Annotated in this window: 197 protein-coding genes, 2 tRNA genes and 1 riboswitch; of the genes, 135 read left to right on the top strand and 64 right to left on the bottom strand. The window is 71.1% G+C overall.

Features of this window, described 5'->3' with window-relative positions; genetic code table 11:
* Positions 1–44: 44 nt before the first annotated feature.
* Positions 45–899: a Cof-type HAD-IIB family hydrolase gene (locus ACIQI8_RS04670; RefSeq protein ID WP_402344905.1), complete on the top strand. Its 855-nt coding sequence runs from the start codon at positions 45–47 to the stop codon at positions 897–899.
* 112 nt (positions 900–1,011) lie between these two features.
* On the opposite strand, the gene ACIQI8_RS04665 is transcribed toward ACIQI8_RS04670, so the two are convergent.
* Together ACIQI8_RS04665 and ACIQI8_RS04660 are read right to left on the bottom strand one after the other, a co-directional pair.
* The gene (locus ACIQI8_RS04665) at positions 1,012–1,494 is read right to left on the bottom strand and encodes a Dps family protein (protein ID WP_402344903.1); all 483 of its coding nucleotides are present in this window, start codon (positions 1,492–1,494) and stop codon (positions 1,012–1,014) included.
* A 71-nt stretch (positions 1,495–1,565) separates the two neighbouring features.
* Complete coding sequence (locus ACIQI8_RS04660) at positions 1,566–2,243, bottom strand: alpha/beta fold hydrolase (protein ID WP_402344902.1); 678 nt, start codon at positions 2,241–2,243, stop codon at positions 1,566–1,568.
* A gap of 163 nt (positions 2,244–2,406) precedes the next feature.
* On the opposite strand from ACIQI8_RS04660, the gene ACIQI8_RS04655 reads away from it, so the two are divergent.
* The 4 genes from ACIQI8_RS04655 to ykgO all read left to right on the top strand — a co-directional run bounded on the left by ACIQI8_RS04655 (position 2,407) and on the right by ykgO (position 3,999).
* Positions 2,407–3,180, top strand: coding sequence for a sulfite exporter TauE/SafE family protein (locus ACIQI8_RS04655; protein WP_402344900.1), 774 nt, complete (start codon positions 2,407–2,409; stop codon positions 3,178–3,180).
* Positions 3,181–3,315: 135 nt separating this feature from the next.
* Positions 3,316–3,480 (top strand): 50S ribosomal protein L33, encoded by a 165-nt coding sequence (gene rpmG / locus ACIQI8_RS04650; RefSeq protein ID WP_402344899.1) that lies wholly within the window; start codon positions 3,316–3,318, stop codon positions 3,478–3,480.
* Between the two features lie 83 nt (positions 3,481–3,563).
* Complete coding sequence (locus tag ACIQI8_RS04645; protein WP_402344897.1) at positions 3,564–3,824, top strand: type B 50S ribosomal protein L31; 261 nt, start codon at positions 3,564–3,566, stop codon at positions 3,822–3,824.
* A gap of 52 nt (positions 3,825–3,876) precedes the next feature.
* Positions 3,877–3,999 (top strand): type B 50S ribosomal protein L36, encoded by a 123-nt coding sequence (gene ykgO / locus ACIQI8_RS04640; protein ID WP_402344895.1) that lies wholly within the window; start codon positions 3,877–3,879, stop codon positions 3,997–3,999.
* A gap of 61 nt (positions 4,000–4,060) precedes the next feature.
* On the opposite strand, the gene ACIQI8_RS04635 is transcribed toward ykgO, so the two are convergent.
* Positions 4,061–5,428, bottom strand: a complete 1,368-nt coding sequence (locus ACIQI8_RS04635) for a DUF6351 family protein (protein ID WP_402346680.1) — start codon at positions 5,426–5,428, stop codon at positions 4,061–4,063.
* Positions 5,429–5,674: 246 nt separating this feature from the next.
* Here ACIQI8_RS04635 and ACIQI8_RS04630 point away from each other — a divergent pair, with 246 nt between their 5' ends.
* Positions 5,675–6,421 (top strand): cobalt-precorrin-6A reductase, encoded by a 747-nt coding sequence (locus ACIQI8_RS04630; RefSeq protein WP_402344894.1) that lies wholly within the window; start codon positions 5,675–5,677, stop codon positions 6,419–6,421.
* Between the two features lie 39 nt (positions 6,422–6,460).
* Here the strand turns inward: ACIQI8_RS04630 and ACIQI8_RS04625 are convergent, their stop codons facing one another.
* From ACIQI8_RS04625 to ACIQI8_RS04615, 3 genes are all read right to left on the bottom strand, one after another.
* Complete coding sequence (locus tag ACIQI8_RS04625; protein WP_402344892.1) at positions 6,461–8,539, bottom strand: MDR family MFS transporter; 2,079 nt, start codon at positions 8,537–8,539, stop codon at positions 6,461–6,463.
* A 117-nt stretch (positions 8,540–8,656) separates the two neighbouring features.
* Positions 8,657–9,430: a precorrin-6A synthase (deacetylating) gene (cobF, locus tag ACIQI8_RS04620; RefSeq protein ID WP_402344890.1), complete on the bottom strand. Its 774-nt coding sequence runs from the start codon at positions 9,428–9,430 to the stop codon at positions 8,657–8,659.
* Between the two features lie 136 nt (positions 9,431–9,566).
* Positions 9,567–10,100 (bottom strand): DUF309 domain-containing protein, encoded by a 534-nt coding sequence (locus ACIQI8_RS04615; RefSeq protein ID WP_402344888.1) that lies wholly within the window; start codon positions 10,098–10,100, stop codon positions 9,567–9,569.
* A gap of 100 nt (positions 10,101–10,200) precedes the next feature.
* Here ACIQI8_RS04615 and ACIQI8_RS04610 point away from each other — a divergent pair.
* The 22 genes from ACIQI8_RS04610 to ACIQI8_RS04505 all read left to right on the top strand — a co-directional run bounded on the left by ACIQI8_RS04610 (position 10,201) and on the right by ACIQI8_RS04505 (position 38,733).
* Positions 10,201–10,277: transfer RNA gene (locus ACIQI8_RS04610), tRNA-Pro, on the top strand.
* A gap of 878 nt (positions 10,278–11,155) precedes the next feature.
* Positions 11,156–12,655 carry a sugar transferase gene (locus ACIQI8_RS04605; RefSeq protein ID WP_402344886.1) on the top strand — a complete coding sequence of 500 codons (1,500 nt, stop codon included), beginning with the start codon at positions 11,156–11,158 and terminating at the stop codon, positions 12,653–12,655.
* A 70-nt stretch (positions 12,656–12,725) separates the two neighbouring features.
* Positions 12,726–14,042: a nucleotide sugar dehydrogenase gene (locus tag ACIQI8_RS04600; protein ID WP_402344884.1), complete on the top strand. Its 1,317-nt coding sequence runs from the start codon at positions 12,726–12,728 to the stop codon at positions 14,040–14,042.
* Complete coding sequence (locus tag ACIQI8_RS04595) at positions 14,032–15,309, top strand: glycosyltransferase family 4 protein (RefSeq protein WP_402344881.1); 1,278 nt, start codon at positions 14,032–14,034, stop codon at positions 15,307–15,309. Before ACIQI8_RS04600 ends, ACIQI8_RS04595 begins: the two co-directional genes overlap by 11 nt.
* Entirely contained in the window at positions 15,306–16,679 is a 1,374-nt protein-coding gene (locus tag ACIQI8_RS04590; protein WP_402344879.1) for a Wzz/FepE/Etk N-terminal domain-containing protein, read from the top strand. The genes ACIQI8_RS04595 and ACIQI8_RS04590 overlap by 4 nt, the downstream gene beginning before the upstream one ends.
* Positions 16,676–18,205, top strand: a complete 1,530-nt coding sequence (locus ACIQI8_RS04585; protein ID WP_402344878.1) for a Wzz/FepE/Etk N-terminal domain-containing protein — start codon at positions 16,676–16,678, stop codon at positions 18,203–18,205. The genes ACIQI8_RS04590 and ACIQI8_RS04585 overlap by 4 nt, the downstream gene beginning before the upstream one ends.
* Positions 18,206–18,208: 3 nt before the next feature.
* Positions 18,209–20,143, top strand: a complete 1,935-nt coding sequence (asnB, locus tag ACIQI8_RS04580) for an asparagine synthase (glutamine-hydrolyzing) (protein WP_402344876.1) — start codon at positions 18,209–18,211, stop codon at positions 20,141–20,143.
* A gap of 15 nt (positions 20,144–20,158) precedes the next feature.
* Positions 20,159–22,348, top strand: a complete 2,190-nt coding sequence (locus ACIQI8_RS04575) for a bi-domain-containing oxidoreductase (protein WP_402344874.1) — start codon at positions 20,159–20,161, stop codon at positions 22,346–22,348.
* A complete protein-coding gene (locus tag ACIQI8_RS04570) occupies positions 22,345–24,291 on the top strand; it encodes an alginate lyase family protein (protein WP_402344872.1) in 1,947 nt (648 codons plus the stop codon). Before ACIQI8_RS04575 ends, ACIQI8_RS04570 begins: the two co-directional genes overlap by 4 nt.
* Positions 24,292–24,299: 8 nt before the next feature.
* Positions 24,300–25,850 carry a right-handed parallel beta-helix repeat-containing protein gene (locus ACIQI8_RS04565; RefSeq protein ID WP_402344870.1) on the top strand — a complete coding sequence of 517 codons (1,551 nt, stop codon included), beginning with the start codon at positions 24,300–24,302 and terminating at the stop codon, positions 25,848–25,850.
* The gene (locus ACIQI8_RS04560) at positions 25,843–27,147 is read left to right on the top strand and encodes an O-antigen ligase domain-containing protein (RefSeq protein WP_402344869.1); all 1,305 of its coding nucleotides are present in this window, start codon (positions 25,843–25,845) and stop codon (positions 27,145–27,147) included. Before ACIQI8_RS04565 ends, ACIQI8_RS04560 begins: the two co-directional genes overlap by 8 nt.
* Before the next feature lie 2 nt (positions 27,148–27,149).
* Positions 27,150–28,391 carry a glycosyltransferase family 4 protein gene (locus ACIQI8_RS04555; protein ID WP_402344867.1) on the top strand — a complete coding sequence of 414 codons (1,242 nt, stop codon included), beginning with the start codon at positions 27,150–27,152 and terminating at the stop codon, positions 28,389–28,391.
* Positions 28,388–29,641, top strand: coding sequence for a class I SAM-dependent methyltransferase (locus tag ACIQI8_RS04550; protein ID WP_402344865.1), 1,254 nt, complete (start codon positions 28,388–28,390; stop codon positions 29,639–29,641). The genes ACIQI8_RS04555 and ACIQI8_RS04550 overlap by 4 nt, the downstream gene beginning before the upstream one ends.
* On the top strand, positions 29,638–30,432 hold the full coding sequence (locus tag ACIQI8_RS04545) for a sugar phosphate nucleotidyltransferase (protein WP_402344863.1): 795 nt from the start codon (positions 29,638–29,640) through the stop codon (positions 30,430–30,432). The genes ACIQI8_RS04550 and ACIQI8_RS04545 overlap by 4 nt, the downstream gene beginning before the upstream one ends.
* On the top strand, positions 30,429–31,076 hold the full coding sequence (locus ACIQI8_RS04540; RefSeq protein WP_402344862.1) for a PIG-L deacetylase family protein: 648 nt from the start codon (positions 30,429–30,431) through the stop codon (positions 31,074–31,076). The genes ACIQI8_RS04545 and ACIQI8_RS04540 overlap by 4 nt, the downstream gene beginning before the upstream one ends.
* A 5-nt stretch (positions 31,077–31,081) precedes the next feature.
* Positions 31,082–32,107 (top strand): NAD-dependent epimerase/dehydratase family protein, encoded by a 1,026-nt coding sequence (locus tag ACIQI8_RS04535; protein WP_402346678.1) that lies wholly within the window; start codon positions 31,082–31,084, stop codon positions 32,105–32,107.
* The gene (locus ACIQI8_RS04530) at positions 32,095–33,378 is read left to right on the top strand and encodes a DUF4910 domain-containing protein (RefSeq protein ID WP_402344860.1); all 1,284 of its coding nucleotides are present in this window, start codon (positions 32,095–32,097) and stop codon (positions 33,376–33,378) included. The genes ACIQI8_RS04535 and ACIQI8_RS04530 overlap by 13 nt, the downstream gene beginning before the upstream one ends.
* Complete coding sequence (locus ACIQI8_RS04525) at positions 33,375–34,673, top strand: hypothetical protein (protein ID WP_402344858.1); 1,299 nt, start codon at positions 33,375–33,377, stop codon at positions 34,671–34,673. The genes ACIQI8_RS04530 and ACIQI8_RS04525 overlap by 4 nt, the downstream gene beginning before the upstream one ends.
* Positions 34,670–35,617, top strand: coding sequence for a glycosyltransferase family 2 protein (locus ACIQI8_RS04520; RefSeq protein WP_402344856.1), 948 nt, complete (start codon positions 34,670–34,672; stop codon positions 35,615–35,617). Before ACIQI8_RS04525 ends, ACIQI8_RS04520 begins: the two co-directional genes overlap by 4 nt.
* Positions 35,614–36,852 (top strand): polysaccharide pyruvyl transferase family protein, encoded by a 1,239-nt coding sequence (locus ACIQI8_RS04515; RefSeq protein ID WP_402344855.1) that lies wholly within the window; start codon positions 35,614–35,616, stop codon positions 36,850–36,852. The genes ACIQI8_RS04520 and ACIQI8_RS04515 overlap by 4 nt, the downstream gene beginning before the upstream one ends.
* Positions 36,849–37,400 (top strand): dTDP-4-dehydrorhamnose 3,5-epimerase, encoded by a 552-nt coding sequence (gene rfbC / locus ACIQI8_RS04510; protein ID WP_402344854.1) that lies wholly within the window; start codon positions 36,849–36,851, stop codon positions 37,398–37,400. The genes ACIQI8_RS04515 and rfbC overlap by 4 nt, the downstream gene beginning before the upstream one ends.
* Before the next feature lie 7 nt (positions 37,401–37,407).
* A complete protein-coding gene (locus ACIQI8_RS04505) occupies positions 37,408–38,733 on the top strand; it encodes a glutamate-1-semialdehyde 2,1-aminomutase (protein ID WP_402344852.1) in 1,326 nt (441 codons plus the stop codon).
* 12 nt (positions 38,734–38,745) lie between these two features.
* Here ACIQI8_RS04505 and ACIQI8_RS04500 read toward each other — a convergent pair whose 3' ends face one another.
* On the bottom strand, positions 38,746–39,444 hold the full coding sequence (locus tag ACIQI8_RS04500) for a phosphatase PAP2 family protein (RefSeq protein WP_402346676.1): 699 nt from the start codon (positions 39,442–39,444) through the stop codon (positions 38,746–38,748).
* Positions 39,445–39,683: 239 nt separating this feature from the next.
* Positions 39,684–40,340: a nuclear transport factor 2 family protein gene (locus ACIQI8_RS04495; RefSeq protein WP_402344850.1), complete on the bottom strand. Its 657-nt coding sequence runs from the start codon at positions 40,338–40,340 to the stop codon at positions 39,684–39,686.
* Between the two features lie 219 nt (positions 40,341–40,559).
* Here ACIQI8_RS04495 and ACIQI8_RS04490 point away from each other — a divergent pair, with 219 nt between their 5' ends.
* From ACIQI8_RS04490 to ACIQI8_RS04480, 3 genes are all read left to right on the top strand, one after another.
* Complete coding sequence (locus tag ACIQI8_RS04490; RefSeq protein ID WP_402344848.1) at positions 40,560–41,195, top strand: TetR/AcrR family transcriptional regulator; 636 nt, start codon at positions 40,560–40,562, stop codon at positions 41,193–41,195.
* A gap of 127 nt (positions 41,196–41,322) precedes the next feature.
* The gene (locus tag ACIQI8_RS04485) at positions 41,323–42,366 is read left to right on the top strand and encodes an alpha/beta hydrolase fold domain-containing protein (RefSeq protein ID WP_402344846.1); all 1,044 of its coding nucleotides are present in this window, start codon (positions 41,323–41,325) and stop codon (positions 42,364–42,366) included.
* A gap of 126 nt (positions 42,367–42,492) precedes the next feature.
* Positions 42,493–43,410 (top strand): NADP-dependent oxidoreductase, encoded by a 918-nt coding sequence (locus tag ACIQI8_RS04480; RefSeq protein ID WP_402344844.1) that lies wholly within the window; start codon positions 42,493–42,495, stop codon positions 43,408–43,410.
* Positions 43,411–43,435: 25 nt separating this feature from the next.
* On the opposite strand, the gene ACIQI8_RS04475 is transcribed toward ACIQI8_RS04480, so the two are convergent.
* From ACIQI8_RS04475 to iolC, 6 genes are read right to left on the bottom strand one after another with little or no spacing between them, the layout of a single operon-like run.
* Positions 43,436–44,221, bottom strand: a complete 786-nt coding sequence (locus ACIQI8_RS04475; protein WP_402344842.1) for a GntR family transcriptional regulator — start codon at positions 44,219–44,221, stop codon at positions 43,436–43,438.
* Between the two features lie 35 nt (positions 44,222–44,256).
* Positions 44,257–45,750, bottom strand: coding sequence for a CoA-acylating methylmalonate-semialdehyde dehydrogenase (locus ACIQI8_RS04470; RefSeq protein WP_402344841.1), 1,494 nt, complete (start codon positions 45,748–45,750; stop codon positions 44,257–44,259).
* A gap of 29 nt (positions 45,751–45,779) precedes the next feature.
* Positions 45,780–47,657, bottom strand: a complete 1,878-nt coding sequence (gene iolD / locus ACIQI8_RS04465) for a 3D-(3,5/4)-trihydroxycyclohexane-1,2-dione acylhydrolase (decyclizing) (RefSeq protein WP_402344839.1) — start codon at positions 47,655–47,657, stop codon at positions 45,780–45,782.
* Positions 47,657–48,547, bottom strand: a complete 891-nt coding sequence (iolB, locus tag ACIQI8_RS04460) for a 5-deoxy-glucuronate isomerase (protein WP_402344837.1) — start codon at positions 48,545–48,547, stop codon at positions 47,657–47,659. The genes iolD and iolB overlap by 1 nt, the downstream gene beginning before the upstream one ends.
* A 28-nt stretch (positions 48,548–48,575) precedes the next feature.
* The gene (locus ACIQI8_RS04455; RefSeq protein ID WP_402344835.1) at positions 48,576–49,454 is read right to left on the bottom strand and encodes a deoxyribose-phosphate aldolase; all 879 of its coding nucleotides are present in this window, start codon (positions 49,452–49,454) and stop codon (positions 48,576–48,578) included.
* Positions 49,455–49,468: 14 nt separating this feature from the next.
* Complete coding sequence (gene iolC, locus ACIQI8_RS04450) at positions 49,469–50,431, bottom strand: 5-dehydro-2-deoxygluconokinase (RefSeq protein WP_402344833.1); 963 nt, start codon at positions 50,429–50,431, stop codon at positions 49,469–49,471.
* 289 nt (positions 50,432–50,720) lie between these two features.
* Here iolC and ACIQI8_RS04445 point away from each other — a divergent pair, with 289 nt between their 5' ends.
* The 6 genes from ACIQI8_RS04445 to ACIQI8_RS04420 all read left to right on the top strand — a co-directional run bounded on the left by ACIQI8_RS04445 (position 50,721) and on the right by ACIQI8_RS04420 (position 57,500).
* Positions 50,721–51,740, top strand: coding sequence for a sugar ABC transporter substrate-binding protein (locus tag ACIQI8_RS04445; protein WP_402344832.1), 1,020 nt, complete (start codon positions 50,721–50,723; stop codon positions 51,738–51,740).
* Positions 51,740–52,816, top strand: coding sequence for an ABC transporter permease (locus ACIQI8_RS04440; RefSeq protein WP_402344830.1), 1,077 nt, complete (start codon positions 51,740–51,742; stop codon positions 52,814–52,816). The genes ACIQI8_RS04445 and ACIQI8_RS04440 overlap by 1 nt, the downstream gene beginning before the upstream one ends.
* A gap of 4 nt (positions 52,817–52,820) precedes the next feature.
* A complete protein-coding gene (locus tag ACIQI8_RS04435; protein ID WP_402344828.1) occupies positions 52,821–53,744 on the top strand; it encodes an ATP-binding cassette domain-containing protein in 924 nt (307 codons plus the stop codon).
* A 1-nt stretch (position 53,745) separates the two neighbouring features.
* Positions 53,746–54,648, top strand: a complete 903-nt coding sequence (locus ACIQI8_RS04430) for a sugar phosphate isomerase/epimerase family protein (RefSeq protein WP_402344826.1) — start codon at positions 53,746–53,748, stop codon at positions 54,646–54,648.
* A gap of 19 nt (positions 54,649–54,667) precedes the next feature.
* Positions 54,668–55,687, top strand: coding sequence for a Gfo/Idh/MocA family protein (locus tag ACIQI8_RS04425; protein WP_402344824.1), 1,020 nt, complete (start codon positions 54,668–54,670; stop codon positions 55,685–55,687).
* Between the two features lie 82 nt (positions 55,688–55,769).
* Positions 55,770–57,500 (top strand): hypothetical protein, encoded by a 1,731-nt coding sequence (locus ACIQI8_RS04420; RefSeq protein ID WP_402344823.1) that lies wholly within the window; start codon positions 55,770–55,772, stop codon positions 57,498–57,500.
* Here ACIQI8_RS04420 and ACIQI8_RS04415 read toward each other — a convergent pair.
* From ACIQI8_RS04415 to ACIQI8_RS04400, 4 genes are all read right to left on the bottom strand, one after another.
* Positions 57,449–58,471, bottom strand: a complete 1,023-nt coding sequence (locus ACIQI8_RS04415; protein WP_402344821.1) for a Gfo/Idh/MocA family protein — start codon at positions 58,469–58,471, stop codon at positions 57,449–57,451. The two genes, ACIQI8_RS04420 and ACIQI8_RS04415, sit on opposite strands and share 52 nt — an antisense overlap.
* 88 nt (positions 58,472–58,559) lie before the next feature.
* On the bottom strand, positions 58,560–59,564 hold the full coding sequence (locus ACIQI8_RS04410; protein WP_402344819.1) for a Gfo/Idh/MocA family oxidoreductase: 1,005 nt from the start codon (positions 59,562–59,564) through the stop codon (positions 58,560–58,562).
* A 96-nt stretch (positions 59,565–59,660) separates the two neighbouring features.
* A complete protein-coding gene (locus tag ACIQI8_RS04405; RefSeq protein ID WP_402344817.1) occupies positions 59,661–60,437 on the bottom strand; it encodes an SDR family oxidoreductase in 777 nt (258 codons plus the stop codon).
* A gap of 8 nt (positions 60,438–60,445) precedes the next feature.
* Positions 60,446–61,612, bottom strand: a complete 1,167-nt coding sequence (locus tag ACIQI8_RS04400; protein WP_402344815.1) for a phytanoyl-CoA dioxygenase family protein — start codon at positions 61,610–61,612, stop codon at positions 60,446–60,448.
* Between the two features lie 106 nt (positions 61,613–61,718).
* On the opposite strand from ACIQI8_RS04400, the gene ACIQI8_RS04395 reads away from it, so the two are divergent.
* Together ACIQI8_RS04395 and ACIQI8_RS04390 are read left to right on the top strand one after the other, a co-directional pair.
* Positions 61,719–62,750 (top strand): LacI family DNA-binding transcriptional regulator, encoded by a 1,032-nt coding sequence (locus ACIQI8_RS04395; RefSeq protein WP_402344814.1) that lies wholly within the window; start codon positions 61,719–61,721, stop codon positions 62,748–62,750.
* Positions 62,751–62,760: 10 nt separating this feature from the next.
* Entirely contained in the window at positions 62,761–63,414 is a 654-nt protein-coding gene (locus ACIQI8_RS04390) for a poly-gamma-glutamate hydrolase family protein (protein WP_402344813.1), read from the top strand.
* Here ACIQI8_RS04390 and ACIQI8_RS04385 read toward each other — a convergent pair.
* Positions 63,398–64,573: a Gfo/Idh/MocA family protein gene (locus ACIQI8_RS04385; protein ID WP_402344811.1), complete on the bottom strand. Its 1,176-nt coding sequence runs from the start codon at positions 64,571–64,573 to the stop codon at positions 63,398–63,400. The two genes, ACIQI8_RS04390 and ACIQI8_RS04385, sit on opposite strands and share 17 nt — an antisense overlap.
* 134 nt (positions 64,574–64,707) lie before the next feature.
* Here ACIQI8_RS04385 and ACIQI8_RS04380 point away from each other — a divergent pair, with 134 nt between their 5' ends.
* Positions 64,708–65,718, top strand: a complete 1,011-nt coding sequence (locus ACIQI8_RS04380; protein ID WP_402344809.1) for a LacI family DNA-binding transcriptional regulator — start codon at positions 64,708–64,710, stop codon at positions 65,716–65,718.
* Here ACIQI8_RS04380 and ACIQI8_RS04375 read toward each other — a convergent pair.
* On the bottom strand, positions 65,708–66,052 hold the full coding sequence (locus tag ACIQI8_RS04375) for a cupin domain-containing protein (protein WP_402344807.1): 345 nt from the start codon (positions 66,050–66,052) through the stop codon (positions 65,708–65,710). The genes ACIQI8_RS04380 and ACIQI8_RS04375 overlap by 11 nt on opposite strands.
* Positions 66,053–66,182: 130 nt before the next feature.
* Between ACIQI8_RS04375 and ACIQI8_RS04370 the strand changes: the two genes are divergently transcribed.
* On the top strand, positions 66,183–66,695 hold the full coding sequence (locus ACIQI8_RS04370) for a hypothetical protein (protein ID WP_402344805.1): 513 nt from the start codon (positions 66,183–66,185) through the stop codon (positions 66,693–66,695).
* Between the two features lie 90 nt (positions 66,696–66,785).
* Here ACIQI8_RS04370 and ACIQI8_RS04365 read toward each other — a convergent pair whose 3' ends face one another.
* A complete protein-coding gene (locus ACIQI8_RS04365; protein ID WP_402344803.1) occupies positions 66,786–68,255 on the bottom strand; it encodes an MFS transporter in 1,470 nt (489 codons plus the stop codon).
* 175 nt (positions 68,256–68,430) lie between these two features.
* Between ACIQI8_RS04365 and ACIQI8_RS04360 the strand changes: the two genes are divergently transcribed.
* From ACIQI8_RS04360 to ACIQI8_RS04335, 6 genes are all read left to right on the top strand, one after another.
* Positions 68,431–69,081, top strand: a complete 651-nt coding sequence (locus ACIQI8_RS04360; RefSeq protein ID WP_402344801.1) for a GntR family transcriptional regulator — start codon at positions 68,431–68,433, stop codon at positions 69,079–69,081.
* 60 nt (positions 69,082–69,141) lie between these two features.
* Complete coding sequence (locus ACIQI8_RS04355; protein ID WP_402344799.1) at positions 69,142–69,891, top strand: PIG-L deacetylase family protein; 750 nt, start codon at positions 69,142–69,144, stop codon at positions 69,889–69,891.
* A 2-nt stretch (positions 69,892–69,893) separates the two neighbouring features.
* Complete coding sequence (locus ACIQI8_RS04350) at positions 69,894–70,598, top strand: 4-carboxy-4-hydroxy-2-oxoadipate aldolase/oxaloacetate decarboxylase (protein ID WP_402344797.1); 705 nt, start codon at positions 69,894–69,896, stop codon at positions 70,596–70,598.
* A gap of 26 nt (positions 70,599–70,624) precedes the next feature.
* Positions 70,625–71,761 (top strand): 4-oxalomesaconate tautomerase, encoded by a 1,137-nt coding sequence (locus ACIQI8_RS04345; protein ID WP_402346674.1) that lies wholly within the window; start codon positions 70,625–70,627, stop codon positions 71,759–71,761.
* Positions 71,742–72,701 carry a VOC family protein gene (locus ACIQI8_RS04340; protein WP_402344796.1) on the top strand — a complete coding sequence of 320 codons (960 nt, stop codon included), beginning with the start codon at positions 71,742–71,744 and terminating at the stop codon, positions 72,699–72,701. The genes ACIQI8_RS04345 and ACIQI8_RS04340 overlap by 20 nt, the downstream gene beginning before the upstream one ends.
* An 88-nt stretch (positions 72,702–72,789) precedes the next feature.
* A complete protein-coding gene (locus tag ACIQI8_RS04335) occupies positions 72,790–74,130 on the top strand; it encodes an MFS transporter (protein WP_402344794.1) in 1,341 nt (446 codons plus the stop codon).
* A gap of 82 nt (positions 74,131–74,212) precedes the next feature.
* On the opposite strand, the gene ACIQI8_RS04330 is transcribed toward ACIQI8_RS04335, so the two are convergent.
* Positions 74,213–74,623, bottom strand: a complete 411-nt coding sequence (locus tag ACIQI8_RS04330; protein WP_402344792.1) for a cupin domain-containing protein — start codon at positions 74,621–74,623, stop codon at positions 74,213–74,215.
* 237 nt (positions 74,624–74,860) lie between these two features.
* Here ACIQI8_RS04330 and ACIQI8_RS04325 point away from each other — a divergent pair, with 237 nt between their 5' ends.
* The 12 genes from ACIQI8_RS04325 (at position 74,861) to ACIQI8_RS04270 (ending at position 85,955) form a co-directional block, all read left to right on the top strand.
* Positions 74,861–75,424, top strand: coding sequence for a carboxymuconolactone decarboxylase family protein (locus tag ACIQI8_RS04325; protein ID WP_402344790.1), 564 nt, complete (start codon positions 74,861–74,863; stop codon positions 75,422–75,424).
* 38 nt (positions 75,425–75,462) lie between these two features.
* Positions 75,463–76,992: a sugar ABC transporter ATP-binding protein gene (locus tag ACIQI8_RS04320; protein WP_402344788.1), complete on the top strand. Its 1,530-nt coding sequence runs from the start codon at positions 75,463–75,465 to the stop codon at positions 76,990–76,992.
* Positions 76,989–78,011 (top strand): ABC transporter permease, encoded by a 1,023-nt coding sequence (locus ACIQI8_RS04315; protein WP_402344786.1) that lies wholly within the window; start codon positions 76,989–76,991, stop codon positions 78,009–78,011. The genes ACIQI8_RS04320 and ACIQI8_RS04315 overlap by 4 nt, the downstream gene beginning before the upstream one ends.
* 71 nt (positions 78,012–78,082) lie before the next feature.
* Positions 78,083–79,033: a sugar ABC transporter substrate-binding protein gene (locus ACIQI8_RS04310; RefSeq protein ID WP_402344784.1), complete on the top strand. Its 951-nt coding sequence runs from the start codon at positions 78,083–78,085 to the stop codon at positions 79,031–79,033.
* A gap of 17 nt (positions 79,034–79,050) precedes the next feature.
* Positions 79,051–79,962, top strand: a complete 912-nt coding sequence (locus ACIQI8_RS04305; RefSeq protein WP_402344782.1) for a LysR family transcriptional regulator — start codon at positions 79,051–79,053, stop codon at positions 79,960–79,962.
* Positions 79,963–80,088: 126 nt separating this feature from the next.
* The gene (locus ACIQI8_RS04300) at positions 80,089–81,009 is read left to right on the top strand and encodes a VOC family protein (protein ID WP_402344780.1); all 921 of its coding nucleotides are present in this window, start codon (positions 80,089–80,091) and stop codon (positions 81,007–81,009) included.
* 20 nt (positions 81,010–81,029) lie between these two features.
* A complete protein-coding gene (locus tag ACIQI8_RS04295) occupies positions 81,030–82,478 on the top strand; it encodes an NAD-dependent succinate-semialdehyde dehydrogenase (RefSeq protein ID WP_402344778.1) in 1,449 nt (482 codons plus the stop codon).
* Positions 82,475–83,293, top strand: coding sequence for a fumarylacetoacetate hydrolase family protein (locus ACIQI8_RS04290; RefSeq protein WP_402344776.1), 819 nt, complete (start codon positions 82,475–82,477; stop codon positions 83,291–83,293). The genes ACIQI8_RS04295 and ACIQI8_RS04290 overlap by 4 nt, the downstream gene beginning before the upstream one ends.
* Entirely contained in the window at positions 83,290–83,661 is a 372-nt protein-coding gene (locus ACIQI8_RS04285) for a VOC family protein (protein WP_402344774.1), read from the top strand. The genes ACIQI8_RS04290 and ACIQI8_RS04285 overlap by 4 nt, the downstream gene beginning before the upstream one ends.
* A gap of 26 nt (positions 83,662–83,687) precedes the next feature.
* A complete protein-coding gene (locus tag ACIQI8_RS04280) occupies positions 83,688–84,491 on the top strand; it encodes an alpha/beta fold hydrolase (protein WP_402344772.1) in 804 nt (267 codons plus the stop codon).
* A complete protein-coding gene (locus ACIQI8_RS04275; protein WP_402344770.1) occupies positions 84,488–84,964 on the top strand; it encodes a heme-binding protein in 477 nt (158 codons plus the stop codon). Before ACIQI8_RS04280 ends, ACIQI8_RS04275 begins: the two co-directional genes overlap by 4 nt.
* Positions 84,965–84,968: 4 nt before the next feature.
* Positions 84,969–85,955: a methionine synthase II (cobalamin-independent)-like protein gene (locus ACIQI8_RS04270; protein ID WP_402344768.1), complete on the top strand. Its 987-nt coding sequence runs from the start codon at positions 84,969–84,971 to the stop codon at positions 85,953–85,955.
* 82 nt (positions 85,956–86,037) lie between these two features.
* On the opposite strand, the gene ACIQI8_RS04265 is transcribed toward ACIQI8_RS04270, so the two are convergent.
* A complete protein-coding gene (locus ACIQI8_RS04265) occupies positions 86,038–86,316 on the bottom strand; it encodes a putative quinol monooxygenase (protein WP_402344766.1) in 279 nt (92 codons plus the stop codon).
* A 144-nt stretch (positions 86,317–86,460) separates the two neighbouring features.
* On the opposite strand from ACIQI8_RS04265, the gene ACIQI8_RS04260 reads away from it, so the two are divergent.
* From ACIQI8_RS04260 to ACIQI8_RS04240, 5 genes are all read left to right on the top strand, one after another.
* Positions 86,461–87,927 carry an aldehyde dehydrogenase family protein gene (locus ACIQI8_RS04260; RefSeq protein WP_402344764.1) on the top strand — a complete coding sequence of 489 codons (1,467 nt, stop codon included), beginning with the start codon at positions 86,461–86,463 and terminating at the stop codon, positions 87,925–87,927.
* On the top strand, positions 87,920–89,128 hold the full coding sequence (lhgO, locus tag ACIQI8_RS04255; protein ID WP_402344762.1) for an L-2-hydroxyglutarate oxidase: 1,209 nt from the start codon (positions 87,920–87,922) through the stop codon (positions 89,126–89,128). Before ACIQI8_RS04260 ends, lhgO begins: the two co-directional genes overlap by 8 nt.
* A 130-nt stretch (positions 89,129–89,258) precedes the next feature.
* Positions 89,259–90,119, top strand: coding sequence for an amidohydrolase family protein (locus ACIQI8_RS04250; RefSeq protein ID WP_402344760.1), 861 nt, complete (start codon positions 89,259–89,261; stop codon positions 90,117–90,119).
* 13 nt (positions 90,120–90,132) lie between these two features.
* Entirely contained in the window at positions 90,133–91,842 is a 1,710-nt protein-coding gene (locus ACIQI8_RS04245; RefSeq protein ID WP_402344759.1) for a thiamine pyrophosphate-dependent enzyme, read from the top strand.
* 20 nt (positions 91,843–91,862) lie between these two features.
* On the top strand, positions 91,863–92,924 hold the full coding sequence (locus ACIQI8_RS04240; RefSeq protein ID WP_402344757.1) for an Ldh family oxidoreductase: 1,062 nt from the start codon (positions 91,863–91,865) through the stop codon (positions 92,922–92,924).
* A 17-nt stretch (positions 92,925–92,941) separates the two neighbouring features.
* Here the strand turns inward: ACIQI8_RS04240 and ACIQI8_RS04235 are convergent, their stop codons facing one another.
* Positions 92,942–93,544, bottom strand: coding sequence for a TetR/AcrR family transcriptional regulator (locus ACIQI8_RS04235; RefSeq protein ID WP_402344755.1), 603 nt, complete (start codon positions 93,542–93,544; stop codon positions 92,942–92,944).
* A gap of 196 nt (positions 93,545–93,740) precedes the next feature.
* Between ACIQI8_RS04235 and ACIQI8_RS04230 the strand changes: the two genes are divergently transcribed.
* Positions 93,741–95,222, top strand: a complete 1,482-nt coding sequence (locus tag ACIQI8_RS04230; protein WP_402344753.1) for an MFS transporter — start codon at positions 93,741–93,743, stop codon at positions 95,220–95,222.
* Between the two features lie 26 nt (positions 95,223–95,248).
* On the opposite strand, the gene ACIQI8_RS04225 is transcribed toward ACIQI8_RS04230, so the two are convergent.
* A complete protein-coding gene (locus tag ACIQI8_RS04225; protein WP_402344751.1) occupies positions 95,249–95,743 on the bottom strand; it encodes an excalibur calcium-binding domain-containing protein in 495 nt (164 codons plus the stop codon).
* A 164-nt stretch (positions 95,744–95,907) separates the two neighbouring features.
* On the opposite strand from ACIQI8_RS04225, the gene ACIQI8_RS04220 reads away from it, so the two are divergent.
* Positions 95,908–95,981, top strand: a tRNA-Pro gene (locus ACIQI8_RS04220).
* 102 nt (positions 95,982–96,083) lie between these two features.
* Here ACIQI8_RS04220 and ACIQI8_RS04215 read toward each other — a convergent pair.
* Complete coding sequence (locus tag ACIQI8_RS04215; RefSeq protein ID WP_402344749.1) at positions 96,084–97,505, bottom strand: hypothetical protein; 1,422 nt, start codon at positions 97,503–97,505, stop codon at positions 96,084–96,086.
* Positions 97,506–97,765: 260 nt separating this feature from the next.
* On the opposite strand from ACIQI8_RS04215, the gene ACIQI8_RS04210 reads away from it, so the two are divergent.
* The 3 genes from ACIQI8_RS04210 (at position 97,766) to ACIQI8_RS04200 (ending at position 101,492) form a co-directional block, all read left to right on the top strand.
* A complete protein-coding gene (locus ACIQI8_RS04210; RefSeq protein ID WP_402344748.1) occupies positions 97,766–99,097 on the top strand; it encodes an alpha/beta hydrolase-fold protein in 1,332 nt (443 codons plus the stop codon).
* A 215-nt stretch (positions 99,098–99,312) separates the two neighbouring features.
* A complete protein-coding gene (locus tag ACIQI8_RS04205) occupies positions 99,313–100,605 on the top strand; it encodes an MFS transporter (RefSeq protein ID WP_402344746.1) in 1,293 nt (430 codons plus the stop codon).
* Positions 100,605–101,492 carry an NAD(P)-dependent oxidoreductase gene (locus ACIQI8_RS04200; RefSeq protein ID WP_402344744.1) on the top strand — a complete coding sequence of 296 codons (888 nt, stop codon included), beginning with the start codon at positions 100,605–100,607 and terminating at the stop codon, positions 101,490–101,492. The genes ACIQI8_RS04205 and ACIQI8_RS04200 overlap by 1 nt, the downstream gene beginning before the upstream one ends.
* Before the next feature lie 49 nt (positions 101,493–101,541).
* Here the strand turns inward: ACIQI8_RS04200 and ACIQI8_RS04195 are convergent, their stop codons facing one another.
* Both ACIQI8_RS04195 and ACIQI8_RS04190 read right to left on the bottom strand, forming a co-directional pair.
* Entirely contained in the window at positions 101,542–102,459 is a 918-nt protein-coding gene (locus ACIQI8_RS04195) for an SDR family NAD(P)-dependent oxidoreductase (RefSeq protein ID WP_402344742.1), read from the bottom strand.
* A gap of 39 nt (positions 102,460–102,498) precedes the next feature.
* Positions 102,499–103,038 (bottom strand): TetR/AcrR family transcriptional regulator, encoded by a 540-nt coding sequence (locus tag ACIQI8_RS04190; RefSeq protein ID WP_402344740.1) that lies wholly within the window; start codon positions 103,036–103,038, stop codon positions 102,499–102,501.
* Positions 103,039–103,173: 135 nt separating this feature from the next.
* On the opposite strand from ACIQI8_RS04190, the gene ACIQI8_RS04185 reads away from it, so the two are divergent.
* Positions 103,174–104,622 carry an aldehyde dehydrogenase gene (locus ACIQI8_RS04185; protein ID WP_402344738.1) on the top strand — a complete coding sequence of 483 codons (1,449 nt, stop codon included), beginning with the start codon at positions 103,174–103,176 and terminating at the stop codon, positions 104,620–104,622.
* A gap of 16 nt (positions 104,623–104,638) precedes the next feature.
* On the top strand, positions 104,639–105,496 hold the full coding sequence (locus ACIQI8_RS04180) for an oxidoreductase (protein WP_402344737.1): 858 nt from the start codon (positions 104,639–104,641) through the stop codon (positions 105,494–105,496).
* Here the strand turns inward: ACIQI8_RS04180 and ACIQI8_RS04175 are convergent.
* Together ACIQI8_RS04175 and ACIQI8_RS04170 are read right to left on the bottom strand one after the other, a co-directional pair.
* Entirely contained in the window at positions 105,480–106,394 is a 915-nt protein-coding gene (locus tag ACIQI8_RS04175) for an amidohydrolase family protein (RefSeq protein WP_402346673.1), read from the bottom strand. The genes ACIQI8_RS04180 and ACIQI8_RS04175 overlap by 17 nt on opposite strands.
* 23 nt (positions 106,395–106,417) lie before the next feature.
* Positions 106,418–107,422, bottom strand: a complete 1,005-nt coding sequence (locus ACIQI8_RS04170) for a glycoside hydrolase family 43 protein (protein ID WP_402346672.1) — start codon at positions 107,420–107,422, stop codon at positions 106,418–106,420.
* A 200-nt stretch (positions 107,423–107,622) separates the two neighbouring features.
* Between ACIQI8_RS04170 and ACIQI8_RS04165 the strand changes: the two genes are divergently transcribed.
* The 11 genes from ACIQI8_RS04165 to ACIQI8_RS04115 all read left to right on the top strand — a co-directional run bounded on the left by ACIQI8_RS04165 (position 107,623) and on the right by ACIQI8_RS04115 (position 119,960).
* Positions 107,623–109,452 carry an ABC transporter ATP-binding protein gene (locus ACIQI8_RS04165; protein ID WP_402344735.1) on the top strand — a complete coding sequence of 610 codons (1,830 nt, stop codon included), beginning with the start codon at positions 107,623–107,625 and terminating at the stop codon, positions 109,450–109,452.
* Between the two features lie 132 nt (positions 109,453–109,584).
* Positions 109,585–109,695 (top strand): putative leader peptide, encoded by a 111-nt coding sequence (locus ACIQI8_RS04160; protein ID WP_402344733.1) that lies wholly within the window; start codon positions 109,585–109,587, stop codon positions 109,693–109,695.
* Positions 109,696–109,849: 154 nt separating this feature from the next.
* Positions 109,850–110,713, top strand: coding sequence for a glutathione S-transferase C-terminal domain-containing protein (locus ACIQI8_RS04155; protein WP_402344731.1), 864 nt, complete (start codon positions 109,850–109,852; stop codon positions 110,711–110,713).
* A gap of 87 nt (positions 110,714–110,800) precedes the next feature.
* Positions 110,801–110,910, top strand: a riboswitch (SAM riboswitch).
* A gap of 343 nt (positions 110,911–111,253) precedes the next feature.
* Positions 111,254–112,234 carry an amino acid ABC transporter permease gene (locus ACIQI8_RS04150; protein ID WP_402344729.1) on the top strand — a complete coding sequence of 327 codons (981 nt, stop codon included), beginning with the start codon at positions 111,254–111,256 and terminating at the stop codon, positions 112,232–112,234.
* Positions 112,231–113,028: an amino acid ABC transporter ATP-binding protein gene (locus ACIQI8_RS04145; protein WP_402344727.1), complete on the top strand. Its 798-nt coding sequence runs from the start codon at positions 112,231–112,233 to the stop codon at positions 113,026–113,028. Before ACIQI8_RS04150 ends, ACIQI8_RS04145 begins: the two co-directional genes overlap by 4 nt.
* A gap of 59 nt (positions 113,029–113,087) precedes the next feature.
* Positions 113,088–114,116, top strand: a complete 1,029-nt coding sequence (locus tag ACIQI8_RS04140; protein WP_402344725.1) for an ABC transporter substrate-binding protein — start codon at positions 113,088–113,090, stop codon at positions 114,114–114,116.
* 79 nt (positions 114,117–114,195) lie between these two features.
* Complete coding sequence (locus ACIQI8_RS04135; protein WP_402344723.1) at positions 114,196–114,933, top strand: GNAT family N-acetyltransferase; 738 nt, start codon at positions 114,196–114,198, stop codon at positions 114,931–114,933.
* Positions 114,934–115,147: 214 nt separating this feature from the next.
* Complete coding sequence (locus ACIQI8_RS04130; RefSeq protein ID WP_402344721.1) at positions 115,148–116,356, top strand: LLM class flavin-dependent oxidoreductase; 1,209 nt, start codon at positions 115,148–115,150, stop codon at positions 116,354–116,356.
* Positions 116,357–116,378: 22 nt separating this feature from the next.
* A complete protein-coding gene (locus ACIQI8_RS04125) occupies positions 116,379–117,752 on the top strand; it encodes an NtaA/DmoA family FMN-dependent monooxygenase (RefSeq protein WP_402344719.1) in 1,374 nt (457 codons plus the stop codon).
* Entirely contained in the window at positions 117,749–118,843 is a 1,095-nt protein-coding gene (locus ACIQI8_RS04120; protein WP_402344717.1) for an LLM class flavin-dependent oxidoreductase, read from the top strand. Before ACIQI8_RS04125 ends, ACIQI8_RS04120 begins: the two co-directional genes overlap by 4 nt.
* Complete coding sequence (locus ACIQI8_RS04115; RefSeq protein ID WP_402344715.1) at positions 118,836–119,960, top strand: LLM class flavin-dependent oxidoreductase; 1,125 nt, start codon at positions 118,836–118,838, stop codon at positions 119,958–119,960. The genes ACIQI8_RS04120 and ACIQI8_RS04115 overlap by 8 nt, the downstream gene beginning before the upstream one ends.
* A gap of 170 nt (positions 119,961–120,130) precedes the next feature.
* Here ACIQI8_RS04115 and ACIQI8_RS04110 read toward each other — a convergent pair whose 3' ends face one another.
* Positions 120,131–121,216, bottom strand: a complete 1,086-nt coding sequence (locus tag ACIQI8_RS04110) for a M12 family metallopeptidase (protein WP_402344713.1) — start codon at positions 121,214–121,216, stop codon at positions 120,131–120,133.
* Positions 121,217–121,311: 95 nt separating this feature from the next.
* Between ACIQI8_RS04110 and ACIQI8_RS04105 the strand changes: the two genes are divergently transcribed.
* The gene (locus tag ACIQI8_RS04105) at positions 121,312–123,162 is read left to right on the top strand and encodes a LuxR C-terminal-related transcriptional regulator (protein ID WP_402344711.1); all 1,851 of its coding nucleotides are present in this window, start codon (positions 121,312–121,314) and stop codon (positions 123,160–123,162) included.
* 109 nt (positions 123,163–123,271) lie between these two features.
* Here ACIQI8_RS04105 and ACIQI8_RS04100 read toward each other — a convergent pair whose 3' ends face one another.
* Positions 123,272–124,126 (bottom strand): helix-turn-helix transcriptional regulator, encoded by an 855-nt coding sequence (locus ACIQI8_RS04100; protein ID WP_402344708.1) that lies wholly within the window; start codon positions 124,124–124,126, stop codon positions 123,272–123,274.
* Positions 124,127–124,316: 190 nt separating this feature from the next.
* Here ACIQI8_RS04100 and ACIQI8_RS04095 point away from each other — a divergent pair, with 190 nt between their 5' ends.
* Positions 124,317–125,234 carry an SDR family NAD(P)-dependent oxidoreductase gene (locus tag ACIQI8_RS04095; protein WP_402344706.1) on the top strand — a complete coding sequence of 306 codons (918 nt, stop codon included), beginning with the start codon at positions 124,317–124,319 and terminating at the stop codon, positions 125,232–125,234.
* A gap of 87 nt (positions 125,235–125,321) precedes the next feature.
* Here the strand turns inward: ACIQI8_RS04095 and ACIQI8_RS04090 are convergent, their stop codons facing one another.
* Positions 125,322–127,886, bottom strand: coding sequence for a CHAT domain-containing protein (locus ACIQI8_RS04090; protein WP_402346670.1), 2,565 nt, complete (start codon positions 127,884–127,886; stop codon positions 125,322–125,324).
* A 150-nt stretch (positions 127,887–128,036) separates the two neighbouring features.
* Here ACIQI8_RS04090 and ACIQI8_RS04085 point away from each other — a divergent pair, with 150 nt between their 5' ends.
* From ACIQI8_RS04085 to ACIQI8_RS04075, 3 genes are all read left to right on the top strand, one after another.
* Positions 128,037–129,449, top strand: a complete 1,413-nt coding sequence (locus tag ACIQI8_RS04085) for a S8/S53 family peptidase (RefSeq protein WP_402344704.1) — start codon at positions 128,037–128,039, stop codon at positions 129,447–129,449.
* 80 nt (positions 129,450–129,529) lie between these two features.
* Positions 129,530–130,105, top strand: a complete 576-nt coding sequence (locus tag ACIQI8_RS04080) for an RNA polymerase sigma factor (RefSeq protein ID WP_402344702.1) — start codon at positions 129,530–129,532, stop codon at positions 130,103–130,105.
* Positions 130,106–130,173: 68 nt separating this feature from the next.
* On the top strand, positions 130,174–130,647 hold the full coding sequence (locus ACIQI8_RS04075; protein WP_402346668.1) for a hypothetical protein: 474 nt from the start codon (positions 130,174–130,176) through the stop codon (positions 130,645–130,647).
* A gap of 63 nt (positions 130,648–130,710) precedes the next feature.
* Here ACIQI8_RS04075 and ACIQI8_RS04070 read toward each other — a convergent pair whose 3' ends face one another.
* Both ACIQI8_RS04070 and ACIQI8_RS04065 read right to left on the bottom strand, forming a co-directional pair.
* Entirely contained in the window at positions 130,711–131,934 is a 1,224-nt protein-coding gene (locus ACIQI8_RS04070; RefSeq protein ID WP_402344701.1) for a cytochrome P450, read from the bottom strand.
* Between the two features lie 75 nt (positions 131,935–132,009).
* A complete protein-coding gene (locus ACIQI8_RS04065; RefSeq protein WP_402344698.1) occupies positions 132,010–132,801 on the bottom strand; it encodes an N-formylglutamate amidohydrolase in 792 nt (263 codons plus the stop codon).
* A gap of 103 nt (positions 132,802–132,904) precedes the next feature.
* On the opposite strand from ACIQI8_RS04065, the gene ACIQI8_RS04060 reads away from it, so the two are divergent.
* Entirely contained in the window at positions 132,905–134,008 is a 1,104-nt protein-coding gene (locus tag ACIQI8_RS04060) for a DNA glycosylase AlkZ-like family protein (protein ID WP_402344695.1), read from the top strand.
* A 101-nt stretch (positions 134,009–134,109) separates the two neighbouring features.
* Here the strand turns inward: ACIQI8_RS04060 and ACIQI8_RS04055 are convergent, their stop codons facing one another.
* Entirely contained in the window at positions 134,110–135,267 is a 1,158-nt protein-coding gene (locus ACIQI8_RS04055; protein WP_402344692.1) for a homoserine O-acetyltransferase, read from the bottom strand.
* Entirely contained in the window at positions 135,268–136,626 is a 1,359-nt protein-coding gene (locus ACIQI8_RS04050; RefSeq protein ID WP_402344689.1) for a bifunctional o-acetylhomoserine/o-acetylserine sulfhydrylase, read from the bottom strand.
* A 218-nt stretch (positions 136,627–136,844) separates the two neighbouring features.
* On the opposite strand from ACIQI8_RS04050, the gene ACIQI8_RS04045 reads away from it, so the two are divergent.
* A complete protein-coding gene (locus ACIQI8_RS04045; RefSeq protein WP_402344686.1) occupies positions 136,845–137,030 on the top strand; it encodes a hypothetical protein in 186 nt (61 codons plus the stop codon).
* A gap of 159 nt (positions 137,031–137,189) precedes the next feature.
* Here the strand turns inward: ACIQI8_RS04045 and ACIQI8_RS04040 are convergent, their stop codons facing one another.
* Together ACIQI8_RS04040 and ACIQI8_RS04035 are read right to left on the bottom strand one after the other, a co-directional pair.
* The gene (locus ACIQI8_RS04040) at positions 137,190–137,363 is read right to left on the bottom strand and encodes a Scr1 family TA system antitoxin-like transcriptional regulator (RefSeq protein WP_402344683.1); all 174 of its coding nucleotides are present in this window, start codon (positions 137,361–137,363) and stop codon (positions 137,190–137,192) included.
* An 86-nt stretch (positions 137,364–137,449) separates the two neighbouring features.
* Complete coding sequence (locus tag ACIQI8_RS04035) at positions 137,450–139,666, bottom strand: NADP-dependent isocitrate dehydrogenase (protein WP_402344680.1); 2,217 nt, start codon at positions 139,664–139,666, stop codon at positions 137,450–137,452.
* A gap of 273 nt (positions 139,667–139,939) precedes the next feature.
* Between ACIQI8_RS04035 and ACIQI8_RS04030 the strand changes: the two genes are divergently transcribed.
* On the top strand, positions 139,940–141,490 hold the full coding sequence (locus ACIQI8_RS04030) for a M1 family metallopeptidase (RefSeq protein ID WP_402346666.1): 1,551 nt from the start codon (positions 139,940–139,942) through the stop codon (positions 141,488–141,490).
* Between the two features lies 1 nt (position 141,491).
* On the opposite strand, the gene ACIQI8_RS04025 is transcribed toward ACIQI8_RS04030, so the two are convergent.
* Positions 141,492–142,592 (bottom strand): mechanosensitive ion channel family protein, encoded by a 1,101-nt coding sequence (locus tag ACIQI8_RS04025; protein WP_402344677.1) that lies wholly within the window; start codon positions 142,590–142,592, stop codon positions 141,492–141,494.
* 335 nt (positions 142,593–142,927) lie between these two features.
* Here ACIQI8_RS04025 and ACIQI8_RS04020 point away from each other — a divergent pair, with 335 nt between their 5' ends.
* Positions 142,928–143,641, top strand: coding sequence for an SDR family oxidoreductase (locus tag ACIQI8_RS04020; protein ID WP_402344674.1), 714 nt, complete (start codon positions 142,928–142,930; stop codon positions 143,639–143,641).
* Positions 143,642–143,666: 25 nt separating this feature from the next.
* On the opposite strand, the gene ACIQI8_RS04015 is transcribed toward ACIQI8_RS04020, so the two are convergent.
* Positions 143,667–144,647 (bottom strand): YbhN family protein, encoded by a 981-nt coding sequence (locus tag ACIQI8_RS04015; protein ID WP_402344671.1) that lies wholly within the window; start codon positions 144,645–144,647, stop codon positions 143,667–143,669.
* Positions 144,648–144,827: 180 nt separating this feature from the next.
* Here ACIQI8_RS04015 and ACIQI8_RS04010 point away from each other — a divergent pair, with 180 nt between their 5' ends.
* The 3 genes from ACIQI8_RS04010 to ACIQI8_RS04000 all read left to right on the top strand — a co-directional run bounded on the left by ACIQI8_RS04010 (position 144,828) and on the right by ACIQI8_RS04000 (position 148,008).
* Positions 144,828–146,726, top strand: a complete 1,899-nt coding sequence (locus ACIQI8_RS04010; RefSeq protein WP_402346664.1) for an ABC transporter ATP-binding protein — start codon at positions 144,828–144,830, stop codon at positions 146,724–146,726.
* A 196-nt stretch (positions 146,727–146,922) separates the two neighbouring features.
* On the top strand, positions 146,923–147,495 hold the full coding sequence (locus ACIQI8_RS04005; protein WP_402344668.1) for a hypothetical protein: 573 nt from the start codon (positions 146,923–146,925) through the stop codon (positions 147,493–147,495).
* A 156-nt stretch (positions 147,496–147,651) separates the two neighbouring features.
* Positions 147,652–148,008, top strand: coding sequence for a GNAT family N-acetyltransferase (locus ACIQI8_RS04000; RefSeq protein WP_402344665.1), 357 nt, complete (start codon positions 147,652–147,654; stop codon positions 148,006–148,008).
* 635 nt (positions 148,009–148,643) lie between these two features.
* On the opposite strand, the gene gndA is transcribed toward ACIQI8_RS04000, so the two are convergent.
* Positions 148,644–150,083 carry an NADP-dependent phosphogluconate dehydrogenase gene (gene gndA / locus ACIQI8_RS03995; protein ID WP_124002241.1) on the bottom strand — a complete coding sequence of 480 codons (1,440 nt, stop codon included), beginning with the start codon at positions 150,081–150,083 and terminating at the stop codon, positions 148,644–148,646.
* Between the two features lie 286 nt (positions 150,084–150,369).
* Between gndA and ACIQI8_RS03990 the strand changes: the two genes are divergently transcribed.
* On the top strand, positions 150,370–151,539 hold the full coding sequence (locus ACIQI8_RS03990; protein ID WP_402344662.1) for a transglycosylase family protein: 1,170 nt from the start codon (positions 150,370–150,372) through the stop codon (positions 151,537–151,539).
* On the opposite strand, the gene ACIQI8_RS03985 is transcribed toward ACIQI8_RS03990, so the two are convergent.
* Positions 151,529–152,698 (bottom strand): DMT family transporter, encoded by a 1,170-nt coding sequence (locus tag ACIQI8_RS03985; protein ID WP_402344659.1) that lies wholly within the window; start codon positions 152,696–152,698, stop codon positions 151,529–151,531. The genes ACIQI8_RS03990 and ACIQI8_RS03985 overlap by 11 nt on opposite strands.
* A gap of 488 nt (positions 152,699–153,186) precedes the next feature.
* On the opposite strand from ACIQI8_RS03985, the gene glgA reads away from it, so the two are divergent.
* The 7 genes from glgA to ACIQI8_RS03950 all read left to right on the top strand — a co-directional run bounded on the left by glgA (position 153,187) and on the right by ACIQI8_RS03950 (position 167,467).
* Positions 153,187–154,338 carry a glycogen synthase gene (gene glgA / locus ACIQI8_RS03980; RefSeq protein WP_402344656.1) on the top strand — a complete coding sequence of 384 codons (1,152 nt, stop codon included), beginning with the start codon at positions 153,187–153,189 and terminating at the stop codon, positions 154,336–154,338.
* An 81-nt stretch (positions 154,339–154,419) separates the two neighbouring features.
* Entirely contained in the window at positions 154,420–155,640 is a 1,221-nt protein-coding gene (glgC, locus tag ACIQI8_RS03975) for a glucose-1-phosphate adenylyltransferase (RefSeq protein ID WP_402344653.1), read from the top strand.
* Between the two features lie 26 nt (positions 155,641–155,666).
* A complete protein-coding gene (locus ACIQI8_RS03970; protein WP_402344650.1) occupies positions 155,667–159,335 on the top strand; it encodes a tetratricopeptide repeat protein in 3,669 nt (1,222 codons plus the stop codon).
* A 100-nt stretch (positions 159,336–159,435) separates the two neighbouring features.
* Complete coding sequence (locus ACIQI8_RS03965) at positions 159,436–162,045, top strand: PA14 domain-containing protein (RefSeq protein ID WP_402344647.1); 2,610 nt, start codon at positions 159,436–159,438, stop codon at positions 162,043–162,045.
* Positions 162,046–162,072: 27 nt separating this feature from the next.
* Complete coding sequence (locus tag ACIQI8_RS03960; protein WP_402344644.1) at positions 162,073–164,388, top strand: GH92 family glycosyl hydrolase; 2,316 nt, start codon at positions 162,073–162,075, stop codon at positions 164,386–164,388.
* Positions 164,389–164,544: 156 nt separating this feature from the next.
* Positions 164,545–165,870, top strand: a complete 1,326-nt coding sequence (locus ACIQI8_RS03955; protein WP_402344641.1) for a wax ester/triacylglycerol synthase family O-acyltransferase — start codon at positions 164,545–164,547, stop codon at positions 165,868–165,870.
* A gap of 103 nt (positions 165,871–165,973) precedes the next feature.
* Positions 165,974–167,467, top strand: a complete 1,494-nt coding sequence (locus ACIQI8_RS03950; RefSeq protein ID WP_402344638.1) for an SDR family NAD(P)-dependent oxidoreductase — start codon at positions 165,974–165,976, stop codon at positions 167,465–167,467.
* Positions 167,468–167,662: 195 nt separating this feature from the next.
* Here ACIQI8_RS03950 and ACIQI8_RS03945 read toward each other — a convergent pair whose 3' ends face one another.
* Positions 167,663–168,463 (bottom strand): SDR family oxidoreductase, encoded by an 801-nt coding sequence (locus ACIQI8_RS03945; protein ID WP_402344635.1) that lies wholly within the window; start codon positions 168,461–168,463, stop codon positions 167,663–167,665.
* 25 nt (positions 168,464–168,488) lie between these two features.
* Entirely contained in the window at positions 168,489–168,938 is a 450-nt protein-coding gene (locus tag ACIQI8_RS03940) for a hypothetical protein (RefSeq protein ID WP_402344632.1), read from the bottom strand.
* 462 nt (positions 168,939–169,400) lie between these two features.
* Between ACIQI8_RS03940 and ACIQI8_RS03935 the strand changes: the two genes are divergently transcribed.
* The gene (locus tag ACIQI8_RS03935) at positions 169,401–169,574 is read left to right on the top strand and encodes a hypothetical protein (RefSeq protein ID WP_124002252.1); all 174 of its coding nucleotides are present in this window, start codon (positions 169,401–169,403) and stop codon (positions 169,572–169,574) included.
* A gap of 87 nt (positions 169,575–169,661) precedes the next feature.
* Positions 169,662–170,144, top strand: a complete 483-nt coding sequence (locus ACIQI8_RS03930) for a GNAT family N-acetyltransferase (RefSeq protein WP_402344630.1) — start codon at positions 169,662–169,664, stop codon at positions 170,142–170,144.
* Positions 170,145–170,172: 28 nt separating this feature from the next.
* On the opposite strand, the gene ACIQI8_RS03925 is transcribed toward ACIQI8_RS03930, so the two are convergent.
* Both ACIQI8_RS03925 and ACIQI8_RS03920 read right to left on the bottom strand, forming a co-directional pair.
* Positions 170,173–170,811 (bottom strand): LysE family translocator, encoded by a 639-nt coding sequence (locus tag ACIQI8_RS03925; protein ID WP_402344627.1) that lies wholly within the window; start codon positions 170,809–170,811, stop codon positions 170,173–170,175.
* Positions 170,812–170,881: 70 nt separating this feature from the next.
* Positions 170,882–172,225 carry an amidase gene (locus ACIQI8_RS03920; protein WP_402344624.1) on the bottom strand — a complete coding sequence of 448 codons (1,344 nt, stop codon included), beginning with the start codon at positions 172,223–172,225 and terminating at the stop codon, positions 170,882–170,884.
* Positions 172,226–172,546: 321 nt separating this feature from the next.
* On the opposite strand from ACIQI8_RS03920, the gene ACIQI8_RS03915 reads away from it, so the two are divergent.
* Positions 172,547–174,904 carry an alpha-L-fucosidase gene (locus ACIQI8_RS03915; protein ID WP_402344621.1) on the top strand — a complete coding sequence of 786 codons (2,358 nt, stop codon included), beginning with the start codon at positions 172,547–172,549 and terminating at the stop codon, positions 174,902–174,904.
* On the top strand, positions 174,897–175,118 hold the full coding sequence (locus tag ACIQI8_RS03910; RefSeq protein WP_402344618.1) for a hypothetical protein: 222 nt from the start codon (positions 174,897–174,899) through the stop codon (positions 175,116–175,118). Before ACIQI8_RS03915 ends, ACIQI8_RS03910 begins: the two co-directional genes overlap by 8 nt.
* On the opposite strand, the gene ACIQI8_RS03905 is transcribed toward ACIQI8_RS03910, so the two are convergent.
* Together ACIQI8_RS03905 and ACIQI8_RS03900 are read right to left on the bottom strand one after the other, a co-directional pair.
* Complete coding sequence (locus ACIQI8_RS03905; RefSeq protein ID WP_402344615.1) at positions 175,105–176,010, bottom strand: helix-turn-helix domain-containing protein; 906 nt, start codon at positions 176,008–176,010, stop codon at positions 175,105–175,107. The two genes, ACIQI8_RS03910 and ACIQI8_RS03905, sit on opposite strands and share 14 nt — an antisense overlap.
* 209 nt (positions 176,011–176,219) lie before the next feature.
* On the bottom strand, positions 176,220–176,462 hold the full coding sequence (locus tag ACIQI8_RS03900; RefSeq protein ID WP_402344612.1) for a DUF397 domain-containing protein: 243 nt from the start codon (positions 176,460–176,462) through the stop codon (positions 176,220–176,222).
* 221 nt (positions 176,463–176,683) lie between these two features.
* On the opposite strand from ACIQI8_RS03900, the gene ACIQI8_RS03895 reads away from it, so the two are divergent.
* Complete coding sequence (locus ACIQI8_RS03895; protein WP_402344609.1) at positions 176,684–177,232, top strand: ATP-binding protein; 549 nt, start codon at positions 176,684–176,686, stop codon at positions 177,230–177,232.
* A gap of 98 nt (positions 177,233–177,330) precedes the next feature.
* Here the strand turns inward: ACIQI8_RS03895 and ACIQI8_RS03890 are convergent, their stop codons facing one another.
* Positions 177,331–178,134, bottom strand: a complete 804-nt coding sequence (locus ACIQI8_RS03890; RefSeq protein ID WP_402344606.1) for an SAM-dependent methyltransferase — start codon at positions 178,132–178,134, stop codon at positions 177,331–177,333.
* A 237-nt stretch (positions 178,135–178,371) separates the two neighbouring features.
* On the opposite strand from ACIQI8_RS03890, the gene ACIQI8_RS03885 reads away from it, so the two are divergent.
* Positions 178,372–179,448 (top strand): aldo/keto reductase, encoded by a 1,077-nt coding sequence (locus tag ACIQI8_RS03885; RefSeq protein ID WP_402344603.1) that lies wholly within the window; start codon positions 178,372–178,374, stop codon positions 179,446–179,448.
* Between the two features lie 16 nt (positions 179,449–179,464).
* On the opposite strand, the gene ACIQI8_RS03880 is transcribed toward ACIQI8_RS03885, so the two are convergent.
* Positions 179,465–180,601, bottom strand: a complete 1,137-nt coding sequence (locus ACIQI8_RS03880) for a methyltransferase (protein WP_402344600.1) — start codon at positions 180,599–180,601, stop codon at positions 179,465–179,467.
* Positions 180,602–180,863: 262 nt separating this feature from the next.
* Complete coding sequence (locus tag ACIQI8_RS03875; RefSeq protein ID WP_402344597.1) at positions 180,864–181,913, bottom strand: LacI family DNA-binding transcriptional regulator; 1,050 nt, start codon at positions 181,911–181,913, stop codon at positions 180,864–180,866.
* 238 nt (positions 181,914–182,151) lie between these two features.
* On the opposite strand from ACIQI8_RS03875, the gene ACIQI8_RS03870 reads away from it, so the two are divergent.
* From ACIQI8_RS03870 to ACIQI8_RS03845, 6 genes are read left to right on the top strand one after another with little or no spacing between them, the layout of a single operon-like run.
* Complete coding sequence (locus ACIQI8_RS03870; protein ID WP_402344594.1) at positions 182,152–183,444, top strand: ABC transporter substrate-binding protein; 1,293 nt, start codon at positions 182,152–182,154, stop codon at positions 183,442–183,444.
* A 6-nt stretch (positions 183,445–183,450) separates the two neighbouring features.
* A complete protein-coding gene (locus ACIQI8_RS03865) occupies positions 183,451–184,398 on the top strand; it encodes a carbohydrate ABC transporter permease (protein WP_402344591.1) in 948 nt (315 codons plus the stop codon).
* Entirely contained in the window at positions 184,395–185,300 is a 906-nt protein-coding gene (locus ACIQI8_RS03860; RefSeq protein WP_402344588.1) for a carbohydrate ABC transporter permease, read from the top strand. The genes ACIQI8_RS03865 and ACIQI8_RS03860 overlap by 4 nt, the downstream gene beginning before the upstream one ends.
* A 27-nt stretch (positions 185,301–185,327) precedes the next feature.
* Positions 185,328–186,632, top strand: coding sequence for a glycosyl hydrolase (locus tag ACIQI8_RS03855; RefSeq protein WP_402344585.1), 1,305 nt, complete (start codon positions 185,328–185,330; stop codon positions 186,630–186,632).
* Positions 186,629–188,656 (top strand): endo-beta-N-acetylglucosaminidase, encoded by a 2,028-nt coding sequence (locus ACIQI8_RS03850; RefSeq protein ID WP_402344582.1) that lies wholly within the window; start codon positions 186,629–186,631, stop codon positions 188,654–188,656. The genes ACIQI8_RS03855 and ACIQI8_RS03850 overlap by 4 nt, the downstream gene beginning before the upstream one ends.
* Positions 188,657–188,704: 48 nt before the next feature.
* A complete protein-coding gene (locus ACIQI8_RS03845) occupies positions 188,705–191,725 on the top strand; it encodes an alpha-mannosidase (RefSeq protein ID WP_402344579.1) in 3,021 nt (1,006 codons plus the stop codon).
* 89 nt (positions 191,726–191,814) lie between these two features.
* Here the strand turns inward: ACIQI8_RS03845 and ACIQI8_RS03840 are convergent, their stop codons facing one another.
* Positions 191,815–192,534 (bottom strand): FadR/GntR family transcriptional regulator, encoded by a 720-nt coding sequence (locus tag ACIQI8_RS03840; RefSeq protein ID WP_402344576.1) that lies wholly within the window; start codon positions 192,532–192,534, stop codon positions 191,815–191,817.
* 165 nt (positions 192,535–192,699) lie between these two features.
* Here ACIQI8_RS03840 and ACIQI8_RS03835 point away from each other — a divergent pair, with 165 nt between their 5' ends.
* The 8 genes from ACIQI8_RS03835 to ACIQI8_RS03800 all read left to right on the top strand — a co-directional run bounded on the left by ACIQI8_RS03835 (position 192,700) and on the right by ACIQI8_RS03800 (position 200,682).
* Positions 192,700–193,773: a sugar ABC transporter substrate-binding protein gene (locus tag ACIQI8_RS03835; RefSeq protein ID WP_402344573.1), complete on the top strand. Its 1,074-nt coding sequence runs from the start codon at positions 192,700–192,702 to the stop codon at positions 193,771–193,773.
* Positions 193,770–195,281, top strand: coding sequence for a sugar ABC transporter ATP-binding protein (locus ACIQI8_RS03830; RefSeq protein ID WP_402344570.1), 1,512 nt, complete (start codon positions 193,770–193,772; stop codon positions 195,279–195,281). The genes ACIQI8_RS03835 and ACIQI8_RS03830 overlap by 4 nt, the downstream gene beginning before the upstream one ends.
* Positions 195,274–196,299 carry an ABC transporter permease gene (locus ACIQI8_RS03825; RefSeq protein WP_402344567.1) on the top strand — a complete coding sequence of 342 codons (1,026 nt, stop codon included), beginning with the start codon at positions 195,274–195,276 and terminating at the stop codon, positions 196,297–196,299. Before ACIQI8_RS03830 ends, ACIQI8_RS03825 begins: the two co-directional genes overlap by 8 nt.
* 106 nt (positions 196,300–196,405) lie before the next feature.
* A complete protein-coding gene (locus ACIQI8_RS03820) occupies positions 196,406–197,764 on the top strand; it encodes an L-fuconate dehydratase (protein WP_402344564.1) in 1,359 nt (452 codons plus the stop codon).
* The gene (locus ACIQI8_RS03815; RefSeq protein WP_402344561.1) at positions 197,761–198,516 is read left to right on the top strand and encodes an SDR family NAD(P)-dependent oxidoreductase; all 756 of its coding nucleotides are present in this window, start codon (positions 197,761–197,763) and stop codon (positions 198,514–198,516) included. Before ACIQI8_RS03820 ends, ACIQI8_RS03815 begins: the two co-directional genes overlap by 4 nt.
* Positions 198,513–199,550 (top strand): aldo/keto reductase, encoded by a 1,038-nt coding sequence (locus ACIQI8_RS03810; RefSeq protein WP_402344559.1) that lies wholly within the window; start codon positions 198,513–198,515, stop codon positions 199,548–199,550. The genes ACIQI8_RS03815 and ACIQI8_RS03810 overlap by 4 nt, the downstream gene beginning before the upstream one ends.
* A complete protein-coding gene (locus tag ACIQI8_RS03805) occupies positions 199,547–199,861 on the top strand; it encodes an L-rhamnose mutarotase (RefSeq protein ID WP_402344556.1) in 315 nt (104 codons plus the stop codon). Before ACIQI8_RS03810 ends, ACIQI8_RS03805 begins: the two co-directional genes overlap by 4 nt.
* Positions 199,858–200,682, top strand: coding sequence for an amidohydrolase family protein (locus ACIQI8_RS03800; RefSeq protein ID WP_402344553.1), 825 nt, complete (start codon positions 199,858–199,860; stop codon positions 200,680–200,682). The genes ACIQI8_RS03805 and ACIQI8_RS03800 overlap by 4 nt, the downstream gene beginning before the upstream one ends.
* A 41-nt stretch (positions 200,683–200,723) precedes the next feature.
* Here ACIQI8_RS03800 and ACIQI8_RS03795 read toward each other — a convergent pair whose 3' ends face one another.
* On the bottom strand, positions 200,724–202,148 hold the full coding sequence (locus ACIQI8_RS03795; RefSeq protein ID WP_402344550.1) for a lipase maturation factor family protein: 1,425 nt from the start codon (positions 202,146–202,148) through the stop codon (positions 200,724–200,726).
* Positions 202,149–202,296: 148 nt separating this feature from the next.
* Here ACIQI8_RS03795 and ACIQI8_RS03790 point away from each other — a divergent pair, with 148 nt between their 5' ends.
* From ACIQI8_RS03790 to ACIQI8_RS03780, 3 genes are all read left to right on the top strand, one after another.
* A complete protein-coding gene (locus ACIQI8_RS03790; RefSeq protein WP_402344547.1) occupies positions 202,297–203,553 on the top strand; it encodes a DUF6777 domain-containing protein in 1,257 nt (418 codons plus the stop codon).
* 100 nt (positions 203,554–203,653) lie between these two features.
* Positions 203,654–205,741 (top strand): SpoIIE family protein phosphatase, encoded by a 2,088-nt coding sequence (locus tag ACIQI8_RS03785; RefSeq protein WP_402344544.1) that lies wholly within the window; start codon positions 203,654–203,656, stop codon positions 205,739–205,741.
* Between the two features lie 41 nt (positions 205,742–205,782).
* Positions 205,783–206,646, top strand: a complete 864-nt coding sequence (locus tag ACIQI8_RS03780; protein ID WP_402344541.1) for an Fpg/Nei family DNA glycosylase — start codon at positions 205,783–205,785, stop codon at positions 206,644–206,646.
* A 35-nt stretch (positions 206,647–206,681) separates the two neighbouring features.
* On the opposite strand, the gene ACIQI8_RS03775 is transcribed toward ACIQI8_RS03780, so the two are convergent.
* Positions 206,682–207,953 carry an alpha/beta fold hydrolase gene (locus ACIQI8_RS03775; protein ID WP_402344538.1) on the bottom strand — a complete coding sequence of 424 codons (1,272 nt, stop codon included), beginning with the start codon at positions 207,951–207,953 and terminating at the stop codon, positions 206,682–206,684.
* Positions 207,954–208,086: 133 nt separating this feature from the next.
* Here ACIQI8_RS03775 and ACIQI8_RS03770 point away from each other — a divergent pair, with 133 nt between their 5' ends.
* Both ACIQI8_RS03770 and ACIQI8_RS03765 read left to right on the top strand, forming a co-directional pair.
* Positions 208,087–209,274, top strand: a complete 1,188-nt coding sequence (locus tag ACIQI8_RS03770; RefSeq protein ID WP_402344536.1) for a sensor histidine kinase — start codon at positions 208,087–208,089, stop codon at positions 209,272–209,274.
* A complete protein-coding gene (locus tag ACIQI8_RS03765) occupies positions 209,271–209,942 on the top strand; it encodes a response regulator (protein ID WP_402344533.1) in 672 nt (223 codons plus the stop codon). The genes ACIQI8_RS03770 and ACIQI8_RS03765 overlap by 4 nt, the downstream gene beginning before the upstream one ends.
* Positions 209,943–209,952: 10 nt before the next feature.
* Here the strand turns inward: ACIQI8_RS03765 and ACIQI8_RS03760 are convergent, their stop codons facing one another.
* The 3 genes from ACIQI8_RS03760 to ACIQI8_RS03750 form a co-directional block, all read right to left on the bottom strand.
* Positions 209,953–210,603, bottom strand: a complete 651-nt coding sequence (locus ACIQI8_RS03760) for a zf-HC2 domain-containing protein (protein WP_402344530.1) — start codon at positions 210,601–210,603, stop codon at positions 209,953–209,955.
* 152 nt (positions 210,604–210,755) lie between these two features.
* The gene (locus ACIQI8_RS03755; RefSeq protein WP_402344527.1) at positions 210,756–211,274 is read right to left on the bottom strand and encodes a hypothetical protein; all 519 of its coding nucleotides are present in this window, start codon (positions 211,272–211,274) and stop codon (positions 210,756–210,758) included.
* 135 nt (positions 211,275–211,409) lie between these two features.
* On the bottom strand, positions 211,410–211,955 hold the full coding sequence (locus ACIQI8_RS03750) for a sigma-70 family RNA polymerase sigma factor (RefSeq protein WP_402344524.1): 546 nt from the start codon (positions 211,953–211,955) through the stop codon (positions 211,410–211,412).
* A gap of 233 nt (positions 211,956–212,188) precedes the next feature.
* Here ACIQI8_RS03750 and ACIQI8_RS03745 point away from each other — a divergent pair, with 233 nt between their 5' ends.
* Positions 212,189–213,340, top strand: a complete 1,152-nt coding sequence (locus tag ACIQI8_RS03745) for a CapA family protein (RefSeq protein ID WP_402344521.1) — start codon at positions 212,189–212,191, stop codon at positions 213,338–213,340.
* 25 nt (positions 213,341–213,365) lie between these two features.
* Here ACIQI8_RS03745 and ACIQI8_RS03740 read toward each other — a convergent pair whose 3' ends face one another.
* Entirely contained in the window at positions 213,366–213,839 is a 474-nt protein-coding gene (locus tag ACIQI8_RS03740) for a MarR family winged helix-turn-helix transcriptional regulator (RefSeq protein WP_402344518.1), read from the bottom strand.
* A gap of 57 nt (positions 213,840–213,896) precedes the next feature.
* On the opposite strand from ACIQI8_RS03740, the gene ACIQI8_RS03735 reads away from it, so the two are divergent.
* Positions 213,897–214,775, top strand: a complete 879-nt coding sequence (locus tag ACIQI8_RS03735) for an alpha/beta fold hydrolase (protein ID WP_402344515.1) — start codon at positions 213,897–213,899, stop codon at positions 214,773–214,775.
* Positions 214,776–214,778: 3 nt separating this feature from the next.
* On the opposite strand, the gene ACIQI8_RS03730 is transcribed toward ACIQI8_RS03735, so the two are convergent.
* Complete coding sequence (locus tag ACIQI8_RS03730) at positions 214,779–215,240, bottom strand: universal stress protein (protein ID WP_401711504.1); 462 nt, start codon at positions 215,238–215,240, stop codon at positions 214,779–214,781.
* Positions 215,241–215,353: 113 nt separating this feature from the next.
* Between ACIQI8_RS03730 and lysX the strand changes: the two genes are divergently transcribed.
* Positions 215,354–218,629, top strand: a complete 3,276-nt coding sequence (gene lysX / locus ACIQI8_RS03725) for a bifunctional lysylphosphatidylglycerol synthetase/lysine--tRNA ligase LysX (RefSeq protein WP_402344511.1) — start codon at positions 215,354–215,356, stop codon at positions 218,627–218,629.
* 89 nt (positions 218,630–218,718) lie between these two features.
* Positions 218,719–219,555, top strand: coding sequence for a polysaccharide deacetylase family protein (locus ACIQI8_RS03720; protein WP_402344508.1), 837 nt, complete (start codon positions 218,719–218,721; stop codon positions 219,553–219,555).
* A gap of 31 nt (positions 219,556–219,586) precedes the next feature.
* On the opposite strand, the gene ACIQI8_RS03715 is transcribed toward ACIQI8_RS03720, so the two are convergent.
* Positions 219,587–220,246 (bottom strand): class F sortase, encoded by a 660-nt coding sequence (locus tag ACIQI8_RS03715; protein WP_123996531.1) that lies wholly within the window; start codon positions 220,244–220,246, stop codon positions 219,587–219,589.
* A gap of 353 nt (positions 220,247–220,599) precedes the next feature.
* Between ACIQI8_RS03715 and ACIQI8_RS03710 the strand changes: the two genes are divergently transcribed.
* Complete coding sequence (locus ACIQI8_RS03710; RefSeq protein WP_402344505.1) at positions 220,600–221,088, top strand: hypothetical protein; 489 nt, start codon at positions 220,600–220,602, stop codon at positions 221,086–221,088.
* A 101-nt stretch (positions 221,089–221,189) separates the two neighbouring features.
* Here the strand turns inward: ACIQI8_RS03710 and ACIQI8_RS03705 are convergent, their stop codons facing one another.
* The 3 genes from ACIQI8_RS03705 to ACIQI8_RS03695 form a co-directional block, all read right to left on the bottom strand.
* Positions 221,190–221,720 carry a hypothetical protein gene (locus ACIQI8_RS03705; RefSeq protein WP_402344502.1) on the bottom strand — a complete coding sequence of 177 codons (531 nt, stop codon included), beginning with the start codon at positions 221,718–221,720 and terminating at the stop codon, positions 221,190–221,192.
* A 166-nt stretch (positions 221,721–221,886) separates the two neighbouring features.
* Positions 221,887–222,621, bottom strand: a complete 735-nt coding sequence (locus ACIQI8_RS03700) for a DUF4239 domain-containing protein (RefSeq protein WP_402344499.1) — start codon at positions 222,619–222,621, stop codon at positions 221,887–221,889.
* 46 nt (positions 222,622–222,667) lie between these two features.
* Positions 222,668–223,279 carry a hypothetical protein gene (locus ACIQI8_RS03695; protein ID WP_402344496.1) on the bottom strand — a complete coding sequence of 204 codons (612 nt, stop codon included), beginning with the start codon at positions 223,277–223,279 and terminating at the stop codon, positions 222,668–222,670.
* Between the two features lie 293 nt (positions 223,280–223,572).
* On the opposite strand from ACIQI8_RS03695, the gene ACIQI8_RS03690 reads away from it, so the two are divergent.
* From ACIQI8_RS03690 to ACIQI8_RS03680, 3 genes are all read left to right on the top strand, one after another.
* Positions 223,573–224,523: an SCO0930 family lipoprotein gene (locus ACIQI8_RS03690; protein ID WP_402344493.1), complete on the top strand. Its 951-nt coding sequence runs from the start codon at positions 223,573–223,575 to the stop codon at positions 224,521–224,523.
* Between the two features lie 289 nt (positions 224,524–224,812).
* The gene (locus ACIQI8_RS03685) at positions 224,813–225,625 is read left to right on the top strand and encodes an SAM-dependent methyltransferase (RefSeq protein ID WP_402344490.1); all 813 of its coding nucleotides are present in this window, start codon (positions 224,813–224,815) and stop codon (positions 225,623–225,625) included.
* The gene (locus tag ACIQI8_RS03680; protein ID WP_402344487.1) at positions 225,622–227,757 is read left to right on the top strand and encodes a putative bifunctional diguanylate cyclase/phosphodiesterase; all 2,136 of its coding nucleotides are present in this window, start codon (positions 225,622–225,624) and stop codon (positions 227,755–227,757) included. Before ACIQI8_RS03685 ends, ACIQI8_RS03680 begins: the two co-directional genes overlap by 4 nt.
* The last annotated feature ends 110 nt before the right edge of the window (positions 227,758–227,867 follow it).

The raw sequence follows: 227,867 nt of genomic DNA, 5'->3' as shown, positions 1-227,867 counted from the left end.
TCCGGGCAGGGCGGCGGTCCGTCCACCCCCACCGGAAGCAGGTCATGTCCTCCGCCCCCGCACCCCTCGTCACCGACCTCCCCACCGGCTCCGCGGACATCCGGCTGATCGTCACCGACATGGACGGCACGCTCCTGGACGACGCCAAGCGGATCCCGGCCGGCCTCTGGGGGACGCTGGCCGAACTGCGGCGGCGCGGTGTGCAGTTCAGCCCGGCGAGCGGCCGGCAATACGCCACGCTGGCGCGGGAGTTCGCCGAGGTGGCCGAGGGCATGGCGTTCATCGCCGAGAACGGCACCTATGTCGTGCGCGACGGCGTGGAACTCGCCTCCGACCCGCTGGCGCCGACCGTGGTCGCCGAACTGGTGCGGACGGTACGGCGGTTGGTGGCCGACGGCGTGGACGTGGGGGCCGTCGTCTGCGGCAAGCGGTCCGCGTACGTCGAGCGGACGGACGAGGCGTTCGTGGCCGAGGTGCGCAGGTACTACGTCGAGAACCAGGTCGTCGAGGACGCCACCGCGATCGACGACGAGGTCCTCAAGGTCGCCCTCTACGACTTCGGCTCCGCCGAGCGGACCACCGCCCCGGGCCTGGCTCAGTTCGCCACGACCCACCAGGTCGTCGTCTCCGGCGAGCACTGGGCCGACGTCATGAACCCCACCGCCAACAAGGGCGCGGCCCTGCGCCGGCTCCAGCGCGAGCTGGGCATCACTCCCGCACAGACCATGGTCTTCGGCGACTACCTCAACGACCTGGAGATGCTGGACGCGGCCGAGTGGTCCTTCGCGATGGCCAACGCCCACCCGGAGGTCATCGCCAGGGCCCGCTACACAGCGCCGTCCAACAACGACAACGGCGTGCTGCGCACGGTGGCGCGGATGCTGGGTCTGCCGGACTGAGTCGGGTGCTCGGGCGCGCGTGTGCCCCGGCGCGACGACGGTGGTGACCGTCGGCGTCGGGGCACGGGTGAGCGCGGGATCTCTGCGGGGGCGTGTTCGACCGCCGGGACCGTCAGTTGTCGCGCGGCCAGTTCTCCGCCTCGAACATCCACCGCTGCTTCTCCAGCTCGGCGGTGATCGAGATCAGCAGGTCCTGGGTGACCGGATCGGCCTCGTCGGTCGCGGCGATGCGCTCGCGCAGCCGGCCGATCGCCGCCCCCAGCGAGGCCACCATCACTTCCACGACCTCGGTGTCCTGCTGCCAGCCGTCCTTGGGGCTCGGCAGCGTGAAGGCGGCCGCGATCGTCTCGGGCCGGCCGTCCGGCGGCAGGCCGAGGGCCGCGGCGCGCTCCGCCACCGTGTCGGAGAACGCGCGGGCCGTGTCGACCACCTCGTCCAGCTGCAGATGGATCGAGCGGAACCGCGGGCCCACGACGTTCCAGTGTGCCTGCTTCCCGATCAGCGAGAGTCCGAGCAGATCCACGAGGGTGCCCTGCAACGCGTCTCCGGCGATCCCACGGGCCGGCTCGGGAAGTGCGCTCTTCACCACAGTCATACGGGCATCTCCTTCGTCGTCGTTCGTCACGCTCCGGGTGCCCGGCGCGAAACGGCACAAACGCGGAAGGGTCACCGTGTGATCAGGACCTCGTCCAGGAAACGGCTGAGGTCGGCGAAGACCTCCGCCCGGTTCGTGCACGGGCCGATGAAGCGGCCGACGGTGGAGGCGTTCGCGCACACCCTGGACACCGTGTCGAAGAGCGGCGCCGTGGGCCGGCTCCAGACCAGCGGATCCGCCGCGTACGCCGCCCCGACCGCGGGATCGCGGGAGAGCGCCGCCGGGTTGATCGGCGTGTCGGGGATCTCGTCATGGGCCGGCAGCCGGTCCGGCACCGTCCAGTCGCCGATCACCGGCCCGGACAGCACGAGTGCGGCGAGCTCGTCGCCGTACCGCTGGGTGTAGCGGGCCGCGATCAGACCGCCCATGGAGTGCCCGACCAGGACGACGGGCAGGCCGGGGTACGCGGAGCGGGCCAGGTCCGCCACGGCGTGCGCGTCGGTGACCACGTCCTCGAAGTCCTCGATCAGCACCCGCGCGCCCGCCGATCTGCCGTGTCCGGCGTGATCGGGTCCGAGGACGACACCGCCGTGCCGCACCAGCACGCCCGCCACGTCCCCGTACCGCCCGATGTGCTCGCCGTACCCGTGCAGCACGAGGGCGATGTACCGGGGGTGCTCGCGAGGCCACTCGCGGACGACGAGCCTGCCCTTCACGCCGTCCAGGACGTGCTCGCGGACGTCGGCCATGTCTCTCCTCCAACTGCGTCGGTGAAGGTCCCGGGGGGATCTTCTCAGCGGGGGAACGGAGGTCCACAGTCCAATACCGGCAGCCGCCGGGGCGCCGGTACGGACCGACCGGCGAGACGCTCCTTACGCCGGCCGGATACGTGCGCATAGCATCGGTGTTCACATGGACACGATGACGCTCTGGCACATAACCGGCTGGGAGTTCGCCGCCCTCGCCGCGGCGGCTCTTCTCGTCGGCTTCTCCAAGACCGCGGTGAGCGGGGCCAACACGGTGAGCCTCGCGATCTTCGCGGCGGTCCTGCCCGCCCGCGCCTCCACCGGCGTGCTCCTGCCGATCCTGATCGCCGGCGATGTGCTCGCGGTGCTGACCTACCGGCGGCACGCGCACTGGCCGACGCTGTGGCGGCTGTTCCCGGCGGTCGCGGCGGGCGTGGTGGCCGGGACGCTGTTCCTGGTCTGGGCCGACGACCGGATCGTGCGGACGTCGATCGGCGCGATCCTGCTGCTGATGGCGGGCGTGACGGTCTGGCGGCGGCGCACGGCGGAGGACGACGCGGAACCGGACTCGGTGGCCACCAGGTCAGGCCGGGTCAAGGCCCGCTCGTACGGTGTGCTCGGCGGCTTCACCACGATGGTCGCCAACGCGGGCGGTCCGGTGATGTCGATGTACCTGCTCTCCGCGGGCTTCCGGAAGCTGGGCTTCCTGGGGACCTCGGCCTTCTTCTTCCTGATCGTCAACGTCGCCAAGGTGCCCTTCAGCGCCGGTCTCGGTCTGATCGACGGCAACTCGCTGCTCCTTGACGCGGCGCTCGTGGCGTTCGTCGTGCCCGGTGCGTTGATCGGCAAATGGGCTGTGAACCGAATCAACCAGCGACTCTTCGAGCAACTCGTGATCGCGGCGACGATCGTCGGCGGTCTTCAGCTGCTGCTGCGCTGACTCGACACCACCTCGACACCCGCCCTTCGACCGGCGCCGACGGCTCGGGAATGCGAAGGGGGGAGGCGTTGTTGGACTGGCTGTGATTGACATGCTCGGATCAGAGATCCGTGGCGTGGGCGAAGGGAGGACTTCATGGCACGCAGCAAGGCGCGTCCCGTGGTCACGCTGAGGTCGACGGCCGGAACCGGCATCACCTACGTGACCCGCAAGAACCGCGCGAACGACCCCGACCGACTGGTCCTGCGCAAGTACGACCCGGTCGCCGCGGCGCACGTCGAGTTCCGCGAGACCCGCTGAACCACGACTCGGCCGCGTGACAGCCGCGGCGCGTCGGAGCACCTCGCCCGACGCGCCGCCCGGCGCCCCAGGAAGGACATCCCATGAAGGCCCGCATCCACCCCGACACCCGGCTCGTCGTCTTCCGTGACCGTGCCGCGGACGTCACGTTCCTGACCCGTTCCACCGCCGACTCGACGAAGACGATCGAGTGGCAGGACGGCCGGACGTACCCCCTGATCGACGTCGAGATCTCCTCGGCGTCCCACCCCTTCTACACCGGCAACACCCGGGTCGTGGACACCGCCGGCCGCGTGGAGCGCTTCGAGCGCCGCTACGGCCGTGCGACGGCAGCCCGGAGCTGACCGCGACCCGGCGCCGACCTCGCATCGGCGCGTGTGACGAGGAGAGCAGAACATGAAGGTGCGCAAGTCCCTGCGTTCGCTGAAGTCCAAGCCCGGCGCCCAGGTGGTCCGCCGCAAGGGCGTGGTCTTCGTGATCAACAAGAAGGACCCCCGCTTCAAGGCCCGCCAGGGCTGACGACGCCACGAAGACGAAGTGGCCCCCGTGCACCTGCACGGGGGCCACTCGCATGTCACGCCTAGGGCGCGATCCCGACTCCCGGGATCCTGCTCCACGCCTTCTCCTGCGCCGCCGTCATCGCGGGCCAGCGCAGCCCGCCCGGCCGCGGCCGCACGCGCGTGGCGTACGCGGCGGGGTGGTACCCGGGGTCGTAGAAGCAGCCGGTGGCGTACGTCCGGTCGAAGGCGGCGCACGAGCCCGCGATCGACTTGGCCGTCGGACGCTTGCCCGTCCGCACCCAACGGTCCAGCGCCGAGATGTCGTTGGCGTACTCGGAGTCGCTCAGCGCGCTGTGCTCCGACTCGTGCGTGAACGTCTGCACCAGGTACCGCTCCCGGCCGGCGCCCTCGACCGTCGCCCGGTAGGCCGCCTCGTGCTCCACGAACGCCGTCGGGTCGTCGATGGCGTGCATCGTGAGCACCGGGACGGAGATCCTGCCGGTGAGGTCACTGTCGTAGGACAGATCGCGTACGGCGGTGGGGTTCGCGCTGAAGCGCTCGACGCCCGCGTTCAGCGCCTTGTCGTCGTGCGAACCGGTGTACCGCACGCCCTGGTTGGAGAACGGGTTCCGGTCGCCGAGACGGTTGTGGACGATGTCCCGGAAGGTGAACGTCGCGAACCGCAGATGCGACTCCAGCGTGCGCTCGGGCAGGCGGGTGACGGCGAGGATGTCGTCGAGGTTGCGCTGCTGGAGCGCGGTCCGCTCGGCGGGGGCCGACTCGAATCCCGTGCACTCCTGGAGGCGGGCGCGCAGCCCGGCGGACGTCATCGTCGAGTCGGCGCGCAGACCCTGCCAGAGCGGGTACTGCGGCTCGGTCGGGCGGGGGTGGTTGTGGCAGTAGTACTGATAGACCACGCGCAGGTCGACACGGTAGTCGTAGCCCCGGGACCCGCCCCCGAGGACCCCGCTGGTGAGCAGCGCCCCGTCGTACCGCCCGCGCTCCCTGCCGTACGTCTCCACGACCTTGGCGGCGACGTCCCCGCCCCACGACTGGCCGTGCACGTACGTGCGCCGGGGCTTGCCGAACTCGTCGATGAACAACCGGCGTACGTTCTCGGTGTCCTCGGCCGCCATCCGGGTGCCGTAGCCGCCGCGCCGGTAGGACGAGCCCGCCCAGGCGTACCCCTCCTCGACCATCACCGACCAGCGGGTCAGGTCGTCGACGCTGCGCTGCGGATCGGAGGCGTTGCCGAGGTCGGGGCCGCCGTGGGCGTGGACGACGAGGGAGCCGTTCCAGTCCTTGGGGACGGCGATGGCGTAGTAGGCGCCGTTCTTGTCCTGGCCGGTGTAGCAGGTGGCCTTGCCGACCAGGTCGGCCGGACAGGTCGCGGCCGTCGGCGGCGGGGCGTCCGCCCGGGCGGGCGGGGCTCCGCCGATGGTCCCCAGGAGCGCGACCGTCGCGGAGGCGACGACTCCCACTCGACGCCATTGCCGTGCGCGTGTTCTCCAACTGTCCAAGGCGGCTCTCCTCGTCCAACGCCGACGCAGCGTCGCGCCGTGCGCGGCGATGCTAAGGAGAGAGCGGGCGCAGGAGCCATGGCGGACATGGTTCTGTTCATAGTGTTCGACGGGTCGACTCTCATCGGCCTCCCGCCGGGAACTCCCCGCGGATGACCTCGTACGCTCGCACCCATGTCCCCGCACGTCCTGATCCTCGGCGGCACCACCGAGGCCCGCGAACTCGCCGCCGCCCTCGCGGCGCGCCCCGGCGTGCGCGTCACGACGTCCTTGGCGGGGCGAGTGGCGCGGCCCGGGGTGCTGGACGGACAGGTGCGGATCGGGGGGTTCGGCGGGGCGGAGGGGTTGGCCGGCTGGCTGCGAGACGAGGGCGTGGATGCTCTCGTCGATGCCACGCATCCCTTCGCCGCCGCGATCACCGCGAACGCCGCGCGGGCCGGGGCGATGACCGGGGTGCCGGTGGTGATGCTGCGCCGTCCGGGGTGGGTGCCCGGGGACGGGGACCGGTGGCACCTGGTCGATTCCCTGGCGGACGCGGCGGAGGCGTTGCCGCGGTTCGGGCGGCGGGTGTTCCTGACGACCGGGCGACTGGGTCTCTCGGCCTTCACCGGCTTGACGGATCGTCACTTCCTCGTGCGTTCCGTTGAGTTGCCCGAGCCGCCTGTGCCGCCCGACACCCAAGTGCTCATCGCCCGCGGGCCGTTCACCGTCGCCCACGAGACCGCTCTGCTGCGCGAGCACCGCATCGACGTACTCGTGACGAAGGACAGCGGGGGAGAGGCCACGGCCGCCAAGCTGACGGCCGCGCGTGAACTCGGCCTGCCCGTGGTCCTGGTGCGGCGGCCACCCTTGCCTGAGGGAGTGCGTGCGGTGACCGATGTGGCGGGTGTGCTGGAACGGTTGAGCCTCGACTCGACCTGAGCGGCGGCCCGGGTCGGTCCGACCTCCTCGCGTGATGGGCTACTTCGGCCCACTCGACGCCAACTCCGGCTGTTTCTGCGGCAGTCCGGTGGACATGTCCTCCACCAGCAGGCGCTTGGCGATCGAGTCCACCGCCGCGCGCAGGTCGGTGCCGGACGGGCGGCCGACGTCCTTCTGCACCCGGTCCTCCAGCCACTTCCCCCAGGCCTCGCCGATGACCGAGGCCTCGCGTTGGCCCGCCGCGGTGTGGGAGAGCAGATTGCCGTCGCGGGTCAGATAGCCCTCCGAGACCATGCGGTCGAAGACGGGCAGCAGTACCTCCGGCGGCAGATGCCGGCGTGCGGCGATCAGCCCGAGGCTGGAGTGGCCCACCATCCGCGTGTACAGCTCGACCTGCATCACGGCCCAGGCCCCGGCGACGTCCAGCCGGGTGTCGGAGTCGGTGATGATCCGCCGGGCGGTGTCCAGGTCCGTGCTGCCGATGATCTTCCCCACGGCCGCTTCGAGCAGTCGCTGCGAGTCCCCGCCGCGCGGTGACGCGAACCCCTCGCCCATGTCGGTGGAGCCCGCCCGGGCGCTGTCGCGCAGCTGGACCTGCTTGAGGAACAGGGCGACCACGAACCCGACGACCGCGACGGGCACCGTCCACAGGAAGACCGTCTGGAGCGTGTCCGCGTACGCGTTGACGATCGGCGCAGCTGTGGAGGAGGGCAGTCTGTGCAGGCCTTCCGGGCTGCTCGCCGCCTTGGCGAGGGTGGCCGGGTCCGTGCCACCGGCCCGCGCGGCGGAGGCGATGCCTTCGGAGAGGTTCGGCTTGAGGGAGTTGGCGTAGATCGTGCCGAACACCGCGGTGCCGAAGGAACTGCCCAGCGTACGGAAGAAGGTGACGCCGGAGGTCGCGGTGCCGAGGTCGGCGTAGTCGACGGTGTTCTGCACGGCGATCGTCAGGACCTGCATGGACAGACCGATGCCGGTGCCGAGGACGAACATGTACAGCGACTCCAGCCACGCACCGGTGGAGGGCCCCATGAGGGACATCAGATACAGGCCGACACCCATCACCACGGAGCCGACGATCGGGAAGTAGCGGTACTGCCCGGTCTTGCTGACCACGTTGCCGCTGACGACGGACGCGATCAGCAGCCCGATCACCATCGGCAGCGTCCGGACGCCGGAGACCGTGGCCGAGTCGCCGTCGACGTACTGCAGATAGGTCGGCAGATACGTCAACGCGCCGAGCATCGCGAAGCCGACGATGAAACTGAGGATCGAGCAGACCGTGAACACCGGGTTGGCGAACAGCCGCATGGGCAGCATCGCCTCTTTGGCCCGGGTCTCCACCCAGCAGAACAGTCCGAGGGCGAGCGCGCCGCCGACGAACAGCGTGATGATGGTCGCCGAACCCCACGCGTACTCGTTGCCGCCCCAACTGGTCGCCAGGATCAGTGCGCTCGCGCCGACCGCGACCAGCGCGATGCCCAGGTAGTCGATGACCGGCCGGGACGCCGACTTCACCACCGGGATGGTGCGGGCGGCCGCCGCGACGACGATGATCGCGATCGGCACGTTGACGTAGAACGCCCAGCGCCAGGTCAGATGGTCGGTGAACAGGCCACCCAGCAGCGGTCCGATGACCGTGGCCACGCCGAACACCGCGCCGATCGCGCCCTGGTACTTGCCGCGTTCGCGCAGCGGGATGACGTCGGCGATCAGCGCCATGGCGGTCACCATGAGGCCACCGGCGCCGATGCCCTGCACCGCGCGCCAGGCGATCAGCAGCGTCATGTTGGTGGAGAGACCGCACAGGAACGAGCCCGAGATGAAGACGACGGCCGAGACCTGGAAGACCACCTTGCGGCCGAAGAGGTCACCGAACTTGCCGACCAGCACGGTCGACACGGTCTCCGCGAGGAGATACGCGGTGACCACCCAGGACATGTGCTCCGCGCCGCCGAGGTCCGACACGATCGTCGGCAGGGCGGTGCCCACGATCGTCTGGTCCAGGGCGGCCAGCAGCATGCCCAGCATGATCGTCACGAAGACGATGTTGCGGCGGCGCGCGTCCAGCACCGGCGGCTGCGAGGCGGCGGGCGGTGCGGTGTCCTCGGTCACTGTCACGAGGTCACGATCCCACCGGGCCGCCGGAGACGCACGCGTTGCGGGACCGCTCGGGTGGCGGAATTTACCCTGGGGGCTGTCGTTCGGATCGGCCCGGTGTCGCGGGCACGACAGCCTCTACTTCCGGTCGGGATTCCGGCGCAGCAGATACGTGTCCATGATCCAGCCCTTGCGCTCCCGGGCCTCGGCCCGCAGCCGCTCGATGCGCGGACCGGCCTCGGCGATCGGCCCGGAGGCGAGGATCTCGTCCGGGGTGCCTATGTACGCGCCCCAGTAGATGTCGATGTCCTGGTCGGCGTACCGCCTGAAGGCCTGGTGCGCGTCGAGCATCACCACCACGTCGTCCACACCGTCCGGGAAGCCCTCGGCCAGCCGCCGACCGGTGGTGATCTGGACCGATCCGGCCACCCGGTTGAGCCCCGTCCGATGCCGGGCGACCAGTGCCGAGACGCTGCTGATCCCGGGCACCACGTCGTACTCGAAGGCCACCTCGCCCCGCTCCAGGATCTCCTCCAGGATGCCGAGCGTGCTGTCGTACAGCGCGGGATCCCCCCACACCAGGAACGCGCCGCTCTCCTCCTCGCCCAGTTCCTCGGCGATGAGCCGCTGGTAGATGGCGGCCCGGGCGCTGCGCCAGTCCCCGACGGCGGGGGAGTACGCGGCACCCCCGGCGGCGCGGTCCCGCTCCGGATCGCGGGCCTCCACCACCCGGTACGCCCCCTGCGGTACGTGCGCGTCGAGCAGGTCCCGGCGGAGCTGTGTGAGGTCGCTCTTCACGTCGCCCTTGTCGAGGACGAAGAACACGTCCGTGGCGCGCAGCGCCCTGACCGCCTGCAGAGTCAGCTGCTCGGGGTCGCCCGCGCCGATACCGATGACATGAATCTTTCGCACGTCCCCGAGTCTGCCGCACACCTCCGACAACGCGTGCACCGCGTCCGTCCGGAGAGACTCCGGGACCCGCGCGTACCTGCGCGGACACCTGTGCCCGCAAGCACTTACCCCCACAGACACCTGCGCCCGCAAGCACTTACCCCCGCAGCCGAGGCGCCCGCGCCCCCGCGTCCACGCTCGCGCCGTCGCGTTCCACGTCGTCCGCCAACTCCCGGGCCCACCCGGCCAGTCCCGCGAGATCCATCCCGTACGGCCGCCGCCGTCCCGTCTCCGACGCCCACTCCTCCACCGCTGCCGCGCCCCGTCGCAGCAGCCGGACGCCGCCGGTGAGGTTGCCGCGCGCGGCATGCGTGAGCCCCACCGCGAGCTGGGCCAGCCCCCGCCACAGGGCCCGTTCCTCCGCCGGCCCCGACTTCCACGCGTCCTCGAACACCTCGTGCGCGTGGAAGGGCTTCCCGGCCGCAAGCAGCTCCTGTGCCTCTACGACGGACCGCTCCGGTGGACGTACGACTCCCTCGGGCTGCCGCTCCACCCCGGCCGCGCCGTAGGGCAGGGGCCGCCCGAGTCCGTCGCGCGGCCGGGCGTTGCGCGCCCGCCCGTCGGCGTCCCGGTCGCGCCGGTCGGTGGCCTCGTCCGACGACGCGTCGCCGCCGCGTCCCGTAGTACTCATTCGCCAAGTGTCCCCCGCCCCCCTGCCCCCTGCGGGGCGGCCCGCGGCGTGCGGTAAAGTACTGACCTCGTGATCACGCGATCGTCCGCGTGTGTCGCATCGGGACGTGGCGCAGCTTGGTAGCGCACTTGACTGGGGGTCAAGGGGTCGCAGGTTCAAATCCTGTCGTCCCGACCAGCTTTGTGGCGGGTCGGTGGCCGTCCTCTCATTCATGAGAGGGCGGCTTTCGCGTTCCCGGAAGGCCGGCGGCGCAGGCCGAGGCAAAGGCGGAATTCCGTTGCGGAGATTGTCGAAAACAATTCTTGACGTCCATGGGCGGTTCACGTCGGGGCAACCGCTGATGGCTCATAAGGAGTGCGCTTTTTCGGTCATGACCGTATCTGGCGTTGTGTGAGCGCGGCCGATCGGTCCAGGCGTCTGTGCGGTCGTGGCGTCGACGGCGACGGCCCGGCCGAGGTCACCCTCGGTGTCCGTCGGTGCGAGCAGAGCGATCAAGGTTCCTTCCGGGTGCCGGGGTTGGGCTCCGGGACGCCTTGGATTGCCGGTGCCGACAGCCCGTAAAACTCCCGCCGTTGCTGGGCGCCGGGCGTCTTCTGCGTACCTGGAGACGTGCGGGGCGGTACGGGTCCGATGACTCTTCTTCAAATCTTGCGCACAAATTGCACACAAGCCTCTCTGCAGACGGGCTCAGATGGTCTAGATTGACCGTGCTTCGCAAGCTGTGACACCGGCGACAAATGATGATCTATGGGTCCGGCGGCAAGGCGAACCGAGTCGGTGGCTCTCGCGTCAGGCGTGGGGGAGACCAACTGCCGGAGCCCGAGAGGGGCTTGAGGCGCGGGGAGCGCCCAGGTCCGTCGCCGGGATGAGCGGCAGCGGTTCAGGTGGTTCGGCGACGGCCGGGCCGCAGTGCGCGGGAGGTAGGGGCCTCCCGGCAGGGGAAGAGGGGCGGCAGTTTCTCGGGGAGAGCAACGCCGCGGAGGGCGGGGACCTCCGCGGGGAGCGAAACAGTGTGAGGCGAACACGTCGTACCACTGGGGACCTTGGGGGGTTCTGTGCGGCAGGGGGGAATAGTCGGCCCTTTTCCGTCGGCGCGCGAGCGTCTGGCGAACGGGGTAATGAGTCAGCCCGCGACCGACTGGGAGCAGCGGTACAGACGTACCGTGATCATCAGCGACACCGTGGCCACCGCCTTCGTGGTGGCGGCGATCGGTGACTTCTTCGGGGCCCGGGACGCGGCCAACTGGCACGAGAAATGGGGAATTCTCGCATTCGGCACCCAGCTGCTGGTGCTGGGAGCGCTGGCGGTGAGCCGCTCGTGGGCTCCGGCCGTGCTCGGCCAGGGTGCCGAGGAATTCCGCCGGCTGGGACGTTCGCTGTTCACGGCGACCGTCGTCCTGGCGCTCGGCGGGATCGCTCTGACCTCGCGCAACATCAAGCTCTGGATCTTCGTCGCGATCCCGGCGATCGCGCTCGTCACCATGACGGAGCGGTACGTGCTCCGCCTCTGGCTGCACAGACAGCGCAACGAAGGACGCTGCCTGAGACCGGTGCTCGCCGCCGGGAGCCCGGCCACCGTGCGCGACCTGATCAACCGAACCCGCAAGTTCCCGCACCTCGGCTGGCGGGTGGAGGCGGTCTGCACGACGGACGGCCGCGGCCTCGATGGCGACCAAGGCGGCCTGGACGGTGACCAGTTGGACGGAGTGCCGGTCATCGGCAGACTGGAGGACGTCGCCAAGTACGTCCGCCACGACGGCTACCGTGTCGTCGCCGTCACACCGGACCCCCACTGGTCACCGGACCGGCTGCAGCGGCTGGCCTGGAACCTCGAAGGCAGCGACGCCGAGATGATCGTCGCCCCCGTGCTGATGGAGGTGGCCGGTCCGCGACTGCACGTCGACGCGGTGCTCGGGATCCCGCTGCTGCGGGTCAGCATGCCGACCTTCACCGGGGGGCGCCGGGCGATCAAAGGGGTCGTCGATCGACTGGGCGCAACGATTCTGCTGGTGCTGTTCGCACCGCTGATGATCCTCGTCGGGCTGCTCGTGCTGATGGACAGCCGGGGCGGAGCCTTCTACCGCCAGCGCAGGGTGGGCAAGGACGGGCGCGAGTTCACCATGCTCAAGTTCCGCACCATGGTCGTCGGGGCCCACAAGGCACGTGCCGAGCTGGCCGACCGCAACGAGGGCGCGGGCCTGCTGTTCAAGCTCCGCCGGGACCCGCGGGTGACCCGGGTGGGCACGGTGCTGCGCCGGTACTCGATCGACGAGCTCCCGCAGCTCTTCAACGTGCTCACCGGAGACATGTCGCTCGTCGGACCGCGGCCCCCGCTGCCGGAGGAGTCCGCCGAGTACGGCCCGGACATCCGGCGCCGGCTGCTGGTCAAGCCCGGGCTCACCGGCCTGTGGCAGATCAGCGGACGCAGCGACCTGCCGTGGGAGGAGGCCGTCCGCCTCGACCTGCGGTACGTGGAGGACTGGTCGCTCGCCCTGGACACGGTGATCTTGTGGAAGACCCTGCGCGCCGTGATCCACGGGCAGGGGGCCTACTGATGCGCGGGGGTCGTCCGACCGACGCGCGGACCGCAGGCCGCGATGGCCTGCCTGGGGGGAGAGACCGGTCATGAGAGTCAGCGTTTTCGGACTCGGCTACGTGGGCTGCGTATCGGCCGCGTGCCTGGCCAGCATGGGCCACGAGGTCATCGGGGTGGACGTCAACCAGGTGAAGGTCGACCTGGTCAACGACGGCAAGGCCCCGGTGGTGGAGGAGCGCATCGGCGAGCTCATCGCGGAGGTCGTGCGGACCGGAGCACTGCGCGCCACCCGCGACGTCCGCGAGGCGATCGCGGACAGCGAGGTGTCGCTGATCTGCGTGGGCACCCCGTCGGAGCCCAACGGCAGCCTGTGCACGACCTACTTGGAGCGGGTCACCGAGGAGATCGGCGCCGCGCTCGCCGAGCGGGGCGGACGACAGACCGTCGTGTTCCGCAGCACGATGCTCCCGGGCACCTGCCTGAACCTGCTGGTGCCGATCCTGGAGAAGCACGTCGGCGGCACCGCCGGCGTGGACATCGGGGTCGCGGTCAACCCGGAGTTCCTGCGTGAGGGCACCAGCGTCAAGGACTTCTTCGACCCGCCGAAGACCGTCATCGGCGAACTCGACCCGGCGAGCGGCGACGCGGTCGCGGCGCTCTACGACGGGCTGCCCGGCGAGGTGTTCCGGGTGCCGATCCCGACCGCCGAGGCCATCAAGTACGCGGACAACGCCTTCCACGGCCTCAAGATCGGCTTCGCCAACGAACTGGGCGCCGTCTGCCAGGCCCTCGGCGTGGACTCGCACCAGGTGATGGACGTGTTCCTCGCCGACCGCAAGCTGAACATCAGCCCCGCCTATCTGCGCCCCGGCTTCGCCTTCGGCGGCTCCTGCCTGCCCAAGGACCTGCGCAGCCTGGTCCACGCGGCGCAGCGGGCCGACGTCTCGGTGCCCATCCTCTCCCACGTGCTGGCCTCCAACTCCGACCATCTCCAGCGTGCGGTGGACCTGGTCGAGCGCACCGGCAAGCGCAAGGTGGGAATGTTCGGGCTCTCCTTCAAACCCGGCACCGACGACCTCCGCGAGAGCCCGCTCGTCGAACTGGCGGAGCGGCTCTTCGGCAAGGGCTACGACCTCAAGATCTACGACGCCAACGTGAGCCTCTCCCGGCTGCTCGGCGCGAACCGCGAGTACATCGAGAGCCGGCTGCCCCATCTCGCGCAACTGCTCGCCGACTCCGTCGACGAGGTGCTGGAGCACGCCGAGGTGTGTCTGGTCGGGACCAAGGATCCCGCCGTGCTGTCGGCGCTGCCCCATGCGGGCAGCCCGGTGATCGTCGACCTCATCCGCCTTCCCGACGCCGACGCGCGCCGGACCGAACCGGGGTACATGGGCCTTGCTTGGTAACGCGACCGGTAACGCGGCCGGCGGCGACGGGACCGACCGTCGCGCGCTGATCCTGGTGGAGAACCTGTCGGTGCCGTTCGACCGGCGGGTGTGGCAGGAGTGCACCACACTGCGCGACGCGGGCTGGGAGGTGCACGTCATCTGCCCCCGGGGCGAGAAGCGGGACACGGAGCCGGAGGCGGTGATCGACGGGGTGCGGATCCACCGCTACCCGCTGCGCGCGGCCACCGGAGGGCCGGCCGGCTACCTGCGGGAGTACGGATCGGCGCTCTGGCACACGCTCCGGCTGGCCCGCAAGGTCGGCCCGGTCGACGTGGTCCACGCCTGCAACCCGCCCGACCTGCTGTTCCTGCCGGCACTGTGGATGAAGCGGCGCGGGGCGCGGTTCGTCTTCGACCAGCACGACCTGGTGCCCGAGCTGTACCTTTCCCGGTTCGACCGTGGCGAGGACCTGCTCTACCGCGCCGTGTGCGCGCTGGAGCGGCGGACCTACCGGGCCGCCGACATCGTGCTCGCCACGAACGAGAGCTACAAGGACGTCGCACTGCGCCGTGGTGGCAAGCGGCCGGAGGACGTCTTCGTGGTGCGCAGCGCGCCCGCGACCGACAGGTTCCAACCGGTGCCGCCGGAGCCGGAGTTGAAGCGCGGCAAGTCCCATCTGCTCTGCTATCTCGGCGTCATGGGACCTCAGGACGGCGTCGACTACGCCCTGCGGGCCCTGGCGAAGCTGCGCGACGAGGTCGGCCGGACCGACTGGCACGCGGTCTTCGTCGGCGCCGGCGACGCCTTCGACGCGATGGTGGCGCTGGCGGGGCAGCTCGGTCTCTCCGACCAGGTGCAGTTCACCGGGCGCGTCCCGGACGCCGACCTGGTGCGCTACCTGTGCACCGCGGACGTCTGTCTCTCCCCCGACCCGTGCAATCCGCTGAACGACGTGTCGACCATGAACAAGGTCCTCGAGTACATGGCGATGGGACGACCGATCGTCTCGTTCGACCTCCGGGAGGCGCGCGTCTCCGCCGGTGACGCCGCCGTCTACGCGCCCGACGACGACGAGGCCCAGTTCGCCAAGCTCATCGCGCTGCTCCTGGACGATCCGGAGAAGCGGGCCCGGATGGGCAGGATCGGCCAGGAGCGGATCAGCGGCCCGCTGTCCTGGGAGAACTCGCAAGCGTCGCTGCTCGCCGCCTACGCCGCCGCCACCCGGGACCACGCCCCGGTGTCGACGGGTGGGCCGGTCCGTACGGGGAAGAGGCCGCACCATTGAATGACGACACGATCCGTCTGGCCACGATCGGACGGATTCTCCGGCGGCGCTGGCGGCTCCTCGCCGTCCTCGCCGTGGTCGGCGCGCTCGTCGGCTACGGCACCTCGGTGCTGCTGCTTCCGCCGCGCTACACGGCACAGGCATCGGTCCTGCTGCCCGGTCAGTGGGAAGAACGCGAACTGCTGACCCAGGTGGACATCGCCACCAGCTCGGCGGTGGTCGACCGCGCCGCCGCCGCGCTCCACTGGAAAGGCGTCGACGGCACCGAACTGCGGGACAAGGTGAGTGCCAAGGCCGACGACGGGAACATCATCAAGGTCTCGGGCACGGCCGACACCCCGGAGCGCGCCCAGCGTCTCGCCGACCAGCTGGCCCAGCAGTTCGTCACCTTCGCCACCCGCATCGCGGGCGGCAGCACCGACCCCGCGGCGGACACGGCGACGGAGGCGTTGCGGAAGCAGGTGGCCAAGACCAACCGCCGCATCACCGAGCTGGCCGACTCGGCGGACCCGGGGCAGACCGTGGAGAGCGTGCAGACCCGCACCGAGCTCGAAGCCCTGCGCACCGGACTGCAGGACGCCATGAAGAAGCTGGAGGAGGCCAACCCGGCGACCGCCAAGGCCGGCCTGGTCGTCATGGGACCGGCTCCCCGCCCGACCGGCGCGGCGGCGCCGACCAGGACACAGCTCATCGCCGGCGGGGCGCTGCTGTTCCTTCTGCTCGCCGTCATAGGGCATCTCGCCACCGCCCGGGTGAACCGCCGGCTGCGCACCGAACCGGAGATCGTCGCCGCGCTCGGTTCACCCTTCCTCGGCACCGTCGACGTGCCCGGCGAACAGCACGCGCACCGGCCCGAGAGCCACGGCGCACGGGCCCGGCTGCGCCGGTTCCTCGGCACGGACACCCGATGGGACCTGCCCACCCCGCTGCTGTCCGGCGACGAGGCCGAGAGGCGGATCCGCTACCGGCGGGTGTGCACCCGCCTCCGGAACCAACTGCCCGCCCCCCGGCGGCTGCTGGTCGTCGTACCGGAAGGCGACGAGGTCGCCCGGCTGGCCGCCGGACAGCTCGTCGCCGAGTCCACCGGGGACCCCCGGCTGCGGATCGTGGAGGTCTCGGTGGACCGGCCGATCGTGCCGGACAGCGACACCGAGTCCGGTGCCCTCGCCGTCCTCAGCGCGGGGAACTGGACCGCCGCCGAACTCGCCGGCATCGCCGAGGCGTGTGCGGACGGCGGGCACGAACTCGTCGGCGTCGTCGTCGCCGGCACGGTCCGCACCCGCACGACGGAGAGAGCCGCCGACCGACTTTCCGACGACGCCACTTTGACGTTCGCGGTCCATGGCCACGCGACAGGAGATTCAGCGTGACGACGAGCACGACTTCGGAGCCGTCGGCCGCCGCCCCGCTCCTCGACCTCCAGGCGCTGGTGGTCGCGGTGCGCAGACGCCGCCGTCTGTGGGGCGCCATGGCACTGCTCGGGCTGCTGGCCGGCGCGGCCGTGGCGGTCCTGCTGCCACCGGCACCGGCCGCCGTGGCCAAGGTGCTGGTAGCGCACCAGGAGGACCAGCCGAACGACACCGGAACGCTGATCCGCACCGACGCCCAGCTGCTGGCGACCTCACGGATCGCCGTCCAGGCCCTGAAGATCCTCAAGTCCCCCGAAAAACCGGAGGACTTCATGAAGGACTACCGGGGCACCGGACTGACCAACAACGTCCTTCAGATCGATGTGACGGGCAAGACCGACGCGGAAGCGGTGGCCCGGGCCAGGGCGCTGGCCCAGGCGTTCGTCGCGGACCACGCCAAGCGGATCCAGGAGATCGCCGACGCCAACGCCCAGGGCCTGCTCGACCAGCGCGCCCGGATGCAGTCGGAGCTCGCCGACGTCAACAAGACGATCGGCGGCAGGTCGCCCGACACCGACCCCGCGGACGCGGCGAACCTGGAGTCGCTCTTCGCCCGGCGCGCCGAACTCACCTCGCAGATCTCCGACTTCGGCCAACGCGCCGAGGAGGCACGCGTCGGCGCGCCGCAGCTCGTCGCCGGCACCCAGATCGTGGACGCCCCGCGCGCCGTGCGGCACTCCCTGCCCAAGACCCTCGTCACCGACGGCGTGGTCGGACTCGTCCTCGGGCTCTTCCTCGGCCTCGCGCTGGCCGCGGTCGGCGTGGTCGTCGCGGACCGCCCCGTACTGCGCCGGGACATCGCGGCGAACCTCGGCGCCTCGGTCATCGCGGAACTGCCGCGCAGGTCCGGCCGGTTGTGGCAACGACGGCGGACCAGGGTGGCACGCGAACGGCTCACCACGACACTGGCCCGCACCGCGCGCGGCTCGGCGGAGTCGCTGTCGCTGCTGGAACTGGGCTGCGCGCGCAGCACGGCCGTGATCGCCCTCGGTCTCGCCCGGGCCCTTGGGGAGGACGGTCCGGTGAGCGTCGTCGACGGCCTCCCCGGCACGCAGCTCTCGCGCCGCCGCCCGAAACCGGGGGACCCCACCGTGGTCGGCGGCGAGAAGGCCGCGACCGTGCCCCCGCAGAACCAGCAGATCGGTGTCGGCTCGGTGGCGCCCGGCACGGCGTGGACCGACCTCCAGTACCTCGGCACCCGCACCGTGCTCGTCGTACGCGCGGGGCACGCCGGCGCCGCATGGCTGCACACCGTGGCACGGCAACTCGCGGACCAGCGCATCCCGGTGGTCGGTGTGGTGCTGATCGACCCCGACCCGCGCGACCGGACCGACGGCACCCTGTGGGACGGCCTGGCCAACGCGCTCCGCGGCCGGACCGAGCGGCCGACCTGGCACAACGCCACGGATCGAACGGAACGACGGCTCCCCGAACGGCAGCCGATACGGGCCGCCCGGGTCCCGGACAACGACCAGGAGGTGAGGTAGGACATGTGTGGCATCGCGGGCACGTACCGATGGCCGGACGGAAAGGCCGTGACCGACCGGCTCACCGACACCCTCGCCCACCGCGGCCCGGACGGCGCGGGCCGCTACGGCCACCCGGTCGGTGACGGCGACGTGCAGCTCGGACACCGCCGGTTGTCCATCATCGACCTCTCCGAGACCGGCGCCCAGCCGATGGTCTCGGACGGCCTCGCCCTGACGTACAACGGCGAGCTGTACAACGCGCCCGAACTCCGCGCCGAGTTGGAGGCCACCGGGGTGCGCTTCCGGGGAACCTCCGACACCGAGGTGGTCCTGGAGGCCTGGCGGCGCTGGGGCACCGACTGCCTGCCCCGGCTGCGCGGCATGTTCGCGTTCGGCGTCTTCGACGAGCGCACCGGCGACCTGGTCCTCGTCCGCGACCAGCTCGGCATCAAGCCGCTGTTCCTGCTCCGGCGCGGCGAGGGCCTGATGTTCGCCTCCGAGCTCAAGGCGCTCGCCGCCGCGACCGGCAAGTCCCTGGAGGTCGACCAGGCCGCGCTGGTGGCCTCCCTCCTCTACTACTGGGTGCCGGACTCCCGCTGCGCGTTCCGCGAGGCGGAGAAGCTGCCGGCGGGCAGCTGGCTGCGGTGCCGGCCCGACGGCCGGGTGGAGCGCGGCAGTTTCTGGAACCTGAAGGACGTCGCCGCCGAGGGCCGGGACCGCGCCCTGGCCGGTGAACAGCCGGACCTTGCCGCCATCGTCGAGGAGTCGACCCGGCGCCACCTGCTCTCCGACGTACCCGTGGCGACCTTCCTCTCCGGCGGCCTCGACTCCAGCTATCTGACCGCGCTGGCGGCCCGCCACCAGCCCGGGATCTCCGCCTACACGATCGGATTCCGCGCCGAAGACGCCAAGTTCGAGGCGATGCCGGACGACCTGCGCTACGCCCGGCAGGTCGCCGAGCGGTTCGGTGTCGACCTGCACGAGATCGAGATCGCCCCGAACGTGCTCGACCTGCTGCCGCAGATGACGTACAGCCTGGACGAGCCGATCGGCGACCCCGCCGCGATCAACACGTACCTGATCTGCATGGCCGCCCGGGAGGCCGGGGTCAAGGTGATGCTCTCGGGCATGGGCGCGGACGAACTGTTCGCCGGGTACCGCAAGCACTTCGCCAACCTGCTCGCGCTGCGCTACCAGCGCGTCCCGCGGCCCCTGCGGCGCGGGGTGTCCGGGGTCGTGGACCGGCTGCCGGTCGCCTCGGCCACCCGGGGTTACCGGTCGGTGCGCTTCGCGAAGCGGTTCCTGTCCTTCGCCGATCTGCCGGAGGAGACCGCCTTCCGGCGCAGTTACACCATGTACGACCAGGACGAGCTGCTCGCCCTGCTCAACCCGGATCTCGCCGGGACGGTCGACGACGTGATCACCGAGCACACGGACGTCTACCAGGACAACGACCTCGACGACTTCGTCAACCGCATGTGCCTGACCGATGCCCGGATGTTCCTGCCGGGCCTGAACCTCGCCTACACCGACCGCTCCAGCATGGCCGCGTCGACCGAGGTCCGGGTGCCGTACGTGGACATCGAGGTGGTCAGGGCGGCGTTCGCCGTACCCGGCAACCGCAAGATCGTCGGGCGCCAGGGCAAGGCCGCCCTCAAGGAAGCGGCCACCTCGGTGCTGCCCAAGGAGATCGTGTACCGGCCCAAGGGCCTGTTCAGCGCCCCGCTGCGGGCCTGGATGAGCCGGGACCTGGCACCGCTGGTGCGCGAGGTGGTCAACGACGGCGAGCTCGTCCGGTCCGGGCTGCTGCGCCGGGACGCGCTGGCCCGGATGGTCGCCGAGGACGCCGCCGGACAGACGGACTACTCCAAGCATCTGTGGCACGTACTGACCCTCGAGTACTGGTATCGCGACGCGACCTCTGGCTCCGCCCGGAGCGCTCGGACGACGGCTTAGAAAACAGGAGTTCCGGTGAAGCAGGTTGTACAGAACTACAAGAGCGGCGAGCTGGCGGTGCTCGACGTTCCGGTACCGGGGTGCAAGCCGGGCGGTGTGCTGGTGCGCAGCGCCTACTCGCTGATATCCACCGGCACCGAGCTCATGAAGGTCTCCGAGGCCGGCATGTCGATGCTGGGCAAGGCCCGCTCCCGCCCGGACCAGGTGGCCAAGGTCATGCAGAGCGTGGCCACCAACGGACTGCCCGCCACCTACCGCAAGGTGATGGGCAAGCTGGACTCCTACACCCCGCTCGGCTATTCGCTGTGCGGAGTGGTCGAGCAGGTCGGCGCCGGGATCGACGACGTGAAGGTCGGCGACCTCGTGGCCTGCGCGGGCAACGAGCACGCGCTGCACGCCGAGTTGAACTGGGTGCCGAAGAACCTCTACGCCCCGGTCCCCGACGGCCTCGCCCCGCGGCACGCGGCCTTCGGCACGGTCGGCTCGATCGCGATGCAGGGTGTCCGCCAGGGCGAGCCGCAGCTCGGCGAGGTCGCGCTCGTCATCGGCCTCGGCCTGATCGGGCAACTGGTGGTCCAGCTCCTCACCGCCGCGGGCGTCCGCGTGGTCGGTGCCGACCCGGACCCGGCGCGCTGCGAGCTCGCCGAGCGCCTGGGCGCCGCGGCCTGCGGCGACCCCGCGTCCGCCGCCGTGGAAGCGGCCGTCGCCGAACTCACCGACGGCCACGGCGTGGACCAGGTGTTCCTGGCAGCCGGCGGCGGCAGCAACCAGCCCGTCGAACTGGCCGCCCGCCTCGCACGGGACCGCGGCCGGGTCGTCGACATCGGCAAGTGCCGCCTGGACCTGCCGTGGAACGCGTACTACGAGAAGGAACTCGACGTCCGCTTCTCGCGCTCCTACGGCCCCGGGCGCTACGACCCCTCGTACGAGCTGGAGGGCCGCGACTACCCGATCGGCTACGTCCGCTGGACCGAGCGCCGCAACCTGGCCTGCTTCCTCGACCTCGTCGCCCGCGGCCGCGTCGACGTGGACCCCCTGGTCTCCCACATCGCCGACTTCGACGACGCCGTGGAGACGTATCAGCGCCTGAAGGACGGCGAGTTGAAGGCCGTGGCCGTGCTGTTCAAGTACCCCGAGCAGACGGGGGAAGCGGGGGAGCCGGAGGCCCCGTCGGTGGCCGTGCCCGAGGTCCGCCGCAGCGAGGGGACGTCCACCCCGGCCCGGTCCGCGAAGAGTCCGGTGCGTTTCGCGTTCGTCGGCGCGGGCAACTACGCGACGTCGATGCTGCTGCCGCACCTCGCCCGGCGCGAGGGCGTCGAGCTGGCGACCGTCGTCACCACGACGGCGCTCTCCGGGGCCAACGCGCAGCGGAAGTTCGGCTTCGCCAAGGCGACCACCGACCTCGACGCCGTCCTCGGTGACCCATCCGTCGACGCGGTGTTCGTCGTCACCCGGCACAGCTCGCACGCCGAGCTGACCCGGCAGGCCCTGCTGGCCGGCAAGACCGTGTTCGTGGAGAAGCCCCTGGCCCTCACCGAGGACGAACTGGCCGGCGTGCTCGCGGCGGTGGAGGAGTCAGGCAACGACCGCCTCCAGGTGGGCTTCAACCGCCGCTTCGCACCGTTGCTCCAGGAGGCCAAGGAGCGGTTCGGCGCCCGCACCGGTCCGGCGAACCTGCGCTACCTGGTCAACGCGGGCAAGCTGCAGCACGGCAGCTGGTATCTCCAACAGGGCGCCGAGGGCTCGCGGTTCGCCGGCGAGGGCGGCCACTTCGTCGACACGGCGAGCTGGCTCCTCGACGCCGACCCGGTCTCCGTGTACGCGACGGCCGCGCCCGGCAACGAGGACCTCCAGGTCGTCCTGCGCTACCCGGACGGATCCACCGCGACCATCAGCTACGTCACCACCGGCGCGCCCGGATTCCCCAAGGAGACGCTCGACCTGGTCGCGGACGGAAAGGTGCTGCGGCTCGACGACTTCGTCCGGGCCTCCGTCCACGGCTCCAAGAAGTGGGTCAGTTCACGGCTGCCCAAGGCCCGGGACAAGGGCCAGAACGCCGAACTGGCCGCGTTCGTCAAGGCGGTTCGGACCGGCGGACCGATGCCGGTGCCGCTGGAGTCGCTGGTCGCCACGACGGTGGCCACTCTCGCCGTGCAGGCCGGTCTTGCGGGCGGCGCACCGGTGACCCTGGCGAGGCAGCCATGACCATGAGCGCGGGCTGGTACCTGCGCCGGCTGTCCCGGATGGGACCGCGGGAGGTCGCGGGCCGGGCGGGCGACGCCGTGCGCAGGCGGCGGTGGCGCTCGGCGCGGCCGGACTGCCCGGGCGTGACCGGTGCCCGGTTCACCGCGGTCCTGCCGAAAGAGGCGATCGCCTCGGTGGCACCGGACGCCGCGAAGCGTCTGGTCGCCGAGGCGGACCGGCTGATGTACGGGCACGCCGAGTACTTCGGGGTGGTCCGCGACGACCTGGACGATCCGGACTGGTGGTCCGACCCGAAGACCGGGCGCCGGGCTCCCTGGGGCTACGCCTTCGACGTGCCGTACCGCAACGAGGACGCGGTCGGGGACATCAAGCAGATCTGGGAGCTGTCGCGGCACCAGTACCTGACCGTGCTCGCCGCCGCCTACGCGATCACCGGGAACGAGCGGTACGCCGAGCGCGTGGCCGAGCATCTGCGGTCGTGGTGGGCGGCCAACCCGCCCCTGCGCGGCGTGCACTGGATCAGCGGTATCGAGCTGGGCATCCGGCTGTTGTCGTGGGTGTGGATCCGCCGGCTGCTCGACGGCTGGCCGGGCGCGACCGAGCTGTTCGAGGCCAACCCCGTGGCGCTGAACCAGATCTGGCACCACCAACGCTGGCTGGCCGGCTTCCCCAGCCGGGGCTCCTCCGCGAACAACCACGTCATCGCCGAGACCGCCGGACAGTTCGCCGCGGCCTGCGCGTTCAACTGGTTCCCCTCCTCGGCGCGTTGGCGATCGGACGCCCTGCGCTCGCTGGAGCGGCAGCTGCGCGCCAACACCTTCGACTCCGGCCTCAACCGCGAACTGGCCACCGAGTACCACGGACTCGTCCTTGAACTCGGCCTGGCCGCGCTGGCCGAGGCCGATGCCGCCGACGTGCCGGTGCCCGACTCGCTGCGGCTGGTGCTGCTGCGGATGACCGACGCGCTGGCGGCCGTGGTGGACAACCGGCTGCGACCGCCCCGCCAGGGGGACGCGGACGATGGCCACGGCCTGATCCTGGACGGCGCGGGCACCGACCGCTGGGCCTCCCTTCTGGCCACCGGCGACGCCGTGTTCGGCCGGCTCGACTGGTGGCCCGAGGTGATCGCCACCGACGTGCGCACTCCGCTGCTGACCGCGCTCGTCCGGCCGTACACGAAGGACGCAACCACCCGCCCGGCGACCCGACCGGCCCACTTCGCCGACGCCGGGCTCACCGTCCTGCGCGGTCCGGAGGAGATCTGGTGCCGCTGCGACGGCGGCCCGCACGGCTTCCTGTCCATCGCCGCGCACGCCCACGCCGACGCGCTGTCCGTGGAGGTGCGGCACGACGGAGTCGACGTGCTCGCCGATCCGGGGACGTACTGCTACCACGGTCAGCCCGTGTGGCGGCAGTACTTCCGCTCGACGCTCGGCCACAACACCCTGCAACTGGACGGCGGTGACCAGTCCGTCTCCGGCGGCCCGTTCCTGTGGACCAGGCACGCCCGCAGCCGCGTCCTGGAGGTGGACGACTCCGGTGCGGGGGTGGCCCGTTGGGCCGCGGAGCACGACGGCTACCAGGGCTCGGTGCACCGCCGCCGGGTGGAGCTGGCCGCCGCGAGCCAGGAGCTGAGGATCGTCGACGAGGTACGCGGCCCGCGCAAGGAGGTCCGCCTGGCGTTCCACCTCGGCCCCGCGATCGCCGCCGACCTGGTGGGGCACCGGGCGGTGCTCACCTGGATCCGGGACGGCGAGGGGCGGTCCGCGGTGCTCGACCTGCCCGGGCAGCTGTCCTGGCGGGCACATCGCGGCGAGACCGACCCACCGCTCGGGTGGTACTCCGCCGGATTCGGGCGCAAGGAACCCACCACCACGCTCGTCGGCACCGGATTCGCCGACGGCACGGACGGGTTCACCACGGTGCTCGGATTCCGCGGCTAGGGGGGCGCGTGGGCATCAGGAGACGGCACTGGGCGTTGGCGGCGGCGCTGCCGGCGCTGGCCGTGCTGACCGTGACCGGCTGCGAGAGCACGTCGAGCGCCCCGGACGCGAAGCCGAGCGCCGCGCCGTCCACGTCCATGTCCGCCTCCCGGACCGTGGCCCGGGTGTGCGCCAACCCCGCCGCCGGACCGGCGAAGGCACCGGCGGGCGCGGTGACCGTGGACCCCGCCGTGGTCGGCGATCTGGCGGCGAAGACCAAGAGCAGCCCCCCGAACACCACGTTCTGGCTCCGGCCGGGCACGCACAGACTCGAGCGGGACCGCTACGCGCAGGTCATCCCCAAGAAGGGGGACCGCTACCTCGGCGCGCCGGGCGCGGTGCTCGACGGCCGCAAGGTCAACCAGTACGCCTTCGCCGGTGCCGCGAGCGATGTCACCATCAGCCATCTGACCGTGCGGGGATTCGTCGCGCCGCTGGACGAGGGCGTGGTCAACCACGACTCGGCCGACGGATGGACGATCGAACACACGACGATCCAGGACAACTCCGGTGCCGGGCTGATGGCCGGCGACCGCCAGCGGGTCCGCGCCAACTGCCTGCGCGACAACGGCCAGTACGGCATGAACGCGTACAAGGGCGACGGCCGCATCACCGGCCTGGTGGTCGAGGGCAACGAGATCGTGGGCAACAACACCGGCGACTGGGAGCGGCGGCGGGAGGGCTGCGGCTGCACCGGAGGCATCAAGTTCTGGGCCGTCGACCGCGCCGACGTGAGCGGCAACTGGGTCCACGACAACCGTGGAACGGGGTTGTGGGCGGACACCAACAACAACGACTTCCGCATCGAGAACAACGTGATCGAGGACAACGACGGAGCCGCACTGATCTACGAGACCAGCTACAACGCGGTCATCCGGGACAACACGATCCGGCGGAACAACTGGGTCGAGGGCCGCAAGGCGGCCGACGGCGGCGACAACTTCCCCTACGCGACCGTCTATCTGTCGGAGTCCGGCGGCGAACCACGGGTTGCGGCCCGCACCGACAAGATCGATGTCTACCGGAACGTGCTGGAGAACAACTGGTCCGGGATCACCCTGTGGGAGAACGCCGACCGGTTCTGCAACAGCCCGGCCAACACCTCGTCGGGTGACTGCACGCTGCTGGTGAAGAGGACCGCCACGTGCGCGCGGCCGGCCATCGCCAAGGCTCCCCTCTACTCCGACTGCCGGTGGAAGACCCAGCGGGTGGACATCCACGACAACCGATTCGTGCTCGACGAGTCCGTCGTCAAGTGCACGGAGATGTGCGACCGCATGGCGCTGCTGTCCAACTACGGCACCTATCCGGACTGGTCGCCCTACCAGGGCGAGCGGGTGGCCGACGCCATCACCGAGAAGCAGCACAACCGCTGGCACGACAACGTCTACGTCGGACCGTGGAAGTTCGTCGCCCAGGACCAGAGCCGGGTGCTCGACTTCGGACAGTGGCAGGCGGCGCCGTACCGACAGGACAAGAGCAGCACCCTAGATCTGCGGGTGGGTGGTGGAGATGGCTGAGAACCCCGCGCGCGAGGGTCTCCCCGGCGGACCGGACAGGGCCGGAACGCAGCCGGGCGCCGAACCGCGCCCGGCCCGCACCCCGAAGGCCGTCGGGATCGTGTGGGGGCTGCTGATCCTCAACACGCTCGGCTCGGCCGGGGCCAAGACCATCGTCCCGCTGCCCCGCTCCCTCATCCAGATGGTCACGATGGGCGCGCTGGTCGCCGCGTTCGGCCTGGCACTCGTGGTCAACCAGCGGGTGCGCATCAGGTCCAGCGCCTACGTGCTGCTGCTCAGCCTGCTGCTGGTGTCCAGCGTGATCTCCAGCGCGAGCCTGGAGTCCGGGACGGGCGCGCTGTTCCGCTGCTTCCGGCTGACCCTCTTCGTCGGCACCCTGTGGCTGCTCAGCCGCTGGTGGGACGGCAGTGCGACATTCGTCCGCCACCACATCCGGGCCTACTTCGCGGTCCTCGGCTCGGTGGCCCTCGGCCTGGTCGTCGCCCCGGGCAAGGCCCTGCCCGACCTGTACGGCGGACGCCTCGTCGGCGCGCTGTGGCCGCTCACCCCGCCGCAGATCGGACAGTACGCGGCGGTCATCATCGGGCTGACCGTGCTGCTCGTCATCGGCAAGCGGACCGACCGGACCAGCGCCGTGCTGGTCATCGTGCCGACGCTGGTGCTGCTCGCGCTGACCCACACCCGGACGGCCACGCTCGGCCTGCTGCTCGGGCTGGCGCTCGCGATCGGCTCGCTCGTTCTGACCAGTGCCGCGGCCCGCCGCTTCTTCACCTGGGCGGTGCTGATCTGCGTGGTGGCCGCGGTCGGGTTCGCCTCCGCGCTGCAGACCTGGTTCCTGCGCGGGCAGAGCCAGGAGAACTTCTCCAGCCTCACCGGCCGGGCCAAGGTCTGGAACGCCCTGCTGGCCGAGCCCCGGTCGACCGCACAGCGGCTGTTCGGCGTGGGCCTGGGCGACAAGTCGTTCGGCGGGCTGCCGATCGACAACAGCTGGCTGGCCGTCTACAACGAACAGGGTCTGATCGGCGTCACCCTCGTCGCCGCGATCATCGTCGTGCTCGGCGGCGTCGCGTTGCTGCGGCCGCCGTCACTGGAGAGGGCCTGCGCGATCTTCCTGATCAGCTACTGCGCGATCGCCTCGTACACCGAGGCCGGTCTCGGTGACGCCTCGCCCTATCTGCTGCATCTGGCCCTGGCCGCCTCGCTGTTGGCGGCCCCGGCCAAGCCCGCCCCCCTCCTCATCCCCGAAGACAACCGTCGGTACGTCCCGCGCTGGGCCCGCGGATCGGAGGTGAACTGAGCATGCACGTCCTCGTGGTGCACAACCGCTACAACTCGGCGCAGCCGAGCGGGGAGAACAAGGTCGTCGACCAGGAGGTGGAGCTGCTGCGCGCGGCCGGCCACCGGGTCGAGCTGTTCGAGCGGCGCAGCGACGACATCGGCGCCCGCTCCCTCCTCGGCAAGGTCGCGGTGCCGCTCCTGGTGCCGTGGAACCCGGCCGTACGCACGGAGCTGGCCGCCAGACTGCGCGCCGAGCGTCCGGACGTGGTGCACGTCCACAACGTGTTCCCGCTCCTGTCGCCCGCGGTCCTCGCCGCGTGCGCCGACGCCGGAGTGCCCGCCGTCGCCACGCTGCACAACTACACCCAGGTCTGCCCGCCCGGCACCCTCCAGCGGGACGGCCACCCGTGCACGGAGTGCGTCGGCTCGACACCGCTGCCCGCCGTCCGGCACGGCTGCTACCGCAACTCCAGCGTCGCGACCGTGCCGCTCGCGGTCAGCCTGTCGGTCAACCGGAAGCGCTGGTGGACCGGCGTGGAGCGCTTCCTGTGCATCTCCGCCGCGCAGCGTGACGTCCTGGTGAGTTCCGGCATGCCGGCCGAACGCCTGGCGGTGAAGCACAACTTCGTCCCCGAACCCGACATACGGCGGGAGGGCGGGGGCGAGCAGGTGCTCTATCTCGGCCGGCTCGCGGAGGCCAAGGGCGTACGGCTGCTCATGGCCGCTTGGGACGAGCTCGCGGCGGACGGCGGGGTGGGCGTGCCGCTCGCGATCGCCGGCACCGGGCCGCTGGAGAAAGAGGTCACCGCCTGGGCGGCCGGCCGGGACGACGTGCGCTACGTCGGCCTGCTGGACCCGGCGGAGTGCCGCAAGGCCATCGCGCGGTCGGTCGCCGTGATCGCGCCCTCGACCTGGCTGGAGGCGTTCGGCCTGGTGGTCGTGGAGGCGATGGCGGCCGGTGTGCCCACCGTCGCCGCCGGGCACGGCGCCTTCGTCGAACTCGTCGAGGACGGCGTCACCGGGCTGCTGCACGAGCCGGGCGACGCTGCCTCGCTCGCGTCCGGCATCCGCCGGATCGCCGCCGACCCGGTCCGCAACCGGGAGATGGGTGAGGCGGCCCGGCGCCGCTACGAGCAGGGATTCAGCCCGGCCGTCGGCCTGGAGCGCCTGCTGGAGGAGTACCGCACCGCGATCGCGGGACGGTCAGCACTGGCTCCCGGTGGGAACACCCACGCGGGCAGGGGGGATGGGGACAGCACATGACACGATGCCGACTCTGCGGCTCGGAAGCGATGGCGAGCGTCGTCGACCTCGGGGCGACACCGCCGTGCGAGAGCTTTCTCGCCGCCGATCAACTGGACCTGCCGGAACCGGCGTACCCGCTTCATCTGCGGGTGTGCACCGACTGCTGGCTGGCGCAGATACCGCCGCTGATCACGCCGGAGGAAACGTTCAAGGAGTACGCGTACTTCTCCTCGTACTCGACCTCCTGGGTGGAGCACGCGCGCACCTTCGTCGACGGCGCGGTGGACCGCCTCGGCCTCGGCACCGACGCCTTCGTGGTCGAGGTCGCGAGCAACGACGGATACCTGCTGCGGCACGTGGTGGACCGGGGGATCCGCTGCCTGGGCATCGAGCCCTCGGTGAACGTCGGCGCCGCCGCACGGGAGGCGGGTGTGCCCACGTTCACGGACTTCCTGAGCCCCGACACAGGCTCCGCGGTCCGCGCCGAGCACGGCCCGGCGGACCTGGTCGTCGCCAACAACGTGTACGCGCACATCCCCGACGTCGTCGGGTTCACCCAGGGGCTCCGCGCCCTGGTCGCCGACGACGGCTGGGTCTCCATCGAGGTGCAGCACCTGCTGACCCTGATCGAGGAGAACCAGTACGACACGATCTACCACGAGCACTTCCAGTACTACACGGTCGCCGCCGCGATCCGGGCCCTCGCCAGCGGTGGACTCGCCCTCGTGGACGTCGAGTTGCTGCCCACGCACGGCGGCTCCATCCGGCTGTGGGCCCGGCCGGCCGAGGTCGCGGGGGAGCCCTCGCAGCGAGTGGCCGACGTACTGGCGCGCGAAAAGGCCGCCGGGCTCCAGGAGTTGGCCGGGTACACCGAGTTCTCCGCCCGGGTCGCCAAGGTGCGCCGGGACCTGCTGCGGTTCCTCATCGACGCGGCCGAGCGCGGCGAGACGGTAGTCGGCTACGGCGCCCCGGGCAAGGGCAACACCCTGCTCAACCACTGCGGCATCCGCCCCGATCTGCTCGCGTACACGGTCGACCGCAACCCGTACAAGCACGGCCGGTTCACCCCCGGCACCCGCATCCCGATCCTGCCGCCCGAGCGGATAGCGGCCGACAAGCCGGACTACGTCCTCGTCCTCCCGTGGAACCTGCGGGCCGAACTGGTCGAGCAGCTGTCCTACGTGCACGAGTGGGGCGGCCGGCTCGTCTTTCCCATCCCGGAACTGAGCATCGTCGAGGCGGCGCAGTCGAAAGAGGTCACAGCATGAAGGTCGTCCTGTTCTGCGGCGGTTACGGGATGCGCATGCGCAACGGAACCTCCGACGACGTACCCAAGCCCATGGCGATGGTCGGGCCGAGACCGCTGATCTGGCATGTCATGCGGTATTACGCGCACTTCGGGCACAAGGAGTTCATCCTGTGCCTCGGCTACGGCGCCCATCACATCAAGAACTTCTTCCTCAACTACGAGGAGACCGCCTCCAACGACTTCGTACTGCGTGGCGGGCAGACCGAGTTGCTCTCCACCGACATCGCCGACTGGACGATCACCTTCGCCCAGACCGGCATCGAGTCGCCCATCGGGGAGCGGCTGCGCCGGGTGCGCCACCACCTGGACGGCGACGAGATGTTCCTCGCCAACTACGCCGACGTGCTCACCGACGCCCCGCTGCCGGAGATGATCGACCGGTTCGCCGCGCGCGACGCCGGGGCGTCGATGATGGTCGTGCCGCCCCAGTCCTCCTTCCACTGCGTGGAGTTGGGCGAGGACGGCCTGGTGGGTGGCATCACCGCGGTGAGCGACATGCCGCTGTGGGAGAACGGCGGCTACTTCGTGCTCCGCCAGGAGGTCTTCGACCACATACCGGAGAACGGCGACCTGGTCGCCGACGGATGCGCCCAACTCGCCAAGCAGGGGCGGCTGGTGGCGCATCAGCACCGCGGCTTCTGGAAGCCGACCGACACCGTGAAGGAGCGGGCCGCGCTCGACGAGGCCTACGCGCGGGGCGACCGTCCGTGGGCCGTGTGGGAGCGGGACAGCGCGGGGGTGCGTGCGTGATCAGGCTCGGAGCCGGCCGGCTCGACCGGATCGTGGCGGTGGGCGCGCACTGCGACGACATCGCCATCGGCGCCGGCGGCACCCTGCTGACCCTGTGCCGGGCGCGGCCCGGCATCAGGGTCGACGCGCTGGTGCTCTCCGGCGGCGGCAGCGAGCGCGAGCAGGAGGAACAGGCCGCGCTCACCGCCTTCTGCCCGGGCGCCGACCTGCGGCTGACCGTGCACAAGCTGCCGGACGGACGGCTGCCCGCGCACTGGGAGGAGGCCAAGGCGGCGGTCGAGGAGCTGCGCGCGCAGATCGAGCCCGAGCTGGTCCTCGCGCCGCGCACCGACGACGCCCACCAGGACCACCGCGGCCTGGCGCAGCTGATGACCACCGCGTTCCGCGACCACCTCGTGCTCGGCTACGAGATCGTCAAGTGGGACGGCGACCTCGGCCGGCCGGCCGCCTACCAGCCGCTGGAGACCGGGACCGCCGAAGAGAAGGTACGGCTGCTGCAGGAGCACTACCCCTCGCAGCGGCACCGGCCCTGGTACGACCGGGAGGCCTTCCTCGGCCTCGCCCGGATCCGCGGAATCGAATGCCACGCGCGCTACGCCGAGGCCTTCGCCGTCACCAAACTCACGCTCAACCTGGGGGGTTGAACACCTTGCGCGTACTACTGACCGGACACCAGGGATATCTGGGCACCGTGATGGCACCCGTCCTCACCGCCGCCGGACACGAGGTCGTCGGCCTCGACTCCGGCCTCTTCGCCGACTCCGTCCTCGGCCCGCGGCCCGCCGACCCGCCCGGGGTGCGGGTGGACCTGCGCGACCTCACCGCCGAGCACGTGGCCGGGTTCGACGCCGTGATCCACCTGGCCGCGCTCTCCAACGACCCGCTCGGCTCGCTGGCCCCGGAACTCACCTACGACATCAACCACCACGCGTCCGTACGACTGGCGAAACTGGCCCGCGACGCGGGAGTCGGGCGCTTCCTGTACGCGTCGACCTGCTCCGTCTACGGCGCCTCCGGCGGCGACGACCTGGTGACCGAGGACGCCCCGCTGCGGCCCGTGACGCCCTACGCGGAGTCGAAGGTGCGGGTCGAGGACGACGTGCACGCGCTCGCCGACGACGACTTCACCCCGGTGTTCATGCGCAACGCCACCGCCTTCGGCTACTCGCCCCGGCTGCGCGCCGACATCGTGCTCAACAACCTCGTCGGCCACGCGCTCCTGTCCGGCGAGGTGCTGGTCCTCTCCGACGGCACCCCCTGGCGCCCGCTGGTGCACGCCGCCGACATCGCGCGCGCCTTCACGGCCGCGCTCAGCGCGCCGCGCGAGGCGGTCCACGACCGGGCCTTCAACATCGGCAGCGAGATCAACAACGTCACCGTCGCCGAGATCGCCGAGCAGGTCGCCGAGGCGGTGTCCGGAGCGAAGGTCGTCATCACCGGGGAGAACGGCGCCGACCCGCGGTCCTACCGCGTGGACTTCTCCCGCTTCCGCACCGCGATCCCCGACTTCGACTGCGAGTGGACGGTGAAGCAGGGTGCCCTCGAACTCGCCGACGCCTACCGGAAGTTCGACCTGACCCGGGAGGACTTCGAGCAGCGCTTCACCCGCCTCGCCGTGCTCAAGGCGGCCTCCGAGGCCGGCACCGTCGACGACACCCTGCGGTGGCGCCGATGACCGAGCTCGGCGAGGAAATGCACGGGCTGGTGGAGCGGCTGTACCCGCTCTGCCGGAGCATCACCGGCGACGGCGTGCGCGCCACCCTGGACATCGTCGGCGAATACATCCCGCTGCAGGTGCACGAAGTGCCGACCGGGACGCAGGTGCTCGACTGGACCGTGCCGCAGGAGTGGAACATCCGGGACGCCTACATCGCCGACAGCACGGGCCGACGGGTCGTCGACTTCGCCGAGTCGAGCCTGCACGTGCTCGGCTACAGCGTGCCCGTGTCGGCGACCATGCCGCTCACCGAGCTGCGCGCACACCTGCACACCCTGCCGGACCACCCGAACTGGGTGCCGTACCGCACGAGTTACTACAAGCCGGAGTGGGGTTTCTGCCTGGCGCAGGAGACCCTGGACGGGCTGCCCGACGGCGACTACGAGGTGCGGATCGACTCCACCCTCGCGGACGGCCACCTCACCTACGCCGAGTACGTGGTCCCCGGCCAGGTGGCCGACGAGGTGATCGTCTCCTGCCACACCTGTCACCCGTCGCTGGCCAACGACAACCTCGCGGGCATCGCGGTGGCGACGTTCCTCGCCCGGGAGCTGGCGCGTGAAACGCCGTACTACACCTACCGGTTCATCTACGCGCCCGGCACCATCGGGGCGATCACCTGGCTGGCCCGCAACGCGGAGCGGGTGGAACGGGTCAAGCACGGCCTCGTGCTGGCCTGTGCGGGGGACCGCGGACAGCTGACGTACAAGCGGAGCAGGCGCGGAGACGCGGAGATCGACCGGGTGCTGCGGCACGTGCTGGCCGCGTCCCAACGCCCGCATCACATCACCGAGTTCACCCCGTACGGCTACGACGAGCGGCAGTACTGCTCGCCCGGCTTCAATCTGGGCGTGGGCTCCCTCACCCGCACCCCGTACGCCGGCTACCCCGAGTACCACACCTCGGCGGACAACCCCGACTTCGTCTCCCCGGCGGCCATGGCGGACACCCTCGCCGTCTGCCGCGAGGCGTTCGCCGTCCTCGACCGCAACCGGCGGTACGTGAACCTCAGTCCCTACGGCGAACCGCAGCTGGGCCGGCGCGGGTTGTACGACGCGCTGGGGGGCCGCAGCGACACCAAGCAGGCCCAGATGGCCATGCTCTGGGTGCTCAACCTCTCCGACGGCGAGCACAGCCTGCTGGATGTCGCCGAGCGGTCCGGACTGCCGTTCGACACCGTCGCCGCCGCGGCCGACGCCCTGCGCGGTGCCGACCTGGTCAAGGAATGACGTCCATGACCGGCCCGGGGGAGAAGACGACAGCACCGGCCGGGTCCGCCAGGCGGGCCCTGGTCGGCCGGCTGTCCTGGGGACTGGCCGACCAGGCGGCCTCCAGCATCAGCAACTTCGCCGTGGGCATCTACGTGGCCCGCTCGCTCGGGGTGACCGCGTTCGGCGTGTTCAGCCTCGCCTGGGTGACCTACGGCGTGGTCCTCAACGTCTCCCGGGGCCTTGCCACCGACCCGCTCGTGGTGCGTTTCAGCGGCGTGCCGCAGGCGTCCTGGCGCGGGGCGGTGGCCCGGTCGACGGGGACCGCGCTCGGCGTCGGCGCGGCCCTCGGCGTGGTGTGCCTGGCGGCCGGGTTCGGCCTCGGCGGCCGGGTGGGGCCCGCGTTCGTGGCCCTCGGCGTCATGCTGCCGGGACTGCTGCTCCAGGACGCCTGGCGGTTCTCGTTCTTCGCCGCCGGCGCCGGGCGCAAGGCGTTCGTCAACGACGTCGTGTGGGGCGTGGCGCTCGTCCCGGCCATGGTGGTGGCGGCCCACGTGGACACCGTGGCCGCCTTCGTGCTCGCCTGGGGCGCGTCCGCCACGGTGGCCGCGGCGTACGGCTACCTCCAGTCCGGCATCCGGCCCCGGCCGGCCGAAGCACGCGGCTGGCTCCGCGAGCAGCGCGATCTCGGCTACCGGTACCTGGTCGAGAACGTCAGCCTCAGCGGCGCAAGTCAGGTGCGGGCGTACGGGCTCGGCGCGATCGTCGGGGTGAGCGCGGTGGGCGCGATCCGGGGTGCCGAGCTCCTGATGGGCCCCTTCCTCGCCGTACTCATGGGGCTGTCGCTGGTCACCGTCCCCGAGGCGGCACGCGTGCTGCGGCAGGCCCCGCATCGACTGGGCAGGTTCTGCCTCCTGCTCGGCGGCGGCCAGGCCACCGGCGCGCTGCTGTGGGGCTCGGCGCTGCTGCTGATGCCCGGCCGGCTGGGCGAGTTGGCGCTCGGCGACGTCTGGCACTCCTCCTCGCATCTCATCGTGCAGATCACCCTCAGCGTCGCGGGCGCGGGTCTCGGTACCGGCGCGGCGGCCGGACTGCGCGCGCTCGGCGCGGCCCGCCGCAGCCTGCGCTGCCAGCTGTTCGCCTCCGCCTGCTACGTCGGCGGCGGACTCGGTGGCGCGGCCCTCGGCGGTACGTCCGGCTCGGCCTGGGGCGTCGCCGCCGCGACCATCAGCGGTTCGGCCGTGTGGTGGCTGCAACTGCGCTCCGCCCTGCGCGAGCGCCACCGCGAACCCATCCCCGAAGTGAGGACCTCATGACCGACCGACCCAGGCTGAGCATCGGCCTGCCCGTCTACAACGGCGAGGAGTACCTGGCCGAGTCGTTCGACGCGCTGCTCGGCCAGACCTACGAGGACTTCGAACTGGTCGTCTCCGACAACGCCTCGACCGACGGCACCGAGGACATCTGCCGCAAGTACGCCGCCCAGGACTCCCGCATCCGCTACCTCCGGCTGCCCCGCAACATCGGCGCCACCCCGAACCACAACCGTGTGCTCGCCGAGTCCCGCGGCGAGCTCTTCAAGTGGGCCTCGCACGACGACCTCTACGGCCGCGACCTGCTGACGCGCTGCGTGGAAGCACTGGACGAGCGGCCGGACGTCATCCTCGCGCACACCGACCAGGCGGTCATCGACGGCGACGGCCAGGTGACGGTGCCCTACGAGTACACGCTCGCCACCGGCTCGCCGCACGCCCCGGAGCGCTTCCGCAGCCTGCTGTTCGAGCCGGGCGGCGACGACTTCTACGGAGTGATGCGGACCGACGTGCTGCGCCGGGTGAAACCGATGGACAGCTACCACCACGCCGACCGTACGTACGTCGCCGAGATCACCCTGCACGGACGCTTCCACCAGGTGCCGGAACTGCTCTACTTCCGCCGCGACCACCCCACCCGCGCCGAGCGGGCCAACCCGTCCAAGCGTTCCCGGTGCGTCAACCTGGACCCGCGCCGGGCAGGTCTGCTGCACCCGACGCCCAGGCTGCTCGCCGAGTACGTCTGGGGCTTCGTCTCCGCGATCCGGCGGGCACCGCTGTCCCCGGCCGACCGGCGTGCCTGCTACGGCCACCTGGCCGCGTGGATGACCAGCCGGGTCCGGCCGGGCGCCGGCGAGCGGGTCGAGGACCGCGCCCCGGTCGACCCGGCCCAGCTCACGGTCTCCGTGGACGCCCTCGTCGCCGGCCGCGAAGGGAGGCGCGCATGACCTCCGCGCGCCAAGGGCCGGTGCGCGTGGGCCTGTTCGGCCTGCTCGGCTCCGGCAACCTCGGCAACGACGGGTCGCTCGAAGCCGTCCTCGGATACCTCCGCAGGGACCACCCGGACGCGGCCGTGGACGCGCTGTGCGGCGGACCCGAGGTCGTGACGGCCCGGTTCGGGATCCCCGCCACGCGACTGCACTGGAACCGCGCCGAGTACCGGACCGCCTCACGTGTCGGCGCGATCGCGTCGAAGGGGCTCGGCAAACTCGTCGACGTCTTCCGCACCGCCGCCTGGGTACGCCGCCACGACGTGGTGATCGTGCCGGGCATGGGCGTGCTGGAAGCCACTCTGCCGCTCCGGCCCTGGGGCTTCCCGTACTCCCTGTTCCTGCTCTGCGCGAGCGGCCGGCTGCTCGGCACCCGGGTCGCGCTGGTCAGCGTCGGCGCCGCCGAGATCCGCAACCGGCCCACCCGCGCTCTGGTCCGCTGGTCGGGCCGTCTGGCCGCCTACCGGTCCTACCGGGATGCCCAGTCCCGGGACGCGATGCGGGCGATGGGGGTGGACACCGCGCGCGACGAGGTCTACCCGGACCTCGCCTTCTCCCTGCCGGCACCGCCCGCGAACGCACCCTCGGACGCGCCGGGCACGGTCTGCGTCGGCGTCATGGACTTCCACGGCGGCAACGACGACCGCGCCCGCGCCGAGGAGATCCACCGGCGCTATCTCGACGGGACCATCCGGTTCGTCCGCACGCTGGTCGAGGAGGGCAGACCGATCCGGCTGCTCACCGGCGACCGGTGCGACGACGCGGTGGTCGCCGCGATCCTCGACGCGGTGGACTCACCGCTGGTCACCGCCGCCGAACCGGCGTCCCTGGCCGACCTGATGAAGGAGATGACGGCCGCCGACACCGTCGTGGCGGTCCGGTACCACAACCTGATCTGCGCGCTGAAGACCGGAACGCCGGTCCTCGCTCTCAGCTACGCGGCGAAGAGTGACGCGCTCATGGACTCGATGGGTCTCGGCGCGTTCTGCCACCCGGCCCGCGAGGTCGACGCCGACCGGTTGCTGGAGCAATTCCGGGCGCTGGAGAAGCGATCGCCCGAGCTGCGGCAGACGCTCGTCGAGCGGAACCGGGACGCCGCCCACCAACTCGACCGCCAGTTCGCAGCGTTGACCGCCGCCCTGTTCCCTGCGGCCGACCGCACCCACGCCCACGCTCGGCAGGAGTCTCCATGAAAGCGACCGAAGTCCCGGAGATAGCGGGCGCGTTCCTGTTCGAGCCGACGCCGTACGCCGACGAACGCGGCTTCTTCTGCCGCACCTTCGACGCCGACGTGGTCCGTTCGGTGGGCCTCGACCCGCACGCCTTCGTCCAGGACAGCGTGTCCCGTTCGGTCCGGGGCGTGGTGCGCGGTCTGCACCTGCGATCCGGCGCCGGCGAGGCCAAGTTGGTGCGGTGCTCGTACGGGCGGATCTTCGACGTCGTCGTGGACCTGCGGCCCGATTCCCCGACCTACCGCCATTGGATTTCCTTTGAACTCACAGGAGAATCACAGCCAACTCTTTACATTCCCGCGGGATGCGCGCACGGTTTTCAGGCACTGACCGACACCGCCGACACCACGTACCGGATCGACCGCCCGCACGATCCGGCCGAGGACGTGACCATCGCCCACGACGACCCGGAACTGGCCATTCCCTGGCCGCTGCCGGTTGCACTGATGTCCCAGCGGGACCGAGAGGCGCCGAGCCTCGCCGAGGTCCTGAAGCACAGAGAAAGCTGAGGTCCTCGTGGACACCGAAGTGCTCGACCTGCCCCTGTCGCGGACAGCCAACGAGCGGCTGCACGCCATGATCCCCGGGGGTGCGCACACCTATGCCAAGGGCGACGACCAGTACCCCGAGAACCTGGCCCCGGTCATCAGCCACGGCAGCGGTGCCCACGTGTGGGACGTCGACGGCAATCGCTACATCGAGTACGGCTCCGGCCTGCGGTCGGTCAGCCTCGGTCACGCCCACCCGCGCGTGGTCGAGGCGGTGCGCCGGGAACTCGACCGGGGCAGCAACTTCGTCCGGCCGTCCATCGTGGAGGTCGAGGCCGCGGAACGCTTCCTGGAGACGGTGCCGACGGCCGAGATGGTGAAGTTCGCGAAGAACGGCTCCGACGCCACCACCGCGGCGATTCGACTCGCCCGCGCGGTCACAGGGCGCCTGCGGGTGGCCATCTGCGGCGACCACCCGTTCTTCTCGGTGGACGACTGGTTCATCGGCACCACGCCGATGTCGGCGGGCATCCCGGCGGCGACGACGGATCTCACCGTGGCGTTCCCCTACGGGGACCTGGCCGCCACGGAGGCTCTGCTCAGCCGGTACCAGGACGAGATCGCCTGTCTGATCCTCGAACCCGCCGCTCACACCGAGCCACCGCCCGGATACCTCGCCGGCCTGCGCGAGCTGGCCGACCGGTACGGCTGCGTACTGATCTTCGACGAGATGATCACCGGCTTCCGCTGGTCCGAGGCGGGCGCCCAGGGTCTGTACGGCGTGGTCCCCGACCTCTCCACGTTCGGCAAGGCGCTGGGCAACGGGTTCGCCGTCTCCGCCCTGGCCGGGCGCCGGGACCTGATGGAGTGGGGCGGGCTGCGGCACTCCGGGGAGCGGGTGTTCCTGCTGTCCACCACGCACGGTGCGGAAACGCATGCCCTGGCGGCGGCGATGGCCGTGCAGGCCACCTACGTCGAGGAGGGCGTCACCGCGCGGCTGCACGCCCTCGGCGAACGGCTGGCGGCCGGGGTCCGCGAGGCGGCGGCCGGCATGGGCGTCGGCGACCACGTCGTCGTCCGGGGCCGGGCCAGCAATCTGGTCTTCGCCACCCTCGACGAGAACGGGCAGCCGTCGCAGCAGTACCGCACCCTGTTCCTGCGCCGGCTCCTGGCGGGCGGAGTGCTGGCCCCGTCCTTCGTGGTGAGCAGCGCGCTGGAGGACGCGGACATCGACCGCACCGTCGACGTGGTGGCCCAGGCATGCGCGGTGTACCGGAAGGCGCTGGACGCCGCCGACCCCACCCCCTGGCTTGCCGGGCGACCGGTGAAGCCGGTGTTCCGCAGCTCGGTGTGACGTGAGGTGACGTCAGTGGCGCGATCGCCGACCGGCATCGGCCGTCCGGCGGTCCGCCCGCTCGCCCAGCCGGTCGGCCGTCCGGTCGACCAGCCACGCGGTCGCCGGGACGATCGCCAGCGCGGTGCACCAGCCGCCGAGGACGTCGGTCGGATAGTGCGCGCCCAGTCCGACCTGTGCCCACCCCATGGCGGCGCCGGCCGCCAGCGCCGCGGCGAGCACGAGTGAGGTGCCGGCCGTCCTGCCGAGGCCGAGCGGTGGGGTGGCCAGAAGCGCCGCCATGAGGGCGAGGGCGGTGAGGAAGGCGGTGTGCCCGCTGGGATAGGACAGGTTGTCCGCGCCGTGGATAGTGCGTCCCACCAGGTGCTTCAGCAGCGTCGCCGTCCCCACGGTCGTGGCGGCGCCGGCGACGAGGAACACGGCCGCGCGGGGACGCCGGAGCAGCAGGCAGCCCGCCACGGCGACCGCGACCAGCGTCCCCGCTCCGACGGGCTCCCCCAGGAAGTCCAGGGCGAGGGCGACGTGCCGCCACGGCGGCCGCAGACTGTCCGCCGTCGGCTCGATGATCCAGCTGTCCACCGCCCCGGGCTCGCCGTGGCCTGCGTACACGACCCCGAGCACGACGACCACCAGGGCGGCGAGAGCCGCGATCAGCCCGAGCCACGGGCGCAGCGGCGGGGGCAGCACCGATGTCGCCGGCCGGCCGGTCAGCTGATCCAACGCGCGTCCCCCATCGTGTCCGATTCGCCTTTCGGCGACCATGACCGTCCCCCGGACACCCGTACCGTGGCTGTACGCCTCCACGGGAGCTGTCAGCACCCTAGCCGCATGACGGCCGCAGCAAACGGCCGCCCGGCGCGGACCCGAAGGCCGAGTCTGCCGGGCGGCCCGGCACGACGGCGGCGGAACCGGTCGGAAGCCGGCCGCCCGGGCCGCCGGGGGAGGAGCGGTCAGTGCCTGTCGACGGCCGAGGCCCAGTCGAAGTCGACGCCCATGTCGGAGTACATCTTCGAGTAGCCCACGAAGCAGTTGAACGTCGTGACCTTGCCGTTCCTCAGGTACCAGAAGTCGGCGGTGGGCGCGTCGACCTTCTGGCCCTTCCCCTTGACGACACCGCCCGTCGGAGCCTGGAGCTGACCGTCGAACGTGCCCTGGATCGACAGCTCGATGCTGACGGTGTCGCCGTTCACGGTGATGCGCTTGAGCTCACGGTGGACGTCGGAGAAGAGGCCCTTCATGTAGGGCAGCACGCTGCCGAGCGCCTCTCCCCGGTAGGCCACGCCGGGGACCATGTCGTTGAAGACGCCGTCCTTGGTGAAGCTGTTGACGAACGTCGGGACGTCGATGTGGCTGCCCTCGGCCACGTAGTAGTCGCGCAGGACGATCGCGAGATTGGCCTTCTCGTGCTTGGTCAGGTGGCGGTCCGTGAGCGGCAGCTTCGCCAGTTCGCGATCGGTGAGGGGTGCGGGGGCCGCTGAACTGCCGTGGTGCGCCGGGTTCTTGTGCGCGGAGCTCGCGGCCTGTGACGGCATGGCGGCGACGGAGAGACCACCCAGGACAGCTATCGCGGTCGCGACGGTGATCGACTTCCGGCTGAGCAGCTTCATGACGTGTTCCTTCGGGTTGGCTCTCGGGGTCCGAGACGCATGGCGACGGTCTGTCTCGCGCTCTTAGTAATTCAAACGCTCGCTTGACCATATGGATGGCGGTACGGAGCTGTCAAGCAACTGTTTGACTTCTGTGTCCGCGCGGCTGCGGAGGTGTGATCGCGGCGGGCGGGGATTGATTGACAATCAACTCAAACGGCTGATTGAGTTGATGGCGTGATGTCGGTGAAGAAGACGGACCTGCGCCGGGAGGCCGGTCAGCGCACGCGGGACGGCCTGCAGGCGGCCGCCCTGGAACTGCTCGCGCAACGAGGCCAGGAAGGCGTGACCCTCCGCGAGATCACGGATCGCGCCGGAGCCAACGTCGCCGCGGTGAGCTACCACTTCGGGTCGCTGAAGGCGCTGTGCGACTCGGCGATCGAGCACGCACTGGAGCGGTATCTGGACGCGCAGATGGCGGAACTCGACTCCCTCGGCGCCGCACCGACACTCCAGGACGTGGCGACCGCCTTCGCGCGGCCGATGATGCGCGCGCTGGCGGCCGGCGGGGAGGACCTGGCCGTGATGCGGACCGTGGCGCGCGTCGGCATCGAGCCGCCCCAGGGGTGGGAGCGGCTGAACGAGAAGTTCGACCTCAGCCGGCGCAAGGTCCTGCGGGTGCTGACGCCGAACATCCCGGGCGTCGGCCAGGAGGAGCTGATCTTCCGTACGCGCTGTGCGGCCGGCCTGCTGAACTGGCTCGCCCTGGCGCCCATCGGCTCGGAGCTGGCCACCCTGTCCGCCGAGCGGATCGAGCGGCAGCTGGTCCCCGTGGTGGCCGGGGCGTTCGGCGGGGATGCCGCCCCCGTCGGCTGACCGGCTCCGAGGGGCACTTCCGATCATCTTCGGCGAGCGTTTCGGCGTTCGTGTTTGACAAGCGTCTCTCAATAAATGAAACTGAATTCATCTTCACTGATGGTGGTTCTTGACGATCGGAGAGACCATGCCTGACACGCCTTCCGCGCCGGTGATCCCGCTGCCCGTCGCCACCCGCGTCTCGCCGCCCGACCTCGCCGACAGCACGCTGCTGGACATCGACCCCGATCCGCAGATGTCCCTCGGCGTCGTCGAGGTGGAGACCCGCGACGACATCACCTACAAGACCGTCGAACTGCCCGGCGGGGGGTCGCGCGAGCTGAAGTACGACATCATGCGGCCCGCCACCGACGAGCCCCTGCCGCTGGTCGTCTACCTTCCCGGCGGCGCGTTCCTGCGCTGCAACAAGGTCATGGCGTTCGACCTGCGCCGGCACGTCGCCGAGTCCGGGTTCGTCGTCGCCAGTGTCGAATACCGGGTCGCGCCCGACGGCGCCACCTATCAGGACACCATCCACGATGTCCGTGCCGCCGTCGCCCATCTGCGCCTGCATGCCGACGAGTTCGGGATCGACCCGAGCGCGGTCGCCGTGTGGGGGGAGTCGGCCGGTGGTCATGTGGCGGCGCTGACCGGCACCACGAACGGGCTGGCCGAGTTCGCCGAGGGCGCCGACCCGTCACCGCAGGGACAGGTGCAGGCCGTGATCGACGGGTTCGGCAGCTCTCAACTCTCGGCGATCGCCGACGACTTCGACGAGGAGACCCAGCTCCACTACCGGCGTGAGCCCACCCACTTCTCGGCCTACCTCGGTAAGCCCGGTGCACTGCTCTCGGACATCCCCGACGCCGTGCGTGCCGCGGATCCGGCCACCTACGCGACCGCCTCGGCACCGCCCTTCCTTCTCCTGCACGGCACCGCGGACGTGATGGTCTCCCCGTCCCAGACGCAGCACGTGCACCAGGCGCTGCTCACCGCCGGGGCGGACAGCACCCGTTACGTCCTCGACGGCGCCAACCACGGCGATGTCGCGTTCCTCGGACTTGTGGGCAGCGGGCTGCCCTGGTCCTCGGCCACCACGATGGGCATCATCACCGACTTCCTCCACCGCCATCTCGACCGCGCCGACGCGTCGGCGCAGGACCGGCGGGCTGTGCCCGACTCGGGGAAGTGACCGGGGCGGTCGGGAAGACAGCCCCGCCATCGGGTGGTTGAAGGCGATGGCGCGGTCGGTGTGCGGCCATCCGAGGCGTGACCGCCCAACGGCCTTGTCCGAGCGGGGAAGAGTGGTGATCACGCGATGCGTGCGGTGCGGTTCCACGAGTACGGCGGGATCGATGTGCTGCGGGTGGAGGAGGTGGAGCGGCCGGTGCCCGGCGCCGGGCAGGTGCTGGTCGAGGTCCGCGCGGCCGGGATCCAGCCGGGCGAGGTGATGATCCGCGAGGGCGCGCGGCACGGACGCTGGCCCTCGACGTTCCCCTCCGGGCAGGGCAGCGATCTGGCCGGCGTCGTGGTGGAGGCCGGTCCGCAGGTGCGGGGCTTCGCGGTGGGCGACGAGGTGCTGGGCTTCACCCACAACAGGGCGAGCCACGCGGAGTTCGTCGTGGCCGACGACGTGCAGCTGGTCTCGCGTCCAAAGGGGCTGCCCTGGGACGTGGCCGGGTCGCTGTACGTGGCCGGCACGACCGCGTACGCCACCGTGTTCGCCGTGGATCCCGGTCCGGCCGACACGGTCGTCGTGTCCGGTGCGGCGGGCGGGGTCGGGTCCCTCGCCGTGCAGCTCGCGCGGCGACGCGGAGCCACGGTGATCGGGCTGGCGAGCGAGCGCAACCACGCCTGGCTGAAGGAGCGCGGTGCCGTCCCGGTCGCGTACGGGGAGGGCGTGGCCGAACGGATCCGGCAGGCCGCAGGGGGCGACGTGGACGCGTTCATCGACACGTTCGGCGACGGATACGTGGACCTGGCGGTGGAGTTGGGCGTGCGGCCCGAGCGGATCAACACGATCCGCGACTGGGAGGCCGCGGCCAGGGTCGGGGCGCACACCTACGGAGAAGGCGCGGCCGCGTGCGCGGTCGTCGTCGGCGAACTGGCCCGACTCGCCGCACGCGGCGAGCTGGAGGTGCCGATCGCCCGCACCTACCCGTTGGAGCAAGTACGGGACGCCTACCGCGAGTTGGAAGGGCATCACCCGCAGGGCAAGATCGTCCTCCGGCCCTGAACACGGCTGCCCCTGACGGCTCCGGTCAGGGCCTGACCAGTAGTTGGAAGTCGAACGCGTACCGGGACGCCCGGTAGATGTGCGTCCCGAACTCGACCGGCCGGCCCGTGTCGTCGTACGCCGTGCGTTGCATGGTCAGTACGGCGGTGCCCGCCTTCTCGTCGAGGCGGGCCGCTTCCTCCGGGGTGGCCGAGCGGGCGCCGATGGTCTGGCGGGCGCTGTGCAGGGTGATGCCGGCGGTGCGCATCATCCGGTACAGGCCGCTCGACTCCAGCCGGGCGCTGTCCAGTTCGAGGAGGTTGGCGGGCAGGTAGTTGCAGAGGAAGGCGACCGGCTGGCCGTGAGTACAGCGCAGCCGCTCCAGGGCGACGACCTCGCTGCCCTCGGCGATGCCGAGCGCGGCGGCGACGTCCGGCGTCACCGTCACGCGCTCGTTGCGCAGCACCTCGGTGGTCGGGCCCTGCCCGGCCGCCTCCAAGTCGTCGTAGAGACTGCTGAGTTCCAGCGGTCGCTTGACCTGGCTGTGCACCACCTGGGTGCCCACCCCGCGGCGGCGCACCAACAGGCCCTTGTCGACCAGGGACTGGATGGCCTGGCGGACGGTGGGTCGGGACAGGCCCAGGCGCATCGAGAGATCGATCTCGTTGCCCAGGAGATTGCCCGGAGCGAGGATCCCGTGCTCGATCGCCGCCTCCAGCTGCTGGGCGAGCTGGTAGTAGAGCGGCACCGGGCTGTTCCGGTCCAGGGCGAAGTCCAGCGAGTGGAGCGCGGGAGCGGTCATGGCACGTGCGGGGTCGCCGGCCTTGGCCATGGAGGTACCTCCCTCGAAGAAGACCTGACGGCAGGTCAGGAGTGGCTGGGGAAACCGAGGTTGATGCCCGCGTCGGCCGGGTCCGGCCAGCGGGTGGTGATGACCTTCCCCTGGGTGTAGAAGGCGATGCCGTCGTTGCCGTAGACGTGCAGGTCGCCGAAGAGGGAGTCCTTCCAGCCGCCGAAGGAGTGGTAGCCGACCGGCACCGGGATCGGCACGTTGACGCCGACCATGCCCGCCTTGACCTCCAGCTGGAACCGGCGGGCGGCGCCGCCGTCCCGGGTGAAGATCGCGGTGCCGTTGCCCCAACGGGAGTCGTTGATCAGCTTGATGGCCTCGTCGTAGGAGTCCGCGCGGACCACGACGAGCACCGGGCCGAAGATCTCGTCCTTGTACGCGTCCGCCGTCAGCGGCACCCGGTCCAGGAGCGACACGCCGAGGAAGAAGCCGTCCTCGTGTCCCGGGACCGAGTAGCCGGTGCCGTCGACCACGACCTCGGCGCCCTGCTCGGCGGCCGACTTCACGTACGAGGCGACCTTGTCGCGGTGTTCGCGGGTGATCAGCGGGCCCATCTCGGAGGCCGGGTCGTTGCCGGGGCCGATGCGCAGCTTCCCGGCGCGCTCGGCGATCTTGGCGACCAGCTCGTCACCGGTGTCACCGACCGCGACCACGACCGACACGGCCATGCAGCGTTCGCCGGCCGAGCCGTAGGCCGCGTTGATCGCCTGGTCGGCGGCGAAGTCCAGGTCGGCGTCCGGGAGGACGAGCATGTGGTTCTTGGCGCCGCCCAGGGCCTGCACCCGCTTGCCGTGCTCGACCGCCTTGAGCTGGATGTACTTCGCGATCGGCGTCGAGCCGACGAAGGAGACGGCCTCGATGTCCGGGTGCTCCAGGATGCGGTCGACGGCCACCTTGTCGCCCTGCACGATGTTCAGCACCCCGTCGGGCAGGCCCGCCTCGGAGGCGAGTTCGGCAAGGCGGAAGGACGCCGACGGGTCCTTCTCGGAGGGCTTGAGGACGAAGGTGTTGCCGGTCGCGATGGCGAGCGGGAACATCCACATCGGCACCATGGCCGGGAAGTTGAACGGCGTGATGCCGGCGACGACTCCGAGCGGCTGGCGGATCGAGGCCACGTCCACGCGGGTCGAGACCTGCGTCGACAGCTCGCCCTTCAGCTGGACGCTGATCCCGCAGGCCAGCTCCACGATCTCCATGCCGCGGGCGACCTCGCCCAGCGCGTCCGAGTGCACCTTGCCGTGCTCGGCGGTGATCAGCTCGGCGATCTCGTCGCGGTGCGCGTCCAGCAGTTCGCGGTACTTGAAGAGGATCGCCGTGCGCTTGGCGAGCGAGGAGACACCCCAGCTCTCGAACGCGGCCTTGGCGGAGGCGACGGCGGCGTCCACCTCGTCGACGGTCGCGAACGCGACCTGCTTGTCCTGCGCGCCGGTCGCCGGGTCGTACACGACGCCGTAGCGGCCGGAGGTGCCCTCGACGGGCTTGCCGCCTATCCAGTGGGTGATCGTCTTCATGGTGCGAAGGCCTTTCGGGGGAGCGGAGTTCAGAGGTGGCGGCGGCGGTCGGCGACCTGGCGGTCGTACTCCTCGCGGGCCTGTACGGCGGCCTCGCGGGAAGCCGTCTCGGCGACCGGCACGTCCCACCAGGCCTCGGCCGGGGGAGCGGTCGGGGTGGCGGTGTCGGTCTCGACGTAGACACAGGTCGGACGGTCGGAGGCGCGGGCCGTGGCGAGCGCCTCGCGCAGTTCGCGCACGGTTTTCGCGCGCAGTACGTCCATGCCGAGGCTGCCCGCGTTGGCGGCCAGGTCGACCGGGAGCGGGGCGCCGGAGAAGGTGCCGTCGGCGGCCCGGTAGCGGTAGGCGGTGCCGAAGCGCTCGGCGCCGACCGTCTCGGAGAGGCCGCCGATGGAGGCGTAGCCGTGGTTCTGGATGAGCAGGAGGTTGACCGGCAGGCCCTCCTGGACGGCGGTGACGATCTCGGTCGGCATCATCAGGTAGGTGCCGTCGCCGACCAGTGCCCACACGGGTGTGTCGGGCGTGGCCTGCTGGACGCCGATCGCGGCCGGGATCTCGTAGCCCATGCAGGAGTAGCCGTACTCCAGGTGGTACTGGCGCGGGCTGCGCGAGCGCCACAGCTTGTGCAGGTCGCCGGGGAGCGAGCCGGCCGCGTTGATCACCACGTCGTCGTCGCCGACGACCGAGTCGAGGGCGCCGAGGACCTGGGTCTGGGTGGGTACGGCGTTCTCGTCGGCGGCGGTGAAAGCCGCGTCAACAACCTGTTCCCAGCGGTCCTTGCCCGCGCGGTAGGCGGCCTCGTAAACCGAGTTCACACGGTGACCGGCGAGTGCGTCCGTCAACGCCGTGAGCCCCGTCCTCGCGTCGCACACGAGCGGGCGAGCCGCCAGCTTGTGTGCGTCGAAAGCGGTGATGTTGAGGTTGACGAACCGGACGTCCGGGTTCTGGAAGAGCGTGTGGGAGGCGGTCGTGAAGTCCGTGTAGCGGGTGCCGACGCCGATCACCAGGTCCGCGGTGCGCGCGATGTCGTCGCTGACCTCCGTGCCGGTGTGGCCGATGCCGCCGAGGTCGGCGGGGTGGTCGTACCGCAGTGAGCCCTTGCCCGCCTGCGTCGAGGCGACCGGGATGCCGGTGGCGTCGACCAGTGCCTTCAGCGCCTCCTCGGCGCGGCTGTGGTGGATTCCGCCGCCCGCGACGATCAGCGGGCGCTCGGCGGCCCGGATCGCCGCCACTGCCTCCGCCAGCTCGTACGGGTCGGGCGCGGGACGGCGTACGTGCCACACGCGCTCGGCGAAGAACTCCTCCGGCCAGTCGTACGCCTCCGCCTGCACGTCCTGGGGGAGCGCCAGGGTCACCGCGCCGGTCTCGACCGGGTCGGTGAGCACGCGCACGGCGTTGAGGGCGGAGGGGATCAGGGCCTCGGGGCGGGTGACGCGGTCGAAGTAGCGGGAGACCGGGCGCAGGGTGTCGTTGACCGACAGGTCCGCCTCGACCGGGTGCTCCAGCTGCTGCAGAAGCGGGTCGGCGGCGCGGCCGGCGAAGTAGTCGCCCGGCAGGAGCAGCACCGGCAGGCGGTTGATGGTGGCCAGCGCGGCGCCGGTGACCAGGTTGGTGGCGCCGGGTCCGATGGACGTCGTCACGGCCTGCGCGGACAGGCGGTCCAGCTGGCGGGCGTAGCCGACGGCCGCGTGCACCATGGCCTGCTCGTTGCGGCCCTGGTGGAAGGGCATGGTGTCCTCGCCCGCCTCCAGGAGGGCCTGGCCGATCCCGGCGACGTTGCCATGGCCGAAGATGCCCCAGGTGCCGGCGATCAGCCGGTGGCGTACGCCGTCGCGCTCGGTGTACTGGACGGACAGGAACCGGACCAGGGCCTGGGCGACGGTCAGACGGCGGGTGCGGGTGCTCATCAGGACTTCTCCGGTGCCGTGTAGAGGGGGAGACGGGGGTCGACCGGCTGGTCGGGCCAGGTGTCGCGGATCCACGCGTGGTCCGGGTGGTCGCAGATCAGCCAGGCGCGGTCGGGCTCGGGGCCCGCCATGACGTTCAGGTAGTACATGTGGTGACCGGGCACCGCCATCGACGGTCCGTGCCAGCCGTCGGGGATCAACACGACGTCGCCGCCCCGGACTTCGGCCAGGACGTCCGTGCCGCGGCCCTGCCCGGAGGGGGAGACGCGCTGGTAGCCGAGGCCGGGGATGCCCTCGTGGTCGGCGAACTCGAAGTAGTAGACCTCTTCGAGGACCGACTCCTCGCCGGGCCGGTGCTCGTCGTGCTTGTGCGGCGGGAAGGACGACCAGTTGCCGCCCGGCGTGATCACCTCGACCGCGATGAGCTTGTCGCACTCGAACACGCCTGCCGCGCCGAAGTTGTTGACCTGCCGGGAGGAGTTGCCGGTGCCGCGCAGCTCCACCGGCACGTCCGAGGCCGGTCCGTAACGGGCGGGCAGCCGGCGGGTGCAGCGCGCGCCGGTGAGCGCGAACCGCCCGCCGTCGGCGGACACGACGGTCGCCCGGGCGTCCCGCGGCACGTACGCGAAGTCGCTCACCGAGCTGAACACGCTCTCGCGGCCGGTGAGTTGGAAGGTGTCGTGGCCGAAGTCGTCGGCGGCGGCGACCGTGCAGCCCCCGCTGAGCGGGATGACGATCCACTCGCTGTCGCCGGTGTCGAAGGTGTGGCTGCCGCCGGGCGGCAGTTCGAGGACCCGCAGGCTGGAGTAGCCCCAGCCGGCCTTCTCCGGCGTGATGTCCACGACGTAGGGGCCGCCGAGGGCCTTTCCTGCGGGAAGGTGATACGTCATTGCGTTCCTCCGTGTCACGACCGGCACGTCACAGCAGACCGACGGCCGTGTCGACCGCCGTCTCCACAGTGCCCTCGGCCGGGTAGAGCAGCGAGCGGCCGACGACCATGCCCTGCACGGTGGGCAGCCGCAGCGCCTTGCGCCAGCGTTCGTACGCGCCTTCCTGGTCCTCGCCCACCTCGCCGCCGAGCAGCACGGCCGGCAGCGTGGAGGTCTCCAGGACCTCGCCCATGTCATCCGGGTCGTCGGTGACGGGGAGCTTGAGCCAGGTGTAGGCGGAGGTGCCGCCCAGGCCCGAGGCGATGGCGACGGACTTGGTGACGGCCTCGGCGGACAGGTCGTTGCGGACCCTGCCGTCGGTCCGGCGGGAGATGAACGGCTCGACGAATACGGGGAGTCGGCGGGCCGCCATGTCGTCGACGGCCCGCGCGGTGGTCTCCAGGGTGGTGAGCGAGCCGGGGTCGTCGTAGTCGATACGGACGAGCAGCTTGCCCGCGTCGAAGCGCAGCCGCTCGATGTCCTCGGCGCGGTGGCCGGTGAAGCGGTCGTCCATCTCGAAGACGGCGCCAGCCAGGCCGCCGCGGTTCATGGAGCCCATGACGACCTTGTTCTCCAGCACCCCGAGCAGCAGCAGGTCGTCCAGGATGTCGGCGGTGGCCAGCACCCCGTCGACGCCGGGGCGGGAGAGCGCGACGCAGAGCCGCTCCAGCAGATCCGCCCGGTTGGCCATGGCGAGCCTGCGGTCGCCCACGCCCAGCGCGCCGCGGGCCGGGTGGTCGGCGGCCACGATCATCAGCCGGCCGCTGTCGCCCAGCAGCGGTCGCCGCACGCGCCGGGCGGCGGCTTCGGCGACGGCCTCGGGATGCCGGGCTCTGACCGTGACGAGGTCGGGAATGCTGATGGACAAGACAGAGCTCCGTTTCAGGCGGTGGCGCGCGTGAGGAGGCCGTCGACCTCGGCTTCGGTGGGCATCGCGGAGGAACAGGCGAGCCGGGAGGCGACGAGGGCGCCGGCCGCGTTGGCGTACCGCATCGTTTCGGCCAACTCCCAGCCGGACAGCAGCCCGTGGACGAGGGAGCCGCCGAAGGCGTCGCCCGCGCCGAGGCCGTTGGCCACCTCGACGGGCACCGGCGGGACCTCGGCGGTGGTGCCGTCGCGGTGCACGGCCAGCACGCCCTTGGGGCCCTGCTTGACCACCGCGAGTTCCACGCCCGCGGCCAGCAGCGCCTCGGCGCAGGCCCGTGGTTCGCGGACGCCGGTGGCGATCTCGCACTCCTCCAGATTGCCGACGGCGACCGTGGCGTGCCGCAGGGCTTCGGCGTAGTAGGGGCGGGCCTCCTCGGGATCCGCCCAGAACATGGGCCGCCAGTCGAGGTCGAAGACCGTGGTGCCCGACCCGTTTCGCGCCTTGAGGGCGGCGAGCGTGGCCGAGCGGCTGGGCTCCTCGCTCAGGCCGGTGCCGGTGATCCAGAAGACGAGGGCCGCCCGGATCGCCCAGAAGTCCAGTTCCTCGGTGTGAATCTCCAGGTCAGGAGCCTTAGGCTGCCGGTAGAAGTAAAGAGGGAAGTCGTCCGGCGGAAAGATCTCGCAGAAGGTCACCGGTGTCGGGTAGGCGGCGACGGGTGTCACCCAGCGGTCGTCGACGCCGAATTCCTTGAGCGCCTCGTGCAGATAGGTGCCGAAGGGGTCGTCGCCGGTGCGGGTGATCACCGCCGTGTTCCGGCCGAGCCGGGATGCGGCGACCGCCACATTGGCGGCCGAACCGCCGAGGAATTTGCCGAAGGTCTCGACCTGGGCCAGGCCCACACCCGACTGAAGGGGGTAGAGATCGACCCCGATACGGCCCATAGTGATCAGGTCGAAGGGCTGGGCTTCGTGGGCCATGTGCGACGCTCCTTGGGCTGTACCGGGGATGCGGGCCCCGGGGGACCTCCGCCTAACAGGTGTAGGCCGCTGGGACCAGCGCTGTCAATACTTTGTACTGACATTCGGACCTGCTTGTGAAATGATGTCTTAACAAAGTATTGACAGTGGGCGCGCCAAGGGATTGGATCCCGTCCCAGTACTTCTGCCGTATTTGCGGCGCACGACCCGGACATGCCAAGATCCCGGGCCCCGGATCTTTGAGATCCCTCTCCCTTTCCCCCGCAAGCACAGTGAGGTGCCAGGAAAGATGGACCGCTCCACTCACCACCGCTCCCGCAGAATCGTCCCCGTAGTGGCGGTCGCCGCGGCAGCTGCCCTGACCCTCGCAGGCTGCTCCAGCAGCTCCGGGGGCAAGAAGTCCGAAGAGGGCGGGTCGGGCGCCTCGGCGGGCAAGGCCACCACACCCCGGATGACGGTCGCGCTCGTGACGCACCAGTCGCCCGGTGACACCTTCTGGGACATCGTCCGCAAGGGTGCCCAGGCCGCCGCGGCCAAGGACAACATCAAGCTGATCTACTCGGCCGACCCGAACGCGGGCAACCAGGCCAACCTGGTGCAGAACGCGATCGACCAGAAGGTCGACGGCATCGCGATCACCCTCGCCAAGCCGGACGCCATGAAGGATGTCGTGAGCAAGGCGACGGCCGCGAAGATCCCCGTGGTGGGCCTCAACTCCGGTGTCAGCGACTGGCAGAAGCTCGGCCTGATGGAGTTCTTCGGCCAGGACGAGAGCGTGGCCGGCGAGGCGTTCGGCAAGAAGCTGAACGAACTCGGCGCCAAGCACACCGTCTGTGTCGTCCAGGAGCAGGGCAACGTCGGCCTCACCCAGCGCTGCGACGGCGTGAAGAAGACCTTCTCCGGCAAGACCGACGTCCTGTACGTCAACGGCACCGACATGCCGTCGGTGAAGTCGACGATCACCGCCAAGCTCAAGACCGACAAGTCCATCGACTACGTCACCACGCTCGGCGCCCCGTTCGCGCTGACCGCGGTGCAGTCGGTGTCCGACGCGGGCAGCAAGGCGAAGATCGCGACCTTCGACCTGAACAAGGACCTCACCACGGCCATCAGCAAGGGCACGATCCAGTTCGCGGTCGACCAGCAGCCGTACCTGCAGGGCTACCTGGCGATCGACTCGCTGTGGCTCTACAAGAACAACGGCAACTACATGGGCGGCGGTGAGCAGCCCGTGCTGACCGGCCCGGCGTTCGTCGACAAGTCCAACGTCGACGCGGTGGCGGCGTTCGCCGCGAAGGGCACCCGGTGATGAGTATGACCCAGCACGCCGAGCCGGCGGTGGACACACCGCCGGCCCCCGGCCCCAAAGAGGCCGACGGCAGGACCTCACAACGCCCGCTGGTCTTCAAGCTGTTGGCACGACCGGAGGTGGGCGTCTTCCTCGGCGCCGCCGCCGTCTACATCTTCTTCCTGATCGCCGCGCCCCCGGTGCGCGACGGCAGTTCGATGGCGACGGTCCTGTACCAGTCGTCGACGATCGGCATCATGGCGCTGCCGGTGGCACTGCTGATGATCGGCGGCGAGTTCGACCTGTCGGCCGGTGTCGCGGTGATCAGCTCGGCGCTCACCGCGAGCATGCTCAGCTACCAACTCACCATGAACGTGTGGGTCGGTGTGATCGTCGCGCTGCTCGTGTCGCTGGCGATCGGCGCGTTCAACGGCTGGATGGTCGTCAAGACCGGACTGCCCAGCTTCCTGATCACCCTGGGCACCTTCCTGATCCTCCAGGGCGCCAACCTCGCCGTCACCAAGATGGTCACCACCAACGTGGCCACCGACGACATCAGCAACATGGACGGCTTCGACCAGGCCAGGAAGATCTTCGCCTCGTCCTTCGACATCGGCGGCGTCCAGGTCAAGATCACCGTCTTCTACTGGCTGGTCTTCGCGGCCATCGCCACCTGGGTGCTGCTGCGCACCAAGTACGGCAACTGGATCTTCGCGGTCGGCGGCAACAAGGACAGCGCCCGCGCGGTCGGTGTCCCGGTCACCTTCACCAAGATCTCGCTGTTCATGCTGGTCGGCTTCGGCGCCTGGTTCGTCGGCATGCACCAGCTCTTCACCTTCAACACCGTGCAGTCCGGCGAGGGCGTCGGCCAGGAGCTCATCTACATCTCCGCGGCCGTCATCGGCGGCTGCCTGCTGACCGGTGGCTACGGCTCGGCGATCGGCCCGGTCTTCGGCGCCTTCATGTTCGGCATGGTCCAGCAGGGCATCGTCTACGCCAACTGGAACCCCGACTGGTTCAAGGCGTTCCTCGGTGTGATGCTGCTCGGCGCCGTGCTCATCAACTTGTGGGTCCGCCAGTCGGCGACCCGGAGGTGACCTCATGACATCCATCGACAAGGCCGGCACCCACGGCGAGATCATCCCGGACACCGTCCCCGAGAAGGGGGCGAAGGACGCGCCGATCGTCGAACTGCGCAACGCCGGCAAGTCCTACGGCAACATCCGCGCCCTGCACGGCGTCGACCTCCAGGTCTTCCCCGGCCAGGTCACCTGCGTGCTCGGCGACAACGGCGCGGGCAAGTCGACCCTCATCAAGATCATCTCGGGCCTGCACCAGCACACCGAGGGCGAGTTCCTCGTCGACGGCGTCCCGGTGCGCTTCTCCACCCCGCGCGAGGCCCTCGACAAGGGCATCGCGACGGTCTACCAGGACCTGGCGACCGTGCCGTTGATGCCGGTGTGGCGCAACTTCTTCCTCGGCTCGGAGATGACCAAGGGCCCCTGGCCCATCCGCCGTCTCGACATCGACCGGATGAAGAGGACCGCCGATCACGAACTGCGCGAGATGGGCATCATCCTGGACGACCTGGAGCAGCCCATCGGCACCCTCTCCGGCGGCCAGCGCCAGTGCGTGGCGATCGCCCGCGCCGTCTACTTCGGTGCCCGCGTCCTGATCCTGGACGAGCCGACCGCCGCGCTCGGCGTCAAGCAGTCCGGTGTGGTCCTGAAGTACGTCGCCGCGGCCCGCGAGCGCGGTCTGGGCGTCATCTTCATCACGCACAACCCGCACCACGCCTACATGGTCGGCGACCACTTCAGCGTGCTGCGCCTGGGCACCATGGAACTCTCCGCCTCCCGTGCCGAGGTCAGCCTCGAAGAGCTGACCAACCACATGGCCGGCGGCACCGAACTCGCCGCACTCAAGCACGAGTTGTCCCAGGTGCGTGGCGTCGACGTGGAGGAGCTGCCGGAGGCGAAGGACCTCACCGGATCCGTGGCGACCGCCTCCGAGGGGAAAGCCTGAGATGGCGAACGTCCTGGACCGCATCAGGGTCGGCTCCGCGCCCGACTCCTGGGGCGTCTGGTTCCCCGACGACCCGCAGCAGGTGCCCTGGGAACGTTTCCTGGACGAGGTCGCCCAGGCCGGCTACCCGTGGATCGAGCTGGGCCCGTACGGCTATCTGCCGACCGACCCGGCCCGCCTCACCGACGAGCTCGCGGGGCGCGAGCTCAAGGTCTCGGCCGGCACGGTCTTCACGGGCCTGCACCGCGGCCCGTCCGTCTGGGAGTCCACCTGGGAGCACGTGAGCCAAGTGGCCGCGCTCACCCGGGCGATGGACGCCAGGCACCTGGTCGTCATCCCGTCGTTCTGGCGCGACGACAAGACCGCCGAGATCCTGGAACCGCCGGAGCTGACCGCCGAGCAGTGGGCCCATCTGACCAAGGGCATGGAACGGCTCGGCCACGAGGTGAAGGAGGTCTACGGCCTCGACATCGTCGTGCACCCGCACGCCGACACCCACATCGACACCGAGGACCACGTCGAGCGCTTCCTCGACTCGACCGACTCCGAACTGGTCAACCTCTGCCTGGACACCGGTCATTACGCCTACTGCGGCGGCGACAGCGTCAAGCTGATCGAGACCTACGGCGAGCGCATCGGCTACCTCCACCTCAAGCAGGTCGACCCGGGGATCCTCGCCGACGTCGTCGCGAACGAGGTCCCGTTCGGGCCCGCCGTGCAGCGCGGTGTGATGTGCGAACCACCCACCGGCGTACCGGAGTTGGGGCCGGTCCTGGAGGCCGCGCAGCGGCTCGGCGTGGAGCTGTTCGCCATCGTCGAGCAGGACATGTACCCGTGCGAGCCGGACAAGCCGCTGCCCATCGCGGAGCGCACCCGCAAGTTCCTGAGGTCCTGCGGCGCCTGACCACCCGAGGGGGACGACCATGGCTCAGCGTGGAACGCTAGGAGTGGCCGTCGTCGGCACCGGCAAGATGGGCGCCGACCACGTCCGCCGAATCCAGGAAGTCACCAGCGGTGCCCGGGTGAGCGCCGTGGTGGACGTCGACGCGGAGCGCGCGAAGGCCGTCGCCGCCCGGGTCGACGGCTGCACCGCCTACACCGACCCGGCCGCCGCGATGGCGGCGGCCGACGTCGACGCCGTCCTGATCGCCTCGCCGGGGCCCGCCCACGAAGCGGCGCTGCTGACGGCGTTCGAACACGGTCTGCCGGTGCTGTGCGAGAAGCCGCTCACCCCGGACGCGGCCTCGGCCCTGCGCGTCCTCGAAGCCGAACGGAAGCTGGGCCGACGGCTGGTCCAGGTGGGCTTCATGCGGCGCTACGACGCCGAGTACCTGCGACTCAAGTCCCTGTTGCGGACAGGCCAGTTGGGCAGACCTCTCCTGCTGCACAACCGGCACCGCAACGTCGCCTCCGCGCCCGGCTGGCGCAGCGAGATGCTGATCAACGACTCCGTCGTGCACGAGATGGACGTGACCCGCTGGCTCCTGGACCAGGAGATCACCGCGGTCACGGTACTGCGCCCGAGACCGTCCGCGAACGCCCCGGACGCCTTGCAGGACCCGCAGTTCGTCGTCTTCGAGACGGACGGCGGTGCCGTCGTCGACGTCGAGATCTTCGTCAACTGCGGCTTCGGCTACCAGGTCCAGGCCGAGGTGGTCTGCGAACGCGGCACCGCCCGCATCGGCGACGGCCACGCCATGGTCACCAACATGGCAGGACGCTGGGGCGGCACCATCGCCCAGGACTTCACCGAACGCTTCGCCGACGCCTACGACCGCGAACTGCGGACCTGGGTCGACGCCACCCGCGCCGGCGAGGTCATCGGCCCCAGTGTCTGGGACGGGTACGCGGTGGCGGCCGTGTGCGAGGCGGGGGTGCGGTCGCTTGAGGACGGCGGCCGGGTGGAGGTGGAACTGGTGGAGCGGCCGAAGCTGTACGGCTGATGGCTTCCGTCGTCGACCACGGACAGGGCGCAACCTCCAAGTGCCTGCGGTCGTCCTCTGATGGACGGCGAGGGGGCTGCGGATGGGTGTCCTGCGGATGGCGCTGCCGGTGACGCGCGTGGCGGCCCGTGTCACGCCGGGAGTGGGCCGACGGCTCCTCGGCGCGACGCTGCTGCGCTGCGTCATGCCGAACTGGGTGCTGTTGCGACCGTCGCCGGTCGCGCGCCGGGTGGCGTGGGCGGCGGAGGCGGTCGAGCTGTACCGGTCCGCCGGCACGGAGATGCGCCCGGACGGGCTGGCCCGCGCCCTGGTGCTGCACGGCCAGGTGTTGCTGCTCGCGGAGCGGTACGAGGAAGCGATCGCGGCGGTGGACGCCTCGACGGCGGTGCCGGGGGCGCGGCCGTCGCCGGCGCAGACCGCGGGCGCCCTGCGCACCCGGGCGCAGGCCCTCCTGGACGCGGGCAGGGCCGAGGACGCTCTGGCGCCGGCCCGGGAGTGCGTGGAGCGGTATCGCGGCGCTCCGCTCCCGGCCCGCCGCGACCGGTCCTTGGGCGGGCTGCCCCTCGCACTGCTCACCGTCGCCCTGGTGCTGGGAAGGCTCGGTCGCGTGGCCGAGTCGGTGGCGGTGCACGAGGAGTGCGCGGAGATCCTACGAGCCATGCCCGTACGGCAGTTGGGACGGTTCGGGCTGACTCGGCCGAGGGTGCTTGTCGAGCTGATCGACGGCCTCGGGGCCCTCGGCCGGCACGAGGAGGCCCTGGCGCTCGGCGCGGAGGCGGAAGAGGCTCTGCCGGGAACGGTCGCGTGGGTCAGCCCGGAGCTAGTCCATTACCTGCGCGTACGGCTCTCCACAGCGCTGGCCCGCAGCCGCCTCGCGACGGGCCGGACCGCGGAGGCGCGCGACACGGCCGAGGAGGCGGTCGCGCAGGCCCGCGAGGGGGTGGTACGCCATCCCGTACGCGGACCCCTCTGGTTGGCCGACGCGCTGGGCTGTCTGGCCTTGGTTCTGCGCGAAGTGAAGGCCCATGAGGAGGAGTTGGGCGTCCGACGGGAGCTGGTGGACCTCTACGCGCGGCTCGCGGCCGACCGTTCGACGGACTACGAGACGTACCTCGTCGACGCTCTGGCCGCTCTGTCCGCCGTGCACGACGCCCTCGGTGAGCACGCCGGGTCCGTCGCCGCGACCGAGCGGGGCGTGGTCGTCCTACGGGGTCTCGTGGAGCGAGACCCGGCCGCCTTCGAGCCCCATCTCGCCCGCCGGCTGGCCGACTTGAGCATCGATCAGCAGAACGCCGGTGAGGTGGAGCGCGCGGTGGCGACCGCTCGGGAGGCAGTGGCACTCAGTCGTCGGCTGGCTGAGACCGACTGGCAGCGGTACACACCGCTGACGGCCCGTCAACTCCGGGTCCTGGGAGCCGGTTTGCGCCGCACCGGTGATCATGCTGGGGCCGTGGCGAGTCATGCGGAGGCCGAGGCCCTGCTGCGCGATGTGGTGGAGCAGTCCGATGACGGTCGGCACGTGGCGGACCTGGACCGGACCCGTCTCCTCCTTGCCCGGGCACTGCGCCGGGCCGCCACGGCCGACGGTGTCGCCGACGCCGTACCGGCCCTGCGCTCCCTGCTCGCCCTCACCCACCGCACCGACGCCACCGCCGTCCACGCCACCTGCGTCAGGGCCTTCGCCGAGGCATGTGAAGAGCATCAGGACGACGTCGTACGAGAGTGGGAGCGGGTGACGGGCGAGCCGTACCCGACCTTCGTCTACCGGTGCACGACCGACCGCGGCCGCGGCTCGAAGCCCGCCGCCCGGTAGGACGCGTCGATCAGTGTCATCGTCGCCACCGCGTCGTCCGCGTCCAGCGGCAGCGGCTCGCCGTCACGTACCCGGGCCGCGAACGCCTCCAGTTGGTAGGTGTACGAGGACCTGGTGCCGAGGCGTTCCGTGCGCTCGCCCTTCGCCGTGCGGACCACGACCCGGTCGTCGAGCTGGGGAAGGACGAAGTTCGGGGCGCTCACCTCGCCTTCCGTACCCACGACCCGAAGGCTCATCTCCAACTCGTCGTACGCCATGTGGCAGCGCGCGGTGCCGGTGGCGCCGTCGGGGTACTCCAGCTCGGTGTCCAGCCACTCGTCGACCCCGGGCGCGCCCGCCCGTTCGCCGCCCCGGGCGGAGACGAGCCGTGGGGCGCCGCCCGCCCAGGGGGCGAGCCGGCGCAGCGCGTGCAGGCCGTAGCAGCCCAGGTCCATCGAGGCGCCGCCGGCGAGCGGGAGGGACCAGCGCGGGTCGGTGTCGGGCGGGGCGGGGATCGCGACCATGGCCTCGACCCGGCGCAGTGTCCCGATCTCGCCGCTCGCGAGGATCTCGTGCAGGCGCCGGGTGACCGGGTGGAACAGGTAGTGGAAGGCCTCCATGAAGACCGTCCCGGCCTTCGCCGCCGCCTCCCGGACCTCGGCCGCCTCCTCGGCGTTGCTCGCCGACGGCTTCTCCGACAGGACGTGCTTGCCGGCCGCGAGGGCGGCGAGGTTCCACGGGCCGTGCAGCCCGTTGGCGAGCGGGTTGTAGACGACGTCCACCTCGGGGTCGGCCAGCAGATCGGCGTAGGAGTCGGAGACCCGCTCCACGCCGTGCTCGGCCGCGAAGGCCTCGGCGCGGGACCGGTCGCGCGCCGCCACCGTGACGAGGCGGTGGCCGGTCGCGCGGGCCGGTTCGACGAGGGCGCGCTCGGTGATCCGCGCGGCTCCCAGGATTCCGATGCGCAGGGGTTCTCGGACCGGTTCGCTCATGGCTGCGGCTCCTGTTCGACAGGTTCGGCAAGGGTGTTCCGGGCGCCGGAGGCCGGTCCCGCGCCCGGAACGTCTGGGGGGCAGCCGGTCAGGCGCCGCGGACCTCGGCGATCGTCACCGGTCGGTGCTCCTGCAGCGAGAGCGTGCAGGCGTCGGCGATCCAGCCGGCCTCCAGCGCGTCCGCCACCGTGCAGGGGGAGGGGCGGGTGCCCGCCACGACCTCGGTGAACGCGGTGAGTTCGGCGCGATAGGCCCCGGCGAAGCGGTCCATGAAGAAGTCGTACGGGACCCCTGCCGGGAAGGTCACGCCGGGCTCGACCGAGCGGAGCGGGAGCCGGTCCTCCAGGCCCACGGCGATGGTGTCGTCGAAGCCGTGGATCTCCATGCGCACATCGTGACCCCGGCCGTTGTGGCGGGAGTTGGAGACCACCGCGATCGTGCCGTCGTCCAGCGTGAGGACCGCGCCGGTGGTGTCGGCGTCGCCCGCCTCCTTGATGTACTCGGCACCCCGGTTGCCGCCGACCGCGTACACCTCGGTCACCTCGCGGCCGGTCACCCAGCGGATGATGTCGAAGTCGTGCACCGAGCAGTCCCGGAAGATGCCACCGGAGGCGGCGATGTACGCGGCCGGAGGCGGCGCCGGGTCGAGCGTGGTCGAGCGGACGGTGTGCAGCTTGCCCAGCTCGCCCGACCGCACGGCCGCCCGGGCGGCGACGAAACCGGCGTCGAAGCGCCGGTTGTAGCCGATCTGGATCGGCACGTCGCTGTTCTCGACGGCCTTGAGGACCCGCACGCCCTCGGCCATCGTCCTGGCGACCGGCTTCTCGCAGAAGACCGGGATCCCGGCCTCGACGGCGGCCAGGATCAGGCTCGGGTGGGCGTCGGTCGCGGCGGCGATCACCACACCATCCACGCCGGCGGCCAGCACGGCCTCGGGGGAGTCCGCGACCTCGGCGCCGAAACGCTCGGCGGCGGCCTTGGCCGCCTCCGCGAACGGGTCGGCCAGGACGAGCGACTCGACCGCGTCGAGTCCGGAGAGGGTCTCGGCGTGGAAGGCGCCGATGCGGCCGAGGCCGAGGATTCCGATGCGCATGAGGGTCTTGCTCCTTGGGAGGTACGGGGTTCTTGCGGAGGGGTCCCGGTGGGCGGACAGGTCCCGGTCGAGCGGGGAGCGCCTGGGGGAGAGGGCCTAGTCGAGGCCGCCCAGTACGTTCTGGTCCCAGTCGATCACCGAACCGGTGACCACGCCCGACCGGTCCGACAGCAGGAGGACCACGAAGTCGGCGATCTCGTCGGGCTGACCGAGCTTGCCCATCGGCAGCGTGGCCGCAGCCTCCTCGCGCCAGCCGTCGTCGGCGCCGTGGAAGGCCTTCTGCGTGGCGTCCTCGCCCTCGGTCGCCGTCCAGCCGATGTTCAGGCCGTTGATCCTGACCCGGTCCCAGCGGTGGGCGTGCGCCGCGTTGCGGGTCAGCCCGATCAGGCCCGCCTTCGCGGCCACGTAGGGGGCGAGGAACGCCTGCCCGCCGTGCGCCGAGGACGTGATGATGTTGACGACCGTGCCGGGCGCCTTGCGTCCCAGCATGTCGGCGACGGCCGCCTGCATGGCGAAGAAGGGCGCCTTCAGGTTGATCGCGATGTGCTTGTCGAACAGCTCCGGCGTGGTGTCCAGGAGCGTGCCCCGGCTGGTGAGCCCGGCCGAGTTGACGAGACAGTCGACGCGACCGTAGGCGGCGACGACGTCGCCCACGGCGGTCTTCGCCTGGTCGGCGTCGGCGAGGTCGGCGCGGATGAACATCGCCTTGCCGCCGGCGGCCGTCAGCTCGGTCACCAGCTCCTCGCCCGGTGCCGGGCGGCGCCCGGTCACGGCCACGACCGCGCCCTCGCGGACCGCGGCCCGGGCGATCGCGGCGCCCACACCCTGGCTGCCGCCGTTGACCAGGACGACCTTGTCGTCTAGAAGGCCCATGATGCTCCTCAGCTCTCGCGCCGCTCGGCGCAGGCCCGCAGCTCGTCCCGCAGAGCCCGGGGTGTCCATGTCTCGCGCAGCGCCCGTCGCACCACGTCCGCCTGCGAGGGCGGGGCGAGGCCGTCGACCGGTGGGTCGCTGTCGAGGTTGGTCGGGAAGGGATAGCCCTCGGCGCTCGCGGCGATCACGTGCTCCAGCCACTGCTCGCCGACGCCCTCGGCGCGGCGCCGCAGCAGGGCGGGGAACACGGCGTTCGCGACCGCCTCGCGGTCCACCGTCTCCATGGCCCGCCCGAACGCGGAGGACACCTGGAGCAGGTTGGCCGCGCGCCGGATGTCCGCGGACCGGTTGGTGCCGGCCGCGTGGAACAGCGCGGGGTTGAAGAAGGCCGCGTCGCCCTTGGCGAGGGGGAGCTGCACGTGGTGCGCCTCGAAGTACTCCCGGAACCGAGGCAGCCGCCAGGCCAGGTAGCCCGGCTCGTACTTCTGCGAGTGCGGCAGGTACATCGTCGGCCCGGACTCGACCGGCATGTCGCAGTGCGCCACCGCGCCCTGGAGGGTCAGCACGGGGGAGAGGGCGTGCACGTGCGCCGGGTAGGCGGCGGCGACCTCGTTGGACAGGAAGCCCAGGTGGTAGTCCCGGTGCACGGTCTGCGCCGCGCCGCCCGGGTTGACCACGTTGACCTGCGAGGTGACCTGGTAGCCCGGGCCCAGCCAGGCGGCCGAGACCAGCGCCAGCACGTCGTTCGCGTAGTAGTCGGCGAACGTCTCGGGGTCGTACAGGGCCGCCTTCTCCAGCGCGTTCCACACCCGGTCGTTGGCGCCCGGCTTCGCGAAGTGGTCCCCGGCGCCCGCGCCCGAGGCACGCTGCTCGGCGATCAGCGCGTCGAACACGGCGCTCATCCGGTCGACCACGGACAGGTCGGGGAAGGCGCCCTTGAGGACCACGATCCCGGGCCCGTCGGCGAACGCCCGGACCAGTTCGGCCTGGACCTCGGCGCGCTCCTCTCTCCTGCGCAGGAGGTCACTGTCGTAGACGAGCACGTTCCGCTCGACGCCCGCGGCATACGGGTAATCGGCGAGGTCGGTGGTCGATTCGACGAGTGTGCGGAAGGCGTCGAGGTCGCAGTCCTGCTCGGACAGCCACGTACGGCGGTGTACGGAAAGGAGGGACATCGGCGTCCTCTCGGTCAACGGAGCGAGCCAGCTCTGTCATTCTTGTCATTACAAACCCCTCGAACAACCAGCAGGCAGCCATCAAAAACCCTTCAAGGAGTCGGCCGTGGGTCACCCCTTCCCGATCCGGGAGATCGCACGTCAGGCGGGTCTGAGCGAGGCCACGGTGGACCGGGTGCTGAACGGCCGGGGCGGGGTCCGGGAGAGCACTCAGCGCGAGGTGCGCCAGGCGATCGCGGACCTGGACCGCCAGCGCACCCAGGTCCGGCTGGTCGGACGCACCTTCATGATCGACATCGTGATGCAGACGCCCGACCGCTTCTCCACCGCGGTCCGCGGCGCCCTGGAGACGGAGCTTCCCTCCCTCCACCCGGCCGTCGTGCGCTCGCGCTTCCACTTCCGCGAGACGGGCCCGGTACAGGAACTCACCAAGACCCTGGACCGCATCGGACGGCGGGGCTCGCAGGGCGTGATCCTCAAGGCGCCGGACGTCCCCGACGTCACCGCCGCCGTGGCCCGCCTCGCGGAGGCCGGCATCCCCGTCGTCACCCTGGTGACCGACCTGCCCGCCACCGCCAGGCTCGCCTACGTCGGCATCGACAACCGGGCCGCCGGCGCGACCGCCGCGTACCTCATGGGCCAGTGGCTCGGCGACCGCCCCGGTAACGTCCTCACCAGCCTCAGCAGCGGCTTCTTCCGCAACGAGGAGGAGCGCGAGATGGGCTTCCGCAGCGCGATGCGCACCCGGCACCCCGAGCGCGCCCTGGTCGAGATCGCCGAGGGCCAGGGCCTGGACGCCACGCAGTACGACCTGGTCCGGGCGGCCCTTGAGCGCGACCCGGACATCCGGGCCGTCTACTCCATCGGCGGCGGCAACATCGCCACCCTCAGGGCCTTCGAGGACCTGGGCCGCGAGTGCGCGGTGTTCGTCGCGCACGACCTCGACCACGACAACACCCGTCTGCTGCGCGCGCACCGCCTGTCCGCCGTGCTCCACCACGACCTGCGCCAGGACATGCGGGAGGCCTGCCACATCGTGATGCGCGCCCATGGCGCCCTGCCGCCCGCCGGACCGACCCTGCCGTCCGCCATCCAGGTCGTCACGCCCTACAACATGCCCTCGCAGGCGACGAGTTGAGGGGACGGGAGTGACCACGAGGACCGAACGGGTCGAGATCGAAGGGGTCAGTCTGCTCGCCACGCTCACGCTCGGCGGCGACCTCGGACTGCTCGCGCTGCACGGCAGCAACGAAGGCGGAACGGCGGAACTCGCGCGATCCGTGGCGGACCGCTGCGCAGCCACCAGCCTGGTCTTCACCCAGCCCGGTGTCCGGCGCCCTGTGCACATCCCGTCCCCGCGCATGGCGGTCCGACACTGCGCTCTCCTGCGGGACTTCCTGGCCCATGTCGAGCTGGTGGTCTCCCTGCACGGCCACATGCGCCCCGCGGCACCGCGAGCCATCTTCCTCGGCGGCGGCAACCGGACCGCGGCACGCCTGCTCGCCGACGGACTCGGGGCCCTGCGACCGGAGTTCGAGGCGGTCACCGACCTCGACGAGATCCCCGTGGCGCTGCGCGGACTGCACGCCCGCAACCCGGTGAACCTGGCCCGCCGAGGGGGTGTCCAGGTCGAACTGCCGCTCCCGGCAAGGACGTCGGGGCGGGGCTGGGTCCCGGGCGTCCCGGACATCCCGCCGCCGTCCGTCGCCGACGCGCTGGCCAAGGGCGTGGAGCTGCTGGCGACCCTGCCCGGTGACGGACCCGCGTCCGGGCCCATGTCCGGTCCTACGCCTGGACGTTGACCCAGGTGCCGCTCTCCGCGGACCGCACCATCGCGTCCACCACGGCGGCGCTGTGCACCGCGTCCGGCAGGGTGGCCCCGTACGCGCTGCCCTCCGCGATGGAGCGCAGGAAGCGGTGGGCCTCGATCACCTTGAGGTCGTCGTAGCCCATGGCGTTGGCCGCGCCCGGCTGGAAGGCGGCGAACTCGCCGTCGCCCGGGCCGACATGGACCGTGCTGACGGGCTGGTCCTGGTAGCCGGTGCCGCGGCTGACGCCCAGCTCGTTCATCCGGCGGAAGTCCCAGAACACCGCGCCCTCGGTGCCGTGCACCTCGAAGCCGTAGTTGTTCTGCTCGCCCACCGAGACCCGGCAGGCCTCCAGGACACCGCGGGCGCCGGAGGCGAAGCGCAGCAGGCAGTTGACGTAGTCCTCGTTCTCGACCGGGCCGAGCGCGCCGCCCGTGGCCCGGGTGTGGCCGGCGGTGGCGCCGGTGGGGCGGGCCCGCTCGGGGATGAAGACGGCGGTGTCGGCGGTCAGGGAGGTGATGTCGCCGAGCAGGTGGCGGGCCAGGTCGGCGCCGTGCGAGGCGAGGTCGCCCAGGACTCCGCTGCCGCCGCGCTCGCGCTCGTAGCGCCAGGTCAGGGCGCCGTCGGGGTGGGCCGCGTAGTCGCTGAACAGCCGGATGCGGACGTGGGTGACCGTGCCGATCGCGCCGGAGGAGATCAGCTCGCGGGCGGCCTCGACGGCGGGCGCGTTGCGGTAGTTGAAGCCGACCGCGCCCTGGACGCCGGCCTTGGCGACCGCGTCGGCCACGGCCCGGGCGTCCGCCGGGCTCAGGCCCACCGGCTTCTCGATCCAGATGTGCTTGCCGGCCTCGGCCATCGCCACGCCGATCTCGCGGTGCAGGAAGTTCGGGGCGGTGATGCTGACCGCCTGGACCCGCGGGTCCCGCGCGACCTCGCGCCAGTCGCGGGCCGTCGAGGCGAACCCGAACTGCGCGGCGGCCTCCTCGGCCCGGCCCGGCACCTCCTCGGCGACCGTCACCAGTTGCGGACGCAGGGGCAGCCGGGGGTAGTGGTGCAGGACGCGGGCGTACGCCTGGGTGTGCACCCGGCCCATCCAGCCGAACCCGACGACGGCGACACCGAGCGAATCCACCGCACCCTCCGAACCCACCATGACAGCCCCTCTTTGGACCGGTCCACACTCTGTCCAGCCCACCCTGAAGCCCCTGCTCCACTACTGTCAACCCTCACCGGCCCCTCCACGCGACCCTTTGACAAGCCGTATCAGCACATGGAACGGTCCAGAACATGAAACCGCCGACGATCCGTGACGTGGCCGAGCGGGCCGGCGTGTCCAAGTCGCTGGTCTCGCTCGTGCTGCGCGGCTCCGAGCAGGTGCGCCCCGAGAAACGGGAGGCCGTGCTGCGGGCGGTGGGGGAACTCGGCTACCGGCCCAACGCCGCAGCGCGCAGTCTCAGCGAGCAGCGCACCCGGACGGTCGGCGTGCTCCTCAACGACCTGCGCAACCCCTGGTTCGTCGACCTCCTGGACGGCCTCAACTCCCTGCTGCGCGACAACGGCCTGCACATGCTGCTCGCCGACGCCCGCCTCAACCGCCGCACCGGCGACGACCTCGCAGGCCCCTTCCTGGACCTGGGTGTGGACGGCCTCGTGGTCGTCGGCACCCTTCCGGACCCGGCCGTGCTCGGCACGATCGCCGAGCGGATGCCGGTCGTCGTGGCGGGCGCCCGGGAGCCGGTGCTGCCGGGCGTGGACGTCTGCGCGGGCGACGACGAGCGGGGCGCGCGCCTGGTCACCGAGCACCTCATCGGGCTCGGCCACCGCAGGATCGCGCACATCGCCGGGTACGGAGCCGTCGGCGAGCTGCGCCGCCGCAGCTTCGAGGCGACGATGCGGGCGCACGGCCTCGCGGACGGGGCACGGGTGGAGTCCGGAGACATGACCGAGGAGGGCGGCTACCGCGCCGCCGTCCGGCTGCTCGGCCGCCCGGACCGGCCCACCGCTCTCCTCGCCGTCAACGACATCACCTCCGTCGGCGCCCTGTCGGCGGCCGAGGAACTGGGGCTGCGTGTACCGACGGACGTCTCGGTGACCGGCTACGACAACACGAGCATCGCCCGGCTGCGCCACGTCTGGCTGACCACGGTCGACACGGCCCCGCACGAGGTCGGCCGCCGCGCGGCCCGCTGCCTCCTGGACCGCTTCGAGACACCCGGGGGAGCGGGCCGGGTCCACCTGGCCGCACCGACCCTGAAGATCAGGGGCACCACGGCGGCGCCCGCCGACCTCACAGATTGATCGCGTACGCCTTCCGCAGCGTCTCGTGCACCGTCCACGTCGTACGGTCGCCCGCGCGCAGCACGGCCAGGTCGCCGGGCCCGACCCGCAGCGTCGCCCCGCCCTCGACCTCGATCGTCGCCGACCCGCTGACCACCACGAACAGCTCGTCCGCCTCGGTGTCCGTGACGACCCCCGGCGTGATCTGCCAGATGCCCCGGATCTGCCGCCCGTCCGCCGACTCCCAGACCACCTTGCCGGTCACCTCGGGCGTTCCGGAGACGATCTGCGCGGGGTCGAGGGGCTCGGGTTCGAGCTCGACGTCGGGGATGCGGAGTACGAAGCTGTCGGTCATACCAGGACCCTAGCGAGGGCGTCCGCCGACCGGGCGTGGACAGTGTGTGCGGTATCGGCCCAGGTGGGAGGACACTTCGTCGGGCGGCCCCGGCTGGCGCGGCGGCCCGGGCCGGGTGATCGTCGATGGCATGACGGACTCCACGACGGCCGTCCCCGCGCCGCGACAGCACGACACGCGCGAGATGATCCTCTTCGGCGGTGTCTACGGCTCCGTACTGGCCTGCTCGATGGTCGCGGCGCTCACCCAGTACGGCCACACCTCCCAGGACAGCCGCCTCTACGACGCCGCCTGGCTGTTGGTGACCGCGGCCGCCTCCGCTCTCGCGCACGGCTACGCCCACTACATCGCCGAGCGCGCCCCGCACCGCCGCGGGGACGCCCTGCGCGTCCTCGCCGACGAGTGGCCCCTGGTCACGGCGGTGCTGCCGACGGTGCTGGTGCTCGCCGGAGCGGGCTGGGGGTGGTGGCCGGCGGACGACGTGGAGTACGCGGCGTTCGCCCTGAACATCGTGCTGCTGTTCACGCTGGGCCTGGTGACGGCCCGGTGGTCGCACCGGAGTTGGCCCGTCGCCGTGGCCATCGGGGCGGTGGACGCGCTGCTGGGGGTGGTCGTGGTGGTGGCCAACGCGGTCATCAAGTAGCCCGCGAACGGCATGAGTTGCCCGGGCGCGACGGACGGCCGCCACCCGCAGCAGCGGACAACGGCCGTCGGTGGAGTGGTGGTTGAGGTGTCAGGCCGTCGCCGTGACGGCCTCGGGGCGGTCTTCCGACTCGGGCGCCGCCGGGGCCTGCCGGCGCGGGATGAAGGAGGCGACGAGAAAGGCGAGCAGGGCGGCGCCGGCGCCGATGGCCATGACGACCTTGAAGCCGCTCTCCGACGGGAGGGCGTGTCCGCCGAAGTCGGTGGTCATCCGGGCCAGGATGACGCCGGCGAGGGCGCTGGCGAGGCTGGTGCCCAGGGAGCGCATCAGGGTGTTGAGACTGTTGGCGGCACCGGTCTGGGAGGGGTCGACCGCGCCCATGATCAGGGCGGGCATGGCGCCGTAGGTGAAGCCGACGCCGGCGCCGATGATGCAGGAGACCAGGATGAGGTGCCAGACCTCGCTCATCAGCACGATGTTGAGGGCGTAGCCCGACGCGACGATCAGCGCGCCGATCATGAGGGTGATCTTGGGGCCCTTGGCCTTGGTGACCCGTGCGGACACGGCGGACAGGGCCATCATGACCAGGCCTTGCGGGGCGAGCACCAGTCCGACGGTCAGCATCGACTTGCCGAGGCCGTAGCCGGTCTGCTCGGGCAGCTGCAACAGCTGGGGCAGCACCAGGGACATCGCGAACATCGAGAAGCCGAGCGCGACCGAGGCCAGGTTGGTGAACAGCACCTGCGGCCTGGCGGTCGTCCGCAGGTCGACCAGCGGCTGCCCGGCACGCAGCTCCCACCAGCCCCAGGCCGGCAGGATCAGCACGGCCGCGGCGCCCAGGCCGACAGTGGTGCCCGAAGTCCAGCCCCAGTCACCGCCCTTGGAGACGGCGAGCAGCAGGGAGAGCAGACCCGCGGAGAGCCCGAGCGAACCGACCAGGTCGAAGCGGCCACGGGTGCGCACCTTGGACTCGGGCACGATCAGCAGCACCATCACGAAGGCGACGGCACCCAGCACCGCCGAGGCCCAGAACAGGATGTGCCAGTCCCACTTGTCGGCGATGAACGCGGCCGTCGGCAGCCCCAGCGCACCGCCCACGCCGAGCGAGGCGCTCATCAACGCGGTGGAACCCGCCAGCCGGTCGGCGGGCAGTGCGTCCCGCATGATGCTGATGCCCAGCGGCACCACGGCGGCCGAGAGGCCCTGCAGCGCGCGACCGATGATCATCGGTACGAGCGAGTCGGCCAGCGCGCAGACCACGGAGCCGGAGACCAGCAGGACGATGCTGACCAGCAGCATGCGCCGCTTGCCGATCATGTCGCCGAGGCGTCCGACGACGGGCGTCGCCACCGCCGCCGCCAGCAGGGTGGCGGTGACCGCCCAGGCGGTGTTGGAGGCGGAGGCGTGCAGCAGCGTGGGCAGCTCCGGGACGATCGGGATGACCAGGGTCTGCATCAGCGAGACGACGATTCCGGCGAGAGCAAGGACCGCCACCACGGCGTTCGGCTTCGGCGGCGCGGCTGTCCCCGCGTCGGCGGGTCGGGTCAGGGCGTCGGACATGGCTGTGCCTCCGGCAGGAGTTTTTTGCTTGACTTACGCAAGCATAAACAGGATTGATTGACTTAAGCAAGTGGATGGCATGTCGAGAGGCTGCGGGCAATACGGCAGACAAAATTGTTGACAATCTTGTTTGGCTAGATTTAGGTTCGACAGGCACTCACTCAGGGAGGGCACGATGCTCAAGGAAGCCCGTCCGAGCACCGGGGAGCAGGCCAAGCAGCACGCGCTCGCGCAGCTGCGGCAGGCGATCCTGCACGGCGAGATGGCACCGGCACAGCGACTGGTGGAGAACGAGCTCGCCGAGCAGTTCGGTGTGACCCGGGCCAGCATCCGTGCGGCACTCATCGACCTGGAGTCCCAGGGGCTGGTCGAACGGATCCGCAACCGGGGTTCGCGGGTGCGGGTGGTGACCGTGGAGGAAGCGGTCGCCATCACCGAGTGCCGCATGGCCCTCGAAGGCCTGTGCGCGGCCAAGGCCGCCACCCTGGCCAGCGACGAGCAGCTCGACGAACTCACGGTGCTGGGCACGGCGATGACCAAGGCCGTGGCCGACGGTGAGCCGGTGACCTACTCCGAGCTCAACCAGGAGCTGCACACCAAGGTCCGGGAGTACTCGGGCCAGGCGACGGCCGTGGATCTGCTGGAGCGGCTCAACGCCCAACTGGTGCGGCACCGCTTCCAGTTGGCGTTGCGGCCGGGGCGTCCGCAGCACTCCCTGAACGAGCATCTGGCGATGATCGAGACGATCAGGTCCAGGGATCCGCAGGCGGCCGAGGCGGCCGTCCGCGCCCATCTCATGAGCGTGATCGAGGCGTTGCGCGACTGATTCGCGCCGAGGACACGCACGGGGGGTGGGCGCCCACCTGTCCACAAGGAGATTCGAGCAATGACCCAGGCCAACGCGCCCGCCACCCCACGATCCACGCTCGTCGTCACGGCGCACGCCGGGGATTTCGTGTGGCGGGCGGGCGGCGCCATCGCCCTGGCCGCCGCCCGCGGGGAGAAGGTCACCGTCGTGTGTCTGACCTTCGGCGAACGCGGTGAGTCCGCCAAGGCGTGGCGGGAGGGCAAGCAGCTGGCGGAGATCAAGGCGATCCGCCGGGACGAGGCCGAGCGGGCCGCCGCCGCCCTGGGCGCCGAGGTCCGCTTCTTCGACGCGGGCGACTATCCGCTGGTCGCCACCGCCGAGTTGACCGACCGGCTCGTCGCCGTCTACCGCGAGACCCAGCCGGACGTGGTGCTCACCCATCCGGCCGAGGACCCGTACAACGGCGACCACCCGGCCGCCAACCGGATGGCGCTGGAGGCCCGCATCCTCGCGCAGGCCATCGGCTACCCGGGCGAGGGCGACATCATCGGCGCCCCGCCCGTCTTCTGCTTCGAGCCGCACCAGCCGGAGATGAGCGGCTTCAAGCCCGAGGTCCTGCTCGACATCACCGAGGTGTGGGACACCAAACGCAAGGCGATGGAGTGCCTGGGCGCCCAACAGCACCTCTGGGCCTACTACACCGACCTCGCCGTCCGCCGAGGCGTCCAGCTCAAGCGCAACGCGGGCCCGAACCTGGGACTCGCCCACACCACCATGGCCGAGGCCTACATGCGGCCGTTCCCGCAGATCGCGAAGGAGCTGGCATAGCCATGGGCGGTGTGATCGTCACCAACCCGCCGAAGGCGGACGCGAAGGACGTCGACGCGCTGGCCGGCTTCGGCGTGGCCACCATCAGCGAGGCGATGGGCCGCACCGGTCTGCTGGGACCGTCGATTCGCCCTGTCCAGCAGGGAGTTCGGGTCGCGGGCACCGCGGTCACCGTGCTCGGCTGGCCCGGCGACAACCTCATGATCCACGCGGCCGTGGAGCAGTGCGGCGAGGGCGACATCCTCGTCGTCACCACCACCTCCCCGTGCACGGACGGCCTGTTCGGCGAGCTGTTCGCCACCGCGCTGCACCACCGCGGGGTGCGTGGCGTCGTCCTCAACACGGGCATCCGCGACACCCAGGAACTGCGCGACATGGGCTTCCCCGCCTGGTCCCGCGCCGTCTCCTCGCAGGGCACCGTCAAGGCCACCGGCGGCTCGGTCAACGTGCCCATCGCCATCGACGGCCAGGTCGTCCGCCCCGGAGACGTCATCGTCGCCGACGACGACGGCGTGGTGGTCGTACCGCGCGAGCAGGCCCGCGAGACGGCGGAGAGGTCGAAGGCCCGCGAGGCCAAGGAGGCCGCCACCCGCGCCGCCTTCCTCGAAGGCCAACTGGGCCTGGACCGCTACGGGTTGCGGGAGACGCTGAAGCGGCTCGGCGTCGAGTACAGGACCTACGAGGAGTACGCGGGGGAGCGGCCGTGACCGGCGGGCCCGAGGAGGTCCGCTGCATGCTGATGCGCGGCGGCACCTCCAAGGGCGCCTACTTCCTCGCCGAGGACCTGCCGACGGACCCCGCCGAGCGCGACGACCTGCTGCTGCGCGTCATGGGCAGCCCCGACCCGCGCCAGATCGACGGCCTGGGCGGCGCCCACCCGCTGACCAGCAAGGTGGCCGTCGTCTCCGGCTCGGCCGACCCCGAGGCCGACGTCGACTACCTGTTCCTCCAGGTCGCCGTGGACCGCTCTGAAGTCACCGACCGGCAGAACTGCGGCAACATCCTTGCCGGCACAGGCCCGTTCGCCGTCGAGCGGGGGCTCGTGGCCCCCGGAGACGGGGAGACGTCCGTCCGCATCCGCATGCTCAACACCGGGGAACTCGCGATCGCGCGCTTCCCCACGCCGGGCGGGCGGGTCGACTACACCGGCACCGCGGAGATATCCGGCGTCCCCGGCACCGCGGCGCCGGTGGTGATCGAATTCCCGCAGGGCAGCGGCCAGTTGCTGCCCACGGGCCATGTCCGTGACGTGATCGCCGGCACCGAGGTGACCTGCGTGGACAACGGCATGCCGGTCGTCCTGATCCCGGCCGCCGCGCTCGACGTCACCGGCTACGAGGCGCCCAAGGACCTGGAGGAGGACCTCACCCTCGCCGACCGCCTCCGGGAGATCCGCCTGGAGGCGGGCAAGCTGATGGGCCTCGGTGACGTCGAAGGCGCGACTGTGCCCAAGCTCAGCCTGCTGGCGCCGCCCACGGGCGGCGGGGCCGTCATGACCCGCACCTTCATCCCGGTCCGCTGCCACACGTCGATCGGCGTCCTGGGCGCCGCGAGCGTGGCGGCGGGGCTGCTGGTGCCGGGCGGGGTGGGGGAGGGGATCGGCGAGATCCCCGCACCCACGGAGGTCTCTGCATCAGGGGATGCCTCCGTGCGAAGTGTCCGAATGCGCATCGAGCATCCCAGCGGATTCCTGGACATCGAGACCAGCGTGGACGCCGGATCCGAAGGTTCCGCTCCCGTGGTCCGCAGAACCGCGGTCGTACGTACCGCACGAAAGATCTTCGACGGCACGGTCTTCGCTCGACCCGCCGCCCCAACTCCCGCACCCCTACAACCCCTTGGAGACAACGATGGCTCCGCCGCTCGGTGACATCGCCCATATCGGCCACACCCAGCTCTTCACTCCGGACCTGGACGCGAGCGTCGCCTTCTTCACCGACTATCTCGGACTCACCGTCAACGGCGAGGACGGCGACACCGTCCACCTCCGGACCTACGACGACTACGAGCACCACAGCCTGGTCCTCACCGCCCGTGAACGGCCCGGCCTCGGGCGGCTCGCGCTGCGCACCTCCAGCGAGGAGGCCCTTCAACGCCGTATCAAGGCGGTCGAGGAGGCGGGCGGCACCGGCAGGTGGGTCGAGGACGAACCCGGTCTCGGCAAGCTGTACGTCACCACCGACCCGGACGGCCACGAGCACGCCCTGTACTGGGAGAGCGAGTACTACCGGGCGCCCGACGGGCTGAAGCCCGCGCTGAAGAACCAGCCGCAGGCCAAGCCCAACCGGGGCGTCGGAGTCCGCCGGCTGGACCACATCAACTTCCTCGCCGCGGACGTGCTGTCCAGTGCCGAGTTCCAGCAACATGTGCTGGGTGCCCGGCCGACGGAGCAGATCCGGCTCGACAGCGGGCGGATCGCGGCGCGTTGGCTGACGTACACGAACAAGTCCTACGACGTCGTCTACACCGAGGACTGGACCGGTTCGACCGGCCGGCTGCACCACATCGCCTTCGCGACCGACACCCGCGAGGACATCCTGCGCGCGGCCGATCTCGCCATCGACACAGGCGTGTTCATCGAGACGGGCCCGCACAAGCACGCCATCCAGCAGACGTTCTTCCTCTACGTCTACGAGCCGGGCGGCAACCGGATCGAGCTGTGCAACCCGCTCACCCGGCTCGTCCTGGCGCCCGACTGGCCGCTGATCACCTGGACCGAGGAGGAGCGGAAGAAGGGGCAGGCGTGGGGCCTGAAGACCATCGAGTCCTTCCACACGCACGGGACGCCGACAGTCGGCGACCCGGAATGATTGTCGATGAGATTGTTGACAAAAATGTTGACTGTTCGGGGGGTGGCTCCTTAGCGTCTAGCGCACCAAGCACGAGAGGTAACCAACGATGTCCTCCTCCCCGTCCCCCTCCCTGTCCCCTTCGCCCGCCCGCGCGAGCAGACTCGCGCTGATCGTCGTCGGCCTGTGCTGGCTGGCCGTGCTCTTCGACGGGCTCGACATGTTCATCTACGGCTCGGTGCTGCCGCACCTGCTGGAGACGAAGACCTTCGGGCTCACCGCCGACCAGGCCGGCGACCTCGGCAGCTACGCGACCTTCGGCATGCTGGTCGGCGCGCTGACCGCGGGCACCGTCGCGGACCGGATCGGCCGCAAGAAGCTGATGGTCGGCTGCGTGACGCTCTTCTCGCTGGCCTCCGGGATCTGTGCGGTCTCCGGCAGCATCGAGGTCTTCGGCCTGGGCCGGACCCTCGCGGGCGTCGGCCTCGGCGGTCTGCTGCCGACCGCGATCAGCATGGTCTCCGACTACGCCCCGCGCGGTCGCACGGCCATCACCATCGGCATGCTGATGACCGCCCACCACGCGGGCGGCATCCTCTCCGCCTACGTCGCCAAGTGGCTGGTGGATCCGGTCGGTTGGCGCGCCGCCTTCTGGGTGTGCGTGGTCCCGCTGGTCTTCGCGCCGGTGCTCGCGAAGTTCCTGCCCGAGTCGCTGAGCTTCCTGGTCGCCAAGGGACGCGCTGACGAGTCCCGCGAACTCGCCACCCGTTACGACGTCCAACTCCCGGCCGCGGCAGGCAAGAAGACCGCCGCGGACCGCTGGGACGCCCTGGTCGGCCTGTTCCGCGGCGGCGAGTGGATCCAGACCCTGCTGTACTGGCTGGCCTCCTTCGGCGGACTGCTGCTGGTCTACGGCGTCGCCACCTGGCTGCCCACCCTGATGCGCGCCGAGGGCTACGAGCTGGCCAACGCCCTGACCTTCGTCGTCGTCTTCAACCTCGGCGGCATCGTGGGCATGCTCGTCGCGGGGCGCGCCGCCGACCGCTTCGGCGCTCCGCGCATCTCGGCGATCTGGTTCGCCCTCACGGCAGTCGGCGTCTTCCTGCTCGGCGTCCACATGGCGCAGGCCGTGACGATGCTGGTCGTCTTCCTCACCGGCGTCTTCCTCAACAGCGCCCAGACGATGATCTACGCGACCGTCTCGATCCGCTCCACACCCGACTACCGCGCCACCGCCGTCGGCTGGACCTCTGGCATGGGCCGCTTCGGCGCCGTCTTCGGACCGTGGCTGGGCGGTCAGTTGCTCGCCGCGGGCAACGGCGACTGGGGCTTCACCGCCTTCGCGCTCGCCGGTGTCTCGTCCATGGTCTTCATCGGCATCGCGGCGCTGCGCAGCGCCAAGTCCGGCGCGCTGACCGGCAGCGAGCGGAAGCTGGTCACCGCGCACTGACTACCGGCCGTGGAACGACGGACGCCGGCCACCGCACGGGATGCGGGGCCGGCGTCCGTCGCCCTCAACTACCCTGCGGCGCTCAGTCCTTGCCCATCTGGTCCTCGTCCGACAGGTGTTCCACCGTCTTCCCGGTCTCCGTGAACGTCCGTGTCACATGGCCGGAGGAGTACACCCACAGGATCCGCAGCGGTACGTCGCCGATGTTCCGGAAGAGGTGCGGGACCGGCGACGGCACGTAAGTGGTGTCGTACCGCTCCAACTTGGTCACCTCGCCGTCGACCCACACCTCCGCCTCGCCCTCCAGAATCGTCACGTGCTCGTCGCAGTTGTGCGAGTGCAGCGGGGCGCCGGAGCCGACCGGGTAGACGCTCATCCCGCTGGTGATCCTGTTCTCCCCGCCGGCCGACGGCGTGGTGATCAGCGGCGTCGAGACGACGGCACCCCCTCGGTCCAGTGGCGGTACCGACGCGACCTTGATGATCGTGGTCATCCGGGCTTCCTCTCCGATCCTCGGACGGCGCTGCGGTGACCGACGTTAGGTCGCACGCGGGTGAACGGGTGCCCTCCAGCGTGCAGTTTTACGTTGCAGTCCGGGAGGGGCTGAGCTTCCGGAACCCGGCTGTACGGTCTGCTCGCGTCGGACGGTTCCCCGTTCCGTGCCCGAAACGCGGCGGAAAGAAAAGGCAGGTACGGCCAGATGAGGCTCCCCGTTCTGAGCGAAGAGGAAATGGATCCGCGACAGCAGGAGCTGGCCGCCCGCATAGCCGGCCGGCGCGGTGCGGTCCGCGGTCCCTTCCGGGTCTGGCTGCACAGCCCGGAGATGTGCGAACGGGCCGAGTCGCTCGGCGCGTTCGCCCGGTTCGACTGCAGTCTGCCCAGGCATCTGCGCGAGTTGACGCTGCTGATGGCCGCCCGCAACTGGGACGCCCAGTACTCCTGGAACGCCCATGTGCACCAGGCGATCGAGGCGGGCATCCCCGCGGCCGCGGTCGAGGCCATCGCCGAGAAGCGCGAGGCCGTCTTCGACAACGAAGCGGACCAGGTCTTTTACCGGTTCTGCCGGGAGATCCTCGACGAGCACTTCGTCACCGACGACACCTTCGCCGCCGCCCTCGCGCACTTCGGCTCCAAGGGCCTGGTCGACACCGTCGGCGCACTCGGCAACTTCACCATGCTCGGCATGTGCCTGAACACCTTCCAGGTGGACCTCCAGGCCGACAAGGAACCGCCCTTCCCCGACATCCGCGGACACGGGCGGGTCGCCCTCGTCGCCGACCGGCCGCAGCCGTGAGTTCCCTGACCGGCCCGAGCACGCAGGGAGGCGCCGCCGTGACACCGGCCGAACGGGCCGCGCCGGCCACCCAGGACAGGCCCGCGGCCGTGCTCCGCGTCCGGGGCGTCCGCAAGAGCTTCGGCGGGGCCGCCGCCCTCAAGGGCGTCGACCTCGACCTGTATCCCGGCGAGATCCACGCCCTGATGGGCATGAACGGCGCCGGCAAGTCGACCCTCGTGCAGATCCTCTCCGGGGTCCACCAGGCCGACGGCGGCACGATCGAGGTCGACGGACACGCCCAGCACGGACTCACCGTGCGCAGGGCGCGCCGGCTCGGTATCGCCTCGGTCCCGCAGCGCCGCGAACTGGTGATGGGACTGTCCGTCGCCGAGAACGTGCTGCTGGGCGACCTGCCCACCCGGGCCCGCGCCGTGCGCTGGCAGGCCGTCCGCGACGAGGCCCGCGCGGCCCTGCGCGGGCTCGGCATCGACATCGACGTGGCACGCACCGCCGGTTCGCTCAGCGTCGCCGAACAGACCATGGTCGAGGTGGCCCGCGAGGTCCGCCGCGGCGGCCGGATCCTGATCCTCGACGAACCGACCGCCTGCCTGAGCGCCGAGTCCGCGGACCAAATCCGCTCCCTGGTCAAGGCGTTGAGGGACGAGGGCGTCGCCGTCGTCTACATCTCCCACTACATCGACGAGGTCATGGCCGTCGCCGACCGACTCACGGTCCTGCGGGACGGGGGAGTGGTGCGCACGGCGCCCGCGTCGAAGATGGACCACACCGATCTCGTACGGGCCATGGTGGGCCGCGATGTCGTCTCCACCCGGCCCGAACGCCCGGAACCCAAGGACGAAGTCGGTATCTCGGTAAGGGCGTTGACCCACGGCCGGGCCATCCGGGACTTCACCGTCGACGTCCGCAAGGGCGAGATCGTGGCCGTCCTCGGCCCCGCCGGTGACGCCCAGTCCCGCCTCTTCGACCTGCTGTCCGGACGGCAGCGGCCCGACGGGGGCCAACTCCACGTCGAGGGACGACCGGTGCCCTTCGGCAAGGTCCCCGCCTCGCTCGCCAGCGGCCTGCGCTGCGTCACCGGCGACCGCCGCGCCCTGGGCCTGATCCCGGAACTCTCCCTGGACGAGAACCTGATGCTCGCCGACGACCGCTTCCAGCGCCGGCGCCTGCACCGCCGTACCCAACTCGCCCGGCGCGCCGCCCCGTTGAGGCGCAGCTACGGCGTCAGGGCGCTGTCCGGCAACCCACCGGTGAGCGCGCTGTCGGGCGGCAACCAGCAGAAGGTGCTGCTCGGCAAGTGGCTGGAGACCTCCCCGGCCGCCTGCTTCCTGGAGGACCCCACCAACGGCGTGGACATCGCGGCCATGGCTGACATCCACACCCTCATCGACGACCTCGCCTCCCGGGGCGTCGCCGTACTGCTCGCCTCCTCGTCCGCCGAGGAGGTCATGCGCCTGGCCGACCGGGTCGTCGTGGTGAGCGCGGGCCGCACGGTCGCCGAGCACGACATCACCGACATCACCCGCGACGAACTCGTCGCCACGGCCCTCGGAGGCGAACCGCAGTGAGCGTCAAGACACTTCCCGAGGCCCCCGGGGTCACCGACCCGCCCGAGGGAGCCCGCCGGTCCCGCCTCCCGCTCGCCGCGCTGCGCGACGTACCGCACGCCGGACTGATCGTCGTCCTCGCCCTCGTCGTGATCTTCACGGCCGCGCAGAGCGACACGTTCGCCACCGACCGGAACATCATCAACGTCCTGAGCCAGATCAGCGTCAACGCGGTGCTCGCCGCGGGGCTCACGCTGCTGATGACCGCGGGCGGCATGGACTTCTCCATGGGCTCCAACGTCGCCGTCACCGCGGCGGTCGCCGCGAAGCTGCTCGCGGGCGGCCATGCCACGGCGTACACGGTGGTGGTCGCGCTGCTCCTCGGCACGGCGATCGGGCTGGTGAACGGGCTCGTGGTGACGTTCACGAACGTGGCGCCCTTCGTCGCCACGCTGGCCTCGGCCACCCTCCTCGACGGCGTGGCCCTGCTGGTGCACGACGGCAACACCATCTCCATCGGCACCCGGATGTTCGCGCTCGGCAACGACAAGGTGCTCGGTGTGCCGTACCTGTTGGTCGTCGCCGTCCTCGTGCTGATCGCGACCGCCCTGGTCATGCGGTTCACGGTGTTCGGCCGGGACGCCTTCGCGATCGGCGGCAACGAGCACGTGGCCCGACTCAGCGGCATCAACGTCACCGCCCGCAAACTGACGCTCTACGGCCTCACCGGCACCCTTTCCGGGCTCGCCGGCCTGATGCTGCTCTCCCGGCTCGGCTCCTCCAGCCCCGGCGGCACCGCCGGACTGTCGCTCCAACTCGCCGTCGTCGCCGCGGTCGTGATCGGCGGCACCTCGCTGGCCGGCGGCTCCGGCACCGTCGTGGGCACCGCCCTCGGGCTCGTGCTCCTGGGCGTGGTCGCCAACGCGCTCAACCTCCTGGATTTCTCCAGCAATTACCAGCCGGTGTCGGTCGGCGCCGTGCTGCTCGTGGCGGCCGTCGCCAACGAGATGCACAAGGCCCGCGCCAGGTCGCGTCACTGAACTGCCGTGCCGCCTCGGCGACTTATCCCTCCTGTCTCTCCGGACCCTGTCCCTCTGAAAGGCGAAACCCCATGAGACTTACCGTCAGTTCCCGCAGCGCGCTGCTCGCCACGGCCGTCACGACCACCCTGGTCCTGAGCGGCTGCGGCAACGACAGCGACAGTGGCAGCTCGGGCGACCTCACCCTGGGGTTCGTCAACGGCGGTGACACCAGCTTCCACACCTGTCTGCAGAAGGCGGTCGAGGAGACGGCCAAGACGGAGGGCGCGAAGGTCTACACGGCCAACTCGCACCAGAACGCCGGTACCGAGCTGTCCAACATCGAGGACATGATCTCCCGCGATGTGAGCGCGCTGATCGTGCAGACGGTCAACGTCGACTCCCTCAAGGGCGACATAGCCAAGGCCAAGGCATCGGACATCCCGATCTACCTCACGTCGGTGGCCACCAGCGACGTGAACGACATCCTCGGGGCGGCCGTCGTCGACCTCGGCAAGGTCGGTGCCCTGGACGCCGGTTGGGTCGCCGACGACGCCGGCGGCAAGGACGTCAAGGTCGGCATCGTCGCCGGGGCCCCGGGCGCCGCCTCCGACCTCCTGGTCAACGGCTTCAAGGGTGCGCTGCCGGCCACTGCCAAGGTGGTCGCCAACCAGCCCGGCATGTTCAACCCGGCCAAGGCCCAGGACGTCGCCGAGAACATGATCGAGGCCCAGCCCGACCTGGACTACGCGTTCGTCGCCAACGAGGACATGGCGTTCTCGGTGCGCAAGGCGTTCGACGCGGCCGGCAGGAAGGACGTCAGGATCGTCACCGTCAACGGCACCGAGGAAGGGCTCGCGGCCGTGAAGGCGGGCGAGTTCTCGGCGACCGTCGCCAACTCGGCCAAGACGATCGGGGACACCGCGGTCAAGAACGCCGTCGGACTCCTCGGTGACAAGAAGGTTGACAAGATTGCCAACATTCCTCTTGTCTTGGTCACCAAGGACAACCTGAGCGAAGCGCCTCAGTACTGCCCGAAGTAGAGGGCGCGGAGGAAAACATGGATCGCTTGCTCCTCATGCACAGCTTCGTGACCGTCGCGCAGGTGGGCAGTTTCAGCGGGGCCGCCAAGAAGCTGGGTTCGTCCGGCTCGCTGGTGTCACGGCACGTCGCCGAGTTGGAGCGGCAGGTGGGCGTCCGGCTCGTGAACCGCACGGCGCGCTCGGTGAGTCTGACCGAACCAGGCTTGCGGTACGCGGAGTTCGCCGCCCGCATTCTGGACGAGATCGAGGCCGAGGATGCCGGTATCGCGCATCTGCACGACCGCGCCGAGGGGATGCTGAGCATCATCTGCCCGAAATGGATCGGCAGTCTCGATCTCGGCGACGCGATAGCCGCCTTTTCCGCGGCGCATCCGAAAATCCAGGTCCGTTTCGAACTCGGTGGAATGTCCGACCGCACCTATGACTTCCTGGACAGCGGATTCGACATCGCATTCCACACCCGGGATCTGCGCGACTCGAGTGTCCGTCTGAAGAAGATCTCCTCCCTGCCCTTCGTGCTGTGCGCGTCCAAGACGTACGTCGACCAAGAGGGCCCGCTGTCCCACCCGAACGACCTCGCCACCCGCGACTGCCTCGTGCACGTCAACGACCCGGTCTGGCGCATCGGTCACGGACACCGGAGCACCCTCCACAAGATCCGCACCATCGCGTTCTCGTCGAATTCCTACATCGCCCTGCAGAAGGCCGCCGTCCACGGCCGCGGCATCGCCCTGCTCCCGCAGCGGCCGGCCTACGACGACCTCGTCTCCGGCGCGTTGCAGGTGCTGCTGCCCGAACTGGCCGTACCGGACCGCCCCTTGTTCGCGATCTACGGTCCAGGGCAGGACACCCCGCGCAAGGTCAGCGTCTTTCTGGACTTTCTCGCCGAGTGGTTCTCACAGAATCCCATCCCCGCGATGCGCGGATAGCTGACGCGCGGATAACCGCGGGCGCTCACCGCAAGAAAGGATTGCGCACCTCGTAGAGCTCAGGCCATTGAGGGGCGGGCGCGCGCGAACCTACGCTCACGAGGCGACCCCGGAAGCGAGGAATCCATGAGAATCCAGAGAATCGAATCGGTCACTTACAGCATCGACGATCTCGACGAATGCGTCCGGTTCTTCGACGACTTCGGGCTCTTCCTGCTGGAGCGGACCGAGGAACACGCAGTCTTCGCGACACTCACCGGCCAGACCCTCCACCTGGACACCGTGCCAGGGCCGCTGCTGCCGTCACCGGTGGAGGACGGATCCACCCTGCGCGAGGTGGTGTGGGGAGTCGACACCCGGGAGGAGTTGGAGCGGTTGGTGGCGGTCGTGGCCAAGGACCGCGAGGTCCGCGAGAGCGCCGACGGCGTCCACCACACCGTGGACGAGACGGGCTTCGGAGTCGGCCTGACCCTGGCCCGCCCGAAGCCGGCACCGGTCACCCCCCGGCCCGCCAACGCGCTGGGCAGCGTCACCCGTTGGAACACCGCCCTGACGGCCATCGAGCGGGTCCGCCCGCTGCGCATGTGCCACGTGGCGCTGAACATCCCCAAGCCGGGCAAGGAGGCCGCGGTCGCCTTCTACACCGAACTCCTCGGCTTCCGCCCGACCGACGTTGTCGAACCCATGGGCGTCTTCATGCAGGCACCGGGCGACGAGGACCAGCACACCATGCTGCTCTGCCACCGCCCCGACCGGGCCGGGATCAACCACATCGCCTACGAGGTGCCCGGCTTCGACGACGTCGTCGAGGGCGGCAACCACATGATCGACAAGGGCTGGCGGGAGGCCCGCAGGCTCGGCCGGCACACCATCGGCTCCAACGTCTTCCGCTTCCTGCACGCCCCCTGCGGCGGCCGCGTGGAGTACGCCGCCGACATGGACCGGGTCGACGACACCTACGAGACCCGCGTCCACGAGACCGCCCCGCCCCACCACATCTGGGCCCTGCGCACCAACCGCGACCAGGAAGAGCCGCACCCGTCCTGACCCTGAGAGGGCACCCACCCATGACCACCGACCACGGCTACCCCGCCGTCCGCATGTACATAGCGGGCGAGTGGTGCCAGGGCGGCACCGGACGTACCGCCCCGATCGTGAACCCGGCCACCGAAAAGGTGATCGGCGACGTACCCCTCGCCACCCCCGCCGACCTCGACCGCGCCCTCGCGGCCGCCGACACGGGCTTCCGCACCTGGCGCGGCACGTCCGTCGCCGACCGGACCCGGATCCTGCACACCGCCGCCGACCTGCTCACCGAACGAGCCGCCGCAGTGGGCCGGATCATGACGCAGGAGCAGGGAAAACCCCTCGCGGAGGCCGCAGGTGAGGCCCGCCGGGTCGCCGACACCCTGCGCTGGCACATCGAGGACGCTCGCCGCGCGTACGGCCGCCTCATCCCGTCCGCGCCCGGCACCGTGCTCTCCGTGCGCCGCGAGCCGGTCGGCCCGGTCGCCGCGTTCGTGCCGTGGAACTTCCCCGCGGGCGGCCCCATGCGGAAGATCTCCTCCGCGCTGACCGCCGGCTGCTCGATCGTCATCAAGGCCTCCGAGGAGACGCCGGCGACCGCCGCGGCCCTGGTCGCCTGCTTCGTGGACGCGGGACTGCCGGCCGGCGTCCTCAACCTGGTCTTCGGTGAACCGGCGCAAGTGTCAGCCCAGTTGATCGCCTCGCCGGTCACCCGCCTGATCGCCTTCACCGGGTCGGTCCCGGTCGGCAAGCTGCTCGCCGCCGAGGCCGGCAGGGTCATGAAGCCCGCCCTGATGGAACTGGGCGGCCACGCCCCGGTGATCGTCTGCGCGGACGCCGACCCGGCGGTGGCCGCCCGGCGCGCCGCCCAGGCCAAGTTCCTCAACGCGGGCCAGGTGTGCACCTCACCGAGCCGGTTCATTGTCCACGAGAGCCTGATCGACGACTTCACCGCGGAGTTCGTGACGGCCGCCGAGTCCGTGGTCGTCGGCGACGGCCTGGCCGAGGACACCACCATGGGCCCGCTCGCCAACGAACGCCGGCTCACCGCGATGCAGCGCCTGACCGCCGACGCCGTCGCCCGCGGAGCCAAGGTGCTCACCGGTGGCGAACGGCTCGACCGCGCCGGGTACTTCTTCGTGCCGACCGTCCTCGTCGACGTACCGCCGGACGCGGAAGTGATGCACGAGGAGCCGTTCGGACCGCTCGCGCCCATCGTGCCGTTCACGGACCTCGACGAGGCGTTGAAGACCGCGAACGGCCTGCCGTACGGTCTCGCCGCCTATGGATTCACCCGCGACGCGGCCACCGCGGAACGACTTTCCGCCGAGTTGGAGGCCGGGATCCTCTCCCTCAACCACTGCGGCGGCTCGGTCCACGAGGCACCCTCCGGTGGGGTCAAGGAGAGCGGCTACGGGCGGGAGGGCGGGCCCGAGGCCCTGGACTCCTACCTGGTCACCAAGCGCGTCTCCCACCTGCTGGTGCCATGAGGTACGCGCGGATCGCGGTCGACGGACGGGCGGTCTGGGGCCGGGTGGGGGACCGGGACATCGAGTTGTTGTCCGGCTCTCCGTTCGAGCTGCCGTTCGGCTCGGCTCACGAGTCGCTGTCCGGCTCCTCGTCGGATGGTGTCCAGGACGTGATCGGGATCGTGCCGGTCGCGGAAGCCGTCTGGCTGCCGCCCGTCCTCCCGCCCGTCTTCTACGCCGTCGGCATGAACTACCCGCGGCACATCGCGCACGCCGGCGCCGAGACCCCGAAACGTCCCGAGGTCGGCTACCGGGCCAACAACGCCCTCACCGGCCACCGTTCACCCATCATCAAGCCCGCCGAGGTCACCGGACGCTTCGAGGCCGAGCCCGAACTGGTCGCCGTCGTCGGACGAACGCTGCGGCACGCCACCTACGAGGAGGCGCGCCAGTCGGTCTTCGGCTGGACCATCGGCAACGACGTCAGCGCCCGCACCTGGCAGCACCAGGACCGCACCTTCTGGCGCAGCAAGAACAGCGACACGTTCAAGCCCATGGGGCCCTGGATCGAGACCGACGTCGACGCCCTCGCCCAGACCACCACCCTGCGCGTGAACGGCGAGACGCGGGCCGAATTCCCCACCGGCGACATGGTGTTCGACCCCTTCGACCACCTCGTCGAGATCACCCAGCACACCACCGTGCACCCCGGTGACGTGCTGTGGATGGGCACCGAGGCCACCTGCCAACTGGAGCCCGGGGACACCGTGGAGATCGGGATCAGCGGCATCGGCGTGCTCTCCAACCCCGTACACCTCGAAGGGAACGAGCCATGAGCAAGGAACCGCGCTACATCCACCACGTCAACTTCCCCACCACCGACCCCGACCGGACCGCCGAGTGGTACACGAAGGTCTTCGGGATGAAGCGGATCATGCCCAAGTCCAACACCCGTGTGGTGCTGATGACCCGGGGAAACTTCGACCTCCACTTCACACCGGTCGAGGGGATGGAGCGCATGGCGCCCTATCACTTCGCCGTCGAGGTCGACGACTGGGACGACTTCCTCGACCACCTCCAGGAACTGGGCATCCGGCACACCCGCCCGATCCAACGCCCCGAGAACCAGTCCAAGTTCTGCTACATCCACGACCCCGACCACACCATGATCGAGCTGGTCCACCACGCCAGGCGCCCCAACTGAGCCTGCCTGCACGGGAGTTCATCCTCATGCCCATCGCCGACTCCGACGGCACCTCCATCTACTACGAGCGGCACGGCAGCGGTCCGGCGATCCTGTTCGTGCACGGCAGCGGCGGACACCATGCCGCCTGGTGGCAGCAAGTGGCCGCACTGCGCGAGGAGTTCACGATCGTCACCGTGGACCTGCGCGGCTTCGGCAAGTCCGACACGCCCACCCCTCCGCACTCGTCCAGGCCCGAGTTCGACGGCCAGGACTTCCCGGGTGACGTGGTCGCCGTCCTCGACGCGGAGAACATCACCGACGCCATGCTGGTCGGCCAGTCCATCGGTTCGGTCGCCGCCCTGCGCGCCGGACTGCTGCGCCCCGAACGCGTCTCCTCAGTCGTCCTCGGCCACTCCCTCGGCGGCATCAGCCACCCCGAACTCAAGGAACTGGCCGCCGCCGACCGCGCCGAGGCCGTCAAGCTGCCCGTCATCGACCGGCTGCTCACCAAGCCGTTCCAGCGGGAGCGCGCCGATCTGACCTTCCTGTTCCAGCAGATGGGCACCTTCAACGTCGCCCGGATGCAGGACCTGCGCAACCTCGACACCAACGGCCCCTCCCTGGCGGAGATCCAGGCCTCCGGCGTGCGAGTCGCCTTCCTGGCAGGGGAGAAGGACGCGGTGCTCAGCGTGAAGACTGTGACCCGCGCCCACGAACTGCTGCCCGGCTCGCACCTGGAGATCGTCCCGGACGCACCGCACTCCATGTACTGGGAGGCGCCCGCGCGGTACAACGCGGCCGTCGCCCACCTGCGCCGCACCCTCACCGCACCGAAGGAAGCCGCATGAGCAGCCTCACCCTGGACGCCGCCGAGGAGATCATCGACGCCGCCCACAAACGCGCCCAGGCCATCGGAAAGGCGGTGAGCGTGGCCGTGGTGGACGCCGGCGGCTTCCCCATCGCGATCCGCCGCCCGGACGGCGCCCGCCCGCTCACCCCGGACATCGCCCGCGCCAAGGCCTACACCGCCGCGATCATGCAACGCCCCGGCACGATGCTGAAGAAGTGGCAGGAGAGCCAGCCGGTGTTCTTCTCCCAGCTCTCCCAACTCCCCGGCGCGTCCATGCCGATCATGGCCACCGAAGGCAGCCTCACCATCAAGAGGAACGGCGAGATCATCGGCGGCCTCGGCATCGCCGGCGGCACGGCGGACGAGGACCAGCGGATCGCCGAGGAGGTCCTCGAATCCCTCGGCTACGAGCTGGAGTTCGCGGCATGGGGCACAGCGGGCAAGCCGACTCCGTCCGGAAAGGACGCGTGACGTCATGGCGGACACCTTCAACTACCGCATCGACCACCACGGCAGCCTGGTCCGCCCCGGCGACCTCGCCACGATCGGCGTGGAGCAGGCGGTCAAGGACGCGGTGGCCCTCCAGCGCCGACTGCGCTCCACCGTCGTCACCGACGGAGACATACCGCGAGAGGACTTCCGCAGCGCGGTACTTGACGGTGTGTCAGGATTCCGCCGTACGGACGAGACGAGCCCCGACGGCTTGGTCCGCTGGATCGCCGAGTCACTCCCGAAGGCGTCCGGCCCACTGCTAACCGACTCGGCCGCCAAGCTCTCCGAACTGACGGTGATCGCGCCGAAGGCATCGCTGCCCTCTCCGGCCTACCTGGCCGCCATGACGTACGAACCCGGCCTGGGCGTGTCCTCCGCACGCGAGCTGGGGGAGGCCCTGGCGGAGATCATCGGGGCGGAGATCGAGCTGCTGGTGGCCAAGGGCGTACGCCTCATCCAGCTCAACAACCCGCTGCTCCTTGCCCAGTTGGCAGGCGACCGCGGCGCGCTGTCCTTCGCGGACACGCTCGCCGTGGAGGCGTTGGCGGTACGCCTGGACGAGCGCCCCGAGGGCGTCCGGATAGGCGTCTGCCCCGGCTGGACGGCACCCGCGGAGGCCGACCGGATCCGCACCGAGAAGCTGTACGCGGACATCCCGGCGGACCGCTGGATCCTCCCCTTCGACCAGGGCACCCAGGCCGAACTCGACCTGGTCAGGTCACTCCCGGAGGATCGCGACTTCTGCCTCGGCGTGGTCGACGCGACCGTCCCAGAGCTGGAGGACATCGACACGGTGATGCAACGGATCGACGCGGTAGCCGAGTTCAAGGACCTGGAGGACGGAGCGGTCTCCCCGTCCCGAGGCTTCGCGGATGTGGCAAGCCGACCTCTGCTGACGGCCGAGGCCCAGCGCCAGAAGCTGGTCCTGGTCGAGACAATCGCCCGGTACTGCTGGGGCAACGAGTTCTAGAGCGCCCCGTCAGGGGCGCGGGGAACTGCGCGATCAGCCACACACCACCCGCGCCCCTGAACACACACAAGCCAGGCAGACGCTAAAGCGCCTCGGCAATAGTCACCGTTCGCTCGGTCAGCAACGGCCACACCGTCTCCACGATCAGTTCCTTGAAATGCGGCGCAGCCTTATGCGCTTCGAACCCGGCCTCGTCGGCATACCGCTCGTAGAGCAGAAACCCGCCGACCACCACATGAACCTCATACGCCTCGTTCGCGGCCTCGGCCCTGCTCTCGTCGCGCATCTCCAGCAGAGCGTCACGCACTGCGGCCTCGTCCTCCGGCGCGCACTGGTAACGGGCGATGACGGCGTACCCCATGTCTTGTTCTCTCCTCGCCGATTCCGATCCTCCGACCCGCCGATTCCAACACGAACCACCTGATGAGCGGCTCGCGCGGAGCGCAACCAATGCGTGCCGCCCCGGGGCTGGTCCCCCCTCGCCCAGTGAGATGTGGTGAACCGCATGCGTACTCTCGAAACCCTCTCCGGAGGGGAGTGGATCACGACCGCCGACTGGATCGACGTCCACGACCCGGCCGACATCCGCACCCCCTTCGCCCGCGTCCCCGCCCTCGCCGCCAAGGACGTCACCCGCGCCTACGACCACGCCGAGCGCGGCTTCGCCGTCTGGAAGCGCACGAGCCCTTTCGAGCGAGCCCGGGTCCTCACCGAGGCGGCGCGCCTGATCCGCGAGCGGGCCGAGGAGATCGCGGCCGACGTCACCGCCGAGAACGGCAAGACCCGAGCGGAGGCGACCGCCGAGACGCTCAAGTCGGCGGATTTCCTGGAGTACTACGCCGCTCTCGCCCGGCAGGGCTACGGCACGCTCCTGCACGACGTACGCCCGAACCACCGTACGCACACTCAACGCGAGCCCATCGGTGTGATCCTCGTGATCAGTCCTTGGAACGATCCGTTGATCACCCCGGCCCGCAAGCTCGCCCCGCTGCTCGCCACCGGCAACGCGGCCGTGTTCAAGCCGGCCACCGAAACCCCTGTGTCGGGGCTGCACTTCGCCCGCGCCCTGCACGACGCGGGCCTGCCGGCCGGTGTCCTGAACGTCGTCACAGGGCGCACCGCCGAGATCGAGGAGGCCCTCCTCGACGACCCACGCATCGTCGGCATCACCTTCACCGGCTCCAACGCCGTGGGCAACCGCATCCGCCGCCGCCTCGCCGACCGCAACGTCCGCTTCCAGGGCGAACTCGGCGGCAAGAACGCCTCCGTGATCCTGCGCGACGCCGACCTGCCGACCGCCGCGAAGGCCGTCGTCGCCGCCTCCTTCGGCCAGGCCGGACAGCGCTGCACCGCCACCAGCCGGGTGATCGTCGAGCAGCCGGTGTACGAGGAGTTCGCGCGGTTGCTGGTCGCCGAGGTCGAGACGCTGACCGTCGGCCCAGGCTCCGATCCGGCGACCACCCTGTGCCCGCTCTCCAGCCCCGAGCAGCGTGACTCCGTCCTCGCCGACCTGGCCCGCGCACGCGAGCAGGGAGCCAGCGTGCTCACGGGCGTCCAGGCCGACACCAACGGCGAGCGGGCCCACGGCTGTTACGTCCGGCCGACCGTCCTCGCCGACATCACGCCCGAGATGGCGATCTGGCGCGAGGAGGTCTTCGGTCCCGTCCTCGTCCTGCGCGCCGCCGCCGACTTCGACGCGGCCGTCGAGGCGGTCAACGACTCCGACTTCGGGCTCGCCGCCGCCGTCTTCACCCGCGATCTGGGCCACGCGTACCGCTTCGCCGACGCGGCCGAGTGCGGGCAGGTCGCGGTCAACTCCACGACCACCGGCTGGGACGTCCACCTGCCCTTCGGCGGGTTCCACGACTCCGGTACGGCGTACAAGGAGCAGGGCGACGAGGTGCTCCGCTTCTCCACCCGGGTCAAGACGGTCGCCGTCAACCTCGGCGCTCCGGAGCAGAGTTGTGGCTGACGAGACCATCGGCGTCGTCGGCGCCGGCATCGTGGGGCTGGCGACCGCCCGTGAGATCGCCCTCAGCCGACCCGGCACGCGGGTCGTCGTCTTCGAGAAGGAGCCGGAGGTCTCCCGCCACCAGACCGGCCACAACTCCGGTGTCGTGCACGCCGGTCTGTACTACCCACCCGGCAGCCTCAAGGCCGACCTGTGCGTGCGCGGCGTCGCCCTGCTGCGCGAGTACTGCCAGGACCGTCAACTCCCGTACCGCGAGGTCGGCAAGCTCGTCGTGGCCGTCCGCGAGGACGAACTCGGCCGGATGGATGCCCTGTTCGAGCGGGCCCGCACCAACCACGTGCCCGACCTGCGCAGGCTCTCCCGTGAGGAGATCCGCGAGATCGAGCCGCACGCCGGCGGGATCGCCGCCCTGCACTCCCCGCGCACCGCGATCACCGACTACCCGGCGATCGCCCGCGCCTTCGCCCAGGACGTCGTCGACTCCGGCGGCGAGGTGAAACTGGGCTTTCCCGTCTGCTCGTTGAGGAATGTGCCAGGCGGCGTGGAGGTGGGGTCCGCGCAGGAACGTGTGCGCGTGGATCGGTTGATCCTCTGCGCGGGCCTCCAGTCCGACTCGGTCGCTAGGCTCGCGCAGGACGCGCAGGAACCTCGGATCGTCCCGTTCCGGGGTGAGTACATGCTGCTGAGGCCGGAGCGCGCGAACCTGGTGCGCGGCCTCATCTACCCGGTGCCCGACCCGCGTTACCCCTTCCTCGGCATCCACTTCACGCCCCGCGTGGACGGTTGCGTGGAGGTCGGCCCCAACGCGGTCCTCGCCCTCGCCAGGGAGGGCTACAGCAGGACCAGGATCTCGCCGCGGGACCTGGTGGGCCTCGCCGCCTACCCCGGCGCCTGGAGGATGGCGGCCCGGCACTGGCGTACCGGAATCAGGGAGTACCGCGGCTCCTTCTCGACCGCGGCCTTCATGAGGGACGCCGGGCTGTACGTCCCCGGAGTCGGCGTCCGTGATGTCGTGCGCGGCGGGGCGGGTGTGCGGGCCCAGGCGCTGGACCGGGACGGCACGCTCGTGGACGACTTCCGCATCCATCGGGCCGGTCGGGTCACCGCCGTACGCAACGCGCCCTCGCCGGCCGCGACCGCGTCGATGGCGATCGCCGAACACATCGTGCGGACGGTCTTCGATGGTGCCGCCGCAAACTGAGAACGCCCTGCGTACGGCGCACTTTCACGCAATAACTGCTTGCGCTCCCGGGGCCTTAGCAAGGCCGCGGGACCCGCCTAGCGTTCCCTCCGTAACTCCCATCACCCCGTTCGACAGAAAGAGTTGAAGGATGTTCGTCGTCGACACCCAGATCCACATCTGGAAGGAAGAGACCCCGGACCGCCCCTGGGTCCCCGGCGCCCGGGAGCGCATCCGTCTCAACGGCCACCGGGAGGACCCCTTCTCCTACGAGGAGGCCCTGGAGTTGATGGACGAGGCGGGCGTCAACCGTGCGCTGATCCTGCCGCCGTCCTGGGAGGGCGACCGCATCGACTACGCCCTTCAGGCGTGCGAGGCGCATCCCGACCGCTTCGGCATCATGGCCCGGATCCCGCAGAACAAGCCCGAAGAGGGCACGGCGATGCTCAAGGACTTCGCCGAGAACCCGTATGTGAAGGGGACCCGGCTGACCTTCCACCGGCCGCAGGATCGCAACTGGATGATCGACGGCACCAACGACTGGTACTGGCCGATCGCCGCCGAGTTGGGCATCCCGACCATGGTGCACGCCCCCATCTGGAAGCGTGAGCTGGGCGAAATCGCCGACAAGCACCCCGAGTTGAAGATCATCATCGACCACATGGGCATCATGGCCCGCTGCGTGGACGACGCGATCGGCTACTGGGTCGCGGAGACCGCCGAGCTTGCCGCCCACCCGAACATCTACGTCAAGGTGTCGGCGTTGCCGGGCTACTCCACCCAGCCCTTCCCGAACAACAACATCCAGAAGTACGTCCGCGAGATGGTCGACAGGATGGGCCCGCAGCGGTGCTTCTACGGCACCGACATCACGCGGCTGCTCGGCCACGGCATCACCTACACCGACACGATCGAGCAGTTCACCAAGCACTGGGACTTCACGCCCGAAGAGCTTGAATGGATCATGGGCCGCGGTATCTCCGAGGTCCTGAACTGGCCGATCGAGGGCTGAGGAAGCACCAGAGATGACGGACTACCCGCACAACCCGCGCGTCGACGGCGGTGACGCCGTCGTCTCCGCCCTCAACGCCGTCGGCGCCGAGTACCTCTTCTGCTCGTCGGGGTCCGAGTGGGCACCGGTGTGGGAGGCGCTGGCCCGCCGGCACCGCGACGGCGAACCCGCCCCGGAGTACCTCGACCTGACCCACGAGACCGTCGCCGTCGGCATGGCCACCGGCTTCGGCCTGGTCAGACGGCGCCCCCAGGGCGTCCTGCTGCACGCGGCCCCCGGACTGCTCCAGGGCTCCATGGCCGTGCACGGCGCGCTCCTCGCCGGCGTCCCGATGGTGGTCGCCTCCTCGGAGTCCACCACGTACGGCGACGCCCCCGGCCACGATCCGGGCGGCCAGTGGTACCGCAACCTGTCCGTCGTGGGCGGCCCGCACGGCATCGCGCAGCCCTTCACCAAGTGGTCCACCGAGGCCGCGAGCGTCCACACCCTGCCGACCATGATCACGCGGGCCGCGGAGCTGGCATGGCGAGCGCCGGCGGGACCGGCCTACCTCAACATCCCGCTGGAGATCCTCCTTGAGGAGTGGGACGGCCGCGAGGCAAAGCCGGTCGTCGCGCCGGGCTCCACGCACAGCTCGCCCGAAGAGGTCGACCCCGTCGCCCAGTTGATCCGTGAGGCCGCCAACCCCGTGATCGTCACGGAGACTTCGGGCCGTGAGACGGGCGGCTTCGAGGCTCTGGTCGCCTTCGCCGAGGCCTGGCACATCCCGGTCGTCGAGCCCGACTCGGCGGTCTGCGGCAACTTCCCGCGCACCCACCCGCTGCACGCCGGCAACGACATCGGCCCGTGGATGGACGAGGCGGACCTGATCCTCCTGGTCAACTGCCGCGCACCCTTCTACCCGCCCTCGCGCCGACCCGCCAAGGCGAAGGTCGTCGTCATCGACGAGGTGCCCCAGCGCCCGCACGTCGTCTACCAAGTCCTGCTCGCCGACCGCTACTTGGAAGGCAACGTCACCAACACCCTGCGCCAGCTGACGAAACGGGCGAAGGATCTCGACGAGGCGGCGATCGCCGTCCGTCGTACGGCGCAGGAACAGCGGCACGCCGCCGAGTCGGCCGCCGTCACCGCCGCCGAGACCAAGGCCGCCGATGCCGAGGGCATCGATCCGGTGCTCGTCGCCGCGACCCTGCGCACACTCCTCGACGGGCGGGACGGCATCGTCGTCGACGAGACCATCACCCACAGCCGCGTGGTCAGGCGCCACATGCGGACCGACGCCCCCGACTCCTACTTCTACGTCCAGGGCGGTCTCGGCCAGGGCATCGCGGTCGCCCTCGGCGTCAAACTCGCCGCTCCACAGCGCCCGGTGGTGCTCACCATCGGCGACGGCGCCTTCGCCTACAACCCGGTCATCCCGTCGTACGACGCCTCCAGGGCGTACGAACTCCCGCTGCTGATCGTGGTGTTCAACAACCGCGTCTACAAGTCCATGAACCTGAACCACCGCCGCTTCTATCCCGACGGCGCCGCCGCCGAGACCGGTGAATGGCTCGGCACCGACCTGCACCGGCTGCCCCGACTCGCGCAGTTCGCCGAGCCGTTCGGCATGCACACCGAGACCGTCGACACCACGGAAGCCCTCACGCCCGCGCTGGAGCGCGCCCTCAAGGCCGTGACCGGGGGCACCACCGCCGTCGTCGACGTGCTCGTCACCCGCTGATCCAGGAGGCACCCGCCACCATGTCCACCACACCGTCGAAGGTCCTGGTCCCCGCCGACGACCTGCGCGCCTTCTCCGCGGCCCTCCTGGAGAAGGGCGGCCTCAACCCCGAACGCGCCCGCACCACCGCCGACGTGTTCGTCTGGGCCGCCCTGCGCGGAGTCGACTCCCACGGCATCGCCCGTGTCCCCGCCTACCTGGAGCTGCTCGCCAAGGGCGTCGCCAACGCCGACGCCGAGATCACGGCCGAGTCGACCACCCCGGCCGCCGCCGTCCTCGACGCGGACCGCGCTCCTGGCCCGGTCGCCCTCAGCGCCGCCGCCGACGAGGCGGTCCGGCGCGCCCGCGTGACCGGCATCGCCTCCGTCGGCGTCCGCCGCACCGTGCACACCGGCGCCATCGGCTACTACGTCTCCAGGATCGCCGAACAGGGCCTGGTCGGCGTCGGGTTCGTGGCCGGCATGCCCAACATGGGCTACACCGGCGTCAAGGGTGCGGCTGTCGCCACCAGCCCGCTCGCCGTCGCGGTACCGGCCCGCGACCACGCCCCGCTGCTCCTCGACATGGCCACCGCGACCATCGCCCTCGGCAAGATCCGTCAGGCCAGGGCGAGCGGCACCCCGCTGCCCGAGGGCGCGGCCGCCACCGAGGACGGCACCCCCACCACGGACCCTGAACTGGCGGTCATGCCCCTGCCGTTGGGCGGCGCCAAGGGTTCCGGCATGTCCCTGGCCTTCGAGCTGCTGACGAGCGTCCTCGTGGGCGCGCCGATCTTCGCCTCGTTCCATTCGGACGATCCAGCAGGCCGCGAACACCGCCAGAACGCCCTGTTGATAGCCCTGGACCCGGCCGCCTTCGGCGACGCCGACGCCTTCGTCGCGAACGTCGACACCACCCTGGCCACACTCAAGGACCTCCCGGTGGCGGAGGGTGCGGAGGGTGTCCACTACCCCGGCGAACGCAGCGCGGCCGTGGGTGTCGTGCGGGGCGAACAGGGCGTCCCGGTGGCCCCGAAGGTCTGGCGCGACCTGACGGAACAGGCGGAGAAGCTGGACGTGCGGCTGCCGAGGACGATCGGCTAGCAGGGAGACGCCGGATCTCAGCGGGTCACGCGGACGCCGTCCAGGGCGATGGCCAGGACCCGGTCGCGCTGGGCGTCGTCCAGGAAGGTCGTTCCGGTGACGCCCGCGACCATGCGGATGAGATCGCCGAAGTCCATGTCCGTGCGGGCGACCCCGGCCGCCTGGGCGCGCTCGAAGAGCGGACCGCCCGCGGCGTACATCGAGTCGCGGCAGGCGTTGAGGATCTCCGACTCCCCGTCGAGGGCCTCCCGGATCGCGCGCTTGGTCACCATGTAGGCGGCGAACCGGTCGAGCCATGAGGTCAGGGCCTCCCAGGGTTCCTGGTCGGCGACCTGCCGGGCGACCCGTACCAGGTCGTTGACCTCGTCCGCGTACACGCTCTCGAAGAGGTGGCGGCGGGTCGGGAAGTTCCGGTACAGGGTGCCGATGCCGACGCCCGCGCGGCGGGCGATGTCCTCCAGGGACGCCTCCGCGCCGTTCTCGGCGAACGCCGCGCGTGCCGCGACCAGCAGGGCGTCGTAGTTGCGGGCCGCGTCCTTACGGTGGGGCCGCTGGGACGCGACGATCTCGCTGACGGGGAACGACAGTGCCTCGCTGACGGGCGACGGCTGGGCGGTCACGGGTGCCTCCCGGGATGGGACGGGTTGAACCGGAGGTGTGCCTCCGCTACAGTGGAGGGGTACCTCCACTTTACCAGTGTGGGTGGGCCCGGTGTGGATGCGTGCGGCCGCACGCCCGGCCGACGCGACTCCACCCCCGTATCTCCCATCTCTTCTCTCCCTGTCTCCATCTCCCTCGGTTCGGAGAGGCCCTTTCATGCCCCGCAAGTCCACCCGTCTCACCTTCGCGGTGCTCGCGACCGGTGCCGGCGTGTTCTCCATGCTGCAGTCGCTGATCGCGCCGGCCCTGCCGACCGTCCAGCACGCGCTGCACACCTCGCAGTCCACCGCGACCTGGGTGATGACGGCCTATCTGCTGTCCGCCTCCGTCTTCACCCCGATCCTCGGCCGGGTCGGGGACCTGATCGGCAAGAAGCGCACACTGGTGTCCGTCCTGGTCGTCGTGGCGCTCGGCTGTCTGCTCGCCGCGCTCGCGCCGAACATCGGCGTGCTCATCGTCGCCCGGGTCGTCCAGGGCATCGGCGGTGCCCTGTTCCCGCTGTCGTTCGGCATCATCCGGGACGAGTTCGACGCCTCCCGGGTCAGCGGCAGCATCAGCAACCTGTCCGCCGTCATCGCCGCGGGCGGTGGCGTCGGCATCGTGGCGGCCGGTCCCATCGTGTCCGCCCTCAACTACCGCTGGCTGTTCTGGATCCCGGTCGCCGTGGTCGCGGTGACCACGCTCATCGCCCTGCGCTATGTGCCAGAGTCACCCAACAGGGCCGAGGGCAAGGTGAATTGGCTCGGCGCCGGACTGCTCTCGGCATGGCTGGTCGCCCTGCTGCTGCCGCTGAGCCAGGCGAGCGTGTGGGGCTGGGGCTCGGGCCGCGTGATCGGCCTCTTCGCCGCGGCCGTCGTCCTGTTCGCGCTGTGGCTGCTGGCCGAGGCCCGCTCCCGGACCCCGCTCATCGACCTGCGCGTGATGCGGCTGCCCGCCGTGTGGACCACCAACACCGCCGCCCTGCTGTTCGGCGCGGGCATGTACGCCCTGTGGTCCTTCCTGCCGGGCTTCGTGCAGACCCCGTCGGCCGCCGGATACGGCTTCGGCGCGAGCGTCACGGCCTCCGGGCTCCTGATGCTCCCGATGCTGGTGGCGATGTTCGTCTCCGGCATCCTCAGCGGCCGGCTGGAACCGGCCGTGGGCGCCAAGTCGCTCCTCACCACCGGTGCCGCGCTCGGCGCGCTGGCTCTGGGCATGCTCGCCCTGTGGCACGACGCGCAGTGGCAAGTCGCCCTGGTCTCGGGCGTGTTCGGCCTCGGTATCGGACTCGCCTTCGCCTCGATGGCCAACCTCATCGTCGGCAGCGTGCCCGCCTCCCAGACCGGCGCGGCCACCGGTATGAACGCCAACATCCGCACCATCGGCGGCTCCATCGGCGCCGCGCTGACCAGCGTCCTGGTCACCGGCCACCTGCAGCCCTCGGGCCTGCCGTACGAATCCGGCTACACCCACGGCTTCGCCCTGCTGGCGGCGCTGTGCCTGGCGGCCGCGCTGGCGGCGCTCCTGGTCCCGACGCGGGCCCGCGGACTCTCGGGTTCGCTCCGAGCCGCCACCGACCCGTCCGGGGACTTGTCCACGGACCTGTCGAAGACGGCGGAGCCGAACCCGGCGCCCATGGCCTCCGGCCCGCGCGGCTGACACACCCCTACGCGCGGTCCGCCCCGCTACTCACACCCCACGCCGTCCCCGTCCCGGTCGAGGTGCCGCCCGTATCCGGGGTCACCGACCCGGACGGGGGCGGCGCCGGCCGCGCGGGCGGCGGCGCAGTTGGCGTAGTACACGTCCTGCCCGGTGGAGTCGTCACCCCCGTCGCCCCCGTCGCTCCCACCGGCGACTTCGGCGGGCCGAGCCGTGACCGTGGCCTTCACGGTCCGCGTCGCCCGGACGGTGACCGTGGCGGCCGGTTCGGGATCCGCGGTCTCGGTGACCGTCGCGGTGGCGGTCGTGGTGACCGTGGCGGTGACCCGAGGCGCGGCGGACGCCGACGCCGGTTCCTTCCCGTCGTCGCCCCCGCCGGCCAACAGGCCCACCAGGAAGGCGAATCCGATCGCCGGGACGACGTAGCGCTTTCTCGCCCACCGCGGCCCGGGACCGGTCGGCGGGATGCCGGCCGGAGGGTTGGGCGGGAAGCCGGGTGAAGTGTTGTACGGATTGGTCATCTTCGTACCCCCTGCGTATTTCGCGTGAGGGGACGGTAGTGCTGTGCAGCACGCGGCAGGAGGCGTTCCGTGGGGCGGTGACCGATCCGTGACCGTACGGGGTGGCCGTGCGCATGCGGTAGGGTTTACCTGCGTGATCACACGTTTCGACGGGTGAGCCGCACCGGGACGTGGCGCAGCTTGGTAGCGCACTTGACTGGGGGTCAAGGGGTCGCAGGTTCAAATCCTGTCGTCCCGACGGTGTGAAGGGTCTTCACGGGCGAGAGCCTGTGAGGGCCCTTTTGCGTGGACGTCTTTGGTGGCGGGGGACTTTCTCACGAGGTGCGGTCGGTGAGTTCTCTCACAGGGAATGCAGTATCTCGCCGATTTTCTCCGCGACCGTCTCCGCCGAACCCTTCGCGTACGACGAGTCCATCGCCTCGTAGGTGACGCGTGCATAACTTCGGGATTCGGCCATGTTCTTCGCGCCGCCCTCCAGCATCGACATGACCGCGGTGTGTGTGAAGGGGGAATGCGCCTTGATGGTCAGGGCGGTGTCGGTGGAGAGTTCCGGGGAGACTCCGACGAAGACGCCCTCGCCGAGGCGGAGGATCCAGATCGGTACCGGCGCCGTGCCGGTCGGGGTGAAGTCGTAGGTCTTCGTCGGTGCGGTGGGGTGGCCGCCGGGGACCGTGTCGACCGTGACGGAGTCGGTCAGCAGGCGGAGTCGGGGCGCGCCGCCGGTGGACGTCCTGATGGTCTCGCTGACCCGGACCACCTCCGTGCCGAGCCGCTCGCCCTGGACCGTGAGCAGGATCCAGCCCGCGTCCTGGGCGTCGACCTGCGACCACTTGAGGTCCTTGTCGAGGGTGTACCGCTTGGAGCGGAACGCCGGTGCCTGGTCACCGCACGAGCCGACCAGGAAGAACCCGACGACGTCCCCGCCGTACTGCTCCTCCACGTGCCCGGCCGCCGCGCCCGCGAGGTCGGCCGTGATGGGCAGGTCGCCGTTGGCCATGACCGACTCCATCATCACGGAGGACTGGACGCCGTAGTTGACCAGGACGGCGATCGGCTCGCCGGCGGTGTCGTCGATGCGGGTCACACCCACGCTCTTGTCGGACGGGCCGCTCTCGCCCGTGCCCAGCCACCAGCCGTCGGCCGTACGGACGTCCCGGTTGACGTTCACATCGCATGTGCCGGTGCCGAAGCCGACCCGTGCGGGCCTCAGGCCCGAAACCGCCGTCGCGACCGCCGCCGAGGTCGCCTGCTTGATCTGCTCCACGTACCGCGCCGCCCCGCTGCTACTGCCGGCGGCCTGTACGTGCGGCGCGGAGAAGGTGTGCGTGACGGTCACGACGATGTCGGCCGTGGCCACGCCGGCCGCCGCGGAGATGATCACCCGTATGGCGGCGATCGCCTCCGCGCTGATCGACGTCAGGTCCAGCACGGCGAGCGCGACGCGCCGGGAACCGCTCTCCAACAGCAGCACGCGCACGTGCAGGTCGTCGTGGACGGTGGTGAAGCCGTCGAGGGGAAGGAGCGAGGCGGGGAACGCGATCGCGGCCCGGCCTGCACCCGCTTTCAGCACCGCCGAGGGGCCGCTGCCCTGGCCCGCGTCCCGGTCGGCCGCCCGGGCGGTCGCCGTACCGCCGCTCAGGGATGCGACCGCCACCGCGGCGAGCGAACCGTTCAGAAACGAGCGGCGACGCAGCGGGCCGTCCCGCTTTTCACCGTCCTCCGCGTTATCGGGGTTCTCGGGGTTCTCCGCGTCCGCAGGCATGGAATGCACGACTCTCCTTCACATCAGGGATCCGGAAGACACCCGATGCTGCAAGGGGAGACGACGGCCACATAGCGCGCGTCGTGAAATCTGAGCTTGCGCGTTCCGACTACCGCGTATGACCAGGAAACCTCTGCGTGACCTGTGAAAAAGAACCGCTCCGCCGGAGCATGGCGAGAATTCGCACAGCTTTCCCCGAGCCGATGTTCCTAACGTTTCCGCCATCGCCGGTCGATTCGAAACAAGGAGTGTGTGTTGTGGTGGAACGACGTACGTTCATCGCCGGATCCGTGGCGGCCGGAGCCACGGCCGTTGTCGGCGCGGGCAGCGCGGTGGCCGCATCGGACGACGAGGCTGCCATCGCCGAGCACGTCCGCGGTGTCACCGCGATCACGAAGGTGTTCGGCGACGGTCAGAAGCTCATTGCCGTCGCCGTCGAGTACGACCGCGCAATCGACAACTCCGCTCTGTCGACGTCGACGTTCACCGTCACCGGCAGGACGGTCACCAAGGTCTACGCGAACACCGCGGTCGACCTCGCCGGGCGGGGCCGGGACGGCCGCTACGTCATCGTCGAACTGTCTCCCGACGACACGGCGGCGGCGCTGTGGGAGACGCGACAGGGCGGCTCCGGCGGCGCACCGGGCGGCGGTGGGCCGAAGGTCGGCGACAGCACGCCGGGCGGGACGATCGTGCCGGCGAAGGCCTCGCTCGTCCAGCAGGGCACCGTCACCACGACCCGCGGGACCCGCTACGCGGCCGGCGACACCACGCTGACGACAACTGCCGTGGTGAACCTGGTCGTCGACGACTTCGAGCAGTTCACCTTCGAAGACCCCGCCACCGGACAGACCCTCAGGTACAACCTCTTCGTCCCCAAGGGCCACGACCGCCGCAAGCGCTACCCCCTCGTGCTGTTCCTGCACGACGCGAGCGTCGTCAACGTCGCCACCGAGGGACCCCTGGTCCAGGGACTGGGCGCCGTGTGCTGGGCCGGCCCCGAGGACCAGGCCAGGCACGAGTGCTTCGTCCTCGCCCCCGAGTACGGCTCGGTGGTCGTCGACGACACCTACGTGCCCTCGACGCTGTTCGACGCCACCGCCAACCTCGTCCAGGCGGTGACGGAGAAGTACGCCATCGACGAGAACCGCCGCTACACGACCGGCCAGTCGATGGGCGCCATGATGTCGCTGGGCCTGAACATCAAGTACCCGGACCTGTTCGCGGCCGCGTACGTCGTCGCCGGTCAGTGGCCCTCCGACGTGGCCGCCCCGCTCGCCAACAAGAAGCTCTGGATCGTCGTCTCCCAGGACGACGACAAGGCCTTCCCCGGCGAGAACGCCATCACCCAGGTCATCAAGGACCAGGGCACCGAGGTCGCCACCGCCGTGTGGGACGGACACTCCACGGACGCGCAGTTCGCCGCGGACGTCCGCCATCTGAAGGCACGGAAAGCCCCGGTCAACTACGCCTCATTCCAGACCGGCACGACCGTCCCCGCCGGGTCCGACACCAGTGCGCACATGGGCACGTGGCGCATCGCCTACACCATCCCGGGCATCCGGGACTGGATCATGCGGCAGTCGAGGTGAGACCGTCCCGGCAGGAGGGCGGTGCGGTGCCGGGCGGGCGTGGCAGCCATCTCCGACACAGATAACCGCCATCTCGAACCATCTCCGCCGAATGGGAAACAACGACTCCATCCGCATGTTGGACAGGACAGGCGGTGAACCAGGGCCGGTCGGTTCGACAACCGGCCGGCCGGTCCGCCGCCGACGGAATCCACCGTCAAGGGATCGGAGTTCTGATGTTGTCGACGTCGGCCAAGGGTCCGCGCACGGATCCCGCGCCCACCCCGAAGGACGGAGCCGGCCGGGCTCCGTACACCGTCCGCCGGTACGGCCGCGGTTTCTGGACGGTCGCCGCGGTGTTCGTGACGGCGATGGCGTTCTCCACCGTCCCCACCCCGCTGTATCCGCTGTACCAGGCCCGCGACGGGTTCTCCACGTTCACCGTGACCGTCGTGTTCGCCGTCTACGCCGTCGGTGTGCTGACCAGCCTGCTGCTCGCCGGGCACGTGTCCGACTGGCTGGGCCGCAAGAAGGTCATGACCTCGGCGCTGGCGCTGGAACTGCTCGCCGCGGTGCTGTTCCTGTCCACCGCCTCGCTGCCGGTGCTGATCGTCGCCCGGCTGGTCACCGGCCTCGGCGTGGGCATGCTGACGGCGACCGCGACGGCGTATCTGCACGAACTGCATGCCGCGCACCGGCCGGGCGCCTCGACGCGAAGGTTCGAGATCGTGTCGACCGCGGCCAACATCGGCGGCCTCGGCGTGGGTCCGCTCGCCGCGGGTGTGCTCGCCGAATATCTGGGAGCGCCGCTGCGACTGCCGTACGCCGTCTTCGTCGTCCTGCTGCTGATCGGTGCGGCCGCTGTCGCTCTGACGCCCGAGACGGTCCGGAAGCCGGATGTGCGGCCCGCGTACCGTCCGCAGCGGGTCGGGTTGGCCCACGGCGACCGCGGGTACCTCGCCGCGGCGGCGGCCGGATTCACCTCCATGGCCGTGTTCGGCCTGTTCACCTCGGTGGCGCCCGGCTTCGTCGCCGGCACCCTGCACCACCCGTCCCACGCGCTGGCGGGACTGGTCGTGTTTGCGGTGTTCGGTGCCGCCGCCGCGGCCCAGACGGGCACCGGCCGACTCGGCGACCGGGCGCGTTGGTACGTCGGTCTGCTCGCCCAGGCCGCGGGGATGGTCGTCCTCGCGATCGGCGTACACCTCGCGGGTCTGCCCGTGTTCCTGCTGGCCGGCGTCCTCGCCGGAGCGGGCGCCGGAGTGCTGTTCAAGTCGGCCGTCGGGCATGTGGCCGCCACGGCCGCGCCGACCCAGCGCGGCGAGGCCCTGGCCGGCCTGTTCCTCGCCTCCTACCTCGGACTGGCCCTGCTGCCCGTCGGCCTCGGCGTCGCCAGCCTGTTCATGAGTCTGGGGAACGCGACGACGTGGTTCACCGCCGTGGTGCTGGCCCTGTTGGCCGCCGTCGGCGTAGGGGCCCGGCACCACGGACCGGCCGCACCTGATTCTTCCGCCTTGGAGCGTGTGTGATGACAGAACGGAACGAGACCGGAAGCGTGAAGGCGAAGGTCGCCGTCCTCGGCGCCGGGGTCATGGGAGCCCCCATCGCGCGGAACCTGTTGCGCGCGGGATTCGCCGTACGGGTGTGGAACCGGACCCGGCAGAAGGCGGAGGCACTCGCACAGGAGGGCGCGCAGGTCGCCGACTCGCCTGCCGAGGCGGCCTCGGGCGCCGAGTTCCTGATCACCATGCTCACCGACGGGGCCGCCGTCCACAGCGCGATGAACGGGGTCGACGGTGCTTTGGCCACGCTCGCCCCGGACGCGGTGTGGGTCCAGATGAGCACGGTCGGCGTCGGCGCGACCCAGCACCTGGCCCAACTCGCCGAGGGGCGCGTTGGGTTCGTGGACGCCCCGGTGTCCGGGAGCTCGCAACCCGCGGAGCGGGGCGAGTTGCTCGTCCTCGCCTCCGGCCATCCGGTACTGCGCCCCCGCGTGCAGCCGCTCTTCGACGCCGTCGGTCAACGGACCCTGTGGCTCGAACACCTCGGTGACGGCAGCCGGTTCAAGCTCGTGCTGAACAACTGGCTCGCCGTCCTGGTCGAGGGCATGGCCGAGACCGTCAGCCTCACCGAGGCACTCGGCCTGACACCCGAGCTCCTCCTCGACACCCTCGCCGAGAGCCCGCTCGGGTCCGCCTACGCGACCGCCAAGGGCCACGCCATGGTCGACCACGACTTCACCCCGGGCTTCCCGCTCCACCACGCGGGCAAGGACGCGGCCCTCGCCCTGGAGGCCGCCGACCGGCAGGGGATGGAACTACCGCTCACCGCAACCCTGTTGAAGCGGTGGGACGAGGCGATCGCGGGGGGCCACGCGGACGACGACGTGGCCGCGGCCGTCACTGCCGCTCGATGAGCGGGGCGGCAAGGGCCGCGCGGCTGAAGTCCCCTGCGGCGGCACGCGTTCAGACCGGGAACGTCACTCCGGTCAGGTCCTCCGACGCCTCCCACAGGCGGCGCTGGAGGGCCTCGTCGTGGGACAACTCGCTGGACCGCACCCGCACCGGGTAGCCCCTGAGCTCCCGGAGCCCGCGCGGGCCGTAGTACTCGCCGCCTCGCACACCGGGGTCGGTCGCCGCGCGCAGGGTGGGCAGCGCGCCGCGGTCCGCGGGCTGCGAGATCAGCGGATTGAACGCCGTGACGACTGTGCGTACGACGAACGCCGAGTTCCGGATCAGTTCGGTGGCCGCGAGGCCCGGGTGGGCGGCGACGGCGACGGTCGGGGCCTTGTCCGCCAGCCGGCGCTGGAGCTCGTAGGTGAACTGAAGGTTCGCCAGCTTGGACTGGCCGTACGCGCCCACCCGGCTGTAGGACCGGCGCTCCCACTGCAGGTCGTCCAGGTCGATCGAGGCCCGGATGCGGTGGGCCAGGCTGCTGACCGTCACCACTCGGGAGCCCTCGACCGTCAGCATGCGGTCCAACAGCAGCCCGGTGAGCGCGAAGTGACCGAGGTGGTTGGTGCCCAGCTGCAGCTCGAAGCCGTCACCGGTGGTGCCCTCGGGCGTGTACATCACGCCGGCGTTGTTGATCAGCAGGTCGATCCTCGGATGCCTGTCCCGCAGTCGGGCCGCCGCGGCGCGGACCGAGTCGAGCGAGGTGAGGTCGAGGTGCTGGACCGTGACGTCCGCGTCCGGAGTGGCGGCGGTGATCCGGTCGGCGGCCCGCCTGCCCTTGTCCGTGTCGCGTACCGCCAGCACCACCGCCGCACCTCGCGCGGCGAGGACCTTGGCGGTCTCGAAACCGATCCCGGTGTTGGCCCCGGTGACCACGGCGACGCGACCCAGCTGACCGGGCACGTCCTCGGCGGTCCACTTGTCGTTCACGATTCCTCCAGGGTGTGGCCGGGGCCCGCGTGGGGAGCGCTAACCGACGCCGTGCAGGAGTGAGTTCACCACGAGGTCGGCTGCCGGGCCCGGTTCGATGTCGACGAACACATGGGCCATGGTGTCGACCATGTTGCCCAGCAGCGCCGTCGCCCATCCGGCGGGCAGGTCCTGCCGGATCAACCCCTCGTCGGCCGCGCGCCGCATGAAGGCCTCCAGCCGCTCGCGCAGTGCCTCGGCCCGCTGCTCGGCCTCGGGGTCCTCCTGCATCATCCGCCGGATGTCCACCGGCCAGCGCCGGCTCACCGGGACGATCGACTCGACGTATCCGTGCAGCGCGATCGCGACCGGTGCCTCCTCCAGGCGGACCGCGTCCATGACCATCTCGGCGGCGTCGAGCTTCGCCGCGTAGACGGCGGACAGCAGGGCTTCCCTGCTCGCGAACCGGCGATAGACCGTGCGCCGGTCCACTCCGGCCTCCGCGGCGATCACGGCCATGGTCGTCGCCGGGTCCCGCGCGAGCAGCCGTGCCCCCGTCTGCAGGACCGCGTCCAGGTTGCGGGCCGCGTCGGCTCTCATCGCGGTGATCACCTTCCGTAGTTCCAGAGTGCTGTACCGCCACAGTAGCACCGCGCTTGTTGCATTAACTGTCACATCGACGTAGCGTTTATCGCGTCAACCTCTACATGGCAGAGACAGAGAGAAGGCGGCGCCATGATCGTGCGCGACAAGCTCTACACAGGCGGTCGCTGGACCGACCCGAGTGACACCACCCCGCTCGACATCCGTTCACCCCACGACCGGTCGCTCGTCGGCCGGTCCGTCCAGGCCCGGTCGGCCGACGTCGACCGCGCGGTCGCGGCGGCTCGGGCGGCCTTCGACGACGGGCCCTGGCGGCATACGACTCCGGAGCAGCGCCAGGACCTGATCGTGCGCCTGAACAAGCTGCGCGAGGAGCGGGCGGAGGAGATCGCGAGGCTGATCACCGACGAGCGCGGCAATCCGTTGTGGTTCAACAGGGCCGGCCAGGGCGGACTGACCCGGCAGGCGCTCGGCTACCTCAAGGCCGCCCGCGAGTTCGGCTGGGAGGAGACGCTCGACCCGTCCGTCCCCGACGCCGCCTTCCGCAGCGTCGTACGCCGCGAGGCCATCGGAGTCGTGGCCGCCGTCATCCCGTGGAACTCACCGTTCTCGGCGGCGCTGGCGAAGATGATCCCGGCACTGCTCGCGGGCAACACCGTGGTCCTCAAGGCCTCGCCGGAGAACTCCCTCAGCATGATGCTGCTGGCCGACCTCTTCGACGAGGTGGGGCTGCCCGAGGGTGTCGTCAGCATCCTCCCGGCCGACCGGGAGACCAGCGAGTACCTGGTCGCGCATCCCGGCGTCGACAAGGTGGCCTTCACCGGCTCGACCGGCGCGGGCCGCTCCATCGCCGCCGTCGCCGGACGTCAACTCAAGCGCGTCAGCCTGGAGTTGGGCGGCAAGTCCGCGGCGATCATCCTGCCCGACGCCGACCTCGCCGAGGTGGTGCCCGCGCTGCGGTTCGCCTCGCTGATGAACAACGGCGAGGCGTGCATCGCGCAGACCCGGGTGCTCGCGCCACGCAGCCGCCACGAGGAGGTGGTGACCGCCCTCAAGGACCTGCTCGACGGACTGAAGGTCGGCGATCCCTCCGAGGAGGATACCTTCATCGGCCCGCTGGTCCGGGCAGAACAGCGGGAGCGCGTACGGTCCTACATCCGGCTCGGCATCGAGGAAGGCGCGCGCCTCGTCACCGGGGGACCCGAGTCGCCGGCGGGCCTGGAGCGGGGCAACTACGTCAAGCCCACCCTCTTCGCCGACGTCGACAACACCATGCGGATCGCGCGCGAGGAGATCTTCGGCCCCGTCCTGGTGGTGATCCCGTTCGACGACGAGGACGACGCCGTACGCATCGCCAACGACTCCGAGTACGGCCTCAGCGGTGGCGTCTGGACGGCGGACGTGGAGCACGGGCTGGAGGTCGCCCGCCGGATCAGGACCGGCACCGTCACCGTCAACAGCGCACCCATCGGCTTCGACGGTCCGTTCGGCGGCTACAAGGCGAGCGGCACCGGGCGCGAGTACGGAGCCGTCGGCCTCACCGAGTACGTCGAGCACAAGACGATCACCGTGCCGGCCTGACCCAAGAAGAGAGAACATGACGATGACTTCCAAGACCTGGCTCATCACCGGCGCCTCCGCCGGACTGGGACGCGAACTCGCGGTGGCAGCACTGAAGCGCGGGGACCGCGTGGTGGCGACCTCCCGCCGTCCGGAACGCCTCGACGACCTCGCGCGAGAGCACGGCGACCGGCTGCTCGCCGTGGCGCTCGACGTCAACGATGCCGACGACGCCCGCGCGGTGGTGGCGGCGGCCACCGAGCGCTTCGGCACCGTGGACGTCGTGGTGAACAACGCCGGTTACGCGACCAGCGCGGCGATCGAGGACATCCCGGACGCCGAGTTCCGGGCACAGCTGGACATCAACCTGTTCGGCGTGGTCAACGTGACCAAGGCGGTGCTTCCCGTCCTGCGCCGGCAGCGCTCCGGGCACATCGTCCAGATCTCGTCGATCGGCGGTCGGGTCGGCGGCACCCCGGGCCTGGGCGCCTACCAGACCGCGAAGTTCGCGGTGGAGGGCTTCTCGGAGGTGCTCGCCCACGAGGTGGCGCCCCTCGGCGTCAAGGTGATCATCGTCGAACCCGGCGGACTGCGCACCAACTGGGTTGCGGGAGCCGCCACTTCGCCCGTTCCGGTCGGGGAGGACTACGAGGAGACCGTCGGCCAGTGGGCGCGAAGGTTCGCCGAGTACAACGGCAACGAACCCGGTGACCCGGCCAGGGCGGCACAGGCCATCGCGGAGATCGTCGACGCCGAGGAGCCGCCGCGGCGCCTGCTGCTCGGCTCGGACGCGCTGCGCATCGCGCTGGAGTCAGGTGCGGAGCGCTCCGCGGAGGCCGAGAAGTGGGGCGACGTCAGCCGGTCGACGGACTTCCCCGTCACCCCTTCCCGGTAAGCAGCCGCCACGGGTTGTCGACCCGGAACGCCCGCTCCGCCGCCCCGCCCAGACCGAAGCCCGGCCGCTCCGGTGGCCCGGCATAGGGCCGGTCCGTGCCCTGGACGACGGCCTCCGCACCGAGCGCCGCCACGACCGCCTCGACCGCGCGCGGACCGTACGAGGACGTCTCCACGAACACGTTCCGGTCCACCTCGTCCGCGCCGTCACCCCGCGCCGCGAAGCGCTCCCCGTGCAGCGGGGCGAGCCCGGCCAGCAGCGCGAAGCAGACCCGCAGCCGGGGGTGCCGGGGCCGCCCGAAGGCCCGGAACGCGAACCAGGAGGCATGCATCTGCTGGACGTACGGAACCATCGCGGGCCACCAGCCGGGCCCTGACAGCTCCGAACCCGACGCCCCGGAAAGCGCCGGCCCGGGGTGGACGAACAGCGGGAGATCACGGGCTTCAAGGAGATCGAGCAGCGGCGCGCAGCGGGCGTAACCAGCCGCGTCGGCAAGGGAATTGGCCGGAAGCTGGAGGCCGGCCAATCCCAGATCCAGGGCCGCGGCCGTCGCGTCCGAGTCGATGTCCCGCACAGTGGCCGCCGCCCATGCCCCGAACGGTTCCGGCAGTGCGGCCGCGTCCTCGTGGTGCGCGTCCAGCAGCGGTCGTGCCTCCTCGGTGGGCAGCCACTCGATGCCGAGCGGGGCGGACAGTGAGACGAGGGCACGGTCGAGGCCGTCGGCGGCGGTCAGTTCGGCGCGTCGCGCGATGTCGTGGTCGGTGGCGGAGACCTCGTAAGGCGGCTCACCGGCCGTGTGGAGGATCCAGCCGTCCAGGTACGGCGGTGCGGTGCGGGCGCGCAGGGCTGCCACGAACGCGGGGCCCCACAGATGCTGGTGGACATCGACGTTCGGCAGATGCTGAGGGGCGTCGACATTCATCACGACAACTCGCCGTCGAGGTCGGTCCGTTGGCGCAGCACGCGCAGGTCCGTGCCGTCCAGCTCCATCTCGTACAACGTGCCCCGCGCGTTGTCGAACGGTCGGTGCAGGATCATCATCAGCTGTCCGTCGAAGGTGTGGAACAGCATGCCGTGACCGCTGTCCTGCCGGACCAGGGGCCGACGTTGGTGCCACGGTCCGGTGAGGTCGCCGGACTCCGAGACGGCGTACGTCTGGACGTAGCCGCCGCTGACCGTGCCGTCCTCGGCGGCGACGTTCTTCTCGTACGTCGACCACAGCATGAGCAGGGCGCCCTCGGGTGTGCGGTGGAGCTGGGGGCCGTCGGTGACGTAGGGCGCGAGCTGGTGCGGGACACCGGCGGGGAGCTGCTCGGTGATCCAGGACGCGTCCGAGGCCTTGAACAGGAGCACCGGGTCGCCGACGGTCCGGGTGAGGTCCGGGGCCAGCCGGATCGCCTCCATGGTGCCGTCGATCGTCTGCAGCCACTCGTGGGCGTACACCATCCACGGCTGCCCGGACGGGTCGACGTACAGCGTGCCGTCCAGGGTCATGAGGTGGGCGGGCGGAGTGGGGCGGGAGGGGTCGACGACGGTGAAGGGGCCCAGCAGCGAGTCGGACACGGCCGTGATCGTGCCCCGCATGTGGGCGGGGAGTCGGAAGGGTGTGCCCCAGCGGCCGGGTGGCGGGACGGGAAGTGGCCTGTCCGTGTTGTGCAGGGTCGTGAACAGGTAGTACCTGCCGCCCCGTCGGTGCACTTCCGGGGCCCAGGCGCCGTCGGTGGCCCAGATGCCCGGCTGGTCCTCGGTACGGAAGACGACGACCGGGCGCGTCCAGTCGCGCAGGTCGTGGCTGCGGTAGACCATCGTGCCGGCGCCGTCCACGCCCGACATGGACGGGTCGTTGGACGTGTAGAGGTGGTAGGTGTGGGTCGGCTCGTCGGCGACCACGAAGGGGTCGTGCAACGGCATGTCGGGCAGGCGCATCGGCTCGTTCGGGGGCACGTTTCCAGCGTACGGGCGACCTCTGACACCTCCTGAGTCGCCTGCGCACGATGCCGCCCCACCAGCCGCCGCCGGCCGGCCACCACCCGCCGCAGGCCGGAAAAAACGCGTGGACCGGGTCGTACCGGTCGCAGGAGACTGCCATGCCTGGCCGTACGCGGGGACACGACGACAGGGTGGCAATGGGATCGCCTGCATCGCACGAAGGATTACCGGGCCGCGGCTCGGTGCTGCTCGCACTTCGCTACTACGGACGGGAGTTGGCGCGGCTGCGGCGGCTGACGCTGCCCGCCATGCTGATGCCCGCGCTGGGCAACGTCGGCATCGCCTACATCGCGCCGCTGGTCGTCGCCAAGCTCGTCGGCCGCATCGCCGACGACGACGGCATCGGCCTGCGCGCGACCCTGCCGTACGTCCTCGCTTTCACCGTCGTCCTGCTGCTCGCGGAGACGCTCTGGCGGATTGGACTGCACTGCCTCAACCGGCTGGACGCGCTCGGTATCGAGCACCTCTATGTGATCGGTCTGGACGAACTGTTCGCCAAGGACGCCTCGTTCTTCCACGACAACTTCGCCGGCTCGCTGACCAAGCGGGTCCTCAGTTTCGCCTCGCGGTTCGAGGAGTTCGTCGACACACTGACGTTCAACATCATGGGCAGCCTGATTCCGCTGCTGTTCGGGTCGATCGTGCTGTGGCGCTACGAACCCCTGCTGGTCGTCGGCCTGTTGACGATGATCACTGTGACGGCGGTGTGCGTGGCGCCCCTCGTCCGGCGGCGCCAGCGGCTGGTGGACCAGCGCGAGGCGGCCATCGCGCGGGTGTCGGGGCATGTCGCCGACAGCCTGATGAACATGGACACCGTGCGGGCGTTCGCCGCCGAGGAGCGCGAGGCCGCCGAGCACCGCTCCCGGGTCGCCACCTCCCGCCGGCTGACGCTGATGTCCTGGGACTACGGGAATCTGCGCATCGACACACTGGTCGCGCCGCTGTCCGTGGCGACCAACGCGCTCGGGCTGCTGCTCGCGGTGACGCTGAGCCGCGGCGGGCACGGTGTGGAGGCGGTCGTGGTCGCGTTCACGTACTACACGAACGCCACCCGGATCATGTTCGAGTTCAATCAGATCTACCGGCGGCTGGAGAGCTCGATGACGGAGGCCGCGCAGTTCACCGAGCTGCTGCACTCGCCCCCGACCGTGCTCGACCCGGCGTCGCCGGATCCGCTGCCGGTGCGGGCCGCCTCGGTGCGCTTCGAGCGGATCACCTTCGCCCACGGACCCGGCGCCCCGCTCTTCGACGGACTCGACCTGGCCGTGCCGGGCGGCGCGAAGATCGGCCTGGTCGGGCGCTCCGGCGGCGGCAAGACCACCCTCACCCGGCTGCTGCTGCGGATGACGGACCTGGACGCCGGCCGGATCCTGATCGGCGGCCAGGACATCAGCAGGCTCCGCCAGGCCGACCTGCGCGGCCTGATCGCCTACGTGCCCCAGGACCCGGCCATGTTCCACCGCACCCTGCGGGACAACATCGCCTTCGCCCGCCCCGACGCCACCGACGCCGAGATCCGCCGGGCGGCCGAGGCGGCGCACGTCACGGAGTTCGCCGACGCACTGCCCGACGGCTTCGAGACGATGGTCGGCGAACGCGGCATCAAGCTCTCCGGCGGCCAGCGCCAGCGGGTCGCGCTGGCCCGGGCGATCCTGCGCGACGCGCCGATCCTGCTCCTCGACGAGGCGACCAGCGCCCTCGACTCGGAGAGCGAAGTGCTCGTCCAGGAAGCGCTGTGGCGGCTCATGGAGGGGCGCACGGCGCTCGTGGTCGCCCACCGGCTGAGCACGGTCGCCGGCATGGACCGCCTCGTGGTCCTGGACCGCGGACGGATCGTCGAGCAGGGCACGCACCAGGAACTGCTGGCCTCCGAAGGCGCCTACGCCAAGCTGTGGCGCCACCAGTCCGGCGGCTTCCTCACCGACAGCCCGACGGACGACGACGCCGCCCGGGCCGACGTGAACTGAACGGGACACCGCAGCCCGGCGGGGCACCGGAACCGAACGGGACACCGACCGGTCGGTGGACGCCCTCTTGACGCCGCAGCCAGGGGGATCGACACTCCAGAAGGGAATCCTAGTGAACAGGTAGGGAATGACATGAGGCGCCTTGGACCGGTCACCGTACGCGTGAGCCGCTCGCCTCTCCTCACCTCCCGCCGCCACATCGATCTGCTGCGCGTCTGCAGCGCGATCAGCCGCCTCGGCTGAGCCGCGCCCCTCCCGTGCCCGCGACGCCCACGCGTCGTCCCGCGACCGGACGCCACCGGCGTCGTCCGACCGCCGCGCACGGCTGAGCCCGGCCCCTTCCCGTCCGACGTCGCTACCGCCGCGCGCACGTCCGCGCCCGCTCCCGGGGAGAGTCATGTCCGTCACACCGCTGGCCGCCCACACCACCGCTCCGTCCACGCCCGCCTTCCGGGGCCGCATCGGCGGCGATCCGCGCAGCGGCCACTACGCCGTTCCGCGCCGCTACCGCCTCCATCTGTCCACCGCGTGTCCCGACGGCCTGCGCATCGCCGTCACCCACAGCCTGCTCGGCCTGGACACCGTCTGTCCGGCCACCTACCTGCCCGCCGTCCCCGACTCCGCGGAGGACGGCCACTCCGTGCTGCGCCCGCTGTACGAGGCGAGCGCCCACCGGTACTCAGGACCGGCCGTCGGACCGGTGCTCAGCGACGACTGGTCCGGGCGGATCGTCAGCACCCACGCCCCGGACATCACCCGCGACCTCGCCCGCCGCTTCGGCGCCGACCGGCTCTCGCTCTACCCGTGCGGCGCCGAGTCGGAGATCGAGGCCGTCGAGCGGATGTGCGCACAGGACATCGAGGGGGCCGCCCAGCGCGCCGGACAGTCCGACGGCGAGCAGACGGAGCGGGACGCGGCCCTGGAGACGCTGCTGGAGTCGCTGGGCGCGCTGGAGCGCTGGCTCGTCGGCCGCGAATACATGATTCGGGATCAGATCACCGCCGCCGACGTCGAGTTGTGGGTCACGCTGGTCCAGCTCGACACCGTGCACCGCGACCACCTCGACGCCTCCGCGGTCCAGCGCATCGCCGACCACCCCACTCTGTGGGCGTACGCCCGCCGCCTGGCCGCCCACCCCGCCTTCGGCACCCACCTCGACCTGGACGGGATCGCCCGCCGCCATCACGCCCGTTGCCGGGGACTGGAGGCGGCCGGCGCGGCCGTGCAGATCCTCGACTGGGCGGCCCACGCGGCCCGATAGCCGTCGCACAGCGGCTCCACAGCCGTTCCAGTCGGTGGACCGGCGTTGACATTCGTTCGGGCAAGTGTCTTGAATATCGCCCAGAACGGTCATGAGTGTCAGCGACAAGCCCTGGCTTGCTGACCGGCAACCCTCGCACCGCGGTGGGGTGCCCCAGGTGACGACCGGACCGGATGACGTTTCGGTAAGCGCGCGGCCCCTTTCGGGGGGCCACCCAACAGTGACAGGTGACGCCATGTACGCAGCTCCCAGGACGGCCGCATGCCGCCCGCAGGGCTGCGTACCGTCGTACGCGAACCTGTTCGTCGCCGACCGCGCCGTCGATCTGCTCCGGGTCAGCAGCGCACTGTGTACCGCACCGGGCCGCGCCCGCTGTCGGGGCTGACGACCACCGCTCAGCCCGCGCACCTCTGACGCACACCCGCCTCCGCCGGTGTGCAGTTCCCCTCCCCGCCCCCAGTCCCGCGCAGCCGCGCGCGCCGCCCGTCGTCGCGCGTCCACCGCCGGGGTCCGGGGTGTCCGAACCTGCCGGAGCCCACTATGAGTGAACCCCCTGGCGCAGCCGTGTCCCTCGCCGAGGCACCGCCTGCCGACGAACCGTCAAAACCCCTCACGGCACAGCGAGTTCAGCCGCTGCGCCGACCGGGACGCTGGATCGCCACCGCGGTCGTGCTGGTCCTCGCGATCCAGTTCGTGCACGGCCTGGCGACCAACCCGTTCTACCAGTGGGACCGCTTCGGATACTGGTTCCTGCGGCCGACCATCCTCGACGGCCTGCTCATCACCCTCGAAGTGGCCGCCTACAGCGCGGTGCTCGGCCTCCTCGGCGGCATCCTGCTCGCCCTGGCCAGGCTCTCCAAGTCCCCGGTGCTGCGCGCGGTGAGCTGGACCTACGTCTGGGCCCTGCGCTCGATCCCGCTGATCGTGGTGCTGCTCTTCCTCTACAACTTCAGCGCCCTGTACAAGACGTTGAGTGTCGGCGTCCCCTTCGGGCCCGCCTTCTTCTCCTTCGACGAGTCGAAGCTGGCCACCGACATGGTCGTCGCCGTCATCGGCCTCAGCCTCAACGAGGCGGCCTACGCGGCCGAAGTGGTCCGCGGCGGCATCCTCTCCGTCGACCAGGGCCAGCACGAGGCGGCCTCCGCCCTCGGCCTGCCCAAGAGCTACCAGTTCCGCAGGATCGTCTTCCCGCAGGCGCTGCGCTCCATCACCCCGAACTACGTCAACCAGCTGATCGGCCTGATCAAGAGCACCTCGCTGGTCTTCTACGTCTCCCTGCTGGACCTGTTCGGCTCCGCGCAGACGATGGGCTCCACCTATCCCGGCGACATCGTGCCGCTGCTCCTGGTCGTCACCGTCTGGTACCTGATCCTGACCAGCGTGGTGTCCGTCATCCAGTTCTACGTCGAGCGGTACTACGCCCGGGGCGCCACGCGCTCCCTGCCGCCGACCCCGATCCAGAAGCTCCGCACCGGCCTCACCGATCTGCGGGCCCGCATCCGCCGGGAGGCCGCCGTATGAGCGCGAACACACTTCAGTCACCGGTGGATGTCGTCCCGGCCGCCGTCGAGGTGCACGACGTGCACAAGTGGTACGGCGCCCACCGGGTGCTGGACGGCGTCGACCTGACCGTACGGCCCGGCGAGGTCACCGTCGTCCTCGGCCCGTCCGGCTCCGGGAAGTCCACGCTGCTGCGGGTCATCAACCACCTGGAGAAGCCGGAGATCGGCTACGTCAGCGTCAACGGCGAACTGATCGGTGTGAAGCGCCAGGGGGAGAGGCTGAAGGAGCTGAGCGAGCGGGCCATCCTCGCCCAGCGCAGCCGGATCGGCTTCGTCTTCCAGAACTTCAACCTGTTCCCGCACCTGACCGTCCTCGACAACGTGGCCGCGGCCCCGGTCGCCACCGGCCGGCTCGGCAAGCCCGAAGCCCTGGAACTGGCCCGCGAGTTGCTCGGCCGGGTGGGGCTCGGCGAGAAGGCCGGCGCCTATCCGCGACAGCTGTCCGGGGGCCAGCAGCAGCGCGTCGCCATCGCACGCGCCCTCGCCCTGCGGCCCGGCGTCATCCTCTTCGACGAGCCGACCTCCGCCCTCGACCCCGAACTCGTGGGTGAAGTCCTCGCCGTCATCAAGGACTTGGCGACCAGCGGCACCACCCTCGTCATCGTCACCCACGAGATCGGCTTCGCCCGCGAGGTCGCCGACCGGGTCGTCTTCATCGACGGCGGAAAGATCGTCGAGCAGGGCCCGCCCCACGAGGTCCTCGACAAGCCGCAGCACGAACGGACCCGCGACTTCCTCAGCAAGGTCCTCTGAACCCCCCTCTTCACCTACCGCCACTTTCCAAGTCCCGAACACCGAACCTAGGAACAGCCATGTCTCCCCTCAGCCTTCGCAGCAGACTCACTCGCGGACTCACCGCCGGCACCGTCGTCGCCGCCCTCGCCGGCGGGCTCGCCGCCTGCGGGGGAGACAGCGACGCGGCCACCACGACCGACAACGCCGCCGCCGGTTCGGTGACCGTGGGTGCCCTGTCCCTCGGCGCCGCCAAGGAGACCACGCTGAAGGTCTCCGAAGTGAAGTCGATCAGCGCCGAGTTGCCCAAGGACATAGCCAAGAGCGGCAAGCTGGAGATCGGCGTCGGCTTCCTGCCCGCCGGCTCACCGCCGCTCGGCTACGTCGGCTCGGACCAGAAGACCCTCACCGGTTCGGAGACCGACATCGGCCGCCTGGTCGCCGCCGTCCTCGGCCTCAAGCCCGAGCTGAAGAACTCCACTTGGGAGAACCTCTTCATCGGCCTGGACAGCGGCAAGGTCCAGGTCGCCTTCTCCAACGTGACCGACACCGAGGAGCGCAAGGCGAAGTACGAGTTCGCCTCCTACCGCGAGGACAACCTCGGCTTCGCGGTGAAGGCCGACAACACCTGGAACTTCGACGGCAATTACGAGAACCTCGCCGGCAAGACCGTCGCCGTGGGCGCCGGCACCAACCAGGAGCGGATCCTCCTGGAGTGGAAGAAGAAGCTGGCCGCCGAGGGCAAGAAGGCGCTCACCGTCAAGTACTTCCAGGACAACAACAGCACCTACCTCGCGCTGACCTCCGGAAAGATCGACGCCTACCTCGCCCCGAACCCCTCGGTCGCCTACCAGGTCTCCTCGACCAAGGGCACGGCCAAGGCGGTCCGCAACGCGGGTACCTACTCCGGCGCCGGATCCTCCCTCCAGGGCCTGATCGCGGCCACCGCGAAGAAGGACAGCGGCCTCGCCAAGCCCCTCGCGGACGCGATCAACTACCTGATCAAGAACGGCCAGTACGCCAAGTGGCTGGCCGCCTGGAACCTCTCCAACGAGGCCGTCGCCAAGTCCGAGATCAACCCGCCCGGACTGCCCCTCAGCGACTCCTGACCCACCCTCTCGGCCAGGGGACCCCGCCGCGTCGTGACGGGGTCCCCACCCGCGCGACCCGTACTGGAGCCGTCACCCGATGTCTTCGACCGTCAGTCTCGAAACCACCACCTCCCACGTCCTCGACAACCCGGCCTGGGCCGCGCTCACCGGCCCGCACGCCCACTTCGCCGAGCGCGTCGGCCGCGCGGCCCGCTACCCCGTCGACGTGGCCGGCTTCCACGCGATCACCGACAACGACGACCCGCGCGCCTGGGCCGACCTCGCCACCCTCGTCGGCCCCGGCGGCACCGCCGCGGTGCGCGGAGTGGGCGAGACCCCGGACGGCTGGGAGATCGTCCGTTCAGGGCAGGGCGTCCAGCTCGTCGACACCGCGCTGTGGGCCGAACCCGACCCTCAGGCCGTCCGCCTCGGCCCCGCCGACGTACCCGAGATCCTCGACCTGGTCGCCCGCACCGAACCCGGCCCCTATCTGCCCCGCACCGTCGAACTGGGCACCTACCTGGGCATCCGCCACGAGGGCCGGCTCGTCGCGCTGGCGGGCGAGCGCCTCCACCCGCCCGGCTGGACCGAGATCAGCGCCGTCTGCACCGACCCCGGCCACCGCGGCCGGGGCCTGGCCACCCGCCTGGTCCGCGCGGTCGCCGCCGGCATCAAGGAACGCGGCGAGCAGCCCTTCCTGCACGCGGCGGCCGGCAACACCAACGCGATCAGGCTCTACGAGTCGATCGGCTTCACACTCCGCGCCCGTACGGTCTTCTCGCTCGTACGGTTCACCGGGCCGACCGGTGCCGCAGATCCGGAAGAAACGGCATAGCCGTGCCGTTGTCCTCTACGAAGCCGGACTCCGTGGAGGTGGAGCACATGGGTGGCGCGTCCGTCGTTCACGTGTGTCTCACCACGCGGCAGCACATCGATCTGCTGCGTGTCGCCGGCGCGCTCTGTCGCCCCTGACGCCGTTGCCCAAACCGCCGTGCGCCCGTATCCATGGGCCGGCGATCTCGTACGGACCTCCAGGAAGGCACCCACTCGTGTCATCGACCTCCCCTTCCCTCCTGCATCTCGCCGTCGCCCTCGACGGCACCGGCTGGCACCCCGCCTCCTGGCGCGAGCAAGTGGCCCGCCCCCGGGACCTGTTCACCGCCGGCTACTGGGCCGACCTGGTCGCCGAGGCCGAGCGCGGGCTGCTCGACTTCGTCACCTTCGAGGACGGCCTCGGTCTGCAGTCCTCGCACTACGGCGAGCTGGACGGCCGCACCGACCAGGTCCGCGGACGCCTCGACGCCGTCCTGACCGCGTCCCGCATAGCGCCCCTGACCCGGCACATCGGCCTGGTGCCGACCGTGATCGCCACGCTCACCGAGCCGTTCCACCTCTCCAAGGCGATCGCCACCCTCGACTACGTCAGCTCCGGCCGCGCGGGCCTGCGGGTGCAGATCAGTGCCCGCCCGCACGAGGCCGACCACTTCGGCCGCCGTACCTTCCCGCCGATCAGCCTGGAGGAACTGCGTACCCCGGCCGGGCAGGAGCGGCTCACCGACCTCTTCGACGAGGCCGCCGACTACGTCGAGGTCGTGCGCCGGCTCTGGGACAGCTGGGAGGACGACGCGGAGATCCGGGACACCGCGACCGGCCGCTTCGTCGACCGCGACAAGCTGCACTACATCGACTTCGAGGGCAAGCACTTCAGCGTCAAGGGCCCGTCGATCACCCCGCGCCCGCCGCAGGGACAGCCCCTTGTCACCTCGCTCGCGCACCAGACCGTCCCCTACCGGCTGGTGGCCCGTCAGGCCGACATCGGCTACGTCACCCCGCGCGACGCCGACGACGCCCGCGCGATCGTCGCCGAGATCCGCGCCGAGCAGGAGGCGGCCGGCCGCGCCGACGAACTCGTCCATGTCTTCGGCGACTTGGTGGTCTTCCTCGACGACGACCAGGCCGCCGCGGAGGACCGGCGCGCACGCCTGGACGCCCTCGCGGGGGAGCCGTACGAGAGCGACGCACGGATCTTCGCCGGTACGCCCGCCCAACTCGCCGATCTTCTCCAGGAGCTGGCGGCCAAGGGGCTGACCGGCTTCCGGCTGCGCCCCGCCGTCCTCGGCCACGACCTGCCCGCCATCACCGAGGGCCTGGTTCCCGAACTCCAGCGTCGCGGCGTCTTCCGCACCGCCTACGAGGCCGACACCCTGCGCGGCCTGCTGGGCCTCGCCCGCCCCGCCAACCGCTACGCCGCCGTCTGAGCCGGAAGGACCGACCGCACCCATGAGCAAGCCGCTGAAGCAGATCCATCTGGCCGCGCACTTCCCGGGCGTCAACAACACCACCGTGTGGAGCGACCCCAAGGCCGGCAGCCACATCGAGTTCAGTTCCTTCGTGCACTTCGCGCAGACCGCCGAACGCGCCAAGTTCGACTTCCTGTTCCTCGCCGAAGGGCTCCGCCTGCGTGAACAGGGCGGCAAGATCTACGACCTGGACGTCGTCGGCCGCCCCGACACCTTCACCGTGCTGGCCGCGCTCGCCGCGGTCACCGAGCACCTGGGGCTGACCGGCACCATCAACTCCACCTTCAACGAGCCCTACGAGGTGGCCCGCCAGTTCGCCAGCCTCGACCACCTCTCCGGCGGCCGGTCCGCGTGGAACGTCGTCACCTCCTGGGACGCCTTCACCGGCGAGAACTTCCGGCGCGGCGGCTTCCTGCCGCAGGAGGAGCGCTACTCCCGCGCCAAGGAGTTCCTCGCCACGACGAACGAGCTCTTCGACTCCTGGCATGGTGACGAGATCGTCGCCGACCAGGCGAGCGGCACCTTCCTGCGGGACGCGAAGGCCGGTTCCTTCGTCCACGACGGACAACACTTCGACATCCACGGCCAGTTCAACGTCCCGCGCTCCCCGCAGGGCCGCCCGGTCATCTTCCAGGCCGGCGACTCCGACGAGGGCCGCGAGTTCGCCGCCTCCTCCGCCGACGCCATCTTCAGCCGGTACGCGCAGCTGGAATCGGGGCAGGCCTTCTACACCGACGTCAAGAACCGCCTCGCCAAGTACGGCCGTCGGCATGACGAGTTGCTGATCCTGCCCGCCGCGAGTTTCGTTCTCGCCGACACCGACGCCGAGGCGGAGGTACTGGCGAAGGAGGTGCGCCGCCAGCAGGTCAGCGGGGCCACCGCCATCAAGCACCTGGAGTTCGTCTGGAACCGGGACCTGTCCTCGTACGACCCGGAGGGCCCGCTGCCCGAGATCGATCCCGACCTCGGCGAGAACCACATCTCCAAGGGCCGCGCCCAGGTGCGGATGTACCGCGACCCGCTGGCCACCGCCCGCGAGTGGCGCGAGCTGGCCGCCGCGAACAACTGGTCCATCCGCGACCTCGTCATCGAGACCGGCAACCGGCAGAACTTCATCGGCTCGCCGGAGACGGTCGCCAGGACCATCAACGACTACGTCCAGGCCGACGCCAGCGACGGGTTCATCCTCGTCCCGCACATCACCCCGACCGGGCTCGACGACTTCGCCGACAAGGTCGTCCCGCTGCTCCAGGAACAGGGCGTGTTCCGCACCGAGTACGAGGGCCCGACCCTGCGCCACCAGCTCGGTCTCGCCCACCCGGACGAGGCGGCGGCCGAGCGGGCCGCGTCGTGAAGTTCCTCGCGATCACCCTGATCGTCCATCGCCCCGACCCGGTCACCGGGGTGCTGAAACCGACCCACGAACGGTTCCGTGAAGTCCTCGACAACGCCGTGCTCGCCGAGGAGTTGGGCTTCGACGGCTTCGGGGTGGGGGAGCGGCACGAGCGGCCGTTCATCTCCTCGTCCCCGACCGTCGTGCTGAGCCATGTGGCCGCCCTGACCAAGCGGATCCGCCTGTTCACCGCCGTCACGACCCTCAGCCTGCTGGACCCGGTCCGGGCGTACGAGGACTACGCGACCCTCGACCACCTCTCGAACGGGCGCCTGGACCTGATCATCGGCAAGGGCAACGGCGCCGCCCAGCGGGACCTGTTCCAGGTCACGCCCGAGGACCAGTGGGACCGCAACGCCGAGAGCTACGAGGTGTTCCGGCAGATCTGGCGGCAGGACAAGGTGACGGCGGCGACCCGCTTCCGCCCGCCGCTGCAGGACGCGGAGGTGTGGCCGCGGCCCTACCAGAAGCCGGTCCGGGTCTGGCACGGCAGCGCGACCAGCAAGGAGTCCGTCGACCTGGCCGCCCGCTACGGCGACCCGCTGTTCTCGGCGAACGTCACCAACCCCATAGAGCCGTATGCCGAGTTGATCCGCTACTACCGCGAGCGCTGGGAGCACTACGGCCACGACCCGGCTGACATCGCGATCGGCGCCGGCACCGCGGGTGTCCTCGTCACGCCCACCTCGCAGGAGGCGCTGTCCGCGTACCGGCCGATCTTCGAGTCCAACCTGGCCTTCTTCAAGCAGGCGGGCCTGCCCGTGGTCTTCGAGACCCTGGAGGACTACGTCGAGCGCAGCTCGGCCCTGATCGGCAGCCCGCAGCAGGTCATCGACAAAGTGCACCGCTACCACGAGCAGTTCGGGCACACGGTGGTCCATCTGCACGCGGACGCGAGCGGCCTGTCCGACACCCAGCACCGGGACTCGCTCGAACTCTTCCAGTCGGCGGTCGCCCCGGTCCTGCGCAAGGACATCCCGGACCCGCCCTTCGACTGGGGCCCGGTCCTGCCGACACCGTCGACCAGCAGCGAGGAGCCGGCCCGTGTCTGACATCCCCCTCGGCGTCCTCGACCTGGTCCCCATCTCGTCGGGCTCGACCGCCGCAGACGCGCTCCGCAACTCCGTCGACCTTGCCCAACAGGCCGAACAACTCGGCTACGCCCGCTACTGGTTCGCCGAGCACCACCTCAACCCCGGGGTCGCGGGCACCTCTCCGGCGGTCGTCCTGGCCCTGACCGCGGCCGCCACCTCCACGATCCGCCTCGGCTCCGGCGCCGTACAACTCGGCCACCGCACGGCCCTGTCGACGGTGGAGGAGTTCGGGCTGATCGACGCGCTGCACCCGGGCCGCTTCGACCTCGGCCTCGGCCGCTCGGGCGGCCGTCCACCGGGGGAGCGGGCCCCCGGCCCGACGGACACACCCGTCGTCGACGGACGCGCCCCGAACGGCCTGCTCATTCCGCCCCGCTTCTCCTTCGAACGCCTCCTCGGCTCACCCCGCATCGCCCTGCAACGCAAGCTGCTCCTGCTGCCGGGCGCCGAATCCCAGGACTACGCCGAGCAGATCGACGACATCCTCGCCCTGCTGGCCGGCACCTACCGCTCCCCGGAGGGCGTCGAGGCGCACGTAGTGCCGGGTGAGGGCGCGGAGTTGGAGCTGTGGATCCTGGGCAGCAGCGGTGGCCTAAGCGCCGAGGTCGCGGGCGCCCGGGGCCTGCGCTTCGCCGCCAACTACCACGTCAGCCCCGCCACGGTCCTGGAGGCGGTGGACGGCTACCGCGCCCACTTCCAACCCTCTGACCACCTCGACAAACCCCACGTCAGCGTCTCCGCGGACGTCGTCGTGGCCGAGGACGACGCAACCGCCCGCGAACTCGCCACCGGTTACGGCCTCTGGGTCCGCAGCATCCGCACGGCCGAGGGCGCGATCGCGTTCCCGACCCCTGAGGAGGCCCGCGCGCACACCTGGAGCGAGGAGGACCGGGAGCTGGTTCAGGACCGCCTCGACACCCAGTTCGTCGGCTCGCCCGGCCGGGTGGCCGACCAGCTGGAACAGCTCCAAGAGGCCACGGGAGCCGACGAGTTGCTCATCACGACCATCACGCATGACCACGCGGACCGGGTGCGGTCGTACGAGCTGCTGGCGCGGGAGTGGCGTCGGCGCTGAAGCACAAGAACCAAAGCTGAAGCGACCGTACAACGATCACGGCCCCTCCCGAGAGATGTGGCGAGGCCGGGCAACGGTCTCCCTCCCCCGAAGGTGACCGTTGCCCGACCGCTCCCCCGGCGCCGGACAGGTGGTCCAGCAACGCCCGAGTGGCGCGGTTCTCCGTGCTGCTACCAGCACATGACCGCTGTCTGTCCCGGTCCCCAGGCCGAGTACAGACGCACACGGACGTAGTAGCGGCGGCCCTTGACGAGACGGGCCCTGATGGTGGCGTTGTGCGGTGTTCCGCCGTCGTCGTGGCCGGTCAGGTAGCGGGGCTCCTCGTCCCGTTCCTCGAAGACCACGACGACGGTGTCACTGTCGCCGAAGGTGCCCACGGTGTACTCGCGGGTCTCCGGCGGATCGATCACGAAGTCCGCCTGCTCGCCCGGCCCCAGACCCAGCGGCGCCGAACGGAAGGGCACCAGCGCGGGTGGCTGCGGCGGATCCGCCGGCGGATACCAGCGCAGCACGAACTCCTTGTCGGCCGGCGACAGCGAACCCGGCGGATTCAGTCCCGCCCGGAACTGCTCCGGCTCCAGGATCAGCCCGCCCGAGAACGGGTACTCCATGATCGACTGCGGGTCCCAGACGGAGCCGTTGACCTCGTCCGGGTCCAGCTTGCGCAGGATGTTGAAGAACGTCTTGTCCCGGCTCCAGAAGTTCGGCGAGCCCGCCAGATCCGCGTAGACGGCTTCGTCGTCCCAGTGGATGCCGGCGAACGGGCTCTGGTGCTCGTGCAGCATCCCGAGCGCGTGCCCGATCTCGTGCAGGGCCGTCCCACGTTCACCCGGCGCGGTCAGGTCCCAACCGAAGTTCATCGTGCGGTCGTTCACGCCGATCTGCAGCGCGTCCCGGCCCACCGTCGACCACGAACCGTCGCCGAGCTGGAACCCGATGCGTACCTCGGCCTCCGTGCGGTCCGCGACCTCGACGAAGGACACGCCGAGCCCGAGATCCCGCCACTCCTGGAAGCACTCGCGCACCACGTCCCGCTGCTCCTTGGCGCCGACCCACGACACCCGCCGCATCGCCCCGGTGCCCGGGACGGGGATGACGGAGGCGTCGCCGTCGCCGTCGAAGAAGCAGTAGTGCAGGACCGTGCCGTTGACCCACATCCGGTTGCCCGACAGGAGCGCACTGCGCCGCTCGGCGGTCAGCCCTGCCGCGAAGGCGGGGGCCGACTGCTGCGCGAGGGAGCAGTAGCGTCCGGTCATGCGCACAGCCTGCCCCGATCCAGGTCACGGGCGCCTGAGTCGGGGTCTACTCAAGTCGCCCTGTATCAGGACTGAGTACTCGCGCTCATACTCCCGTGACGACTTTCGAACGCGACGCGAAGACCCTTGAACTGCCCTGGCCGTTCACCGGACGAGAGGACGAGCTCGAACTGATCCGCCGGTCCCTGACCGCGAGCCACCACGGCATCGTGGTCACCGGCTCCGCGGGCTCGGGCAAGACCCGGCTGGTCACCGAGGCACTGCGGGGCAGCGACCGGGCCCGGGCGGCCGGCACCCCCGAGACCCGTCACCTCTCCTTCGCCGCGTTCGCACACCTCCTGCCCGAGACGGTCTCCCTGCACCGGGCGGTCCAACTCCTCTCCGGCCTACGACTGTTGCTGGTCGACGACGCCCATCTGCTCGACGACGCCTCGGCCGCCCTCGTGCACCAGCTCGCCGTGCACGGCCGCACCCGACTGGTCGTCGTCGCGGCCGACGAAACCCCGGTGCCCGGCGCGATCTCCCGCCTGTGGACAGGCGAGTTGCTGCCCCGCCTCGCCCTGGAGCCGCTGCCCCGCGAGGACACCGAACAACTCCTCGCCGCCGGTCTCGGCGCCGGCCTGGAGGCGCTCACCCTCAACCGACTGCTCCGCCTGAGCGGCGGCGACCTGCGCCTGCTGCGCGACCTGGTGGACGCGGTCCGCGAGCGCGGACTGCTCAACCGCAGGGCGGACACGGACAGTTGGTCCTGGCGCGGCCCACTGCCCGTCACCACCACCGTCCGCGAGCGCGCCGCCCGCGTGCTCGACCGGCCGCACGCGGACGAGCGCGAGACCCTGCAACGCCTCGCCTTCGGGGAGCCGTTGGGGCAGGACACGGACGACTTCGACCTCCATGTCCTCGAACACCTGGAGGCCGACGGCCTGGTCCGCATCGACGAGCACCAGGAAACTCCCGTCGGCCTCACCACCGTCCGCCTCGCCCACCCCCTGTACGGCCCGGTGCTGCGCACCGCGGCCGGCCGGCTGCGGGCCCGGCGACTGGCCCGGCGGCCCGAGCAGTGGCGGCCGGCCCTCGACGCCGAGGCGGCCGAACTGGCAGGGCGGATCGAGCGGGCGGATGTCAGGACCACGGCCACGCCGGTGGGGGAGTGGCTGGTCGAGGAGGGCGCGTCGGTGCCGGCGGGGTATGCCGCCGTACGCGCCCGGTATGCGCGGCTGAGGGGGGAGCTGCGCGAGGCGGCGGCCTGGGCGAGGGAGGGACTGCGGGACGACGGGGGCGACCTGTCCTGCCGTACCGAACTCGCCCTGGCCACCGCCCAGTCGGGGGAGACGGGCACCGCTCGCACGGCCGCCGGGGGACCGCTCGGGGGCGGCGCGGCCGTGTGGCTGGCGGTGTCCGGGGGGGACGTCGACGGGGCGCTCGAGACGATCGGAGCGGGAGATTCGTACGAACTGTACGAGGCCGTTCGTCTCGGCGCCCCGGAGGCGGTCGTCGGCCGGCTGCCGGCCGGCGGTGTCCTCGCCCTGCACGCCGACGCGCTCGCCCGCGGCGACGGTCCCGGCCTGGACCGGGCCGCCGAGGCGCTGGAGCGGCGCGGCCTGCTGCTCTTCGCCGCCGAGGCGCACGCCCAGGCGGTACGGGCCCACCGCGACCCGCGCGCCGCCCGCACCTCACGCACGCGTGCCGTCGCCCTCGCCCGCCGCTGTCAGGGCGCCCGCACCCCGGCCCTGTCCGGCCTGGTCCTCGGCGAACTCACCGCCCGCCAGCGGCAGATCGTCACCCTGGCGGCCGCGGGCCTGAGCAACCGTCAGATCGCGGAACAGCTCACGCTGTCCATCCGCACGGTGGGCAACCACCTCTACAGCGCGTACGCCCGACTCGGCGCCAGCGACCGCGGGGCGCTGCCCTGGCTCACGGCGGTACCGGACGCGCAGTCGGCCTGAGCCGCACACCAAAGGGGCGGTCTGACCCCCAGTATTCGGGGGAGGGGTCAGGCCGCCCTGTCATGTCCGGAGACGGAACGCCCTGCGCGTTCGACCCGGCTCCACGGCGTCAGCCGACGGGGAACGTGTCCGTGCCCACGACGTTCAGCAGGGCCAGCTTCTCGTGGCTCTCGGTGCCTGGTGTCGCGGTGAAGACGAGCAGGGACTGGGACTGGTCGGGGTCCAGCAGGTTCTGGCAGAACAGGTCGATGCGGCCGACCTGCGGGTGGACGAACCGTTTGGCGTCGCTCCAGCGCAGGCCGACCTCCTGCTGGTCCCACAGGGAGGCGAACTCGCCGCTGCGGCGCAGGAGGTCGGTCACCAGGCGGGCGGCCTGCGACCGGGGTCCTTCCCGTGTGGAGGCCGCTCGCAGGAGGGCGACGTTCACCCGGCTGTTGAGACCGTGGTCGTCGGGGAGGTAGCGCTCGCGCGCGGCCGGGTCGGTGAACCAGCGGTAGGGGGCACTGCGCGCCCGACCGGTGTGGTGGGTCTGCTCCCCGAGCAGGGCCACGCCGGGTGCCGTCTGCAGCAGGGTCTCGCCGAGCGGGCCCATCACCTGTGCCGGCGTGTCCTGCAGCCGGTCCACGACCCGCATCAGCCCCGGACTGACGTGCTCACCGCGCAACTGCCGGTGCGGTGCGCGGTGCCCGCACAGCAGGAACAGGTGATCGCGCTCGTCCGGCGTCAGGCGCAGACCGCGGGCGACGGCGGCCGCCATCTGCGGCGAGGGCTGTGGTCCGTCCCCGCGTTCCAGCCGGGCGACGTAGTCCGCGGACATGTCGCACAGTTCCGCCACCTCCTCTCTGCGTAACCCGCGCGTGCGGCGCCGCGACCCGCGCCGCAGCCCCACGTCCTCCGGCTGCAGCGCCTCCCGACGGGCCCGCAGGAAGGCACCCAACTGGGCGCGGTCCACCGACTGTTCCATGAAGAAGGCCCTCCCCGAAGTCCGCCGCACTCCGTACGCCGGTCCATGCATCGTCGCAGGCCCGGACGCCCGCAGCCACGGACCGCGAGTCAGTGGATGAGCGGATCCTTCATCCGCGCCGCCGGGTGCCGTGGACTGGTCGTGGTTCCGCGGTGACCGACACCGCGGCGAGCGAACGGAGGAGGTCCCCATGGACAAGCGGGCGGACAAGAGGACGGACAAGAGGACGGACATGCGAACGGGCCGGCGGACGGGCAAGTGGACAGCCGCCGACCTGCCGGACATGACCGGACGGACGGTCCTCGTCACCGGCGCCGGCCGTGGTCTCGGGCTCATCACCGCCCGCGAGTTGGGCCGCGTCGGTGCCCGGGTCGTGCTGGGGGTGCGCAGCCCGGAGCAGGGCCGCCGGGCGATCGCCGGGCTGCCCGGGGACTTCGACGTACGGCGGCTGGACGTCTCGGACCTGGGCTCCGTACGGGAGTTCGCCCAGCAGTGGACCGGCGACCTGGACGTCCTCATCAACAACGCCGGTGTCATGGATGTCCCGGCGGCGCGCACCGCCGACGGTCTCGACGTGCAGACCGCGACGAACTACACCGGTCCGTTCGCACTGACCGGCCTGCTCCTGCCGTACCTGACCGACCGCGTCGTGAGTGTGACCAGCCAGCTGCACCGCCAATCCAGGCTGGATGTCGCCGACTTGGACTGGCGGTCGCGCACCTACCACCCGATGCACGCCTACCGGGACTCCAAGCTCGCGGTCGTCCTGTTCTCCCTCGAACTCCAGCGCCGGCTGACCGCGTCCGGCAGCCAGGTGAAGTCGGTGCTCGCCCACCCCGGCATCGCCACGACCTCACTGGCCGCGCACTCCTCGGCGAATGCCGTCAACCGCCTTGCGTTCCTGCTCAACGACCCGGAACACGGCGCCCTGCCGGTCCTGTTCGCGGCCACGCAGGACGTGCCGGGCAACGCCTACGTCGGCCCGGACGGCTTCGGCAGCATCAAGGGCCACCCCACCGTGCGCAGGCCGGGCCGGGTCGGTCTCGACGAGGCGAAGGCCGCCGACCTGTGGCAGGCGTCGGCCGCTCTGACGGGAGTCGGGGGGTGAACCACCGGCAGATGGCCGCGACCGAAGGCATCCGCTGCCCTGAGCGGCGTCGCACGTGACGTCCTCCCGCCCGCCCCGGATTCCCGCTCAGGCCGCCCCGAACGCCGCGAACGCCCAGCCCGTCGCCTGGTGCATCGCGTCGCCCGGCAGCGCGGCCCGGGCGTCACGCAGGGCCTCCGCCAGGGAGAGGCCCGCGCTGAGGCCCTTGTGCAGGGCGAGCATCAGCGGGACGACGGCCGCGTCGTTGACCGGCGCGCTGCTCGCCACCACCCCGGCCGTGCCGAGTGGCAACAGCGCGGTGACCAGGCCGAGCAGCTCGTCCGCGCCGACCGAGGCGAGGCGGGCGGTGTCGCAGCTGGACAGGATGATCCGGTACGGGCTGCGGGCGAGCCGTTCGAAGTCGTGGACGATCAGCGGACCGTCGGCCATCCGCAACGACGAGAACAGCGGGCTGTCGGCGCGGAAGACCCCGTGCGCGGCGATGTGCGCGAGCGCCGCGCCGTCGAGCTCCCGCAACACCCGCGGCACCCGCGCCTCGTCGTGCTCCAGCAGGATCGGCCTGCCGTACCGGTCGGCCAGTTCGGGCACCTCGGCGCCACCGGTCGCGAGGCCTGGTCCGCGTACCAGCACATGGCGTCCACCGGGCGGCGGCTCGGTCTCCCGGGCGCGCAGCCAGCTGCTCGCCGACGGCGACACGCTGAGCACTCGCTCGCGCAGCGACGGCAGCAGGGCCCACGGCACTTGGTGCAGCCGCCCGGGCGGTACGACGACCACGGGCCCCGAGCCCAGGTGCGCGGCCGCCGGTCCCAGCAGCAGCTCCTCCAGCCGGCGTCCCATCGCCTCGACCAGCGGAAGCCGGGCATCCGCCCCGGGGTGGGCCAGCCGCCGCAGGCCCGCCTGGACGTGTTCGGCCTCGCGCTCGGCGTCGGCGACCAGCCCCGCCTCGAACCGCCTGACCCGGCCCTCCCCGCACAGCAGCACCTGGACCCGCCCGTCCAGCACGGCCAGTTCCACCAGCCGCACCTCGCCGAGCCGGGCCAGCAGCCGAGCGGGGTCGAAGCGGGTCTCGTCGCCGGGGGCGTCGCCGCGCATGTGCAGGGTGCGGGAGCGGATCTCCCGCTCCAGGCGCCGCTGTTCGCGCTCCAGGGCGGGCAGCGGACGTCCCTCCATGCGGGCCTCCTCCGCCTGGGCGGCGATCACCCGGAAGGAGGTGAGATCGCCGAGCAGCACCGGATCGGCCGGCGGCCGGGTCGGCGGCGCGGACAGCACGGTGGCCCGCCAGCGCTCGCTCCACACCAGCAACCGCCGCGGTCCGCCGGACTCCACGCTCGCCTGCTGTGCCAACGCGGCCAGTTCCGCGCCCTGTTCGGTGGCGCGGGCCCGCAACTCCGAGGCGCCGAGCGTCATCCGATGGTCGTCCAGCACGTCGAGACCGCGCCGGCACGCCTCCAGTACACCCCGGCTCGAACCGGCGGACTCGGCCAGCAGCGCCCGCGCCGCCCAGCCCGTCATCCGGGCCAGCGGCGGCCCGCTGTGCCGGCTGCGGGCGGCCACCGTCAGATGCCGTTCCGCATCCGCCGTCCAGCCCAGGCCCAGCGCGATCCGGCCCGCCAGGAGGGAGGCCTCCGGCGCGGCGGGGGCGCCGAAGGAGGCGAGCTTGTCGGCCACCGCGGCGGCGTCGGCGACCAGTCGCCCCGAGCCCCGCCCCGCGGCCACCCGCGCCTGGATCAATACCAGCCGGGCGTGCGCCTCCCACCAGGGCCGCCGCTGCCCGGCGAACAGCCGCACCGCCAGCTCCGCGCGCGCGATCGACGTATGCGGATCGCCCGCCCGCCGGGCCGCGTGGGCCGCGACCAGCAGCAGCTCCGCCTTGCGGGTGGCCTGACCGCCGATGCCGTCGAGCACCCCGATCGCCGCGTCCGCCTCGGCCAGTGCCTCCGGGGCGAGCCCGGCCGCCATCAGCACCTCGCAGCGCCGGATGTAGAGCATGAAGGACGGCGTACCGAGCTTCGCGTACCGTTCCTCGGCTTCGTCGAACAGGCGCAGGGACACCGGGATGTCGCCCGACCGGAACGCGGCCAGGCCACGGCTCTCCACCGCGTCCGCCTTGTCGTGTTCCTGGCCGGTGGTGTCCCACAGCGCCTCGGCGGCCGTGAAGTCGGCGTCCGCGCGGTCCACCGCGCCCAGCGCCAGGTGCACGGTCGCACGCAGCGTCAGCGCGCGTGCCACCCAGATGGTGTCCTCCGCCTGCCGCAGCACGGGAATCGCCTTGCGTACGTCCTCCAGGGCCTCCCGGTGCCGGCCCAGCACCCAGCCGGCGTACGCCCGCCGGAACAGCACGCGCGCGCGGGTGTGGCCGGTGCCGCGCTCCACCCCGCGCTCCAGCGCGGCCAGACCCTGCTGAGTGCGCCCCGCGTGCACCAACGCGACCCCGAGCGCGGCCAGGACATCCGCCTCCCGGTCGGCCGAGTCCGCGCGCGCCGCGAGATCCCGCGCCCGCCGCAGGTGATGCAGGGCGAGCTTCATGTCGCCCCAGTCCCGCTGCCAGATGCCGATCACCTGGTGGGCGATGGAGGCGTGCAGCAGCGACGGATCGGCTTCGAGCACACCTTCCGCCCTCGCCAGCGCGTCCTTGGGGGCGGCGAACACCATCGGCAGCAGTTCAAGCACCGCGTCGCTTCCCGCTGTCACCCAAAGGATGGTAGTGGTCCCGGTTGCACACCACATCGGTTTGGCGCTGTATCAAACGACGGCCCCGCGGCTCTGACTGACGACCACCGCCCCAGTGGAGGAGGACACGCCATGGCACCTCAGCGTTTCCACGAGCAGTTCGACCAGATCCAACGCTCGATGCCCGACACCCCGCTCGCCCTCGGCCCGGACGACGCGGCCGAGTTCATCTACGAGAAGGGTGTCGTCCTCGCCCGGGACGGCGAGGAGGCCCAGCTCGTCGAGGACACCGTACGCACCCACTTCGACCGGACCACGGGGCTGGTCGCGGACCGGGTGCAGCGGGTCAGCCCGCAGACCAACCGTTCCGGCATCACCCGCATCCAGGTCGGCGACCCCGGCCACGGCGACGGGCGCGGTGACCGCGCGGTCGCGGGCGCCCTGCGCGCGCTGCGGGAGCAGGAAGGACGCACCGGACGCCGACTGGTCAGCCGTAACCACATCGTGTCCATCGCGGTGAACTCCTGTCCCGGTGACGAGCCCGTGCCCGTCCCCTTCAGCCAGCCGCCCAACCCGGCCGCGGCCGAGGACGCCCACGAGGACACCGCCGTCCGTGTCCTGGTGATAGACAACGGCCTCACCCACGACTTCGCCTCCTACCCGCTGCTGGCCAACACCCAGGGCGACCCGCAGGTCCAGGAGACCGTGAACGGGATCCTCCAGCAGTACGTCGGGCACGGCACGTTCATCGCCGGACTCCTCGCGGCGGTCGCACCCAACACCGACATCACGGTGCGCAACACGCTCAACGACGCCGGCGCGGTCCTGGAGTCCGAGTTCGGCGAGCTGCTCTTCGACGCCGTCGAGCGGGACGGGTGGCCGGACATCCTCAGCCTCTCCGCCGGCACCTCCAACGGCCGCGTCGACGGACTGCTGGGCCTGGACGGCTTCATGGCCGCGCTGCGTGACCAGAGCACCCTGCTGGTGGCCGCGGCCGGCAACAACGCCAGCGCCACCCCGTTCTGGCCCGCCGCCTACGCCTCCCTGCCCGACTACGCGGACGCCGTCCTGTCGGTCGGCGCGCTGCGCAGCGACGGCGAGTTCGGCGCCTGCTTCAGCAACCACGGCGCCTGGGTGAACGTCTACGCCCCCGGCGAGCGCCTCACCAGCTCCCTCACCGGCTTCGACGTGCCCGTCCCGTACATCTACCAGCACTCCACCTACGACGCCTGCCGCTTCGGCTTCACCTACCACTGCACCTGCCAGTACCCGAGCCACGCGGGCGTGCTGAGCGACGACGGCTCCCACCCCACGCCGGACCAGGTGATCTTCGAGGGGTTCGCGCAGTGGAGCGGCACGTCCTTCGCCACGCCGGTCGCCGCCGGCCTGGTCGCCTCCTACATGACGGCGAACAAGGAGCAGGACCCGCGCGCCGCCGCGCGTCTGCTGCTCTCCGGCAACACGGAGATCGCGGAGGTGCGGGGGGCGCACGTCCCGGCGCTCCGGCCGCCCACGTGGCGCGCGATTCCCACCACGTCGGTATGAACGCGATCCACTGGAGGTCACGGTCCTGGGCCACCCCCGTCACGGCGTACGATGACATGCCGTACACGAGGGGTGAGGCCGTGGACCGAGCAGATGTCGGCGCGTTGGTCCAGTCCGCCGTCGACGGTGATGCGGCGGCCTGGAAGGCGCTCGTTGAAGGGCTGAGCCCACTGGTGTGGTCCGTCGTGCGCGCGTACCGGCTCTCCGATGCCGACGCGCACGAGGTCTACCAGACCGTGTGGTTCCGCTTCGCCCAGCACCTGGGCCGGATCCGGGAACCCGAGAAGGCCGGTTCCTGGCTCGCGAGCACGGCGCGGCACGAGAGCCTGAAGGTCATCAGGAGCATGAAGCGACTGACCCCGACGGACGACCCGCAGCTCCTGGACCGGGTCAGCGAGGACAGTACGCCGGAACAGTCGCTGCTGGACTCGGAGGAGGCCGCCGCCCAGAGCGAGCGCGTCCGCCACCTGTGGCAGGAGTTCGCCGAACTCGGCGAGCGGTGCCGGCAACTGCTGCGCGTCCTGATGGCCACGCAGCCGCCCAGCTACCAGGAGGTCTCCGCCTCGCTGGGCATCGCCGTCGGCAGCATCGGACCGCTGCGCCAGCGCTGTCTGCGCCGGCTGCGGGCACGACTCGAAGCACGGGGTGCGGTGTGACGAACATCGACGGCACAGACGGCACAGACGGTGCGGGTGGCCCGGACGACATGGACGGCTTGGACGACATGAGCGGCGACGACGCCCACGGCGACGACTTCGGCGACGACTTCGAACTCGACCTGCTGGAAGAGGAGTTGCGCCGGGCCGCGGGCATCCTGGACCCGGTCCCCGCACAGCTCCAGCAGCTCGCCGTCGAGGCCTTCGCCCTGCACCACCTCGACGCCCGAATCGCCGAGCTGACCTTCGACTCGGTCACCGACGCCATCCCGGTCAGAGGCGCCGTGGACGTACCGCGGATGCTGACCTTCCACGTGGGCGGGCTGACCGTCGACGTGGAACTGACCGCGCAGGGCCTGATGGGTCAGGTGCTGCCACCGCAGACGGCCCGCATCGAGGTCCTCAGAGGACCGCAGGGCGGCTCCGCGCTGACGACGGACGACATGGGCCGCTTCACCTCGGCGGAACCCCCCGCCGGTCCGTTCGCCCTGCGGCTGCGGACGGACGAGGGGACCGTCGTCACGGACTGGCTGACGGCCTGAGCGGTCGGGCCCCGCTCACCGGTGCCCGACACAGCTCACCGCTCACTTGTCAGCGAGCGCCCGTCACCAGGTGACAGTCAGGTTCTGGGGCCCCCGGATCATCGTCCGGCGGCGCCAGACCACCTCATCGGCGGGGACCGCCAGACGCAGGCCCGGCAACCGGTCCAGGAGCGTGCCGACCAGCAGTTCGGTCTGCAGCCGGGCCAGGACGGCGCCGGTGCAGTAGTGCGAGCCGTTGCCGAAGGCCAGGTGCGGGTTGGGGTCGCGGTCCGGGTCGATGCGGTCCGGGTCGGGGAAGACCGCCGGGTCGCGGTTGGCGGCCAGGTAGGACACGTACACCGGATCGCCCGCGCTGATGCGGTGGCCGTGCAGCTCGACGTCCTCCAGGGCGATGCGCGCCAAGCCCACCGAGGTGCGGTGCGGGATGTGACGCAAGAGTTCGTCGAGGACGGCTCCGCGGGCCTCCGGTTCGCGCATCCGCTCCCTCAGCTCCGGCCGGGTAAGGATCAGGAACAGCATCTGGCCGCAGTTGTGGGTGACGGCCTCGCCGCCGATCTGCAGCGGCCCGGCGAGCCCGACCGCCTCCTCCTCGCTGATCTCGCCCCGCCCGACGGCGGCGCCGAGCAGCGAGTACACGTCCTGGCCGGTGCTGTGCGCCCGGGCCCGGATGGTGTCGGTGATCCACCCGTACATGCCGTTCTTGGCCCGGTCGGCGGCCTCGGCCCCGCCGGAGGTGGAGATGATCTGCCGGGTCCAGGAGTGCACCCGCTCCCGGTCCTCGGCGGGCACGCCCATGACCTCGCTGACCACGGCGAGCGGGAAGGGCTCCAGGACCCGCTCGATCAGATCGGCCGGCGGCCCGTCCCGAACGACCCCGTCCACCAGCTCGTCCAGCAGTTCCTGCGCGCGCGGCCGCAGCCGCTTCATCGCACCGACCGTGAAGGCACCCGCGACCGGCTTGCGCAGCCGGTTGTGGTCGGGCTGGTCGGCGAAGGCGAGCGAGCCGGGACGCGGCTTGAAGTGCGGTGCCAGTCGCGTCACTTGACGACGGGTCACCTCCGCGCGGCCGAACCGCGGATCGTTGGTGATCGCCTTCACGTCGTCGTACCGGGTGGCCAGCCATGCCCAGCCCTCGCCGTGCGGCAGCCGGATACGGGTCAGCGGGCCCTCGCGCATCAGCTCCGCGAGCACCGGGTCGAAGTCGTCGGGACCGGCGAGGTCGAGCGCGGGCCAGTCGCGCACCGGGGGCGGTGCCTGGGCGGTCAGCAGGGTGGGATCCTCGGTCATGAACCCACCCTCACCGGCCCCCGGCCGCCTGTCGCGCGGGAGTGCTCCAGCCGGAGTCCGGACGCCAGGGGGCGGTCAGCCCGGTACGGAGTCCACGAGGGCGGCCAGCGCCGTAGCCAGCCGGGTCAACCCGGGGCCGGCGAGCCCACCAGGCTCGGTCATGTACTGATCCCGCCTGATCTCCACCATGAGGGCGGCCACCCGCGGATCCCTCCCGTGTAACTCCAGCGGTACGTACGTCCCGCCGAACGGACTGTCCACCCCCGTCTCCCCGCACTCCGCGAACGCCTCCCGCGCGGCCGCCAGCAGCTCGGGCGGCGTGTGGAAGGAGTCGGTGCCCAGGCAGACCGGCGGCCGGGGACCCTCGCCGTGCAGCTCGTAGGGCAGCGCCGCCGTGGGATAGGAGTGCACGTCGATGACGACGGCCCGTCCGGTGGCGGCCAGCCGATCCGCCACCGCCTCCGTCATCGCCTGCGCGTACGGCCGGAAGAAGCGGTCGATCAGCGGCTCGGGATCGCTGTCCGCGGGCCGCAGCTCCCCCCGGTGCGTGGTCCGCGTGTACACCGCGCCCATCCCGACCGACAGCATCTCCTCCCGCTCGTCGGGGAACCGCTCCGGATCGACGACCAGCCGCGACAGCCGGTTGACGAACCGCCAGGGCGTGACGGCCGCCAACTCGGCCGCGGCCTCGGCGAGTTCGGCGGTGTGCGCGTCCGTGATGTGGTCCAACTCCCGCTCCAACGCCGTGTCGTCCAGCACGATCCCCGAGCGCACGTCGGCCGGAATCACCCGCGCGGAGTGCGGCACGTGCAGGATCACGGGTGAGTCGGCGGGGCCGGGCAGAAGCTCGAACGGCGCGGGCGGCACTGGCTGCTCCAAGAGGCGTTGAAGGGGCGTTGTCAGTGGTGCGTGGCAGCATCAAAGGTGCCACATCGACAGGCACGGACGTGGTGTCGCCTAGCCTCGGGTCATGACCGTCCACGAGCTGTCGCGAGCCGACGCCCGCCGTATCGCCGTGCGAGCCCAACTGCTGGACGCCTCGCGGCCGGCCGGGCTGCTCGACGTGGTGCGCGGGCTGACCCTGCTGCAGATCGACCCGGTCGCCGCGGTCGCACCCAATGCCGACCTGGTGGCGTGGAGCAGACTCGGTTCGTCGTACGGGCCGGCCGAGGCGACCGCCGCGCTGGGGAAGCGGACGCTGCTGGAGCTGCAGGCGATGATCCGGCCCGCCGAGGATCTCGCGCTGTACCGCGCCGAGATGGCGGAGTGGCCCGAGCGCGGGACTCCCTCGTCGTGGCGCGAGTACCACCGCACCTGGGTCGCGGCCAACGACGCCTGCCGCCGGGACATCCTCGACCGACTGCGGGCCGAGGGGCCACTGGCCTCCCGTGCTCTCCCGGACACCTGCGCCGAGCCATGGCGCTCCAGCGGCTGGACCAACAACCGGAACGTCACCAAGCTCCTGGAGCTCATGGTCCAGCGCGGCGAGGTCGCCGTCGCAGGACGCACGGGCAGCGACCGGCTCTGGGATCTCGCGGACCGCGTCTACCCGGACGCCCCGGCGGTCCCGGTGGAGGAGGCGCTGCGGATCCGGGACGAGCGGCGGCTGCGCGCCCTGGGCATCGCCCGCGCCCGCGGACCCGAGTGCCAGGTGGAGCCGGTGGACGTGGGTGAGGCGGGCGAACCGGCCGTCGTCGAGGGCGTGCGCGGCAAGTGGCGCGTGGACCCGGGGCAGTTGGGCCGGACCTTCGCGGGGCGGGCGGCCCTGCTGTCGCCCTTCGACCGGCTGGTCCACGACCGCAAGCGGACGACAGAACTGTTCGAGTTCGACTACCAGTTGGAGATGTACAAGCCCGCCGCCAAGCGCCGCTGGGGCTACTTCGCGCTGCCGGTCCTGTACGGCGACCGACTGGTCGGCAAACTCGACGCCGCCGCCGACCGGAAGGCCGGGGTGCTGAAGGTGAACGCGCTCCACCGGGACGTGCCGTTCACCGAGGCCATGACCGCGGAGATCGACCGCGAGATCGAGGATCTGGCCCGCTGGCTCGACCTGGAACTCGTCCTGCCCGACTGAACTCCGGCTCGGCCGCCGGCACCGGCCCTCGGCACTGGCACTGGCACCGGCACCGGCTCCGGCTCCGGCACGGACGCTGACGCGTCAGCCGGCGCCGACGGTCACACAGGAGCCAGGAGTTCCCGTACGAGCGCCCCGACCTGCTCCGTCTCGATCAGGAACCCGTCGTGTCCGTACGGCGACTCGATCACCCGGAGCTGGTCGGCCGTCGGGATCAGCGTGGCCAACTCGGCCTGCTGGGCGAGCGGGTAGAGGCGGTCGGAGTCGACGCCCGCGACCAGCGTGCGTGCGGTGACCCGGCTCAGCGCGGCCCGGGTGCCGCCGCGGTCCCGGCCGACGTCGTGGGCGTTCATGGCCTCGGACAGGACCACGTAACTGCCCGCGTCGAAGCGGTGGATCAGCTTGGCGGCGTGGTGGTCGAGGTAGGACTCGACCTGGTAGCGGCCGCCGTTCCAGGGATCCTCCGTGCCCTGGGGTGATCGGCCGAAGCGGATCCGGAGTTCGGGTTCGCTGCGGTAGGTGACGTGGGCCAGCCGGCGGGCGAGGCCCAGCCCGGTGTGCGGGCCGTGGCCGGTGCCGTGGTAGTCGCCGCCCTGCCAGTGCGGGTCGCTGCGGACGGCGTGCACCTGGATGTTCGACCAGGCGATCTGCTCCGCGCTCGCCGCCGCCGTGGTGGCGAGCAGCAGCAGCGCGCCGGTGCGCTCGGGGTGGGACACCGCCCACTCCACCGCCCGCATCCCGCCCATCGACCCGCCGACGACGAGCGCCCACCGCTCGACCCCCAGCCAGTCGGCGAGACCGGCCTCGGCGGCCACCTGGTCGCGCTGGGTCAGGAACGGGAAGGAGCCGCCCCAGCTCCGGCGCCCGTCGGGACGCGTCGAGGCCGGTCCCGTACTGCCCTGGCAGCCGCCCAGGACGTTCGGGGCGACGACGAACCAGCGGTCGGTGTCGAGCGCGAGCCCGGGGCCGACCAGCCCGTCCCACCAGCCGGCGGTCGGGTGACCGGGCCCGGCCGGACCCACGACATGGCTGTCGCCGGTGAGGGCGTGCAGGACGAGGACGGCGTTGGCGCGGTCGGGCGCGAGCCGCCCCCAGGTCTCGAACGCCAGCCGTGCGCCCGGCAGTTCACCGCCCGCCTCCAGCGGGAGCGGCTTCTCCGGGGTGTACCACCGGCGCCGCCCGGGCGGGTCCCCCTCCCGCCAGGCCCCGGTGGCCGGCGGGAGGGGACCTTCAGCAGCAGCGGCGGCAGCGGCCGGCACCTACGCGCCCTTGGCCGCGCGGAATCCGGCCTCCAGGTCGGCCTTGAGGTCGGCGAGGTTCTCGATGCCGACCGACAGGCGCACCAGACCCGGCGAGGTCCCGGTGGCGGCCAACTGCCCCTCGTCCAGCTGGCTGTGGGTCGTGGACGCCGGGTGGATGATCAGGCTGCGGACGTCACCGATGTTGGCCAGGTGGCTGAACAGCTCGACGGCGTCCACGAACCGCTTGCCCGCCTCGACCCCGTCCCGCAGTTCGAAGGAGACGACGGCGCCGGCTCCGCGCGGGAGATACGTCTGCCCGGCCTCGTACCACTGGCTGGACGGAAGCCCCGGATAGTGGACGGCCGCGACCTCGTCCCGCTGCTCCAGCCACTCGGCCAGCGCCTGGGCGTTCGACGAGTGGCGCTCGATGCGCAGGCTCAGCGTCTCCACGCCCTGGAGGAGCAGGAACGCGGAGTGCGGGGAGAGGGCCGGGCCGAGGTCGCGCAGCAGCTGGACCCGCAGCTTGATCGCGAAGGCGCCCGGGCCGAGGGCGGGCCAGTACTGGAGGCCGTGGTAGCTCGGGTCGGGCTCGGTGAAGTCCGGGAACCGCTCGGTGTGCGCGCCGAAGTCGAAGGTGCCGCCGTCCACGACGACCCCCGCGATGGTCGTCCCGTGTCCGCCGAGGAACTTGGTCGCCGAGTGCACGACGATGTCCGCGCCGTGCTCGATGGGGCGGAGCAGATAGGGAGTCGGCACCGTGTTGTCGACGATCAGCGGTACGCCCGCCGCGTGGGCCGCGTCCGCGACCGCCCGCACATCGAGGACGTTCCCGCGCGGGTTGCCCAGCGTCTCCGCGAACAGCGCCTTGGTGTTCGGCCTGATCGCCGCCCGCCAGGCCTCGACGTCATCGGGGTCGTCGACGAAGGAGACCTCGATGCCCAGCTTCGGCAGGGTGTGCCGGAAGAGGTTGTAGGTGCCGCCGTACAGCGACGTACTGGAGACGATGTGGTCGCCCGCACTCGCCAGCGTGAGGATCGCCAGGGTCTCCGCCGCCTGTCCGGAGGCCAGTGCCACGGCCGCGACACCGCCCTCCAGCGCGGCCACGCGCTGCTCGAAGACGTCCTGGGTGGGGTTGTGGATGCGGGTGTAGATGTTGCCGGGCTCGGCGAGCGAGAACAGGTCGGCGGCGTGCTGGGTGTCCCGGAACACGAACGACGACGTCTGGTAGATCGGCGTCGCCCGGGCACCGGTGGTCGGGTCGGGCGTGGCACCGGCGTGGATCTGCTTGGTCTCGAAGGACCAGGCCGAGGTGTCGGGGCCCGCGGGCTCGTCCTCGGGCGTGTGACCGGCGGTGACGGAGTCGATCGGCTGGCTCATGGTGCTGCTCCTCGTGCGAAGGGGCGTGCCGGCGCACGCGTTCAGGCACGCGTGGGCACGGCAGCGGAGAGTGAGGGAGGGCCGGAGGGGAGCGTCAGCTCACGGCACAACACGCAGTGGTGGTCACGCGCACGTAGTCGACGTGGCGCCGGGTCACGAGCACCGTCATACGACGAGCGAACCACGGATGATCGGCGCGGACCAGCGTCCCGTCACGCGTGACACAGAGCCTTCATGAACAGCCGCCGCGGCAGGGCTGGACCAGCGGTTGCGGACGGCTCGGCCTGCGGGCCGGCGGCGCCTGGGCCGCGCTCGGCAGCGACTCGGTGCGCAGCGACTCGGCGTACGGCACCGCGAGGCCGACCCGGAACGGCTCCCCGTTGCCGGCGATGGAGTTGACGTAGACGACCGTGGGGGTGCGGGGTTCGAACTCCAGGGGGGGAAAAGGTGCCGGCCAGGACAGGAGAGCGCCTTGCGCCGCCCGGTCGGCGGCCCGCGCGCCATGGCGGCCCAGTTGGAATACCTGATCGAGGCGACGGCCCTGCCGAACGTGACGATCCAGGTCATGCCGACCGCCAAGGGCGCCCACGCGGTCCACTTCGGAAGGCTCGTTGGGCCGCCGGGCCCGCGATCACGGCACGGGCGTACTTCTCGGTCCGCAGCAGGCGGTGCACGAACGTCGGCTCGTAGCAGCGCAGGACGCGGGCGTCGGCCTCCGGGCCGGTGTAGGTGGCCATGCCCGAGGGCAGCACCTCGCCGTAGTGAACACCGCGGCCCCGGCCGGGAGGACCCGGCCGGGGCCGCGTGCGGGATCAGGCGGGCGTCACAGGGACGCGAGCGCCTCGTTCCAGGTGGTCGACGGGCGCATGACCTTCGCGGCCTTGGCCGGGTCGGGCTGGTAGTAGCCGCCGATGTCGGCCGGGGAGCCCTGGACGGCGAGCAGTTCGCCGACGATCTTCTCCTCGTTGGCGGCGAGGGTCTCGGCCAGCGGCGCGAAGGCCTTGGCCAGGTCCGCGTCGTCGGTCTGCGCGGCCAGCTCCTGCGCCCAGTACAGGGAGAGGAAGAAGTGGCTGCCGCGGTTGTCGATGCCGCCGACGCGACGGGTCGGGGACTTGTCCTCGTTGAGGAAGGTCGCCGTGGCGCGGTCGAGGGTGTCGGCGAGGACCTTGGCCCGCGCGTTGCCCGTGAACTCGGCGTACTGCTCAAGAGACGGGACCAGCGCGAAGAACTCGCCGAGCGAGTCCCAGCGCAGGTAGTCCTCCTTGACCAGCTGCTGGACGTGCTTGGGCGCGGAGCCGCCGGCGCCCGTCTCGAACAGGCCACCGCCCGCCATCAGCGGAACCACCGACAGCATCTTGGCGCTGGTGCCCAGCTCCAGGATGGGGAAGAGGTCGGTGAGGTAGTCGCGCAGCACGTTGCCGGTGACGGAGATGGTGTCCTCGCCGCGGCGGATGCGCTCCACCGACAGCTTGGTCGCCTCGACCGGGTTGAGGATCCGGATGTCCAGACCCTCGGTGTCGTGCTCCGCCAAGTAGGCGTTGACCTTGGCGATCAGGTTGGCGTCGTGCGCGCGGGTCTCGTCCAGCCAGAAGACGGCCGGGCTGCCGGTGGCGCGGGCGCGGGTGACGGCCAGCTTCACCCAGTCCCTGATCGGCGCGTCCTTGGTCTGGCAGGCGCGGAAGATGTCGCCGGCCGAGACGGCCTGCTCGATCACCACGTTGCCGGCCTGGTCGACGAGGCGGACCGTGCCGGTGGTCGGGATCTCGAAGGTCTTGTCGTGGCTGCCGTACTCCTCGGCCTTCTGCGCCATGAGACCGACGTTCGGGACCGAACCCATCGTGGACGGGTCGTAGGCGCCGTTGGCACGGCAGTCGTCGATCACGACCTGGTAGACGCCGGAGTACGAGGAGTCCGGCAGCACCGCGAGGGTGTCGGCCTCCTGGCCGTCCGGGCCCCACATGTGGCCGGAGGTGCGGATCATGGCCGGCATCGAGGCGTCGACGATCACGTCGGACGGCACGTGCAGGTTGGTGATGCCCTTGTCGGAGTCGACCATGGCGAGGGCCGGGCCCTCGGCGAGCTCGGCGTCGAAGGAGGCCTTGATCTCAGCGCCCTCGGGCAGCGCCTCCAGGCCCTTGTAGATACCGCCCAGACCGTCGTTCGGGGTCAGGCCGGCCGCGGCGAGCGTCTCGCCGTACGCGGCGAAGGTCTTCGGGAAGAAGGCGCGCACCACGTGACCGAAGATGATCGGGTCGGAGACCTTCATCATCGTGGCCTTGAGGTGCACGGAGAACAGCACGCCCTCGGCCTTGGCGCGGGCGATCTGCGCGGTGAGGAACTCGCGCAGCGGCGCCACGTGCAGCACGGACGCGTCGACGACCTCGTCCGCGAGGACCGGTACCGACTCGCGCAGCACCGTGGTGGTGCCGTCGTCGCCGACCAGCTCGATGCGCAGCGAGCCCGCCTCGGAGATCACCGCGGACTTCTCGGTGGAGCGGAAGTCGTCCACACCCATCGTCGCCACGTTGGTCTTGGACTCGGGGGTCCAGGCGCCCATGCGGTGCGGGTGGGTCTTGGCGTAGTTCTTGACCGAGGCGGGGGCGCGCCGGTCGGAGTTGCCCTCGCGCAGCACCGGGTTCACGGCGGAGCCCTTGACCTTGTCGTAGCGGGACTGGATGTCCCGCTCCTCGTCGGTCTTGGGGTCGTCCGGGTAGTCCGGCAGCGCGTAGCCCTGGCTCTGCAGCTCGGCGACGGCGGCCTTGAGCTGCGGGATGGACGCCGAGATGTTCGGCAGCTTGATGATGTTGGCCTCGGGCGTCTTGGCCAGCTCTCCGAGCTCATGGAGGGCGTCCGGGATCCGCTGGTCCTCGGTCAGGTACTCCGGGAACAGGGCGATGATCCGCCCGGCCAGCGAGATGTCCCGCGTCTCCACGGCGACCCCCGCCTGCGAGGCGTACGCCTGGACCACCGGCAGGAACGAATACGTCGCCAGGGCCGGGGCCTCGTCGGTGTGCGTATAGAAGATGGTCGAGTCAGTCACCGGGTGCTCCGCTCCACGTCTGCAACATTGCTCGACATCAAGATATCTCGTGACCGAGGTCGGCTCGACAGCGGTCCGTCCCGACTTCCTTACAACACCGTGCTTTCGATTCCCGACAACATCGTGCGCCCGCGATGCAACCTCCCCGCACGATCTTGGAGTCATAGAGGGGTGATCGCACAACTCGGGTGGATGACCCGGGTCGTGCGACGCCAGCGCACGACTCATCCGACGGCCGGACCGACCACCCGGCCGCCCGAGCGAAAGCGGATCATGAGATATCGCACCAGAGTGACCGCCCCGGCTGCCGCACTGATCGGCACCGCCGCAGCCCTGACCATCGGCTCGCAGGCCTCGGCGGCCACCATCGACGGGGGCACCAAGGGCGCGGGCACGCCCGGGCCCGAGACGTTGGGGGACTCCGTCTACCCGAGCCTCGGCAATGCCGGCTACCGGGTCTCCGCGTACCACCTCGACCTCGCCTACGACGCGACCACCAAGCTGGTCGACGGCGAGGCGACCCTGAGGATAACCACCACCCAGGCCCTCACCCGGCTCTCCCTGGACGCCCTGGGCCTGGACATACGCGCCGTCCGCGTCAGCGGCCGGGCCGCCACGTTCGAGCAGGTGGGCGAGAAGCTGCGGATCACCCCCGCCCGCCCGCTGCCCGCGAAGCTCCGCACGACGATCTGCGTCGAGTACGGCGCCGACCCGGCCCGTGCCCTCCCGCACACCGCCTGGGTCGTCACCCCGGACGGCTTCGCGATCTGCCCGCAGCCCAACTCGGCGCACACCGTCTTCCCGTGCAACGACCACCCCTCGGACAAGGCGGACTTCACCTTCCGCGTCACCGCCCCCGCGGGAACGCGCGGTGTCGCCAACGGCCTGCTCACCGGCACCGAGACGCTGGCCGACGGCCGCACCGCGTACTCGTACAAGTCCCGCGAGCCGATGGCCACCGAACTGGCGCAGATCACCGTGGGCGACTACGTGATCAAGGACCGGCAGGGCCCCAACGGCCTGCCCCTGCGCGATGTCGTCCCGGCCGCCCGCGCCGCCGCCCTCGAACCGGCGCTCGCCCTCACCCCGAACCTGGTCCAGTGGCTGGAGGCGCGCCTGGGCGCCTTCCCGTTCGAGACGTACGGACTGTTGCCGGCCAACACGGACAAGGGGGACGCCTTCGACTTCACCGGCCTGGAGACGCAGACCCTCACCCTGTACAAGCCGAACTTCCTGCTCCAGCCGGAGAAGAGCATCGGCTCGCACATGATGCACGAGCTGGTCCACTCCTGGTTCGGCAACCTCGTCAGCCCCGGCAACTGGGCCGACCTGTGGCTGAACGAGGGACACGCCGACTTCTACGGGCTGCTGTACCGCTACGAGCGCGGCTGGGCGGACTCCATCGGCCTGACCACGATGGAAGCCCGGATGAAGAACACCTACGCGCTCGGCGACCAGTGGCGCCGCGACTCCGGTCCGGTGGCCGCGCCCAACGAGGCCAACCTGTTCGACAACCAGCGCTACCTCGGCGGTGTGCTGGTGCTGTACGCCCTGCGCCAGCTGGTCGGCGAGAGCGTCTTCGCGAACATCGAGTCCACCTTCCTGGCCCGCTTCCGCAACTCCTCGGCGACGACGGACGACTACATCGCCGTCGCCTCGGAGGTCTCCGGCCAGGACCTGTCGGGCTTCCTGCGCGACTGGCTCTACGGCACGAAGACCCCCCGGATGCCCGGTCACCCGGACTGGACGGTCACGCCCGCGAGTTCCTCGCTCGCGCCGCGCAAGCGGACGAGCGGGCACCACGACAACTCGGCGACGCTGTAGGTCACTCGGGGTGGGCGGCGGTCATGTCGCCCACCCCCTCCGATTCCGAGTTGCGCTGCTGCGGAATCGACACCGATCCCTGCTGCAGCGCCACCGTCCGCGTGGGCGCCGGGATCCGGATGCCCTCCTCGCGGTAACGCCGGTGCAGCCGCTTGATGAACTCGTGCTTGATGCGGAACTGGTCGCTGAACTCGCCGACGCCCAGGATCACCGTGCAGCCGATCCGGGAGTCGCCGAACGTGTGGAAGCGGACCGCCGGTTCGTGCTCCGGAAGGGCGCCGCTGATCCCGGTCATCACGTCCGCGATGACCTCCAGGGTGACGCGCTCGACGTGCTCCAGGTCGCTGTCGTAGCCGACCCCGACCTGGACCAGGATCGTCAGGTCCTGCTCGGGACGCATGAAGTTGGTCATGTTCGTCTTGGCGAGCTGCCCGTTGGGGATGACGACGAGGTTGTTGGACAGCGCCCGGACCGTCGTCTGACGCCAGTTGATGTCCTCGACGTAGCCCTCCTCGCCGCTGCTCAGCTTGATGTAGTCGCCGGGCTGCACGGTCTTGGAGGCGAGGATGTGGATGCCCGCGAAGAGGTTCGCCAGGGTGTCCTGGAGGGCGAGCGCGACCGCGAGACCGCCGACGCCCAGGGCGGTGAGCATCGGGGCTATCGAGATGCCCAGCGTCTGCAGGACCACCAGGAAGCCGATGGCCAGGACCAGCACCCGGGTGATGTTCACAAAGATCGTGGCCGACCCGGCGACCCCGGAGCGGGACTGGGTGACCGCCCGCACCAGACCGGCGATCACCCGGGCCGACGCCAGCGTGACGACGAAGATCAGCACCACGGTCAGCGTCTGATTGACGTGGTGCTGGACCGACTTCGTCAACGGCAGCGCGGCGCCCGCCGACGCGACTCCGCCGAGGAACGCCGCCCACGGCACGACCGTGCGCAGCGCCTCCACGATGACGTCGTCGCCGCTCCAGCGGGTGCGGTCGGCGTGGCGCCCGAGCCAGCGCAGCAGCATGCGCAGCAGGAACGCGGCCAACAGACCTGCCGCCAGGGCGATTCCGGCGTGGACCCAGTCGTCCAGGGTGAGCCCTCGGGTCACCGGTCACCTCCGACCAGCGCGTGCGCGGCGCGCGTTGCCGCCGGGTACCGGATGTGAAGTGTCGTCACGTTGCCACCTGCTCGATACGGGAAGTGCGAGCGTTCATCGTGCCCTATCCCGCACGGCAGTTCGTACCTGACCAGCGCGGATCGGACAGTGCCCGCCGCGAGTTCGGCCTGCTCCACCGGCTCCTCGGACACCGGGTCGCGTCCGGGAACCCCGGATCTCGCACAGTCCACCCCGCCCCGCTGATCGGCCGGCCGTTTGTTCGCCCGCTGTGCGAGGCTGAAGGTCCCGCAGTGATCCCCTACGTGTCCCGTCCCGAGGGAGTGTCGATGTCAGTCGAGCGCACGGTCCCGCCGGTCGCCCTCGTGACCGGCGCCAACCGCGGCATCGGGTACGAGGTCGTGCGCCAGCTCGCCGACCGAGGGCATCGGGTGCTGCTCGGCTCCCGTGACCTCGGCAAGGGCCGGGCCGCCGCGAACCGGATCGACCCGCGCGGCGAGCGCGTGAGCGCCGTACAGCTCGACGTCGCCGACGCGGCGAGCGTGGCCGCCATGGGCGAGTGGGTCACCCGGGAGGTGGGGCGCGTCGACGTCGTCGTGAACAACGCCGCGATCCTCTACGACACCTGGGCCCAGGCCAGGTCCGCCGATCTGGCCGAGGTCCAACGCGCCCTGGACACCAACCTGTTCGGGGCCTGGCGGGTCACCCAGGCACTGCTCCCGCTGCTGCGCCGCAGCCCGCATCCGCGGGTGGTCATGGTCAGCAGCGAGGCCGCCTCCCTGCAGTCGATGAGCGGGGGCACGCCCGCCTACGGCGTCTCCAAGGCCGCGCTCAACGCCCTCACCTGCCTGCTCGCCGGCGAACTGCGCCGCCAGCGCGTCCTTGTCAACGCGATCTGCCCCGGCTGGGTCGCCACCGACATGGGCGGCGGCGGTGGCCGGCCAGTCGCCGACGGCGCCGCCGGGATCGTCTGGGCGGCCACCCTGCCCGACAACGGGCCGACCGGCGGATTCTTCCGGGACGGCAAGCCCGTGCCCTGGTGACACCACCCGATCCGGCCGACCGGGCTCAGATCACCTTCAACCGCACCAGCGCCCCCAGCGTCAACGCCCCCGGCAGCAGCGGCAGCCACACCGTGATGATCCGGTACGCCAGCACCACCGCCGTCGCCACGGCCGCCGGACCGCCCGCCGCCACCAGCGCCACGATCAGCGCCGCCTCGACGGACCCGATACCGCCGGGCGTCGGCACCAGCGCGACCGCGACCGTCGCCGCCAGATACGCCACCGCCATGTGCGCGGGCGGCACCGACAGGCCGAGCGCCTGTCCGACCAGGACCAGTCCGGCGGCCTGCAGCGCGGGGAAGGCGAGCGACCCGCCCCACAGGGCGAGGGCCCGGGAGGGACGGGTGTGCACCGAGCGCAGTTCGCCCAGTGCCGTACGGAGGAAGGACAGCGCGGCCGTCCGCAGCCGTCGTACGAACGCGAACACCGCACCCGCCACGAGCAGTACGCCGCCGACGGAGATCAGCAGCGGGCCGATCGCGCCCTCGGGCAGCAGCGCGCCGAACCGCAGCGCACCCGGGAAGACGAGAAGCAGCGTCACCAGCAGGCCCACCCGGGCCACGCACTCCGCCAGCAGGTACAGGGCGAGCGCGGACGAGGAGCGGGCGAGCGGGATCCCGCAGACCGACATGAACCGAAGGTTGACGGCGCTCGCGCCGAGGCCGGTGGGGAGGAGGTGGTTGGCGGAACCCGCCGCGAACTGCGTGGCGAGCAGCCGCCGTCGGGGCAGCCGGTCGACGACCGCGCCCTGTCGGGTGAAGGCGGCCGCCACCCAGGTCAGGCAGGTGGCGCCGACCGCGGCGAGCAGCCAGGGCAACTGCGCCTCCCGGAGGTGGCCGAAGCCCTCGGCCAGCACTGACCGGTGCTGTACGGCGACGGCGACGACCAGCAGGAGCGGAAGCAGACACAGGATCTGGCGGACCGGGACGCGTCGGGGGAGTCGTCCTTTGAGGAGTGGTCCTTCGGGGAGCTGAACCGTGGTCACATCTGAAGAGGTTCTCCGCACCGCGCCAACGGCGGGTGGCTGCATCACGGCCAGAGGCTTACAGGCGGACAGCGGCTGGGGAGGGGCTGCCATGGGGTCCTTACAGTCCAGTGTGAGCGGGGGCTTCGGAAGAGCGTTGACCTCAAGGATGCTTGAGGTTCTAGGTTCTCTCCCATGAGCATGGAGACCACGGCGTGGACACAGCTGCAGAGTGTCATGAACGCCCAACAGGAGAGCCGCCCCTTCGCCCGCGCCACCCTGCGCCGCATCGGCGCCTACGCCCGTCCGCACCGGGCGCGCATCGCCCGGTTCGTGGTGATCGGGGTGGTGACCGCACTGCTCGCCGTGGCCACCCCCGTCCTGGCCGGCCGCGTCGTGGACGCGATCGTGTCGGGCGGTGACGAGGGCACGGTCGTACGACTCGCCCTGCTCATCGCCCTGATGGCGGTTCTGGAGGCGGCGCTCGGCATCCTCGGCCGACGGCTCTCGGCGACCCTCGGGGAAGGGCTCATCCTCGATCTGCGGACGGCTGTGTTCGATCATGTGCAGCGCATGCCCGTCGCGTTCTTCACACGTACTCGTACGGGCGCGCTCGTCTCCCGTCTCAACAACGACGTCATCGGCGCCCAACGCGCGTTCAGCAACACCCTGTCCGGAGTGGTCAGCAACCTGGTCACCCTGCTGCTGACCCTCGCCGTCATGCTCACCCTGTCCTGGCAGATCACCCTGCTCGCGCTGGCACTGCTCCCGGTGTTCGTGATCCCCGCCCGGCGCATGGGCCGCCGCATGGCCGGCATGCAGCGCGAGGCGGCCACGCTCAACGCGGCGATGGGCACCCGGATGACCGAGCGCTTCTCGGCCCCCGGCGCCACTCTCGTCAAGCTCTTCGGGCGCCCGGAGGAGGAGTCCGAGGAGTTCGCGGCCCGTGCCCGCCGGGTCCGTGACGTCGGCATCCGCACCGCGACCGCCCAGTCGGCGTTCATCACCGCCCTCACCCTCGTCTCGTCCCTGGCGCTCGCCCTGGTCTACGGCCTCGGCGGCTGGTTCGCCCTGCGCGGTTCCCTGGAACCCGGCGCCGTCGTCTCCCTCGCCCTCCTCCTGACCCGCCTGTACGCACCGCTGACCTCGCTGGCCGGCGCCCGCGTCGAGGTGATGAGCGCGCTGGTCAGCTTCGAGCGCGTCTTCGAAGTACTGGACCTGGAGCCCCTGATCACCGACAAACCGACGGCACACGAGGTGCCCGAGGGACCGGTCGCCGTCGAGTTCGAGAACGTCCGCTTCGGCTACCCGGCCGCCGACAAGGTCTCCCTCGCCTCCCTGGAGGAGGTCGCCTCCCTCGACACCCGCGGCGGCGCCGAGGTCCTGCACGGCATCTCCTTCCGCGCCGAACCCGGCCGGACCGTCGCTCTCGTCGGCTCCTCCGGCGCGGGCAAGTCGACCATCGCCCAACTCCTGCCACGCCTCTACAACGTCGACGAGGGCGCCGTGCGCATCGGCGGCACCGACGTCCGCGATCTGACCGGCGCCTCCCTGCGGGCCACCCTCGGCATGGTCACCCAGGACGGCCACCTCTTCCACGACACCGTCCGCGCCAATCTCCACCTGGCCAGGCCCGGCGCGACCGAGGCCGAACTGTGGGACGCCCTGCGCCGCTCCCGCCTCGACGATCTCGTACGGTCCCTGCCCGACGGCCTCGACACGGTGGTCGGCGAGCGCGGCTACCGGCTCTCCGGCGGAGAACGCCAACGCATGACGATCGCCCGGCTGCTGCTGGCCCGTCAGCGCGTGGTCATCCTCGACGAGGCCACCGCCCACCTCGACAACACCTCGGAGGCCGCCGTCCAGGAGGCACTGGCCGAGGCGCTGTCCGGCCGTACCGCGGTGGTCATCGCCCACCGCCTCTCCACCGTCCGGTCGGCCGACCAGATCCTGGTCGTCGAGTCGGGCCGGATCGTGGAACGCGGCACGCACGAGGAGCTGCTCGCGGCCGGTGGACGGTACGCCGAGCTGTACCGGACGCAGTTCGAGCGGCAGCCCGAGGACGCGGTCGCGGACACCTCACGTGAGGCGGCCGCGTGAGGCGGCCCGTACCCTGACGGCCGAACGCGCGGGCGGAACGGAAGACGGTGTGCCTGGGAGAGAACGCGCAGGTAGACGCTTTCTCGACGGCACAAGGGGGCGGGGAGCCCGGCGCGCGGCCGGTTGCGGGGTGCCGACGGGGTTCTCACGGTGAGCCCTAGAGAGCTGCACCTGACAGCCCCCGAAAGGAATGTGCATGTCCCCCCTGGTTTCCCGTGGACTGCTCCTGCCGTCCCTCCTCTGCGCCGCGCTGGTCTTCGGCCCCGTCGTCGGCACCGCCTCCGCGCAGTCGTCCGCCCCCGGGGCGTCCACGGCCGCCGGGGCGCAGGACCTCGGCGTATGGCTCGACGACCTGCGGGAGGTGCACGGCACCGCCGTGGCCGACCCCCTGCTCGGCGTGCTGAGCGACCTCACCGAACGAACCGGCCGGCCGCTGGACGCGACGGAGGCCGCCGCGTACAGCAAGGCAGTCCAGACCGCGTACGCCTCGCTCCGGCAGCGCATGCAGGAGCGGTCCGCCGCTCCCGACAGCGCGACGGCCCTGGCCGCCGACCCCGTGTCCGACGCCGTCGCCCAGCTGCAGTCGGCGGTCGACAAGCTGGTCTCGGCGCTGTCCTCGCTCGACCTGGGCGCGGTGCTGGGCGCGGTCACCGGGCTGTTGTCGCCGGTGCTCTCCCTGGTCACCGGAGTCCTCGGCGGCGCGGTGCCGTCGCTGCCCGCGCTCCCGTCCCTGCCCGCGCTTCCCGTGCCGGGGAGCCCGGCCCCGTAGCGGGACATCGGTGACGACGGCCGCACGGCGGGACTCCTCGCCGGGTGGCCGTCGCCCGTCCCGGATTTCTGGTGATCGGGTGATCATCGTCAGTTACGCTCGGGTGACCGACGCCGGCCGCACCGGCCTGATCCGCCGATTCCCAGGAGCGTGTTCATGAGCGACATCGAGATCCGCGACGACCGGGCGGCGGGCCGCCTGGAGGCCTTCGGCGACGGTGGCGCGGACGGCGAAGTCGTCGGCCACATCCAGTACTTCGTCCTCGAATCCCCCGCGCGCGCCCTGGTCCCGGTCCACACGATCGTGGAGCCGGCCCACGAGGGCAAGGGCATCGCGGGGCAGCTCGCGCGCGAGGTGTACGCCATCGCCGAGCGCGAGGGCATCGTCGTCGCCCCGCTGTGCCCGTACGTCGTCAAGTGGGCCGCCCGCCATCCCGAGGTCGCCCCGCAGGCCGACCCGGAGCTGCTGCGCGCCGCGAAGGAGTGGCTGGTGGCGCACCCCGGGCGGTTCTGACGGCCCCAGGACCCACTTGGTCCGCACACCGTCACACGTGAGGGCGAGTGTGAACGCGGGTGTCGGGTACGCGGGAGTAGTCCGGAGCAGAAACCGACCCACAACCCGGAGGCCCAGATGACCGAGCCCTACCCGAGCCCCACGCCCGGACCGGCCCCCGTGCCGGACCCGTACCCGCCGGGCCCCGAGCCGGCGCCGCCCGGCCCGGCCCCCACGCCGAGCCCGCCGCCTCCGACCCCCACTCCGCCGCCTCCGGCACCGGCACCGCCGGGCCCGGCCCCCACGCCTGATCCGGTCCGCCCGGACCCGCTGCCGGCCCCGGAGCCGGGTTCGCCGCTGACCTGAGCGGACACGCGAAAGGAGACGGTGGTGGGGGGGGCCGGGGGGGGGGGGGGGCCCCCCGCCCCGGTGGGGTGGGGGGGGGGGGGGGGGGGGGGGGGGGCCGGGGGGGGGGCGCCCGGGGGGCGCCCCCCCCCCCGGGGGGAGGCGGGCCCCCCCGCCCCCGGGCCCCCCCCGGGGGGGGGGGCCCCGGCCCCCCCCCCCCCCCCCCGCCCGGGGGGGGGGGGGGGGGCCCCGGGGGGGGCCCCCCCACCACCGTCTCCTTGTTCCTATCCCGCTGCCGGCGTGCGCGAGCGCTACGCGGTGACCTCCGAGCGGTCTCCGCCCCACAGCGTGTGGAACGAGCCGTCCTTGTCCGTGCGCCGGTAGGTGTGCGCGCCGAAGAAGTCCCGCTGGCCCTGGGTCAGCGCGGCTGGCAGGCGCTCCGCGCGCAGACCGTCGTAGTAGGCGAGGGCCGCGGCGAAGCCCGGGGTCGCCACGCCCTGGCGGGTCGCGGCGATCAGCACCTCGCGCCAGTCGTCCTGGGCCGCCGCGATCTCCCGCGCGAACGTCTCGTCGGAGAGCAGGCTCGGCAGGTCGGGACGGGTGTCGTAGGCCTCGCGGATGCGGTCGAGGAAGGCCGCGCGGATGATGCAGCCGCCGCGCCAGATCGAGGAGACCGCGCCGAGGTCGATGTTCCAGTCGTACTCGTCGCTGCCCGCCGCGATCTCGTGGAAGCCCTGCGTGTACGACACGATCTTCGACGCGTACAGCGCCTGCTCGACCTGGTCGGCGAAGGCACCCGCCTCGGCCTCGCCCAGCGGCGACGCCGTCGGACCCGCCAGGCCGCGCGAGGCCTCGCGCAGCGCCGCGTGACCGGACAGGGAGCGGGCGAAGACCGCCTCCGCGATGCCGGAGACCGGGACGCCGAGGTCGAGGGCGATCTGAACCGTCCAGCGGCCGGTGCCCTTCTGCTCGGCCTGGTCGACGACCACGTCGACGAACGGCTTGCCCGTCTCCGCGTCCACGTGGGACAGCACCTCGGCGGTGATCTCGATCAGGTACGAGTCGAGCCGGCCCGTGTTCCAGGTGCGGAAGATCTCGGCGATCTGCGCCGGGGAGTACCCGGCGACATCGCGCAGCAGCTGGTACGCCTCGCCGATCAGCTGCATGTCGGCGTACTCGATGCCGTTGTGGACCATCTTCACGAAGTGCCCGGCGCCGTCGGGGCCCACGTGCGTGACACAGGGCGCCTCGTCCGCGGCCTTCGCGGAGATCTTCTCCAGCATCGGGCCGAGCGAGTCGTAGGACTCCTTCGGGCCGCCCGGCATGATGCTCGGTCCGTGCAGCGCGCCCTCCTCGCCGCCGGAGACGCCCATGCCGACGAAGTGGATGCCCTGCTCGCGCAGGTCGCGCTCGCGGCGGCGGGTGTCCGCGAAGTGCGCGTTGCCGCCGTCGATGATCATGTCGCCGGGCTCCAGGAGCGGGGCGAACTCCTGGATCACCGCATCGGTGGGATCGCCGGCCTTGACCATGATGACCAGCCGCCGGGGCCGCTCCAGCGCGGCGACGAACTCCTTGGCGGTGTCGGCCGCGATGAAGTCGCCCTCGTTCCCGAACTCCTCGACCAGGGCGTGCGTGCGCGCCGCCGTCCGGTTGTGCAGCGCGACCGTATAGCCGTTGCGGGCGAAGTTACGGGCGAGGTTGCGGCCCATGACCGCGAGACCCGTGACGCCGATCTGGGCTGAAGTGCTCATTCGGTTGGCTCCTAGAGGATCCGATTTCGGTGGTGCCGGTCGTGCCCGTCAGTATCGCCCCACCGACCATCCTGACGTGCCGGTACGTGGGGCGCACGTCCGGAGTGCGTGACATGCCGTCCGCAGATACGTACAGCCGACCCCACCTGCCTCAGCCGAAACACAACGGGGGTTTATTCCTGGTCACTTGTGAGACAGGGAGGCTGATTTGCCGTCTTGTCATGGCCTGTTCGGGGCGCTTAGTTTTGGCCTTCCTGCCTGACGCCAGTCGATGGGGGCTTGGGACATGGCCGTACGCGGCCGGCATCGCCGGTATCAGCCCAACACGATCAACCGCGCCTCGCTCACCGTCACGGCGGGCAGTGTCGGCATGGCGATTCCGCTCATCGGAGCCGGCACGGCCCACGCCGCCGACGTGTCCACCTGGAACAAGGTGGCCGCCTGCGAGTCGAGCGGAAACTGGAGCATCAACACCGGCAACGGGTATTACGGCGGGCTCCAGTTCACCCGGTCGACCTGGGAGGCGTACGGCGGCGCCAAGTACGCCCCCCGTGCCGACCTGGCCACCAAGGACCAGCAGATAGCCGTCGCCGAGAAGGTCCTGGACGGACAGGGACCCGGCGCCTGGCCGGTGTGCTCGGTACGGGCCGGACTGACCCGCGGCGGCGACACCCCGGACATCCATCCGGCGGGCGGAACCGGCGGGCAGACCGCTGAGAAGAGCACGAAGAAGAAGAGCAGGACCTCCGTGCAGGACGTGCAGCCGCAGACCACGCCCCAGTCCAGGGCGGGCACGGCGGAGATGTACACGGTGGTCCGCGGCGACTCCCTCTCGGAGATCGCCGAGACCGAGCACGTCCCGGGCGGCTGGCAGCGGCTGTACGCCGCGAACCGGAAGACCGTCGGCTCCGACCCCGACCTGATCATGCCGGGCCAGCGGCTCGACCTGCGGGCGAAGGCGACGCCGACGACCCACACGACGCCGAAGACGCACAGCACGGCGAGCACGGCCACGGAGAAGAAGAAGACCAAGGAGAAGGCCACCACCCGGCACTCCCTCGTCGCCCCGGTGAACGCGGCCACCGGCACCCAGTACCACGCGACCGGCTCCTCCTGGTCGAAGGGCTACCACACCGGCGTCGACTTCCCCGTCCCTACCGGCACCTCCGTCAAGGCGGTCGGCGCGGGCAAGGTCGTCACCGCCGGCTGGGGCGGCTCCTTCGGCTACCAGGTGGTGCTCCGGCACGCCGACGGCCGCTACACCCAGTACGCCCATCTGTCGGCCATCTCCGTACGGGCCGGGCAGTCGGTGGGCGAGGGGCAGCGGCTCGGGCGCTCGGGGTCCACCGGAAACACCACGGGCCCGCATCTGCACTTCGAAGTGCGGACGGGGCCCGGATTCGGTACGGACATCGACCCTCTCGCCTATCTCAGGGCCGGCGGCGTCAGGATTTGACGCGTACCCGGTGCCGGTCCACGAGTGGCAACGGCAGGTAGGTGCCACCGAAGAAGGGACCGTGGAAACCATAGGGCGCCGGTGCTTCGTCGTCCTCGTCCCTGTCCGCGCCCGCGGCGGGCGACGCCGGGTCGGCGTCCCCGTCGTAGGACGTGTCCGCGGCCGCTCCTTGAGCCTGTGCCGGTACGAGGATCTCCTCGCGGAGTTCCTCGCGCTCCCGCACGTCCTCGTGGCGCGTGGCCACCGGCTGCTCGGGCACCGCCGCCAGGTGCTCCTCGGCGGATGTCGCGGCGGTCGGCTCGGGCAGGGCCCGGGCCGTCTCCGTGGAGGTGCGGGAGAGGCGCTCGGTCGTCAGCAGGATCAGGCCGCCGGCCGCCACCACACCGCAGCTCAGCGCGAGCGCCGTGCCGGTGGTGCCGTAGCGGAACGTCTCGCCGAACATCGTGATGCCCACCGCGGCCGCTATCACCGGGTTGACCACGGTCAGCGTGGCCAGCGGGGCGGCGAGGCCCGCGCCGCGGTAGGAGGCCTGGGACAGCAGCATGCCGGCCGTGGCGAAGACGCCGATCACGGCCAGGGACGGCAGGTCCGACGCGGTCACACCGCCGCTCCAGTCGACCGCCACCGTCTTGGTGAACACCGAGGACATGCCGAACGCTATGCCGGACCCGGTCGCGAGCAGCATGCTGCGCACCGCCGGGTGCCGGTGGGCGGCACGGCCCGCGATCATCAGGGCCACGACCACACCGCCGGTGACCACGGCCACGCCCACGCGCTGGGCGGTGTCGAGGGACTGCGAGTCGGACGCGCCGACCAGGGACAGCAGACCGGCGAGGCCCACGGTCGCCATGATCGCGCCCCGCCAGGCGGTCGCACCGGCCTTGCGGCCCACGAAGAGCGCCGCCATCGGCAGCGCGAAGACGATGGTGAGGGCGCCGAGCGGCTGCACCAGGCTGAGCGGGCCGTAGGCCAGCGCCGCCACGTGCAGGATGCCGCCCAGGCCGTTCAACGCGACCGCCGCCCACCAGGTCGGCCTGCGCAGCGGCGCGTACTGCTCGTCCGGGGAGGACACCGCGACGTGCTCCTGCACGATCGCGCCACCGGCGTAGGCCACGGCGGACACGAGCGACAGCAGCACGGACAACGCGAGGGCATTCATGAGCTGCTCCTCTGCGTGAGGCGGGGGCGCTGGGCCCGGCGCGGCGAACGGTCGTCCTTCATACCGAACACGATGCCTTGCGGAACTGTTCCCGTCGTCGTCCCTGAGCAGGCATTGGGTCCTACTGCCGATGGAGTACGAATCGGGCGTTGTCCTCCCCAGGGTGGGTGACACGGGGTGGACACCTCGGGGTCGCACCCCTTGGAGGCCTTGGTACTACTGGCCTTCGTGGACCTCGCCCCCGAGTCCGCCGCTCGCACCGCACTCGAGGTCCGCTCCGTACTACGCGCGGCCGGACCGACGCCCGCCCGTCTCTTTCAAGCTTCGCATATGCTCATAAAAACCTGCTATCGGATGTTTAAGGAAATTCCGTAACTTTTCGTGCTCGAGTGGGCCGGCGATTCCCGCGGGCCCCCGAGTTGCTCTTCCGCGCACGGCACATCTGGGTGACCATGTGGGAACCGGCTGCGGAGACCAGGGGGTTGTGGGTGCGTGTGGGACTGCTGACCCGGGAGTACCCGCCGGACGTGTACGGCGGCGCGGGTGTCCATGTCGAGTTCCTCGCCCGGGAGTTGAGCTCCCTGGTCGACCTGGAGGTGCACTGCTGGGGCGAGGGCCGCGGCGTGGGCGTCGTACGCCACCGCTCCTGGGCCGCCCTGGACACCGCCAACGACGCGCTGCGCACCTTCTCCGTGGACCTCGCCATGGCCGCGGGTCTCGAAGGCCGCGAGCTCGCGCACTCCCACACCTGGTACGCCAACCTCGCCGGCCACTTCGGCAAGCTGCTGTACGGCATACCGCACGTGATGACCGCCCACTCCCTGGAGCCGCTGCGCCCCTGGAAGGCCGAGCAGCTCGGCGGCGGCTACGCGCTGTCCAGCTGGGCCGAGCGCACCGCGATCGAGACGGCCGACGCCGTGATCGCCGTGTCCGGGGCCATGCGCGAGGACATCCTCACCTGCTACCCCGCACTGGATCCGGCCAAGGTCCACATCGTGCACAACGGCATCGACACCACGCTGTACCGCCCCGACCACGGCACCGACGTCCTGGACCGCATCGGCCTGGACCGGGACCGGCCCTTCGTCCTGTTCGTCGGCCGCATCACCCGCCAGAAGGGCGTCCCGCATCTGCTGCGGGCCGTACGCGACATCGACCCGGCCGCGCAGGTCGTCCTGTGTGCGGGCGCGCCCGACACCCCGGAGATCGACCGTGAGTTCCGCGAGCTCTACCAGGAGCTGAGCAGCGTCCGCGAGGGCGTGCACTGGATCCCGCAGATGCTGCCGCGCCCCGAGGTGATCCAGCTCCTCACGCACGCCGCCGTCTTCGTCTGCCCCTCGGTGTACGAACCGCTCGGGATCGTCAACCTTGAGGCGATGGCCTGCGGCACGCCCGTGGTGGCCTCCCGGGTCGGTGGCATCCCCGAGGTCGTGGACGACGGCAAGACCGGGCTGCTGGTCACCGCGGACGAGGACTTCGAACCGAACCTGGCGCTGGCGCTCGACTCGGTCCTCGGCGACCCGGAGGCCGCCCGACGGATGGGCGAGGCCGGGCGGGAACGGGCCGTGGGCGAGTTCGGCTGGGACGCGGTCGCCCGCCGTACGGTCCGGCTTTACGAGGAGATCCTCAAACAGGGGTAGTAGTACGGAGCAGGCTTCGAACAGGCTTACTCCGCCCAGCTCAGGGGCAGGCATGGGTCAACCACGGTGAGGGGAGCGGCCATGCGTCGGGGTGGTCCTTCGGTGCTCGGAATCGTGCTGGCGGGCGGAGAGGGCAAGCGTCTGATGCCCCTGACCGCGGACCGCGCGAAACCCGCGGTCACCTTCGGCGGCACGTATCGTCTCGTCGACTTCGTTCTGTCCAATCTCGTCAACGCGGACATCCTGCGCATCTGCGTCCTCACGCAGTACAAGTCGCACTCGCTGGACCGTCACATCACCCAGACCTGGCGGATGTCCAGCCTGCTGGGCAACTACGTCACCCCGGTCCCGGCCCAGCAGCGGCTCGGCCCGCGCTGGTACCTGGGCAGCGCCGACGCGATCCTCCAGTCGCTGAACCTGATCTACGACGAGCGGCCCGAGTACGTCGCCGTGTTCGGCGCCGACCACGTGTACCGCATGGACCCGCGGCAGATGGTCGCCCAGCACATCGAGAGCGGCGCGGGCGTGACGGTGGCCGGGATCCGCGTCCCGCGCGCCGAGTCCTCGTCCTTCGGCGTCATCAGCCCCGCCTCGGACGGCCTGACCGTGGAGCGCTTCCTGGAGAAGCCCGCGGACCCGCCCGGCCTGGCGGACGACCCCGAGTGCGTCTTCGCCTCGATGGGCAACTACGTCTTCACCACCAAGGTGCTGATCGAGGCGCTGCAGCGGGACGCCGAGGACGGCCACTCCGTGCACGACATGGGCGGCTCGATCCTGCCCCAGCTCACCGACCGCGGTGAGGCCCAGCTCTACGACTTCAGCGCCAACCACGTGCCCGGCGAGACCACCCGCGACCAGGGGTACTGGCGGGACGTCGGCACCCTGGACGCGTACTACGAATCCCACATGGACCTCATCGCCGAGCGCCCCGCCTTCAACCTCTACAACCGCAGCTGGCCCATCTACACCCACTCCAACCAGCTCTCCCCGGCCCGCTTCAACGCCGGTGGCATCGCCGGCGAGTCGATCATCAGCGCGGGCTGCCTGATCCGCGGCCAGGTCACGCGGTCGGTCCTGTCACCCGGCGTCGTGGTCGACCCGGGCGCGGTGGTGCAGGGGTCGATCCTGCACGACAACGTCCACATCGGCCGCGGCGCGGTGGTGCGGGGCGCGGTCCTCGACAAGAACGTCGAGGTGCCGCCGGGCGCGACGATCGGCGTCAACCCGGAGCGGGACGCGGAGCTGTACACCGTGTCCAAGGGCGGGGTAATTGCCTTGGGGAAGGGGCAGTTGGTGACATAACCTCCCCGGTACGGGGGAGGGGGACGATGACGCAGGGGAGTACGTGGCGGCCGCAGGGGGACGAACAGCGGCCGTCGCGAGGTGAGTTGACCGAGCGGCTCAAGGGCCACATCGGGGCCGAAGGGCAAGAGGTGTTCGTCGGGCGGTACGCGGAGCGCGCCGTCTTCACGGACAACCTCTCGCGCGATCCAGGCTCCGACGACTTCCACCGGCTCTTCCATGTGCACGGTGTCGGCGGGGTCGGCAAGTCGGCGCTGGTACGCCACTGGGCGGCGACAGCACGTGCGCATGGTGCGCCGACCGCGGTGGTCGACGGGGCCGACGTGCGCGGTGTCGTGGAGACGATGAAGGCCCTCGGCGCCGAACTCGGCCTTCAGTCGGGCGGTTTGAAGGACGCCGACGCGAAGACTCCGTCTCCTGACAGTGAAGCCCTGCATCAGGCACCGAAGGACGGTTCGGCACGGATTCCGGGTGACGCAGTGGTGGCCTGCGCAGTGAGTCCTGGCGTGATCGGCCAGGTCCACGGCTGGACCGGTGCCACGGCACGTGACCAGAGGCTGCGCGCGCGTGGGAGCGACGAGGGCCGCCCCGACGCGGTCGCCCGGCTCAGCTCCGCCTTCGTGAAGGAGTTGGTCCGGCTCGCCGGGCGGCAGCCGTTCCTGGTGCTGTTCTTCGACACCTGGGAGCAGTCCGCCCCGTTCCTGGACGGGTGGGTGCGCGAACTCCTGCTGGACGGGTTCGGCCCGCTGCAGGCGAACGTCGTCGTCGTACTGGCCGGCCGTGATCCGCAGGAGGAGAGCCTTCACGTCCACGCCGCCGAGGTACCACTGGAGGTCTTCACAGAGCGCGAGGCCAGAGAACTGCTGGCAACCCGCGGAGTGACCGACGAGGCGGCGGTCACGTCCATCCTTGACACCGCCCTGGGCCTGCCCCTGCTCCTGGACGTCCTCGCGGGCACCCGCCCTCCGCACGTCGCCGCGCACGCGTCGGTCGGGGCGTCCGTCGACAGCGCCGTCGACCGCTTCCTCGACCGGATCGAGGACACCGAGCGTCGGGACGCCGTCCTGGGCTGCTCGCTCCCGCTCCGGTTCGACGAGGAGATCTTCCGTGCGGCCGTCCCCGCGGCCGAGCCCGACCTGTTCCCGTGGCTGCGTGCCCAGCCGTTCGTCACCGACCGGGACGGGCATGGCCGGTACCACGACGTCGTACGCGCGAGCATGCTCCGTCACCAGCGGGCGAGTTCGCCGACGAAGTGGATCGACGACCACACCCGCCTCGCGGACACCTTCGCCGATCTGCGCACGGCCCACGAGGTGAGCCTGTCGGCCGACAGCCGGTGGGCGGACGGCACTTGGCGCGGCCACCGCCTCGACGAGACCTACCACCGACTGTGCGCCCACCCGGCCCAGCACCTGACCGCCGCCCTCGAAGAGGCGATCCACGCGGCCGGCCACGACCTTCCCACGCTGCGCCGCTGGGCGGACATCCTCACCAAGGCGGGCGTCGACAGCGACGCACCCGCGGTCACGGACTGGGGCCGGCGTCTGACCGAGGCGACGGCCGGCGAACAGGGCGTCCTCGACGGCCTGGCCGCCCTGCTGACGGCTCCCGACCTGAGCACCGCGGCCCGCGCGAGCGCCCACCTGTACCGGGGCCGGTACCTGCACCACGCGGACCGGCCGGACGAGGCGATCGCCGAACTCGGCCGCGCGATCGACATCCACCCGACCACGGCAGTGGCCTACCAGGAGCGGGGCGAGGCCCACCACTGGCTCGACCTCTCCGGGTATGCGGTGGGTGATCTGCTCGATGCGCTCGATCTGGATCCCGGGCTGGTGCGGTCGTACGCGTTGCTCGGAGCCGTCGAGCTGTGGCGAGAGTGTCCCGAGGACGCGATCCCGGCCTTCGACCGCGCGCTGGCACTCGGTCCCGACGTCGATTGGATCCGGTGTCACCGGGGCACGGCGCATCTCGTCGAGGGCAACCGGGTAGCGGCGCTGGCCGACCTGAACAGGGCCCTGGAGCTGGATCCCGAGTACGAGGTGGCGCTGGTCGTACGCGGGGTGCTCCATGGGCAGGCGGGGCGTCTGGATCAGGCGGTCGCGGATCTGAGCCGGGCGGTGGAGCTGGATCCGGGGTACGGCTGGGCCTTCGGCCGGCGCGGTGTGATGCACCGACAGGCCGGGCGGACAGCTCAGGCGCTCGCGGATCTGGACCGGGCCCTGGAACTGGATCCCAAGGACACCTGGGCCCTTGTCACCCGTGCCGACCTGCACAGCGCCGAGGGCCGCCCGGAGGCGGCACTGGCCGATCTGAACCGGGCGGTGGAGCTGCAATGGTGGAACCGGTGGGCCCTCGCCCGGCGCAGTTCGTTGCACCAGCAGGAGGGGCGTCCGGAGGAGGCGCTGGCGGACCTGGACCGAGCGGTGGAGATCGCTCCGACGGACGACTGGAGCTTCGCCGTACGCGGTTCGTTGCACCGGCAGGAAGGTCGCCTGGACGAGGCGTTGGCGGATCTGAACCTGGCGGTGGAGCTGGATCCGGAAGACGACTGGAACCTGGTCGAGCGTGGTCTGGTGCATCGACAGGCGGGTCGTCTGGAGGAGGCGCTGACCGATCTGGACCGGGCGGTGGAGTTGGCCCCGGAGAGCGACTGGGCCGTCGGTGAGCGTGGGCTGGTCCGCCAGATGACCGAGCGTTTCGACGAGTCCGTCGCGGACTTCACCCGCGCCGTCGAACTCGCCCCTGAGAACTCCTGGGCCTTGGCCCAGCGCGGAGAATCCCGTCGACTCGCGGGACGGTACGAGGAAGCGATCGCGGATCTGAGCCGGGCCGTGGAACTGGACCCGCGGTTCGCGTCCGCCTTCGCCTGGCGTGGTGAGGCGCACCGGCAGGCGGGGCGTCCGGACGAGGCGTTGGCCGATCTGAACCGGGCCGTGGAGCTGGATCCCGAGGACGACTGGGTGCTCGGCGTACGCGGCGGGCTGCATCGGCAGGAGAGGCGGTCGGCCGAGGCCATAGCCGACTTCGACCGGGCCCTCGCCCTTGAACCCGACGACGTCTGGGACCTGATCGAGCGAGGCAGGGCGTACCGGCAGACCGGCCGTTACGACGATGCCCTCGCCGATTTCGACCGCGCGATCGAACTCGAGCCCGACCACGACACCGCTGTCGCCCAACGAGGTGAGACCTTTCGGCTGGCCGGCCGCCTCGACGAGGCCGTCGCCGACTTCACCCGCGCCCTGGAGATCCACCCCTCCTACGACTGGGTCCGGCAGCAGCGAGCCCTCGCTCACCAGACGGCCGGCAGCCCGGACCAGGCACGAGCCGACTTGCGGCAGCTCCTCGCGAAGGACGACGTGGACGCCCTGGTCCGGCCCCAGTATGTGCTCCTCGACAGCCGTGAACACGGGCTGGACGCCCACCGCGAGGACTGGCGTGCGGTTCTCGACCTCGCGGAACGGGACGCCGAGGAGTACATCGCCCGCTTTGCCGCTCTTCTGCGTCCGCTCCTTGTGGACCGAGGCGAGGACATCGAGGCACCGACCCGACGGTTCCTCGAACTCATCGTGGATCAGGAGGGGGTCGACGAACTCACCTTCTGGCTGAGCGAATTGGAAGCCATCCCCGGCGACCACGCCCCAGACGTCCGACGACTGCGCCAACGTCTGCGCGATCACCGAGCCCGTCTCTGAGCCGACCCGACCGGCTCCTGTTGTCATGTCCCTGGACGGGCAGCGGAATCCGTGTTGTCATGCCAACTGTTTGCCATGCCAACGTTGTCATGGAGGTTGCATGCGCATCACCCGGCTCAGAAACCGTCTCGCGTTACTCCTCGCCGTGGCTCTCGGCATCGCCGGACTGGTCGCCGTCCCGGCGGCCACCGCAGCCGACGAGACGCCCGAAATCCACGGGCTGAAGGGCGAGTACTACACCCAATCAGCCCCCGGCGCCTTCGACTTCGACCAGCTCAAGGCCACCGGCTTCGACCCGAATCTCGACTTCGCCAACCTCGAACCACGACTCGCGTTCACCACCGGGAGGTCGGACGACGTCAGCGTCCGCTGGACCGGAAAGATCGTCCCGGAGAAGACCGGCGCCCACACCTTCTCGATCATCGGCGACAACGGCTTCCGCCTGTGGGTCGGCGGACAGCTCCTCATCGACCACTGGGTCGACGACTGGGACCGCGAACAGACCGCCGCCCCGGTCGAGTTGACCGCAGGACAGTCCTACGACATCAAGGTCGAGTACTTCGAGCACTACGGCGGCTCCAACCTCCACCTGCGCTGGACCCAGCCCGGCGGCGGCAAGGAGGCGATCCCGCAGTCCGCGTTCCGCCTGCCCGACGGATTCGACTACGACGGCGCCATCGCGACCACCGTCACGGGCACCGGCCGCACCCTGAAGCTCGAATTCGCCCAGCCCCTCGCCGCACCCCCGGCCGGCCTCACCGACCACATCGAAGCGGTGATCGGCGGCGCCAAGTGGCCCCTGGGGACTGCCGCGTTGGACCCGGCCGACCCCAAGTCCCTGCTCATCGCGCTCGACGAACCCGTCGTCGGCAACAAGACAGGCACCGCACCCGGCATCGCCGACGTCCGCTACGACGGAAACGGCGGCCTGAACCGAGCCGATGGCAACGTTACCAATGGGTTCTGGAGCAGCGGCCCCAACCACTCCACCTACGAGCTGCGGACCAAGTGGGCCGATCAGGTCGGCCCCGACAACGCCCTGCCCGAGTATCCGCGTCCGCAGCTGACCCGCGCCGACTGGCGCAATCTCAACGGGCGTTGGCAGTTCGCCGCGGCCACAGCCGGTGAACAACCGCCGGTCGGTCGCAACCTCGCCGAGCGCATCCTCGTCCCCTACCCCGTCGAGTCGCAGCTCTCCGGGCTCGAACGGCACGAGGACCGCATGTGGTACCGCCGCACTTTCACGGTCCCGGCCGACTGGAAGATCGGCTCCGGCACGCGGCTGCGGCTCAACTTCGGTGCCGTCGACTGGCGCAGCGAGGTGTACGTCAACGGCACGAAGGTCACCGAACACCAGGGCGGCTACGACAAGTTCAGCGCCGACGTCACCGACGCGCTGAAGCCCGGCCGCACCCAGGAGCTGATCGTCGGGGTGTACGACCCCACCGACGCGGCCGACGGTGAGAACCCGCCGATCGGCAAGCAGCGCCTGGACCCGAGCGGCATCTGGTACACGCCGACCTCGGGCATCTGGCAGACGGTGTGGATGGAGCCGGTCGCCACCGACCACGTCGACTCCCTCAAGCTGACCCCCGACGTCACGCACGGCACCGTCGCCGTCGAGGCGCAGGGCGTCCGCGCCGGGGTACCGATCACCGCGACGGCGTACGACGGGAAGCGCAAGGTTGCCACGGCCAGTGGCCGCACCGGCGGACCGCTGACCCTGGCCGTCAAGAACCCTCATCTCTGGTCGCCCGACGACCCGTTCCTCTACGACCTGAAGGTGACCGTCGGCAAGGACCATGTCGGCAGCTACTTCGGGATGCGCTCGATCGCCGTCGAGAAGGTGAACGGCGTCCCGCGCACGGTCCTCAACGGCAAGCCGATCTTCATGATGGCCACGCTCGACCAGGGCTTCTGGCCCGACGGCCTCTACACGGCGCCGACCGACGAGGCACTGGCCTACGACCTGAAGGTGCACAAGGAGTTGGGCTTCAACTCCGTGCGCAAGCACATCAAGGTCGAGCCGGACCGGTGGTTCTACTGGGCCGACCGGCTGGGGCTCATGGTGTGGCAGGACATGCCGGCGATGACCGCAGGGGTGAACCCGTCCACCGCCGCTCGCGCCGAGTACGAGCGCGAGATGAAGCAGATGATCGACGAGCACATCAGCAGCCCGTCGGTCGTCATGTGGGTGACCTTCAACGAGGGTTGGGGCCAGTACGACGAGGCCCGGATCGCCGACCAGGCCAAGGCCTGGGACCCGACCCGGCTCGTCAACAGCATGTCCGGCATCAACCTCGGAACCGACGGCGGCACCGGCGACATCATCGACGAACACGGCTATCCGAGCCCCGCCCTGCCACCCCATCCGGACGGCCGACGCGCCCTGGTGAGCGGTGAGTACGGCGGTCTCGGGCTCGCGGTGCCGGGCCACGCCTGGTCGGTCCAGCAGTCGTACGTCGACGTCGACCCGGCCGCCTACACCGACGACTACCTCACCAAGCTCGCCGAGGTGCACGCCCTCGCCTGCAAGGGCAGCAACGGCGCGGTCTACACCCAGATCTCGGACGTCGAGGGCGAGCTGAACGGCCTGCTCACCTACGACCGACGGGTGCTCAAGCCCGACACACAGCGGGTGAAGGCCGCTCAACAGGCCCTGATCCGCGACGCTTCGCAGGCGACTCCCGCAGGGTGCCCGACCCCCTGAACCCCACGCATCAGGAGGACTTCCCGCATGAGATGGACCCGGCGCCTGCGCCTGAGCATGGCGGGGGCGGTGGCAGCGTCCGCGCTGTTCGCCGTCCCCGCCACCGCCCAGGCCTCGCCCGAACGTCAACTCACCGATCTGGTCAACCCGTTCATCGGCACCGAGAACGACGGCAACACCTACCCCGGCGCGGCCGTGCCCTTCGGCATGGTGCAGTTCTCGCCGGACACAGGGCACAACACCGGCTACGACTACTCCCAGAACCACATCCGCGGCTTCTCCCTGGTCCACCTCTCCGGCGTCGGCTGCGGCCTCGGCGGCGATCTGCCCGTGCTGCCGACCACCGGTGACGTGACGCAGACGGACTACGCCCAGTACGCGGCCGAGTTCAGCCATGACGACGAACAGGCGAGCCCCGGCTACTACCGGGTCGGCCTGAAAACCGGCATCGAGGCCGAACTGACGGCGACCGCGCGCACCGGCGTGCAGCGCTACACCTTCCCGGCGACCGACAAGGCCAACGTCCTGCTGAACGCGGCCCAGTCGCTGCACAGCGGGGTCACCTCGAAGGTGGAGGTCCTGGACAACCGGACCGTGCGCACCGCCATCACCGGCCGCGGTTTCTGCCAGGACACCAAGCCGTACACCGTCTACACGATCACCCGCTTCGACCGGCCCTTCACCACCTACGGCACCTGGAACGGCTCGACGGTGACCGCCGGTTCGAAGACCGGGAGCGGCGGCGCGTACGTCCGTTTCGACACGAGCAAGGACCGCACGGTCGAGGCGACCACGGCCCTGTCCTACGTCGACGCACACGGCGCGTCCCTCAACCTCCGTGCGGAGGGCGGGAGTTCCTTCGACGCGGTCCGCCACCGGGCCCAACGGGCGTGGGAGGACCGGCTGGACGACGTACGGGCGAAGGGCGGTTCCGACAGTCTGCGACGGACCTTCTACTCGTCGCTGTACCGGTCGTTCCTCGCGCCCAACATCGGCAGTGACGTCGACGGCCGGTACACCGGCTGGGACCAGAAGATCCACCGCGCCAAGGGATTCACGTACTACCAGAACTGGTCGCTGTGGGACACCTACCGCACCCAGTCCCAGCTCCTGTCCCTGCTCGCGCCCCGTGAGGCGCGGGACATGGCGATCTCGGTGATCAGGATCGACGAGGAGAGCGGCTGGCTGCCCAAGTGGGGCTACGGCACGGTAGAGACGAACATCATGACCGGCGACCCGGTCACGCCGTTCCTGACCAACGCCTATCAACAGGGCTTGCTCAAGGGGTACGAGGAGCGGGCCTACCGGGCGTTGAAGCAGAATGCCGACGGGGTGCCGCCCGCCGACTCGCCGGCCGTGGGCCGGGAGGCCAACGCGGAGTACATCGCGGGCGGTTTCGCGCCGTACGTCAAGGACCGACCGCACGCGAAGCCCGGTGACTCGGACTACGACCACGGGGCCTCGGCCACCCTGGAGTACGCCTTGTCGGACGCGATGCTCGCGCAGATGGCCCGGGATCTGGGGCACGGGGCCGACGCCGCGCGGTATGCCGCCCGCGCGCAGAGCTATCGGAACGTCTTCGACCCCTCGACCGGCTTCTTCCGGGCGCGTGACGCCTCCGGCGCCTTCGTCGGACCGGCCGACCCGGCCCAGAGCGAGGGATTCCACGAGGGCACGTCCTGGCAGTACCAGTGGCTGGTGCCGCAGGACCTGCCCGGCATGGTCGACCTCATCGGCGGGCAGCAGGCGGCCAACGACCGGCTCGACTCGTTCTTCGCCTACGACCGGCTGCTGGCCGACCCGGCGAGGACCGCGCGCGAGGTGTGGGTCAACGGGCCGTACGACTACTACAACGCGGACAAGTACAACCCGCAGAACGAGCCCGACCTCATCGCCCCGTACACCTACCTGTCCACCGGACAGCCGTGGAAGACGACCGATGTCGTCCATGCCGCGCTGACCCTGTTCACGGACGGTCCGACCGGCATGACCGGCAACGACGACCTCGGCACGATGTCCGCGTGGAACGTGCTGTCGTCGATCGGGATCTTCCCGGTGCAGCCCGGCTACGACACCTGGGGCCTGTCCACGCCGGTCTTCGAACGGGTCGACCTGACCCTGGACCGGCGCTACTACCCGCGGGGCGCCCTGACCGTCACGGCGTCGGGCACCTCGGCCGCCGACCGGTACGTCCAGTCGGCCCGGGCGGACGGGAAGGCGTACGACCGGACGTACCTCACGACCGGCGATCTGCGCTCCCTGCGCTCGCTGGCCTTCACGGTCGGCCCGCAGCCGTCTGAGTGGGGAACATCACCGAAGGCGGCGCCACCAGCACTGAAGTGATCACAGGCGCCTCCCGTGTCCCGCCCCTCTCCGGAGGGGCGGGACCGGCCCGGGACGTAACCTGCCGTTAACTGAGCGTAGCTTGATCGTACTTGACTGTAATCGCCGGTCGGCGCTTGACTGCTTGCTCACCCCTAGTCGACGCGAGGCAAGCCTTTGACTTCCGACCTGCTCGCTCCACTCGACCTGGCGTTCTGGAACATCGAGTCCGACCGGAACCCGATGCACCTGGGCGCGCTCGGCGTCTTCTCCGCCCACTCGCCCACCGCCGGCGCCCACGCCGCCGACCTGCTGGCCGCCCGTGCCGCCGGCGTCCCCGGGCTGCGGATGCGCATCCGGGACGTGTGGCAGCCGTTGTCCCTGCGCTTCGGGAGCGCCGCCCGTGAGGCGGATCCCGACTTCGACCCGCTCCACCACATCAGGCTGCACGCCCCGACCACCGACTTCCACGAGGTCGCGGGCCGGCTCATGGAGCGCCCGCTGGAGCGTGACCGGCCGCCCTGGGAGGCGCATGTACTGCCGGGGGAGGACGGGGTGTCCTTCGCGGTGCTGTTCAAGTTCCACCACGCCCTCGCCGACGGGCTGCGCGCGCTGACGCTCGCCGCCGCCGTCCTGGACCCGATGGACCTGCCCACGCCCCGGCCGCGCCGCGAGGAGCCTGAGCCCGGCCTGCTGCCCGACGTGCGCAAGCTGCCCGGGCTGGTCAGGGGCGCCCTGTCCGACGTCGGCCGGGCCCTCGACATCGGCGCCTCCGTGGCCGTGTCCACCCTCGCCACGCAGTCCTCGGCCGCGCTCACCGCCGAGCCCACCGGCACCCGCCGCACCGCCGGGGTCGTCATCGACCTCGACGACGTGCACCGCATCCGCAAGTCGGAGGGGGGCACCGTCAACGACGTACTGATCGCGGTCGTCGCGGGAGCCCTGCGCCGCTGGCTCGACGAACGCGGCGACGGCAGCGAGGGCGTGGCACCGCGCGCCCTGATCCCCGTCTCCAGACGCCGGCCGCGCACCGCCCAGCCGCAGGGCAACCGCCTCTCCGGCTACCTGATACGGCTCCCGGTCGACGACCCCGATCCGCTCAGCCGGCTCGGCACGGTCCGCACCGCCATGAACCGCAACAAGGACGCGGGACCCAACCGGGGCGCGGGTGCCGTCGCCCTCCTCGCCGACCACGTGCCGGCGCTCGCGCACCGGCTCGGCGGGCCGCTGGTCAGCCAGGCCGCCCGGCTCTGGTTCGACATCCTGGTCACCAGCGTGCCGCTGCCCGGCATCGGCCTGAAGCTCGGCGGCAACCCGGTCACCGAGGTCTATCCGCTCGCCCCGCTGGCCTGCGGCCAGGCGCTGGCGGTGGCCGTCTCCACGTACCGCGGACACGTGCACTACGGGCTCGTCGCCGACGCCGAGGCCGTCCCGGACCTCGACCGGTTCGCCGCCGCGCTGACCGCGGAGGTGGAGACGCTCATCACTGCCTGCGGCTCCTGACCCCGCCGGGTTTGGTGGACCGGGCCGGCGCTCCGTAAAATTCGCCGTTCGACAGTGGGTGCGATCGGAGCGCCACGCGGGACAGCAGGGAAGCGACAGCGCGATGACGGTGACAGAGGAAGGCCCCACGACCGGGGAAGAGGTCGTGTTCGGGCCCGGTATCGACCCGGAGCGGCTCGCCGTCTGCCTGAGCGTGCTGGAGGAACTCGACAAGCTGGAGGTCGACCACCCGGACGCGATCGCGGTGCGCCGGGCCACCGCCGGCGTCTACCGCACGGTCAAGCAGCGCCGCCGCCAGGATCGCCGGGCCGCCAAGACCGCGCACGACAAGGCGGTCACCGAGGCCACCGCGACCGGCTCGGCCCAGCGAATCGACGACGAGACCGAGGGCCTGCTGCCGTCCTCGGGCACCGACGAGGGACAGCTCGCCGGCATCCTCCAGCGGCCCCGCTCCTGCTACACCTGCAAGACCCGGTACGTGGAAGTCGACTACTTCTACCACCAGCTCTGTCCCGACTGCGCCCGGCTGAACCGCTCCAAGCGCGACGCCCGCGCCGACCTCACCGGCAAGCGCGCCCTGCTCACCGGCGGCCGCGCCAAGATCGGCATGTACATCGCGCTGCGGCTGCTGCGCGACGGCGCGCACACGACGATCACCACGCGCTTCCCGAAGGACGCCATCCGCCGCTTCAAGGCGATGGACGACTCCGCGCAGTGGCTGCACCGCCTTGAGGTCGTCGGCGTCGACCTGCGTGACCCCGCGCAGGTCGTCGCTCTCGCCGACCAGGTCGCCGAGGCGGGCCCGCTGGACATCCTCATCAACAACGCGACCCAGACCGTACGCCGGCTGCCCTCCGCCTACGCCGCCCTGGTCGACGGCGAGAGCGCCCCGCTGCCCGCCGGTGAACTCCCCGCCCACCACGTCATCGGCGCCTTCAACTCCGGTGCGGTGGACGGCCTGGCGGCCCTGCCCGTCGGCATCAGCAACCTCGACGCCCAGCAGGTCGCCGACCTCGCCCTGGTCGCGGGCAACGCGAGTGTCGCCCGGCACCTCGACGGCACCGCCATCGACGCGGGCGGTCTGGTCCCGGACGTCGTGGACACCAACACCTGGGTGCAGACCATCGAGCAGATCTCCCCGGTGGAGCTGCTGGAGACCCAACTCTGCAACTACACCGCGCCGTTCATCCTGATCAGCAAGCTCCGCCCGGTCATGGCCGGCGCCGCCCGACAGGCGACCAGCGGACGCGCGTACATCGTCAACGTCTCGGCGATGGAAGGCGTCTTCGGCCGCGGCTACAAGGGCGCGGGCCACCCGAACACCAACGCCGCCAAGGCCGCGATGAACATGGTGACCCGGACCAGCGGCCAGGAGATGTTCCAGAGCGACGGCATCCTCATGACCTCCGTCGACACCGGCTGGATCACCGACGAGCGCCCCCACTACGACAAGCTGCGCCTGGCCGAGGAGGGCTTCCACGCCCCGCTCGACCTGATCGACGGCGCGGCCCGGGTGTACGACCCGGTCGTGCGCGGCGAGCACGGCGAGGACGTGTACGGCGTCTTCCTGAAGGACTACGCGCCCGGGAAGTGGTAGCGGCCCGCTGAGCGGCAGGGGCTCGCTTATTCGCTCGCGGGCCCCGAGGCTGGCGCCCTACCGTGGTGGTGCGCCGGTGTGCCCGGTGCGACGGTCACGCGTACTTCGTGGTTCGACCCCATGCAGGTCCACCCCTGGGCCTGTAGCCCTGTCGGAGGGCACCGCGTAACCGGCTGGACCTCGGGCACACCCGGCTCATCTCGCCGACCGCAGCCGGTCGTGGACTGCGTACCCGCCCGGGCGTGCCGCCCGGACCCGGGTCCCCCCGTCCACCACCAGGTCCGCCCCGGTCACCCACTCCGCCGCGTCGGAAACCAGCCATACGACGGCCCGTGCCACGTCCTCCGGCTCGCCGATCCGCCCGAGCGGGAGGCCCGCCGCGACCTCGGACTCGCCCGGCTCCCACACGAACCGCGCCATCTCGGTGCGGACAAGGCCGGGGGAGACGGAGTTGACCCGCACCCTCGGCGCCAGCTCGCCCGCGAGCTGCTGGGTCAGGCGCAACAGGGCCGTCTTGCTGGTCCCGTAGGCCCCGACATTGGGTCCCACATGCCCGGCACCCTCCGTACAGATGTTGACGACCGACCCACCGTGCTCCCGCATCCACGCCCGCCAGGCGCGTTGGACCAGCCGCAGCGGCGCCTCGACGTTCACGGCGAACGTCTCCCGCCACGCGTCCGGATCCACGTCCATGAGCGGCCCGTAGGGCTGGTTGGTCGCCGCGTTGTTGACCACGATGTCGAGCCGGCCGAACTCGGCCAGGGCCAGCTCCGTGACCTCCCTCAGGTGGGCCGGGTCCGCGACACTGCCCGCCACGCCGATGCCGCCCAGCCCGGCGGCCGTGTCCCGCACCTCGTCCGCGTCCCGCGCCGTCACGCACACCAGCGCCCCGGCCGCGGCGAGCTGCCCGGCGACGGCCCGCCCGATGCCGCGGGTGCCACCGGTGACGACGGCGGCCCTGCCCTTCAGTTCGTATCGCGCGTACGACGACGTCATCGCCGCACCGTCTCATGACGGTTCGTCAGTCGACAGCCCCGAGGCGGGAGTTGCGGGCCGCGACGATCTCCAGCACGGTCCGCCAGTCCTCCAGTACGCCCGCGTCGAAGCCGGGGCTGCGGCCCTCCTCGTCGGCCTGGCGCAGCCGGAGCAGATCGTCGTCGGCGCCGGCGTCGGCGCGATGGTGGGTCCGGACCAGCCGGGCGACCCGCTCGCCGAGCAGCGCCCGCACCGCGTCGGCCGCGCAGTCCGCGTGGGCGCTCGGATCGCCGGGGCGCAGCAGCGGGCCGATGGCGTGGACGAGGCCCGCCAGCTGGAGCTCCTTGTCGGCGGGGCGGCGCCGGCGCAACAGGGCGGCGGTCTGCAGCGCGTGTTGGTGCAGATCGACGCGACCGCCGCGCAGGCCCGGGGCGTCCCACGAGCCCCGGCAGGCGTGCAGCAGATCCATCAGCTCTTCGACACTGCGCAGCTCCATGCGTCAGTCCTCCCGCAGGACAAGCCGTTGCCGCACGACAGGAGATCATGGGCGCCTTGCGAATCGGCCAACGGCATCTGAACTGCGCCGCCCACTCTTCGCGGACGCGTGCGCGAGTGTGGGCCGTCCGGGTGAACCGAAAATCGGTCGCCGCACGACGAATCGGTGCATAGCATCTGCGGTGGAGGCAAGTGGACTTGGGATAGTTACACCTTGTTTTCAGTCCCTATCGAGCGCGGCCCCGCTCATTTGGTTAGTCTGATCCGGACGGACAGCACTACCGGGTTCCACCCACACCCACGTCCGTCCCGGGACAAGCCGGTTCACAACGGCCTGCTCTCACGAAGTACCGGCGCCACCGCGTCCGAACTGCTTTCGACTCACACCCGAGCGGGCGTCAGGAGCCGGACCGTGAAGCGGTCGGCACGTCCCGAGGGTGACCCGACACATAAGGAGTGCGCGGTGACACCAGAGAAGACGGATCTGGAACAGGGTCCCAAGGAACGTACTGAGCGCGCGGGCCACCGGTCCGGCGACATCGGCAGCCTCGACGTGTGGGCCCGGTCGGCCCCGATCCGCCTGGCGGGCTACGAGGACGACCTCGCCGAGCCCCACATCCTGCCCAGCGTCGACTGACGTCCCCCACGCCCGACTTCGGCCGGGCCGCAGGGGGCGCAGGACCCTTCTGATCGCCGAACGCATGGGCGTGCCAGACTGACGCCCATGCAGATCAGAGACGCCGTGGCCGAGGACTGGCCGCGGATCTGGCCTTTCTGGCACCGCATCGTCGCCGCCGGCGAGACCTACGCCTGGGACCCGGGCACCTCCGAGGAGGCGGCCCGGGCCCTGTGGATGAATCCGGCCAAGCGCGTCCACGTCGTCGAGGACGAATCCGGCACGGTCGTCGCCTCGGCCTACGTCACCCCCAACTACGGCGGCCCGGCCGCGGGCATCGCCAACGCGGGCTTCATGGTCGACCCCGACCAGGCGGGACGGGGCTACGGCCGCGCCCTCGCCGAGCACATCCTGGTCACCGCGAAGGCCGACGGCTATCGGGGCATGGTCTTCAACGCGGTCGTCGAGACCAACCCGGCCGTACGGCTGTGGACGTCCCTGGGCTTCACGATTCTCGGCACGGTCCCGGACGCGTTCGAGCATCCGCGGGACGGGCTGGTGGGGCTGCACGTGATGTACCGGGCGCTGTAGGCCCTGTCTGCCCTGTTCGACGGCCGCTTCAGTCCTTGCGGCCGGTGACGGCCACCGTCACGCCCAGGCCGATCATGGAGAGGCCGCCGATGCCGCCGACCATCGACAGGCGGCGCGGCGAGCGCGCGAACCAGTCGCGAGCGGTGGCCGCGGCCAGACCCCAGACGCTGTCGGAGACGAGAGCGATGACGTTGAAGACCAGTCCGAGCAGCAGCATCTGCAGCGGGACGTGGCCTTCGGCGCGGTCGACGAACTGCGGGAGCACGGCCGCGAAGAACACGATGGTCTTCGGGTTCGTGACACCGACCGCGAAGCCCTCCCAGAACGTGCGCAGACCGCCGTGCTGGATCCCGCCGTCGGCGAACGCGGCCCGCAGCGAACCCCGCGCACGCCACGCCTTGACGCCGAGGTACACCAGGTAGGCGGCACCGGCCAGCTTCAGCAGCGTGAAGACCAGGACCGAGCGCTCCACCACGGACCCGATCCCGAACGCGACGGCGACGACCAGCAGATACGCGCCGATCGTGTTTCCCAGGACGGTCGTCAGCGCGGCCCGGCGCCCCTGTGCGAGCGCCCGCCCGATCACGAACACGACACTGGGGCCGGGGATCACTATCAGCAGGAACGACAGCGCGGCGAAGGCGAGCAGACGGTCGATGGACATCATGCGATCCATGCAAGCACGGGGCGCCGCGCGGCCTCCAGCAGTTTTTCCCGCCCCCTGACCGAGGCCGTGCTCAGTCCAGCGGTGCCGTCCGCTGCCACGGATGCAGCGTCTCGATCTGCTCCGCCAGCGCCAGCAGCTCCGCCTCCGCGCCGGGACGGCCCACCAGCTGTACGGCACAGGGTGCGCCCGAGGGCAGGGTGCCGAACGGGACGGACATGGCCGGCCAGCCGGTGAGGTTCCAAGGAGGCGTCAGCGGCGAGTAGTTGGTGTTGACGAGGACGTTGCGCAGCCAGCCGCGCTCGTCCCACGGCTCGGACTTGGGGGAGCGGCGGGCGAGCGCGGGGGTGAGCAGGACGTCGTACTCGGCGAAGAACGGTTCCAGACGCCGGCGCAGACGGTCCCGGCTGTCGCTGGTGCGGACGCTGTTCACGAAGCGCCGGCCGATCGTCGCGTGCACGCGCGTGCGCCGGGTCAGCAGGCGCGGGTCCAGGTCCTTCGCGTCGACGGACGTGCCGGCCGTCCAGTGGGCCAACGAGGTCGTGCTCAGTGACGCCGGGTAGGGCGGGTCGGCGCGCCGGACCTGGTGGCCGGCCTTGATCAGCACTCCGGCCGCGCCCCGGGCCGCCTCCCGGTACGGCCTGCTGATCGTGACGCCGAACAGGGGGCTGCGCAGCGAGACGGCGACCTTGCGCATGGCGGGGGCGTCCGGACGTACCGCCCCGCTGTCCGCGAGCAGCCCGAACACCAGCCGCGCGTCCTCGACGGTCGTCGCGAGCGGGCCGTTCTCGGACATGCCGAACCAGTCGCCCTCGCCGATGCCCGCGGGCACCACCCCGTGACCCGGCTTGATGGTGACCAGGCCGCAGTTGGCGGCCGGAATGCGCAGGGAGCCCATGCCGTCGTTGCCGAGGGCGACCGGCACCAGGCCCGCGGCGACCGCGGCCGCGCTGCCGCCGGAGGAGCCGCCCGCCGTGCGCGTGAGGTCCCACGGGTTGCGGGCCGTGCCGTGCACGCCCTCCGTGGTGCCGAAGACGCACAGCTCCGGCACGTTCGTCAGCCCGACGACCACCGCGCCGGCCGCCCGCAGCCGGGCCACCGTCACATGGTCCTCGGCGGCAGGTGTGTCCGGCGTCGCTGCCGAACCGACGCGGTTGGACTCGCCGCGCACGGCGAGGTTGTCCTTGACGGCCAACGGCACGCCCGCGAGGGGGAGTTGGGTGAGGTCGGCGCGGGAGGCGACCTCGTCGGCCTCGGCGAGCGCGGCCTGCGCCCGCACCACACGGAACGCCCCCACGCGCGGGTCGAGCCGCTCGATCCGGTCGAGGTGCTCGGCCACGACCTCCCGGGGCGTGACCCGCTTCTCGCGTACGGCGGCGGCGATCTCGGTGGCGGTCCGGCCGACCCAGCTGGTCACGGAGGCTCCTCGGGATGCGGTGAGTTCGTTACTCATGAGTATGGCTCGTGGGTACGGGGAGCACTCTGCCTCGGGGTGGGCCGTGCGTCGAGGGTGTCGGTGCCCGGACGGTCGAGAACGCCGGTTCCTGGACCGGCGGAGAGCGCCGACTCCCGGACATTCGGGCGGCTCTTCCTGGGCTTTTTGCGCTGAGGCGCTGGCGTGCCGTTCGCTGACCTGCGGATCATCCGATCACTGACATAACTTCCATCCGTACACGCCTCATTGACAGGGCCTCTGGGCTCACCCAATCATCAGACATCCGATGAATTGGAGCCGCTCATGAATCCGTATCCAAGACGTCAGGTTCTCGGCACCGCGGCTGTCCTCGCCGCCTCGGTCACCCTCCCGCTCACCACCGCGTCCGGGGCGGACGCGGTCGAGCAGGCCGGCGATCGGTCCGGTGGTGGGCGGGACTGGGTCCCCGTCCCCGACGCGGTACCCGTCCCGCTCGACTCCCTCTACGACAACGACGGCATCGACACCGCGGCCGCGCGCGGCGGCGACTTCGACGGCTCGGGCTACACGTTCCCGGGCGAGGAACTCCCCGCCGGCCGGATCGAGGTCGACGGCATCCCCTTCCTCTTCCCGGCAGCGACGGCGGGTGCCAAGAACAACGTCGTCGCGCTCGGCCAGCGCGTCGAACTCCCCAAGGGCCGCTATCTGTCGGCCTTCTTCCTCACCTCCGGCAGCTACGGCAACGCCTCGGGACGGGCCACCGTGCACTACGCCGACGGCTCGACCACCACCGGCGGCCTCGGCGGCTCCGACTGGTACTCCGCCGGCGGTCCGCTCTCCGCGCCCTACCGCTACACGCCGGACGGCACCAAGGACGAGCACACCGTCGGGATCGGCGTCTCGGAGGTGTGGACCGACCCGCGGCGCGAGGCGGTCGCGATCACGCTGCCGGTCACCAACCCGGCCGAGGCGAACAAGACCTCCCTGCACGTGTTCGCCCTCTCCCTCCAACCGGTCGCCCAGGGAAGGGCGTTGACGCTGCGCGACGCCCGCTCCACGAACTCCCTCCTGGAGTCCAGCGGCGCCCAGAGCGTCGAGGCCACCGTCGTCAACGCCGGCACCGTCGCGATCCTGGCCGGCGACGAGGTGAGCGTGCGGGTGGACGTGCCGGGCGCCCGCACCGTCGAACCGGCCCGGGTGCGGCGCCTGGACCCGGGCGAGCAGGCGCGCGTGCGGGTCGGCATCCGCAACCGCACCGGCACGGCACCCGGCACCGAGCGGGACGGCACGGTGGCCGTACGAGGTCGGGGCAGCCAAGTCGCCTCCAGGAAGGGTCCGTTGACGCTCGGCGTCGCCGACTACCAGCCCACGGAGGTCTCCCTCTCCGGCCACCAGGCCCCGTACTGGTTCAACAAGGCCAAGTTCGGCATCTTCATCCACTGGGGCGTCTACTCGGTGCCCGCGTGGGCGCCGGTCGGTGTGCAGTACGCCGAGTGGTACTGGGACCAGATGCAGGACCCGAACAACCCCACGTACGCCCACCACCGGGACACCTACGGCGCGGACTTCGCGTACGACGACTTCATCCCGCGCTTCACCGCCGAGAAGTTCGACCCGCGGGCCTGGGTCGAGCTGTTCCGGGACGCGGGCGCCGAGTACCACGTGCTGACCTCCAAGCACCATGAGGGCTTCGCCCTGTGGGACACCAAGGTCTCCGACCGCAACGCCGTCAAGATGGGCCCGCGCCGCGACCTGGTCAAGGAGCTCTTCGAGGCGTCCAAGCGGTACACGCCCGAACTCCACCGCGGCCTCTACTTCTCGATGCCCGAGTGGTTCAACCCCGACAACCCGTGGATGGGGCACGCGCCACGCAACCCGTACACGCTGGAGCCGCTGCCCTACACCGGCTACACCGCCGGCAAGGACTTCGTGCGGGACTACCAGGCCCCGCAGATGCTGGAGTTGATCCAGGGCTACGACCCGGAGCTGATCTGGTGCGACATCGGCGGCGCGAACGACAGCCTCCATGTCCTGGCCGAGTACTTCAACCACGCCAAGAACAGGGCCCGTCCGATCGAGGTCACCGTCAACGACCGTTCGGGCATCGGCTTCCACGACTTCACGACACCCGAGTACACGACGTACGAGAACACGGTCGTCGCCAAGTGGGAGTCCAGCCGCGGTCTCGATCCCCGCAGCTACGGCTACAACCAACTGACCCCCGACTCCGCCTACATGACGACGGAGGAGGTCGTGCACGCCCTCGTCGACATCGTCTCCAAGAACGGCAACTTCCTGCTCGACATCGGCCCCCGCGCCGACGGCACCATCCCGGAGATCATGCAGACGCGGCTGCGGGAGACCGGACGCTGGCTGCGCGTCAACGGCGAGGCGATCCACGGGACGACGTACTGGTCGAGGATGGCGCAGCTCGGCGACGACCTGCGCTTCACCGTCCGCCCGGACAAGGCGTTCTACATCCACAGCCTGGCCGAGCCGGGCGGCAGGCTCACCGTCGAGGCCCCCGTGCCGATCCGGGCCGGCGACAAGGTGACGATGCTCGGCCACGGCCGCCCCCTGACCTGGACCGTGAGCAACGGCGCTCTGGTGATCGATGTCCCCGCGGCGGCCCGGAAAGCGGGGCAGCACGCGTGGGTCTTCAAAGTGGAGTGGCGTGACTGAGTACAAGAAGAGGCGGTTGTGGCTCGCGGGGGTCGTCGCGGCGTTCGCGCGGCTCGTGGTGAGTGTCGTCGTCGAGGCCGTCCGCGAGGGTGGTCGGACGGCGGTCACGGGCGCCGGGACGATCGGCGCGAGGCGCATCCTGCCGATGCCGATGCCGATGCCGATGCCGATGCCGGTGCGGGCAGTGGCGGGATCAGGCCTCAGCTGTCCTTGAGGACCTGCTCCAGGAAGGCGACCGAGTCCGCGGCCGGTGTGGCCACGAGGCTGAGGCGGTCCATGACCGAGAGGTAGTGGTCGACCTCCTCGGGCTTGTCCACGTAGAGCGCGCTGGAGAGCTGTTCGAGATAGACGACGTCCGGCAGGTCGGGGACCGGGAAGCGCAGGATGGTGACCGGTCCGCCGGCCGCCGCGTGTCCGCCGACGTGGAAGGGCAGCACCTGAAGCGTGACGTTCGGCAGGGCGGCGGCCTCGATGAGGTGCGTCAGCTGGTCGCGCATCACGTCACGGCCACCGAGCGGACGGCGCAGAGCCGCCTCGTCGACCACGACCCACAGGCGGGGCGCGTCGGGCCCGGTGAGCAACTCCTGCCGGGTCATGCGCAGTTCGACGCGCCGTTGCACCGACTCCGGGGCGCCGATCGGATGGCCGAGCCGGACGACGGCCTCGGCGTACGCGCGTGTCTGCAACAGGCCCGGGACGAACTGGACTTCATAGGTGCGGATGAGGGAGGCGGCCTCCTCCAGACCCAGATGCTGCTCGAACCAGCTCGGGAAGGCGTCGCCGTAGGCCCGCCACCAGCCGGGCTCGTTGGCCCGCCGTACCGAGTCCAGGTACTCCTGCCGTACGTCCGCCTCCTGGACGCCGTACAGCGTCAACAGGTCGGTGATGTCACGGGCCTTGAAGCCGACGCGGCCCAGCTCCATGCGGCACAGCTTGGCGTCGGAGGCGCGTATCGCGGCCGCAGCGGTGTCGCGGGTGATGCCGAGGGACTCGCGCAGTCGCCGCAGTCGGGTGCCCAGCATGATGCGCTGCACCGTCGGGCCGCCGCGCTGAAGGCTCAGTACCTCGGAACCCGAGGGAACCAGTTCCGGTTGAGCTGCAGTCATGTCCACCCCTCGGCCGCCGCACCGGCTCCGCATCGCTCGATGTTTCCGCGTCCCAGGTCTCGGAGACCTCGGAGCATCTGCGGAACCCGAGATTCTGGGGCCTCAACCTAGGAGCGTAGCACCGAGATGTCGAGCCACCGCAGGGAGTGATGGGGCCGGAAGGCGGCCGGAGTCCGGCGCCTTCCGGCCATCCGCGGGTGTAGCCGACCTCAACGACCGGGGAGTAGGCCGTCGAAGTCGCCGTCCTTCACGCCGCGGACGAAGGCGGTGATCTCGGCGCTGGTGTAGACGAGCGCCGGACCTTCCGGGTGGCGGGAGTTGCGTACGGCGACGCTGCCGTCCGGGAGGGCGGCGAGCTCCACACAGTTGCCCTCGGGGTTGCTGTGCCGGCTCTTTCGCCAGAGGGCGCCGCCCAGTTGGGTCGCCGGCATGCCGTTCGTCACGTGCTGCATCTGACGTGTCACTCCCACAAAGATCGTCTGCAATTGCATCTTCAATTGCATCCATGGGTGGTGAGCGTGACGATAGCCCCCGGACAGACCCCTCGCAAGATCGTCTGCAATTGCAGCGGTAATTGCCGATGCACTTGCGTTCGACCCCGAAGGCGGAGCACCATGCTCCGCAAGGCGTAGCGCGCGCAGTTGTTCTCTCCGCAGGGGTACCAGGGGTCGCGATGTCCGCAGAGCAAGTCGCACGACCGGTCAACTCCTTGCGGGTCGAGGCGACTTGGGAGTGGCTGTGTCGCGCCGTGGACGACCTGGGCCGGCCGGAGCCGGGTGAGAGTCTCACACTCGCCCCCGCGGCCGGGGATCCCCGAGGACCGGCCCTCTGTTCCGTCCTGGTGGTTCCTCCGGTCACCCAATCCGCCCGTGTCGCAAGAGCGTTCACCTGGGCGTCACTCGACGGCCGGATCGCGGACGAGCGCATCGAGGACATGGCGGTCACCGTGTCGGAACTGCTGAGCAACGCCCTGCGTTACGGACAGCCGCGCGACAGTCGGACGCCGCTGGAGCCGTCCCTGTGGCTCGCCCTGTGGGACCGGTGGTCGTACGCGGTGTGCGGGGTCACCGACGAGAGCGAACGCATCCCGGTCGAAGGACGGCCCGACGAACTCGCCGAGTCCGGGCGGGGGTTGCAGGTCGTCTCGGCGCTCAGCGACTCATGGGGCTGGAACCTGCGTGCGGCCGGCGGGAAGACGGTCTGGGCGCTGTTCCGGCTGTGACGCGGCGCTGACGAGCGCGTGCGGCACGGGGACGGGCCCCTCCGGTGGCCGGCGAACGGCCGGTCCAGAGAGGCCCGTTGTGAAGAACGGGGAGTGGCTCAGACCTTGCGGCCGATGCCGCAGATCGCGTCCACGTCGGAGGGGTCGCGACCCACGTCGACCGGCTCCGGGTGCCACTGCGAGGTGGGGACGATACCCGGTTCCATGACCTCCAGGCCGTCGAAGTACGCTGCGATCCGCTCCTGTCCACGTAGGTGGTAGGAGCTGGCGGAGTTCGCGTTGTACACCGAAATCGCCTGGTTGAGCGCCTCGTTGGTGTCGGTGCCGTCGCTCAGGGCGAGATAGCTGCCGGGCGGGAGGGCGTCGAGGAAGCGCGCCACGACGGCCGCGGGCTCGTCGGAGTCCGGGATCTGGCCCAGGATGCCCAGCATGGTCAGCGCGATCGGCTTGCTGAAGTCCAGTGTCTTCGCGGCCTCTTGGAGAATCGTCTCCGGATCGCGCACATCGGCGTCCAGGTAGGCGCAGGCGCCCTCCGGGGTGCTGGTGAGCAGGGCCTGGGCGTGCACCAGGACCAACGGGTCGTTGTCGACGTAGACGATCCGGCTCTCGGGGGCGATGCGCTGGGCGACCTCGTGGGTGTTGTCCACGGTGGGCAGGCCGGTGCCGACGTCCAGGAACTGGCGTACGCCCGCCTCGGCGGCGAGGTAGCGCACGGCCCGGACGAGGAAGCGGCGCTGGAGCCGGGCGAGCAGGGCGATGTCCGGGAACATCTGGAGGATCATCTCGCCGGCCTCGCGGTCGGCGGCGTAGTTGTCCTTGCCGCCCAGCAGGAAGTTCCACACACGGGCGGAGTGCGGCCGGTCCAGCTGGAGCCGGTCGGCCAACGGGTCTTCGGAGGTCATGGGCAAAGCGTCACATGAAGTACGCGGCGGTGTCCGGCGATTGGGGTTCACGGTGGTGGACGGGCGGGACGGTACGGGCCCGGGTGGGCCGGCCGCCGTCACTCCAAGCCTCTGGACAGGTCGAGAGGATCGTGCAAGAGGACGAGGGGATCGCACTAACGACTGCGCAGCTCAGGCTGGTTTGCTCGAAGAGTCCCTTCCCGCCGCACCACGGCGCAAGACTCTGAGGAGCATCCCATGGCACTCGACTCGTACGTCGGCCTCGGCCGGTCCGGCCTCAACGTGAGCCCCTTCTGCCTCGGGGCGATGAACTTCGGCGACGCCGAAGGCTTCGGCACCGACGTCGAGGAGTCCGAGAAGATCCTGCAGTCCTACCTCGACCGCGGCGGCAACTTCCTCGACACCGCGAACTTCTACACCGGCGGCCAGTCGGAGACGATCCTCGGCGACTTCCTCGCCGCCCGCCCCGGCCTGCGCGACCGGCTCGTCCTGGCCACCAAGTTCTACGGCAACCTCCACCCCGGCGACCCGAACGGCGGCGGCGCGAGCCGCAAGGCGATCCTCGGCCAGCTGGAGGAGTCGCTGCGCCGGCTGCGCACCGACTACATCGATCTGTACTGGCTGCACAACCACGACTGGTCCACGCCGGTCGAGGAGACCCTGCGCACCCTGGACGACCTGGTCACCGCGGGCAGGATCCGCTACGTCGGCTTCTCCGACACCCCGGCCTGGTTCACGGCCAAGGCGCACACCATGGCCCTGCTGCGCGGCTGGACCCCCGTCACCGCGCTCCAGATGGAGTACTCCCTGCTGGAGCGCACCATCGAGGGCGAGTTGATCCCGCTCGCCCAGGACGCCGGCATGGGCGTACTCCCCTGGAGCCCGCTCAAGAGCGGCTACCTCTCGGGCAAGTACCGCCGTGGCCAAGGCACTTCGGAGTCCCGGCGCGCGGCGGTGCTCGGCGCCCCCACCGACGCCCAGTTCACGGTCATCGAGGCGCTGGCCGGCATCGCCGACGAGATCGGCGCGAGCCCCGCCGCCGTGGCCCTCTCCTGGGTCCAGAACCGTCCCGGCGTCACCTCCACCCTCATCGGCCCCCGCACCCTCCAGCACCTGGAGGCCAACCTCGCGGGCCTCGACGTACACCTCACACCGGAACAGACCGCGGTCCTGGACGAGGTGTCCGCGCCGACGCTCAACTTCCCCTTCGAGCTCAACCGGAGCATGGGGCGGATGCTCAAGTACGCGGGGGCGACGGTGGACGGGGAGGAGAGCGGCGTGCACTTCCTGGTGCGGGGAGCCGTCCGGCACTGAGCGCTCGGGGTGCCGGTCATGGCGTCGCGACCAGACGCCACAGGGAGGTGGTCTCGGCGCTCCGGGCCGCGTGGAGCGGGTCGTCGGCGTCCTTGGCGCGTGGGTGCCGGGGCTTGGTGTCGATCCTTTCCACCACGCGCAGGCGCGCTGCCCGGACCGCGTCGAGCAGGTGTCCGCGGGTCCGGAGGCCGAGGTGTTCCGCCAGGTCGGACAGGACGAGCCAGCCCTCGCCGCCCGGTCGCAGACGGAACGCGAGTCCGGCGAGGAAGCTGTGCAGCATGGTGCTGTCCGGGTCGTAGACGCCCTGTTCCACGGGCCCCGTCGGACGAGCGGGGAGCCAGGGCGGGTTGCACACGACGAGGTCGGCGCGGCCTTCGGGGAAGAGACCGGGGCCGGCCACCTCGACTCGGCCGGTGAGCGCGAGCCGGTGGACGTTCTCCCGGGCGCAGGCGAGGGCGCGTGGGCTGATGTCGGTGGCCACAACCCGGCTGACTCCACGCCGGGCCAGGACGGCGGCGAGGACACCGGTTCCGGTGCCGAGATCGAACGCCGTGCTGGTGGCGGGGTGTTGCCGGATCGCCGGTGGCAGCGGTGTGCGGGCGACGAGGTCGACGTACTCGCCTCTGACCGGTGCGAACACTCCGTAGTGCGGGTGGACACGCGCACCCAGCGCCGGCACGTCGACCCCCTTCAGGCGCCACTGGTGAGCGCCGATCACTCCCAGCAGCTCGCGCAGGGAGACCGCCGTGGGCCCCTGCGCGGGGCCGTACGCCTCCAGGCAGGCCCGGCGGACGTCGGGTGCGCGGCGCAACGCCAGGGTGTGGTCGCCCTCCAGCAGCACCAGGAGCCTGCCGAGGACACGGGCGCGGTGACTGCTGTCGCGTCGGTGGAGGTGGAAGGAGTCGCTCGGGGACGTACCGGCCCTGGGCGGTCTGCGGTCGAGGCGGCGGCCCAACGCCCTCAGCAGTTGCCGGGCGTTGTGGAAGTCGCCCTGCCAGAGCAGGGCCGTGCCTTCACACGCCTGTCGGTAGGCGTCATCGGCCTTCGTCCGGTCGTCGGCGACGACGGTTCGTCCCGGGGGAGGGGTGCCGTTCTCGGAATGCCAGTGGGCGGAACGGTGGGTGTGGTTCTGGGTCCAGGCGATGGTGGACACCGCGTACTCCTCGTGATCGAACGTGCGGGGGCACGAAGAGCACTTCGACGAGGAGCGGGCCGAACCCACGTCTGTCCGATGGACAGGCGTGTGCGTCGAGGCAGTTGGTCGCTATCGCTCCCGCGTCGAAGCGCGAGAGCGGACATCCCAGACAACCATGCCGAGCATCAGGGGCAGGCCTTTCAGATGAGGTAACGGAACGAACTGTACGCGTTGTCGTAGATGCGGTCGTTCACACTGATGCTGCGGGCCCGCACCGGACTCAGTCCCGACCGCGTGCCGCCCCCGTGCTGTCCCGCACGATCAGCCGAGGCACCGGCACCCGCTCCGCCCGCGCCGGCCCCCCGTCCAGCAGCGCGGTCAACTCCCGTGCCGCGGTGCGCCCGAACTCCACGCTGTCCCGGGACAACGCGGACAGCCAGGGCTTGACCATGCGGCACAGGGCCGAGTCCTCCCACGCGACCACCGAGACGTCGGCCGGTACGGCGAAGCCGAGTTCGGTGGCGGCGGCCACTCCGGCCACGGCCATCACGTCGTTGTCGTAGATCAGGGCGGTCGGGGGAGCGGGGTCCTCCAGGACGCGGCGGGTGACGGCGGCGCCCTCCGCGTCGGAGTAGTCCGTGGTCACCGACTGGACGCCGGTCAGGCCGCGTCGGGCGGCCTCCGCGCGCAGGGTGCGCACCCTGCGCTCGGTGTGGGCCAGGCCCGCGAGACCCGCGATGTGCACGATCCGGCGGTGGCCGAGCGCGTACAGGCCGTCCACGACCGCGGCCATCGCCGCCGCGTCGTCCGCCCACACCGTCGACAGACCGGGGTGGCGTTCGTCGGGCGCGCCACCGATCACCACCGCGGGCAGGCCGAGTTCGTCCAGCAGGTCGGGGCGTGGGTCGTCGGTGCGCGGATCGACGACGAGTACGCCGTCCACGCGGTGCTCGGCCCACCAGCGCCGGTAGACCGCGCATTCGTCCTCGACGTCCTCAACCACCTGGAACAGCAGCCCGAGATGACGTTCCGCCAGCACTTCCTGGATGCCCGAGACGAGTTGGAGGAAGAAGGAGTCGACGCCCAACGTGTGGGCGGGCCGGGCCAGTACGAAGCCGACCGTGGCCGCGCCCTCGCCGGACAGCGCGCGGGCCGCCGTGCTGGGCCGCCAGCCCAGTTGCTCGGCGACCCGGCGCACCCGGTCGCGGGTGACCTCCGAGACTCCGGGACGGTCGTTGAGCGCGAACGACACCGCGCTCTCGGAGACGCCCGCGCGCCGCGCGATGTCCTTCATGGTCGGCCGGCGCGCCGGGGACCGCTTCGCCGGCATGGGGATCCCCATTTCTCACGATTCAGCGTGATGCGACACGGAGCAGCTAATGCGCTTGAGTGCCATCACCCTAAAGCGCATTAGTCATAAGTGGCAAGAGGTCGGCCACGCGCTCATGACCTGCACTAATGAGGAACGGATTTCTTTAGCTGTGCCGAATCCATTGACTTTCCCCGAGAGCCCCGGGCATGGTCCATGGCGTCCCAGCCGCCGACGCCGCCAAGGGAGCCGTGTCACCGTGCCCATATCCCGCAGAGCCCTCGCCGCTACCGCCGTAGCCGCCCTCGTACTGCCGCTGAGCGCCTGCGGTTCCGGGAGCGACGACGGCGGTTCCTCCGACGCCTCCGGCAAGGTGGAAGGCAACATCACCTTCCAGACCTGGAACCTGCGCGCGAACTTCAAGTCGTACTTCGAGGGCGTGATCGCCGACTTCGAGAAGCAGTACCCGGGCACCCACGTGAAGTGGGTCGACCAGCCCGCCGAGGGCTACCCCGACAAGATCAGCGCCGACGCAGCCGGCGGCACCCTGCCCGACGTCGTCAACGTCTCCCCGGACCTCGTCGCCCCGCTCGCCAAGGCCGGCTTCGCGCTCGACCTCGACAAGAGCGCCGCGAAGTACAAGAAGGAGTACCTGGACGGGGCTTGGGCCAGCCACCAGATACCGGGCATGACCGGCACCTACGCCTTCCCCTGGTACCTCAACACCGGGCCGCTCTTCTACAACAAGTCCCTCTTCAAGGAGGCCGGGCTCGACCCCGACCAGCCGCCGAAGACGTACGACGAACTCTTCACCGACGCCCTGGAACTGGCGCAGAAGAGCGACGGCAAGGTCGCCACCCTCGCCAACGTGCCCACCATCGAGGACTTCGGCCGCTACGGCGTCGAGCTGATGAACAAGGAGGGCACCGGCTTCGCCTTCAACGACGCGAAGGGCATCGAACTCCTCACCAAGTACAAGGAGTTGTACGACGCCAAGGCGCTCGACCCGCAGGCGCTGACCGCGACCCCCGAGTCGTCCGGCAAGAAGTTCCTCACCGGGGCCGTCGCCATGAACCCCGGCAGCGCCCTGGACCTCGGCAACTTCAAGAAGCAGGCGCCGAACCTGTACAAGAACATCGGCATCACGGACCAGATCACCAGCACCGGACACGTCAACATGTACGTGATGGGCCTGATGGTCAACGCGCAGACCAAGAAGAAGCCCGCCGCGATCGCCTTCGCGCACTGGGTCACCGACGCCGAGCACCAGATGTCGTTCGCCAAGAAGGTCGCCATCTTCCCGAGCACCGCCGGCTCCCTCGACGACCCGTACTTCACCAAGGAGGACGGCACCGACGAGACCCGCGTCCGGATCGCCGCCGCCAAGTCGCTGAAGAACGCGGTCAATTACACGCCCGTGCTGTTCAGCGACCAGATGAAGACCGCCCTGCGCAACGAGGTGGCCAAGGCGCTGCAGGGCAAGGAGAGCCCCAAGGACGCTCTCGACAACGCTGTCAAGGCGTGCGACACGCTCCTGAAGCAGCAGGGCTGACCCGACATGGCGAGTTCCACTGTTCCCACCGAGTCCCGGGTGCGGCGCGGACCCCGGGCGCCGGGCGATCGGCCGGTACGGCGCGTGCGGCGCCAACTGCCCAGCAGCCCTTGGCTGTTCGCCGCACCCGGGCTGCTGATCACCGGCGTGTTCGTCCTGTACCCGTTCGTCTCCACGGTGATCAACTCCTTCACCGACCGCCGCACCCTGATCCCGGGCGAGTTCGTGGGCCTCGCCAACTTCCGCGAGCTGTGGCACGACGACATGTTCTGGATCGGCCTGCGCAACAGCACGCTGTACGTCCTCGGAGTCGTCCCCGCGCTGGTGATCCTGCCCCTGCTGCTCGCCCTTCTCGTGCAGAAGAACATCCCCGGCATCACCTTCTTCCGGTCCGCCTTCTACACCCCGGTCGTCGCCTCGATCGTCGTGGTCGGTCTGATCTGGGTGTGGCTGCTGGACGAACGCGGCCTGATCAACTCGCTGTTGGAGACCATCGGGGTCGGCCGGGTCGGCTTTCTCAGCGACCAGTGGCTGCTCCTGGTGAGCGCGATGGCGGTCACGGTCTGGAAGGGCCTCGGCTACTACATGATCATTTATCTGGCCGCGCTGGCGAACGTGCCACGCGAACTGCACGAGGCCGCCGCGGTCGACGGCGCCGGCGCGATCCGCCGCTTCGTCACCGTCACCGTGCCCGCCGTCCGCTCCACCATGGTGCTGGTCGGCGCGCTCTCCTCGGTGGCCGCCTTCAAGGTGTTCTCCGAGGTCTACCTGATGGCGGGCCCCAGCGGCGGACCGGCGGGCGAGGACACCACCCTCGTCATGCTCGTCCAGCGCACCGGCACCGGCCTGACCGGCCGGGTCGGCTACGCCTCCGCCATCTCGGTCGTCGTCTTCGTCGTCACCGTCGCCCTGATGCTGCTCGTCCTGCGGGTCGACCGGAAGGACGAGTCATGAGCGTCCTGGAAAAGGTGCGGCCCGACCGGAAGCCGGCCGCCGCCCGCGAACCCCGGGTCACCGACGAGCACGGCCGCCGCATCCGGGTGTGGGAACTCGCCCTGCGCTACCTGCTGTTGCTCGTCGTACTGGCCCTGACCGTCGGCCCGTTCCTGTGGCAGCTGTCCACCTCGCTCAAGGGCCCCACCGAGGACATCTACAGCTCCCCGCCGAGCTTCCTGCCCGGCCACCCCACCCTGCACAACTACAGCCGGGTCGCCGACACCATCCCGGTCTGGGACTACGCCTTCAACTCGCTGAAGGTCGCCACCGCCAACGTCGTGACCAACTGCGTCGGTTCGGCCCTCGCCGGCTACGCCCTGGCCCGGCTGCGCTACCGGGGCCGGCGGGTGGCCACCCTGGTCTTCATCCTCGCCATGCTCGTGCCGGCCGAGAGCATCATCATCGCCCAGTTCACGACCATGCGGGAACTCGACCTCAACAACACCCTGATCGGCGTCGTCCTGCCCGCCTGCATCGCCTCGATGAACGTGCTGCTGATGCGCAACGCCTTCCTCAACCTCCCCTACGAGATCGAGGAGGCCGCCTACGTCGACGGGGCCAACGCCTGGCAGCGGTTCCTGCGGATCGCGGTGCCGTCGGTGAAGGGCACCCTCGCGGTGGTCGCGATCTTCGCCTTCATGGGCGCCTGGGACGACTTCCTGTGGCCGCTCATCGTGCTGAGCGACCCGGACAAGTTCACGCTCACCATCGGACTCAACTATCTGCACGGCACCTTCGCCAACGACGAACGGCTCGTCGCGGCGGGCACGGTCATCGCCGTGGCACCGCTGATCGCCCTCTTCGCCTGTCTCCAGCGGTACTTCTTCCGCGGGGTCGGCGAGGGCGCGGTCAAGGGCTGAACCTCCCCTGAGCACAAGGACTTCCGCATGCCTGCTGCCGTGCGCTTCGGCGTCAACTACACCCCCAGCGAAGGGTGGTTCCACCACTGGCTCGACTTCGACCTCGACTCCGTACGGGCCGACCTCGACTCGATCGCCGCACTGGGCCTCGACCACATCCGCGTCTTCCCGCTGTGGCCGTACTTCCAGCCGAACCGCACCCTGATCCGCCCCCGCGCCGTCGAGCAGCTCGTCCAGCTCGCCGACGCCGCCGCCGAACGCGGTCTCGACGTCAACGTGGACGGTCTGCAGGGCCACTTGAGCAGCTTCGACTACCTCCCCGCCTGGACCCGGACCTGGCACCGGCGCAACCTCTTCACCGACCCCGACGTCGTCGACGGCCAGGCCGCCTACCTGCGCACCCTCGCCGCCGCCCTCGCCGACCGGCCGAACTTCATCGGCATGACCCTCGGCAACGAGGTCAACCAGTTCTCGGCGGGCCCGCATCCCGACCCCGACCGGGCGACGTCCGACGAGATCGACGCGTGGCTCACACGGATGCTCGCCGCCTGCGAGCAGGGCGCCCCCGGCAAGCTCCACCTGCACGCCGAGTACGACGCGACCTGGTACCAGGACGACATGCCGTTCACCCCGGGCCAGGCCGCCCGGCACGGCGCCGTGACGGCCGTGCACTCCTGGGTCTTCAACGGCACCGCCCAGCGTCATGGCCGTACCTCCGTGCCGAGCGAACACCATGCCGCGTACCTCGTCGAACTGAGCAAGGCCTGGGCTGAGCAACCCCACCGGCCCGTCTGGCTCCAGGAGGTCGGCGCCCCCGCGCCCCTGATCCCGGCCGAGCACGCCGCCGCCTTCACCGAGGCGACCGTCACGAACGCGCTTGACTGCCCCGACCTGTGGGGCATCACCTGGTGGTGCTCCCACGACGTGTCCCGCGAGCTGGCCGATTTCCCCGAACTCGAATACGGGCTCGGGCTGTTGACGAATGACCGGAAGCCGAAGGACATGGCGCGGGTGCTTGCCGATGCGGCGGCCCAAGTCCGCGCACAGGCTTCGGCGGCCCGGACCTCGGCGCCCCACACCCCCCGACCGCACACCCCCGCACCCCGCACCACCGCGCTCACGGTCCCCGCCGACCCGGCCGTCCGCTCGCTCTGCGCGCCCGGCGGCCCGGTCTACGACGCCTTCTTCCAGCTGACCGCCGACGGCGCCCGGCCCACGACCGTCCTGGACACGCGCGCGGACGACAAGGACCACCTCGCCGCGCGTGGCATCACCGAAGTCGTCCGTCCCGAACAGGTACTCCCCACCCCACCAGGAGGCACCAGCTCGTGAACCCCACCAGACGCACGGTCCTGATCGCCGGCGCGGCAGCCGCCCTGCTGCCCTCGGCGCCCGCCCTCGCGGCCACCCCGCGGGCCGACGCCGCCGCGACCCCGCCGTACGCCTCGTACTGGTACCCGGACTCGTTCCCTTCGGGCACCCCCGGCACGGGCATCACCTGGCGCAGCCTGAAGGCGTGGACGGCTGCCGGTGACGCGGACCTCGCCTTCAACGCGGCCTCCGTGCCGCTCGCGACCCGCTTCACCCCGACCCAGGCGAACACGACCGCCCGCTCGGAACAGGCCCGCGTCCAGTCACTCGTCTCCTTCGGGCCGACCGCCGGCAATCCCTCGCAGGGCGCGGCCACCGCCGACTACTACGCCCTCACCCACTGGGCGTACATGGACGAGCTGGTGTTCTGGGGCGGCTCGTCGGGGGAGGGGCTCATCCTCGCCCCGAACGCGCCGATCGTGGACGCGGCCCACCGGCACGGCGTGCCCGTGCTCGGCAACATCTTCCTGCCGCCCACCGCGTACGGCGGCAGGCTCCAGTGGACCCGCGACCTGGTGCAGAAGGACTCCACCGGGCACTACCCGCTCGCCGCCCAACTCGTGGCCGTCGCCGCCGCGTACGGCTTCGACGGGTGGTTCGTGAACGCCGAGACCGGCGGCGGGAACACCGCCCTGGGAACCGACATGCTGGGCTTCGTCAAGGAGTTGAAGGCGCTCGCCGTGGCCGAGGGGCAGCGGGTGACCTGGTACGACTCGATGACCGTGAACGGCACGGTGAGCTGGCAGGGCGCCCTCAACACCCAGAACCAGGCGTTCTTCCAGGCCGCGGACGACATGTTCGTCGACTTCCGGTGGAGCACGAGCACGCTCGCCTCGTCCGGGCAGAAGGCCGTGGACCTGGGGCGCAGCCGGTACGAGCTGTGGGCCGGGGTGGACGTCGAGTCCAACGGCTCCAACACGTCCGTGAGTTGGGACGCCATCGTGCCGAGTACCAAGGCGCACATCACGTCGATCGGCCTCTACCGGCCCGAGTGGACCCGCAACCACCTTCCGGCGAGCCGGACTCCGGGCGACTTCCACGCCTCCGACGACCGGTTCTGGACCGGCCGCTCCCTCGATCCCTCGCGGCCGGACACCACCGACCCCTGGCGGGCGCCGGCCGTGTCGGTGGCGGACCGGTCGACGGTCGGCTCGCTGCCGTTCGGGAGCGTGTTCAACACGGGGCACGGGCTGCGGTGGTACGAGGACGGGGCGGTCACGTCGGACACGGCGTGGAACCACCTCGGGGTGCAGGACCGGCTGCCGTCGAGGCGCTGGGCGGTGCACACGTCCGGGCAGCGGCCCGCCGTGACCTTCGATTTCGCCGACGCGTGGCGCGGTGGGAGCAGTGTGCTGGTCGCCGGTGCGCTGGACGCGCCGACGGATGTGGAGGTGTACGCGACCCGGCTGCCGATCAGTGGGGACACGGTCGTCGAGCTGACGTACAAGGCGGACGCGGGGGAGGTGAACGTCGAGCTGGCGGTGGCGACCGCGGAGGCGAGTTCACCGGGGGCGACACCGCCCTACACGTATCTGCCGGTGGACACGGCTTCGCCTGTGAACCCGGTCAACGGGTGGCTGACCGTGACCGTGCCGCTCACAGAGCTGTCCGGGACCGTCCACGCGATCGGCGTGCGGCTCACCGCAGACGGCTCCGGGACAGCGGTGCGGTGGCGGCTCGGCGGTCTCGCCGTCCACGACACGCCCGACACCCCCGCCGCCCCGTCCGGCTTCGGCATCACCGCGGCCACCGGCGGCGACCTGCGCTTCGGCTGGAGCGCCGCCGAGGGGGCCGTGCGACAGTACGAACTCCACCGCCTCCTGCCCGACGGCACCCGCCGCTTCCTCGGCGGCACCGCGCAGTGCGCGTACTTCGTCGCCGGACTCACCGCCGAGCAGGGCGAGCAGGCCGCGCGGTTCGAGTTGTGCGCGGTGGGGGAGCTGTACACCTCGTCGGCTCCCGTCACGGTGACTCACACCTGGTAGCCGTCAGTCACCACCGGTAATCGTCCACCCAGTCTTGGAGCACCCCGCATGCATGACGACCGCAACCTGGTCGAAGCCCGCCTCAAGCGCGTCCTCGACGAGCGCGTCCGCCCCGCCGTCCATCCGGAGTCCGTCCCGCTGGAAGTGGCGGTGTGGAACGCGCCCGGCGAACCCGTGCCGGTCGCCGAAGGGCTCGCGGCCGAGCCCGAGCCGATCGAGGTGGGCGCCCGGTGGGGTGCTCCGTGGGGGACCAGTTGGTTCCGCGTCTCCGGGACGGTCCCGCAGGCGTGGGCCGGCAAGACCGTCGAGGCGATCCTGGACCTCGGCTTCGACGAGAACATGCCCGGCTTCCAGTGCGAGGGCCTGGTCTACCGGCCCGACGGCACCCCGGTGAAGGGCCTCAACCCGCGCAACCAGTGGGTGCGCGTCGGCGCGCCCGTCGAGGGCGGCGAGGAGGTGGTCCTGCATGTCGAGGCCGCCTCCAACCCCGTCATCCTCGACTACCACCCCTTCCTGCCCACGCAGTTGGGCGACAAGGAGACGGCCGGCACTGAACCGCAGTACACGCTCACCCGGATGGACCTCGCCGTCTTCGACGAGACCGTGTGGCAACTGGTGCTGGATCTGGAGGTGCTCGGCGAGCTGATGGCCGAGCTGCCGGTGGACTCGGCCCGCCGCTGGGACATCCTGCGCGCGCTGGAGAAGGCCCTGGACGCGATCGACCTCCAGGACGTCAACGGGTCGGCGGAGCGCGCCCGTTCGCAGCTCACCGGTGTCCTCGCCGCCCCCGCCGTCCCCTCCGCCCACCGCATCAGCGCCGTCGGCCACGCGCACATCGACTCGGCGTGGCTGTGGCCGTTGCGTGAGACGGTCCGCAAGGTGGCTCGGACGACCTCGAACATGACCGCCCTCCTGGAGGACGAGCCCGAGTTCGTGTTCGCCATGTCGCAGGCGCAGCAGTGGGCGTGGGTGAAGGAGCACCGGCCCGAGGTGTGGGCGAAGGTGAAGAAGGCCGTGGCGGACGGGCGGTTCGTGCCGGCCGGCGGCATGTGGGTGGAGTCGGACACCAACATGCCGGGCTCGGAGGCGATGGCCCGTCAGTTCGTGCACGGCAAGCGGTTCTTCATCGACGAGTTCGGCATCGAGAACGACGAGGCCTGGCTCCCCGACACCTTCGGCTTCGCCGCCGGTCTGCCGCAGATCATCAAGGCGGCGGGCTCCAAGTGGCTGCTGACGCAGAAGATCTCGTGGTCGCAGACGAACAAGTTCCCGCACCACACCTTCCGTTGGGAGGGCATCGACGGCACCCGGATCTTCACGCACTTCCCGCCCGTCGACACCTACAACTGCTCCATGAAGGGCAGCGAGATAGCCCACGCGGCCCGCAACTTCAAGGACAAGGGCGTCGCCCGGCACTCCCTCGCCCCCACCGGCTGGGGCGACGGCGGCGGTGGCACCACCCGCGAGATGATCGCGAAGGCGGCCCGGCTGCGGGACCTCGAGGGTTCGGCGACCGTCGGCTGGGAGACCCCGCGGGAGTTCTTCGAGAAGGCCGAGGCCGAATACCCCGAACCCCCGGTCTGGGTCGGCGAGCTCTACCTCGAACTCCACCGCGCCACCCTCACCAGCCAGGCACAGACCAAGCAGGGCAACCGCCGCAGCGAACACCTCCTGCGCGAGGCCGAACTGTGGGCGGCGACGGCGGCCGTACGGACCGGATTCCCGTATCCGTACGAGGAGTTGGACCGCATCTGGAAGACGGTCCTGCTGCACCAGTTCCACGACATCCTGCCCGGCTCGTCGATCGCCTGGGTCCACCGGGAGGCACGGCGGACGTACGCGCGGCTCGCCGAGGAGCTGACCGGCATCATCGACGCGGCTCAGCGCGCCCTGGCCGGCGAGGGCACGACGTCCCTCGTCTTCAACGCGGCCCCGCACACCCGCGCCGGCATCCCGGCAGGCGGCGCGGGCGAGACGGCGGCCGACGGCGAGACCGTGGTCACCGCGCGCGAGGGCGGCGGGCACGTCCTGGACAACGGCCTGCTGCGCATCGGGATCGACGCCCGGGGCCTGGTCGTATCGGCCTACGACATCGAGGCGGACCGCGAGTCCGTCGCACCCGGCCGCGCCGCCAACCTGCTCCAGCTCCACGCGGACTTCCCGAACATGTGGGACGCCTGGGACGTCGACGAGTTCTACCGCAACACCGTCACGGACCTCACCGACGTGGACGAGGTCGTGCCCGAGGGAAGCGGGGTGCGGATCACCCGTACCTTCGGAGCCTCCCGCGTCACCCAGGTGCTGTCCCTGGCGCCGGGGGAGCGGCGGCTGTTGGTGGACACGGAGGTGGACTGGCACGAGACGGAGAAGTTCCTCAAGCTCGCCTTCCCGCTCGACGTGCACGCCGAACGGTACGCGTCGGAGACCCAGTTCGGGCACTTCCACCGGCCCACCCACACCAACACCTCATGGGAGGCCGCCAAGTTCGAGGCCTGCAACCACCGCTTCGTCCACCTGGAGGAGCCGGGCTGGGGCGTGGCCGTCGTCAACGACTCGACGTACGGACACGACGTGACCCGCACGGTCAGGACGGACGGCGACCGCGGTACGACCACCACCGTCCGGGTCTCCCTGCTGCGTGCCCCGCGCTTCCCGGACCCCGAGACCGACCAGGGCGTCCACCGCTTCCAGCACGCGCTGGTGCCGGGCGCCGGCATCGGCGACGCGGTGCGCGAGGGCTGGCGGATCAATGTGCCGGAGCGGCGGCTGGCGGGCGCGGGCGAGGTCGCGCCGCTGGTCACCGTCGACCGGGACGCGGTCGTGGTGACGGCGGTCAAGCTGGCCGACGACGGGAGCGGAGACGTGGTCGTGCGCTTCCACGAGGCCCACGGCGGGCGGGCGCGCGCGACGCTCACGGCCGGGTTCGAGGTGGCGGGGGTGACGGCGACGGATCTGCTGGAGCGGCCGCTCGCCGAGGCGGAGGCGCCCGCGCCTGAGCTGACGGGCCATCAGGTCGCCCTGCGGCTGCGGCCGTTCGAGCTGGTGACGCTGAGGTTCAGGCGGGCCTGAGCCGTCAGGCGGGGGCGAGGAGCGGGCGGGTGCCGATGGGCCGACCCGCTCCTCGCCCCCTGCCCAGTCACTCCGCACCCCACACACAGTCACTCCTCGACACGCCCCTGCTCGCTGAGCTGCGTCCGCAGCCACTGCTCCACCTCGCCCACGTGCGCGGCCGCCGCCGCCCGTGCCGCCTCCGGGTCGTGGGCGACCAGGGCCCGGTGGATCGCCGCGTGCTCCCGGCGGGTGCGTTCGAAGGCGCCCTCCTCCTGGTAGCCGCGCCAGACCCGGGCCCGGAAGGTGCGTGACGACAGGCCCTCCAGGATGGCGGCCATGGTGTCGTTGCCGGCCGCCGTCGCGATCTCGCGGTGGAAGGCCAGGTCGTGGGCGAGGATCTCCTCGGGATCGTCCGTGGCGTTCATCGCGGTGAGGTGCTTCTCCACCTCGGCGAGCTGGTCCGGCGTGATCCGGGCCGCCGCCAGCGCGGTCGCCGTCGACTCCAGCACCCGCCGCACCTCGAGGAGTTCCACCAGCTGCGGGCCCCGGGAGAGGTCGGCGACCACGCCGAACGTCTCCAGCAGGTCCCCGGCCTCCAGCTGGGTGACGTAGATCCCGGAACCGTGCCGGGCCTCCAGCACGCCCAGCACCGTCAGCGCGCGGATCGCCTCGCGCATCGAACTGCGGGAGATGCCGAGCTGGACCGCGAGATCGCGCTCGGTGGGCAGCCGTTGGCCGGGCTCCAGGCGACCCTCGCCGATCATGCCCTTGACCTGCTCGATCGCGCGCTGGGTCACGGTGCCCTTCTGCGGAGCCGTCTCGTCCACGCCGTTCCTCCAGTCACCGGGTGCGCCGAAGTCTAACCGGCACAGTGGTAGGACCACTACGGCCTGAATCAAGGAAAATCTGCCGCTGGAGGGTGTTCTTTCGGCAGAGTGGTCTGATAAGTATGCGGTCATCTGCTCGAACACAGCTCAACGAGGAGCCGCCAGATGCCCGGCAGGACAGTGGGGAAGCGCACCAGGTTCAGAATGCTCGGCGCGGTGGCCGCGGCGGCGAGTGTGTCGCTCGCGCTCACCGCGTGCGGCAGCACCAAGGACACCGGCGGCTCCGGCAGCGCGGGAGGCGGCGGCACCGGCAAGGTCGGGGTGATCCTGCCGCTGCTGACCTCGCCGTTCTGGCAGTCGTACAACGACTACGTGCCGAAGATGGCCAAGTCCGAGGGTGTCGACGCGCTGAAGACGGTCAACTCCAACAGTGACCCGGCCCAGCAGATCACCGACATCAACAACCAGCTCAACCAGGGCGTCAAGGGCCTGGTCGTGGCCCCCCTGGACAGCGCCGCGATCGAGGCCGGTCTCGACCAGGCCGACCGCAAGGGCGTGCCCGTGGTCGCGGTCGACGTGGCGCCCGACAAGGGCAAGGTCGCGATGGTCGTGCGCGCGAACAACGTGGCGTACGGCGAGAAGGCCTGCGAGTACCTGGGCCAGCACATCACCAGCGGCAAGGTCGTGCAGATCATGGGCGACCTTGCCTCGGTCAACGGCCGGGACCGCTCCGAGGCCTTCCGGAACTGCGTGAAGACGAAGTACCCCAAGCTCAAGGTCCTGGAGATCCCGGCCAAGTGGGAGTCCGACACCGCGGCCTCCAAGCTGGACACCCTCCTCAACGCCAACCCCGACATCAAGGGCATCTACATGCAGGCCGGCGGCGTCTACCTGGCGCCCACCCTGCAGACCCTCAAGTCCAAGGGCCTGTTGAAGACGGCCGGCACGGCGGGCCACATCGCGATCGTCTCCAACGACGGCATCCCGCAGGAGTTCGACGCCATCCGCAAGGGCCAGATCGACGCGACGGTCTCGCAGCCCGCCGACGCCTACGCCAAGTACGGCATGTACTACATCAAGGCCGCGATGGCGGGGAAGACCTTCAAGCCCGGTCCCACCGACCACGACTCGACCATCGTCAAGCTGCCCAGCGGCATTTTGGAGGACCAACTGCCCGCGCCGCTGGTGACGAAGGACAACGTGGACGACCCCAAGCTGTGGGGGAACACGGTCAAATGAGCACGGCCGTGATCACGCCTCTGGTGGAGGCCGTCGGCGTTGTCAAGCGCTACGGCCCCACCACCGCCCTCGCGGACGGCCGGCTCACCGTGCTGGCCGGCGAGTCCCACGCCCTCGTCGGCCGCAACGGCGCCGGCAAGTCGACCCTGGTCCAGGTCCTGACCGGACTCCAGGCGGCCGACGAGGGCACGGTCCGCTTCGACGGCGAGCCCGCACCCGCGCTCGCCGACCGCGACGCGTGGCGCCGCAAGGTGGCCTGCGTCTACCAACACCCCACGGTCGTTCCCGAGTTGACCGTGGCGGAGAACCTCTTCATCAACCGCCAGCCGCTGAGCCGCGGGTTCATCAGCTGGCGCCGGCTGCGCGCCGAGGCCACCGAACTCCTCGACACCTGGGACGTGCACGTCGACCCGGAGGCGCGCACCGCCGACCTCAAGGTCGAGGACCGCCAAATGGTGGAGATCGCCCGGGCGTTGAGCTTCGGGGCGCGCTTCATCATCCTCGACGAACCCACCGCCCAGCTCGACAACCGCGAGATCGAGCGGCTCTTCGGCCGCATGCGCGGCCTCCAGGACTCGGGCGTCACCTTCCTGTTCATCTCCCACCACCTCCAGGAGGTCTACGAGGTCTGCCAGACCGTCACGGTCCTGCGCGACGCCCGCTGGATCACCACCGCCCCCGTCGCGGACCTGCCCCGGGCGGCCCTGGTGGAGGCGATGGCGGGGGAGAGCCTGGAGACGATCGCCGAACAGGCCGTCCAGGAGAAGATCGTCGACGACAGCGCGCCGGTCCTCCTCGACGCCCGCGGGCTCACCGCGGACGCCTACCAGGACATCGACCTGACCGTCCGCCGCGGCGAGGTCGTCGGGCTCGCCGGCTCCAGCGGCAGCGGCAAGATCGAACTCGCCGAGTCCTTCGCCGGGTTGTACGCACCGACGGCGGGCACCGCTCAACTCGACGGCAAGCCCCTCCCGTTCGGCGACGTGCAGTCCGCGCTGCGGGCCGGCGTCGGCTGCGTGCCCCGCGACCGGCACGAACAGGGCCTGGTGGCCGGCATGACCATCGGCGACAACGCCACCATGAGCGTCCTCGAACGGCTCGGCCGCTTCGGCTTCGTCGGCACCGACCGCAAACGCGACTTCGCCACCGAGCTCATCGAACGCCTCGACATTCATGCCGAGGGCCCCGAACAACCGGTCTCCGACCTGTCCGGCGGCAACGCGCAGAAGGTCGTCATGGCCCGCGCCCTCGCCTCGGACCCGCGGCTGCTGGTCCTCATCAACCCCACCGCGGGCGTGGACGTGAAGTCCAAGGAGTCGCTGCTCGCCCGTGTGGACACCGCCCGCGAGGACGGTACCGCCGTACTCGTCGTCTCCGACGAACTCGACGACCTGCGGCGCTGCGACCGCGTCCTGGTCCTCTTCCACGGCCGCGTCGTCGCCGAGTACTCGGCGGGCTGGCGCGACCACGAGCTGATCGCCTCCATCGAAGGAGTGGACCATGGCTGACACCAAGGCTCCGCCGGTGAAGCCGGTGAGCATCCCCGACACCCGTTCGGCGAGGGCGGTGCTGGTGCGCCGAGCCCGTGAACTCGCCCTCGTTCCCGCGCTGTTGGTGCTCCTGCTGCTCGGCGCGGTGCTCAACGACTCCTTCTTCACCGAAGCCAACCTGATCTCCATCCTGGCCTCGTCCGCGGCGCTGGCGATGGTGGTGCTCGCCGAGTCGCTGGTGCTCATCACCGGCAAGTTCGACCTGTCCCTGGAGTCGGTCGTCGGCATCGCGCCCGCGGTCGCCGCGCTCCTGGTGCTGCCCGCCGCCAACGCCGGCTGGGGCACCGAACTCCCCGCCGGGCTCGCCCTGTTGGCGATCCCCCTGGTGGGCGCGGCGATCGGCGCCTTCAACGGCATCCTCGTGGTGAAGGTGAAGCTCAACGCGTTCATCGTCACCCTCGCCATGCTGATCATCCTGCGCGGACTCCTGGTCGGCGCCACCAAGGGCAAGACGCTCTTCGGCATGCCCGACTCGTTCTTCTCCCTGGCCACCAGCACCTTCCTGCGCATCCCCCTGTCGGTCTGGGTGGCCGCCATCGCCTTCGTCATCGCCGGGTTCTTCCTCAAGTACCACCGCCTGGGGCGCTCGTTGTACGCCATCGGCGGCAACCTGGAGGCGGCCCGCGCCGCCGGTATCCGCGTCGACCGGGTACGGCTCGGCGTGTACGTCGTCGCCGGTGTCCTCGCCTCCCTCGGCGGCCTCATGTACACCGGCTACGTCGGCGCGATCGGCGCCAACCAGGGCCAGAACATGATCTTCACCGTGTTCGCCGCGGCCGTCATCGGCGGCATCAGCCTCGACGGCGGCCGGGGCACGATGTTCGGCGCCCTCACCGGCGTACTCCTGCTGGGCGTGGTGAAGAACATGCTCACCCTGGCCCAGGTGCCGTCCTTCTGGATCGACGCCATCTACGGCGGAATCATCCTGGTCGCCCTCATGATCGCCCGCCTGACGACAGGCCGCGCCCAGGACTAGGACCAGGGCCTGCGACCCCGAGCGGATTCCGACCGCAACCGCGCGGAGTCCCAGCAGACAGGCCCCGTCCATGCCTCGACCTCCGCCACCGACCGAAAGGCCCTACGTGTCCCCGACGCCCGTCCCCTCTCTCCGCATCTCCGCGGTCGACACCTACGACATCCGGTTCCCGACCTCGCGCGAGCTCGACGGCTCCGACGCGATGAATCCGGACCCCGACTACTCGGCCGCGTACGTCGTGCTGCGCACGGACGCCGAGGACGGCACGCAGGGGCCGGAGGGGCACGGGTTCACCTTCACCATCGGGCGGGGCAACGAGGTCCAGGTCGCCGCGATCCACGCGCTGCGCCACCATGTGGTCGGCCGGTCCGTGGACGAGGTGTGCGACGACCCGGGGGCGCTGTACCGGGACCTGATCGGCGACAGCCAACTGCGGTGGCTGGGGCCCGAGAAGGGCGTGATGCACATGGCGATCGGCGCGGTCGTCAACGCCGTGTGGGACCTCGCCGCCAAGCGCGCCGACAAGCCGCTGTGGCGCCTGCTCGCCGACGCCGAGCCCGAATGGCTGGTCGGCCAGATCGACTTCCGCTACCTCACCGACGCGCTGACCCCCGAAGAGGCCCTGGAGATCCTTCGCCGGGGCCGGGCGGGCGCCGCCGAACGCACCGCCGACCTGCTGGCCCGCGGCTTCCCCGCCTACACCACCTCACCGGGCTGGCTCGGCTACAGCGACGAGAAGCTCACCCGGCTCGCCGCCGCGGCGGTCGCCGACGGCTTCCAGCAGATCAAGCTGAAGGTGGGCGCCGACCTGGACGACGACATACGGCGCTGCCGGGTCGCCCGCGAGGTCGTCGGCCCCGACATCCGCGTCGCGATCGACGCCAACCAGCGCTGGGACGTGGCCGAGGCGATCCGCTGGACCAAGGCGCTGGCCGAGTTCGACCCGTACTGGATCGAGGAGCCCACCAGCCCCGACGACATCCTCGGCCACGCGGCGATCCGCGCCGCCGTCGCCCCCGTCAAGGTCGCCACCGGCGAACACGTCCAGAACCGGATCGTCTTCAAGCAGCTCCTCCAGGCCGGCGCCCTCGACATCGTCCAGATCGACGCGGCCCGCGTCGGCGGCGTCAACGAGAACCTCGCGATCCTGCTGCTCGCCGCCAAGTTCGGCGTCCCGGTCTGCCCGCACGCCGGCGGCGTCGGCCTGTGCGAACTCGTCCAGCACCTCTCGATGTTCGACTACGTATCGGTGTCGGGCACGGTCGAGGACCGTGTGATCGAATACGTCGATCATCTGCACGAGCACTTCCTCGAACCGGTGGTGATCAGAGAGGGTCACTACACGGCACCCAGCGCGCCGGGCTTCTCGGCCGCCATGCGGCCGGAGTCCATCGCGCGGTACACCTTTCCCGGCGGCGCCTTCTGGGCCGCCGACCTGGACGAGAAGAAGGGACGGGCGGCATGACCGACTTCGACGGGCTGAAGGCCCTGGTCACCGGCGGCGCCTCCGGCATCGGCAGGGCGACGGCCGAACTCCTCGCCGCACGCGGTGCACAAGTCGCCGTCCTCGACCTCGACCCCTCCACGGTGGAGAAGCCGCTGCTGGGCTACCGGGCAGACGTCAGCGATGACGCCTCGGTACGGGAGGCGGTGGCGGCCGCGGTCGCCGAACTCGGCGGCCTCGACGTGGTGGTCAACAACGCGGGCGTCGGCGCCCAGGGCACCGTCGAGGACAACGACGACGCCGAATGGCACCGCGTCCTCGACGTCAACGTCGTCGGCATGGTCCGGGTGACCCGCGCCGCGCTGCCGCACCTGCGGCAGTCGCGGCACGCGGCCGTCGTCAACACCTGCTCGATCGCGGCCACGGCGGGCCTGCCCCAGCGCGCCCTCTACAGCGCGACCAAGGGCGCCGTGTACTCCCTCACCCTCGCCATGGCCGCCGACCACCTCCGCGAGGGCATCCGCGTCAACTGCGTCAACCCCGGTACGGCGGACACCCCTTGGGTCGGCCGACTGCTGGACTCGGCCACCGACCCCGCCGCCGAACGGGCCGCGCTGGAGGCCCGCCAGCCCAGTGGACGGCTCGTCTCGGCCGACGAAGTGGCGGGCGCCATCGCCTACTTCGCCAGCCCTCTGTCCGGCGCCACCACCGGCACCTCGCTCGCCGTCGACGGCGGCATGCAGGGCCTGCGGCTGCGCCCGGCGGGCCAGTGAGCACCCTCGGCCGGAGCGGAGTCCCGGTCAGCCCCCTGGCTCTCGGCGCCGCCCCGCTCGGCAACCTCTACACCGAACTGGGCGAGGACCAGGCCCACGTCGCCGTCGCGACCGCCTGGCAGCACGGCATCCGCTACTTCGACACCGCCCCGCACTACGGCATCGGCCTGTCCGAACGCCGGCTCGGCGCGGCCCTGCGCGAGCACCCGCGGACCGAGTACACGATCTCCACCAAGGTCGGCCGCCGCCTGGAGCCGACACCGGAGGCGACCGGTGACGACCTCGCCAACGGCTTCGCCGTCCCCGCGACCCACCGGCGCGTCTGGGACTTCACGGCCGACGGCGTACGCCGCACCCTGGAGTCCAGCCTCGAACGGCTCGGCCTCGACCACGTCGACGTCGTCTACCTCCACGACCCCGACGAGCACGCCGAAGAGGCCTTCCGCGAGGGCTATCCGGCCCTGGAGAAGCTCCGCTCGGAAGGCGTGGTGCGCGCCATCGGCGCCGGCATGAACCAGACCCCGATGCTCACCCGCTTCGTCCGCGAGACGGACATCGACGTCGTCCTGTGCGCCGGCCGCTACACGCTCCTGGACCACACGGCCCTCGCCGACCTCCTCCCGGCGGCCCAGGAACGCGGCACCTCCGTCGTCATCGGCGGAGCCTTCAACTCCGGCCTGCTGGCCGACCCGAAGCCCGGAGCGACCTTCGACTACGCCGCCGCGCCGCGGGAGTTGCTGGACCACGCCCTGCGCCTGAAGTCCCTCGCGGAGCAGCACGGCACCACCCTGCGCGCCGCCGCCCTGGCCTTCTGCGCCGCGCATCCGGTGGTCGCGAGCGTGCTGGTGGGCGCGCGGACGGCGGCCGAAGTCCAGGACTGCGCCGAGCAGTTCGCGGCGCCCGTGCCGCAGGAGTTCTGGGAGGAGCTGCGCGCCGAGGGCCTGCTCCCGCCGACCGCACCCGTGCCCACCGCGACCGTGCCCACCGCACCCGTGCCCTCCGGCTCCGCGCCCGCTGCGGAGGAGCCGTCATGAGGGTCGCCCTGCACACGAAGGTCCGCGCGGACCGCGTCGACGAGTACGAGGCCGCCCACCGCGAGGTCCCGAAGGAACTCACGGCCGCGATCCGCGAGGCCGGCGCCACCTCCTGGACCATCTGGCGCAGCGGCACCGACCTCTTCCACCTCCTGGAGTGCGAGGACTACGCCCGCCTCCTCGCCACGCTGAAGGAGCTCCCCGTCAACGTCGCCTGGCAGGCACGAATGGTCCAACTCCTCGACGTGGTCCACGACTACTCCGACGAGGGCACGGACGCGAGCCTTCCCGTCGTATGGGAGCTGCCATGACCGTAGACGCCCACCACCACATCTGGGACCTGTCCGTCCGCGACCAGGACTGGATCCCCGAAGACAGCGTGCTGCGCCGGGACTTCGGCCTCTCCGACCTCGTCCCCGAGGCCCGCGCGGCCGGAGTGGACCGTACGATCCTCGTGCAGACGATCACCGTGCCCGAGGAGACCCCGGAGTTCCTGGCCCTGGCGGAGGCGCACGACCTCGTCGCCGGCGTGGTCGGCTGGACCGACCTCACCCGCCCGGACGTGGCCGACGAACTGGCCCGACTGCGCGAACTCCCCGGCGGCCACTACCTCAAGGGCATCCGCCACCAGGTCCAGGGCGAGCCCGACCCGGAGTGGTTGCTGCGCCCCGACGTCCACCGCGGCCTGGCGGCGCTCACGGAGGCGGGCCTGGTCTACGACCTGATCGTGCAGCCCCACCAGCTCCCGGCCTCCGCCAAGGCCGCCGCGTCCCACCCCGAACTCACCTTCGTCCTGGACCACTTGGGCAAGCCGCCGATCGCGTCCGGGACCCTGGACGCCTGGGCCGCCGACGTCCGCGCCCTCGCCGCCCTGCCCAACGTGGTCGCCAAGCTGTCGGGTCTGGTCACCGAGGCGGACCCGCAGACGTGGACCGTCGACGACCTGCGGCCCTCCGTGGACATCGCTCTGGACGCCTTCGGCCCCGACCGCCTGATGTTCGGCTCGGACTGGCCGGTGTCCGTACTGGGTGCGACGTACGGGCAAGTGGTCGACGCGGCACGGGAGTTGACGCCCGAGTCGGCGCACACCCAGATCTTCGAGGCCACGGCCACTCGCGTCTACGGCCTCTGACGGCTACGACCGGCTCCGACGGCTGCGAGGGGCTCCGACGGTTACGAGCTCTGAGCCACCCCGGCGAGCCTCGTCGGCGGCAGATACTCCCGCACGAACGTCCGCTCCCACCACGCCCCCGTCTCCCGCAACTCCCGCCAGTTCGTGTACCGGTACCGGAACAGCCGCGCGCGGACGAAGCGGGGCGGGGCGTCGGGCGGGAACGGGGAGCGGCGCAGGAGCCGTAGCGTGTCGCGGTCGTTCTCCAGCAGGCGCTCCACCAGCGCGCCGAACCACGGCTCGGCGTAGGCCGGCGACAGCGCCGCGAACCACATCAGCCAGTCCAGCCGCAGATGGTACGGCGCGAACTGGCGTGGCAGGCGCCGCGGATCACCCGGCTTGCCCTTGAACTCGTACTCCCGCCAGTCCGAGTCCTCGCGGGGCACGTCCTCCGCCGTGCCCTCGATCACCACCTCGTACCGGACCCGGCTGACGGTGCCGAACGCGCCGTAGGTGTTGACCAGATGGAGCGGGTCGAAGGAGCGGTTCATGACCTGGCGGCGGGAGAGCATGTTGCGCACCGGGTGGTAGCTCAGGCCGACGAGCAGGGTGGTCACCGCGAGGACGAGCACCTCGTACCAGAGCGGGGCGGCGGTCACGGACGACGGTGCTTCTCCCGGGAGTTGCAGCGCGGAGAGCGCGAGCACGATCGTGATCCAGTTCAGCCAGGAGAAGTTGCCGGACAGCACCAGCCACAGCTGGGTCAGGATCATCAGGGACGCGGCGGCCGTGGCGATGGGCTGCGGGGTGAACAGCAGGACGGGCACGACGAGTTGGGTGACGTGGTTCGCGGCTGCCTCGACCCGGTGCAGGGGCCGGGGGAGGTGGTGGAAGAACCAGCTCAGCGGGCCCGGCATGGGTTGCGTCTCGTGATGGTGGTAGAGGCAGGTCAGCTTCCGCCAGCAGGCGTCGCCGCGCATCTTGATCAGACCGGCGCCGAACTCGACGCGGAACAGGATCCACCGCAGCAGGAAGAGCAGCACGATCGGCGGGGCCACGTCGTCGTTGCCGAGGAGGACCGCGACGAAGCCCACCTCGAGGAGCAGCGACTCCCAGCCGAACGCGTACCAGGTCTGTCCGACGTTGACGATCGACAGATACAGCACCCACGGCACCAGCCACAGCAACATCCCTGACCAGAGCGGCAGTTGGGAGTCCAGCCCGGCGACCAGCGCGACCGACACCCCGCAACCGGTCCAGGCGCAGGCCGCGAAGAAGCGGTCGGAGTAGTGGAGTTGGAAGAGACTCGGCGCCCGCCTGAACGGCACCCGGGCGACCAGCCGCGGGACGGGAAGCATGCCGCGCTCGCCGATCAGCGCGCGGAACTGCAGGGCCGCCGTCAGGAACGCCACCAGATACACACCGGCGAGAGCGCGCTGGAGGACGAGTCGACTCCACCAGTAGTCGGATGCGGTGAACCACTGCACGGTCGCCCCCGCCTCCCTCCGTCTCCGCTCACCTTGAGCGCGTCGGAACCTTATGTCACTCTCCGTGTATCCCGCCTCCACTTGCGTAACCCAAGTGAGTGACGCAGACAATGGTGACGAACTGCCTTCTGTGAGGCGGGAGGATCAGGTGCGAACAGTCACCGGAACCATCGCCACGGCCTGCGCGCTCTCGGCGGCGCTCCTTGTCGCCGGCTGCGGAGGCGACGGCGCCAAGGACATGAAGTCGAGCGGAGAGGTCTTCCTGCAGCCCGCCGCGGCGCAGGGCCCCGACCCCTTCACCGAGTCGACGGCCACCTCGACGGCCATGCCGGCCGTCCCATCGCCGGCCACGCGCGAACCGCGACCCGCCCGCACGGCCGCGACGGCATCAACCGTGCCGCCCGCGTCGACGGGATCCGGTCAGCGCTTCCGTTCCCTCCAGGGCGGCACCCCAGGCCTCTACGCGGGCACCGCAGGCGCGGCCGGCTGCGACGTGAACCGGCAGATCGACCACCTCAACGCGGACCCGTCCAGGTCCCGTGCCTTCGCGCGGGCCGAGGGGATCTCGCAGGCGTCCGTCCCCGCCTTTCTGCGCGGCCTCGCGCCCGTGACCCTGCGCGCCGACACCCGGGTCACCAACCACGGCTACCGCGCCGGACGGGCGACCGGCTACCAGTCCGTCCTCCAGGCCGGTACCGCCGTCCTCGTCGACAACCGCGGCACACCCCGCGTCCGCTGCGCCTGCGGCAACCCGCTGCGGCCGCCGGTCGCCCAGCACGGCGGCTCCACCACGAGCGGGCGACCCTGGTCCGGCTACCGGCCCGCGCAGGTCGTCGTCGTCACTCCCGCACCCCAGGTGATCACCACCATCACGATCATCGACATCGCCGACAACACCTGGATCGAGCGGCCCATCGGCCACGGCGCACACCACGACCGCGTCGTCCCGTCGCCGCTCCCGCTGACCCAGACGCCCACGCCCACGCCGGGCCTGACAACCCCCGTGCCGAACCCGACGACACCCACGCCGAGCCCGGACGACAGCGGGTCGAGCGCCGTCACCTCGCCGCGGGAGAACAGCACCTCCCCGACCGGCGAGAGCGACGAGAACGCCGTCACCTCCCCGTCGCCCACGGACTGCGTCACCCCCACCGTGACCGTCACCCCGGGCGCCACCGACGACGTGGTCCCGTCCCGGCCGCCCACCGCCCTGCCGGTCTGTCCCACGGCGACGGTCACGGCCACACCGCCCGCCGGCGTGCCCACGACCGTCCCCGGCTCCCTCACGCCCGCCTCCCCGCCGGACCCCGCCGACGAGATCGGACCCGAGACGGTCCCGGAGACCCCGGACCTGCCCGACGGCGGCGGTCTGATCCCCGACGACACGGACGCCCTCGACGGCTGACCCGAGCCCCGGCGAACCGTTGACCTCCGACCCGGCCGGGACCGTACCGAACCGTCCCGGCCGGGTCGAAGAATCCGGCGAATCCTGGCAAGGTGGGCCCATGGTTGATCGGGGAGCGAGCGCCCTGTCACTCCCGGACGACTGGCCGGCCCACCCGGATCCGATCCTGGCGCTCAATCGCATGGGCAGCTTCGACTGGGACCTGGACAACGGCCTGTTCCACATGGACGCCCAGGCCCACGAGGTCTTCGACCTGCGCCCCGACGAATACGACGACCACCCCGAGAGCCTCGCCGTCCGGGTCCCCACCGCCGAGGGCCACCGACTGGACACCCTGGTCTCCCAGGCGCTGAAGGACGGCAGTGAGAACTACGGCGCCTACTTCCGCATCCGCCGCCGGGACGGCACCCTGCGCTGGACCCACACACAGGGCTACATCCGGCGCGACGAGACGGGCCGTCCCCGCCGCGTCATCGGCATCGTCCGGGACGCCACCCAGGAGCTGAGCGACACCGAGGCGCACGGTGAGCAGGCCGCGCAGGACGCGGCCCGGCGCGAGCAGACCAACGTCGTCCAGCTGACCACGGCGGCCCTCGCGCACGCCCGCTCCGTGCAGGACGTCATCGACGTCCTCAAGGACACCCACGGCCTCACCCATCTGGGTGCGACCAGCCTGGTCATGGGCCAGGTCGAGGCCGGCCGGATCCGGCTGATCGCCGAGGGCCCCGCGGGCAGCTTCGTCCCCGGCACCGAGGTCACCCGGATCGACGAGCAATACCCGATGAGCGAGGTCGTACGGACCCTCACCCCGTGCTTCATCGAGTCCCCGCAGGAGTTCGCCGAGCGCTTCCCGATCCTCTGGCCCAACCTCGCCGACCTGAACATCACCGCGGCCGCCTACCTCCCGCTGATCGCCCAGGGCCGCCCGATCGGCGCGATGGGCCTGCTCTACAGCGACCGGCGCGGCTTCTCCCCGGAGGAGCGCAACGTCCTGCTCGCGCTCGGCAGCAGCATCGCGCAGAGCCTGCAACGGGCCATGTTCTACGAGCAGGAGAAGGATCTCGCCACCGGCCTCCAGCAGGCCATGCTGCCGCGCTCCATCCCCAGCGTGCGCGGCGCCGACGTCGCCGTCCGCTACCGCGCGGGCTCGGCCGCGGGCACCTTCGGGCGGGACATCGGCGGCGACTGGTACGACCTGATCCCGCTGCCCGGCGGCCGGGTCGGTGCCGTCATCGGCGACGTCCAGGGCCACGACACGCACGCGGCGGCCGTGATGGGCCAGCTCCGCATCGTCCTGCGCGCCTACGCCGCCGAGGGCCACACCCCCGCCACCGTCATGGCCCGCGCCTCCGTCTTCCTGCACGAACTCGACACCGACCGCTTCGCCACCTGCCTGTACGCGGAGGCCGACCTGGCCACCGGCGTCGTCCAGGTCGTCCGGGCCGGCCACATCGACCCGCTGATCCGGTACGCCGACGGCAGCTGCCGCCGGATCCCCGTCCAGGGCGGCCTCCCGCTCGGCCTGTCCGCCGAGTTCGGCAGCCTCGACTATCCCGTCGCCACCCTGGAGCTCGACCCGGGCAACACCCTCCTGCTGTGCACCGACGGCCTGGTCGAACTGCCCGGCGCCGACCTCGACGAGGGCATGCAGACCCTCACCGCCCTCATCCGCAGCGGCCCGGACGACGTACGCGACCTCGCGGACTGTCTGATCGACGTGGCCGAGGAGCGCGACGGCGACGACGACGTGGCCCTGCTCCTGCTGCGCCGCCGAGGTCTTGAGGTCCAGCAGCCCGGTGGCAGGCTCCAGCAGCACGTGGCGCCCGGCGACCCCGAGGCGCTCACCCAGGCCCGCCACATGATCCGCGCCGCGGTCCGCTCCTGGGGCGCCCGCGACCGCGCCGACGAGATCGAACTCGTCGCCGACGAACTGATCACCAACGCCCTCATGCACACCGAGGGCGCCGCGATCGTCACCCTCAGGGTCCTCACCGACGGCGACCGCCGGCTGCGCGTCGAGGTCGAGGACTCCTCCAGCGCCCTGCCGCGCCGCCGCGAGGCGGGGGAGTCGGGCGTGTCCGGACGCGGTCTGCTCCTGGTCGACCTGCTCACCGACGCGTGGGGCGTGGAGGCGCGGGGCGGCGGCAAGTGCGTGTGGTGCGAGTTCGTGATGCCGGCCGGCGACTGAACCCACCTGGCGTTGTCGGCGCCGGATGGCACCCTGGACGTATGCCGGAACTCCCCGAGGTCGAAGCGCTCAAAGACTTCCTCACCGAGCACCTGGTCGGACACGAGATCGTCCGGGTGCTGCCCGTCGCGATCAGCGTCCTGAAGACGTACGACCCTCCCCTCGCCGCCGTCGAGGGCCACGAGGTCACCGCCGTGCACCGGCACGGCAAGTTCCTCGACCTGGAGACGGACGGCGGGCCGCACTTCGTGACCCACCTCGCCCGCGCGGGCTGGCTGCACTGGAAGGACAAGCTCCCCGACGGCCCGCCCCGCCCCGGCAAGGGCCCCCTCGCCCTGCGCGTGGCCCTGGAGACCGGCGCGGGCTTCGACCTCACCGAGGCGGGCACCCAGAAGCGTCTCGCGGTGTACGTGGTTCAGGACCCCCAGGAGGTCCCGGGCGTCGCCCGCCTGGGCCCGGACCCGCTCGCCGACGCCTTCGACGAGCAGGCCTTCGCGGACCTCCTGAAGACCGAGAGACGTCAGCTCAAGGGCGCCCTGCGCGACCAGAGCCTCATCGCGGGCGTGGGTAACGCGTACAGCGACGAGATCCTGCACGCCGCGAAGATGTCCCCCTTCAAACTCGCCGCGTCCCTCACCCCCGAGGAGACCACCCGCCTCTACGAGGCCCTGCGCTCCACCCTCACCGAGGCCGTCGAGCGCTCCCGCGGAGTCGCCGCCGGCCGCCTGAAGGCCGAGAAGAAGAGCGGCCTGCGCGTCCACGGCCGCGCCGGCGAGGCCTGCCCGGTGTGCGGCGACACCATCCGCGAGGTCTCCTTCAGCGACTCCTCGCTCCAGTACTGCCCGACCTGCCAGACCGGCGGCAAACCGCTCGCGGACCGGAGGATGTCGAAGCTTCTCAAGTAGCCGGTCCGCGGTCAGGCTCGGCAGGCGGTCCACGGTCACTCGCCCAGGAAGCCGGTGACGGCCCGCCGGTAGACGTCCGGCTGCTCCAAGTCGATGAGGTGCCCGGCGTCCGGCACGGTCACCAGCGTCGAGTCGGGCAGCACCTCGTCGTACTCGCGGGCGATGCCCGGGTTCTTGTAGTCGCAGGAACCGCGCAGGATCAGCGTCGGCACGTGGACGCGGCGCAGTGCGGGCCGCGGGTCGGGGACCGTCAACTGGTCGGCGGTGGTGAGCTGGTTCGCGTAGAAGCCCGGCACGGACTCGGGCAGGTCGGTCAGCGGGCGGTCGGGGTGGCAGGTGGCCGCGGGGGCGGCGATCGTGAGCAGCTTGGCGAAGACGGGATCGATCTCGGCGTCGGGGACGAGGGCGTGAGCGGCGCGTGGGTTCGCCTCCATCAGCACCGACCACGCCAACAGCCGTGGGCTGGCCTCCAGTTCGTCGAGACGGTGCTGCTGTTTCGGGGTGAGCCGGTCCCAGATGTCGCCCTCGGAACGGTCCTTCCAGGCCGGCGCCCACAGCACGCCCGGCGAGGTGAGCACCATCCGCGCCACATGGTCGGGGTGCGCGGCGAGGTACTCGGCGGCGAGCGTGGCGCCCCAGGAGGCGCCCATCAGCACGACCCGGTCCGTGCCGATCCGCGCCCGTACGGCCTCCAGATCGGCGACCTGACGGGCCACCGTGTAGCCGGCCGGATCGGCGAGCCGGCCGGAGCGACCGGAGCCGAGCTGGTCGTAGGAGTACACGTCGTAGCCGCGCGTGGTGAGGAGGCGTTCCACCGCGTCCGGGCCGTCGCCGGGGGTGCCGGGGCCGCCGTGCAGCACGATGACCGGGGTGTCGCGCGGGGTGCCCTGGGCGCGTTGGAGTGTGTAGGCGAGGCGGGAGCCGGTGGGCAGCTCCCAGTAGCCGGTCGGCCGCGAACGCGGGTGCGGTGCGGCTTCGTCGAGGGGCTGGAGGACGGTCGCGCAGGCGGCCAGCGCGGTGGTGAGCAGGACGCCCGCGGTGATGAGGGCGGTGATCACGCGGCGCCGTACCCCCGCGTACACCGGGAGGGCGCAGCACACGATCAGCGCGGCGATCCCGGCGGCGGCGAGCAGGGCCAGGTCGGCCGTGACGGTGGCGGTCGCCCACAGGGCGGCGAGCGCGGTGAGGGGCGCGAGCAGCACACCGAGCAGGACCAGCAGGCCGCGCCCGATGAGGGCGACGGGGCGCGGGATCCGTCGCCGGGGCTTGATCTGCCGTGTCTGCGAAGGGAGTTGGGTTGTCGTCATACGGCGATGCTGCGGGCGTCGGCCCCTCGGTCGCGTCCGCCGGCGCGGGCCGACCGGGTCCCCGTCCAGGTGGACGGGATGTCCGCCCCCGGGTGGACGCGGGGCCTCGGCCGCCGTCCGTAGCCTGTCGGACGTGGGGGAACGCTGGAGACGATGGCGGCCCGATCAGGCCGTGGAACGCGGCCCGTTGTGGGTGCTGCTCGACGTGGTGATCGCGTACCTGTCGGCGGTGATCGCCGTCGGTCCGTCCGATCACACGGCCTCGGTGCTGTCCGGGTCGATCGCCGAACGGGCCTGCGCCGTGGTGTGGTTCGCGGCGATCGCGGGGCGCCGGTTCGCGCCGGCGTGCGCGCTGTGGGCGGCCGCCGTGGCCACCGTGACGGCGGTCGCGACCGGAGCCGAGGTCACCAACGTCTCCCTGGCGACCGCGCTCGCCCTCGCCCTGGTCGTCCGGACCCGCCCGACCCGGCGGGCGCTGGAGTGCGCGGGACCGCCGGCCCTCGCGGCCGTCGCCGTCCTCGCCACCGACGAGAACGCCTTCGTGCCCGCCGTCGCCGTCCACGTCGTGGCCTGGATCGTGGGCCGCGCGGGACGGGCCCGCCGCGAGGCGCGGGACGCGCTGCGCGCCCGGTCCAGCGAACAGGCGGTGGCGGCCGAACGCGCCCGGATGGCAAGGGAGTTGCACGACGCGGTCGGCCACGCCGTGACCGTCATGGTCACCCACGCGGGCGCGGCCCGCCTCACGCTGGGCACCGCATCACCGCCCGTGCGCGAGGCGTTGGCGCGGATCGAGGAGGTCGGCCGCGGCGCCATGACCGACCTCGACCGGATCCTGGGCCTCCTCACCGACACCTACGACGTCGAGGCCGCCCTGCGCGCCCTGGTCACCCGCCTGCCCGCCGACGTCACCGCCGAACTCCGGCTTCCCGCCCCGGAGTCGCTGCGCCGGCTGGAGCCGAGAGTCGCCGAGACGGTCGGCCGGGTGGTCCAGGAGTCACTGACCAACGTCGTACGCCACGCCCGGCCCGCCCACGCGGTCGTCACCGTCGAGGTCCGCGACCACGCGATCGCCGTCGCGGTCACGGACGACGGAACCGGCACCGGGGCCGACGCTCCGGGTGGCGGACGGGGGTTGCGCGCCATGCGGGAACGCGTGGCCGACCTCGGCGGCGATGTGGAGACCGGACCCACCGGGAGCGGCACCGGATGGCGAGTGGCGGCCGTGATCCCGCTCAAGGACCTGAAGGACCTGAAGGACCTGAAGGACCCGAAGGACCTGAAGGACCTGAAGGAGATCGAGGAATCGGGGGAGCGTTCATGATCCGTGTCCTGCTGGCCGACGACGAGGACCTCATGCGGGCCGGTCTGCGGATGATGCTCCAGACGCAGGCCGACCTCACCGTGGTCGGAGAGGCCGCCGACGGCCGGGAGGCGGTCCGGCTGGCCGCGGCGACCGCGCCCGACGTGGTGCTCATGGACGTACGCATGCCCGTCCTGGACGGTGTCGCCGCGACCCGGGAGATCACCGCCGCCGCGGTCGACGGCAGCCCCAGGGTGCTGATCCTGACGACCTTCGAACTGGACGAGTACGTCTTCGCGGCCGTCCGCGCGGGCGCCGGCGGATTCCTTCTCAAGCGGAGTCCGCCCGAGGTCCTGATCGACGGGATCCGCACGCTCGCGTCGGGGGAGGCGCTCCTCGGCCCCTCGGTGACGCGCCGTCTGCTGGCCGAGTTCGCCCGCTCGACGCCCGCCGCACCGGCCCCCGAGACCGCTCGCCGCCTGTCCCGGCTGACCGAGCGCGAACACGACGTCCTGCTTCTGCTGGGCCGCGGGCTGTCCAACCAGGAGATCGCCGACCGCCTGCACATCGGCGAGGCGACGGTGAAGACCCATGTGGCGCGGGTCCTCGACAAGCTCGCCCTGCGCGACCGCGTCCACGCCGTCGTCTTCGCCTTCGACCACGGCCTGGTGCGACCGGGCGGTTCGTGAGGCAGCGGCCTCAGGCCGGGTCGAGCGTCACCAGATGTTCGCCGTCCGCCGTGCGCACCTCGTAGTGGTCGATCTGGTCGGGGTGCATGGCCGCGCTGCCCTGGATGGTGTTGGGCCGGGCATCGTGGTCGGGCACGGTCCAGCTCGTCACTGTCTCCTCGGAGCCGTCACGGCCGACCACGACCAGGCGACAGGAGCGCGGTCCCGCGCCGTCCTTCACCTGGACCTGGATCGCGCTGCCCGACTCCTGGTCCGCGACCTTCACCTCGGCCCACACGCCCGTCTTCGCGTCGGTCGCGGCGACCTGCACGCCGGGGTCGCCGCCGCTCGCGTACACCGCGATGCCGGGACCGGCCACGGCGATCGCCACGGACGCGGCGACCGCGTACAGGAAGCGCCGGCGCCCGGCCTGATGGCGTGCCGCCACCGCGCCGAGGAGCCGGTCCAGCAGCTGCGGACCGGGTTTGGCCATGGGGTGCACGAAGCGCGGGGTCGCCCGGCGATACAGCATCATCTGCCGGGTGATGGGCCCGAACTCGGTCACGTGTGCCGCACAGCGCGCGCACTCCATGAGGTGGTCCTCGAAGCGGAAGGCGTCCGCCTCGTCCAGCACGCCGAGCGCGTACGCGGCGACGTCGCGATGCCTCTCCAGGGACCTCATGCCGAATCCTCGTGCCGTTGGGTGCGGGTTGGGTTACTCGTTGCTCCCATCGGTACGCACCAGACCGCCGAATCACTCAAGACACATACAGAATCGCAATCAAGGGATTCGTAGCGGCCCCGCCCCCGGATTGGTCCGGTTTCGAAACGGTCTCAAAAAAGGTGGATGGCGAGGTGGCCCAGGGGCAGGCCGAGTTGCCACGCCTTCGTCCACACCTTGGGTCCCTCGTCCTCACCGACCGCCGGACCGCCGCCCGGCACCGCCGCGTTGAGGTCGGGCGCGAGCAACTCCGTCTCCTCCAGCCAGCGCCAGGCCTCCTCCGCCAACGCCAAGTCCGGTGCGGGATCGCCGGATTCGACCACCCCGGCGGCGAGCAGGGCCATGCGCTCGCCCACCCAGTCCTGCCAGGGCTGGTCGTACGCGGTCAGTGACAGCCAGGTCTCCAACTGGGAGACCACCCGGATATTCGAGAGTTCGCCGTCGGCGTCGGACAGGAAGATGGTCAGCGCCAGGGCATCCCGCCCGGCGCGGAACTCGAAGGACGTCGGCGGCATGAGATCGCCCGTCCGCAGCAGCTCGTCGGCGATGTACTCGGCGTACAACCAGGCCATGGGGACGATGAGTTCGCCTTCGCCTGTGCCGTCCGCGCTCTCGTGACCTCTGTGCAGCATCCCTTCCTGCCTTCCTCCGGTGCGTGCGCGATGCCCGTCGCCGGGCCCCAGTCCGGAACACGGATGAAGACAGCCGATTACTCAACCATGGTCGTCAGCAAGGCGCTTTACCGAGGTTTGACCAAGCCTTCGGTTTCACCGCAGGTCGGCTGCATAACCGGGGAGCACCCGACGAAGGGCACGCAGCGCGTAGAACGCGCGAGACTTCACCGTACCGGGAGGGATCCCCAGCGTTTCGGCGGCTTCCGCCACACTCGCCCCCTGGAAGTACACGAGCACCAGGACTTCACGGTGCTCCGGAGTGAGTGTCTTCACAGCCTCGCGTACGTCGAGGGCGGCCGTCGCCCGTTCGGCGTGGTCGGCGATCACGCGCGAGTTCTCCAGGATCGCGTCCCCGACCTCGGCGGGCCGCGCCTGCCGGGCCCGCCGCGCGTCGATGGCGAGCCGCCGCCCGACGGTCATCAGCCAGGGGCGTACGGAGTCGAAGTCGTCGGCGCGCAGGGCCTCGGGATGCTGCCAGGCCCGCACCAGCGTCTCCTGGACGAGGTCCTCGGCGCGCTGCCGGTCGCCGTCACAGAGCCGGAGCAGGAGCGCGAAGAGGGGCCGGCCGTGCTCGCGCTGCAGCGCGACGAGCTCGTGCTCGGCGGTCGTCCCGTTCGTGAGGGTGGTTCCGGCCGTCATGGGCGTATGGCATCGCAGGGGACCGTTCCGGGACAGGGCACGCACACGGATCTGCGGCGGACGGTCGATCGCGTCGACGAACGGTCCGATGAACGGTCCCGTCCGGTCCGCGCGCTGGGCCGCGGGACCCCCTCGGGCGCACCGGACGGGCGAACCGGCGTGTCGGGGGCGTTCGGGAGAGCCTCGGGCTCCGTACCTTTTGTGGGTAAATATGACCACAGTGAGGTGGGCTGATGATTGCACGCAGACGACAGGTCGTCCTGGCCCTCGCCGCGATCCTCGTCGGAGGAGCCGCCTGCCAGGCCCAGGACCACCAGTCGCCTTCCCGGGCCGGGCAGCCGGCGCCCTCGGCGGCCCGCGGATTCACGCTCGTCGCCTCCGGTGACGTCCTCCCGCACAGCTCGATCATCGACCGCGCGCTGTTCGACGGAGGCGGCAAGGGCTACGACTTCCGCCCGATGCTCCAAGGAGTGAAGCCGATCGTCTCCGGTGCCGATCTGGCGCTGTGTCACATGGAGACCGTCTACGGCGCGAACGGCGACTACACCGGCTACCCGACCTTCAAGTCCCCGCCCGAGGTGGCCCGGGCGCTGGCCGCCACCGGCTACGACGGCTGCTCCACCGCCTCCAACCACAGCCTCGACGACGGCGCCGCCGGCATCCTGCGCACTCTCGACGCGCTGGACCGAGCGGGCGTGGGTCACGCGGGAACGGCGCGCACGGCGGCCGAGGCGCGCTCCGTCACCGTCCTGCGCGCCGGTTCGGCGAAGGTCGCCCACCTCGCCTACACCTACGACACGAACGGGTTCCCGCTGCCGCCGGGTCAGCCGTGGGCCGTGGATCTCATCGACCAGAACAAGATTCTCAGGGATTCCCGGGCCGCGCGGAAGGCGGGCGCCGACGTGGTCGTCGTCTCGCTCCACTGGGGCACGGAATGGCAGGACGCCCCGGACGAGCAGCAACTCGCCCTGGCCGCAACACTCACCGCGGCACGGACCGGCGGCCGCCCCGACATCGACCTGATCATCGGCACCCACGCGCACGTCCCGCAGGCCTACGAGAAGGTCAACGGCACCTGGGTGGTCTACGGCATGGGCGACCAGATCGCCGGCGAGATGACCAACCACGAGGGCGTCCAGGACCCGCGCGGCAACGAGTCGAGCATCGCCCGCTTCACCTTCGCCCCGCCGGCCGCGCCGGGCGCCCGCTGGCGGGTGACCAAGGCCGAGTTCATCCCCCAGCGGTTCGACATCGACGCGGGGCGCGTGGTCGACCTCAACCGGGCGCTCGCCGAGGGGGCGGACGTGCGCAGCGTGCGCGACCGCATCCGCGAGGTGGTGCTGAGCCGGGGCGCGGGCAAGGACGGGCTGGTGATGGGGAAGTAGCGGGCGGCGGCCGAGGGGAGACGGCTCAGTCCGCGTCCTCGGGGTCGAAGGTCCGCAGCATCTCCTTCAACACGCGTACGCACGCCCGGAGTTCGGCCTCGGTCAGCTCGCCGCCGACCTGCCGGTTCAGTGCGTGCTCGCGCGCGAGGATCGCGGTGATGACGGCTGTGCCCTCGTCCGTGATCCGGATCAACGAGGACCGCTGGTGCGCGGGGTTGGGCGTGGTCTCCGCCCAGCCCCGCTCCACCGCGTCGTTGACCATGCGCTGCACGAACTGCCGGGTCAGCGCCATGACGCGGCCCATCTGGGGCACCGTCATCGACCCGTACCTGTGCAGCAGGACCAGCACGGAGCGCACGCCGACGGACACGCCCTCGACCGCCTCGTCCTGCTCCAGTTTGCGCAGGCCGCGCCGGTAGAGAGCGCCGACGAGGTCGAACACCTCGCTGACGCGGTGGCCGAGATCGTCGGGCGGCAGCGGTGCGTCGATGTCGTTCACGCCGCCATCATGACACCTTGGTTGCCAAAGTCGGCCGAAGATGACACCTTGGTTGTCATGACAGCTGCTTCGGAACTGACCAATGCGGAACTGGGCAATGGGGAATTGGGCCACTCGGATCCGGGCCCTGCGGATCTGAGCCACTTCGCGTCCCCCGACGGCGACCTCGCCTACCGTGACAGCGGTGCCGGTGACCTCGTGGTCCTCGTCCACCCCGGATACGTCGACCACCGGATCTTCGACGACCAGATACCGGCGCTCGTCGCCGCCGGCCACCGGGTGATCGCCCCCGACGTACGCGGTCACGGCTTCTCCGCCAACGCGAGCAGGCCGTTCCGCTGGGCCGACGACCTCGGCGCGCTGCTGCGTCACCTGGACGCGGGCCCCGCCGTCCTGGTCGGCGCGTGCATGGGCGCGGCCGTCGCGACCGACACCGTGATCGAACACCCCGAACTGGTCCGTGCCGTGGTCGTCGCCGGCGGCGGCACCAGCGCCTTCGCGTACAGCGACCCGTGGACGACGGAGCGCGCGGCCGAGTCGCGCCGGCTGCTGGCCGCCGGTGACCTCGCCGGCTGGATCGAGGCCTTCGCCAAGAACATCTCCGGACCGCGCCGCTCCGTCGACGACATCGACCCGGAACTGGTGCGCCGGATGCGGGAGATGGCGGCGCACACCGTCGCCAAGCACACCGTCGGGGAGAAGGACTGGTACGTGCCGCTCGACGACCCCTGGAGCCGGGTCCCGGACATCGACGTGCCCGTCCTCGCCGTCCACGGCGCGCTCGACGCGGACGACGGCATCGCCATGGCCGAGAAGTTCGCGCGGACCGTCCCGGACGGCCGCTCCGTGACGATCGAGGACGCCGGGCACTTCCCCAACCTGGAGCGGCCCGACGCCTTCAACGCCGTACTGCTCGACTTCCTGCGGGGTCTGTGAGGCCTACGGCACCACCGTGACCGGCCACTTGCCCGCCTTCACCAGTCGCACGGCCACCGACCCCACGAACCGGTGGCCGGCCTGCTCCGAGGCGCCCACCACCACCGCGTCCGCCTTGAGTTCGTCGGCCGCCTTCGCCAGACCGCCGTAGGGGTCGCCGCGGAACGTGTGGAACTCCCAGCGCACGTCGAATATCCCCTTGGCCCGCTCGGTGGCGTCCCGGATCTCCGCGATCAGGTTCTCGGCGATCTCGTCCGTCGTCTCGGCGACCGGGGCGCCGAGCGCCGCGCCCGCCGCCATCACCGGCTGCACGTACACGATGGCCAGCAACGCGTGCTGGCGTCGGGCCAGGCCACCGGCGTAGGACGCGGCGCGGAGCGAGGAGTCGGAGCCGTCCACACCGACCACGATGACCTTGGGGCCGTCCGTGCCACGCTCGAACTGGTGCGAGTGCTGTTCCGTCACGGCGCAGAGGCTATCGGAAACCGCAGGTCCCGCCCCCGGCCGGGACGCCTCGACGGGCGCGGCGGGCAGGCTCTTCCTACAGTCGGAACCATGACTGCCACCGTGTCGGAACCATGACGGCCACCGTGGAGGCCGCGCCGCCCAAGGACAGCGGGGGCACAAACCGGCCTCCCGGCAGCGGTCCGCTGAGCAGAGTGCCCGAGGGTTTCGCGACCTTCTTCGGTGCCCTGGGCCTCCTGTGCGTCCTGCTGGCCTTCATCCCGGCGCTGCGCACCGCGCTGCGTCCGGTCGTCCGCTTCCTCGACCTGCTGATCGTCCCGGTCAGCGCCAACCTCGCCTACGCCGTCTTCCTCTTCCTGCTCGCAGCCGCGACCGCCGCCCGCAAGAAGGCCGCCTGGTGGCTGGTCGTCGTCTACCTGGGCCTGCTCGTCCTCACCGACGCCCTCGGTGTGGCGGTCGGCCTGTACTACGACTCCCTGCCGTCCCTGATCGTCTGCGGCCTCGCCCTGATCCTGCTGATCGTCGCCCGCAAGGAGTTCTACGCCGCCTCCCGCCGCGCCGCCGTCCGCCGCGCGCTGCTCGTCCTGGTCGTCGGCCTGGTCCTGGGCATCCTGGTCGGCTGGGGACTGGTCGAGCTGTTCCCGGGCACCCTGCCGCACGGCCAGCGCCTGGCCTGGGCCGCCAACCGGGTCTGCGGCGGCCTGGTCTCCGCCCGCTCCTTCGACGGCCGCCCGCCCCGCGCCCTGTACTTCCCGCTCGGCCTGTTCGGCGCGCTCGCGCTGCTCAGCGCCGCCGCCACCATGTTCCGTTCCCAGCGCATGGAAGCCGCCCTGCACGGCGACGAGGAGTCCCGCATCCGCGCCCTCCTCGCGGCCTACGGCGAGGGGGACTCCCTCGGCTACTTCGCCACCCGCCGCGACAAGGCCGTCGTCTTCTCGCCCAGCGGCAAGGCGGCCGTCACCTACCGCGTCGAGGCCGGCGTCTGCCTCGCCAGCGGCGACCCCGTCGGCGACCGGGAGGCCTGGCCGCACGCCCTCGCCGCCTGGCTGGACGTGGCCCGCAGACACGCCTGGGCGCCCGCCGCGATGGGCGCCTCCGAGGACGGCGCCAAGGCCTTCGCCCGCGCCGGACTCGGCGCGCTGCAACTCGGCGACGAGGCCATCCTGCACGTGGCCGACTTCGATCTGTCCGGCCGGGAGATGCGGGTCACCCGCCAAGCCGTCCACCGGGTCCGGCGTACCGGCGCGACCACCCGCGTCCGCCGCCACTGCGCCCTCACCGACCAGGAGATGGAGGAGATCGTCGACAAGGCCGACGCCTGGCGGGACACCGAGACCGAGCGCGGCTTCTCCATGGCCCTGGACCGCCTCGGCGACCCGGCCGACGGGGACTGCCTCCTCGTGGAAGCCCTCGGCGAGGACGGCCGGCTGCTCGCGCTGCTCTCCTTCGTGCCCTGGGGCAAGGACGGCGTCTCCCTCGACCTGATGCGCCGTGACCGCTCCGCGCCCAACGGGGTCATGGAGTTCATGGTCGCCGAACTGTGCGCAGCGGCACCCAAGTTGGGTGTCCGCCGGATCTCCCTCAACTTCGCCGTCTTCCGCTCGGTCTTCGAGGAGGGCGCCCGCATCGGCGCAGGGCCGGTGCTGCGCCTGTGGCGCCGACTGCTCCTGTTCTTCTCCCGGTGGTGGCAGCTGGAGGCCCTCTACCGCTCCAACGCCAAGTACCGCCCCGAGTGGTACCCCCGCTTCATCTGCTACGGCGACACCGCCTCCCTCGCCCGGATCGGCCTCGCCTCCGGAATCGCCGAAGGCTTCGTCTCCGTACCGTCGTTGCGCAAACTCTGGGGAAAGGGGCACCCGAAGGGGGCGCCCAGGCCCGCGACCACCGAGGGCCTGCCGTCGCCGGCGCTCGGCCTCGCCGGAGGGGACGAGGCCGGGCCCGGCGACCGGCACACCGGCCGGCCCGAACAGGTCCGCATCCGGCACCGCACACTCGACCGGCTGCGCGCCGACGGCACCGACCCCTACCCGGTCGGCATCCCGGCCCGTACCCACACCCTCGCCGAGGTCCGGCCGGGCGAGGAGGTCACCGTCGCGGGCCGGGTCATGCTGGTCCGCGACTTCGGCGGCATCGTCTTCGTCGGGCTGCGCGACTGGTCCGGCGACGGCCAACTCGCCCTCACCCGCGAGCAGTCCGGCGCCGAACTCGACCGTTTCACCGCCGACACGGACATCGGCGACCACATCACCGCCACCGGCCGCGCGGGCACCAGCGACCAGGGCGAGACCACCGTCTTCGTGACGTCCTGGCAGCTGATCGGCAAGTGCCTGCGCCCGCTGCCCGACAAACGCCGAGGCCTGACCGACCCAGAGGCCAAGGTCCGCATGCGCTACCTCGACCTGGTCTCCAGCCCCGCCGCCCGCGACGTGGTGCGTGCCCGCTCCACCGCCGTACAGGCCCTGCGCCAGGGCCTGTTGACGCGCGGCTACCTGGAGGTCGAGACGCCGATGCTCCAGCAGATCCACGGCGGCGCCAACGCCCGCCCCTTCACCACCCACATCAACGCCTACGACCTCGACCTCTACCTGCGCATCGCGCCCGAGCTCTACCTCAAGCGGCTGTGCGTCGGCGGCCTGGAGAAGGTCTTCGAGATGGGCCGCACCTTCCGTAACGAGGGCGTCTCCTACAAGCACAACCCCGAGTTCACGATGCTGGAGGCCTACCAGGCCTACGCCGACTACGACGTGATGCTCGACCTCGCCCGTGAGCTGATCCAGGGCGCCGCCACCGCCGCCTTCGGCTCGCCGATCGCGCGCAAGGGCGGCGAGGAGTACGACATCTCGGGCCCGTGGCCGGTCAAGACCGTGTACGGCGCGATCTCCGAGGCGCTGGGGGAGCCGGTCGACGCGGACACGGAACTGCGTGCGCTGCACCGGCTGTGCGACCGCGCGAAGGTGCCGTACACCGAGGAGAGCGGCCGCGGGGACGTCGTACTGGAGATGTACGAGCGGCTGGTGGAGGAGCGGACCGAGCTGCCGACCTTCTACAAGGACTTCCCGACCGACGTCTCGCCGCTGACCCGCCAGCACCGCGCCGATCCGCGGCTCGCCGAACGCTGGGACCTGGTCGCCTTCGGGACCGAACTCGGCACCGCCTACTCCGAGCTGACCGACCCCGTCGAGCAGCGCCGCCGACTCACCGCCCAGTCCCTCCTCGCCGCCGGCGGCGACCCCGAGGCGATGGAACTGGACGAGGACTTCCTCGACGCCCTCGAATACGCCATGCCGCCCACCGGCGGCCTCGGCATCGGCGTCGACCGACTGGTCATGTTCCTCACGGGCCTGACGATCCGTGAGACGCTCCCGTTCCCCCTGGTGCGCCGCCGCTGACCCGAATCACTGGGCCGTGTGGGTGCATTCCCGCCGCCGCGCCGGTGTTGCTGTGGTGCGTCGGCCTTCGGCCGGGCGACTCATGAGTCATGAAGAAGGATCAGTTGCTCACGCGGCGCGGGGCGTTGTTCGCCGGCGCAGCCGCTCTGGGGGCGGCCGGTACCGCCGGCGCGGTGCTGTGGGAGACCGGCGGCGGGCAGGCGAAGCCTCCCGCGCCCGCCGCGGGACCGCAGGCGAGCCGCCCGCTCAAGCCGTCCGCCTACCGGCTCCAGCCCCTGACCGGATACGGCCCGCCGCGCAGCACCGCCGGCCGGACCCTCGTACGGCACGAGCCCTTTCTGAAGATGTCCGGTCGCGGACGCACGATGGTGCTGACGTTCGACGACGGGCCCGACCCCCGCTACACCCCGCACATCCTGGACACCCTCGCCGAGTACGACGTGCGGGCCATGTTCTTCGTGTGCGGGGAGATGGCCGTCGACAACCAGGACCTGCTGGCCCGCATGGCCGACGAAGGGCATGTCGTCGGCAACCACACCTGGTCCCATCCGCTGCTGACCCGGTTGACCCGTAAGCAGATCCACTCCGAGATGGATCGCACCAGCGACGTGATCGAGGAGGCGTACGGGGAGCGGCCGCAGTGGTTCCGCGCGCCCTACGGCGCCTGGAACCGGGCCGCCTTCCAACTCGGCGCCGAGATGGGCATGGAGCCCCTCGCCTGGACGGTCGACACCCTCGACTGGACCACCCCGGGCACCCGCTCCATCGTCCACCGGGTGGAGGGCGGCGCCGCCCCCGGCGTCGTGGTGCTCTCGCACGACGCCGGGGGCGACCGCTCCCAGAGCGTCCGGGCCCTGCGCGACTATCTGCCGCAACTGCTGGATTCCGGCTATCACATGAGCGTGCCGAGACGGCGTACCGCGTAGAGCGCATGACGCCCGCCCGGTCGGGGAACGCTCAGCGGACCTCGACCAGGCGGGCGAACACGACCACGTTCCCGTCGTATCCGTGCTGCTTGGAGAAACCGCCCCCGCAGGTGATAACCCGCAATTCGGGGGTGCCCTTGGAACCGTAGACACGGTCGCCGGGGAAGTCGTTCTTCGCGAAGACCTCGATGCCGTAGATCTCGAAAACGGCCGTCTTCCCGTCCTTGCGCGCGACCTCTACTCGATTTCCCTTCTTCAGGGCTCCGAGTCCGTAGAACACGGCGGGGCCCTGTTTGTTGTCGACGTGGCCGACCACGACCGCCGTGCCCTTCTCGCCCGGCGACACCGCGCCGGTGAACCAGCCCGCCAGATTCGGATCCTCCGGCGGCGGCGCTCCGACCCAGCCGTCCGAGTCCAGGCCGACCGCCATCACGGGCGCGTCGACCTGGATCGACGGGATCCGCACCCGGTCGGGCATGGAGAACGCCAGCGGCTGGGCCTTGGCGAAGGTCCCGGGTACATGGCTGTCGGCCGCGGCCGCCGAGGCCGGCTGCGGCGGACCCACGTCGAACTCTCCCGAACCATTCCGAATGAGCGCGAGGCCGGTCAGCAGAACAAGCGCTATCACGCCCCAAGGAGCACGCTTCTTCGGCTGCGGCTCCTCCTCGTCGGCCAGCTCGAACGCAGACATCCGATTTCCCCTCTCGACGCGGCCGTCGCCACGTCATTCGCGCATACGAGAACGCTAAGTCCCGCGCGCGAAACCGGCGACGGGGGAGAAGCGAACGGGTGGCCGCCCGCTTCGCGCTCTCATTCCGTACTCCTTTGGTGCGCCATCCGAGTTGCCGTGCGCAGGAATTTTCTGACGGTCCGTGACCTGCGGTGATATCCGATTGTGCGGTTATCCCTCGGCGTGTCCTCTCACCAGGACGGACCAGCGCCGAAATGCGGCTTCGCGCAAGGCAACTGAGGGTCAGTCTGGGAGGCGCTTTCTCGCCGATCCACCGGGGAACAGGTCCCGGGGCGTCTTCCGCGGAGGATCACATGCGTACCACTCGTGCCCTGGCGGCCTCGGCCGTCGCGGTCGCCGCACTCGGACTCGCCGCTCCGGCGGCCGTCGCGCGCGACGGAATGAACCTGAGTCCCAGCAACATCGTCGCGTTGCCCAGCGTCATCGCCCGGGGCGGGCAGCTGACCCTGACCGTCGACAACTGCAATGGTCCGGCCACCGCGACCTCGGACGCGTTCCCGGCGACCACCCTCACGGGCACCAGCAGCCTGATGCGGGGCACCGCCACGGTCAACCGGAACGTGCGCACGGGCTCGCACAGCATCACGGTCACCTGCCAGAACGGGTCCGTGGTCAACCCGGCCGCCTTCACCGTCATCGGCGGTGTCCGCGGCGGTCTCGGCGGCAGCAGCACCAGCGGGGCGACGCCGACCGACATGGCGATCGGCGGCGGTCTCGTGGCCGCGGCCGCCGTCGGCAGCGCACTGTTCTGGATGCGCAGGCGGTCCGAGAAGCGCATCTGACCTCACCCCCTTCGGAGGACGGATCGCACGCACCACAGGCCTTCGCCCCGGATCCCTGGTCAGGATCCGGGGCGAAGGCCTGTGCGGGTGAGGCGCGGGGGTCAGCCGCCGTCCTCCCCGGTGCGGCGGCGCGAGAAGTGGTACGCCGCACCGACCGAGCCCACGATGAGCGCGGCACCCATGCCGAGCTCCTTGACGTCGAACCCGGCGATGCTGCCGCCCTCACCGGCGTGCACGCCCCGGTAGGGATTGAGCGGCACCGGTGTCGGGTTGACGGGGCGTCCGCCGGCGATGGTCAGATCCGTCGAGCCGCTCGCGCCGTCACACGCGAACGTCACCTGGTACAGCGCGCCCGGTTTGGCGTCCCAGTCGACCATCGCCGTCGCCGACGACTGGCCGGGGCGGATCCGCACCGTGTCGAAGACGGCCGACGTGACCGTCGCCGTGCCCCGGCAGCCGCCGTCACGGTTCAGCTGGAGCGTGACCTGACCGCCCGCCGCGATGGTCGAGGGCAGGACGCTGAAGCCGAACGGCGTGATGTTGCCTTCGCCGCTCGCGACGGCGGCGGGTGCTGAAAGGGCGAGGGCGCTGATGCCCAGCAGTGCGGCCGAAGCGACGCGTATCGCGCGCATGGTGGTTCCTCCGGTCCCCGAGGAGCAGCAGCGGACCTGTTCCGCTTGCGCCTGAAATGCACCTCGATGATCGAAACGCTAGGAACATGTGTACGTGTGCGCGATCGCAGTCGTGCGAATGGGGCAACCGTGTGGGCCGCTCAGGGGAACGGGGTTTGAAGGGCCGTCAGCCCCCGACGTGGGGGAAGAGCCGCAGGAAGGGTTCCGCCGACGCCGTGATGCCCCGGCTGTAGGGCGAGTCGAAGTCCCAGATGAGGAACAGCAGGAAGGCGATCAGGGCGGAGAACAGCCCGGCCAGGATCAGTTCGCGGGCGGTGCGCCGGATCTGCAGGGCGAAGACCATCCCGATGGTGACCACGGCTCCGGTCAGCAGTCCGAACCACACCACGCCCGGCATGGTCGCCCCCATGGCGTCCGCCCGTGCGTTGCGGGCCTGGTCGGCCGCCATGACCTGGTCGACGAGGGGCTGGTAGGCCTGCGCCTGGAAGTCCGTCGTCGGCTGGTAGTCGGTGACGTCCACGCGGATCCGCTCCAGGAGGTCGGTGCCCTTCCGGGTGACCTCGCCGTGGTCGGCCATCGACTTCCACTCGGTGTTGACGACCTGTCCGACGTAAGCGTTGACGTCGTCCCGGATGCGGTCCCGGACGTCGGGCGGATAGACCCGGACCCGTTCGGAGATCTCGTGCAGTGCGACGGCCTCGGCCTGCACGTGGTCCTGGGCGGCGCTGCGGGCCTCCCACACCCCGGCGATGGCCAGGCCCAGGACGATGGCGTACACCACGCCGATCCACATCGTCATGTACTCGATGACGTCCGGGGTCTCACTGATGTCCTCGTCTTCGGACGCCGTGCGGTGCCGCAGGAAGGTGATGATGACCACCACGACGCATGCGGCCAGCATCGCGAGAGTGAGAACAAGCCATTCCGGCAAGAGGTGCCTCCAGGAATCAGCGGGGCCGCAGCGCGGCGACGGCGATCACGGCGGGAGTCGTGATCAGCAGGACGAAAGTGAGCGGGGACGGACTGTCGTGGGTCGGCCGCTTGGGGGCCGGCGCACGGTATTTCGGGTAACTCACCGGACTGGCGCTCGGGCCGGGGGCGGGCTTGGCCGAGGGCTTCGGTGGCGGGGTTGGCGTGGGCTTCGGAGGGGGCGGGGGAGTCGGGGCCGGGGGGCGCGGTGCCGGCCGGGCGGCGGGTGGCGGGGCCGGAGCCGGGGGTGGTGGTGTGGGCGTCGGCTTCGGGGTGGGTTTCGGTTTCGGGGGCGGCGGCTTGGGTGTGGGCTTGGGCGGCGGTGGTTTCGGCGGGGGGCTGGGCGTCGGGGTCGGCGTGGGTTCGGGGCAGGGCGGAGGCGGAGGCGGCTTGGGACAGCCCGGGGGAGTCGGCCAGTCGAGGCTTCCGGCGACCGCCACCGCCTCCGTGCCGTCCGGGCCGGTCGAGGCGTACGCGCACGCGTCGGCCACCGCCACGCCCGCCGGTGCCCCCATCAGCAGCCAGGCCAGCGTCACCGGGGCCAACAGCCGGGCGGTGAGGCCGATTCGGGTCGGTTCGGGTCGATGCACGACGGAGATCATGAGCCCTCGCGGGCCCGCGCACGCGGTGGCGCAGAAGGATTGGCCCGAACGGGGGAAGTAGTGGGTCCGGGGGTTTGATCAGGACTCGCTCACGTCTCCGTCAATGCGTACGTATGCGCGAGAAACGGGACGAGTCGCACAGGTCGGTACGCCTGTGTCACAGGTTCCGGAAAGAAATCTGCGGGGCGGTTGAACACAACCGCAGGCCCCATGCGTACTCAGGGCCGTGCGGCGGCGCAGCAGGGCGCTGCGATAAGCCTTGGGATTATGGGGAGTTGAAGATGAAGACCTCCTGGCGGAGCGCCTCACTCGTGGCAAGCGCTGCGGCTGTACTGGCGCTGACGACGGCGTGCGGTCAGGACGGTGGCACGTCCTCGGTGGGCAGTCAGAACGTGGGAGCCACGGCTCCCGCGGGCGGTTACGGAAGCGTCCCGGCGGCCGGCGCCAGCCCCAGCAATGGCTACGGCGCCGACGGTCAGAACCTGGGCACCCAGACGACCCCCGCGGGCAAGCTCGCCGTCGCCGAGGACGCGGAGCTGGGCAAGGTGCTCACCGATGGCTCCGGCCTCACCCTCTACCGGTTCGACGACGACACCGCCGAGCCGCCCAAGTCGAGTTGCGACGGCGACTGCGCCACCGCCTGGCCGCCCGTGCCCGCGGACGACGCCACGGCCGGCGCCGGTATCGACAAGGCCCTGCTCGGCGAGGTCACCCGGACCGACGGCAGCAAGCAGCTGACCATCGGCGGCTGGCCGGCGTACCGCTACGCGAAGGACACCAAGGCCGGCGACATCACCGGTCAGGGCGTGGGCAAGAAGTGGTTCGCGCTGGCCCCCGACGGCAAGAAGGCCACCCTCGCGAGCCTGCCCGGTCTCTCCGTGCGCAAGGACCCCAAGCTCGGCGACATCGTCGTCGACAAGAACGGTCACACGGTCTACCGCTTCCTGAAGGACGTGGCCTGGCCCGACCCGATCTCGAACTGCACGGGCGCCTGCCTCGACAAGTGGCCGGTCGTCGCCCCGGTCGAGGCCAACGACACCAAGGGCCTCAAGAAGAGCGGCCTGATGGCCATCACGCGGCCCGACGGCATCAAGCAGATGACCATCGACTGCTGGCCGTCGTACACCTTCGCCGGTGACGAGGCTCCCGGTGACACCAACGGTCAGGGCGTCGGCGGTACTTGGTACGTCATGGCACCTGACGGAAAGCCGATCGGCGCGCCGAAGAAGTAGGGATCACCTCCCCAGGGCTGATCGCACCGGACAGCGCACGATCGAATGGTCCGCCCCCTCCGCACCGCACGGAGGGGGCGGACCGCTTTTGTGTTCCGGTTTTATGTTCCGGCGGGCATCTTTTGCTCTCGCGAGGGCGTCGAGTTGCCCTTTTTGATCGGGCGATTACGGCATGTGCCGCAGGCAGTGACCGGGAACGGACGGTCAATTTCCGTTTGGGCTCGCCCCGTTGGCAGGCGATCAGTAGCCTCAGCTCGAACACCGGATCGCCTACGCCTTGGAGAGATAGATGGAGCGTCCCGCCTGGGCCCCCCGGAGCATCGACATCTCGGTGCCCAGCGTTTCGCGCATCTACGACTACTACCTCGGTGGTTCGCACAATTTCGAGGTCGACCGGGAAGCGGCCCGCAAGGCGATGGACTTCATGCCGGGACTGCCCAAGATCATGCAGGCGAACCGGGCGTTCATGCGCCGCGCGGTGCGGTTCGCCGTCGACGAGGGCATCACCCAGTTCCTGGACATCGGCTCCGGCATCCCGACCTTCGGCAACGTCCACGAGGTCGCCCAGTCGGCCCGGCCCGGCGCACACGTCGTCTACGTCGACCACGACCCGGTGGCCGTCGCGCACAGCCAGGCGGTCCTTGCCGGCAACGAGGACGCCGACGTCGTCGCCGCCGACCTCCGCAAGCCCCAGGAGATCCTCGCCAGTGCCGAGGTGCAGCGGCTGATCGACGCGAACCGGCCGGTGGCCCTGCTCCTCGTTGCCATACTGCACTTCGTGGAGGACGAGGACGGCCCGTACGAAGCGGTGGCCCAGCTGCGCGACGCGCTCGCGCCCGGCAGCCTGCTGATCCTCACCCATGCCTCGTACGAGGGAATCCCGCTCCCCCCGGAGCGGGCCGCGGGCACGGTGGACGTGTACAAGGACATTCGCAACCCGCTGATCATGCGCTCGCGCGAGGAGATCGCGCGGTTCTTCGAGGGGTACGACATGGTGGAACCGGGACTGGTGCCGATGCCGCACTGGCGGCCGGAGACGGCACTGGAGGACGAGGATCCCTACGCGTTCTCCGGGTTCGCCGGCGTGGGGCGCACGGCGTGAGCGCGGAGCCGGACGGGCCGGAGGACAGACTGCGCCGGTTCGCGACGATCTGGAGCCGGGCGGTGTTCCCGGTGACCTCGACGTCGCTGACCCGGCCGGAGTTCGAGGAGCAACTCCTGCCGCTGGCCCGGCGGTTGAGCCAGGCCCTGCACACCCGGACGCTCGACGCGGACGAGGGCAGAGCGGTCGGCGCCGCCCTCGTCGCCGCGCACTGCACCGACCCCGAGGCGCTCAGCCGCTCGCTGGACTGTGTGCACGCCTATCTGGTGCTGTACTGCGGCGAGGACGGCGACCAGGAGGACCTGCGGGCCCGCGCCGCACGACTGCAGCACGCCATGGCCGCCGGGTACGCCCAGGCGCTGCGCGAGCGCACCCTGGCCGAGCAGGAGGCGATCTCCGCGGCCGCGCTCAAGGCGCAGGGCGTGGTCGCCCAGGCGCTGCACGCGAGCGAGGCCCGCTTCCGGGCCGTCTTCGAGGGCGCGGCCATAGGAATCGGCATCGCCGACCTCGAAGGCAACATCCTGCAAGTGAACGGCGCCCTGCTGCGCATGTTCGGACTCACCGACCAGATGCTCCGCGGCCGCCGGGTCCAGGAGTGGACCCATCCCGAGGACGCACCCCAGACCTGGACGCTCTACGACGAGCTGGTCCGCGGCGAGCGCGAGCACTACCACGTGGAGAAAGCCTTCTCCCGGCCCGACGGAACGGCCCTGTGGACCAATCTGACGGTCTCCCTGCTGCGTGACGCGGACGGCAGCCCGCAGTACCAGCTCGCCCTCATGGAGGACACCACCGAGCGCCGGCTGCTCAACCTCCGGCTGCGCTACGAGGCCACGCACGACGCGCTGACCGGACTGCCCAACCGGACCTTCTTCTTCGAGCGGCTCGAGAAGGCACTGGGCGCCGGAGCGGGCCAGCGCTTCGGCCTGTGCTACCTCGACCTCGACGGCTTCAAGGCCATCAACGACAGCCTCGGCCACGCGGCCGGCGACCGGCTGCTCGTCGAGGTCGCCGACCGGCTGCAGGCGTGCGCGACCGCGCCCGGCGAGATGGTCGCCCGGCTCGGCGGCGACGAGTTCGTGGCCCTGACCACCGGGACCGGCACCGAGCGCGAGGTCGACGAACTCGCCGACCGCATCATGAACGCCCTGGTCACGCCGATCAGCGTGGACGGCAGGGATCTCGTGGTGCGCGGCAGCATCGGCATCGTCGAGGGCCCGGCGGGCGAGCGCACCCCCGCCGAGGTGCTGCGCAGCGCCGACATCACGATGTACCGGGCCAAGTCCGCGGGCGGCAACCGCTACGAGCTCGCCGACGAGGAGGCCGACGCCCGCGCCATCACCCGGCACGGGCTCACCACGGCGCTGCCCACCGCCCTGGAGCGCGGCGAGTTCTTCATCGAGTACCAGCCCCTGGTCCACCTCGGCGACGGCAGCGTCCGCGGTGCCGAGGCCCTGGTGCGCTGGCTGCATCCGCAGCACGGCGTCCTCGGCCCGGACCGCTTCATCCCGCTGGCCGAACACACCGGCCTGATCGTCCCGTTGGGCCGCTGGGTCCTCGAACAGTCCGTTCGCCAGGCGCGCGAGTGGCGCGAGCGGTACGACGACGCGGGTCCGATGCGCATCAACGTGAACCTCTCGCCCTGCCAGCTCACCCACCCCGGTCTGGTCCAGGACACCGTCGACATCCTGGAGCGCACCGGCGTCCAGCCGGACGCCCTCTGCCTGGAGGTCACCGAGTCCGCGCTCATCGGCGCCGACGACGACCTCCTCAAACCGCTGCGCCGGCTCGCCGAGATGGGCGTCGACATCGCCCTGGACGACTTCGGCACCGGCTACTCCAACCTCGCCAACCTCCGCCGCCTGCCGGTGAGCATCCTCAAACTGGACCGCTCCTTCACCCAGAGCATGCAGCAGTTCCCGGCCGACCCCGTGGACCTCAAGATCGTCGAAGGGATCGTCGCCCTCGCCCACAGCCTGGACCTGGCGGTCACGGTCGAGGGCGTGGAGACCGGCGCGCAGGCCGAACAGCTCCGCATACTGGGCTGCGACACGGCCCAGGGCTGGTACTACGCCCGCCCGGGCCCGCCGGAGCGGTTGCACGAACTGGCGTTGGTGGACGCGACGGGCTGAGCCGCCCGGACGCACAGGGCGTGGGGGGGGGGGGGGGGCCCCCCCCCCCCCCCCCCCCGGCGGGGGCCCCCCCCCCCCCCCCCCCCCCCCCCCCCCAAGGTGGGTAAGTT

Origin of the sequence: Streptomyces sp. NPDC092369 (assembly GCF_044755245.1) — a bacterium.
Classification (GTDB): Bacteria; Actinomycetota; Actinomycetes; order Streptomycetales; family Streptomycetaceae; genus Streptomyces.
Note: the sequence above shows the minus strand (reverse complement) of the source record. Positions and strands in the feature narration are given on the sequence as shown.

What these genes read in the sequence shown, in the direction of transcription:
- ACIQI8_RS04415 (WP_402344821.1), bottom strand. Translation starts at nt 58,471, where the DNA reads ATGAGCGAACCGGTCCGAGAACCCCTGCGCATCGGAATCCTGGGAGCC.
- ykgO (WP_402344895.1), top strand. Translation starts at nt 3,877, where the DNA reads ATGAAGGTGCGCAAGTCCCTGCGTTCGCTGAAGTCCAAGCCCGGCGCC.
- ACIQI8_RS03800 (WP_402344553.1), top strand. Translation starts at nt 199,858, where the DNA reads ATGACCGTAGACGCCCACCACCACATCTGGGACCTGTCCGTCCGCGAC.
- glgC (WP_402344653.1), top strand. Translation starts at nt 154,420, where the DNA reads ATGCGTCGGGGTGGTCCTTCGGTGCTCGGAATCGTGCTGGCGGGCGGA.
- ACIQI8_RS04155 (WP_402344731.1), top strand. Translation starts at nt 109,850, where the DNA reads ATGTCCGTCACACCGCTGGCCGCCCACACCACCGCTCCGTCCACGCCC.
- ACIQI8_RS03895 (WP_402344609.1), top strand. Translation starts at nt 176,684, where the DNA reads ATGTCCGCAGAGCAAGTCGCACGACCGGTCAACTCCTTGCGGGTCGAG.
- ACIQI8_RS03940 (WP_402344632.1), bottom strand. Translation starts at nt 168,938, where the DNA reads ATGGAGCTGCGCAGTGTCGAAGAGCTGATGGATCTGCTGCACGCCTGC.
- ACIQI8_RS04170 (WP_402346672.1), bottom strand. Translation starts at nt 107,422, where the DNA reads ATGCGCCTGCCCGACATGCCGTTGCACGACCCCTTCGTGGTCGCCGAC.
- ACIQI8_RS03720 (WP_402344508.1), top strand. Translation starts at nt 218,719, where the DNA reads ATGAAGAAGGATCAGTTGCTCACGCGGCGCGGGGCGTTGTTCGCCGGC.
- ACIQI8_RS04340 (WP_402344796.1), top strand. Translation starts at nt 71,742, where the DNA reads ATGGCTCCGCCGCTCGGTGACATCGCCCATATCGGCCACACCCAGCTC.
- ACIQI8_RS03960 (WP_402344644.1), top strand. Translation starts at nt 162,073, where the DNA reads ATGAGATGGACCCGGCGCCTGCGCCTGAGCATGGCGGGGGCGGTGGCA.
- ACIQI8_RS04125 (WP_402344719.1), top strand. Translation starts at nt 116,379, where the DNA reads ATGAGCAAGCCGCTGAAGCAGATCCATCTGGCCGCGCACTTCCCGGGC.
- ACIQI8_RS03835 (WP_402344573.1), top strand. Translation starts at nt 192,700, where the DNA reads ATGCCCGGCAGGACAGTGGGGAAGCGCACCAGGTTCAGAATGCTCGGC.
- ACIQI8_RS04070 (WP_402344701.1), bottom strand. Translation starts at nt 131,934, where the DNA reads ATGACCGAGGATCCCACCCTGCTGACCGCCCAGGCACCGCCCCCGGTG.
- ACIQI8_RS04355 (WP_402344799.1), top strand. Translation starts at nt 69,142, where the DNA reads ATGACCCAGGCCAACGCGCCCGCCACCCCACGATCCACGCTCGTCGTC.
- ACIQI8_RS04305 (WP_402344782.1), top strand. Translation starts at nt 79,051, where the DNA reads ATGGATCGCTTGCTCCTCATGCACAGCTTCGTGACCGTCGCGCAGGTG.
- ACIQI8_RS03990 (WP_402344662.1), top strand. Translation starts at nt 150,370, where the DNA reads ATGGCCGTACGCGGCCGGCATCGCCGGTATCAGCCCAACACGATCAAC.
- ACIQI8_RS04145 (WP_402344727.1), top strand. Translation starts at nt 112,231, where the DNA reads ATGAGCGCGAACACACTTCAGTCACCGGTGGATGTCGTCCCGGCCGCC.
- ACIQI8_RS03755 (WP_402344527.1), bottom strand. Translation starts at nt 211,274, where the DNA reads ATGCTGCACAGAGGTCACGAGAGCGCGGACGGCACAGGCGAAGGCGAA.
- ACIQI8_RS03760 (WP_402344530.1), bottom strand. Translation starts at nt 210,603, where the DNA reads ATGAGGTCCCTGGAGAGGCATCGCGACGTCGCCGCGTACGCGCTCGGC.
- ACIQI8_RS04010 (WP_402346664.1), top strand. Translation starts at nt 144,828, where the DNA reads ATGGAGACCACGGCGTGGACACAGCTGCAGAGTGTCATGAACGCCCAA.
- ACIQI8_RS04110 (WP_402344713.1), bottom strand. Translation starts at nt 121,216, where the DNA reads ATGACCGGACGCTACTGCTCCCTCGCGCAGCAGTCGGCCCCCGCCTTC.
- ACIQI8_RS03970 (WP_402344650.1), top strand. Translation starts at nt 155,667, where the DNA reads ATGACGCAGGGGAGTACGTGGCGGCCGCAGGGGGACGAACAGCGGCCG.
- ACIQI8_RS04370 (WP_402344805.1), top strand. Translation starts at nt 66,183, where the DNA reads ATGACGGACTCCACGACGGCCGTCCCCGCGCCGCGACAGCACGACACG.
- rfbC (WP_402344854.1), top strand. Translation starts at nt 36,849, where the DNA reads ATGAAAGCGACCGAAGTCCCGGAGATAGCGGGCGCGTTCCTGTTCGAG.
- ACIQI8_RS04430 (WP_402344826.1), top strand. Translation starts at nt 53,746, where the DNA reads ATGGCGAACGTCCTGGACCGCATCAGGGTCGGCTCCGCGCCCGACTCC.
- ACIQI8_RS03875 (WP_402344597.1), bottom strand. Translation starts at nt 181,913, where the DNA reads ATGCCGGCGAAGCGGTCCCCGGCGCGCCGGCCGACCATGAAGGACATC.
- ACIQI8_RS04310 (WP_402344784.1), top strand. Translation starts at nt 78,083, where the DNA reads ATGAGACTTACCGTCAGTTCCCGCAGCGCGCTGCTCGCCACGGCCGTC.
- ACIQI8_RS03690 (WP_402344493.1), top strand. Translation starts at nt 223,573, where the DNA reads ATGAAGACCTCCTGGCGGAGCGCCTCACTCGTGGCAAGCGCTGCGGCT.
- ACIQI8_RS04475 (WP_402344842.1), bottom strand. Translation starts at nt 44,221, where the DNA reads ATGGCCAAGGCCGGCGACCCCGCACGTGCCATGACCGCTCCCGCGCTC.
- ACIQI8_RS03865 (WP_402344591.1), top strand. Translation starts at nt 183,451, where the DNA reads ATGGCGAGTTCCACTGTTCCCACCGAGTCCCGGGTGCGGCGCGGACCC.
- ACIQI8_RS04020 (WP_402344674.1), top strand. Translation starts at nt 142,928, where the DNA reads ATGTCAGTCGAGCGCACGGTCCCGCCGGTCGCCCTCGTGACCGGCGCC.
- ACIQI8_RS04375 (WP_402344807.1), bottom strand. Translation starts at nt 66,052, where the DNA reads ATGACCGACAGCTTCGTACTCCGCATCCCCGACGTCGAGCTCGAACCC.
- ACIQI8_RS03985 (WP_402344659.1), bottom strand. Translation starts at nt 152,698, where the DNA reads ATGAATGCCCTCGCGTTGTCCGTGCTGCTGTCGCTCGTGTCCGCCGTG.
- ACIQI8_RS04325 (WP_402344790.1), top strand. Translation starts at nt 74,861, where the DNA reads ATGGATCCGCGACAGCAGGAGCTGGCCGCCCGCATAGCCGGCCGGCGC.
- ACIQI8_RS04655 (WP_402344900.1), top strand. Translation starts at nt 2,407, where the DNA reads ATGGACACGATGACGCTCTGGCACATAACCGGCTGGGAGTTCGCCGCC.
- ACIQI8_RS04410 (WP_402344819.1), bottom strand. Translation starts at nt 59,564, where the DNA reads ATGCGCATCGGAATCCTCGGCCTCGGCCGCATCGGCGCCTTCCACGCC.
- ACIQI8_RS04180 (WP_402344737.1), top strand. Translation starts at nt 104,639, where the DNA reads ATGACGATGACTTCCAAGACCTGGCTCATCACCGGCGCCTCCGCCGGA.
- ACIQI8_RS04520 (WP_402344856.1), top strand. Translation starts at nt 34,670, where the DNA reads ATGACCGACCGACCCAGGCTGAGCATCGGCCTGCCCGTCTACAACGGC.
- ACIQI8_RS04160 (WP_402344733.1), top strand. Translation starts at nt 109,585, where the DNA reads ATGAGGCGCCTTGGACCGGTCACCGTACGCGTGAGCCGCTCGCCTCTC.
- ACIQI8_RS04060 (WP_402344695.1), top strand. Translation starts at nt 132,905, where the DNA reads ATGACCGTCCACGAGCTGTCGCGAGCCGACGCCCGCCGTATCGCCGTG.
- rpmG (WP_402344899.1), top strand. Translation starts at nt 3,316, where the DNA reads ATGGCACGCAGCAAGGCGCGTCCCGTGGTCACGCTGAGGTCGACGGCC.
- ACIQI8_RS04380 (WP_402344809.1), top strand. Translation starts at nt 64,708, where the DNA reads ATGAAACCGCCGACGATCCGTGACGTGGCCGAGCGGGCCGGCGTGTCC.
- gndA (WP_124002241.1), bottom strand. Translation starts at nt 150,083, where the DNA reads ATGAGCACTTCAGCCCAGATCGGCGTCACGGGTCTCGCGGTCATGGGC.
- ACIQI8_RS04050 (WP_402344689.1), bottom strand. Translation starts at nt 136,626, where the DNA reads ATGAGCCAGCCGATCGACTCCGTCACCGCCGGTCACACGCCCGAGGAC.
- ACIQI8_RS04470 (WP_402344841.1), bottom strand. Translation starts at nt 45,750, where the DNA reads ATGAAGACGATCACCCACTGGATAGGCGGCAAGCCCGTCGAGGGCACC.
- ACIQI8_RS04345 (WP_402346674.1), top strand. Translation starts at nt 70,625, where the DNA reads ATGCTGATGCGCGGCGGCACCTCCAAGGGCGCCTACTTCCTCGCCGAG.
- ACIQI8_RS04330 (WP_402344792.1), bottom strand. Translation starts at nt 74,623, where the DNA reads ATGACCACGATCATCAAGGTCGCGTCGGTACCGCCACTGGACCGAGGG.
- ACIQI8_RS03950 (WP_402344638.1), top strand. Translation starts at nt 165,974, where the DNA reads ATGACGGTGACAGAGGAAGGCCCCACGACCGGGGAAGAGGTCGTGTTC.
- iolC (WP_402344833.1), bottom strand. Translation starts at nt 50,431, where the DNA reads ATGGCCCACGAAGCCCAGCCCTTCGACCTGATCACTATGGGCCGTATC.
- ACIQI8_RS04350 (WP_402344797.1), top strand. Translation starts at nt 69,894, where the DNA reads ATGGGCGGTGTGATCGTCACCAACCCGCCGAAGGCGGACGCGAAGGAC.
- ACIQI8_RS04225 (WP_402344751.1), bottom strand. Translation starts at nt 95,743, where the DNA reads ATGACCAATCCGTACAACACTTCACCCGGCTTCCCGCCCAACCCTCCG.
- ACIQI8_RS04100 (WP_402344708.1), bottom strand. Translation starts at nt 124,126, where the DNA reads ATGGAACAGTCGGTGGACCGCGCCCAGTTGGGTGCCTTCCTGCGGGCC.
- ACIQI8_RS04485 (WP_402344846.1), top strand. Translation starts at nt 41,323, where the DNA reads ATGCCTGACACGCCTTCCGCGCCGGTGATCCCGCTGCCCGTCGCCACC.
- iolB (WP_402344837.1), bottom strand. Translation starts at nt 48,547, where the DNA reads ATGACGTATCACCTTCCCGCAGGAAAGGCCCTCGGCGGCCCCTACGTC.
- ACIQI8_RS04040 (WP_402344683.1), bottom strand. Translation starts at nt 137,363, where the DNA reads ATGGCCACCTACACCGGCCCGGAGGCCGACGCCCGCGTCCTGCGCTGC.
- ACIQI8_RS03805 (WP_402344556.1), top strand. Translation starts at nt 199,547, where the DNA reads ATGAGGGTCGCCCTGCACACGAAGGTCCGCGCGGACCGCGTCGACGAG.
- ACIQI8_RS04335 (WP_402344794.1), top strand. Translation starts at nt 72,790, where the DNA reads ATGTCCTCCTCCCCGTCCCCCTCCCTGTCCCCTTCGCCCGCCCGCGCG.
- ACIQI8_RS03890 (WP_402344606.1), bottom strand. Translation starts at nt 178,134, where the DNA reads ATGACCTCCGAAGACCCGTTGGCCGACCGGCTCCAGCTGGACCGGCCG.
- ACIQI8_RS04280 (WP_402344772.1), top strand. Translation starts at nt 83,688, where the DNA reads ATGCCCATCGCCGACTCCGACGGCACCTCCATCTACTACGAGCGGCAC.
- ACIQI8_RS04075 (WP_402346668.1), top strand. Translation starts at nt 130,174, where the DNA reads ATGAGCGGCGACGACGCCCACGGCGACGACTTCGGCGACGACTTCGAA.
- ACIQI8_RS03815 (WP_402344561.1), top strand. Translation starts at nt 197,761, where the DNA reads ATGACCGACTTCGACGGGCTGAAGGCCCTGGTCACCGGCGGCGCCTCC.
- ACIQI8_RS04570 (WP_402344872.1), top strand. Translation starts at nt 22,345, where the DNA reads ATGACCATGAGCGCGGGCTGGTACCTGCGCCGGCTGTCCCGGATGGGA.
- ACIQI8_RS04645 (WP_402344897.1), top strand. Translation starts at nt 3,564, where the DNA reads ATGAAGGCCCGCATCCACCCCGACACCCGGCTCGTCGTCTTCCGTGAC.
- ACIQI8_RS04190 (WP_402344740.1), bottom strand. Translation starts at nt 103,038, where the DNA reads ATGAGAGCCGACGCGGCCCGCAACCTGGACGCGGTCCTGCAGACGGGG.
- ACIQI8_RS03855 (WP_402344585.1), top strand. Translation starts at nt 185,328, where the DNA reads ATGCCTGCTGCCGTGCGCTTCGGCGTCAACTACACCCCCAGCGAAGGG.
- ACIQI8_RS04435 (WP_402344828.1), top strand. Translation starts at nt 52,821, where the DNA reads ATGACATCCATCGACAAGGCCGGCACCCACGGCGAGATCATCCCGGAC.
- ACIQI8_RS04400 (WP_402344815.1), bottom strand. Translation starts at nt 61,612, where the DNA reads ATGTCCCTCCTTTCCGTACACCGCCGTACGTGGCTGTCCGAGCAGGAC.
- ACIQI8_RS03765 (WP_402344533.1), top strand. Translation starts at nt 209,271, where the DNA reads ATGATCCGTGTCCTGCTGGCCGACGACGAGGACCTCATGCGGGCCGGT.
- ACIQI8_RS04200 (WP_402344744.1), top strand. Translation starts at nt 100,605, where the DNA reads ATGACAGAACGGAACGAGACCGGAAGCGTGAAGGCGAAGGTCGCCGTC.
- ACIQI8_RS03905 (WP_402344615.1), bottom strand. Translation starts at nt 176,010, where the DNA reads ATGACTGCAGCTCAACCGGAACTGGTTCCCTCGGGTTCCGAGGTACTG.
- ACIQI8_RS04600 (WP_402344884.1), top strand. Translation starts at nt 12,726, where the DNA reads ATGAGAGTCAGCGTTTTCGGACTCGGCTACGTGGGCTGCGTATCGGCC.
- ACIQI8_RS04385 (WP_402344811.1), bottom strand. Translation starts at nt 64,573, where the DNA reads ATGGTGGGTTCGGAGGGTGCGGTGGATTCGCTCGGTGTCGCCGTCGTC.
- ACIQI8_RS03925 (WP_402344627.1), bottom strand. Translation starts at nt 170,811, where the DNA reads ATGATGTCCATCGACCGTCTGCTCGCCTTCGCCGCGCTGTCGTTCCTG.
- ACIQI8_RS04265 (WP_402344766.1), bottom strand. Translation starts at nt 86,316, where the DNA reads ATGGGGTACGCCGTCATCGCCCGTTACCAGTGCGCGCCGGAGGACGAG.
- ACIQI8_RS04300 (WP_402344780.1), top strand. Translation starts at nt 80,089, where the DNA reads ATGAGAATCCAGAGAATCGAATCGGTCACTTACAGCATCGACGATCTC.
- ACIQI8_RS04215 (WP_402344749.1), bottom strand. Translation starts at nt 97,505, where the DNA reads ATGCCTGCGGACGCGGAGAACCCCGAGAACCCCGATAACGCGGAGGAC.
- ACIQI8_RS04490 (WP_402344848.1), top strand. Translation starts at nt 40,560, where the DNA reads ATGTCGGTGAAGAAGACGGACCTGCGCCGGGAGGCCGGTCAGCGCACG.
- ACIQI8_RS04095 (WP_402344706.1), top strand. Translation starts at nt 124,317, where the DNA reads ATGGACAAGCGGGCGGACAAGAGGACGGACAAGAGGACGGACATGCGA.
- asnB (WP_402344876.1), top strand. Translation starts at nt 18,209, where the DNA reads ATGTGTGGCATCGCGGGCACGTACCGATGGCCGGACGGAAAGGCCGTG.
- ACIQI8_RS03930 (WP_402344630.1), top strand. Translation starts at nt 169,662, where the DNA reads ATGCAGATCAGAGACGCCGTGGCCGAGGACTGGCCGCGGATCTGGCCT.
- ACIQI8_RS03775 (WP_402344538.1), bottom strand. Translation starts at nt 207,953, where the DNA reads ATGACGACAACCCAACTCCCTTCGCAGACACGGCAGATCAAGCCCCGG.
- ACIQI8_RS04420 (WP_402344823.1), top strand. Translation starts at nt 55,770, where the DNA reads ATGGGTGTCCTGCGGATGGCGCTGCCGGTGACGCGCGTGGCGGCCCGT.
- ACIQI8_RS03965 (WP_402344647.1), top strand. Translation starts at nt 159,436, where the DNA reads ATGCGCATCACCCGGCTCAGAAACCGTCTCGCGTTACTCCTCGCCGTG.
- ACIQI8_RS03915 (WP_402344621.1), top strand. Translation starts at nt 172,547, where the DNA reads ATGAATCCGTATCCAAGACGTCAGGTTCTCGGCACCGCGGCTGTCCTC.
- ACIQI8_RS04270 (WP_402344768.1), top strand. Translation starts at nt 84,969, where the DNA reads ATGGCGGACACCTTCAACTACCGCATCGACCACCACGGCAGCCTGGTC.
- ACIQI8_RS04230 (WP_402344753.1), top strand. Translation starts at nt 93,741, where the DNA reads ATGCCCCGCAAGTCCACCCGTCTCACCTTCGCGGTGCTCGCGACCGGT.
- ACIQI8_RS04165 (WP_402344735.1), top strand. Translation starts at nt 107,623, where the DNA reads ATGGGATCGCCTGCATCGCACGAAGGATTACCGGGCCGCGGCTCGGTG.
- ACIQI8_RS04440 (WP_402344830.1), top strand. Translation starts at nt 51,740, where the DNA reads ATGAGTATGACCCAGCACGCCGAGCCGGCGGTGGACACACCGCCGGCC.
- ACIQI8_RS03745 (WP_402344521.1), top strand. Translation starts at nt 212,189, where the DNA reads ATGATTGCACGCAGACGACAGGTCGTCCTGGCCCTCGCCGCGATCCTC.
- ACIQI8_RS04360 (WP_402344801.1), top strand. Translation starts at nt 68,431, where the DNA reads ATGCTCAAGGAAGCCCGTCCGAGCACCGGGGAGCAGGCCAAGCAGCAC.
- ACIQI8_RS04275 (WP_402344770.1), top strand. Translation starts at nt 84,488, where the DNA reads ATGAGCAGCCTCACCCTGGACGCCGCCGAGGAGATCATCGACGCCGCC.
- ACIQI8_RS03780 (WP_402344541.1), top strand. Translation starts at nt 205,783, where the DNA reads ATGCCGGAACTCCCCGAGGTCGAAGCGCTCAAAGACTTCCTCACCGAG.
- ACIQI8_RS03945 (WP_402344635.1), bottom strand. Translation starts at nt 168,463, where the DNA reads ATGACGTCGTCGTACGCGCGATACGAACTGAAGGGCAGGGCCGCCGTC.
- ACIQI8_RS04670 (WP_402344905.1), top strand. Translation starts at nt 45, where the DNA reads ATGTCCTCCGCCCCCGCACCCCTCGTCACCGACCTCCCCACCGGCTCC.
- ACIQI8_RS03845 (WP_402344579.1), top strand. Translation starts at nt 188,705, where the DNA reads ATGCATGACGACCGCAACCTGGTCGAAGCCCGCCTCAAGCGCGTCCTC.
- ACIQI8_RS03885 (WP_402344603.1), top strand. Translation starts at nt 178,372, where the DNA reads ATGGCACTCGACTCGTACGTCGGCCTCGGCCGGTCCGGCCTCAACGTG.
- ACIQI8_RS04135 (WP_402344723.1), top strand. Translation starts at nt 114,196, where the DNA reads ATGTCTTCGACCGTCAGTCTCGAAACCACCACCTCCCACGTCCTCGAC.
- lysX (WP_402344511.1), top strand. Translation starts at nt 215,354, where the DNA reads ATGACGGCCACCGTGGAGGCCGCGCCGCCCAAGGACAGCGGGGGCACA.
- ACIQI8_RS04260 (WP_402344764.1), top strand. Translation starts at nt 86,461, where the DNA reads ATGCGTACTCTCGAAACCCTCTCCGGAGGGGAGTGGATCACGACCGCC.
- ACIQI8_RS04660 (WP_402344902.1), bottom strand. Translation starts at nt 2,243, where the DNA reads ATGGCCGACGTCCGCGAGCACGTCCTGGACGGCGTGAAGGGCAGGCTC.
- ACIQI8_RS04240 (WP_402344757.1), top strand. Translation starts at nt 91,863, where the DNA reads ATGTCCACCACACCGTCGAAGGTCCTGGTCCCCGCCGACGACCTGCGC.
- ACIQI8_RS04515 (WP_402344855.1), top strand. Translation starts at nt 35,614, where the DNA reads ATGACCTCCGCGCGCCAAGGGCCGGTGCGCGTGGGCCTGTTCGGCCTG.
- ACIQI8_RS03750 (WP_402344524.1), bottom strand. Translation starts at nt 211,955, where the DNA reads ATGACGGCCGGAACCACCCTCACGAACGGGACGACCGCCGAGCACGAG.
- ACIQI8_RS04495 (WP_402344850.1), bottom strand. Translation starts at nt 40,340, where the DNA reads ATGAAGCTGCTCAGCCGGAAGTCGATCACCGTCGCGACCGCGATAGCT.
- ACIQI8_RS03715 (WP_123996531.1), bottom strand. Translation starts at nt 220,246, where the DNA reads ATGTCTGCGTTCGAGCTGGCCGACGAGGAGGAGCCGCAGCCGAAGAAG.
- ACIQI8_RS04405 (WP_402344817.1), bottom strand. Translation starts at nt 60,437, where the DNA reads ATGGGCCTTCTAGACGACAAGGTCGTCCTGGTCAACGGCGGCAGCCAG.
- ACIQI8_RS03785 (WP_402344544.1), top strand. Translation starts at nt 203,654, where the DNA reads ATGGTTGATCGGGGAGCGAGCGCCCTGTCACTCCCGGACGACTGGCCG.
- ACIQI8_RS04295 (WP_402344778.1), top strand. Translation starts at nt 81,030, where the DNA reads ATGACCACCGACCACGGCTACCCCGCCGTCCGCATGTACATAGCGGGC.
- iolD (WP_402344839.1), bottom strand. Translation starts at nt 47,657, where the DNA reads ATGAGCACCCGCACCCGCCGTCTGACCGTCGCCCAGGCCCTGGTCCGG.
- ACIQI8_RS04630 (WP_402344894.1), top strand. Translation starts at nt 5,675, where the DNA reads ATGTCCCCGCACGTCCTGATCCTCGGCGGCACCACCGAGGCCCGCGAA.
- ACIQI8_RS04560 (WP_402344869.1), top strand. Translation starts at nt 25,843, where the DNA reads ATGGCTGAGAACCCCGCGCGCGAGGGTCTCCCCGGCGGACCGGACAGG.
- ACIQI8_RS04445 (WP_402344832.1), top strand. Translation starts at nt 50,721, where the DNA reads ATGGACCGCTCCACTCACCACCGCTCCCGCAGAATCGTCCCCGTAGTG.
- ACIQI8_RS04185 (WP_402344738.1), top strand. Translation starts at nt 103,174, where the DNA reads ATGATCGTGCGCGACAAGCTCTACACAGGCGGTCGCTGGACCGACCCG.
- ACIQI8_RS03830 (WP_402344570.1), top strand. Translation starts at nt 193,770, where the DNA reads ATGAGCACGGCCGTGATCACGCCTCTGGTGGAGGCCGTCGGCGTTGTC.
- ACIQI8_RS03700 (WP_402344499.1), bottom strand. Translation starts at nt 222,621, where the DNA reads ATGCTGGCCGCATGCGTCGTGGTGGTCATCATCACCTTCCTGCGGCAC.
- ACIQI8_RS04365 (WP_402344803.1), bottom strand. Translation starts at nt 68,255, where the DNA reads ATGTCCGACGCCCTGACCCGACCCGCCGACGCGGGGACAGCCGCGCCG.
- ACIQI8_RS04285 (WP_402344774.1), top strand. Translation starts at nt 83,290, where the DNA reads ATGAGCAAGGAACCGCGCTACATCCACCACGTCAACTTCCCCACCACC.
- ACIQI8_RS04425 (WP_402344824.1), top strand. Translation starts at nt 54,668, where the DNA reads ATGGCTCAGCGTGGAACGCTAGGAGTGGCCGTCGTCGGCACCGGCAAG.
- ACIQI8_RS03685 (WP_402344490.1), top strand. Translation starts at nt 224,813, where the DNA reads ATGGAGCGTCCCGCCTGGGCCCCCCGGAGCATCGACATCTCGGTGCCC.
- ACIQI8_RS04480 (WP_402344844.1), top strand. Translation starts at nt 42,493, where the DNA reads ATGCGTGCGGTGCGGTTCCACGAGTACGGCGGGATCGATGTGCTGCGG.
- ACIQI8_RS03900 (WP_402344612.1), bottom strand. Translation starts at nt 176,462, where the DNA reads ATGCAGCACGTGACGAACGGCATGCCGGCGACCCAACTGGGCGGCGCC.
- ACIQI8_RS04030 (WP_402346666.1), top strand. Translation starts at nt 139,940, where the DNA reads ATGAGATATCGCACCAGAGTGACCGCCCCGGCTGCCGCACTGATCGGC.
- ACIQI8_RS04245 (WP_402344759.1), top strand. Translation starts at nt 90,133, where the DNA reads ATGACGGACTACCCGCACAACCCGCGCGTCGACGGCGGTGACGCCGTC.
- ACIQI8_RS04000 (WP_402344665.1), top strand. Translation starts at nt 147,652, where the DNA reads ATGAGCGACATCGAGATCCGCGACGACCGGGCGGCGGGCCGCCTGGAG.
- ACIQI8_RS04085 (WP_402344704.1), top strand. Translation starts at nt 128,037, where the DNA reads ATGGCACCTCAGCGTTTCCACGAGCAGTTCGACCAGATCCAACGCTCG.
- ACIQI8_RS04555 (WP_402344867.1), top strand. Translation starts at nt 27,150, where the DNA reads ATGCACGTCCTCGTGGTGCACAACCGCTACAACTCGGCGCAGCCGAGC.
- ACIQI8_RS04150 (WP_402344729.1), top strand. Translation starts at nt 111,254, where the DNA reads ATGAGTGAACCCCCTGGCGCAGCCGTGTCCCTCGCCGAGGCACCGCCT.
- ACIQI8_RS04550 (WP_402344865.1), top strand. Translation starts at nt 28,388, where the DNA reads ATGACACGATGCCGACTCTGCGGCTCGGAAGCGATGGCGAGCGTCGTC.
- ACIQI8_RS04090 (WP_402346670.1), bottom strand. Translation starts at nt 127,886, where the DNA reads ATGGTGTTCGCCGCCCCCAAGGACGCGCTGGCGAGGGCGGAAGGTGTG.
- ACIQI8_RS04615 (WP_402344888.1), bottom strand. Translation starts at nt 10,100, where the DNA reads ATGAGTACTACGGGACGCGGCGGCGACGCGTCGTCGGACGAGGCCACC.
- ACIQI8_RS03735 (WP_402344515.1), top strand. Translation starts at nt 213,897, where the DNA reads ATGACAGCTGCTTCGGAACTGACCAATGCGGAACTGGGCAATGGGGAA.
- ACIQI8_RS03825 (WP_402344567.1), top strand. Translation starts at nt 195,274, where the DNA reads ATGGCTGACACCAAGGCTCCGCCGGTGAAGCCGGTGAGCATCCCCGAC.
- ACIQI8_RS04005 (WP_402344668.1), top strand. Translation starts at nt 146,923, where the DNA reads ATGTCCCCCCTGGTTTCCCGTGGACTGCTCCTGCCGTCCCTCCTCTGC.
- ACIQI8_RS04525 (WP_402344858.1), top strand. Translation starts at nt 33,375, where the DNA reads ATGACGTCCATGACCGGCCCGGGGGAGAAGACGACAGCACCGGCCGGG.
- ACIQI8_RS03860 (WP_402344588.1), top strand. Translation starts at nt 184,395, where the DNA reads ATGAGCGTCCTGGAAAAGGTGCGGCCCGACCGGAAGCCGGCCGCCGCC.
- ACIQI8_RS03705 (WP_402344502.1), bottom strand. Translation starts at nt 221,720, where the DNA reads ATGCGCGCGATACGCGTCGCTTCGGCCGCACTGCTGGGCATCAGCGCC.
- ACIQI8_RS04665 (WP_402344903.1), bottom strand. Translation starts at nt 1,494, where the DNA reads ATGACTGTGGTGAAGAGCGCACTTCCCGAGCCGGCCCGTGGGATCGCC.
- ACIQI8_RS04545 (WP_402344863.1), top strand. Translation starts at nt 29,638, where the DNA reads ATGAAGGTCGTCCTGTTCTGCGGCGGTTACGGGATGCGCATGCGCAAC.
- ACIQI8_RS03710 (WP_402344505.1), top strand. Translation starts at nt 220,600, where the DNA reads ATGCGTACCACTCGTGCCCTGGCGGCCTCGGCCGTCGCGGTCGCCGCA.
- ACIQI8_RS04140 (WP_402344725.1), top strand. Translation starts at nt 113,088, where the DNA reads ATGTCTCCCCTCAGCCTTCGCAGCAGACTCACTCGCGGACTCACCGCC.
- ACIQI8_RS04290 (WP_402344776.1), top strand. Translation starts at nt 82,475, where the DNA reads ATGAGGTACGCGCGGATCGCGGTCGACGGACGGGCGGTCTGGGGCCGG.
- ACIQI8_RS04205 (WP_402344746.1), top strand. Translation starts at nt 99,313, where the DNA reads ATGTTGTCGACGTCGGCCAAGGGTCCGCGCACGGATCCCGCGCCCACC.
- ACIQI8_RS04250 (WP_402344760.1), top strand. Translation starts at nt 89,259, where the DNA reads ATGTTCGTCGTCGACACCCAGATCCACATCTGGAAGGAAGAGACCCCG.